174 protein-coding genes, 1 other RNA gene and 1 pseudogene (1 of these 176 cut by a window edge) are annotated in these 228399 nt (G+C 46.1%); 91 read left to right on the top strand and 85 right to left on the bottom strand.

The window, feature by feature from the left end:
- Window positions 1-307, bottom strand: a 307-nt coding sequence (locus H8K55_RS21545; protein ID WP_222612331.1) for a hypothetical protein, incomplete at its 3' end; no start/stop codon positions are given.
- 173 nt (window positions 308-480) lie between these two features.
- Between H8K55_RS21545 and H8K55_RS03005 the strand changes: the two genes are divergently transcribed.
- The 6 genes from H8K55_RS03005 to H8K55_RS02980 all read left to right on the top strand — a co-directional run bounded on the left by H8K55_RS03005 (window position 481) and on the right by H8K55_RS02980 (window position 8432).
- Entirely contained in the window at window positions 481-1758 is a 1278-nt protein-coding gene (locus tag H8K55_RS03005) for an efflux RND transporter periplasmic adaptor subunit (protein ID WP_186940536.1), read from the top strand.
- Window positions 1755-4841, top strand: a complete 3087-nt coding sequence (locus tag H8K55_RS03000) for an efflux RND transporter permease subunit (protein ID WP_186940535.1) — start codon at window positions 1755-1757, stop codon at window positions 4839-4841. Before H8K55_RS03005 ends, H8K55_RS03000 begins: the two co-directional genes overlap by 4 nt.
- A 498-nt stretch (window positions 4842-5339) precedes the next feature.
- A complete protein-coding gene (locus H8K55_RS02995) occupies window positions 5340-5759 on the top strand; it encodes a hypothetical protein (protein WP_186940534.1) in 420 nt (139 codons plus the stop codon).
- A gap of 383 nt (window positions 5760-6142) precedes the next feature.
- Window positions 6143-6835 carry a hypothetical protein gene (locus H8K55_RS02990; protein ID WP_186940533.1) on the top strand — a complete coding sequence of 231 codons (693 nt, stop codon included), beginning with the start codon at window positions 6143-6145 and terminating at the stop codon, window positions 6833-6835.
- A 142-nt stretch (window positions 6836-6977) separates the two neighbouring features.
- Complete coding sequence (locus H8K55_RS02985) at window positions 6978-7697, top strand: sulfotransferase family 2 domain-containing protein (RefSeq protein ID WP_186940532.1); 720 nt, start codon at window positions 6978-6980, stop codon at window positions 7695-7697.
- A gap of 48 nt (window positions 7698-7745) precedes the next feature.
- Window positions 7746-8432 carry a methyltransferase domain-containing protein gene (locus H8K55_RS02980; protein WP_186940531.1) on the top strand — a complete coding sequence of 229 codons (687 nt, stop codon included), beginning with the start codon at window positions 7746-7748 and terminating at the stop codon, window positions 8430-8432.
- A gap of 214 nt (window positions 8433-8646) precedes the next feature.
- Here the strand turns inward: H8K55_RS02980 and H8K55_RS02975 are convergent, their stop codons facing one another.
- Together H8K55_RS02975 and H8K55_RS02970 are read right to left on the bottom strand one after the other, a co-directional pair.
- Window positions 8647-10365: a cation:proton antiporter domain-containing protein gene (locus tag H8K55_RS02975; protein ID WP_186940530.1), complete on the bottom strand. Its 1719-nt coding sequence runs from the start codon at window positions 10363-10365 to the stop codon at window positions 8647-8649.
- A gap of 149 nt (window positions 10366-10514) precedes the next feature.
- The gene (locus H8K55_RS02970; RefSeq protein ID WP_186940529.1) at window positions 10515-11006 is read right to left on the bottom strand and encodes a DUF4124 domain-containing protein; all 492 of its coding nucleotides are present in this window, start codon (window positions 11004-11006) and stop codon (window positions 10515-10517) included.
- A gap of 898 nt (window positions 11007-11904) precedes the next feature.
- Here H8K55_RS02970 and H8K55_RS02965 point away from each other — a divergent pair.
- The 5 genes from H8K55_RS02965 to H8K55_RS02945 all read left to right on the top strand — a co-directional run bounded on the left by H8K55_RS02965 (window position 11905) and on the right by H8K55_RS02945 (window position 16486).
- On the top strand, window positions 11905-12963 hold the full coding sequence (locus H8K55_RS02965; RefSeq protein ID WP_222612330.1) for a CsgG/HfaB family protein: 1059 nt from the start codon (window positions 11905-11907) through the stop codon (window positions 12961-12963).
- A 123-nt stretch (window positions 12964-13086) separates the two neighbouring features.
- Complete coding sequence (locus H8K55_RS02960) at window positions 13087-13416, top strand: hypothetical protein (RefSeq protein ID WP_186940527.1); 330 nt, start codon at window positions 13087-13089, stop codon at window positions 13414-13416.
- A gap of 424 nt (window positions 13417-13840) precedes the next feature.
- On the top strand, window positions 13841-15079 hold the full coding sequence (gene argJ, locus H8K55_RS02955) for a bifunctional glutamate N-acetyltransferase/amino-acid acetyltransferase ArgJ (RefSeq protein ID WP_186940526.1): 1239 nt from the start codon (window positions 13841-13843) through the stop codon (window positions 15077-15079).
- A gap of 44 nt (window positions 15080-15123) precedes the next feature.
- Window positions 15124-15987: an ATP-binding protein gene (locus H8K55_RS02950; RefSeq protein ID WP_186940525.1), complete on the top strand. Its 864-nt coding sequence runs from the start codon at window positions 15124-15126 to the stop codon at window positions 15985-15987.
- A gap of 88 nt (window positions 15988-16075) precedes the next feature.
- Window positions 16076-16486 carry an NUDIX domain-containing protein gene (locus H8K55_RS02945; protein ID WP_186940524.1) on the top strand — a complete coding sequence of 137 codons (411 nt, stop codon included), beginning with the start codon at window positions 16076-16078 and terminating at the stop codon, window positions 16484-16486.
- Window positions 16487-16548: 62 nt separating this feature from the next.
- On the opposite strand, the gene H8K55_RS02940 is transcribed toward H8K55_RS02945, so the two are convergent.
- The 3 genes from H8K55_RS02940 to H8K55_RS02930 all read right to left on the bottom strand — a co-directional run bounded on the left by H8K55_RS02940 (window position 16549) and on the right by H8K55_RS02930 (window position 20104).
- The gene (locus tag H8K55_RS02940) at window positions 16549-18702 is read right to left on the bottom strand and encodes an AsmA family protein (RefSeq protein ID WP_186940523.1); all 2154 of its coding nucleotides are present in this window, start codon (window positions 18700-18702) and stop codon (window positions 16549-16551) included.
- 346 nt (window positions 18703-19048) lie between these two features.
- Window positions 19049-19900, bottom strand: coding sequence for an SPFH domain-containing protein (locus H8K55_RS02935; protein WP_186940522.1), 852 nt, complete (start codon window positions 19898-19900; stop codon window positions 19049-19051).
- Window positions 19901-19912: 12 nt separating this feature from the next.
- Entirely contained in the window at window positions 19913-20104 is a 192-nt protein-coding gene (locus H8K55_RS02930) for a hypothetical protein (protein WP_186940521.1), read from the bottom strand.
- 238 nt (window positions 20105-20342) lie between these two features.
- On the opposite strand from H8K55_RS02930, the gene H8K55_RS02925 reads away from it, so the two are divergent.
- The gene (locus H8K55_RS02925) at window positions 20343-21269 is read left to right on the top strand and encodes a DMT family transporter (RefSeq protein WP_186940520.1); all 927 of its coding nucleotides are present in this window, start codon (window positions 20343-20345) and stop codon (window positions 21267-21269) included.
- 20 nt (window positions 21270-21289) lie between these two features.
- On the opposite strand, the gene H8K55_RS02920 is transcribed toward H8K55_RS02925, so the two are convergent.
- Both H8K55_RS02920 and H8K55_RS02915 read right to left on the bottom strand, forming a co-directional pair.
- Complete coding sequence (locus tag H8K55_RS02920) at window positions 21290-24013, bottom strand: coiled-coil domain-containing protein (RefSeq protein WP_186940519.1); 2724 nt, start codon at window positions 24011-24013, stop codon at window positions 21290-21292.
- A 237-nt stretch (window positions 24014-24250) separates the two neighbouring features.
- Entirely contained in the window at window positions 24251-25129 is an 879-nt protein-coding gene (locus tag H8K55_RS02915) for a transporter (protein WP_186940518.1), read from the bottom strand.
- A 360-nt stretch (window positions 25130-25489) separates the two neighbouring features.
- On the opposite strand from H8K55_RS02915, the gene H8K55_RS02910 reads away from it, so the two are divergent.
- The 3 genes from H8K55_RS02910 to H8K55_RS02900 all read left to right on the top strand — a co-directional run bounded on the left by H8K55_RS02910 (window position 25490) and on the right by H8K55_RS02900 (window position 30684).
- Window positions 25490-27979 (top strand): M1 family metallopeptidase, encoded by a 2490-nt coding sequence (locus H8K55_RS02910; protein ID WP_186940517.1) that lies wholly within the window; start codon window positions 25490-25492, stop codon window positions 27977-27979.
- A 51-nt stretch (window positions 27980-28030) separates the two neighbouring features.
- Window positions 28031-28528: a DUF6702 family protein gene (locus H8K55_RS02905; protein WP_230408461.1), complete on the top strand. Its 498-nt coding sequence runs from the start codon at window positions 28031-28033 to the stop codon at window positions 28526-28528.
- A 119-nt stretch (window positions 28529-28647) separates the two neighbouring features.
- Complete coding sequence (locus tag H8K55_RS02900) at window positions 28648-30684, top strand: TonB-dependent receptor (RefSeq protein WP_186940653.1); 2037 nt, start codon at window positions 28648-28650, stop codon at window positions 30682-30684.
- Window positions 30685-30818: 134 nt separating this feature from the next.
- Here H8K55_RS02900 and H8K55_RS02895 read toward each other — a convergent pair whose 3' ends face one another.
- On the bottom strand, window positions 30819-32708 hold the full coding sequence (locus H8K55_RS02895; protein ID WP_186940516.1) for a M20/M25/M40 family metallo-hydrolase: 1890 nt from the start codon (window positions 32706-32708) through the stop codon (window positions 30819-30821).
- 618 nt (window positions 32709-33326) lie between these two features.
- On the opposite strand from H8K55_RS02895, the gene H8K55_RS02890 reads away from it, so the two are divergent.
- A complete protein-coding gene (locus H8K55_RS02890) occupies window positions 33327-34205 on the top strand; it encodes an ATP-grasp domain-containing protein (protein WP_186940515.1) in 879 nt (292 codons plus the stop codon).
- A gap of 34 nt (window positions 34206-34239) precedes the next feature.
- Here the strand turns inward: H8K55_RS02890 and H8K55_RS02885 are convergent, their stop codons facing one another.
- Together H8K55_RS02885 and H8K55_RS02880 are read right to left on the bottom strand one after the other, a co-directional pair.
- Window positions 34240-34758, bottom strand: a complete 519-nt coding sequence (locus H8K55_RS02885; protein ID WP_186940514.1) for a DUF1697 domain-containing protein — start codon at window positions 34756-34758, stop codon at window positions 34240-34242.
- 15 nt (window positions 34759-34773) lie between these two features.
- Entirely contained in the window at window positions 34774-36306 is a 1533-nt protein-coding gene (locus tag H8K55_RS02880; protein ID WP_186940513.1) for a DUF3667 domain-containing protein, read from the bottom strand.
- A 216-nt stretch (window positions 36307-36522) separates the two neighbouring features.
- Between H8K55_RS02880 and H8K55_RS02875 the strand changes: the two genes are divergently transcribed.
- Window positions 36523-38649 carry a tetratricopeptide repeat-containing diguanylate cyclase gene (locus tag H8K55_RS02875; RefSeq protein WP_186940512.1) on the top strand — a complete coding sequence of 709 codons (2127 nt, stop codon included), beginning with the start codon at window positions 36523-36525 and terminating at the stop codon, window positions 38647-38649.
- A gap of 222 nt (window positions 38650-38871) precedes the next feature.
- Here the strand turns inward: H8K55_RS02875 and H8K55_RS22260 are convergent, their stop codons facing one another.
- The 5 genes from H8K55_RS22260 to H8K55_RS02850 form a co-directional block, all read right to left on the bottom strand.
- Window positions 38872-39012, bottom strand: coding sequence for a L,D-transpeptidase (locus H8K55_RS22260; protein ID WP_408057949.1), 141 nt, complete (start codon window positions 39010-39012; stop codon window positions 38872-38874).
- A 19-nt stretch (window positions 39013-39031) separates the two neighbouring features.
- Window positions 39032-39871, bottom strand: a complete 840-nt coding sequence (locus H8K55_RS02865) for a L,D-transpeptidase (RefSeq protein WP_186940511.1) — start codon at window positions 39869-39871, stop codon at window positions 39032-39034.
- A 77-nt stretch (window positions 39872-39948) separates the two neighbouring features.
- Complete coding sequence (locus tag H8K55_RS02860) at window positions 39949-42777, bottom strand: ATP-binding protein (protein ID WP_186940510.1); 2829 nt, start codon at window positions 42775-42777, stop codon at window positions 39949-39951.
- 254 nt (window positions 42778-43031) lie between these two features.
- Window positions 43032-43748, bottom strand: coding sequence for a hypothetical protein (locus H8K55_RS02855; protein WP_186940509.1), 717 nt, complete (start codon window positions 43746-43748; stop codon window positions 43032-43034).
- Window positions 43749-43841: 93 nt separating this feature from the next.
- The gene (locus H8K55_RS02850; protein ID WP_230408460.1) at window positions 43842-45245 is read right to left on the bottom strand and encodes a hypothetical protein; all 1404 of its coding nucleotides are present in this window, start codon (window positions 45243-45245) and stop codon (window positions 43842-43844) included.
- Window positions 45246-45444: 199 nt separating this feature from the next.
- Between H8K55_RS02850 and msrA the strand changes: the two genes are divergently transcribed.
- The 11 genes and pseudogenes from msrA (at window position 45445) to H8K55_RS02795 (ending at window position 57074) form a co-directional block, all read left to right on the top strand.
- Window positions 45445-45984, top strand: a complete 540-nt coding sequence (gene msrA, locus H8K55_RS02845) for a peptide-methionine (S)-S-oxide reductase MsrA (protein ID WP_186940508.1) — start codon at window positions 45445-45447, stop codon at window positions 45982-45984.
- Window positions 45985-46519: 535 nt separating this feature from the next.
- Complete coding sequence (gene dgoD, locus H8K55_RS02840; protein WP_186940507.1) at window positions 46520-47668, top strand: galactonate dehydratase; 1149 nt, start codon at window positions 46520-46522, stop codon at window positions 47666-47668.
- Entirely contained in the window at window positions 47662-48669 is a 1008-nt protein-coding gene (locus H8K55_RS02835; protein WP_186940506.1) for a 2-dehydro-3-deoxygalactonokinase, read from the top strand. The genes dgoD and H8K55_RS02835 overlap by 7 nt, the downstream gene beginning before the upstream one ends.
- Window positions 48666-49379, top strand: coding sequence for a 2-dehydro-3-deoxy-6-phosphogalactonate aldolase (locus H8K55_RS02830; protein WP_186940505.1), 714 nt, complete (start codon window positions 48666-48668; stop codon window positions 49377-49379). The genes H8K55_RS02835 and H8K55_RS02830 overlap by 4 nt, the downstream gene beginning before the upstream one ends.
- Window positions 49379-50299: an SMP-30/gluconolactonase/LRE family protein gene (locus tag H8K55_RS02825; protein ID WP_186940504.1), complete on the top strand. Its 921-nt coding sequence runs from the start codon at window positions 49379-49381 to the stop codon at window positions 50297-50299. The genes H8K55_RS02830 and H8K55_RS02825 overlap by 1 nt, the downstream gene beginning before the upstream one ends.
- Before the next feature lie 56 nt (window positions 50300-50355).
- Window positions 50356-51387 (top strand): arabinose ABC transporter substrate-binding protein, encoded by a 1032-nt coding sequence (locus H8K55_RS02820; protein ID WP_186940503.1) that lies wholly within the window; start codon window positions 50356-50358, stop codon window positions 51385-51387.
- Between the two features lie 13 nt (window positions 51388-51400).
- A complete protein-coding gene (gene araG / locus H8K55_RS02815; protein WP_186940502.1) occupies window positions 51401-52906 on the top strand; it encodes an L-arabinose ABC transporter ATP-binding protein AraG in 1506 nt (501 codons plus the stop codon).
- 551 nt (window positions 52907-53457) lie between these two features.
- Window positions 53458-54378: pseudogene (gene araH / locus H8K55_RS02810) on the top strand (L-arabinose ABC transporter permease AraH); the annotation flags it as partial.
- Window positions 54371-55147 (top strand): SDR family oxidoreductase, encoded by a 777-nt coding sequence (locus H8K55_RS02805; RefSeq protein ID WP_186940500.1) that lies wholly within the window; start codon window positions 54371-54373, stop codon window positions 55145-55147. The pseudogene araH and the gene H8K55_RS02805, both read left to right, overlap by 8 nt.
- Window positions 55148-55206: 59 nt before the next feature.
- Window positions 55207-56151: a LysR substrate-binding domain-containing protein gene (locus H8K55_RS02800; protein WP_186940499.1), complete on the top strand. Its 945-nt coding sequence runs from the start codon at window positions 55207-55209 to the stop codon at window positions 56149-56151.
- Window positions 56152-56168: 17 nt separating this feature from the next.
- Window positions 56169-57074, top strand: coding sequence for an aldose 1-epimerase (locus tag H8K55_RS02795; RefSeq protein WP_186940498.1), 906 nt, complete (start codon window positions 56169-56171; stop codon window positions 57072-57074).
- Window positions 57075-58455: 1381 nt separating this feature from the next.
- Here the strand turns inward: H8K55_RS02795 and H8K55_RS02790 are convergent.
- Window positions 58456-60753 (bottom strand): M9 family metallopeptidase, encoded by a 2298-nt coding sequence (locus H8K55_RS02790; RefSeq protein ID WP_186940651.1) that lies wholly within the window; start codon window positions 60751-60753, stop codon window positions 58456-58458.
- Window positions 60754-61656: 903 nt separating this feature from the next.
- Between H8K55_RS02790 and H8K55_RS02785 the strand changes: the two genes are divergently transcribed.
- The 6 genes from H8K55_RS02785 to H8K55_RS02760 all read left to right on the top strand — a co-directional run bounded on the left by H8K55_RS02785 (window position 61657) and on the right by H8K55_RS02760 (window position 73363).
- Window positions 61657-64698 carry a TonB-dependent receptor gene (locus H8K55_RS02785; RefSeq protein WP_186940497.1) on the top strand — a complete coding sequence of 1014 codons (3042 nt, stop codon included), beginning with the start codon at window positions 61657-61659 and terminating at the stop codon, window positions 64696-64698.
- Between the two features lie 212 nt (window positions 64699-64910).
- Entirely contained in the window at window positions 64911-67304 is a 2394-nt protein-coding gene (ygjK, locus tag H8K55_RS02780; protein ID WP_186940496.1) for an alpha-glucosidase, read from the top strand.
- A gap of 258 nt (window positions 67305-67562) precedes the next feature.
- Window positions 67563-68765 (top strand): glycoside hydrolase family 27 protein, encoded by a 1203-nt coding sequence (locus H8K55_RS02775; protein WP_186940495.1) that lies wholly within the window; start codon window positions 67563-67565, stop codon window positions 68763-68765.
- Window positions 68766-68968: 203 nt separating this feature from the next.
- Complete coding sequence (locus H8K55_RS02770) at window positions 68969-71026, top strand: glucosidase family protein (protein ID WP_186940494.1); 2058 nt, start codon at window positions 68969-68971, stop codon at window positions 71024-71026.
- Window positions 71027-71345: 319 nt separating this feature from the next.
- Window positions 71346-72683, top strand: coding sequence for an amino acid permease (locus H8K55_RS02765; protein ID WP_186940493.1), 1338 nt, complete (start codon window positions 71346-71348; stop codon window positions 72681-72683).
- A gap of 107 nt (window positions 72684-72790) precedes the next feature.
- Window positions 72791-73363 (top strand): hypothetical protein, encoded by a 573-nt coding sequence (locus H8K55_RS02760; protein ID WP_186940492.1) that lies wholly within the window; start codon window positions 72791-72793, stop codon window positions 73361-73363.
- A gap of 7 nt (window positions 73364-73370) precedes the next feature.
- Here H8K55_RS02760 and H8K55_RS02755 read toward each other — a convergent pair whose 3' ends face one another.
- The 4 genes from H8K55_RS02755 to H8K55_RS02740 form a co-directional block, all read right to left on the bottom strand.
- Complete coding sequence (locus tag H8K55_RS02755) at window positions 73371-74303, bottom strand: helix-turn-helix domain-containing protein (protein WP_186940491.1); 933 nt, start codon at window positions 74301-74303, stop codon at window positions 73371-73373.
- A 373-nt stretch (window positions 74304-74676) separates the two neighbouring features.
- The gene (locus tag H8K55_RS02750) at window positions 74677-75228 is read right to left on the bottom strand and encodes a metal-dependent hydrolase (protein ID WP_186940490.1); all 552 of its coding nucleotides are present in this window, start codon (window positions 75226-75228) and stop codon (window positions 74677-74679) included.
- Window positions 75229-75319: 91 nt separating this feature from the next.
- Window positions 75320-75715, bottom strand: a complete 396-nt coding sequence (locus H8K55_RS02745) for a VOC family protein (RefSeq protein ID WP_186940489.1) — start codon at window positions 75713-75715, stop codon at window positions 75320-75322.
- Between the two features lie 408 nt (window positions 75716-76123).
- Window positions 76124-77065 (bottom strand): NADP-dependent oxidoreductase, encoded by a 942-nt coding sequence (locus H8K55_RS02740; RefSeq protein WP_186940488.1) that lies wholly within the window; start codon window positions 77063-77065, stop codon window positions 76124-76126.
- A 329-nt stretch (window positions 77066-77394) separates the two neighbouring features.
- On the opposite strand from H8K55_RS02740, the gene H8K55_RS02735 reads away from it, so the two are divergent.
- Both H8K55_RS02735 and H8K55_RS02730 read left to right on the top strand, forming a co-directional pair.
- Window positions 77395-78336 carry a LysR family transcriptional regulator gene (locus H8K55_RS02735; protein ID WP_222612329.1) on the top strand — a complete coding sequence of 314 codons (942 nt, stop codon included), beginning with the start codon at window positions 77395-77397 and terminating at the stop codon, window positions 78334-78336.
- Window positions 78337-78399: 63 nt separating this feature from the next.
- A complete protein-coding gene (locus H8K55_RS02730; protein ID WP_186940487.1) occupies window positions 78400-79149 on the top strand; it encodes a hypothetical protein in 750 nt (249 codons plus the stop codon).
- Between the two features lie 96 nt (window positions 79150-79245).
- On the opposite strand, the gene H8K55_RS02725 is transcribed toward H8K55_RS02730, so the two are convergent.
- Window positions 79246-80940 (bottom strand): M64 family metallopeptidase, encoded by a 1695-nt coding sequence (locus tag H8K55_RS02725; RefSeq protein WP_230408459.1) that lies wholly within the window; start codon window positions 80938-80940, stop codon window positions 79246-79248.
- A 315-nt stretch (window positions 80941-81255) separates the two neighbouring features.
- Between H8K55_RS02725 and ampC the strand changes: the two genes are divergently transcribed.
- Entirely contained in the window at window positions 81256-82473 is a 1218-nt protein-coding gene (gene ampC / locus H8K55_RS02720) for a class C beta-lactamase (RefSeq protein WP_186940648.1), read from the top strand.
- A gap of 591 nt (window positions 82474-83064) precedes the next feature.
- Here the strand turns inward: ampC and H8K55_RS02715 are convergent.
- A complete protein-coding gene (locus H8K55_RS02715; protein ID WP_186940486.1) occupies window positions 83065-85164 on the bottom strand; it encodes a sulfatase-like hydrolase/transferase in 2100 nt (699 codons plus the stop codon).
- A gap of 449 nt (window positions 85165-85613) precedes the next feature.
- Here H8K55_RS02715 and H8K55_RS02710 point away from each other — a divergent pair, with 449 nt between their 5' ends.
- A complete protein-coding gene (locus tag H8K55_RS02710) occupies window positions 85614-86087 on the top strand; it encodes an FKBP-type peptidyl-prolyl cis-trans isomerase (protein ID WP_186940485.1) in 474 nt (157 codons plus the stop codon).
- Between the two features lie 174 nt (window positions 86088-86261).
- On the opposite strand, the gene H8K55_RS02705 is transcribed toward H8K55_RS02710, so the two are convergent.
- On the bottom strand, window positions 86262-87383 hold the full coding sequence (locus H8K55_RS02705) for an acyltransferase family protein (RefSeq protein WP_186940484.1): 1122 nt from the start codon (window positions 87381-87383) through the stop codon (window positions 86262-86264).
- A 367-nt stretch (window positions 87384-87750) separates the two neighbouring features.
- Here H8K55_RS02705 and H8K55_RS02700 point away from each other — a divergent pair, with 367 nt between their 5' ends.
- Window positions 87751-88035: a hypothetical protein gene (locus tag H8K55_RS02700; protein ID WP_186940483.1), complete on the top strand. Its 285-nt coding sequence runs from the start codon at window positions 87751-87753 to the stop codon at window positions 88033-88035.
- A 315-nt stretch (window positions 88036-88350) separates the two neighbouring features.
- On the opposite strand, the gene H8K55_RS02695 is transcribed toward H8K55_RS02700, so the two are convergent.
- The 3 genes from H8K55_RS02695 to H8K55_RS02685 all read right to left on the bottom strand — a co-directional run bounded on the left by H8K55_RS02695 (window position 88351) and on the right by H8K55_RS02685 (window position 93943).
- Window positions 88351-89607 carry a hypothetical protein gene (locus tag H8K55_RS02695; RefSeq protein WP_186940482.1) on the bottom strand — a complete coding sequence of 419 codons (1257 nt, stop codon included), beginning with the start codon at window positions 89605-89607 and terminating at the stop codon, window positions 88351-88353.
- Window positions 89608-90010: 403 nt separating this feature from the next.
- On the bottom strand, window positions 90011-90979 hold the full coding sequence (locus H8K55_RS02690; RefSeq protein ID WP_186940481.1) for an alpha/beta fold hydrolase: 969 nt from the start codon (window positions 90977-90979) through the stop codon (window positions 90011-90013).
- A 327-nt stretch (window positions 90980-91306) separates the two neighbouring features.
- The gene (locus H8K55_RS02685) at window positions 91307-93943 is read right to left on the bottom strand and encodes an AAA family ATPase (protein WP_186940480.1); all 2637 of its coding nucleotides are present in this window, start codon (window positions 93941-93943) and stop codon (window positions 91307-91309) included.
- A gap of 276 nt (window positions 93944-94219) precedes the next feature.
- On the opposite strand from H8K55_RS02685, the gene H8K55_RS02680 reads away from it, so the two are divergent.
- The 3 genes from H8K55_RS02680 to H8K55_RS02670 all read left to right on the top strand — a co-directional run bounded on the left by H8K55_RS02680 (window position 94220) and on the right by H8K55_RS02670 (window position 96726).
- Complete coding sequence (locus H8K55_RS02680; protein ID WP_186940479.1) at window positions 94220-94549, top strand: hypothetical protein; 330 nt, start codon at window positions 94220-94222, stop codon at window positions 94547-94549.
- A 526-nt stretch (window positions 94550-95075) separates the two neighbouring features.
- The gene (locus H8K55_RS02675; RefSeq protein ID WP_186940478.1) at window positions 95076-96176 is read left to right on the top strand and encodes a hypothetical protein; all 1101 of its coding nucleotides are present in this window, start codon (window positions 95076-95078) and stop codon (window positions 96174-96176) included.
- Window positions 96177-96243: 67 nt separating this feature from the next.
- Window positions 96244-96726, top strand: coding sequence for a GNAT family acetyltransferase (locus H8K55_RS02670; protein WP_186940477.1), 483 nt, complete (start codon window positions 96244-96246; stop codon window positions 96724-96726).
- Between the two features lie 41 nt (window positions 96727-96767).
- On the opposite strand, the gene H8K55_RS02665 is transcribed toward H8K55_RS02670, so the two are convergent.
- A complete protein-coding gene (locus H8K55_RS02665) occupies window positions 96768-97658 on the bottom strand; it encodes a hypothetical protein (protein ID WP_186940476.1) in 891 nt (296 codons plus the stop codon).
- Window positions 97659-98100: 442 nt separating this feature from the next.
- On the opposite strand from H8K55_RS02665, the gene H8K55_RS02660 reads away from it, so the two are divergent.
- The gene (locus H8K55_RS02660; RefSeq protein ID WP_186940475.1) at window positions 98101-98877 is read left to right on the top strand and encodes a hypothetical protein; all 777 of its coding nucleotides are present in this window, start codon (window positions 98101-98103) and stop codon (window positions 98875-98877) included.
- Between the two features lie 61 nt (window positions 98878-98938).
- Entirely contained in the window at window positions 98939-99517 is a 579-nt protein-coding gene (locus H8K55_RS02655; protein ID WP_186940474.1) for a DUF2272 domain-containing protein, read from the top strand.
- Between the two features lie 183 nt (window positions 99518-99700).
- Here the strand turns inward: H8K55_RS02655 and H8K55_RS02650 are convergent, their stop codons facing one another.
- On the bottom strand, window positions 99701-100819 hold the full coding sequence (locus H8K55_RS02650) for a helix-turn-helix transcriptional regulator (protein WP_186940473.1): 1119 nt from the start codon (window positions 100817-100819) through the stop codon (window positions 99701-99703).
- 380 nt (window positions 100820-101199) lie between these two features.
- On the opposite strand from H8K55_RS02650, the gene H8K55_RS02645 reads away from it, so the two are divergent.
- Window positions 101200-101796 (top strand): GNAT family N-acetyltransferase, encoded by a 597-nt coding sequence (locus H8K55_RS02645; RefSeq protein WP_186940472.1) that lies wholly within the window; start codon window positions 101200-101202, stop codon window positions 101794-101796.
- A gap of 250 nt (window positions 101797-102046) precedes the next feature.
- Here H8K55_RS02645 and H8K55_RS02640 read toward each other — a convergent pair whose 3' ends face one another.
- The 4 genes from H8K55_RS02640 to H8K55_RS02625 form a co-directional block, all read right to left on the bottom strand.
- Window positions 102047-102346: an addiction module antidote protein gene (locus tag H8K55_RS02640; protein WP_186940471.1), complete on the bottom strand. Its 300-nt coding sequence runs from the start codon at window positions 102344-102346 to the stop codon at window positions 102047-102049.
- 304 nt (window positions 102347-102650) lie between these two features.
- Window positions 102651-103994: an MFS transporter gene (locus H8K55_RS02635; protein WP_186940470.1), complete on the bottom strand. Its 1344-nt coding sequence runs from the start codon at window positions 103992-103994 to the stop codon at window positions 102651-102653.
- Window positions 103995-104069: 75 nt separating this feature from the next.
- Entirely contained in the window at window positions 104070-105161 is a 1092-nt protein-coding gene (locus H8K55_RS02630; RefSeq protein WP_186940469.1) for a MerR family transcriptional regulator, read from the bottom strand.
- A gap of 234 nt (window positions 105162-105395) precedes the next feature.
- Window positions 105396-106106 carry a hypothetical protein gene (locus H8K55_RS02625; RefSeq protein ID WP_186940468.1) on the bottom strand — a complete coding sequence of 237 codons (711 nt, stop codon included), beginning with the start codon at window positions 106104-106106 and terminating at the stop codon, window positions 105396-105398.
- 157 nt (window positions 106107-106263) lie between these two features.
- Here H8K55_RS02625 and H8K55_RS02620 point away from each other — a divergent pair, with 157 nt between their 5' ends.
- Window positions 106264-107424 carry a sensor histidine kinase gene (locus H8K55_RS02620; protein ID WP_186940467.1) on the top strand — a complete coding sequence of 387 codons (1161 nt, stop codon included), beginning with the start codon at window positions 106264-106266 and terminating at the stop codon, window positions 107422-107424.
- A gap of 6 nt (window positions 107425-107430) precedes the next feature.
- Window positions 107431-108252, top strand: coding sequence for a LytR/AlgR family response regulator transcription factor (locus H8K55_RS02615; protein ID WP_230408458.1), 822 nt, complete (start codon window positions 107431-107433; stop codon window positions 108250-108252).
- A 141-nt stretch (window positions 108253-108393) separates the two neighbouring features.
- Here H8K55_RS02615 and H8K55_RS02610 read toward each other — a convergent pair whose 3' ends face one another.
- Together H8K55_RS02610 and H8K55_RS02605 are read right to left on the bottom strand one after the other, a co-directional pair.
- Entirely contained in the window at window positions 108394-108957 is a 564-nt protein-coding gene (locus H8K55_RS02610) for a cytochrome b (RefSeq protein ID WP_186940465.1), read from the bottom strand.
- 115 nt (window positions 108958-109072) lie between these two features.
- Entirely contained in the window at window positions 109073-109507 is a 435-nt protein-coding gene (locus tag H8K55_RS02605; protein WP_186940464.1) for a DoxX family protein, read from the bottom strand.
- A gap of 416 nt (window positions 109508-109923) precedes the next feature.
- On the opposite strand from H8K55_RS02605, the gene H8K55_RS02600 reads away from it, so the two are divergent.
- The 3 genes from H8K55_RS02600 to H8K55_RS02590 all read left to right on the top strand — a co-directional run bounded on the left by H8K55_RS02600 (window position 109924) and on the right by H8K55_RS02590 (window position 113811).
- Window positions 109924-110760, top strand: coding sequence for a helix-turn-helix domain-containing protein (locus H8K55_RS02600; protein WP_186940463.1), 837 nt, complete (start codon window positions 109924-109926; stop codon window positions 110758-110760).
- Window positions 110761-110834: 74 nt separating this feature from the next.
- Entirely contained in the window at window positions 110835-111941 is a 1107-nt protein-coding gene (locus H8K55_RS02595; protein ID WP_186940462.1) for a serine hydrolase domain-containing protein, read from the top strand.
- 313 nt (window positions 111942-112254) lie between these two features.
- Window positions 112255-113811 carry a serine hydrolase domain-containing protein gene (locus tag H8K55_RS02590; protein WP_222612328.1) on the top strand — a complete coding sequence of 519 codons (1557 nt, stop codon included), beginning with the start codon at window positions 112255-112257 and terminating at the stop codon, window positions 113809-113811.
- A 171-nt stretch (window positions 113812-113982) separates the two neighbouring features.
- Here the strand turns inward: H8K55_RS02590 and H8K55_RS02585 are convergent, their stop codons facing one another.
- Window positions 113983-115251, bottom strand: coding sequence for an RNA polymerase sigma factor (locus H8K55_RS02585; protein ID WP_186940461.1), 1269 nt, complete (start codon window positions 115249-115251; stop codon window positions 113983-113985).
- A 19-nt stretch (window positions 115252-115270) separates the two neighbouring features.
- Window positions 115271-115618 (bottom strand): YciI family protein, encoded by a 348-nt coding sequence (locus H8K55_RS02580; protein WP_186940460.1) that lies wholly within the window; start codon window positions 115616-115618, stop codon window positions 115271-115273.
- 385 nt (window positions 115619-116003) lie between these two features.
- Between H8K55_RS02580 and H8K55_RS02575 the strand changes: the two genes are divergently transcribed.
- Window positions 116004-116300, top strand: coding sequence for a hypothetical protein (locus tag H8K55_RS02575; RefSeq protein ID WP_186940459.1), 297 nt, complete (start codon window positions 116004-116006; stop codon window positions 116298-116300).
- Between the two features lie 177 nt (window positions 116301-116477).
- Here H8K55_RS02575 and H8K55_RS02570 read toward each other — a convergent pair whose 3' ends face one another.
- The 3 genes from H8K55_RS02570 to H8K55_RS02560 all read right to left on the bottom strand — a co-directional run bounded on the left by H8K55_RS02570 (window position 116478) and on the right by H8K55_RS02560 (window position 121076).
- Window positions 116478-118859 (bottom strand): M1 family metallopeptidase, encoded by a 2382-nt coding sequence (locus H8K55_RS02570; protein WP_186940458.1) that lies wholly within the window; start codon window positions 118857-118859, stop codon window positions 116478-116480.
- A gap of 133 nt (window positions 118860-118992) precedes the next feature.
- On the bottom strand, window positions 118993-119484 hold the full coding sequence (locus H8K55_RS02565) for a DNA-deoxyinosine glycosylase (RefSeq protein WP_186940646.1): 492 nt from the start codon (window positions 119482-119484) through the stop codon (window positions 118993-118995).
- 161 nt (window positions 119485-119645) lie between these two features.
- Window positions 119646-121076: an MFS transporter gene (locus H8K55_RS02560; RefSeq protein ID WP_186940457.1), complete on the bottom strand. Its 1431-nt coding sequence runs from the start codon at window positions 121074-121076 to the stop codon at window positions 119646-119648.
- Window positions 121077-121833: 757 nt separating this feature from the next.
- Here H8K55_RS02560 and H8K55_RS02555 point away from each other — a divergent pair.
- Together H8K55_RS02555 and H8K55_RS02550 are read left to right on the top strand one after the other, a co-directional pair.
- Entirely contained in the window at window positions 121834-123093 is a 1260-nt protein-coding gene (locus tag H8K55_RS02555; RefSeq protein WP_186940456.1) for a porin, read from the top strand.
- Window positions 123094-123105: 12 nt separating this feature from the next.
- Complete coding sequence (locus H8K55_RS02550; protein ID WP_186940455.1) at window positions 123106-123528, top strand: type 2 periplasmic-binding domain-containing protein; 423 nt, start codon at window positions 123106-123108, stop codon at window positions 123526-123528.
- 123 nt (window positions 123529-123651) lie between these two features.
- On the opposite strand, the gene H8K55_RS02540 is transcribed toward H8K55_RS02550, so the two are convergent.
- Window positions 123652-124683: a Leu/Phe/Val dehydrogenase gene (locus H8K55_RS02540; protein WP_186940454.1), complete on the bottom strand. Its 1032-nt coding sequence runs from the start codon at window positions 124681-124683 to the stop codon at window positions 123652-123654.
- 390 nt (window positions 124684-125073) lie between these two features.
- On the opposite strand from H8K55_RS02540, the gene H8K55_RS02535 reads away from it, so the two are divergent.
- The 3 genes from H8K55_RS02535 to H8K55_RS02525 all read left to right on the top strand — a co-directional run bounded on the left by H8K55_RS02535 (window position 125074) and on the right by H8K55_RS02525 (window position 131224).
- Window positions 125074-126312, top strand: a complete 1239-nt coding sequence (locus H8K55_RS02535; RefSeq protein WP_186940453.1) for an efflux RND transporter periplasmic adaptor subunit — start codon at window positions 125074-125076, stop codon at window positions 126310-126312.
- A gap of 1 nt (window position 126313) precedes the next feature.
- Window positions 126314-129526, top strand: coding sequence for an efflux RND transporter permease subunit (locus H8K55_RS02530; RefSeq protein WP_186940452.1), 3213 nt, complete (start codon window positions 126314-126316; stop codon window positions 129524-129526).
- A 171-nt stretch (window positions 129527-129697) separates the two neighbouring features.
- The gene (locus H8K55_RS02525; RefSeq protein ID WP_186940644.1) at window positions 129698-131224 is read left to right on the top strand and encodes a POT-type proton-dependent oligopeptide transporter; all 1527 of its coding nucleotides are present in this window, start codon (window positions 129698-129700) and stop codon (window positions 131222-131224) included.
- Between the two features lie 112 nt (window positions 131225-131336).
- Here the strand turns inward: H8K55_RS02525 and H8K55_RS02520 are convergent, their stop codons facing one another.
- The 3 genes from H8K55_RS02520 to H8K55_RS02510 all read right to left on the bottom strand — a co-directional run bounded on the left by H8K55_RS02520 (window position 131337) and on the right by H8K55_RS02510 (window position 135735).
- The gene (locus H8K55_RS02520) at window positions 131337-133043 is read right to left on the bottom strand and encodes an alkaline phosphatase family protein (protein ID WP_186940451.1); all 1707 of its coding nucleotides are present in this window, start codon (window positions 133041-133043) and stop codon (window positions 131337-131339) included.
- Window positions 133044-133284: 241 nt separating this feature from the next.
- Window positions 133285-134610 carry an acetamidase/formamidase family protein gene (locus H8K55_RS02515; RefSeq protein ID WP_186940450.1) on the bottom strand — a complete coding sequence of 442 codons (1326 nt, stop codon included), beginning with the start codon at window positions 134608-134610 and terminating at the stop codon, window positions 133285-133287.
- A 237-nt stretch (window positions 134611-134847) separates the two neighbouring features.
- Window positions 134848-135735, bottom strand: coding sequence for an MBL fold metallo-hydrolase (locus H8K55_RS02510; RefSeq protein ID WP_186940449.1), 888 nt, complete (start codon window positions 135733-135735; stop codon window positions 134848-134850).
- A gap of 140 nt (window positions 135736-135875) precedes the next feature.
- Here H8K55_RS02510 and H8K55_RS02505 point away from each other — a divergent pair, with 140 nt between their 5' ends.
- Window positions 135876-136787 carry a LysR family transcriptional regulator gene (locus tag H8K55_RS02505; protein ID WP_186940448.1) on the top strand — a complete coding sequence of 304 codons (912 nt, stop codon included), beginning with the start codon at window positions 135876-135878 and terminating at the stop codon, window positions 136785-136787.
- An 86-nt stretch (window positions 136788-136873) separates the two neighbouring features.
- Here H8K55_RS02505 and H8K55_RS02500 read toward each other — a convergent pair whose 3' ends face one another.
- From H8K55_RS02500 to H8K55_RS02370, 27 genes are all read right to left on the bottom strand, one after another.
- A complete protein-coding gene (locus H8K55_RS02500) occupies window positions 136874-137647 on the bottom strand; it encodes an enoyl-CoA hydratase (protein WP_186940447.1) in 774 nt (257 codons plus the stop codon).
- Between the two features lie 315 nt (window positions 137648-137962).
- Entirely contained in the window at window positions 137963-139159 is a 1197-nt protein-coding gene (locus tag H8K55_RS02495) for an acetyl-CoA C-acyltransferase (RefSeq protein ID WP_186940446.1), read from the bottom strand.
- Between the two features lie 14 nt (window positions 139160-139173).
- The gene (locus H8K55_RS02490; protein ID WP_186940445.1) at window positions 139174-141573 is read right to left on the bottom strand and encodes a 3-hydroxyacyl-CoA dehydrogenase NAD-binding domain-containing protein; all 2400 of its coding nucleotides are present in this window, start codon (window positions 141571-141573) and stop codon (window positions 139174-139176) included.
- 207 nt (window positions 141574-141780) lie between these two features.
- Window positions 141781-143571: an acyl-CoA dehydrogenase C-terminal domain-containing protein gene (locus H8K55_RS02485; RefSeq protein WP_186940444.1), complete on the bottom strand. Its 1791-nt coding sequence runs from the start codon at window positions 143569-143571 to the stop codon at window positions 141781-141783.
- A 75-nt stretch (window positions 143572-143646) separates the two neighbouring features.
- Window positions 143647-144249: a TetR/AcrR family transcriptional regulator gene (locus H8K55_RS02480; RefSeq protein ID WP_186940643.1), complete on the bottom strand. Its 603-nt coding sequence runs from the start codon at window positions 144247-144249 to the stop codon at window positions 143647-143649.
- 777 nt (window positions 144250-145026) lie between these two features.
- Window positions 145027-146727 (bottom strand): methyl-accepting chemotaxis protein, encoded by a 1701-nt coding sequence (locus H8K55_RS22005; RefSeq protein WP_186940443.1) that lies wholly within the window; start codon window positions 146725-146727, stop codon window positions 145027-145029.
- Window positions 146728-146930: 203 nt separating this feature from the next.
- On the bottom strand, window positions 146931-147323 hold the full coding sequence (locus tag H8K55_RS02470; protein ID WP_186940442.1) for an RNA-binding S4 domain-containing protein: 393 nt from the start codon (window positions 147321-147323) through the stop codon (window positions 146931-146933).
- Window positions 147324-147343: 20 nt separating this feature from the next.
- A complete protein-coding gene (gene clsB / locus H8K55_RS02465) occupies window positions 147344-148504 on the bottom strand; it encodes a cardiolipin synthase ClsB (protein ID WP_186940441.1) in 1161 nt (386 codons plus the stop codon).
- Window positions 148497-149324 carry an endonuclease/exonuclease/phosphatase family protein gene (locus H8K55_RS02460; RefSeq protein ID WP_186940440.1) on the bottom strand — a complete coding sequence of 276 codons (828 nt, stop codon included), beginning with the start codon at window positions 149322-149324 and terminating at the stop codon, window positions 148497-148499. The genes clsB and H8K55_RS02460 overlap by 8 nt, the downstream gene beginning before the upstream one ends.
- Before the next feature lie 94 nt (window positions 149325-149418).
- Window positions 149419-149871 (bottom strand): dihydroneopterin triphosphate diphosphatase, encoded by a 453-nt coding sequence (nudB, locus tag H8K55_RS02455; RefSeq protein WP_186940439.1) that lies wholly within the window; start codon window positions 149869-149871, stop codon window positions 149419-149421.
- Window positions 149872-150215: 344 nt separating this feature from the next.
- Window positions 150216-152018, bottom strand: a complete 1803-nt coding sequence (gene aspS / locus H8K55_RS02450) for an aspartate--tRNA ligase (RefSeq protein ID WP_186940438.1) — start codon at window positions 152016-152018, stop codon at window positions 150216-150218.
- 166 nt (window positions 152019-152184) lie between these two features.
- Window positions 152185-152808 carry a DUF502 domain-containing protein gene (locus H8K55_RS02445; RefSeq protein ID WP_186940437.1) on the bottom strand — a complete coding sequence of 208 codons (624 nt, stop codon included), beginning with the start codon at window positions 152806-152808 and terminating at the stop codon, window positions 152185-152187.
- Between the two features lie 35 nt (window positions 152809-152843).
- Window positions 152844-153242, bottom strand: coding sequence for an FmdB family zinc ribbon protein (locus H8K55_RS02440; protein ID WP_186940436.1), 399 nt, complete (start codon window positions 153240-153242; stop codon window positions 152844-152846).
- A gap of 114 nt (window positions 153243-153356) precedes the next feature.
- The gene (locus H8K55_RS02435) at window positions 153357-154778 is read right to left on the bottom strand and encodes a high affinity choline transporter 1 (RefSeq protein ID WP_186940435.1); all 1422 of its coding nucleotides are present in this window, start codon (window positions 154776-154778) and stop codon (window positions 153357-153359) included.
- 225 nt (window positions 154779-155003) lie between these two features.
- Window positions 155004-155402 (bottom strand): response regulator, encoded by a 399-nt coding sequence (locus H8K55_RS02430; protein ID WP_186940434.1) that lies wholly within the window; start codon window positions 155400-155402, stop codon window positions 155004-155006.
- Window positions 155403-155683: 281 nt separating this feature from the next.
- Window positions 155684-160510, bottom strand: coding sequence for a response regulator (locus H8K55_RS02425; RefSeq protein ID WP_186940433.1), 4827 nt, complete (start codon window positions 160508-160510; stop codon window positions 155684-155686).
- 154 nt (window positions 160511-160664) lie between these two features.
- Window positions 160665-161816, bottom strand: a complete 1152-nt coding sequence (locus tag H8K55_RS22125) for a methyl-accepting chemotaxis protein (RefSeq protein ID WP_186940432.1) — start codon at window positions 161814-161816, stop codon at window positions 160665-160667.
- Window positions 161817-162115: 299 nt separating this feature from the next.
- The gene (gene pcp, locus H8K55_RS02415; RefSeq protein WP_186940431.1) at window positions 162116-162784 is read right to left on the bottom strand and encodes a pyroglutamyl-peptidase I; all 669 of its coding nucleotides are present in this window, start codon (window positions 162782-162784) and stop codon (window positions 162116-162118) included.
- A 10-nt stretch (window positions 162785-162794) separates the two neighbouring features.
- Window positions 162795-163796 (bottom strand): DUF979 domain-containing protein, encoded by a 1002-nt coding sequence (locus tag H8K55_RS02410; protein WP_186940430.1) that lies wholly within the window; start codon window positions 163794-163796, stop codon window positions 162795-162797.
- Window positions 163793-164527 carry a DUF969 domain-containing protein gene (locus tag H8K55_RS02405; protein WP_186940429.1) on the bottom strand — a complete coding sequence of 245 codons (735 nt, stop codon included), beginning with the start codon at window positions 164525-164527 and terminating at the stop codon, window positions 163793-163795. The genes H8K55_RS02410 and H8K55_RS02405 overlap by 4 nt, the downstream gene beginning before the upstream one ends.
- Window positions 164528-164638: 111 nt before the next feature.
- Entirely contained in the window at window positions 164639-165418 is a 780-nt protein-coding gene (pxpA, locus tag H8K55_RS02400; RefSeq protein ID WP_186940428.1) for a 5-oxoprolinase subunit PxpA, read from the bottom strand.
- The gene (locus H8K55_RS02395) at window positions 165411-166373 is read right to left on the bottom strand and encodes a 5-oxoprolinase subunit C family protein (RefSeq protein ID WP_186940427.1); all 963 of its coding nucleotides are present in this window, start codon (window positions 166371-166373) and stop codon (window positions 165411-165413) included. Before H8K55_RS02395 ends, pxpA begins: the two co-directional genes overlap by 8 nt.
- Window positions 166366-167028, bottom strand: a complete 663-nt coding sequence (pxpB, locus tag H8K55_RS02390) for a 5-oxoprolinase subunit PxpB (RefSeq protein WP_186940426.1) — start codon at window positions 167026-167028, stop codon at window positions 166366-166368. The genes H8K55_RS02395 and pxpB overlap by 8 nt, the downstream gene beginning before the upstream one ends.
- A gap of 35 nt (window positions 167029-167063) precedes the next feature.
- On the bottom strand, window positions 167064-167786 hold the full coding sequence (locus H8K55_RS02385; protein ID WP_222612327.1) for a hypothetical protein: 723 nt from the start codon (window positions 167784-167786) through the stop codon (window positions 167064-167066).
- 195 nt (window positions 167787-167981) lie between these two features.
- Window positions 167982-169214, bottom strand: a complete 1233-nt coding sequence (locus H8K55_RS02380) for an MFS transporter (RefSeq protein WP_186940425.1) — start codon at window positions 169212-169214, stop codon at window positions 167982-167984.
- Window positions 169215-169309: 95 nt separating this feature from the next.
- Window positions 169310-170719 (bottom strand): MBL fold metallo-hydrolase RNA specificity domain-containing protein, encoded by a 1410-nt coding sequence (locus H8K55_RS02375; protein WP_186940424.1) that lies wholly within the window; start codon window positions 170717-170719, stop codon window positions 169310-169312.
- A 138-nt stretch (window positions 170720-170857) separates the two neighbouring features.
- Window positions 170858-172552, bottom strand: coding sequence for a thiamine pyrophosphate-binding protein (locus tag H8K55_RS02370; RefSeq protein ID WP_186940423.1), 1695 nt, complete (start codon window positions 172550-172552; stop codon window positions 170858-170860).
- A gap of 374 nt (window positions 172553-172926) precedes the next feature.
- Here H8K55_RS02370 and H8K55_RS02365 point away from each other — a divergent pair, with 374 nt between their 5' ends.
- From H8K55_RS02365 to H8K55_RS02355, 3 genes are all read left to right on the top strand, one after another.
- A complete protein-coding gene (locus tag H8K55_RS02365) occupies window positions 172927-173535 on the top strand; it encodes a chalcone isomerase family protein (RefSeq protein ID WP_186940422.1) in 609 nt (202 codons plus the stop codon).
- Window positions 173536-173653: 118 nt separating this feature from the next.
- Window positions 173654-174003: RNase P RNA component class A (gene rnpB, locus H8K55_RS02360), an RNA gene on the top strand.
- A gap of 268 nt (window positions 174004-174271) precedes the next feature.
- Window positions 174272-177445, top strand: a complete 3174-nt coding sequence (locus tag H8K55_RS02355) for a bifunctional diguanylate cyclase/phosphodiesterase (RefSeq protein ID WP_186940421.1) — start codon at window positions 174272-174274, stop codon at window positions 177443-177445.
- A gap of 518 nt (window positions 177446-177963) precedes the next feature.
- Here the strand turns inward: H8K55_RS02355 and H8K55_RS02350 are convergent.
- The gene (locus H8K55_RS02350; RefSeq protein ID WP_186940420.1) at window positions 177964-178569 is read right to left on the bottom strand and encodes a helix-turn-helix domain-containing protein; all 606 of its coding nucleotides are present in this window, start codon (window positions 178567-178569) and stop codon (window positions 177964-177966) included.
- A 93-nt stretch (window positions 178570-178662) separates the two neighbouring features.
- Between H8K55_RS02350 and H8K55_RS02345 the strand changes: the two genes are divergently transcribed.
- From H8K55_RS02345 to H8K55_RS02325, 5 genes are all read left to right on the top strand, one after another.
- Window positions 178663-178869: a helix-turn-helix domain-containing protein gene (locus H8K55_RS02345; protein WP_186940419.1), complete on the top strand. Its 207-nt coding sequence runs from the start codon at window positions 178663-178665 to the stop codon at window positions 178867-178869.
- Between the two features lie 7 nt (window positions 178870-178876).
- A complete protein-coding gene (locus H8K55_RS02340; protein ID WP_186940418.1) occupies window positions 178877-181351 on the top strand; it encodes a transposase domain-containing protein in 2475 nt (824 codons plus the stop codon).
- Between the two features lie 81 nt (window positions 181352-181432).
- Window positions 181433-182503 carry an AAA family ATPase gene (locus H8K55_RS02335; RefSeq protein ID WP_186940417.1) on the top strand — a complete coding sequence of 357 codons (1071 nt, stop codon included), beginning with the start codon at window positions 181433-181435 and terminating at the stop codon, window positions 182501-182503.
- 3 nt (window positions 182504-182506) lie between these two features.
- Window positions 182507-182947: a phage protein GemA/Gp16 family protein gene (locus H8K55_RS02330; RefSeq protein WP_186940416.1), complete on the top strand. Its 441-nt coding sequence runs from the start codon at window positions 182507-182509 to the stop codon at window positions 182945-182947.
- Window positions 182944-183318, top strand: coding sequence for a hypothetical protein (locus tag H8K55_RS02325; RefSeq protein WP_186940415.1), 375 nt, complete (start codon window positions 182944-182946; stop codon window positions 183316-183318). Before H8K55_RS02330 ends, H8K55_RS02325 begins: the two co-directional genes overlap by 4 nt.
- A gap of 181 nt (window positions 183319-183499) precedes the next feature.
- Here H8K55_RS02325 and H8K55_RS02320 read toward each other — a convergent pair whose 3' ends face one another.
- Window positions 183500-183943: a GNAT family N-acetyltransferase gene (locus tag H8K55_RS02320; RefSeq protein ID WP_186940414.1), complete on the bottom strand. Its 444-nt coding sequence runs from the start codon at window positions 183941-183943 to the stop codon at window positions 183500-183502.
- Window positions 183944-184335: 392 nt separating this feature from the next.
- Between H8K55_RS02320 and H8K55_RS02315 the strand changes: the two genes are divergently transcribed.
- From H8K55_RS02315 to lpxC, 19 genes are all read left to right on the top strand, one after another.
- On the top strand, window positions 184336-184746 hold the full coding sequence (locus H8K55_RS02315) for a Mor transcription activator family protein (protein WP_186940413.1): 411 nt from the start codon (window positions 184336-184338) through the stop codon (window positions 184744-184746).
- A 9-nt stretch (window positions 184747-184755) separates the two neighbouring features.
- A complete protein-coding gene (locus H8K55_RS02310; RefSeq protein ID WP_186940412.1) occupies window positions 184756-185385 on the top strand; it encodes a hypothetical protein in 630 nt (209 codons plus the stop codon).
- Window positions 185386-186154: 769 nt separating this feature from the next.
- Window positions 186155-186583, top strand: coding sequence for a division/cell wall cluster transcriptional repressor MraZ (gene mraZ, locus H8K55_RS02305; RefSeq protein WP_186940411.1), 429 nt, complete (start codon window positions 186155-186157; stop codon window positions 186581-186583).
- A 9-nt stretch (window positions 186584-186592) separates the two neighbouring features.
- A complete protein-coding gene (gene rsmH, locus H8K55_RS02300; RefSeq protein ID WP_186940410.1) occupies window positions 186593-187564 on the top strand; it encodes a 16S rRNA (cytosine(1402)-N(4))-methyltransferase RsmH in 972 nt (323 codons plus the stop codon).
- A complete protein-coding gene (ftsL, locus tag H8K55_RS02295) occupies window positions 187561-187845 on the top strand; it encodes a cell division protein FtsL (protein ID WP_222612326.1) in 285 nt (94 codons plus the stop codon). Before rsmH ends, ftsL begins: the two co-directional genes overlap by 4 nt.
- On the top strand, window positions 187842-189602 hold the full coding sequence (locus tag H8K55_RS02290) for a peptidoglycan D,D-transpeptidase FtsI family protein (protein ID WP_186940409.1): 1761 nt from the start codon (window positions 187842-187844) through the stop codon (window positions 189600-189602). The genes ftsL and H8K55_RS02290 overlap by 4 nt, the downstream gene beginning before the upstream one ends.
- A complete protein-coding gene (locus H8K55_RS02285; RefSeq protein ID WP_329604987.1) occupies window positions 189602-191143 on the top strand; it encodes a UDP-N-acetylmuramoyl-L-alanyl-D-glutamate--2,6-diaminopimelate ligase in 1542 nt (513 codons plus the stop codon). Before H8K55_RS02290 ends, H8K55_RS02285 begins: the two co-directional genes overlap by 1 nt.
- Window positions 191143-192528, top strand: coding sequence for a UDP-N-acetylmuramoyl-tripeptide--D-alanyl-D-alanine ligase (locus H8K55_RS02280; RefSeq protein WP_186940639.1), 1386 nt, complete (start codon window positions 191143-191145; stop codon window positions 192526-192528). The genes H8K55_RS02285 and H8K55_RS02280 overlap by 1 nt, the downstream gene beginning before the upstream one ends.
- Window positions 192529-192597: 69 nt before the next feature.
- The gene (mraY, locus tag H8K55_RS02275) at window positions 192598-193767 is read left to right on the top strand and encodes a phospho-N-acetylmuramoyl-pentapeptide-transferase (RefSeq protein ID WP_186940408.1); all 1170 of its coding nucleotides are present in this window, start codon (window positions 192598-192600) and stop codon (window positions 193765-193767) included.
- A 25-nt stretch (window positions 193768-193792) separates the two neighbouring features.
- Entirely contained in the window at window positions 193793-195325 is a 1533-nt protein-coding gene (gene murD / locus H8K55_RS02270) for a UDP-N-acetylmuramoyl-L-alanine--D-glutamate ligase (RefSeq protein ID WP_230408457.1), read from the top strand.
- 83 nt (window positions 195326-195408) lie between these two features.
- Window positions 195409-196542 carry a putative lipid II flippase FtsW gene (gene ftsW / locus H8K55_RS02265; protein WP_230408473.1) on the top strand — a complete coding sequence of 378 codons (1134 nt, stop codon included), beginning with the start codon at window positions 195409-195411 and terminating at the stop codon, window positions 196540-196542.
- Entirely contained in the window at window positions 196539-197624 is a 1086-nt protein-coding gene (gene murG / locus H8K55_RS02260) for an undecaprenyldiphospho-muramoylpentapeptide beta-N-acetylglucosaminyltransferase (RefSeq protein WP_186940406.1), read from the top strand. The genes ftsW and murG overlap by 4 nt, the downstream gene beginning before the upstream one ends.
- A gap of 31 nt (window positions 197625-197655) precedes the next feature.
- On the top strand, window positions 197656-199041 hold the full coding sequence (gene murC, locus H8K55_RS02255; protein ID WP_186940405.1) for a UDP-N-acetylmuramate--L-alanine ligase: 1386 nt from the start codon (window positions 197656-197658) through the stop codon (window positions 199039-199041).
- A 66-nt stretch (window positions 199042-199107) separates the two neighbouring features.
- On the top strand, window positions 199108-200052 hold the full coding sequence (locus H8K55_RS02250) for a D-alanine--D-alanine ligase (protein ID WP_186940404.1): 945 nt from the start codon (window positions 199108-199110) through the stop codon (window positions 200050-200052).
- A 30-nt stretch (window positions 200053-200082) separates the two neighbouring features.
- Window positions 200083-200856 (top strand): cell division protein FtsQ/DivIB, encoded by a 774-nt coding sequence (locus H8K55_RS02245; RefSeq protein WP_186940403.1) that lies wholly within the window; start codon window positions 200083-200085, stop codon window positions 200854-200856.
- Window positions 200857-201042: 186 nt separating this feature from the next.
- Window positions 201043-202275, top strand: a complete 1233-nt coding sequence (gene ftsA / locus H8K55_RS02240; RefSeq protein WP_186940402.1) for a cell division protein FtsA — start codon at window positions 201043-201045, stop codon at window positions 202273-202275.
- 292 nt (window positions 202276-202567) lie between these two features.
- Entirely contained in the window at window positions 202568-203764 is a 1197-nt protein-coding gene (gene ftsZ / locus H8K55_RS02235) for a cell division protein FtsZ (protein ID WP_186940637.1), read from the top strand.
- Window positions 203765-203957: 193 nt separating this feature from the next.
- Complete coding sequence (locus H8K55_RS02230; RefSeq protein ID WP_186940401.1) at window positions 203958-204464, top strand: peroxiredoxin; 507 nt, start codon at window positions 203958-203960, stop codon at window positions 204462-204464.
- Window positions 204465-204590: 126 nt separating this feature from the next.
- Entirely contained in the window at window positions 204591-205526 is a 936-nt protein-coding gene (gene lpxC / locus H8K55_RS02225; protein WP_186940400.1) for a UDP-3-O-acyl-N-acetylglucosamine deacetylase, read from the top strand.
- 82 nt (window positions 205527-205608) lie between these two features.
- On the opposite strand, the gene H8K55_RS02220 is transcribed toward lpxC, so the two are convergent.
- A complete protein-coding gene (locus H8K55_RS02220; RefSeq protein ID WP_186940399.1) occupies window positions 205609-206052 on the bottom strand; it encodes a DciA family protein in 444 nt (147 codons plus the stop codon).
- A 102-nt stretch (window positions 206053-206154) separates the two neighbouring features.
- Here H8K55_RS02220 and H8K55_RS02215 point away from each other — a divergent pair, with 102 nt between their 5' ends.
- Window positions 206155-207126 (top strand): M23 family metallopeptidase, encoded by a 972-nt coding sequence (locus H8K55_RS02215; RefSeq protein ID WP_186940398.1) that lies wholly within the window; start codon window positions 206155-206157, stop codon window positions 207124-207126.
- Window positions 207127-207445: 319 nt separating this feature from the next.
- Complete coding sequence (secA, locus tag H8K55_RS02210) at window positions 207446-210208, top strand: preprotein translocase subunit SecA (RefSeq protein ID WP_186940397.1); 2763 nt, start codon at window positions 207446-207448, stop codon at window positions 210206-210208.
- Window positions 210209-210466: 258 nt separating this feature from the next.
- On the opposite strand, the gene H8K55_RS02205 is transcribed toward secA, so the two are convergent.
- The 5 genes from H8K55_RS02205 to purB form a co-directional block, all read right to left on the bottom strand.
- Window positions 210467-210901 carry a MarR family winged helix-turn-helix transcriptional regulator gene (locus H8K55_RS02205; protein WP_230408456.1) on the bottom strand — a complete coding sequence of 145 codons (435 nt, stop codon included), beginning with the start codon at window positions 210899-210901 and terminating at the stop codon, window positions 210467-210469.
- A gap of 76 nt (window positions 210902-210977) precedes the next feature.
- Window positions 210978-211547 carry a YceI family protein gene (locus tag H8K55_RS02200; protein WP_186940396.1) on the bottom strand — a complete coding sequence of 190 codons (570 nt, stop codon included), beginning with the start codon at window positions 211545-211547 and terminating at the stop codon, window positions 210978-210980.
- A 21-nt stretch (window positions 211548-211568) separates the two neighbouring features.
- Entirely contained in the window at window positions 211569-212165 is a 597-nt protein-coding gene (locus tag H8K55_RS02195; protein WP_186940395.1) for a YceI family protein, read from the bottom strand.
- A 2-nt stretch (window positions 212166-212167) separates the two neighbouring features.
- The gene (locus H8K55_RS02190; protein ID WP_186940394.1) at window positions 212168-212707 is read right to left on the bottom strand and encodes a cytochrome b; all 540 of its coding nucleotides are present in this window, start codon (window positions 212705-212707) and stop codon (window positions 212168-212170) included.
- A gap of 225 nt (window positions 212708-212932) precedes the next feature.
- Window positions 212933-214360, bottom strand: a complete 1428-nt coding sequence (gene purB, locus H8K55_RS02185) for an adenylosuccinate lyase (protein ID WP_186940393.1) — start codon at window positions 214358-214360, stop codon at window positions 212933-212935.
- A gap of 480 nt (window positions 214361-214840) precedes the next feature.
- On the opposite strand from purB, the gene H8K55_RS02180 reads away from it, so the two are divergent.
- Entirely contained in the window at window positions 214841-215449 is a 609-nt protein-coding gene (locus tag H8K55_RS02180) for a glutathione S-transferase C-terminal domain-containing protein (RefSeq protein ID WP_186940392.1), read from the top strand.
- A gap of 506 nt (window positions 215450-215955) precedes the next feature.
- Here H8K55_RS02180 and H8K55_RS02175 read toward each other — a convergent pair.
- The 3 genes from H8K55_RS02175 to asd all read right to left on the bottom strand — a co-directional run bounded on the left by H8K55_RS02175 (window position 215956) and on the right by asd (window position 218644).
- The gene (locus tag H8K55_RS02175; RefSeq protein ID WP_329604985.1) at window positions 215956-216408 is read right to left on the bottom strand and encodes a pilin; all 453 of its coding nucleotides are present in this window, start codon (window positions 216406-216408) and stop codon (window positions 215956-215958) included.
- A 489-nt stretch (window positions 216409-216897) separates the two neighbouring features.
- Window positions 216898-217545, bottom strand: a complete 648-nt coding sequence (locus H8K55_RS02170) for an energy transducer TonB (RefSeq protein ID WP_186940391.1) — start codon at window positions 217543-217545, stop codon at window positions 216898-216900.
- 259 nt (window positions 217546-217804) lie between these two features.
- Complete coding sequence (gene asd, locus H8K55_RS02165) at window positions 217805-218644, bottom strand: archaetidylserine decarboxylase (protein ID WP_186940390.1); 840 nt, start codon at window positions 218642-218644, stop codon at window positions 217805-217807.
- 402 nt (window positions 218645-219046) lie between these two features.
- Here asd and H8K55_RS02160 point away from each other — a divergent pair, with 402 nt between their 5' ends.
- The 4 genes from H8K55_RS02160 (at window position 219047) to H8K55_RS02145 (ending at window position 222710) form a co-directional block, all read left to right on the top strand.
- Complete coding sequence (locus H8K55_RS02160) at window positions 219047-219595, top strand: peroxiredoxin (RefSeq protein WP_186940389.1); 549 nt, start codon at window positions 219047-219049, stop codon at window positions 219593-219595.
- Between the two features lie 265 nt (window positions 219596-219860).
- A complete protein-coding gene (locus H8K55_RS02155) occupies window positions 219861-220382 on the top strand; it encodes a carboxymuconolactone decarboxylase family protein (RefSeq protein WP_186940388.1) in 522 nt (173 codons plus the stop codon).
- Window positions 220383-220678: 296 nt separating this feature from the next.
- A complete protein-coding gene (locus H8K55_RS02150) occupies window positions 220679-221692 on the top strand; it encodes an SAM-dependent methyltransferase (protein ID WP_222612325.1) in 1014 nt (337 codons plus the stop codon).
- Between the two features lie 319 nt (window positions 221693-222011).
- A complete protein-coding gene (locus H8K55_RS02145; RefSeq protein WP_186940386.1) occupies window positions 222012-222710 on the top strand; it encodes an ankyrin repeat domain-containing protein in 699 nt (232 codons plus the stop codon).
- 202 nt (window positions 222711-222912) lie between these two features.
- On the opposite strand, the gene H8K55_RS02140 is transcribed toward H8K55_RS02145, so the two are convergent.
- The 3 genes from H8K55_RS02140 to H8K55_RS02130 form a co-directional block, all read right to left on the bottom strand.
- Window positions 222913-224451 (bottom strand): glycosyl hydrolase family 18 protein, encoded by a 1539-nt coding sequence (locus H8K55_RS02140; RefSeq protein ID WP_186940385.1) that lies wholly within the window; start codon window positions 224449-224451, stop codon window positions 222913-222915.
- Between the two features lie 91 nt (window positions 224452-224542).
- The gene (locus tag H8K55_RS02135; RefSeq protein WP_186940384.1) at window positions 224543-225979 is read right to left on the bottom strand and encodes a glycoside hydrolase family 19 protein; all 1437 of its coding nucleotides are present in this window, start codon (window positions 225977-225979) and stop codon (window positions 224543-224545) included.
- A gap of 161 nt (window positions 225980-226140) precedes the next feature.
- Window positions 226141-228399 carry the 3' portion of a chitinase C-terminal domain-containing protein gene (locus H8K55_RS02130; RefSeq protein WP_230408455.1) on the bottom strand. The gene runs 135 nt beyond the window's last position, so only the last 2259 of its 2394 coding nucleotides appear in the window; the start codon falls outside the window, past its right edge — the gene reads right to left on this strand; its stop codon occupies window positions 226141-226143.

Raw genomic sequence — 228399 nt, 5'->3', positions numbered from 1 at the left:
CTGGCTTTTTCTTTGTTAAGATGCAGATGATCAAAAACGCTTGATGCAACGCTGTATGGTAGGGTGCGCCGCGCGCACCAGACGATTGTCGGGGCGGTGCGCATGGCGCACTACAGGGCAGATCGTTAGTGTGAAGCGTGAAGACTTGATCAAGCCAGTTAAAGAAAAAGACGATACCGATGGAGCTGTTGTCTAAAGCAAAATATTTTGCAGCAGTTTCGTAACAAAAAGTATAAAAGAACCAAGCCAGCCTAAGTGCTGGCTTTTTCTTTGTTAAGATGCAGATGATCAAAAACGCTTGATGCAACGCTGTATGGTAGGGTGCGCCGCGCGCACCAGACGATTGTCGGGGCGGTGCGCATGGCGCACTACAGGGCAGATCGTTACATAGTCGATAAATTCGCTACTTTTTTACCTGGGTCGATAGAACTTTCTTCTGAGAATGTGTCTAATAAGCTTCCCTCTGAAAATCAAAACAACATGAAAAACGCAAAAATCCCGGTACTTGCTTTGTCTATCGCTGTCGCTGCGGGCGGCGCTTATTGGATGTGGAAAAAAAGTGGTTCGGAAGGCACAGAGTTGATGGCCGGACAAACCATCGGTGCCAAGGGCGACAAGAATCGTCCCGTTACAGTCAATACGATTCTCGCCCAAAAGCGTAATTATGAAGTGCAGTTAAAAGCGAATGGCGTGGTTTCTTCGCTGAATATCGTCGAAGTACGCCCGCAAGTGAGTAGCGTCATCGATAAAGTACATATCAAAGAAGGCCAGTTTGTGAAAGCTGGCACTTTGTTATTTACACTAGATAATCGTGCAGATAGTGTGAATCTGGCAAAAGCCCAAGCACAGCTCGATAAAGAAATCGCCAGCCTGGCAGAAAATAAGCGCCAGTTAGAACGTAGTAAAGAATTATTTGCCAAAAAATTTCAATCACAAAGCGTGGTTGATGCGGCACAAACGGCAGTGCAGGCGCAACAATCGGTCGTCGATGGCGCAAAAGCTGCCGTTGCCGCTGCTAAGGTTAATTTGGGTTATAGCAAAATTGTCGCACCAGTCAGCGGCCGTACTGGTTTGATCAATGTTTTCCCCGGCTCCTTAGTGCAGCCAAATACTTCAGGCGCAGCCTTGGTTACGATTACGCAGATGGATCCGATTGCGATCACTTTCCCGCTGCCACAGCGTAATTTGTCCGATGCTTTAGATAGCATGAAACGGGGTGACAGCATCGCGTTCGCCAGCTTGCCAGATAGCAAAGCTGTCTTCAAAGGCAAGCTACAATTTATCGATAATGTGATCGATGCCGTGTCTGGCACCGTCAAAGTGAAAGCCGTTTTTGATAATAAAGAGATGAAATTGTGGCCAGGTGCCTATGCCAACGTCGACTTAAGTGTTTTGACATTGAAAGACGTGATCGTGATTCCACGCGATGCCTTAGTCATGGGCGTAAATGCAGTGACGGTGTTTATCGCCGATAGTGAAGGCAAAGCCGAACAGAAGAAAGTGCAAGTGCTGTATAGCTTTGAAAATGATGCGATTGTTAGCGGCTTAGAAGCAGGCATGAAAGTCATCTTAGAAGGTAAGCAAAATCTGCGCCCTGGTGTGCCTGTCAAAGAACGCAGTGAAGGCGATACTAAGGGAGACAATAAGAGGGATAAATCTGGTGCTAAGAAAAATGCTGATGGATCTGCCTCCGCTTCCGCCAGCTCAGCAGCATCGACAGCGGTAACTCCAGCAGCTTCCGCAGCGAGTGCATCATGAACTTATCGGAGTTATTTATTCGTCGTCCAGTGATGACGATATTGCTGAATTTATCTGTCGTCGTTGCAGGTATTCTCGCGTATCGCATCATCCCGATTGCAGCGCTGCCTAGCTATAACACACCGGTGATTAGTGTTGGTGCTGGCTTGCCAGGTGCGAGTCCAGAAACCATGGCAACCTCGGTCGCACTTCCACTCGAAAAACAATTTTCCACGATACCTGGTTTAGCGACGATCAGTTCCAGTAGCACCTTGGGTTCGACCTCGCTGACACTGGAATTTGACGCTAGCCGCAATGTGGATGACGCGGCGGTCGATGTGCAAGCGGCCTTATTGCGTGCGCAACGCGCCTTGCCGATAGAAATGACTTCTTTGCCGTCGTATCGCAAAGTGAATCCTGCCGATTCTGCGGTATTGGTATTGGCCTTGACCTCACCCTCTTTAAGTTTGGCAGAACTGACTAATTATGCTGAACACTTGATCTCACCAAATTTGTCGACACTAGCGGGTGTGGCGCAGGTCAATATTTTTGGTATTCGTCGTTATGCTGTGCGTATTCGTGTCGATCCAGGTGCGTTGGCAAGTCGCAATATCGGCTTCGATGAAATCACCACCAGCATCCGAGCAGCAAATTCGATCGCGCCAGTTGGTACGCTCGACGGTGATAAACAAACGCTGACCATCGTCGCGAATAAGCAATTACAAAATGCGGCGGAATTTGCCAATATTATCGTCAGCAACAAAGGTGGGCAGGTCGTGCGTTTGCGTGATGTCGCCAGTGTAGAAGATAGTTATGAAAGCGTGAAATCCGTTGGTAACTTCAATGGCGAACCAGCGATTATGTTGGCGATTCAACGCCAGACTGATGCGAATACAGTGAAAGTGGTTGATGCGATTAAAGCGGCGATTCCGGGCTTTAAAGCGCAATTACCGGCTTCGGTGAATATCACCTTAGCCAATGACAGATCAGTCTCTGTACGTGATGCTTTGCATGATGTAAACCTGACCTTAATGTTGACGATTTTCCTCGTCATCGTAGTGATCTTTTTATTCTTACGACACATGGTCGCCACGATTATTCCCGCCTTGTCGTTGCCCGTATCTTTGATCGGTGCGGTCAGTTTGCTGTGGGGCTTTGGCTATACGCTAGACAATATTTCTTTGCTAGGAATTACGCTCGCCGTTGGTCTGGTTGTCGATGATGCGATTGTCATGTTAGAAAATATTATCCGTCACGTAGAAATGGGCGAAACACCATTTGAGGCTGCATTGAAGGGTTCACGCGAAGTGGGCTTCACTATTATTTCTATCTCCACGTCCTTAATCGCAGTATTTATTCCTATCTTCTTCATGCCGGGTGTGATTGGCCAGTTATTCCATGAATTCGCGGTGGTCGTCAGTTTGGCAATTGTGGTATCGGCTTTCGTCTCCTTAACTTTGGTGCCAATGCTCGCCAGCCGTTTCTTAAAGGCCGAGAGCGAACATGTGGCTCCATCCAAATGGATAGGTGCGCTAACTCACAGTTTTGAACGTGGCTTCACAGCGTCTTTGCATGCGTATACGCGTGGCTTAGATTTAGCACTCGCCCATCGTAAGTCAGTATTGTTTGTGGCTTTGCTGACTTTCATTGCGACCGCGTATATGTTTAATTCCATTCCTAAAGGATTTTTTCCTGAAGAAGATATCGGTCAATTAAACGTCTCGACTGAAGCCGCCGAAGATACCTCGTTTCCAGCGATGGTTATTTTGCAGGAAAAAGTCGCGAAGATACTGCGTGAAGATCCGAACGTCTTAACTGTTTCCTCCTTTCACGGTGGTGGCGGTTCACAAAATACCGGACGCGGCTTTATCAATCTTAAACCTCGTAATCAGCGTAAGCCTATGAAGGAAGTGGTTGAAAGCTTGCGCAATAAATTGAAAGCCGTGCCAGGGATTACGGTGTTCTTGCGACCTACCCAAAACTTGCAACTCGGTGGACGCCCAAGTAAGAGTCAGTACCAATACATTATGCAAAGTGTGGATGCAAGTGAACTCAGTAGTTGGGCGTTCAAAATGCAAGACAAATTGCGTGCGGATCCTGGCTTCAAAGATGTGACGACAGATTCTCAGCTCAAGGGTTTGCAAGCCTCGATAGAAATCGACCGAGATCGCGCCAATTCTTTAGGTGTTGGTATTGATGCGATTCGTGCTGCTTTGTATAGTGCATTTGGTGAGCGTCAAATTGCGACTTTGTTTACCAGTGTGGATAGTTATGCCGTGGTGTTAGAAGTTGGCCCAGCCGACAAAAAAGACGAAGCGGCAATTGGTGCGATTTATGTGCGTAGCAATACCGGTAGCTTGGTGCCAATGTCGAGTTTTGCGACAGTCAAACGTACAGTTGGCCCAACCGCGATTAATCACGTCGGGCAATTGCAGGCGGTCACTGTGTCCTTCAATCTGGCACCAGACATGCCTTTGGGTGATGCGACCAACAAGATAGAAAAATACAAGGATGAGATTAAATTACCTGCTTCCGTCATTACCTCGTATGGCGGCGATGCAGCGGTGTTTAAGGATTCCCAATCGGGTCAGTTGATTTTGATTATCTCGGCCTTGTTGGTGATCTATGTCCTGCTCGGCGTCTTGTATGAAAGCTTCATTCACCCGATTACAATCTTGGCAGGTTTGCCGTCAGCAGCAGTCGGCGCATTGTTGATGTTGGAATTATTCGGTAAAGACTTAACCCTGATTGCCACCATCGGTATTTTGCTCTTGATCGGTATCGTTAAAAAGAACGCGATCATGATGATCGACTTCGCACTCGACGCGCAACGCCATCGTGGCATGTCACCACCAGAAGCGATACGCGAAGCCTGTATCGAACGTTTCCGTCCTATCATGATGACGACCTTGGCTGCGCTGGTGGGTGCGTTACCGATTGCTTTAGGCCTAGGTGCTGGCGCGGAACTCCGTCAGCCTTTGGGCTTAGCGGTCGTCGGCGGTCTGATTTTTTCACAAGCGATTACGCTGTTTATTACACCAGTGATTTATCTGGCTTTGGATAAATATAGTGGTAAGGGGCCGATTGTGGGGAATGTGATTTAAGTTTCTTAAAGTATTCAAATAGACCGGTTTTTGTTCATAGTAGGTGGGCACAGACCGGTTTTTTTGCGTCTATGATTTTGCTGTTCAATAAAGATGTCTAATTTTTGAAAGATCAACATCGGCACAAATACGTTAACTCAACCTGTGATGGTTGACTCAAAAAATCGATTGCCGCCATCTATGTACGAGAGAAAAATTTTACCTCCCGCGCATATTTTTGCGACTATCAAGATGAATCAGGAAAAATATTGACAAATTTGGTGCAGCCATCGAAACTCAATTTAATTGCTTACGACGATATTTTTAAGGCGTTTAAGTAAGGTAATTTTGACCGATTCTTTTGATGGAAATGTCATGAACATGACTGACATTTGTACACGGCCTTATCTCTTTTATTGGTATGTGATTAACAGATGTGATGTCGGCATCGCGTTATTTTTTAGTGCTGATCTTGATATTTTCCAGCTATCCCGTAATAGCAATTGCCAAGAGGAATAAATGCTCGAATTTTTGAATAATGATAAGACACTCACACTCGTTCTTGGATTGATTGGTGGCGGAATCACTGGGTTGATAACTCATTTTTTCGCACCTTGGTTTAAATGGAAGCTGGACGAAAAAACTCAAACTAGGAAAATGGAGAATGAACTGAAGGAATACCGGAGAAGCCTCATATTGAAATGGCGAACAATGTTGCTATCAGCCGAAAATATCCAACGAAATGGGGACGGTGTTGCAAATACAATTATTCAATTGAATGCAGATTATTTGTCCCTTGAACCGTTACTAACTCCTGATGCAAGGAAAGCTGTCTATCAACGAAATCGTACTATTGTGGTGGGCTCAGAACTCCAAGGTTCCTCGCTGATATTGAAAGATGAAATCGCTCGACTTGAGAGACAGTGGGAATTGCACTAACGAAAGTTGAGGTTACGCCTGATGTTAGAACACTGTTTTTTCGTTTTATGAATGATTGAAGTGATATATCGTTTTGGGTTTGTGCGAACATAATGTAGAAAAAATGGCGCAAGATCAAATTAGGATACGGATTAAAACTGTCAAAAGTTATTCACGCAATACTCTCGTTTACTAATTAACTGATGATATTCATCTGCATTTAATCTCTGAACGTAAAATTTGTTATCCTGATTTTACTATAATGGATATGAAAACCAAGCAACGAATTTGCTTGGTTTTTAGGTTTTCATATCTCTTCATATTGCAACATATAAATTATGACTTGTACCATCGCACTTTCAATATCAGAACTCCATCTTGTCGTCGCAGATACGCGTCTAAACATGAAATCTACAACAGGGGAGACGACGGTCATAGATGGTACTTTTCCACAAACCATTGAATTGAAATCTGGCACGAAATTTGGAATTCCAACTAAGCAGAGGAAGATTCGCCGAATTGGTGATGCATGGCTTGCAGTCTCGGGCGACTTCTTGCTGGGACAATTGGCTTTCGACCAACTTAATCAAATAGCAGATACATCCTGCCAAGAAATGCCTAAAGTCTGGGAGACGCTTCGAGGAACACTTCGACAAGAGGTTGCGTATGAAACGGGTTTCCCGATTGAGGAAATCGACAAGACAGTTATTGCAATGGTCTGCCCTGCATTAGAGACTGGAGTTCGCATACTTCAAGTGAATCCGAATAAAGTAGCTGTTGCCTTTCCGGGACAGTTCGTAATAACGTGGCCTCCAGATATTAATCCTACATTGACAGATGCGCTCACCGCCAAATTTCAGAAGAACCTTGAAGATTCATTTCGATTATCAAGCCTTAGCGATATTTTTCGTGCGATTCTTGTAGTCATGGATGAGGCGAATAGACTGTCGCCAACTGTTGGATCAATCATTCAGTTCGGACTGGCTCTTAAAGAAAATAACAAGACCTTTTCATACTTTTATAGCGAAGGAGCTATTAAGGATTTTAGTGAAATGAATTCAGTCCAATTGGAGCAGGTTGTTCTGACACCAGCTTGAAGTTTTGACGACGGTCATATCCATTGGAATAGTTTGACTGATCGCCCATGATTTCGACAATAAGAGTCGAATTCAAATTTTGCCGTTCTATACTCCCCTCAAAACTTCATCGAACTCAGTAATTTTGCGTTATGATTTCCAGATGATCATCAGCCACCAACATAAATTAGTCATACTCAGTCCCTGGAAAACTGCCAGTCAGACCATACGTGTGCGATTGCAAGATATTGATCAGTCGCCTTATCCTAAGAGTTTTCACTTTAATCCTCATCTCAATCGCGTCGTTCATCAGCATCTTATTTTGAGTGACTTCATGTGTTTACCTGAAGCTAGTTTAGGTTATCGCATCGCCGTGTTTGTGCGTAATCCTTATGACAGAGTTTTTTCTGGATTTCAGCAAGTGATGCGGGATACGCAAATGCAGCCTAGGCAGAAGTTTCCGGCTGAATGGATACATCAATTAGTCACGCAACAAATTGCCGATAATTTTGAAGACATGTGCATGGCTGCTTACGATTTAAATCGTTGGTTTGCGAAATTGCCTGCACATAAAATTTTGGATAGCGGCAGAAATACTAATTTGTTTTTGCATCCATGTCATTATTGGACGCATCGCCTTGATCTACAAGCGGTTGATTTCATCGGCAAAGTTGAAAACTTTGAAGAAGATTTTCAGCGTCTGTGTGAGACTTTTGATTTAACACCAGTTTCGAATCAATCAGTCAATCAGACCCATATTCAAAACTTGCCCGCTAGCCAAAATGACTACCGCTATGCGGCTTTATTCCACAAAGATAACATCGCAAAAATCAATGCGATCTTTCAGCGTGATTTTGATTTGTTTGACTACGTCACTATGTAATACTTTGAACAGATCAATCGCTCTTCAATCTCTTAAACAATAAATTCTATGCATCCTAGCGCACGCCAAAATTGCCAACATTTTTTTGATACCTACCATAGTGCATTTCCAGCCGGAGGCAAAATTGTAGAGATAGGTTCGCAAGATGTGAACGGCGGGTTGCGCGATATTTTCCCCGATAGTTTTGAGTATGTTGGTGTCGACTTTGTCGCAGGTAAAGGCGTCGATGTTGTGCTTGATGATCCCTACCAATTACCGTTTGCGACGGAATCTCTTGATGTGGTGATTTCAAGTTCTTGTTTTGAACACTCTGAGATGTTTTGGTTAACTTTTCTGGAGATATTGCGAGTACTTAAACCAAATGGTTTGTTTTATTTAAACGTGCCATCGAATGGTGTGTTTCATCGTTATCCAGTTGACTGTTGGCGCTTCTATCCAGACAGTGGCAAGGCATTGATAACTTGGGCTAAGCGTAACAGTATTCCAGCCGCCTTACTCGAATCCTATACTAGTGAACAGGCCGGTGATCAATGGAATGACTTTGTCGCTGTATTTATCAAAGATGAAGCGGCTATTTCTACTTATCCAAACCGTATTCTTGATAAGCTTGTGCATTACAGTAATGGCTATCGCTCTGCATCCCCCGATATTTTAAAGCACACTGTATTACCCGAAGATTTACGAAAAATCGTCTTAATCAATAAGGTAATTAGCGGACAAGTGCGCACGAAATAGGCGCTTGCTTCATTCAAGTAGGGCGGGTGTAACCCGCGCCGCCAGACCTTAAATAGTTGCCAAAATTTGATTTGATTGCGTGACAATAATTCCAGATGAATGTTTACCGAACCTAAAACGCAAAGTCAGTAGCATGACTTGGATTCAAAAAAGCCCTGATTTTTTATCTCGAGAAATTAGGGCTTGGTTCTATAGAGTCGTTATTGATTACAACTCAATGCGCCTTAACAACATGCTCAGCATCCGCCGCAAAGCGCGCCAATACATGATTCGTCATGCCTTTCGCCAATTCTTCTTCGCCTAAGAAAACAAGATCAGAAGTTTCTTGCTTAAGTAATGCCATCTCATCTTCACTGTCTGCACGCAAGATGATTTCTATGTTGGGATTCAGTGCGCGCGCGGTTTTGATCATTTGACGTGCGTGCAGTGTGTCTGGTATGGCGATCACTAACATTGCGGCATTGCGTATATGGGCTTGTACTAAGACGACAGGATCCGCTGCATTGCCGGATACGGCGATGATGCCTTGCGCGCGGATTTTTTCGACTAGTTCGCGATTTTGTTCCGCCACCACGTAAGGAATTTGGCGTGCGTCGAGTGCCGCCCCTATACGTTTGCCTACGCGACCGTAGCCGACTAAGACGATTTGTCCTTGCAGGTATTTGTTGTCGGTCGTCAGTGGTAACTCGGCGTAAGGATCTTGTCTTTGCTCTAGTGTGCGGGCCAATTGCGAGTGCGCTAAGGCCCAGCGTCGTATCGGTTCAACCGCAGCAAAGAGGACAGGATTCAACGCAATCGAGATTAAAGCGCTGGCCAGAATTAGACTCATTCCTTCTGCTGGCATCAAGCCAAGTGCGACACCTAATCCCGCTAAAATGAAAGAGAATTCGCCTATCTGCGCCAGGCTTGCAGCGACTGTGAGTGCCGTGTTCAATGGATAGCGGAAAGCGATCACCAACACAACAGCAGCGATAGATTTGCCAAAGATAATAATCGCGACGACGCCCAGGACGCGTAAGGGTTGTTCCATCACAATCACAGGATCAAACAGCATGCCGACGGAAACAAAGAATAAGACAGAAAACGCATCGCGTAAGGGCAAGGATTCTTCAGCCGCACGATGACTAAATTCTGATTCGCGCATCACCGTACCCGCGAAAAAAGCACCTAAGGCAAATGACACATTAAACAAAGCGGAAGCGCCATAGGCGATGCTGATCGCACAGGCGATGACTGCCAGCGTGAACAATTCGCGTGAACCCGTGCGTGACACTTGCCACAGCAACCAGGGTAAAACGCGACGACCTACCAATAACATGAGCGCGATAAAAGCGACGACTTGCAATAAGGTTTTGCCCAATGCGATCCAGAGCGGAGTGTCCGCTGAGCCAGGAATTGGCGTGCCACCTAAGACGCCTGCCAATGCGGGCAATAAGACTAAAAATAAGACGGTCGCGAGATCTTCTACTACCAACCAGCCAACCGCAATCTTACCGTTCATAGAATCGAGTATGCCGCGCGCTTCTAATGCTTTGAGCAGAACCACGGTACTGGCACAAGAGAGTGATAAGCCGAAGACTAAGCCACTGCCTAAACTCCAGCCAAACCACCAAGCCATTGCCATGCCAAGTCCTGCCGCCAAACTCATTTGCAAGATAGCACCGGGCAGCGCGATGCGTTTGACAGCCAAAAGATCTTGTAGGGAAAAATGCAGACCGACGCCAAACATTAATAACATGACGCCGATTTCGGATAATTGCGAAGCGATATTGGCATCGGCAACAAAACCAGGTGTGGCGGGGCCGATCAAAATGCCTGCGACCAGATAGCCAACTAATGCTGGGAGTTTGATTTTTTCGGCTATGAAGCCGAAGATCAAAGCAACGCCAAAGCCAGCAGCTAAGGTCGTAATTAAAGAAATGTTGTGTGTCATCTGTGTTTTCCTTAAGTCGCCGCGTATTGCTGCAGGGACATTTTAACATTGTCTTGGAAAGCACCTCGGTTGACACCAAGCGCGAGCGGACAGAAATGAAGAGCCGCCTACGATTGCGGCGCTCAGAGCGTCTTCAAATTGTGTGACGTTTATTCAAAATGTTTGGTATTGGTGATCGTATTTCCTATCTTCTCCACCCAGTTGCATCTGTTCGTTTCCGGGCGTGATTTTGACGTGATGCATTCGTAAGTCAGACCTGGACAGGTTTGCGAAAATTCCTGCGCTAACCCCATCCAAGGTGTACCTGGCGGTACTTTGGCGATTTCATCAACGATGCCTTGGCAACGTGGTGCCACGCGCGACGGATCTACAGTCTTGGAGCCTTTGTTTTCATCGACTTTCGGCGGGCGCGCTACGGTGGTGGATTTTGCACTGCCGAGATCTTTTTTTGCATTTGTCTCGTCGAGCTTGACGGGCACAGTGGCGGGTGCCAACACTTTGATATCGGCTTTTTTACTGGTGACTGGTGCTTTAGAGCGGTCACCATAGTGGATCTTGCCGTTTTCGTCTTTCCATTTATAGACTTCTTGGGCATTGATCTGGCAGCAGATTAAAGTGAGGAATAGGGCTAGTGGGCGCATAAGCGTTTCTTTAAAAAATTTTGGTAGTTTTTATGTTTCTATGAAACGTGAGGATCGCGCCTAAACTTGCATCAGCATCAAAAATATGAAATTTGGCTGGTTACATACTAGCTTGCATTCTCGCCCAATTAGAAACTCGAATTTCGCAAATAGACTAACACTGGATTCTTGGGATGTGTGCTCTTAGTCGTTGAGCAAACTTGCCGCACCTTCCCAGTTCGTTGCTGCTTTGCCATAATAATTAGAAAGGTGCTCTCAAAATTTACCTGAGCTTCAATTTTCCTCTACGTCCTCAATGCGGGCATAGTTATATGGATATCTAATTAAGTAGGAATAATTATATTTCAACGGCTGTGAAAAATGTCGAAAATTGACATAAATGAAAATTGTGACATTCCGGCTTTATTTGCATCATGAGTGCTATCAATAGACCAGATATGATTTTCCTTGGATCGTGGAGACAAGATTTTCAATGAATCTTATTGGTAAAATGCCCGCTCCCGCCGTTAGTCGGGAAGAACTTGCCTAGCACAATAAAGGCGTATAACATCAAAAAATCTCAGGAAACGGGTTCGAGATAAACGCCCAGGTTTCCTCAATTTGTATCGTCAAAGCCTCAAATTTTTCGTGTTCATGTTGAAAATTATGTGCGTAACTATGCTGCATTAATTCAAGTAAGCGAACATAGACTGTTTCGTATCTACACAATTCTGACTCGTAGTTTTGTGGGAGCATTTCAAATGACCGTAAGCTGTTCCATGACGTATTGCATCGCACTGCAACTGGCGATAGTCCATTGATCTTATCTGGTCTGCGAATCTTCATATTGCAGTTGCTTATTTTGTCCATAAACGCTCACCAGTAAGTTATTTTTGATCTTGCGATTTCGAGGCGCTCAATGAAAATACTTGGTAACAGTCGAGCTGTAAATATTACATCCTGCCTGATTTTTATTTGTGCGACATCACTGTGTTCTGCCGTAGTCGCAACTACAACTAAAACCACAACTGCGATTGCTGCTGCGGTAGTGAGCCCAAGTGCAACGTCAAGCATGCAGACAAATGTAGCGGCAAGCCAGTCGCAAGATACTTATCTGGGACCTAAGAAAACGGTGTTTGTCGATGTCGTCGGTGCGGTCGAGGCGATGTACGGTAGCATGCGTGCAGTCGGCACCACGAACGAAGGACTCAACGCCATGCTGGTGGAAGCCTTGCTTCGTAGCGGTGGCTTTGTAGTGTTAGAGCGTGTTGCTTTGGATGACATTCAACTTGAGCAAGACTTGGGAAAGAATGGATCTACAACGGCAGCAACCGCAGCGCAATCTGGGCGCATGTTGGGTGCAAGTGCAGTAGTGCGGGCAACGGTCACTAAATTTGAAGCCAACGCAGGTGGTAGTGATCTGCGCCTCGGCATTCCTTTCGGAAAATTATTGGGCGGATCTGCTGGCGTCAGTGATCAAAAAGCCATCGTTGAATTTAGCCTGCGAATTATTGATACCAGCACAGGCCAAATCATCGCGACTTCTAAAGCAACAGGTAGCGCCAATTCAACTAGTACGAACGTGACCGCCACTAATAATCAGACTGGTGCGAATGTTGGTGCGAATACTTTTAAGAATACACCTCTGGGCGAAGCCGCGGAATTGGCGATTAATGCGGCGGTAAAACAAATTATTGTCGGTATGGCGAAAGTACCGTGGTCGAGCACGGTGTCTGATTTTGATGAGGGCAAAGTGTATGTCAGTGCAGGGCGTGCGCAGAATTTGCAAGTTGGCACCGTCTTGCATGTCTATCGTAAAGGCAAGGTGCTCACTGATCCAGATACGGGTGTCGTGCTGGAAGTCTTAATGACCAATGTGGGCACAATCAAGTTGCAAACAGTGAATGAAAAAGTCTCCAGTGCCACCGTACTGAGCGGCGATCCGCCAGCACGTGGTGACATTGTTAAATTTGAATAAAGAGGGTCCATCGATATACAAACTTTTGTGCGGTGGGTGGTGGCGTAGTGAAGTGTAGTGAAGTGAAGTCGGTTTCATGCGAGCAGTACGTTTTTCAACTTTGACTAAAAGGGGTGTTTCACCATGAAAAAGAATATTGCAGTAGTTTCTTGTCTCGTACTCTTACTAGGCCTTACTGGCCCTAGCACGGCACAGGTTGGCAAATCAAGTATGGCACCAGCGCAAGCACGCGCAGGCGCATCGGCAGTAGAAGTCAAGATTATGGATGACAAAGGGCAGGCGATGCGCGCCGACTCCTTACCGAAAGATGTGCAGATGAAAGTGGATCGTGCGCGCAAAGCGGCAGAAAGCATGTTGGTGCCAGTCGGCGGAGGTGGAGCAGCAGAGCGTGTGACAGTCACTGTAAGCTGCAGCTATCCACCGCTGAAGTGCACAATTACCATTGCCTGGTAAGCACGTCATCTCCATGGTGCTTTGGTTCTTTAAGCTGACAGTAAATAGTGGCTAGCAAATGCGTTTCAACAATTAATTGGTTTATTGATTGAGCATTTGGCGTAACCAACACTGTGACCAAATCCCATTGCCGTAAAAATCACCTGAATGCCTAGTATGAATTTGTGCGCGTTCAGGTGATTAGTATTTGATTACCAAATCTTATTGAATACGCATTCAAAATCTTAACTTCGTAGACCAACGATTGTTCCTGCATGTAAGTTTCCACTTTAGAAGAAGTTAAGCGCGTGTTGGTAGAGAACGAACTCCTTGTTTTTCAGTTTTTAGCGGGAATTATTGTTTCCCGAAGAAAATGGCCGTCAAAATATCCTACAATAGCGCCTTAATCTCCCTATCCCTCATTTACCTTACATGGATACGCACTATGGCCGTTAATTCTCCTCTTCCTGTTGCTAGCGATTTAAAACCAGTTAAAGGTATAGAACTGGGTTTCGCTCAGGCAGGTATTCGCAAAGCAAATCGTAAAGATTTGTTGGTGATGAAGCTGGCGCCAACCGCGACAGTCGCAGGCGTGTTCACGACCAATCGTTTTTGTGCGGCGCCGGTACAAGTTTGCAAAGCGCATTTAGAAAGCCCGCACATGGCGGTTGGCCCTATTCGCGCCTTGGTGGTGAACACGGGCAATGCAAATGCTGGCACAGGCGACGCAGGTTTAGCAGCAGCGAATGCGACTTGCACCGCCTTGGCAGATTATTTGGGCTGCGAACCTTCACAAATCTTGCCCTTTTCGACCGGTGTGATTTTGGAGCAATTGCCGGTTGATCGTTTGATCGCCGGTATGCCTGCCGCAATTGCTAGTTTGAGTGAAGATAATTGGTATGCAGCGGCAGAAGCAATCATGACCACGGATACGCAGCCAAAAGCCGCATCGAGTCTGGTGGTGATTAATGGCATCCCAGTGACGATGACGGGTATCAGCAAAGGCGCAGGTATGATTAAGCCAAATATGGCGACCATGCTTGGTTATCTGGCGCTGGACGCCAAAGTGTCGCAGCATGTACTCGACCATTTAGTAAAACAAGCGGCGGATCACTCTTTTAACTGTATTACGATTGATGGCGACACTTCGACCAACGATTCATTTATGTTGATTGCAACGGGTACTTCGGCGTTAGAAATTAATGAAATCGATACGCCAGAATTTGCTGCCCTAGCCGCTGCCGTGATTGCCTTATCGCAAAAGCTGGCGCACATGATTATTCGCGATGGTGAGGGAGCAACGAAGTTCATCAGCATTGCAGTGGAAGAAGGTCGTGATGTAGAGGAATGTCGCAAGATTGCTTATTCAATCGCGCATTCACCGCTGGTGAAAACGGCGTTCTTCGCTTCTGATCCGAATCTCGGCCGTATTCTGGCAGCGATTGGTTATGCCGGCGTGAATGATTTAGAAGTGAATAAACTCAACTTGTATTTGGACGATGTTTGGGTGGCGAAAAACGGTGGGCGTAATCCCGATTATCGCGAAGAAGATGGTCAGCGTGTGATGCAGCAAAGTGAAATCACGATACGTGTGAAATTAGCGCGTGGTAACGCACGCACGACAGTTTGGACTTGCGATTTATCGCACGAATATGTGTCGATTAATGCCGACTATCGTTCCTAATTCTATCTTCCAAGTCTTTTTTATCGCTATTCTTAGCTTTATCTATGTCTCAACTCGATCAGTTTTTAAGTCGCGCAGAATATCTACTCAATCGTTTAGAAGCCTATCTGCCGCCAGTTGTGCCCACACCAGATTGGCGATTGGCGACTGCCTTACGCTGGCGCAAGCGTGGTGGTCAGGGTTATTTGCAAATTGTGAAGCACACTGCAAAACTGGGCTTTGACGATTTGCAGCATATAACGCCGCAAAAAGAGATGATCGTGCAAAACACTAAGCAATTTGTGCAGGGGAAGCTAGCCAATAATGTTTTGCTGACCGGCGCTCGCGGCACCGGAAAATCATCTTTGATCAAAGCCTGTTTGCATGAATTTGCGGATCAGGGTTTGCGCTTGATTGAAGTGGATAAAGCCGATATGGCGGATTTACCCGATATCGTGGATTTGCTGGCTGAGCGCCCAGAAAAATTTATTTTGTTTTGCGACGATTTATCGTTTGAAGAAGGTGAAGCTGGTTACAAGGCGTTGAAAGTTGCGCTCGACGGCAGTATTTCTGCGCAATCCGAAAATGTCTTGATTTATGCGACTTCAAATCGCCGTCACTTGATGCCAGAGAAAATGTCAGATAACGCCAGTTATACGCACGATGAAGATGGTGATCTGCATCCGGGTGAAACGGTGGAAGAAAAAATTTCTTTGTCCGAGCGATTTGGTTTATGGGTCTCGTTTTACCCATTCAAACAAGACGATTACCTCGACATCGTTGCGCATTGGTTGCGTAGTTTTTCTTGCACGCCAACGCAAATCGAAGCTGCGCGTGCCGATGCCTTGCGTTGGGCCTTGCAGCGCGGCTCACGCTCCGGCCGCGTGGCTTGGCAATTTGCGCGTGATTATGCAGGTCGTCAAGAGTAGTGTTATCAGCGCTGTTATCCGTGATGTTAGGCGTGCAGACTTAATTCGCCAAATTCCCTTTTTTTACTTATTTTTTGAAATTGACAACATGAGCGCAAGCCCGGTAAATGTCGCGGTCGGCATACTAATGAAGGACAATGGCGATATCTTATTGGGGCAGCGGCCCGAAGGCAAGCCGTATGCCGGTTATTGGGAATTTCCGGGCGGGAAAGTCGAGCAAAATGAAGACATACTCGATGCACTGAAACGTGAATTCATGGAAGAGCTGGGCATACAGATTACCAATGCTGAGCCTTGGTGCGGAGTTGAGTACATTTATCCTCACGCTCACGTGCGCTTACATTTCTATATTTCTCGCGAATGGCAGGGCGAACCACAAAGTCTGGAAGGGCAAGCTTTTGCCTGGCAGGGCGCTGTTGCGGTCGAGCCCTTACTACCAGCGACTATTCCTTTGATTGAAGATCTGAATCAAGTGCGTTATTCGGCTTCACTGATTTAGCTTATTGACTTAGTGCGCTTCGATTTCCATAGAGGGAAATCGAAGCGAAGTCTCTTCCTTGATTAACGTGTGAACAAACCTTTGAGTTTGTCCTTCAACTGCTCATTCACTTTCTCTTTCAATTCTTTTTTCTTCTCTTCCAAGGCTGGCGCCGCTTTGGCTTTGAATGCAGATTTCAAGGCTTCACTACCGATTTGGGCGAACTGTAATTGATAGCCAAGCTGCTCGAATGGACCGCTAATTTTAACGGGGATCGTCAAGTCTTTGAGTTGCGATAAATCTGCACCATCTTGTCCAACTGCAGTATTCACGATGGTGGCGCGCGCGGTGTAATCGAGTGTGTTATTGCGCAAATTGACTTGTCCCTTGCCACCCACGCGTAAGAACGGTGATTTCATATCGAGGTCGTCACTATTGCCGATACCATCGACAAAATTAATGGAAGCTGACATCGCTGAAAAATCTGTTTTTTCATTCTTGTTCGCGGCTTGTTGCTGATCGCTGCGGTTCAAAATTTTTGCTTTAAACTCGCGCAAAGATTTCGCCAGATTGATACCTTTTACCGCACCGTCTGTTAATTGAGTGCGTATCGTGCCGTTGAGATTGTCTTTGAATTGTGAGACGCGCTTGCCGTGAGTATTGATTTGCAAACTCAGCGTGCCACGACCCTCGACGATGTCCTTTTTCATAAAATCAAGCAACAACGGATTGATCTGAATATTGCTCAGAGTTTGTTGCATCTGAAAGCGATTGCCATCAACATCAAAATGCATACCACCGGCGACGCTGCCTTGGTATAGTTGTGCGGCGATACCTGTTATATAAAATTCGCCTTGCGACGCTTTAATCGGTAACTGTACTTGGTTGATGTGCAAATTTTTTACCTGTAATGCCGCGATATTGACCGTGCCGTTCAGGTTTAAAGATTTTAAGCCAGCCAGATTCAGATCTTCTTCTTTATTCTCAGAAGCTGTTTCTGGCGCGGATGCTTTGATATAACGATCTAAATTTAGCTTGTCGATATCTACTTTGAAGCGGATTGCAGGGGTGGAAAAATTCTGCATCTGCACCGAGGTGTGCAATTGGGTTTCGTCAAATTTAGCGGCGAGCGTTGTATCGATACTCTTTTCTTTTAGATTGATCGCGGCATGTCCTGTGATGGGTATGGCAATGTCAGTTTGCGCCAGTTTCGGATCTTTTAATGCGAGCTGAATCGCCAATTGCGGTAACTGCAACAGTTGAGTTTCCATGTCCATCGTCAGATTCGATTTTAAATCGATGAGTTTTGACGCGCCACCTTGCTTTGCCTCGGCATGTAACTCGATTGCGCCTAGGCTTAATTTCTTATCGGACATTGCTAATTTATTGAGTATCAATTTCGCGTTGAGCGATTGCGCGCCGTCTGATTTTGCCGTGATGCTTAATTGTTCGCTGGCGCCTTGTTGTGGACTCAAATTCATTGCAGCTGTTTCTATCTGTAGATTGATAGTGTCTGCGCCCAGCTTGCCAGCAATTTGCGTTTTGAAATCTTGCAGGTCTAGATTTTTTTGTGCAAGGTCAAACCGTAATGAGGTATTTAATTCTATGTGCGCGTCGGCTTTGGGTTGCTGAAAACTGATGGTCGCACTAAATTTAACCGGCGTTTTATTCTTATCGCTGATTTTGCCTGTGTTCAGATTCAAGTCTTTAATGCTGCCCTGCAGTTGTGCTTTTTGATCGTCAATCTCAAATTGTGAACGTGCAATATCGATGCCTTCTATATCAAAACGCATCGCCTGTTTGGGGGCATTTTCAGGGCTGGCATCTGTAGCTGGTTCTTTGGCGAGTAAATCATCGATATTCGATTTTCCAGCAGCATCACGTTGATAACGTAGTTGTAAGCCGTGCAGCGAGACTTTATCGATCACGATTTGTTTTTGCAGTAAGGGCATGAGCGCGAGTGATACCTGTGCTTGCTCAAGTGCTGCGAATTGCGTCGGGGATTCGAATTCTGAGAGTTTGATTTTTTCTAAACTGACACCGAGTTTAGGAAAGAACTTAAGTTGAATATTGCCATCAATACTGAGAGTACGATGTTTCTTGTCTTTGACTAGTTCTACTAATTGCGATTTAAACTGATTCGGATCAAATACCAAACTAAGGTAGGCAATGCCGGCACCGATGATGAGCAGAATAGACGAGACGGCAATCGCAAATATTTTGAGAGGCTTATTCATGGCGTTTTCCTGAAAAGAAGTCTAAGTAGGACCTACGCAAAACAGACGCTAGCGTCGTTACGTTCGTCTCGTCCCCTGCCTTCGCAGGGGCAGGCCAAGCAATTGTACTGCCTTCGACTCAGTGCCCCCGATTTAAGCATTCGAGAGCAGGCTCTAGCTAGCGCAATTTTGCGTAAGTCCTACTAAATCATAGTGGTGCGATCATAGCATTGAAGGAAAAGCTTATTTGTTAAATATTGGGGATTGGGTGCTGCGCACCGAATGTCAATGTAGTGCGGTGAACTAGGCGAGGTTGTCTTTGCCTAGATCGCTGCGTTTAAAGAATTCTTGAGCTTATTTGTTCACCTTATTTGTTAACACTAATTAAGGGCGTTGCATTACCCATTAAGACGGTATTGCCAGCCTTTGAAGCAACCGCAATCGCTGCATCACGATGAATTTCTGCCAGACGTAATTCTTTGAGCGCCGGTGTTAAAGACTCGCTAATGATTTTATTCGCTTTTGCTTCGCCTTCTGCCTGTACGATCAGACGTTCAGCTTCGGCGCGTGCCAGATCGACTTCCTTTAATTTCTTTTGTATCGCCTGATCAGTTTCAGCACGTTGGCGGATGGCTGCTTCGATCGCTGGATCGGTTAGTAAATTACGTACATTCACCGCCGTGATCAAGAACGCGCCCTTATCGTTAGCATCCAGCTCCGCTTGTAGACTAGCTCTGACCATCTCTGCCAATTCGGTGCGCTTGGTGTGCATGGTGGTGGCGTCTAATTGGGCAATCGATTTATAGACCGATTCACGGGCTTCACGTGATACACGGCTGTAGGCGATGACCAAATCGCTGGTGCCGTCTTTCACGACTTGTTTGTGCTGCACCACATCGCCTTGATATTTGGTGTAAAGGCCGGGAATTGCGGCAGGCATGGTTTTGAAATAGATATCGATGTCGACGTCTTTCATCGTGAGATTGTCACGGCTTTTTGGCGTCATGTCTTGCAATTGAAAACTGACTTCTTTCGCTGTGAACTCATCCACGGTTTTAAAGACGGTGAAGTACACGCCGGGCGGCAAAGCATCTTTGCCTACCTTGCCCAGAGTGCGTTCGACACCGACATTGCCGGTATCAATTTGGGTACAGCCGGACAAGATCGCGACGCAGGAAAATAAAGCGAGTGGAGCAAGTTTGGAGAAAAAAGATTTCATAGAGCGTCCTGTTTAGAGTAAATGAAGTGCAGGTGTGTAATAGGCTGTGATCAATAAAATGACCAAAATCAGAATAAATGCGACGATACGTAGCCCATGTCTGGAGATGGCTTGCGTAGCGTTTTTTCGCAGCAAGGGCGTTGTCAATTGCCAGATCCCGTATAGTGCAAGACCGCCAATGAGCAACAATAGAAAATGTTTCATGTCTTGCCTTTCAACTTATTGACAAAAATTTTGCAGCTCTCAGTGTAGATTTTTTAAGGATTTATGACTAGAAAAACAATGAGGTAATTTTGCAATAATAAAACCGTTTCTGATTTTATTTGCCTTCCTTAATACCAATCATGCGAGATTTTTTGAGGATGTTTGCTACACTCTGCACTAACTTTGTTAGTGCCCAATATTAGTCTCAAATCCCAGTCTCAAATCTTTCAGGAATCCTGTGTCTACCTCCGCCTTTCTTCTCGTTATTCTCGCTGGTCTGATTCACGCTCTTTGGAACATCGCTGCAAAAAAAGCGGGCGGTGATGTGCGTTTTGCTGGTTTTAGTTCGCTCATCATGGCAGCCGTGTGGGCACCCGTCGGTTTGTATGTGGGATGGGACGTAGTGCCAGCCTGGGGTTGGTTAGAGTGGGCATTTATCGCGGCGAGTGGTCTGTTGCACGTTTTGTACTTCATTACTTTGCTGCGCGGTTATCGCAAAGCAGATTTGACCGTGGTGTATCCCTTGGCGCGTGGTTCCGGTCCTTTGATATCTTCTGCGGTTGCGATCTTATTTTTGGGCGAGCATTTAACCCTGATTGGTGGTGCAGGCGTGTTAGCTGTGGTCGGAGGTGTATTTTTGATTGCAGGTGGTCCGCGCTTATTGCGCTCTTTGCGCCAAGTGAAGGACGCAAGTTCGCAAGCATCTGCTGATGGTTCAGATCATCACGCAGGTGCATTGAGAATTCGTAAAGGGATTTTTTACGGCCTATGCACGGGCCTATTTATTGCCGCATATACGGTGCTTGATGGTTATACCGTCAAAGTCTTGATGCTGTCACCGATTTTGGTCGATTACTTCGGCAATTTTGTACGAATAGGTTTGTTACTTCCCGCCCTGTTGCGTGATACCGCAGCGACCCTCAGCTCGTGGCAAAAAGAATGGAAGTATGCGTTCGTCGTCGGTGCGATTAGTCCGATTTCGTATGTGCTCGTGTTGTATGCAATGCAGGCTGCACCACTCAGCCACGTCGCACCGGCACGTGAAGTGTCGATGCTATTTGCGGCTTTGATAGGCGGTCATTTGTTAGACGAAGGCGATCGCGTACAACGCTTGCTTGGGGCATTGTTTATTGCTGCTGGTGTGATTGCTTTAGGCAAATTTTAAATGTGTATCGCGTCAATTTATCAGCGTTTGAGTTGTTCGTAATGTTTATCTAATTTGGGCTGAAATAATTGATCTTGAATTGTAGAATTTGATGCTTTACTCTTATCAAATTCGCTAGTTGAATTCGTTTTATTGTTACCCCGTGTGTTGACTTGTGTAGCCGTCACTTTCTTCGACTTCAGCGCTTCTTGTGCAGCTTGCTGTTGCCACCACCAATAGCCTGCCACCGCAATAACCGCGGTGAGTATGAGAGCTATAGTGAAGGAACTGACGCGTGGCTTGGAACGATTGACAGTTTCTAAATATAGTTCGAAATCGTCTTTGTTGTCGATGCGGGAATTGACTTGAACTAAGGCTGAGCCTATGTCGGCAGCAACTTCGGCATGGTTGGAAATGTTGAATTCATCATGGGCATTTGCTGATGTTGTTGTGCTTGTAGTTGCTAATTGCTCTGGTAATTCGATTTCCAAAGACAGTTGTGGATCTTGAGCTAGTCGCTGCATTCGCAATAATTGCGCATCGCGTTCATCAACTTCTTGCGCGATTTGTTGACACTGTGCAGCTAAAGCTTGCGCCTGTTCTTCGGCTGCCTGCCGCGCCTGTTCTGCAGCAATTGCCTGATCTTGCGCTGCGAGCCTTGCTTGTTCTGTAGCGATATTTTGTGTTTCGTGTTCTGCCCGTTCGCGCGCTAAAGCTTCGGCTTCTTGCTCGCGCAAAATCCGCTGTTGAGCGATCACAGTCGCTGCCTTTTCTGCCTGCAATCTTGCTTTCGCTTTGGCGCTTAAATCTAATTCGTGTGCAATTTTTTCATGTGCTTGCGTCAGCAATAATCTTTCTTGTTCGACTTGTGCACTTAAATTTTCCGCGTCGACATGTAGTTGCGCAACTTGAGTTTCTAGTGTTTGTCGTTTCAACTGTACGCTTTGTAATTCTTGTTCTAATTCCAGCCTGTCATGGCGCAAGGTGATGCCTTGTTGCTCCGCTTGCGTTTTGCGTTGTTGTATGTCGGTATGTTGCGTTTCTAGTTTTTGTAATTCTTCTGCTTGTTGTTTCAGAATATTTTCTTGCGCCAGTCGGGTTTGTAATAGTTGGTCTGCATTTGCTTCCAGAGCGATTTGGTCTTGTGTGGATTTGAGTAATTCCGCTTCAGTCAAAATTCTTTGTTCAACCAAGCGTTGCGCATCAATTTCTGCTTGCTGCCGTTGTAGTGCTTTTTGTTGTGCTTGAAGGGAGATCGATACCCGTTCTCTGGCAATCGTTTCTGCTTCGAGTTCTGCTGCGGCTAATCGTTGGGCTGCTTCCAACAAAGATTGTTCGTGTGCCAGACGTTGTTGTTCTGCCTCTATGGCGAGTTGGTCGTTGCTTTGTCTTTGGCGTGCCGCGGTTTCTGCATCACGTTCTGCTTGCAGGCGTTTTTCTGCAGTTTGTGCCGCTTCTTGTGCTGCTGCTAATTGCAATGCGGAGACTTCTTGCGCGCTACGTTCGGCGCGGGTACGGGCTTCGACTTGTGCTAATAGATCAGCTTCAGCGGCTTGGCGACGTTGGCTGTGGAGTAAGGCTTCATGGTCGGCGATGGCGTGCTCTTCCGCTTTTTGTGTCGCTAATAGTTCTAGTTCTAGCTTGTTTTTTGCTGCTTGTTCAGCCTTGTCTTCGTCGATAGACAAGGCGACTGCTGATTCCATTAAAGCCGTCTCCGCCAAAATTTTTTCTTGGATCAGATTGGCAAGTTCTGCCTCGCTGGCCATTCTTTCCTGAGCTTTTTGTTCTGCGAGGCGACTCACTAATAAACGCTCAGTGCTCTTGAGTTTCGCTTCACGCTCAACAGATATTTTGAGTCTAGTGGTTTTAAGTAGTTCGTTTTCCGCTTCTACTTTGGCGTTATTCGTTTGTATCAGTTGCAGCTCTAGTTGTTCATTGCGATGCAGAGCGTCGATGGCGGCCTGTTCAGCTTGCAGACGTTCACGCGCTAGCCGTTCTGCTTCTTGATCTGCTTGTATGCGTTGTTGAATAGTCGCTTGTAAAGTGAGTTCTTCGGCGACACGTTGCGCACTCACTTGAGCTAATTCTTGTTCGGTACTTAAGCGCTGTTGTGCCTCGTCTAGCGTTGCTTGTTCTTTGACGGAATTGCTTTGCAAAGCGAGTAATAATTCAGATTCGGCTTGTAGTTTTTGCGCCGTGATGCTTTGTGTTTGCAGCTCGATTTGTACACGTTCTTGTGCAGTCAGCGTCGCTTGTTGATGGACTTTAAGCTGGTTGGTAGCTGCCGCATGTGCGGCGGCTTCGCTATCGTGGAGCTGCTGTGCCGTTAATCGCAATTGCTCTTCAATTTCTAAAGTATTTTGCGCGGCTTTTTCAGCTTCTTGTTCTTTGGCGACTCTCTGTTGATGCAATTCCAGCGCTTGCTGCTCGCTTTCCAGACGCTGCTCAGCTAATTTTTCAGCTTGTTTCTCTGCTTGCAGGCGGGTGCGAACTTTGATTAATAATTCTTGTTCGAAATTGACGCGGCTGTTGGCGTCGATCAACATGTCACGCTCAACTTTGGAGCGAGCGTACGCGGCCTGTTGTAAATCCCATTCTTTATCTATTTGATCAAGAATGCTTTCTTGCGGTTTCCCGACATCAGCATTCGTCGCAATTGGATTGTGGCGGCGAAGATCAGTGTGCGTATCCGATTCAAGCTTGTCGGTGTCATCAGTGTTAGCTAATGTGCGCCCCAAAATTGATTGCTTGAATTGTTTAAACATGACAAAAAACCTAATCGAAAATGAGCGACCATAGTCTTGGCCGATAGAAGTAAACGTAAATGAAGCTTCTCATTTTACCGAAAATCCCTGAGGTTTTATGGTGTGCTTGGCAATCTTGGCGAGGAATTGCTGAGGAATGCCAGATAAAACCACAGTTTAATCCTGCTCTGACAGGGGCCTTCCTTGAAATTCATAAAAATTAAGAATACGAGCTGTGGTGATTGTTGTTTGATAATTTCAGAAACGTAATGAAAAGCCCAAGCCCGCCTGCAAATTCGGCGCGTTTCCCGACCAAAGCTTCGCCATGGAGAAGTCTATTTGCACATCGCGAGTGACGATGCAACTGACGCCTGCACCATAGCTGACAACTGAGCCTCCATTGTGTTTGGCTGCGAGTTGTTCGCCACTCAATTCTACATAGGCATTCCAATGCTCATTTAGAGCGTGACCCAATGTCAATCCCAAAATGCCTTTGCTAAATCGTTTGCCGGTATCGTTCCTTTCCCATGAAATTCCCGGCATGATCGCAAAGCTAAAATCCTGCGGCAATTCCCATTCTGCGACCATGCGCACCGAAGGCGTAGCAGCTGCGCCGCGAAATGCTGCCGAGCCTGTGGTGAGATCCAAGCCAGCTAACCATGCAATCGCTGCTTGAGCCTTGGTCTCATCGCCATCTTGCATATGCCATTTGAGGCCGAGGTTGAGATCGGTGTAACCGTGTTGGCGGCTGACTGATTGATCGGCCTGACGCGTGCGAACCTGAGTCCAGCCATCACTTTCCAGCCTTAGTTCCCAGGTATCGGCGCTACCGTAGCGGAGTAGAAAGGGAAGGCTGGTACTTGTTTCGCGTACGCCTTGTTGATTGTTATTCGTTAAGCCTAAACCTGACTCAAATTGAAATCGACCTCGTCCCATCACTTTGCTCGACTCCACAAAACCCGGGCGATCGCTGCTGATAACGTCGTCAGAGTCTGTGGCCTTATTGGGATTGATCGTTGACCCGGACGTTTGAGCACGCGCTTCAAAATTCACAAAGCTGAACACAAAGCTGAGCGCGAGGCCGACAGCAAAGGTGAAAGTGCTTATTGACCATCTCGCTTGTATGAATTTGGGCATGATGTTTCCAAGTATGAATTTGATTGAGTAGCCATTGTTGAGGGTATTTTGCGCGATATTCCTAGGGTTTCTATATTGAGACGAAGACGCTTAAGGAAAATAATATTTTTGTGCGGTGGAGCAGGCTTCGATAATAGCGTATGCCAAGCTTTCCATTTGGAAATGAATATACGACATCTCCCCTAGCCATGCAAGATTACGCAGAGTTCATTGAAATCTTGTCCTGTTCGCGGAACTTTTGCTGGTTCGTGTGTTCTAAGTGTCGGGGATTTTTCTAGAAGTAAATCAAAAATCAATGCGAATTTAATTCGAATTCAACTTATTTATCCCATTTTCTTCCACTTCACGGAGTAAAACATAATGCGTTTGCCAGTGTCATTAGTGCTCTTATGTTTGAGCATGCCCGCCTTTGCAGGTGGCCAATCCGACGATAAGTTTCGTCAAATAGAAGATTTATTGCCAACGCCAACATCTGTCCGTACGGCTTCCGGTGCGCCAGGCCACGCCTACTGGCAGCAACGTGCTGACTATGTGATTCGCGCCAGCCTGGATGAATCCAAGCGCGCCATCACTGGTGCTGAGACGATTACTTACCATAATAATTCACCAGATACTTTGAATTATCTATGGGTGCAATTGGATCAAAACATTTTCCGTTCTGATTCTGATGCGAATAAAACGCGCACTTTGCCTTCCCGTGATGCATGGAAAAACCCGAATGCGGTGAGTTTCCAAGCAATGGCGATGATGAACGAACGTGACAATTTTGACGGCGGTTTTAAAATCGGTAGCGTCAAGGGTGCTGATGGTCAGGCATTGAAATACGTCATCAACCGCACGATGATGCGCATTGATTTGCCATCAACATTGAAGCCTGGTGCAAAGTTCGTGTTTAGTATCGATTGGAATTACAACATCGGTAACGGTAAATTACTCGCCGGTCGTGATGGCTACGAGCACTTCAAAGAAGATAAGAATGACATCTTCGAAATCGCACAATGGTTCCCACGCATGGCGGCTTACTATGATGTGTATGGCTGGCAGCATAAGCAGTTCTTGGGCTCGGGCGAATTTACGTTGGAATTCGGTGATTACGATGTGCAATTGACCGTGCCTAGTGATCACGTAGTTTCTGCTACTGGCGAATTGAGCAATGCTGACAAAATCTTGACAGCAACGCAGCTCGATCGTTTAAAGCAAGCACGTACTGCAAAAACGCCAGTCGTGATTGTGACGCAAAAAGAAGCGGAAGAAGCTGAAAAGTCACGCGCGACAAGCAGCAAAACTTGGCATTTCAAAGCGAAGAATGTACGTGATTTTGCTTGGGCATCTTCACGTAAATACATCTGGGATGCGCAAGGTTACAAAGCCGGTACTAGTACTGGTTTAGCGATGTCTTTCTATCCGAAAGAAGCGAATCCTTTGTGGGGACAATATTCAACTCAAGCGATTATTCATACGATTGAGCAATACAATAAATTCTCCCTCGATTATCCATATCCAATCGCACAATCTGTGAATGGCCCACAAGGCGGTATGGAATATCCTATGTTGTCTTTCAACGGCGGTCGTCCGACTAAAGATAAAAAGACAGGTGAATCCACCTATTCCAAACGGACTAAATACGGTTTGATTAGTGTGATTATTCATGAAGTCGGTCATAACTATTTCCCTATGATCGTCAATTCCGACGAACGTCAGTGGACGTGGATGGATGAGGGCTTGAACTCCTTCGTGCAAAGTTTGGCTGAACAAGCATGGGAAGAAAATTATCCTGGCACACGCGGCGAACCACGTGGCATCGTTGATTACATGAAGAGTCAAGGTCAAGTGCCTATCATGACTAACTCAGAATCGATTTTGCAATTTGGACCAAATGCCTACGCGAAACCGGCAGCCGGTTTGCATATTTTGCGTGAAACGATTTTGGGTCGTGAATTGTTTGACTTCGCGTTCAAGGAATATGCACAGCGTTGGAAATTTAAGCGTCCTACACCAGCGGATTTCTTCCGCACGATGGAAGATGCATCTGGTACGGATTTAGATTGGTTCTGGCGCGGTTGGTTCTACACGACTGATCCGGTCGATATCAGTATCGATGGTATCGTTGAATACACGATGTCTACAAAAGATCCAGAAGTTGAGAAAGCATGGCGTCGTGCGCAGAAAGATGCTGAACCGATTTCTACAGCCAATCAAACTGACAAAGGTAAATTGGAGCGCCGTTTAGATTCTCATCCTGAACTCAAAGACTTCTACAATCAACATGATGATTTCACGGTCACGAATAAAGACCGGAATAATTACAATGACATGATGAAGGGTTTGGACGACGATGAAAAAGCGATGCTGAAATCTGGCAAGCATTTCTATCTGGTTGACTTCTCCAACGTCGGCGGTTTGGTCATGCCTTTGATTTTGGAAATCCAACTTCAAAGCGGTAAGAAAGTCATTCAACGTATCCCAGCGGAAATCTGGCGCTACAACTCCAAGAAATTTACTAAGCTGATCGTGACTGATGAGCCTATGGTGAGCTTGACGCAAGATCCTTATTTGGAAACAGCCGATATCGACACCAATAATAATTCTTGGCCACGTAAGATCACGCAATCGCGTTTGGAATTGTTCAAAATGAACTTCCCACCAAGCGACATGATGGCGGATTACAATACGCCTTTGAGAACGGATGCTAAGCCTGACGCAAAAGACGCTACGACAGCGCCAGCTTCAACGCCAGCAGCGGTACCGTCAGCGGCGGCACCAGCAGCAAAGGAAACAAAAGTAGAAACTAAAGCTCCAGCTAAGGCTACTAGGCCTGCGGCTAAAGCTGCGGTTAAAGAAGTAAAATAAGGTAGTAACTTAGCGTAGTAGCTTAGTGCAGTAAATCAGATAGAGATGAGCATGTTGAATCGTTTTAAAGTTGTTAAAGTTTCTTTGTTAGGCGCATTGATCGCGGTTAGTGCCCTGGCACATGCTCATCGGTTTCATGCTGGTATCACAGATATCAGCATGAATCCTAATTCTGGGAATACAGAAATCGTGCATACGTTTATGGCACATGATGTTGAAGCGATTCTAGAAAATCTGTATCAGCGTCAATTTGATTTAAGTGATCCTGAAGATATCCAGGTATTTAAGAAATATTTTGAGAAACAGTTTTCACTCAGCGATCAGCAAGGCGTCTTGCCGCTGAAATGGGTAGGCTTAAAAGTCGATCCGACTAGCGTCATTATTTTTCAAGAATTGGAGCAACGCGCTCTGCCTGAACAAGTGATGATACGACAGGCTGTACTGACTGATTTCTTAAGCGATCAGGTGAATACACTGAATATTAATAAGAACGGTGTCGTTCAAACCCTGATGTTTAACCGTAGTAAACGGGAAACCGTTTTTCCCTGAGCATCGATTGCCAGTGTGAATAGATTGCATTGAGACAGTACATTGAGACAGTGTATGAGTAGATAGCGCCATTCGGCGCTTTTTTTTAGATTTTTTGTTTGAATAAATTCTTATCTTTTATGAAGCCACGCGTATTGTTCTTGCTGATTGCAGGAATTTTTCATCAACAGGTTTATGCTGGTGATTCCATTTTGCATAGAGTTGCGATTGATGGATCGAAGTCCAGCCAACTGGGACTATTAGACGCTGCCAACGCAGGTATGGTAGGGCGGAAGAAATTGGAAAACCTCACGACGTATAGACCTGGGGAATTATTAGAAGCGATACCAGGCTTGATTGTCAGTCAGCATAGTGGTGAAGGTAAAGCGAACCAATTCTATTTACGCGGTTTTAATTTGGATCACGGTACCGATCTGCGCACGACGGTGGACGAGATGCCGGTCAATCAACGCAGTCATTCACATGGACAGGGCTGGACTGATTTAAATTTCTTGATCCCAGAATTGACAGCACGAATGGATTATAAGAAAGGCCCTTATTCATCGACGACCGGTGATTTCTCTGCGGCGGGCAGTGCCGCTATGACATACGCAAATCGGCTCAGTCAAAGTATTACGAGTGTGACGCTAGGTCAGAATGCTTACCGGCGTGCATTGATCGCAGGTTCGCCGGATGCGCTGGATGGAAGTTTTTTGTATGCGATCGAGACTACGAGCAATGATGGTCCTTTCGTACATCCTGATAATTTCAAAAAATTGAATGCGGTCTTTCGCTACAGTGAAGGCTTTGCGAATAATGGTTTCAATATGAGCGCGATGCTCTATCGAGGTAAATGGAATTCGACTGATCAAATTCCATTGCGTGCGGTACAGCAAGCTCAGTTAGATCGATTTGATACGGTAGATAGCAGCGATGGCGGCGAGTCGCATCGCTATAGTTTGTCGGGCGTTTGGCGCAACACGACGAGTGAGGAGGCAAGCAAGCTTAGTGCGTATGTGATCCAGAGTGGATTGGATTTGTATTCGAATTTTACATATTTTATGGATGATCCTGTGAATGGCGATCAATTCAGCCAGCCTGATAAGCGTGTTACCAGTGGTATGAATGCAAGCCATACCTGGCACTCGCATATCAATGGCAAGAATACGGATATCACTATCGGAGCCCAACTACAGAACGACAATATTTTTAATGGATTACACAAGACGAAAGCGCGTCAGCAACTCTCCACGGTACGGCAAGATCATATCGTCGAAACTAGTCTAGCCATGTATCTCGACGTGAGTACACGTTGGACCGAAAGTTTGCGTAGCAATCTTGGTGTGCGCCACGATCAATATCGGTTTCAGGTGAATAGCGATCGATTGGAAAACTCTGGCAAGGCCAATGACCAGATGACGAGTCCGGTTGCCAGTTTGATTCTGGGGCCGTGGGCTAAGACGGAGTTTTATCTGAATGCAGGTCGTGGATTTCATAGTAATGATGCACGAGCGACCTTAACTACCGTCGATCCGCAAAGCTTGGAGGCGACTCAGAAATCACCTGGCTTGGTTGCTGCTCGTGGATTGGAATTGGGTATGCGTTCTGAATGGATACCAGGTTTGCAATCGAGTCTGGCGGTATATCGCTTAGATTTTGATTCTGAACTCAGCTTTGTTGGTGATGCAGGCACGACGGAAGCGGGGCGTCCAAGTCGGCGTCATGGAATCGAATTATCGAATTCGTATCAAGCCAGTGATTGGTTGTCGATAGACTTTGATGCCGCTTACGCTAAAGCCAGGTCACGTGGTGTTGAAGCATCAGGCAATTACGTGATTGGCGCGGTCGAAGGCGTCGCTCAGCTTGCTTTGAATTTTGAAAAACTTGGTGCATGGTCAGGCGCATTGCGCATGCGCTATTTTGGTCCACGCGCTTTGATTGAAAATAACTCTATCCGATCAAAAGGCAGTGCAACTTTGAATGGACGTATCAGCTATAAATTTAATCCTAGCTTGAAGCTAGAATTGGAGGGCTTCAATTTAAGTAACCGACGTGATTCGGCGATTGACTATTATTATGCCTCTCAGCTAAAGGGAGAGTCGACGCCGCGTGAGGACATGCATTTTCATCCCTTGGAATCGCGTTCATTTCGACTAATGTTGGTGAAGACTTTTTGATTTCTTCTTCGTATATTCATATCTCATTCTTCTCATAGAAAAAAGCCAGCAAGATGATCATCTTGCTGGCTTTTCTATTTAGCATACCGATCCGGATAGTGATCGGTCGCTATTGACACGTTACTGGCATAGTCTTACTGAACAGTTGCGACCAAACTCGCACCGCTCATCGCCGCATATGCCTTCACTAACAAGTAGTAAGTGCCTGCTGCTGGTGCGGAGAATGTAATAGTTTCGGTATTGGTAGAACCATCCGATTTCTTATCATAGACTGTGGTCGTTGGCGCAGCGCCTAGCTTGGCATAGATATCGCCATCACCGGTGCCACCTGTCATTTTAAATGTCAGAGTAGACTTTCCACTAGGTACGACGATGGTGTAAGTCTTGGTCGCGTTGATCGCCAAGTTGCCGATGCTGACAGACACACCGCTAGTCAATACATTGCCAGGTACCGAAGTTTGGTAACTCGCAACCAACGATGCGCCACTGACCGCGGAGGCTGCATTCGTCAACAAATAGTAGGTGCCTGCAGTTGGCGCAGCAATCGTGATAGTTTCAGTATTATTAGCACCATCGGATTTTTGCAAATAAGATGTGGTGGTTGGCAAACTACCTAATTGTGTATAGATATCTAAGTCACCAGTGCCGCCTGAAGTTTTAAAGGTCAGGTTGCTGGCACCGCTTGGTACCACGAAGCTGTAGTTAGCTTGAGCGTTGGCAGCACCGCTTACAGCGACAGACACGTCTTTTGTCAATGCGGTCGTTGCTGGTGGCAAAGCTGGGCCATCGCTACCCAATTCAACCGCGAATGAAGCGCCCAAGCGAGCAAATTTCAAAGCGTGATTGGCTTGGCTACCCATGTTGGCATAAGTGTCGCCCGGACCGTGAATTTTAGGATTATCTTCATTCATTGCCGTTTCAAATGGCATAGAAGTTGGATAGCCTTGTGCATTCCACGATGCATGGTCAGAGCAGGCGTAACCGCAGCTATCAGAGCCGATAGTCAAGCTTGGTTGATAGGTTGTAATCAGATTCGAGACGAAAGTGTTTTGCGCTGCATTAGTGTAGTCAGTGAACAGATAAATGTCTTTCGCTGAACCTTTGTAATTCGTCATATCAAGTTGCATTACGCCGACTACATTGACGCCATCAGTTTTAAATTTCTTGGCGATTTCTGCGGAGCCTTTCAAACCAACTTCTTCTGCTGCATACGCGATAAATTTAATCGTACGACGTGGTTGGTAGTTATTCGCAAACATTACGCGGATTGCTTCGGTCAGGCTGGCGATCCCGGATGCATCATCATCTGCACCTGGTGCACTTGTGTTTTCACTCGTACCTGCAGTATTGATGGAGTCCAGATGTCCACCAAGCACCACAACTTCAGAGGCATTGTCGCTACCGCGAATAGTCATGATCACGGATTTTTGTGGCCAGCCAGCGTGCGTGAATTGTTCGACGGTGACATTGGTTTTGCCAGATGCCATTTGTGTCCATTTGTCTTTGATCCAGTTCGAACCATTTACACCGCCTGTGGTGGTGTAATAGCGATTCACAAACGCAGATAAGTCAACGATGGTTTGACCGATATTCGATGCCTGCATCTGCGACAGCATAGGTGTTACGACCGATTGATTGTCGATGGTGTAAGAAGGCGCTACGCTAGCCAAACTCCGTGTTGTAGCGGCACTGGTAATCGCATTGCGACCAGCAGCTTCGCTTTCATGGGCGGCAAAGCCAGCACAGCGTTTGAGGTTGTTGTGAATCGCACCCGATAAGGTATGCATCACAGACTCATCGATTTGTACCAAATGTACCGTTTCGCTTCTGGCAAAACCTACACTGCCCGAGTCAATCAGACGACTTTCTTTCGGAACGTATTTTGGTGATATTTGTTTTAGTTGATTGAAAGCGAGATCACCGATGGTGATCCATACTTTCTTTTCGGCGGCATTGCTTGTGACACTGCCGGAGGCGCTCAAGGCTAATCCAATGAGCAAACTCGATAGAATTTTCTTTTGCATCTGTCTCTCCCAGACTTTGTGGTTAGGTTGGTTTATTTTGTTTTATTCAATTGAGGTACTTCTTGTTGCTTTAACGATTGCGCCCAACTTTCGATAGTTCATCAATAGCCCATTATGTTGGTTATAGTTTGCAATCCTGAAGAAGTAGAACAGAGAATTAGCTTAACGGAAAGTTAATAGTTGTTTTTTAACAGGCTAGAAAAATACTTACGAAGCCACAAACCGAAGAAAATTTTGCGAGTTGCTAATTCTGCCTTCAAATTTACCAATCTCGCTGATTCGCGTAGGAAAATACGTAATTAAATAATATTAAGTTTAAGCTGTTTAAACTATTGTAGTGGTAATTGAAATTTGTTTTGGATGACGATGAAAATCGACTGGTGTTAAGACGTATTTTATTAATATATTGATTTGCAAGTAGTTTATTGGAATGATATGCAAAGTGGTATCTACTATTGCCTAGTCGAGAATTCAGTTTTCACTTATGTTGATAGTGAGTAATATATGCGCTTCGCTGGTGAGTCTATGTGACCGAATTCTTTGTGATTCGATTTCAAATTATTCGCCCAAGGATCAATTCAGCGCAGCAAATATCTATCAGTATTTTTGGAAATATTCATGTCAAAAACCTTGCATTTAGCAGTTGTCACCAGCGCCGATTTACCTGAATTATTTGGTGGCGAAAAATTATTGTTACCAGCCTTATCTGCGTTGAAAGTTAGAACTTCACTCTGTGTTTGGGACGACCATAGTGTGGATTGGCAAAGCTTTGATGCGATTCTTATCCGTTGTCCTTGGGATTATCACGAAAAACTACCGGCATTTTTATTATGGTTAGATCAGCTTCGCACGTGCGGCGTGCAAGTCATTAATGATTTGGATACTTTGCAATGGAATCTGAACAAAAAATATTTATTCGAACTGAGCCAGCTGCAATTGCCAGTGATCCCCAGTTATTGCCTTAGTCCGAATGATCAACATACTTTGCCTGAATTAATGACTTTGCTGGCGAGTCCAGAATTGGTCGTGAAGCCGGTACAGTCGGCAGGCGCCTGGCGTACTCTGCGGGTCAATGCGGATAACTGCGAGCAGGTGAATCGCGAATTTTCTGCATGGCGCCTTGAACAAGAATTCCTGGTGCAGCCCTTCATGCCAGAGATCATGCGTGAGGGGGAATGGTCTCTAATTTTCTTTGATGGTGAATATAGTCATGCCTTGATCAAACGCGCGAAGGCAGGTGACTTCCGTGTGCAATCAGATCATGGCGGAAGTGTAGAAGCGATAGAGGCTCCGCCAGCGATGCGTGCCCAGGCATTGGAGATTTTGCAAGCGGTAAAGTCCATGCCTTGCTATGCTAGGGTGGATGGTGTCTTACGTGATGAGCAGTTTTTGTTGATGGAACTTGAATTGCTGGAACCAGAATTGTTCTTGGAGCTGGATCCTCAAGCGCCGCAACGATTCGCACGTGCGATAGTGCAACGCTTGTCGTCTACGTAGGAAATACACTAAGGATAGCCTAAAGACAGCCAGCTTAGGTTTGCATCTGCAGGCCGAGCTGACATAATTTCTGCACTGTATTCAAATTGCGCGCAGTACCAGATTTAGCAGCAGGAATCGTTAGTTTAGAATCTGCCATGCCATCGCCATAATAGACATAAAAAGCACGTTCTCCACAAGCGATCAGTTCCTCACGCCGACCTTTCGCCAGGTCTATCATCGCGGGTATGGGTGTCTCATCAAGGAATAGACAAATACTGCGATTGCCTTCCTTGCCTGCAAAGGGGTTATGTTCAATCAGACTTTGCAGTTCTTGTGGCGTACGGATAAATACACCGACCGGTTTGCCGGCATAGTCTTGTAAGGCTGCTTCCAATTTATCGCGACATTGCTGCGCAGTGTGTTTGCTACTAAACAGCACATTGCCGCTGGCGATATAGGTTTTTACCTGTTGAAATCCTATCGCCTCACAGATGCTAACCAGATCTTTCATGGGCAATTTTCCGGTGCCGCCGACATTCACAGCGCGCAGTAAGGCGATAAAAATGGTCATCGTTGTCTCTCTTGATCAGGTACTTAACATCGTCACTACGGTGGCATAAATCAATAAAGACAGAAAGGCAATCAGCAACAAAGCGACGGTGCGCCATAGCGTACTCAGCACGCCCAGATCATAGGCTTGGCGCAATTGCCTGAACATGTGTATAGGCGGCACCGTCAAAAATAAGAGTCCAGCTGTGCCCGTAAAATTAAACCGCGCCAAAATCGATATGAGCATTAACAACAGGCACATAAAAGACAGCGAATACAGCGAGAACACAGCGTGGTCAAACATCACATACTTGCGTTTGAAGGCGAATAGCAACCACAAGAAAGGCAGTGAAATAGGCATCAACAAAAAGGCCGAGCTGGCGGCATTTTTCTTCATCTTATACAGTGTCAGCGCACGATTTTTGTCCGCATGGGCTAAGGCTTTTCCGACATAAGGAATGTCCGATAAATTGTTCGTGTCGTCTTCACCTTCGGTTTTTTCTTGAGGTGAGTTTTCAGTGTCACTAGCCTGGCTAGTCTGGCTAGTCGAGGCTGCTGGTTTGTTTTTGGCCTGCTCTGTGGATGCAGTTGAGTCTGCGGAAGCAGAAAGTCCTATTTTTCCACTATTCTCCGCTGACTTTGATGTATCGCCTGATTTATTTGCTTTTGTTATTCGCTTCCTGTAGAACTTGAGTTCTCGTTTTGCGAAACGAATTTCCTCACGAAGATCCCATGGTTTGATTGCTGCAATATCAGTGCTGGTGGATGCACCAGAGCTTGCACTAGCAGATGCTTCAGACTTACTGGATGTACTTGATTCGATGGAAAAGCTGGCTACGTTGTCCGCGTCTTCTTTTGGATATCCCAACTGCGCTTGCAGAGTGCGCAATCGTACGAGATTTTTTTCTGCTTCGGCAAATTCTTGTTGAGCTGCTTTATTATCAAATTCTTTACCATCTAAAGCGTCCAGACTGTCTTGCCATTGGCGGATTTCGAGTTGCGTTTCACGTATGCTCAAACGCAATTCTCGTGCGTCACCGCTGTTGGCTGGCAAGGTTTTCAGTTTTGCTTGTTCTTCAGCGAGATTAGCCTGGCTATTGGCTAATTCCTTGACTACGGTTTCACGTGATTCTGGAATATTCAAGATCTCATTACTTGGATCTTTCATCGTCAATGAAAAAACGAAAAACATCACAAAGATCAAGAATAAAAATAAGGCGAGTGGCGATACGTAAGAGGTACGTTTGCCCTGAATGTAGTCTTTAGTTAATTGACCTGGGCGTCTGATTAAGGCTGGAATAGTACGCCAGGCTTTGGTATCAAAATGAAAGATGCCATGCAAAACTTCTTCAAACATGTGCAGCAATGAGCGATGGATATGCGAAGACTGTCCGCAAGCATAGCAATACGCACCTGCCAGGCTAGTACCACAATTGGCGCAAGTCGCTGCGGAATCCCCATTGGTGCTCGATTGCGGATTGTCGCCGCCACCGTTTGCTTGTTTGCTAAGTTCGTTACTTACTACAATCGCGGCCAAAGTTTCGCCTGCGTTCACCAATTCAATTCCCATGAGCTACCTCGTTAAAAGTTGTGCCGATTGTGCCCGATTAACTGCATAGTCTCAAGCGCTTATAGGGGAATTTCGTGAAAATTCGACATGTCACTTCATCCACAAACAACAGGCACATATCATTTCAAGTTGATCGGTCGAAATCATAGCTATTTGGTATTGCCTTGCGGAAATGCTGCGCATAAACTCGATGAAGAAATTTAAATTGATCACTACATGAAATTCATCAACACCAGACATCAAAGCAGAGTTCAGTTCGGCATCAAGCGCCAGTTACTTGATGCTGCCTCTGTTTGCAGTCTGCTGGTGATACTGTTGATTTTGTCAGCAAGCCGAGCACAGGCCGCAGTGCCAATGGCCAATACGGTGAAAGAACAATTTTCAATTTTCGAAGTGGCAATGGAGAATGTCGCCAACCAATATGGGCGTGACAATCGTCAGGTACTGACTCAATTGCAGAAGATAGAACCCCAAGCGACAGCACTAAAAGATTTCGCTATCTTAAGTGCTTACCGTTGTTACTTGACGACGCAATTGAAGGATATGGCAGCACTTCAAACCGCCTTAGCGAATTTGAAAAATAAAGCGCCTGAAAATAGTGCGAAACCTGCGGTTCAAGCGGCCATAGAATTGTGTCAAATGTATGCGGAAGAAGACCCGCAAAAGCGTGATCAACATCTGGCGCGTGCTTTCTATTTGATTAAGCCTACGCAGGCAGCAACTCTGCGTTACTGGATCAGCACGATGTACATAGAGTTAACCACAAAGCAAGGACGCGCACGGGATGCCATTGATGCTGCAAAAATTGCTTTAGGTATTGCACGTGCTAACAATGATCGTTTTCGACAAGCAGGCTCTTTGCGTAGCCTGGCAATGGTGGAGGTTGATTTTGGTGACAAACGAGATGCGCTCAATCATATCGAAGAAGCCGTAGCGCTCTATCACGAGATTAACCCAACCTGGTCTAACACGACTGGCCTCTTAAATCGCGCTTACATTTTGATGTCGCTTAAACGATATGAGGACGCACTTAAAGCTTACCGCGAAGTTGAGCTAGTCGCGATTAAACAAAAAGAAGATACGGTGCCGCCTATCGTGTGGAGTAATTACGCCGACATCGCGTATGCACAAGGGAATTTTCAGCGGGCACATAAAGAAATAAAACGGTTGTTAGAGTGGTCGGAACAACATAAGGACGTTTTCTTAAATAGCTACGCCAAGATGACAGCGGCTTTATTAGCGGTGGAAAGTAAGAATCTGGAGCATGCACAGGCCTTATTTACAGAAGCTTTAGAGATTTTTCAGAAGGAAGATCATCAGGTAGAAATACGGGACTTTTATGGTAACTTGGCGACCGCCTATTTTAAAAATGGCTATTACAAACAAGCCTATGCAGCACTAGAAAAAAAGCTCGAATTAAGTGCCAAGATTGAGCAGGACAGCCGCGGACATGCCGCCAATGAATTACGTGAATTACTCAAGACAGAAGAGCGCATAAAAGAAAACTTAAGCTTGCAGGCAGAAGTTGAAAAAAGTCGTTTAAATATTCAACGCTGGGTATTTTTGGCCTTGTTATTATTGCTGGCCTTGGCCTGGTCAGCGCGCCTGTTTTTGCAAGCCAGAAAGCGTAATTCCGACCTGCTAGTGGAGAACAAAGAGCTAGACTATCAACGCTTCCAAGACCCTTTAACGCAATTATTTAATCGTCGTTATGTGATGGAAAACAGCGCCGCCATTTGGGAGAAGATACAACATCAATCTGCCGCTATCTTGATTATTGATGCGGATCACTTTAAAAAAATTAATGATAATTATGGACACCCAGCCGGTGATGCAGCGCTGATAGAAATTGCGCGGCGAATTAAATTGACAATGCGAGATAGCGACATCGTCGTGCGCTGGGGCGGTGAAGAATTTTTAGTTTGTAGTTTCAGTTGTAATGCAGAACAGGCGCGCCTGATGGTAGGTCGAGTGTTGGAGGAATTGCGCAATTCACCGATAGAATTTTCCGGTAAAACGATCGCCTTAAGCGCCTCTATTGGCTATGTGCTTGCGCCACTACATAGCTCGGTGAAGGCGCAGATGAGTGGTCCAATGAGTGGCTCAATAAAAGGCCAAATGAAAGCATCAATTAATTTTGATGACAGCGTCCAGCTAGCAGATGCTGCACTTTATTTAGCAAAAACGACAGGGCGAAACCGCGCGGTCGGTGTAGAAAAAATCTCATTGAGCCAACGCACACATACAGAGCTGTGCGAGCAATTAGCGCAAGCGGCGAGTGCGGGTGAAGTTCAATTGAAGGAAACGCTGGGGCCGGTTATGGATGTCGATAAAAATATTTGATATAAGGTTTTCATCTGTTGAATATCTCTGCCTCGATTTGATCAACTTAACTGCATACAGTTGAGTTTGCTTTTGAGGATTCAGCGTGGGATAGGTGCAAGCCGCGCTGTCAATTCTTAAAGAATGATTTATCGTTTAAATATTTTCTCAGACACTACATTGCCATTCAGGAGACTTTCAAAGTTTGACGGTAAAATAATCGCAGAACTTCAATGTAAAAAATTAAAAAATAATGACCATCGTTCCGCTAGGAAGCTCATCGAAGTAACGTTGAATATCAGCGACATGCATCACAACACAGCCCCAAGATAAATGACGGGGGCCGTTATTTGGCCATTCATAGGCCCAGCCGTGAAAGCCGATACCACCACCTAGTTTGGTGTTATCTAGGCTTGCCGAACGGCTTAACCATTTTTTTTCGTATATTTTCAGCTTGTTCGCGACTGATCAGGTTTTGCGCAACTCCCCACTCTGCATCATACGCATTAGGGTAATTGATCTTTATCCAGTGTCCACCAAAGTAGGCACCAAACTTGCCAGGAAATTGACCTCGATATTTTTGCGTGATGAAATACATGCCCTTTGGTGTTTTATTATCTCCCTGAACTTGTTTTTTTCCTTGTGCTTGTCCAAGGCTGATGTCTAGACCGGCGAAAGTTTTACCCTCTTTGATGATGCGCATACGATAGCTATTCTGATCAACGAGAATTAAGTTTGACTCCAACTGTGGATTAAATAATTGCTGATGTCGCTCAATAAATGGCGCAATGTCAATGCCTTTAATTACGTCTGAACTTGGCAAACGTTCATGCAAAGTCACGCGATTTTCGTGGAGTGCTTGGCTTGCCGACCCCAGAAGTTGACCACGTTGTATGCTCTCTCCAATCGCGAGTTTAAGATTGTATAGTTGGTGATAGCGCGAATAAATCGTTTTTCGCGCATTATTTTCAAAATAATTGTGTTCGATTAATACATCGAATAGAGACGAATTCGGAACAGGAATTAAACTGTGCACACGACCATGAGCCAGTGCATGAACTCCTTTTGAATTTAACTTTTTATTAGGTGCATCGAAGCCATCTGCAACTACAAATGTTCTTTTTAGAAAGTTGTCAAAGTCCTCATGATGCTGATTACTGGCATTCGATATCTCGGCCGCTTGTAAGTATGAAGCACAAATAATGCTGCAAATCGCCCACAAGAATCTTGTGGGAATTTTCAAAGAGATACATTCCAATTTGTGGCGCCATCTGTTCATTGGTAAATTATTACATCTCAATTTATGCGATCATTTCTGTTTTAAGCTCGCACATCCTTAACTTTTTCCACCCGGCGTTGCAACACAAAAATCGGCTGCGCCCATTCCGTATCTTTTTTCTTCTTGCTGGTAATCAGCGTCAATTCAGAAGGATCGTAGACGTCGGTGTTATGTGTCAACGGGGTGGTCATCAGGTATTGCGCATCGGTGTTTTTCAAGAACTCACCGACCAATTGAATATTCCGGATATCTAAATGCGCGAAGGGTTCGTCGATAAACACAAAGCCGCCTGAGCCGTCTTCTGATTTCAATAAACCGATCAAGAGAATCAGCGACTTCATCACCTGCTGACCACCGGATGCTTCACCGTCATTCATGCCGATAGGGCCTTTGCCGTCGAATTTAAAGCGTACGTGCAAACCTGCTTGTGACAACATCACATCATCGTTTTCTAGTTTGACCGGATCGGTGTGGACTTCAATGCCTGCGAGCTCACCCAGTTGTTTGATGTTCTTGCTATAGGTCTTAATCGTGTAGCGTAATCTATCCATGTAAGCCGCACGTGCATTCACGGTCGCTTCCATAGCGCGATTATTTTGATAACGACGTTCGTCGGTTTCAGCCTGACGGTTTTGCAGCAAATTATTTAAACGCGTGTATTGATCGACGACCGTGGAATCAGTTTCCCAATCATCGCGCGCTAAGTTATTGCCGAGGCTGCGTAAACGTAATTCAATTTGATGGACGTTTTCATGTTCTGCCACCAGTTCTTTGCGATGTGAACTGCGTTTCCAATTGAGTGGTAGCGTATGCCAAGTTTCACGCATCGTACGTAAAGTTTCGAATTGCGTTTTACGTTCTTCGGCGTGGCGTTTTTCTGAAACACGTTGTTGAGACTCAGCATCGGCAATGGCGGCCTTAGCTTGCTCCCATTTCAGATGCGCGACCGTACGTTGTTCAGTTGCGGCTTTGAGCAAAGGTGCGATCTCGCCAAGGCGGGTGCCGACTTCGATACGTTGTTGCTTCAGTGGCTGGGTATTGCGAGAAGCTTCTTCAAATTCTGCATGACGGGCACTTAATTCTTTGGCCGCATCAACACCGGCGAGGCGCGCTTTGTAAGAAGAAATTTCGCCAGCCAGTTTGCTGATCTTGATTGTGAGTTGATCTTCTTGCGATTGCAAACGTGGCAGGGCTTTCTGTAATGCTTCCAGACGTTGGGTACGACCAGCATTACCAAAACGGTAGCGTGATACTTCCACAAATAAAGAGCGGCCACCGCGACGCTCGAAGTGATACGCGTCGGGCGTAATCCATTCTTGCGACTTGTGCAGCTTCATGCCGATATCAATGCTATCGACGGTTTCTATGCGTTCTAATTGTTCGATCAGCCAGGCCGGTGCTTTGGCGTTAAAGCTGACGACAGACAATAAACTATCGTCTTTGACTACCGGCGCATTGACGCGATCTGGCACGATGAAGTGGCTGTAGCGTTGCTTTTCACCGATGCGATAGGCGGCACTCGCGTCGCTGGCATTATCAAGCAAGATGACTGATGTGTAGCCGCGTAATACGCCTTCGACCGCGCCTTGCCATTTAGCGTCGGTGACTTCGACGATCTCAGGCAGCATGCTGTGCGGAATATTCGCTTCATTCAAAGCGCGGCGCATTTGACGCACGTTTTCTGGGTCGGGCAAACTAGCTTTGCCTTGCAGCGCCGAGATGGTTTCCATGTCGGCGGCAATACGCTGACTCAAAGCATCACGTTCTTGTTTTTGCTGTGCGAGTTCCTCTTCTTTTTTCTCTAATTCATCGGCGATATTCGCGATGTCGGCATCGGCTTCCGCAGCCAGTTTTTGCAAACGCGCTTTTTGTTCGAGCAAGCTTTCTTGCGGTTTGAGCTTGGCATTGACTTGCGCAAGTTTTTCACGCAAGTTGGATTCTTCGGCTTCTAATGCCGCCTCGGATTGCTGTGCTTCGCTGTGATTTTGTGCTTGCTGTGCCAGTGCTTGACGACGTTCGGATAGTGCTTCGTCCTGCGTTTTTAAATGGCGTTTGCTGGCGCGTAATGCCTGGCTGGTGGCGGATGCGCGTTCCAGATCTTCGTGGTATTGCAGGGTCGGTAAAATCTCTTCCTGCAAATCACGTTTTTCTTTGTTCAGACTTTCCCACTGATGGAAGTTGGCGACTTTTAAACGCAAACCTTCCAGATTGGTCTTTGCACCTTCGAGTTCCGTTTCAAAACGCTGCAATTCAGATTCTGTATCGCGTTGATGACGCTTGGCATCGTCGTAGGCATCCAAGACTTCTTTGTCGCCGAATACCTGAAACACCAAATCCAGTAATTGGCGCGGCGCATATTCACACAGCTTATCCGTTTCACCTTGTTCCAGCGCCAGCACTTTACCCATCGCTGACGACAAGCCCGCATGTGACAAACGCTTGCGATAAGTTTCTACGCCTAGCCAATCGTTGGCTTCCTGGATTTCTTCAATCTCTATTTTGCCACTGCGCATCAAGTATTGACGCTTCCAGTCACCACCGTTTTTTTCGATTTTGCAGAACAACGTGACTTCATCTTCATACAAGCCCGACATGCGGAAAGGACGATTTGAAATCTGCGGCCCGACTGCGCTGTTATCGACGACCGCACGTATCCACGCAGTTTGCTGACCAGAGTGACGGGCATAATGTTTGTACGAACGTCCCATAGAACATTCCAGACCAAACAAAGTGCGCAAGGCATCGAGCAGCGTGGTTTTACCCGAACCGTTTTGACCGGCAATCGTAATAATCTTGGCGTCTAGTGGGATGTTTTTAATCCGCTGCCAGTAATCCCAGTGAACCAGTTCTAGTGATTTGATGTGAAACATAATTATTTTTCTTTAGAAAATCTGTACAACGGAAAGCTCAATTTAGAACCCCTCAACGCCGAGGCGCTGAGACGCAGAGGAGCGCAGAGAAAGACTTTATACCTCGGTGCCGATAAGCTGTGCATAGTGTTTTTGATGGTCTATTAAGCCCTTCAACGTCGAAACGCGGAAGTGAAGAGAAAATAGAAAACAGAGAAAATCTCTTTTCTAAGGTTTTACTCCGCGCCTCTGCGTCTCGGCGTTGAGGGGTTTTGCTATTCATTTTTCGAGACATCTGATTCCGCCACTAAGCGTTCAGCTTCTTCAGGCGCCAAACGCTCAGCTTCTATCACCGCTGGCGTACGTGGCATAGGAATATGGAAAATATCCGACAATGCGCCGTTGATGATGCGGTCTTTTAATGCATCGGTATCCATCAGCAAATCCAACAAGGGGCCTTCCATGATCAGGTCCATTTTGCGTTCGATAAAACCTAAACGCGAGAGCTGACCTAGATTCATATCCATACGGGTTTTCTTACCTAGCTTTTCGCCGAAATCAGCGAGCAAAGTGCGGTAGGAAATGCCGATCGATGTGTCTTCAGCGCGTGGTAAAGGTTTTTCTTTACCGAACATATCGTTCTGATCTTCTTGCGCCATTTGATGTGCTTCCTGACGTTCACGTTTCGGCAAAATAATCAGCGACCACAACACGACTAACAAGGCGACGCCATCGCGTGCCAGACCAAAATTATTATTCTGCCAGGTGTCTTTGGTGCCGAACACTTTGGATTCGCTATCGCGTGTTAGTGCCAAAGTCACATGATCGGCATACACGTTATCAACAAACTTCATCCCGCAAGCTTTTAGGCGGGTGTCAATATCGCTACGGAAAATCTCATCCGATAAAGCACGTTTTACTAATTTGTCTTCACGACGTAAAGTCTGATGCGCCAACAAACGGGCGATAAGGATTTGTGCATCTTCAGTCATATCACATTCCTGGTATTCGTAGGGTGCGCCATGCGCACCAGTTTTCTTATAGTGGTGAAAGTGTCGGTGCGCACGGCGCACCCTACGCTTGTTTTATTCATGTTTAGTTTCGTGCGGTGTTTCTCGCGGCGGTTCTTGCGGCGCTTCTTGGTGTGACTTCTGCTGCGACTCCAAAGGTATGAGGCTAGCCACAGAAATCGCCGCCACATGCGGATCAGAGACTTTCTGCATTTTGTCTTTGGAGCTGAATGTCAAAGGCAAGCGCGCCAGGATAGCGGTCGCACCTTGCAATGAGGCTTCATTCGCATCACCGATCAACGGTAACAGCGAAGCGCGGTACGAGGCAATCGCGAAGCTGGCGGGTAATAAATAATCTTGTAGCGGTTTATGTTTTTTGGTTTCTGGATCGTAAGATTTACCGTCAATGTTGCCGAGCAAATCTAACCAATGATCGAGTTCTAACAAGGCTTCGCTATTATCATTCGCAATCGATGGTGCATTTTCACCGGTTGGCAAAACACCTAAGACCGCGGAATTACGATGGCTGAGTAACTCGCTTTCGGCCACATCGATCATTTCGGACGGCGTAATGAAATGCGGCGTCACTGGATGTGATAAAGCGCCATCGGCGAGCGAGGCTAAATCTTCACGCTGCAGCAACCACATCTTGATATCAGTCGTTGATAAACCCGATTGTCCTAGATGTACGCGCTGACGTTCGATCTGATTCAAAGCGCGTGAGAACATGCCTTGCATATTCAAGAGCGCACTCTGAGCGCGGCCAATCGCCTGTGCTGCACGATGCGTCGCCGAATCGGCGCGGCTATCATTCGTGATCGCGTGAATAATCTGTGAACCTTTTTCTACCCAATCGCAAGCCGTGTGCCATTTTTGCTGTGCTGTGCGGAGTTGAAATTCCGAGCCAGAGGCAATCGCATCCGAGAATTCTTCAGTCAGTTCTATCAAGCGACCGAGCAAATGGTGCAACTGTTCAACCGATACGCCACCGACGGCCTGTGCACCGGCAACTTGGGTCAACATATAGCTGACTTCAGAAGGATCGTCTTGTTGTTCAACTTGGATTAAGGATTCAATCGCGGCTAAGACATTGCGCGCCATTGGTGCGATGCGATATACCGATTGACTAGGATCCCACACTAAAAGCCCCGTGCTACGCAAACGTGTGAGCACCGTTTCGAGCGCTTCTGGCTCCAGATAACCCAATTTGGCATTAATATCGGCGCGGCTGAGGGAAGGTGAATCGACATCTGCCGTTAATTCGCGCAAGACAAGCAGGCGCATCAAGACGCTATTAATGCCACCGTGAAATAATGCGGTAAACGCCTGCAACATAGGTTGCGCGCGCCGCAAAGGGGCGAGGGCAACTACATCGTCGGGAGTTAAATTGGATTTGAAGTAAGACTTGAGACTTAAATCGTTCTGATCGGATAAATCGTCTTCTATTCTTACTATGGATTCGTCGTCAAAATTTTGCATGCCGCATTTTACCCGCTTGGGCAGTGGTTTAGTATTGTTAGAAATTTACTTTTAGGTGCTTATCTTGCAGTTCTTTTTTGTCTTTGAAAGTGAAAAAAGTATCGTAATATTTCCTTTAAGGCAAATAGTGTAAGAATGTGCGTTAAAAATAGACTAAAAGTAGACAAAACCCTGATTTTGACTAGTTTGGAGAGAAATGATGAATATGCAAATTGAACAAGTTGCCACTTTAGGTGGTGGATGTTTTTGGTGTACCGAGGCAGTTTTCCAACAGATTCGTGGCATCAGCAGTGTGGAATCTGGCTATTGCGGTGGTCAAATTCATAATCCGACTTATGAGCAAATTTGCACAGGAACGACTGGGCATGCCGAAGTCGTGCGTTTGCGCTTTGACCCGTCCTCGATTAGCTATGCCGACATTCTGGAAATTTTCTTCATTATCCATGACCCGACCACGCTCAATCGTCAGGGCGCTGATCAAGGTACGCAATATCGTTCGGTGATTTATTACCATGATCAAGAACAGAAAAAAATCGCGCAAGAAGTCATGCAAAAAATGCGCAGCGTTTGGGACGATCCCATCGTTACCGAGCTAAGTCTTGCACCGCAGTTCTACCTGGCAGAGGCATATCATCAAAACTATTTCCGCCAGCATCCGCAGCAAGGCTATTGCTCGTTTGTGGTGGCACCGAAAGTGGCTAAGGCGCGTAAGGCGTTTGCGGATAAGTTGATTACATGATTAGCGTTGATAACGCTCAGTAAGCTGCGGATCCACATGTCCCCTCTCTCGCAGGCGGGAGAGGGCTAGGGTGAGGGTGGTTCAGTATCTGCAAAGTCTTACAAAGGCATAAATCAAGAAAGAAATTGCGAAATTTCTGTCCCTATGATTTTTTCAGGTCTGCTTTGCATTATTAGACTCACAATTTTGGGAGTGAATCTGTAATTAATTTTGTGGTTTCACTACTAATATTGCCGTTGCTGAATTTCCCTCACCCTAACCCTCTCCCGCTCGCGGGAGAGGGAACCTTAAACATTACTTCAGCAATCCTATCTACCCCCGCTCCCTGAAAAAATTCTTTCAAACAAAGAATTGTATTTTAGAAATTCCGTCTCTTTTTTCCTTCTATTTTCTGATCCTTATCTCTGCGCACGCTATGTATTCCAAATTAATATATCTAGAGTAATATAATTCATATTTATGATCTAGCTCTAGGTTCTACACTGCGGTTTATTCTTTTCTCGATTCCGCTTTATCTACGCTTTATAGACGCCTTATGCAGATTACAAAACTGACGACTTATCGCATTCCACCGCGTTGGATGCTGTTGAAAATTGAAACCGATGTGGGCATTACCGGTTGGGGTGAGCCTGTAATTGAAGGTCGTGCCCGCACAGTTGAAACTGCAGTGCAGGAATTTGCGCCGAATTTGATTGGTAAAGATCCTTCGCGTATTAACGACCTTTGGCAAGAAATGTATCGCGGTGGCTTTTATCGTGGTGGTGCGATTTTGATGAGTGCGATTGCTGGTATTGATCAAGCGCTGTGGGATATTAAAGGCAAGGCCTTGGGCGTGCCAGTGTATGAATTACTTGGTGGCTTGGTGCGCGATAAGATGAAAACGTATAGCTGGGTTGGTGGTGATCGTCCGGCTGATGTAATCGCAAGCATACGTAAATTACGTGAGCTCGGTTTCGATACTTTTAAGATGAATGGCACCGAAGAGTTAGCGATGATTGATAGCTCGATTGCCATTGATGCCGCGGTGGGTCGTGTCGCGGAGATCCGCGCTGCTTTTGGAAATGAAATTGAATTTGGTTTGGATTTTCATGGGCGCGTTAGTGCGCCTATGGCCAAAGTCTTGTTGCGTGAATTAGAGCCTTATCGCCCCTTGTTTGTTGAGGAACCGGTGTTAGCCGAGAACGCTGAATATTATCCGCGCTTAGCGAATAGCACCTGTATTCCTTTGGCTGCTGGTGAACGTATGTATTCACGTTATGAATTTAAGCGTGTGTTTGAACAAGGCGGTTTGTCGATAGTACAGCCAGATTTATCGCATGCAGGCGGCATTACAGAATGCGTCAAAATCGCCGCGATGGCGGAAGCTTACGATATTGCCTTAGCACCGCATTGCCCTCTAGGACCTGTGGCCTTGGCCTCATGCTTGCAGGTTGATTTTGTATCGCATAACGCGGTACTGCAAGAACAGAGCATGGGCATCCATTACAACCAAGGCGCAGAGTTGCTCGATTATGTTGTGAATCGCGAAGATTTTGCCTTAGAAAATGGGTATATCAAACCCTTCACTAAGCCAGGTCTGGGTGTAGAAGTTGACGAACAGCGTGTGATTGAAGCGAGTAAAAATGCAGCAGACTGGCGTAATCCAGTCTGGCGTCACGCTGATGGGAGTATTGCAGAATGGTAGCCATTAATAAAGAAATAGTGACGCTTGATCCGCATCTGATTGGCGTCGATTGGGGTAGTACCTGTTTGCGGGTATTTCTTATAGGTAGTTATGGCGAAGTGCTGGCAACTCGTACCAGTGCACAAGGGAGTTCTAGTATGAACGGCTCAGCCTGGGCTTATGAGCAAAGCTTGGAGCAACTGGCGGGCGATTGGCTGCAAGAATATCCAGATATCAAAGTGCTGGCATGCGGCATGGTCGGTAGCAAACACGGTTGGTTGGAAGTGCCGTATGTGGCTTGCCCATCGGATGTGAATGCAATTGCGGCACGTGTGATGTCTGTAAAAGGAGTGGATCAGCGCCGCTTTGATATCGTGCCGGGCATGGCTTACCGTCCGGCGAATGGTGTACCCGATGTGATGCGCGGTGAAGAGACACAAATTGCCGGGGTCTTGAGCCTGCGCCCCGAAGCGAGTCAACGCTCTTGCATTATTTTGCCAGGCACCCATTCAAAATGGGTACAGATAGAACAAGGCAAAGTGACTGCATTTGCAACCCACATGACTGGCGAGTTGTTTGCGATTTTGCGCCAGCATTCAGTGTTGGGGCGTTTGATGCCTAGTCAGCAAAATGAACTTGATCCGATTGCCTTTTTGCGAGGGGTTGAAGATGCGCGGCAAGGCATGTACCTGGGGTTTGCACATCAATTGTTTGCAGTTCGCACTTTAGGTTTAATGGAAATGATGCCACCTTCATCACTGGCGGATTACTTATCCGGTTTGTTGATAGGGCATGAAATTCAGGCGGGTCTGGGTTGGCGCTTAGCCGCAGGTTTGGAGCAAGCGCCTTTGATTTTAGTTGGTGATCCTAGTTTGTGTGCTCACTATGCGCAGGCGCTGTCGCACTGCGGCGTACTCAATGCAAGCATCTTGTCGAATACGGCACCAGTAGGCTTATGGGCGATAGAGCGTGCCACTGCTGGTGTCCATGCGACCAAGCTTGCACATAAGGTGAATGTATGAGATCTACATCCTTGCATCTGCAAACCGCTGTCAAGCACTTGCCATTAATTGCAATTTTACGCGGCATACGTCCGGCAGAAGTCGAGAGTGTCGCGCTCAGCTTGTATCGTCAAGGATTTCGTTTGATTGAAGTCCCTTTGACTTCGCCCGAGGCTTTGCGGTCGATTGCGATTTTGCGTGATTGTCTGCCTGCTGATGCCTTGTTTGGCGCTGGTACCGTAACACAATTGCGCGATGTGTTTCATCTGCGCGATTTGCAGGCCAATCTAGTGGTAATGCCGCATGTCGATTTGGAGATAGTGCGCGCGGCTAAAGCCGCAGACATGATTTGTATTCCCGGCGTGAGTTCGGTGACAGAAGCGTTTGCCGCTTTGCAAGCAGGTGCCGATGCCTTGAAATTGTATCCGGCAGAATTGATCAGTGCTCCGGTGCTAAAAGCAATGCGTACTGTATTGTCGTCAACACCGTATCTGTTTCCAGTCGGCGGCATAGGTTTGGATAATATGGACGCCTATTTGCAGGCAGGTGCTAGTGGCTTTGGTTTAGGTGGTAGTTTGTACAGTGCAGGCATGTCGCTCGTCGAGGTCGAGAACAGGGCGGCAGGCTTGATACAGGCTTGGCATAGTGCTTGTCAGACTGTCGGAAAAAAAGTGCCAATATCTAATGCTGATATGCCAAAATCAGAACATTTTTTTGAGATTGAAATCTGATGAATTCGACGCAGTTTATGTCATGTCTGTTAGCGCAACAAGCAACTTTAGGAGAAAGCTTGTTGTGGGATAGTCAACGCCAATGCTGGTGGTGGACTGATATAGAAGCCAGCGCCATTTATCGCTGGCGCGAAAGCTATGTTGCGCCGACGATGTACAGCACGCCTGATCGCGTTGGTTCCTTCGTGTTGTGTCAATCAGGAAAAATTTTGTTGGGCATGACGAAGAGTCTGGCACTGTTCGATATTAATACACGCCAGATAGAACCACTAGTGCAAATAGAAATCGATTTGCCGAGTACCCGGGTTAATGATGGACGTACAGACCGTGTCGGTAACTATGTATTTGGTAGCATAGATCAGTCCCCAAAGCGGGAGGGAATAGGACATTTCTATCAATATTCGATGCAGCATGGTTTGCGTCAGGTAGACCTGCCAGCAGTGGCCATCGCGAATAGTATTTGTTTTAGTTTGGATGGCAAGACCATGTATTTTTGCGATACCGTCAGCCAGCGTATTTTGCAATGTGATTACGATGCGGCGAGTGCGAATGTTAGTAATATTCGCCTGTTTGTTGAGACCGAAAAACATGCCTATCCCGATGGTTCTGTGATCGACGAACAAGGCTGTTTGTGGAATGCACAATGGGGCGCGAGTCGGGTAGTGCAATATGCAGCGGATGGACGTGTACTGCAAATCGTCAAGCTACCAGCCAAGAATCCTACCTGTCCGGCCTTTGGCTCTGCAGAATTGAATCAATTAGTGCTGACTAGTTCGCGTAAAGATATGACGGCGACCGAATTGCTACAAATGCCTGAAGCGGGAGGTTTGTTTGGCCTACGCTTGTCGGATGTGCGGGGTGTGACAGATACTTTGTTTAATGATGTTGCGCATAACCCGCTGAATGATTTAGATGATTGAGTCACGATAAATAGAAAAATAAATAAGAAAATAAATAGAAAAATACGGAGATGAAAATGAAAGCCAAGTTAAAAAATCAGCCAAGTTATACCTTAAATCAAAAACGCCGTAGCACTTTGCAATTAGCCGGCTTAAGCCTGGCTTCTTTATTTTGTGGTGCATCTGCATTTGCAGCAGATCCGATAAAAATCGGCTTTCTGGTCAAACAAGCAGAAGAGCCCTGGTTTCAAGATGAATGGAAATATGCTGAACAAGCAGCGCGTGAAAAAGGTTTTACGCTGGTGAAAATTGGCGTGCCGAATGGTGAGAAATTGATGGCGGCGATTGATAATCTGGGTGCACAAAAAGCGCAAGGATTTATCGTCTGTGCGCCGGATGTCAAACTTGGTAGTGCGATTGAGCGCGCAGCGAAACGTCATCAGCTCAAAGTATTTTCAGTCGATGATCAATTGCAAGACGGCAAAGGCCAAGTGATTGCCAGCATTCCGTACATGGGGATTTCTGCTTACGAAATCGGCAAACAAGTTGGCGCTAGCCTGCTGGCAGAAATCAAAGCACGCGGTTGGAAGATGCAAGAAGTTGGCGCAATGCGAATAGCGTACGACCAATTACCAACTGCACGCGAGCGTACTATGGGCGCTGTGGATGCTTTGAAAGCGGGTGGATTCCCGGTCACGAATCTGATCGATGCGAATCTGGTCAAAAGCGATACCGAAAGTGCCTACAACGCCGCGAACATTGTACTCACCAAGCAAAGTGGTTTTAAACACTGGATTATTTTCGGCATGAATGACGAGGCGGTACTCGGTGCAGTGCGTGCCGCAGAAGCGCGGAAATTCACGCAAGAATCTATGCTGGCAATTGGCATCGGTGGTAGTAAGAGTGCTTTAAATGAATTCGCCAAACCAAAGCAGACGGGTTTTTTCGGCAGCGTATTAATCAGCCCCAAACGTCATGGCTATGAAACCAGCATGATGATGTATGAATGGATCAGCAGCAACCGTCAGCCACCGGCATTAACTTTGACTAGTGGCACTTTGATGACGCGTAGTAATCAACATGATGTGCGCAAACAGTTTGGCTTATAAGGTGTGATGTTCGATGTCTGCGTATTTAGAATTTGAGCAAGTCTCCAAATTTTTTCCCGGAGTGACGGCGCTGAATCAAGTCAGCTTTAGCGCACAGGCTGGCCGTGTGCATGGCTTGCTGGGTGAAAACGGTGCGGGTAAATCGACCTTATTGAAGATCCTTGGCGGCCAATATAAGCCGGATCATGGATGTTTGCGGATCGCTGGTCAGGCGCAGGCATTTCACAGTGCGGGTGATGCGATTGCCGCCGGCGTGGCGGTGATACACCAAGAATTGCAATACGTGCCGGAATTGACCGTCACAGAAAATATTTTACTAGGCCGTTTGCCGCGCCGTTTTGGTTTCGTCGACAAAACTGCCGCACGCAAATTGGTTAGCGAACGTCTGCAAGCACTGGGCGTAGAACTCGATCCCGATCAATTGTTAGTGAATCTGTCGATTGCGCAGAGACAGATGGTGGAAATTTGCAAAGCCTTGATGCAAGATGCGCAGATCATTGCATTTGATGAACCGACCAGTAGTTTGTCGCATCGTGAGACCGAGATTTTATTTCGCATCATTCGTGACTTACGTGAGCAAGGGCGTACGATTATTTATATCTCGCACAGGCTGGAAGAGTTGTATGCCTTATGCGACGCTTGCACGATTTTTCGGGACGGAAAAAAAGTCGCTACGCACGCACAGATGGCAGCAGTGGCGCAAGATACTCTAATCAGCGATATGGTCGGACGCGAGCTCAGTGATATTTATGATTATCAAACACGTCAGGTTGGCGCTACGCGTCTGCAGGTGACGAACCTAGTTGCCAAATCTGCTGCAAGATCAGATCAAAATCCGCAAAGTTTTTTTGTGCGTTCTGGCGAAATCTTGGGTTTCTTCGGCTTGGTGGGCGCAGGCCGTACTGAATTGATGCGCCTGCTGTATGGCATAGATAGTGCCGCTGCTGGTGCCAGTATCTATCTCGATGGTAAAGAGCTGGCGCCGATGATAGTGAGCAAGGCAATTACTTCTGGGATCGTCTTATGTCCTGAAGATAGAAAAGAACAAGGTATCTTGGCGCAGGCATCGGTCGCAGAAAATATCAATATCGCCAATCGCCGCGGCAACTTAATTGCAGGGCTGTTTTTGCGTCATGCAGAAGAAGCACAATTGGCTGATCAGTTCATACAAAAACTCAATATAAAAACACCTTCACGCGAACAAACGATAGCGAATTTATCCGGTGGCAATCAGCAAAAAGTGATTCTGGCACGCTGGCTGGCGCAAGAGAATTTAAAAGTGGTGATATTGGACGAACCCACTCGCGGCATCGATGTAGGCGCAAAAAATGAAATCTATCGCATCATTTATGAGGTGGCAAAAACGGGCTGTTGTGTGATTGTGATTTCCAGCGAGCTACCCGAAATCCTAGGCATCTCAGACCGCATCATGGTCATGCGCGATGGTCAGATTAGTGGTGAATTAAGACGCGAAGAAGCGAATGAAGCTGCGGTATTGAAATTGGCATTGCCTGATTGATGAATGGTGAATAGAAATAGATGCTTAACTATTCGATTGGAAAGAAAAAGGCACGAAAACTGGATTGATCTGGGTCTTACTGGGTAAGTTGAGATGTGTATAAAATTTCCTCTCCCTTAGGAATCAACTTTAGCTTTAATGGTCGGAATTTGTGCTTTTAGCCCCTTCCCCTTCAAGGGGAAGGTTGGGATGGGGATGGGTTTTAGTCGTGCAATAGAAATTGCAGATTGCATCCCTATAACCCATCCCCACCCTAACCCTCCCCTTGAAAGGGAGGGGGACTTTTAGTGGTGGACCGACTTGTGTAGATACTGACGCATTGAAGATGAAAGGGTGGGAATCAATTTGCAGTACTGTTAAGAAATTAATCCCGGATAACAGTGAGGCCAAGTTCAGTAAAACGATTAATAGAAATTGTCAGCAAAAAATATAAAGTAAAAGAAAAAATTTCGGAGTAAGAAAAAATGTCACCCCAGAACCAAGCAAGCACAGTGCAAACAAGCACAAAAATCAGCAAACTAATTAGCAAACCAAATCCCTTCATCAGCCTACTCGCGAAGCAAGGCATGCCACTCGCCTATCTGATCTTGTTCGCTGTCTTATCCCTCACAGTAGAAAATTTTTTCTCCAGCACCAACCTGATAGGCTTGATGTTGTCGGTCTCGCAAATCGGCATGGTCGCGTGCACCATGATGATGTGCCTGGCATCACGTGATTTTGATTTGTCGGTGGGTTCCACCATTGCTTTCGCTGGCGTCCTTGGTGCACTGGTTTTGGAGCGCAGCGATAGCGTCGCGTTGGCGATCAGTGCTGCCGTATTGGCAGGCGCTTTGATCGGTGCTGGGAATGGCGTCTTGATTGCCTATTTGCGCGTGAATGCCCTGATCGCGACTTTGGCGACCATGCTGATGGTGCGTGGTCTGGCTTTTATTGTGTCGAACGGTCAGGCAGTCGGGATCTCGAATGAAAGTTTCATGAGCTTTGGTGATGCACGAGTTGCGGGCTTACCTATGCCTGTCATCGTCTTGGCGATTTGTTTTCTCATTTTTGGCGTCTTGTTAAATCACACCGTGTTCGGGCGGAATACTTTGGCGATAGGCGGTAATCCCGAAGCGGCTGAATTGGCGGGCGTCAAAGTGCGGGCATTACGTGTCTGGATTTTTTTGATACAAGGTGTGGTGACTGCCATCGCGGGTTTGATTTTAGCTTCGCGGATTACCAGTGGTCAGCCCAACGCAGCGCAAGGATTTGAACTTGATGTGATCTCTGCTTGCGTCTTGGGTGGCGTCTCGCTGCAAGGCGGCAAGGCAAAAATTTCTGGGGTGCTGATCGGCGTCTTAATTATGGGCACGGTCGAAAATGTGATGAACTTAAAAGATGTGGATACCTTTTACCAATATTTAATGCGCGGCCTGATTTTGTTGGCAGCGGTAATGTTTGATCAATTCAGAACACGAGGTCGTCATGGCTAATTTGAGATTAGAAGGCAAGGTCGCCATCGTCACAGGATCGACACTGGGAATCGGTGCGGCAACTGCCAGAGCTTTTGTGCGTGAAGGTGCCAAGGTGGTTTTAAATAGTCATTTGAACGATGCTGCCGCACAAGCTATCAGCGCGGAATTGGGCTGCGAGAATAGCCTGTTTGTGCAAGCCGATGTCGCCGATAGTAAGTCGATGGAAAGCCTGGCAGAACAAGCTGTTGCGCGCTTTGGCAAGATCGACATTTTGATCAATAACGCTGGTATGAATGTGTTTGCTGATCCTTTAGAAATGACGACAGAACAATGGCAACGCTGTTTCGCGGTGGATCTGGATGGCGTTTGGAATGCCAGTCGCGCGGTGCTACCGCAAATGCTGGCGCAAGCAGCAGGGTCTATTGTGAATATCGCTTCTGTGCATGGACATAAAATTATTCCCGGTTGTTTTCCTTATCCGGTGGCGAAGCACGCATTGATAGGCTTGACGCGTTCTTTGGGGATTGAATACGCGAGACGCGGCATCCGGGTGAATTCGATTTCACCGGGATTGATATTGACCGAAGCGATACAAAGCTGGCTAGCCTCCTGCCCCGATCCTGAAGCTGAGCGCCAGCGTCAGGCAGATTTGTTGCCATGCGGACGTATAGGTTTACCGGAAGAGGTGGCGCAGACTGCGCTCTTTCTGGCGAGTGACGAAGCGCGCTTCATTAATGCCACCGACATTTTGATTGATGGTGGGCGCAGTCAGCTGTATCACGAATAAACTTAAGCATACCGTCAGCACAGCATAGCAACATACAAAATAACCGACCAGGTGAAATCATGAGAGACCCGATTGCTGACCGTTTTGTCCGCACCCATTTAAAAACCCGACATCTGGTATTGCTGGTCGAATTGGGCAGGCATGGATCCATATTGCGCGCTGCCGAAGCGGCACACATGACGCAACCTGCGGCTTCCAAATTATTAGCCGAACTTGAATACGCATTAGGCGTGCAATTGTTTGAACGTCTGGCGCGCGGCATTTCGCCGACCTGGTATGGTGAAATTATGGTGCGCCGTGCAGGTACGGCATTGGCAGAAATGAATACCGCGCATCAAGAAGTAATGGAATTATTTTCAGGTTTGCGCGGACAGGTTGCGATTGGTACCGTGATTACGCCATCGACGAGTCTGGTGCCACGTGCCGTCAAGCGTTTTAAAGAAACGCATCCCAAAGTCAATGTTTCCATCGCGGTCGATACCAGTACGCTGCTATTGCAACAACTGCGTTCAGGTGAACTCGATATGATGATAGGACGTTTGATTTCTGGAAACGATAGCTACGCCGAGTTGAAATTTGAAGCGCTACAAGATGAACCGCATCGATTGATTGTGCGTCCCGATCATCCATTTGCAAAGCGCGATGATTTGCAGTTAGCAGATTTAGCAGAAGCGGCCTGGATCTTGCCGCCGTCAGGCAGTATTTTACGTGAGCGCTTAACGGCTTTGTTCCTCGCGCAAGGAGTCGATTTACCTTCTGATGCGATAGAGACCTCAGCGATTCCTGTGATTACCAGCTTATTGTTGGCCAGCGATTTAATGATCGCTTTACCACCCGAATCGGTTCAGCATTACTTGAATTCCGGTCTCTTGGTCGAACTCGATTTTGATCTGGGTTTACGCATGGATGCCTACGGCATTATCACGCGCAAACAACATCGTCTGTCGCCCGGTGCGCAGGCCATGCTCGACGTTTTGCGTCAGGTCGCTGATCAGCGCGTTTAGGATTTTGTCGATAGTCTATGACGGTGTTCACGATCAGCCGCGGTGATTTGCATCTGGCAGTGGCACCGTCTATTGGCGGTTCTATCGCCGAATTTTTTCAAATGCGCGATGGTCAACGGCGAGATATTTTACGCCCCGCACATGCCGCCGCTTTCACTAAAAACGATGCAAGGGAAATGGCGAGTTTTCCCTTACTACCGTTCTGTAATCGCATCCGTGATTCTACGTTTTCTTTTGAAGATCAATTGATTCGTCTGGTCGCCAACCTACCCCCATCCGCGCATGCAATTCATGGCATAGGCTGGCAAGTTCCGTGGCAAGTCATCGCCCATACAGCAGACACCATCGTGCTCGCACTTGATTATGGACAGCCAGCGCAGCGCCAGCAATTTGGCTGGCCGTGGGCTTTCTATGCCGAGCAAGAATTCCATCTCAATGCGCAGGGTTTGCAAGTCAAATTGCGTTTGCAAAATCGCTCAACAAGTGCGATGCCATTTGGTATCGGCCACCATCCTTATTTCCCCAAAACAAAAGAGAGCTCGCTACAAACAGAACTAAGCGCAATGTGGCTCACCGACGCTGAGGTGTTGCCCCTGCGATTACAAGCGACACCATTATTCAAGCAACTGGCGCGTGGTGTCCGTGTTGATCAACACGTCATGGACAATAATTTCACAGGCTGGAATCGCGATGTAAGAATTCAGCTTGATGCACGGCACCCGTCGATACGCTTGCAAGCCGATGCAGGCATGGGATTTCTGGGCATCTATGTACCATCAGCAGAAAATTATTTTTGTGTAGAACCAGTCAGTATGTGTACTGATGCTTTCAACCTGATTAAGACGCACACCAGTGAGCAATGTGGCGCACAAACTTTATTGGCTGGTGCTAGTTTTGAAACGCGGTGGTCCTTGTTGGTGTAGGGCGAATATAAAGTCCACGGGCGAACGTTTAATATTGTGTGGCTTTAATTGTTTGTTTTTTGTTTCGGTGAGGAAAGGGGGCTCGGTAATAATGCCGTTCAGTTAAGCGGATAAACTCATAGTTTGTCGTTCCCGCAACCGACTATAGCATCATAGGTATCTACACAAGTCGAATAAACAGCGAAATAATTACTGTCGCTCCTGCGTAGGCAGGAGTCCAGTGTCTTTTGTTGATCAACGAAAGCCGCTAGATTCCTGCCTACGCAGGAATGACATGCTGTGCTGTTATTTTGCTTTTTTCCTTCTTTCATCATGTCAAAAACTTGTGTAGATACCTATGCTCTAGCATTCGAGGGCAGGCTCTGCGCGCTAATGACAGTTCATTTTGCAGGGCTTAACTGAACGCAATTGGGGGCTGCCATCTTTTTGGGTGGCTTGATCAATAAGCAGAGAATTTTTGTTTCTTCGAATTGCATTTTTTGTCGATTTGGTTAAGTCCGGGTTTTATACAGCATAAGCAATTGCAACCAAATTCCATGCGGGTTCTAGGAAATTTAAAACAAATTGTCTTTTCTCATTAGCCAAGCTAATATGCTTTTTTGTTAAATTCAATTAGCGTTAGGCTATGGCAATGAGTGCATCGATCCCTGCGGAAATCCGCCGCCTTGCAGAATTACGAGGAATAGGTCATTTCAAGCGTGCACACATAGGGAAGGCACAAGCGGCCATGTCAAAGTTGGGAATCCCGTCTAGCAGTGAGCTATTCATATTCTGTTCAGAATATTGCCTGGGAAATCTAGTCAGTGAGACGTCGGACGAGATACTTGTCGATGTAAGCGAACCCTCTGAAGAGATTGCATCTGGCACGAGATTTGCCCATGAAGTCTGGGAACTCCCCGGCGAATACATATGCCTCTGTTCATGTCAAGGCGAAGGCGGCTATCTCTATTCCAAGGTAACGCAAGAGATCTACGACTTTTCGCTAGAAAATAGAGAAGAGTTTTTGCATCGGCCGCATGCCCGTTGGAGAAGTTTCTATGATTTTATAAGTTGGTATCTGTCAACAGGAGGCGATGCCTCCGCCCTTCCAACAGGGTGATTGGCTCAACTGTTGCATCTGTCATCAGCCTAACTGGTTGTTTAACAGGACGCTTCCCGGCTTCGCTGGTAGCTGATTGTTAAAGCGAGCGTTAGATGTTAGGGGAACGTATGAGTACCGTCCAAATTTAAGAGGATTGAGAAATTTAATGCGATGATTGTCCACTCTGGGATTTGCAAAGAATAAAAAATGGACATCGCATAATTTGCACGATGTCCATTTTTTGTTGGCTTAGAACTTAACACCAACTTGCTGCTAACTTATTTCTAATTTACTTCAAACTCACTCCCAACTAGCCCCAACACTAACATTGCTAAATGGCGTTTTCGCTTTCAACATAATGTAGTACCAAGAATTCGCTGTCGGTGTAGCGAAGGTGATGCTTTCGCTATTGCCTGCCTTGGCGGATGCGCCATCGTAGACTGTGGTGCTTGGGTAGGCATCTTTTTTGACGTAGATATCGACATCGCCGCTACCGCCGCCAGTGAAGATTTTCAGATTTTTAGCACCTGCAGGAACCATCACGTAGACGTAGCTTTGTGTATCGGAAGTCACGTTTTTTAGTGAACAGTTATTCCCTAAATAGTAAGGATAAGGTGTGCTGCAATTTGGTAAGGCGGTTACAGGATCGATAGGTAATGGTGGCGTACCTGCGGTTGTTGCTGCTTGTACCCACGTCGCAAATTCACTGTCATAACGCGTACCGATATTGTTCATGTAAGTTTGATAGCCATCGTAGTCGCCCACACGGAATTTGGCTAAGACAGCGTCGACGTCGGCACGATGTCTTTCGTTCATAAAGCGCACCGCCATATAGCCCCATGGATAAGCACGGTTAGCATAATCGCTCATGTAGTAAGTATTACCCAAGATAGTGCTGAGTGGGTATGCAGCTGTTTTTGCGAGATCGATGGCGCGTTGGTTATTGTTTTTGTAGGACAGATATTCGGCAACACCTTCTATCCACCATACGGTTGGTTTGGTCGTCGCAGCACCAAAATCACCATACATATTGAAACGACCATCGAGGAAATGGATGTATTCATGTTCCAGATTCCATACTGAGAAGCTTGGACGCAACCAGGATGCTTCGTGCGCAATGAAACGTGCTTGATTATTCACATCGGCTGGATTGCCTTCCAAATACATACCGCCATTATTGGTGCTAATGCCAAAAATAATGCCTGCGTATTTGTTGTAGTTGGTGTAATCATCAAATACCACTAATTCCAAAGACTTGTTATTGTCATTCGCTACCGGTGTACGGTTGGTTGGCAACATGGTGTGGAAGTAGGTTTCTTCCGCGGCCAGTAAATCGCAGGAATTTTGCAGTTCTGCTGCGCTCATATCTTGCGCACGAATTTTGATCGTTGGGCTGCATGTGTAGTTATTTTTCAGAACTGCATTAGCTAGCGTAGTTTCAAAATTGCAGGTGCCATATTCGCTGCAATTGGCATTGTCATAGTATTTCACCGCCGAAGCAGCACCTAACCATAAATCACTATCAGCACCGGTCATGGTGCTATTCGCCAATTGGTATTGCACCATAGGTTTAACGGCCGGTTTCAAGTTACTGTATTGCATAAAGCGGAAGGCTTCGTTTTCCGTATCTTTCAATTGATATGCATAGTAAGTGTTGAGCAAGGCTGCTTTGTTATTCACGATAAAGTTGTTCATCGCGGTTGCGTAACTAATATCTTGCAACGTGGTCGCAGCATCAGCTCTGTAATGCGCGTAGTACATCACAATCAAAGCACCAGTAAATCCATCGGTGGCGGTGTAATTGAATAGGCCATTAACCGCATTTGGATTGTTGGCTGTATTTGTAAAGCGTGTAAATACATTCTTAATACTTGGCAGATAGTAGGCTTCGTCGCGGATGTTGGTGATTAACTTCATTACCTCAATCGCTGTGGACGATGCGACTGGATTATATTGGTACAAAGTGCTGCCATTCACCAGGGCTGAGATCGCTGGGCGTAGGCTGGTTTTTGTGCTGGCGGGAGCTTGCGCGGCACTCATGGTGTCGCTAAGGAAGTAGCCAGCGCGTAAATACAAAGTCAGATTGACCAAAGCCATATTGTTTGCGCTGTAGCTGCTTGCTTCTTGCGCAAAACGATTCGCAACGGCGGTGTAATTTGCATTGCTATAGATGTTGGCAGCCTGCGCACTGTTCAATTGAAACAGTGGGTAGGTACATTCAAAATCAGGTAGGTTGACCAGATAATTCGCGAGCGCTGCGCCACTGTAGCTTCCTAATTTTGCCATGTCAGTACAGTCCGCCGCTTGCGCCGCTGTCAGATCTCGTAGACCCGCACTGTTTTTGATGGTGGAGAGTTTTGCGTTATTTAATCGCGCATCTTTTTTGCTCGGCGAGAGATTAAATTTCACTTGCTCGGCACTCGGCGGTAAGGTCAAACGCTGTTGTGGCATCGGCGCTTGCTTGAGCTTTTTGCTCTCGTGACCGTGTTCAGTTAAGGGGGTAACGGCTTGAGCGACATTTTTGTCGGCTGCGTTACTGGTATTACTCATACTGCTTAAGCAAGCTCCAACGATGCTCGCCATGAGCAAGGTTTTCATCTGATAACTCATTGTGATCTCCAAGATAGATATTTTTATGGTCTTTAATCAATACAGCCTGTGTTGGCGTCGTCAAACTAAAGACCGCTTTTTCCAACAACTGTCAAATCACCGTCCAAGTACCAAGTCTAGCGAGCCAGTTTTCTGCGTTAGCCAGGTAACAAGTGATCGGTTTATTCATCTTATTAATATATCTGTGAAATATCTAATGATGAAATCGAATAGCTTGTTGAGAAGGAATTTATTCCATATGTCTAATGCTTAAATTTCTCACATTCACAATAAATGAAATTAAAATTCTATACATTTCAAATAATTAGATTTAAATTTCTATCGATGTGGTTATTCTGCCCCTATTACCTCGTCATATGGCCAAATTACCTATCTCAAAAAATGCACAATATTTCATCAAGGAAAGCATTTTAGAGCTATGTTAAATAAGTAATTTTGTGTTTTTGAACATTTACTCTTTGGCTTTAAATTCATTTTTAGCAGACTGTTTGATTTTCACCACGTTCATTGGATAGTGCTGAAAACCTGCTATCAGAGTGCCAAAGATTAGCTATTCCAAAATGCAATAGCTTCCACCGTTTTATTCATAAATATATTTATCTCCACTCGTTTAAAGTTTTTTCGTGGAGTGTCATGGCGCCTAGGCCCATATAAATTCATTTCGAAAAATCTGCTTTTTTATAAGTGGTATTAGTACTTCTGCAGATTTAGAGGGGTGAATTTCAGTGCGCTTGATCGATACATCACGCCCCAAAACAAATAATTTTGAAAATTAATAAAGAGTTCAATCAGGCTGGTCACTGACCAGTCCTACAAAGTCGCACAAAGTCTCAGCATAAGACTGCACTGAATGAATTCAAATCACCCTCAACTTTTTGGTAAGGTAAGTTTATGACGCAGAGTAAATTTTTCACACAAGGCCTGCAGCGAAAGGCGATCAGTGTCGCCATCGGTTTGTGCTTCGCGGGATTCGCGCATGCACAAAATGCCGACGGTACTATTTTTGGTCATGCCAAAGCAAAGGCACAGATTCAAATCGTTAATTTGGAAAACGGTACGAGCCGCACCATTGAGGCTGGCAACGATGGTAATTTCACCGTCCCGCGTTTGCCAACCGGTTTCTATAAAGTGATTTCTGGTGGCGTGACCCGTGAAGTGCAGGTTGTGATTGGTACTGGTACGGAAGTGCGATTAGATGATGTGCAAACTGTGACTGTGACTAGCTCTCGTGTGCGTAGTCCGATCGACGTTTCCAGTGCAGAATCGAACGTGGTCTACACCAACAAACAAGTGATCGCACTGCCAGTGGGACAAGACGCGACCTCTATTGCTTTGTTAGCGCCAGGCACGGTGAAAGGTGTTGGTGGATTCGGTGGTTTGGCATCATTCGGTGGTTCTTCTGTGGCTGAAAACGGTTATTACATCAATGGCTTTGATGTGACGAATATTCGTAAGATGATGACCTTCTTTAGTTTGCCATTTGAGGCGCTCAACGAGCAGCAAGTGAAGACGGGTGGTTATGGTGTGGAATTTGGTCGTTCTATGGGCGGCATTATCAACTCAACGACCAAACGCGGTACCAATGAATGGAAGTTTGGCGTTACCGGATCCTATTCATCGTCAAGCTTAAATACTAAAGATGACAAGGTTGTTATCAGCCGTGAACCAGAGGATATTAAGAACGGCAATAAATACGTTTATTATACAAATCCCGCAAATCGCGGTAGTGGTTTAAACGCATCCGTCACCGCGGGTGGCCCGATCATTAAAGACAAACTGTTCATGTTTGGAATGTTGCAGGCGAATCGTGTTAACTCTGATGGCTACGGCAATACAGGGAGTAGCCATTTTCAAAATAATTCTCCTCAAGGATTGTTGAAACTGGATTGGCAAATTACTGATGATCACCGCCTCGAATTTACAGGTATTGAAGCAGGCGGAAAAAGTAATAATATTGGATATAACGCCACTTTGGACGCGAATGGCAATCAAGTCGATCCGGTCCATTACAGCCAAACTCATATAGGTAAAGCGACGCCGACTTCGCTTGAATATAAGAATCATTTTGAGGTCTTAAAATACACGGGTTACTTGACTGATAATTTGACTTTGTCCGCGCAAATTGGACGCACTCAAAATAGTTCACGTTTTATTGACCCTCAAGCCTTCGGCACCGAATGCCCTGCAATTTTCTATAATAATGCTTGGCAGGGCGGTTGTTTTGATCCGAATCATCCGACGGTGCGCGATCTGAAAGCGCCTGATGATGGCGACAGTCGTAAAGGAAAACGTTTAGATCTTGAATACAATATTGGCGGCCATACACTGCGTGCTGGTTATGACAGTCAAAAATTTGTTTCAACCAATGCGGGTTATACCTATAGTGGCGGAATTTATTATCGTTATTATGACCAAACAAATCGTGATGGCTCTGTCAACGGTGTGCCGAATGCCGTGCCATATGGTTCAGAATATGTTCGCGTACGCCACTACCAAACTACCACGGGTGCTTATGAAGTCATCAATAATGCTTGGTACGTCGAAGACAACTGGAAGATCGCTAAAAATGTGATTTTGATTGGCGGTTTGCGTTCTGAAGCTTTCAACAATAAAAATGCCGATGGTATTAGTTTCTTGAAAAAAGATAACTTGATTGCGCCACGTGTGGGCGCAGTGTGGGATGTGAATGGCGATGCGAGCATGAAGGTGTATGGAAATGCTGGGCGCTACTATATTCCAATGCCATCCAATATCAGTGTTCGCGCAAGTAACTCTGAATACACGATAGGTCAATTTTATAGTTTTTCTGGAAAAGATCCGAAGACACTCGCGCCATTGACTTTGGGGCCGCAAATTGGCTCATCGATTATTACTGGTAGTTTGCAGGCGCCAAATCCAGCCACACTGGCAGATACTGAATTGAAACCTATGTCACAAGATGAATTGATTTTAGGTTTCCAAAAAGCGCTGACTAAAGATTGGACTATCGGTGTGAAGGGCGTGTATCGTAAGGTTCAAAATGGTATGGATGACTATTGCTCTTCTGGTGGCATCGCGCAATGGGCGAAGGATAATGGCTATACCAAGTTCAATCCTGGCACGATTCCAACTTGCATGATGGTCAACCCAGGTAATGACTTGAATTTGGCACTCGATCTGAATAATGATGGAAAAATGCAGACAGTCAGAATTCCAAATAACTATTTAGGTTTGGCGAAATATACGCGTAACCATAAAGCCTTGGAAATCGGACTCGAACATCCATTTGATGGTAAGTGGGGTGTACAAGGTTCCTATACTTGGTCACGCACAGAAGGTACGGCCGAAGGCTTTGTACAATCTGACTTGCAGCAAGATGATGCAGCTGGGTCGCAAGACTTCGACTTTGGTTCCTTTACGCATGGTGCCTATGGCCGGACCGCAAATGATCGTACTCACCATATTAAACTCAATGGTAACTATGCGATTAACGATAATTTCCGTGTAGGTGGTGTTTTGGATGTGGCTTCTGGTCGCCCAACTAGTTGTTTAGGCTATGTTCCTCCGACAGTGAAAGATTTTTATGGTCCTGATGGCTCGACGAAAGGTGGATCTGGTGGTTATACATCCGGTTCTAGTTACTACTGCTTGAATGAGCAAGGTGTGACGACCTTGGGCCACCGTGGCAATGGCAAGTTATTGCCATGGACGACATCTTTCAATCTTGATTTTTCTTATATCAAAAAGTTAGCTAATAACAGCACCTTGACTTTGCAATGGAAGATCTACAACGTGTTTAATACTCGCACGGTGACCGAGATCGCACAAAATCGTGACTATAGTCGTCAAGACACTCTCCAACCTAGTGGCAATCGTCTGAATTTGAATTATCAAATACCAACCGGATTCGCGCCGCCACGGACTATGAGTTTGCACGCTCGTTATGAATTCTAATTTTTAGTCATCAGTGTTGTCATTAGTTTTTTTATAGGTTTTCCGTATTACTCCTCAAGTAGCTTTGGGGCTGGCGTTCTCGTCAGCCCCTTCTTTTTGACGCCTTGATTTTTGTGATGCGATCATTTTTCGCTTTGCAGGTGGAGTGTTTGGCGCAGCAAAATGCTAAGATATTTTTTTCTAAGAAAGTGTATAAGAATATGTGCAAATTTATGAGACGGCATAAGTTACTTGTATTAATCCTCTTAGTTTTCTTTGGTACTGCGCAAGCCTCAGATAAAGTGTTGAATCGCACTGGCTTGCCAACCGCAATGCAAGATTTTGATCACTATCAAAATCAGCAATTCAATCCTTTATTCGATGCAGGTAGTTGGCACGGTTATTTATTGCCAGACCGCGCAGAGTTTGCGGGAACTTTCCCCGGGCCTTTGTTGGTTTTTGAAGAATACAGTTTGTATCTGGCCGATGCGCTGGAACGCTTTCAGATCAGAGACAGTCTCACAGGTGAGCAGTTTGATCTCGCGCGAGCGCAGCTGAGTCAAAGTAGTGGCCCAGGTCAGTTAAGACAAACAATAGAATGGAAGAATTTACGGGTGCATCTGGATCTGTATTTTCTGAATCAATATGACGCCATCGTGCGCTATCGTCTGGAAAATACATCACCCAAGCGCATGCAATTGGAATGGCATTGGCAGGGGCAATTGATGACGTCTTGGGATAAACGGCAGACCGTGGCGCAACGCTTTCCCGATTGGCAAACAACACTGAGTGCAACACCCGACGGCATCAAAGTCGCATTTAGTCGACAACGCGATATTTTAAATCTGATGACTAGCGGCGCTGCCAGCTATCAGATCATACGCAGCTTGCCAGCACAAACTTCTGTGCAGGATAAATCTTATCAAAGCGAGATGCGCATGGCGCCATTGGCGGCGGGCGCTGGCACGGTTTTTTATAGTATCTATCGTTATCAATTGACGAACGATGTGCCGCCGCATGTCGACGTTGCCCACTTGTTTGCCCGTGCGGAGGAATTGATCAGTAAGAATCAATTGCGGTGGTCGCAGTGGCTTGCAAAGTTGCCTGCAACGGCCTTAAGCACTAAAGCATTCGAGACTTTGATTGCGAACTGGCGCGCGCCGGCCGGAAAAATAAAGCACGATATTGTGGTGCCATCGACGACGGCACGCTGGTTTAACGGCGCATGGGCTTGGGATTCATGGAAACATGCGTATGCCTTGGCTGCGGTTGATGCGCAGCTAGGCAAAAACGTGATGCGCGCTATGTTTGATTATCAGATCAGCGCTCAAGATCCGTTGCGCCCACAAGATGCGGGGATGTTGATCGATACGGTTTTTTGTAATCAGGATGCTGCGCGTGGCGGCGATGGTGATCATTGGAATGAGCGCAATTCCAAACCACCCTTGGCCGCTTGGGCAGTGTGGGAATTGTTTCAGCAAACAAAAGATTTGAATTGGCTGCGCGAAATGCGCCCGCGCTTAGAGGCATATCACACATGGTGGTATCGCAATCGCGATCATAACCAAAACGGTTTAGTCGAATATGGAGCGACAGTACACCCTATCCATACTACTAAGGACGGGCAACTACGATTTAAGGTCAAATTACCTGCTGATCCGGGATTGCCAGCATGTCGTCAACAGACTGACGGCATGTATGATTGCGCAGGAATTTCTGCCTATGAAAGCATCTTAGCTAAGCGCGCGTATCAACAATTGGAATTGCCTGTACAAGAAGCTGCTGCCTATGAATCTGGGATGGATAATGCCGCCCGCTTTGGCTTTATTGATGACCCTGCCTTGCAACGCTATGCCGATCAATATTATCAAGGTAATTTAGCACGAGCCAGAATTGACTGGCAGGTCAGGGTGTTTGAAAACCGCGACGCCCAAGGTGCATTGCAAGGGTATTCCATCAATCAAGAGTCGGTCGATTTGAATGCCTTCTTGTATCAGGAAAAAATGCTGCTAGCGCGTATTGCCGACGCTTTGCAGGATCGCTCTGCCGCGCATCAATGGCGAGTGCAAGCGCAAAAATTGAAACTGAGGATACAAGCGTGTTTTTATGATGCAAAAACCGGATTTTTTTATGACAGGCAGATCGACGCCAAGCCTGAGAATCAAATAGGTAACGCTTGTCAGGGAACATTGTTAAGCCAACGCGGGCGTGGTCCTGAGGGATGGTCGCCACTTTGGACAGGCGCCGCCAGCAAGGCGCAGACTAAAGCGGTGATGCAAACGATGATGAATCCGCGCGAATTTCTGACGCAAGTTCCCTTACCGACGGCGGCACTGAGTAATCCCGCCTATGACCCTGAAAGTTATTGGCGTGGTCGGGTCTGGTTAGATCAACTTTACTTCGGCATAGTTGGCTTACATAACTATGGCTATCACCAACAAGCTCAGCGCATACAACAACAATTCATGCGTGGCGCGATGGGTTTGCAAGGCGATGCTTCGATTCGCGAAAACTATCATCCATTGACTGGGCGCACGCAAGGGGCAAGTAATTTCAGCTGGAGCGCTGCGCACTTGCTGATGCTAGAGCGCTTGTCGCAGAAGCCGCGGTCTTATCCTCCTAAATAAGTAGTTCATATATGCTTGCGCCCCCTCTTTTCACCCAGCATTACGGGGTGGTTGGGGGGAGGAAGGGCGCTTGCTTCTTTTTATGATCGGCTGATTGAAAATTTACACAAGTCGCTCTTGTCCTTGTTATTCCAGTTTCATATAGCAGTGAGGAATTAATTCATAAATACGATCTAGCTGTCTCCTTTAAGCTTGCGTTACGAGCCATGTAGAACCTGTACACATTGTGATAATCACTGACTAACCAGAGACAACAAGATGAAGCGTTTAATTTATTGCTTACTACTCAGCATTGTGAGTAGTGTTATGCCGCTGCAGCAAGCGCAAGCAGAAGCTGCGCCACCGCGCCCGCCACGGCAAGGTAATGGGCTGGCGTTGACGCCGCCTATGGGTTGGAATACCTGGAACAAGTTTGGCTGCAATGTCAGCGAGACATTGATTAAACAAGCCGCCGATTCTATGGTCAGTAATGGTATGCGCGATGCAGGTTACGAGTACATCGTGATCGACGATTGCTGGCAAGTCGGGCGCGATAAAGACGGTAATATTTTGCCTGATCCGGTGCGCTTCCCATCCGGTATGAAAGCCTTGGGCGACTATATTCATTCTAAAGGTTTGAAATTCGGCATTTACTCAGACGGCGGTAGCTTAACTTGTGGTAAACGTCCGGGTAGTCTTGGACATGAGTATCAAGACGCCAGAAAATATGCGGAGTGGGGCGTAGATTATCTGAAGTACGATTGGTGTTCGACTTACGATCAAAACGCCAAAGCGACCTATGAAAATATCAGCGATGCTCTGCGCGCAACGGGCAGGCCTATCGTCTTGAGCATTTGCGAATGGGGCTTACACAAGCCTTGGGAATGGGGCAAAAATGTTGGCAATCTGTGGCGCACCACCGATGATATTTATGATCACTGGCAAGGCATACGCACCTTCGAGCATGGTGTGATGGATATTCTCGATCTGCAAGTTGGCTTAGAAATCTACGCTGGACCAGGACATTGGAATGATCCTGATATGCTAGAAGTCGGCAATGGCAAGATGAGTTTTGAAGAATATAAATCGCACTTTAGTTTATGGGCGATACTGGCAGCGCCATTGATGGCTGGTAATGATTTGGCGAATATGTCAGAAGAAACCAAGTTCATTTTGACTAACAAAGAGGTGATCGCGATTGATCAAGATGCGCTCGGTATCCAAGGCAAGCGCGTTTTCAAGAATGGTGATCTGGAAGTGTGGGCGCGTCCACTCAAAGGTGGCGGCAGAGCGGTGGTTTTACTCAATCGTAGTTTGAAAACGCAAGCCATTACCGTCGATTGGGAAATGCTGAATTTGCCAGAACAATTGAGTATGAAAGTACGTGATCTATGGCAAAAGAAAAACTTAGCCAAGGCTAAGGGTAGTTTTACTGCAGATGTCGTATCGCATGGTGTAGTGATGCTGCGCTTGGATCTATAATTGTTTAGAACTTGCGCAAAACAGACGCTGGCGTTGTTGTGTTCGCCTCGTCGTGCAATTGCACTGTCTTCGGCTCCACGCCTAGCCAGCGCAATTTTGCGTAAGTCCTAATGTTTTAATCTGTGTTGTAGTTGAAGGGATCCTTACCGTGGCGTAGGGATCCATATTTCCATTTATTTCGTCGTACACGAGGCATACCACTCATGCGTCTATCTTCTCAAACATCATTGGCTGTTAGTTTGCTTGTTGCAAGTTGTTTTGTATGGTCAACATCAGCTAGCGCGCAAGCGAATATTCCGACATTTCAAGCACGTTGGTCATTGCAAAATGGCAGTCTCGCCTGGCAAGTCAAAGACGCTCACACTGATCAATTAGAAATGAGCGGACGTCAGGTTTCTGCAGTGATCGATTATGGTAGTGATGCGCAGGCCAATCTGGTATTGAAGCGTACTGTGGTATGGCCGATGTTACGCACCATTCCCGATGATACGCATGCCAGCCTGATGCGCCAATTTGCATTGCCCGATTCACCGCACCTCAGTATTAATGGCAGTGATATTCAGCCAGAGAAATTGAAACGTGTGCATTTCGATGGTCAGTTACGTTTGGTGTCTGAGTTAGCCAATGGCGTACAGTTGACTCGCTTGTTGTCACCTGCACCAGATGAACCAGCTTTGATCGAACGTCTGATTTTAGAAAATCGTAGTGGCAAGCCGCTGCAATTTAATTTCGCGGCCTTACAAAAAATCGAAACGACAACCGCTAGTGCTGGTACGCACGGATCCTATGTGATTCAAGCTAATTCCCCAGCACGTCAAGGTAAATTAAAAGACGGCGGCATCACCGTATTGGATGTGGTCTACAGCGCACGGCTGGCGAATGAAATGGTGTATGTCGACGTGGCAGAGCAGCTAAAAAAACGTCAATCAAAATTGCATGAATGGCGTAGTAAATTGGTGTTAGAAACGCCAGAACCAACTTTAAATGCGATGTTTGATTTTGCTAAAATCCGGGCCGCTGAAAGTATATTCGCGACCCGTGGCGGACTGTTGCATGGCCCTGGCGGTACGCGTTACTACGCAGCGATTTGGGCTAACGATCAGGCAGAATATGCGAATCCTTTCTTCCCGTATTTGGGCGATGCCAGCGGCGTGGAATCTGCCATCAATAGCTTCCGTTTGTTTGCCCAGTTCATGAACCCCGACTATCGCCCGATTCCCTCGTCAATCATTGCCGAAGGTCGTGGTTATTGGGACGGTGCTGGCGACCGTGGGGATTGCGCCATGATTTCTTATGGTGCTAGTCAATTCGCCTTAGCGCAGGGCGATGCGATCATCGCTAAACAATTGAGTCCGTTGATCGATTGGTGCTTAGAATTCACCCGCAGAAAGCGCGATGCGGCCGGTATTATCCATTCCGATAGTGACGAATTAGAAGGACGTTTTCCGGCTGGTAAAGCCAATCTCAGTACCAATGTTTTAGCCTACGGCGGCCTAATTGGCGCGATGCATTTAACCGACAGCACTGAGCGTCAGCAAACATTGAGGAACGAGGCTGAGCGGCAAAGACGCGCAATTGATCAATACTTTTCAGCGAAGGTGGGTGGCTTTGATACCTATCGCTATTACGAAGGCAACGATAAATTGCGTGCCTGGATTGCTTTGCCCTTGGTGTTTGGTATGCCAGAACGGCAAGCTGGCACCGTCGATGCGCTGCTCTCACCGCAACTTTGGTCAGCGAATGGTCTTTTGAGTGAGGCAGGTTCCAAAACCTATTGGGATCGCTCTACCTTATACGCATTCCGTGGTTTGATGAAGATGGGCGAGCTGGAAAAAATTCTGCCTTACTTCCGTTATTACTCGAACCTCCGTTTGCTCGGTGAACACATTCCTTACGCGATAGAAGCCTGGCCAGAAGGTAATCAAAGACATCTATCCGCCGAAAGCGCCTTGTATGCCCGCACCATCACCGAAGGTTTATTTGGAATTGAGCCAACAGGTTTGCGTAGTTTTACGATGACGCCACGCTTACCAAAAGCTTGGCCATCGATGGCATTAAAAAATATTCGTGCATTTGGCGTTGGCACCAATGTAAATGCCGATGCCGATGACAACACTCAGCAAGGATTGGACATCATTACGACTAGGAATAAGGGTGGCAAAGCCGGTGGGCAAAGAGTGCAGGTGCGTTTGTATGGCAAGACCCTGTTTGATCAACGCTGGGACGGTAAACAGGCGATCAAAATACAACTGCCTGAATAAGCATTTTGCATACAAAAAAGCGCAGAGTAAGACTGGATAGGCAGTTATATGAATTCGCATTGACTGTCTTTTTTGCTTGGTGATTTTGGACGAACTTCAGCGAACAGAGCCGAAGACATCCTTCAATAAAAACAAAAGCTGATGCGAATAGCCAACAAATCAGCTTGTTATGCGACAGTATCGATAGCAAGCTACGCACAGATACAGTATTTACTAGCGATGCAGCGGTGAACCACGTAGCATGATCCGCACTGCCATTGATACTTTCATCCCTTCATACTTTCAAACATTGATGGCGTTCAGTATGAGATCCATCACGATGACGACAATAAATGCTAAGCCGATAGGATTCTGGACCAGCACCGCGCTGATTATCGGGAATGTGATCGGCATGGGTATCTTCATGTTACCCGCCTCACTCGCGCCGTATGGTTTTAATGCCTTCATCGGTTGGGGAATTACCTTAGTTGGCTGTATTTTTATCGCACAGGTATTCGCTCGTTTTGCCCGCGCCTTGCCACAAGCAGATGGCCCCTATGCTTACACTCGCGCGGCCTTCGGCAATGTGTTTGCGTTCTTTATTTTGTGGTGTTACTGGGTTTCGGTGTGCATTACGAATTCGACTCTGGCCATCGGTATCGTCGGATATTTAAGTAGCCTGTTTCCAGTATTAGCAAATACTGCCTGGCTGGCACCTCTCACGGCGATAGCGTTGATCTGGTTTTTTGTGTTGGTCAATTTGCGTGGCTTGCAGACTTCTGGGCGCGTGCAATTGATTTCAACTTTGCTGAAGTTGTTGCCCATGTTGGCCGTGCTGATGTTAGGCTTGTATATGTTACTTGCCGATGCTTCGGTGTATGTCGCTCAGTTACCGACCACGCCGCTATCGTTGGAAGCTAGCGCTGCTGCTGGCACCATCGCTTTGTTTGCGATGTTAGGTGTGGAGAGCGCAACCATACCCGCAGGTAAAGTGGACCATCCCGAAACTACGATACCACGCGCCACGATGGTGGGCACGATAGTGACGGCGGTGATTTATATCGGTGTCTCGGCGATTCCCTTATTGCTACTGCCGCAAGCTGAATTGGTTAATTCCAATGCGCCTTTCGTCGATTTATTTCATCACTATCTGACGCCAGATTCCGGGCGCTGGATAGCTTTGTTTGTCATCATTAGCGGCTTGGGTGCATTGAATGGTTGGACCATGATTGCGGGCGAAATGACAGTCTCGATGGCAAATCATGAAGTATTTCCTGCTAGCTTAAAAAAGCATAATGGTCGCGGCGCTCCGGCAGCGGCTTTGATCCTGACTGGCATTATCGCCAGCCTGATGATTGCGATGAACTACAGCCGCAGTCTGGCGCAGGGCTTTACCTTTTTGAGCGTGATGGTCACGGCATCAAATATGCCACTCTATCTATTCGCGGCAATTGGTTTGATCAAACTATGGCACCAAGAAAAACTCGCCGGCGAAAGCAAGCGCTCGTGGGGCTTGCCGATCGGTGCATCTTTGGCGACAGCGTATTGCATCTGGGCGTGGTTTGGCGTTGGTACCGAATCTATGCTGTGGGTAACGGTCTTAGGTGTCGTTGGCTTGCCGCTATATTTTGGATTGCAGTATTGGCGGCGCGCATCTCATCGAAAAGATTCCATATAAAGTTAAGGATAACGATTCAAAGTAAGGGTTCCACAAAAGTGAAGCTCGTTTCAAAAGAAAAATAATCGTGAGACTTTTGCTCTCACATCCAACCCAAGGACGCATCGATGAACCCGAAAAAAATTGCCGCTTTAATGGATACCCTGATACTCACTTGTAGTCGCCAGTTTCGTTTCAATCCACGGCGGGTCGCATCCGATATGCGTTACAAAGGCACACAGGGCGAAGGTAAAAATCTGGTGCACGTGTTTAAAGACATACACACCCAATCACAAATTGATCTTGATTCTCGCTCGATGGCGATACTGCGCGAACAGCATGGCGATACGCCACATTGGGATGATGCCGAGAAAAAACGCTACTGCCAGACCGATGCCGAAATTGATGCCGAAATCGCTGCCAAGCAAGCCAGGCTTGAAGCGACCAAAGCCAGTGCCTTGTATCAGGATCACCGCGAACATTTACTTTCGCATTACAAAGGCAGTCCACATTATCAGGAAGGTCGTCCAACTGCACGCGAAGTGGCGCGTGATCTGATTGCGCAATTGAGCGCTGCGCAAGACGCACGCTTGACTGAATTTTCGGCACAAATGCAAACTAATGACCCTGAACAATTATCACATCTCTTGCTAGCACCGTGCCACATAGAGCGTGCAGCGTGGGCAGATAAAAATACTTAGTGATGACTCAATTTGCGCATCGCCTTTGCATACGATATTGCGCTGGCGGCATGCCAAATTGCGCAGCAAAGCTACGGGTGAAATGGCTGGCATTATTAAACCCGCATTCGTAAGCGATATCGACGATGCGGGCATCTTCTTGCAATAAAGCCAGACAGGCATGTTCTAAACGCAGCTTCATCATGTATTGATGCGGCGGCAATCCCATCGCACGGCGAAACTCGCGTGAGAAATGCGCTTCACTCATATTGCAGATGGCAGCAAGCTGCGCATTGCTGATCATGGCATCCAGATGCTCAGCCATAAAGGCCAAAATTTTACGCAGTCTGGCACCCGATAATCCTGACAAGCCAGATACGCCGCATGATTCGTCTTGTAACTGCGGTTTGCTATAGTGCTCTAATAAATAGCTGACCAAAATCGTCATCGCGCTGTCGCATACTTGCGTCGCTAAAGGACCTGCAATAATGCGGGCGTCTAACATCTGGTGTACAAGTTCTAATACTTGCTTATCGTGCGTGAACGAAGTTGCCGTTAAAGAGTTGTGCTTGTGATCGCCGCGCAGAGCAGCGAACTGATCGACAAAAGTAATGGGAATAAAAATATTCACAATATCGCAAGCGCTCATCCTGCGCCAACTTCCCGACTCACCCGGCGGACAAATCCGAAAGCGATTCGCTGCGATCATGCCACCCCAGATCGGGCTACCCGCATCCCAAATCCTGGCTTCCAAAGGTGCCAGCATGACGGCAATTCGATAGCAATCAGGATGAGGAAAATTCGAATGAATCCGTTCGTCTGGCCGATTGCAAGACCAGCGACCTAGCGATGCTTTAGATAAAGGCAGGGGGCCGATGCACGTGTGCAGAGGATCACTGACGCCACTTTGGTGAAACCAGTTTTGTAGTTCTTCCGTCGTATTGATCAATGCAGATGCCATGCTCAAGTCCTCAAACAGCGATTATCCAAAAAAACAGATGCGTTTAGATAGATCCAAACGCACTCAAAAGTGCACGAATATAGGTGTTGATTTGTGACTGGATTTAAGACGAATTTAATATGAATTAAGACGAATCTAATAACTAATCATAAGTTCATACCGCGAAAATTTAATTTTGAATTATTAATATATTAGCGAATAATGCGCGATAAGAAATCGTAAAGATCTCTTAAAAACAGGCTTTCTTAGTTGAATGATATGAAGGATGCAGTACGGCAAGATTGCAGATCTGCTTTTTTCTAAGAAATGATGACTAGTTGCTTGGTGAAGTTTGTCATCATTGGCAGATGAAATGGTATTGATGTCAGCCTAATTAAGCATCGACACTGGCTGCCTTACTGGAGAAATGACGATGGAGAAAACGCATCACAAAATAACTGCCTATCGCCGGAAGCCAGACCCAAACCACTTCAGAAACTAAGACATTGAAACCACGTTCGCTAAATACCCGACGCAGACTGAGTGGTGATACCTCGATGACTTGCCATGGCGCGAATATTCTTTCAGCAGAAAAAGGCCACCAAAACGCAACGCCATAACCACCATTTGTGAACATATCCAGCATGCCGTGGGAAGCCGTCGCTACAGCGACAAATGCAAAAGCAATCAATGGTGATGATTTTAAGCGACGACTAAATAGCATGGCGATCAAGCCAATTAATAGAGCAAAACAAATTGAATGACTAACACCACGGTGGCCAAAAGTGTCGGCGTAGGCGATATTTAATCGAAATGCGATCACGTCTAAGTCGGGCAGCATGGAAGCAGCAATACCACAAGCGAGCAAGCGCCGCGAAATGACACTTTGGCTCAAACCGAGGCCGATAGCTAAAGGGACGACTGCGTGAGTTAGGATAGTGGGCATGGCTTCAGAGTAATGAAGAGATTCGTTGAAAACTGGTGGACTATTTTTGGGATGGAAGTTCTAAGGGAGTTTGCCTAAAAACTTTGAGTAGTTAGCTACGCCCAATCAAATCCCATTTGTTTCCATACAAATCCACAAATACCACCACGGTTCCGTAGGCCTCTTCGCGTGGTTTTTCTGTGAAGCTGACCTTGTGCGATTCTAGGTGTTTATAGGTTTCCCAAAAATCCTCGGTTTCTAAAAACAAAAAGACACGCCCGCCAGTTTGATCGCCGACATGGGACATTTGTTCTGGCGTTGAGGCTTTTGCCAGTAGTAGTTTGGCGCCCGCAGAGCCAGCCGGAGCGACTACCAGCCAGCGTTTGTCTGGCGTGATTTGACGATCCTCTATGAGTTCGAAGCGCAGTACTTGAGTGAAATAGTTGAGGGCTTCGTCGTAGTCGCGTACTAAGTAGGCGACGTTGGCGATGGTCATTTTGTTGGTCATAGATTTCGCTTAGGAAAATGCCCCGCTCGCTCAAAGGGCGAAGGAGACGCGGTGCTTAGTGTCGCTTAGTGTCACTCAATGTCGCTCAGTTTAGCGCAAAACAGTGAGGCGTTTTCGTTGGGCTGGGTCTAATGAGAAATTAAAGCGGCTTACTGCTTGCTCACGTAACCACTATTTTTTACAAATGACGCTGCTATAGCGATAGCGGGAAAGTAGTGTTATACAGCTCCTTCCCCTTCAAGGGGAAGGCTGGGATGGGGATGGGTTCTGGTCGATCAATTTTGCGACACTAAATAGATATTTCGCGAAACTGAATCCCCCTCATCCCAACCTTCTCCCGCTTGCGGGGGAAGGAGCTTTATTCGTACTTAGACATGTAGAGCTTAAAGGAACGGCATTCGCTACCACTTATGCACTCACCTGTATCACAATCTTGCCACGTGTTCTACCAGTCGCGCTTTTAGCATGTGCAGCGGCGATATCCTTAAGGGGATAAACGCTGTCGATGATGATCTTGATTTTGCCTGCGTCGATCAATGTCGCCAACGATTGCAACTGTGCTGCGCTCGGTTGTACGAAGCAAAATAGGGGAGTTGCGCCGACTTGGGCTGCGGCTTCTTCTGAAGGTTGAGAAATGATGGAGACTAAACGACCACCGCGTTTCAGTGTTTGCCACGATTTGTCTTGGACTTCGCCACCCATCGTATCAAATACCACATCAATATCGCGCAGCGTGGAGAAATCGCTTTGCGTGTAGTCGATGACTTCATCTGCACCCAGTGCTTTGACTAGATCGCTATTTTTTGCAGAAGTGGTCGTGATCACATAGGCACCACGCAGCTTCGCTAACTGAATCGCAAACGTACCAACACCGCCAGCACCCGCATGAATCAACACACGTTCACCGGCTTGTATATTCGCGGCTTCGTATAAAGACTGCCACGCGGTTAAGGCAACCAAGGGAACTGCGGCGGCTTCTTGCCAATTGATGCTGGCGGGCTTGGCGGCAATTTCGTTGGCACGCACAGCAATGTATTCAGCATAAGCGCCATCACGACCTATATCAGGGCGGGCATAGACTGCAGCACCAGGTTTCCAGTCACTGACATTGGCACCGACGGCGACGACTTCACCGGCAAAATCCCAACCCAAGGTCAATGGGAACGTATGTGGAATAAAGTCTTTTAAATAGCCTTCACGCACTTTCCAATCCACTGGGTTGATACTGCTAGCATGGATTTTGACGAGCACTTCGTCAGGCTGAATGGTGGGTACAGGTGCGTCTTCATAAGACAAGGCTTCGGTGCCACCAAATTGATGAATACGAACGGCTTTGTGTGTGGTTTGCATGATGTTTTCCTTTTGTTGATCAATAATCTGTGATTGCGCTTTTGATAGCGCATTTAATTGCGTTTTTGCTTAATAAGGTGAATGGCGATTCACGATGAAAGCAGTCTACGCCTCACTTCATATTTGATAAACAGACTACAATTCACATTATTTGTTACACTACGTAATAATATGAGTTTGAAACACTGAAAAGAGACCTCTGCAAAACTGTCGCGAGCGGTCGAAGTTTGAATTGAGGAGCGGACCTGTGCTAGAGCACAGCGAGCACCGGAGATTCAAAATTCGGCCGCGCAGTAAGTTGTGCAAAGGTCTCGAAAATTAGGGGCAATATGGCTCGTATCACGCGTGATTTTGATCCGGTACAACTAGGCTCTATCGAGCTATTTTGTAAATCGGCGGAATTGGGAAGTTTTACTTTGGCGGCGCAGACTTTGGGACTGACACCAGCGGCGGTCAGTCGTTCGGTTGCCCGTTTAGAAGCACGTTTGCAGGTCAAGCTATTTGCCCGTACAACCCGTCACATGCGTCTGACGAATGAAGGCCAACTCTATTACGAACAATGTACACAAGCCTTGACGCAGATACGTGAGACCGAACGCACCTTAAGTGGCAAGCACAGCGATCCCAGTGGCATCTTGCGTATCAGTGCACCGACTACGTATAGCCACTATCGCTTGTTGCCCATCATGCCGCGCTTTTTTGAGCGCTATCCGCGTATCAAGATCGAATTTAATATTTCAAATCGCAATATCGATTTCATCGAAGATGGCTATGACATCGCCATACGTTTGGGCGTACCCGATGATTCGCGTCTGGTGGCGCGCAAATTGGAAGATGCCAAGCGCGGCATTTTTGTCGCACCAAGTTACCTCGCGCAGTACGGTACACCGCAGACGCCAGACGATCTGCAAGAACATCGTTGTTTGCAATTTTTGTTGCCTAGCACCGGTCGCCCTTTTCCCTGGATCATGACGATCGCTGGTGTCGAACAGGAATTTGCCTTTACCTCCAACATTAGTGTGACCGATGATGTGTTGGGGTGCGTGAGTTTGGCGAAAAGCGGTGGCGGGATTTGCCAGAGTTTTCAATACATCGTGGAAGAAGATTTGCGCCAGGGACGCCTAGTCGAGATTATGCAAGACTATACGCACGGGCAAACTCGCGCCTATTCTATGTTGTATCCGCAAAATCGATTGATGTCTGCTACGGTGCGAGCGTTTGTTGATTTTGTATTGCAGGAAATTGCACCTGCAAAAACCATAGTCGCCTAGCCTTGAAAAATGCGATGATGTTCCCACTCTATCCTAAACAACACCTTCATAAAGGAACTACCGATGGCAATCTGGAAAGCAGATATTAGCAATGAACTTGGTCAAATCGAAAACGCGATGGTTCGTGTGTCGGAAAATACGCTCAAGCCCATGCTCAATGAATCGATAGGACTAGCGAGCCAACATTTAGATCACGTGGTGGATAGAGCCAGTAGCAGTTTGAATGAGGTGGTCGAAAATGCAGGCAAGCAGCTCAATGAAAGTATAGATCGCTTGTCGTCTGAAGTGCATAGTCATCGTTCCATCACCAAAGACGACATCAAAGAATTAATTGAATTCGCCACCAATCAGATGGGGAGCATGTTAGACCAACGTATCTCCGCATTAAAAGAAGAAACCTCGGGTCTGATTAACGATAAAACTCAGATGCTGCGGCAAGAATTAGAAGATGCCGCCATCCGTAGTCGCAAGACCATGTACACCAATGCCGCCATTTCTATCGGTGCAGCTTTGTGTATGGCGGTCGTTGGTTTCTTCTACAAACAAGTATCATTAGATCAAATCGATTTGCTCTCGGTTTTTCGTATTGCCTTGTTGTCGTTGTCTGTTGGTTCTGGCATCGCCAGCATATTGAAGATCATCCAGCAATGGCGCAGCATGAGTGCATCTAAGAAAAATACGACGACGGTGGTGATTAGTTATTTGGGAGTGCTGCGTCCGAACGGCGCGATGGGATTATTTGTGTTGAGTGTCGTACTACTGATGGGATGGGGTGGATTGCTGCATTTGCCGAAGTTTTTACACCTCGGCTAACAGTCTTTGCTATCGACAAAACTCCAGTTAGTCGCCGTGTCACAGACTGCGCATCTGCACAACTGCGCGACCAGGCTGGAGTTTTCGAACAGTTCCTTATTTCGGTGGGAACGTGTACTTCACCGTGTAAGTGCCACTACCGCTATACGCTTTTACACTCGCGTAGTAGTAACCAGCAGTGCCGTTGTAGCTGATCGTTTCAGTTGAGGTGTTGCCATCGGCCTTTGCTACCTGATCCCACTTGCTGGTCGTGCCATTCCATTTATATAAAAAGAGATCAAAGTCGGTGCCAGCCGGGCCAGTCAATTTCACGACATAAGTGCCATTTCCCGCTTGCACATAATTGGGTGAAACATTCGGCACTGACACTGTCGCACCTAAAGCAATAGAGCCAGTTTGTGTGACTTCTGTGCTTGTCCCGCTTCCGTTATATTTCGCAAAAACGGCATTCGCTAAGCGCGTGTTGACCGCATGCCACGGGTTGCCCAGAGTACGCATACGTGAATTTTCTGTCGGGCGATAAATGCCGCTGGTGCAGTAATTGCCACCTTGGAATGTACCTACTGTGCCATTCGCATACATACCCACTTGCGTAGGCACTGGCGTACTGGCACTAATCAGATCACCCCATTTGGTATTGCTGCGAGTTCCCAGACGTGACACATTGCCTGGTGTTGGTTCAACGCTGGTGTCACACGTTCCGTAATCATACTCATCTGCCAAACCAAATGCAGAATGGCCGATTTCATGCAACGCAACTTCCTTAGAAGAGGGATCCATCGATACTGCAGCCACCTCGCCACCCGAACCACCATAACGCGTCGAATTAGAAATCACGACGATTTGTTCGCGCCCGTCAGCAGGCAACACTTGGCTGACAATATTTTTTACCTTAGTCACATTCACACACAATAAGCGGGCGATGTTATAGCAGCCAAATTCGCCATCCATCGCCGTATCACGATAAATACCCTTATCGATTTCATCGGCACCAGATTGATTGCTCGCAATGTCCACTCGATGAATATTGATCTTACTTAAGTTCGCGGCCAATAAAGGATCGGCCTTGAATGCTTCAATAATGGACTGCGCATCTGACTGCCACTTGGACATTTCTGCGGCTGTGTAACCGTCACCAATAAACACAAAATCAAGTTTCGATGCGGTAGAGCCATTATTTAAAATCGTCGTCAGTGTTGGCGCTGCGGCTAATGCAGTAGGTGCAGCTGCAGTCGCTTTCTGCAGCTTGGTGCTGCTAATTAAACTTTGTATCTGAGTGCGATCAAGTCGTATCACAGGTGACGCAAAACCTTGTTGCGCAGCTTGTGCTGCTGTCAGTTGTGGCAGCACTTGGATGCTGGCGATATCGACGCCAAAAGGCATGGATACGTCCATAGTTGTGCGGGCTTGCGTGACAGTTTCTGCATGTTTGATCGCACCAGTTTTAGGATCAAAGGTTTCTAGCAAGCGATGCAAGCGATTCGGTACCACAACTTCATGCACGATTTCTCCTTGCAAATTACGGGCTACCACGCGCAATTGACTGCCATTGGCATGTGCGGGTAGCGATTTTGTCAATGCAAAATTGCCGAATTCAGCTTGCAAAGGCGTAATCGCTAACTCAGTCTTAGCGATCCGCCCCGGTTTAAGTTCAATTTGTAAATTAACATTTTGCGCGTAGGCCAGATTGGCGCTAGCTGCCAGGCCAGTAACACTGAGCAAACTTACTATCCCCATTAAGTTTGAACGTATTAAGTTTGACCGTGCTAAGTTTGATTGTTTTGGTTTCATACTGCCTCCAGGTTTTTTTATAGGTGTTGTAACGACTAAGCTCCATCACACTGCACTAAACGACAAGCTGATACCGGCATTGATGGTCAATTCAGTGTCCGAGGATTGGGACATTGATGCGTGACAAATCCTGCGCAAATTGCATAAAACTGCTGTCACCGCGTGAAGTTGTGGCGTAGAAGTCGCGAAATTGCTTGTGCTTCGGCTTTACATTTGTTTGACCAATGCTGTGGTGCAAGGTTTACAATTCTTTCTGTTCAAATCGATCACAAAACAAAAAAGGAATATCCCGTGATTCATGTGCCCGCTATTCGTATGACCGTTATTGCTCGCCGTCAACTTACTCTGTTGATTGCTGCCAGTGTTTTATCTTTATCCAGTCAAGCTGCCATACATTCTGCTAATGAAGCTCCCAAAGCTGCAGCCGAAGTTGAAGATAAGGCCCGCCATATCGTCGATAAAGAAATCAAAGCCTTGATGCATCAACACGCTATCCCCGGCATGGCAATCGCTTTGATGGTTAATGGGCAAGCAATGTACTTCAACTATGGCGTCGCATCGAAAGAAAAAAACATACCAGTCAGTGATAAAACACTCTTTGAACTCGGCTCTGTCAGCAAAACTTTCACCGCAACGCTGGGCAGCTACGCGCAAGAGTTAGGTAAATTGTCCTTAGAAGATCATCCAAGTAAATTCATACCGCAACTGCAAGGCACGGCGATCGACAAAGCAAACCTGAAAAATTTGGCCACTTACACTGCAGGCGGCTTGCCTTTGCAAATGCCTGACGACGTTGTCAATGACTCTGTAAATGCAGGCATGCTCAATTATTTTCAACAATGGAAACCAAGTGCTGCGCCCGGCACAGCGCGTGAATATTCGAATCCCAGTATCGGCCTATTTGGGCATCTCACTGCGCTAGCATTAAAGAGCAATTTCGCGGACGCGATGGAAACGCAGTTATTTCCAAAACTAGGTTTGCATCACAGCTATATCCGCTTCCCAGAATCGGCAATGCCGGATTATGCCTGGGGTTATAGGCTAGACAAAGACGAACTGAAACCAGTGCGTGTCAATCCTGGTGTGTTCGCCGATGAAGCCTACGGTGTGAAATCGAATAGCGTCGATATGCTACATTTTGTGCAATTGAATATCGATAGCAAGTCACTTGACGCGTCAACTTCACGTGTGATTGCTGGTACGCATATTCCGTATTTCAGAATCGGCGAAATGGGGCAGGGCTTGGGCTGGGAACAATACCCTTATCCGATTTCTTTAAAGCGGCTATTGGCCGGCAATTCTGAACAAATGATTTGGGAGCAGAACCAGGCACAAGAAATCATGCGCTCCAAGCTACACTATGCAGCGCGATTATTTAATAAGACGGGATCGACCAATGGCTTCGGTGCCTATGTTGTCTTTGTTCCGGAATTAAGAATAGGCATCGTGATGTTAGCAAATAAAAATTATCCTATTCCCGCTCGTATCAAGGCGGCACATGCGATTCTGACGCAACTTAGCAAATTGAAGTAAAGACACCGATGGTGAAGTAAATATTTCGATTGGCGAGTTGGGTTGATCCCATAGTTGACTCTATAAGGGGCAATCAAAGTTCAAAATTAGCCGTAAGCTAAATGGAAATTTTGTTCTCTCCTTCTTCAAGGCACAGGTATCTACATAAGTTGAATAATCAGAGAAAATAATTACTGTCGATCCTGCCCTCGACTCAAACATTCGAAGGCAAGCTCTACGCAGGAACGACATACTCTGCTGTTATTTCGTTTTTTTCTTCTTTCATAGTTTCACAAGTCGGTGTTCGGTTTAAGCCCCTTCTCCCGCAAGCGGGAGAAGGCTGGGATGAGGGTGGTTCAGCTTAGCGAAATGCTTGTGCAATCAGGTTTCTGTGAATTTAAACGCACTAGTAGACTTAGTTCACACCCGCTCGACCTCCCTCATCCCCAACTCTTCTCCCGCTCGCGGGAGAAGGGAGTTTAGTCAACAAAATTTAAATCGCTTGCATTTGTGTAGATACCTATGCCGTCAAGGGGGAGGGCAAGGGTGTGAATGAATTTGGTTCAAATATGAACCAAGCAGACTCCACCACCTATCCCGACCTGACCCGCGCTAAATCAAACTAGCACTAGGATACTCACTAGGATACGGCGACAACAAACGCGCTTCTTGTTTCGCTAATTCTGCCCGCATGTACTTTGCAATAATGGTGACCAAATCAGCACTTAAACCCTTAGGTAAGGTCGGTGCAGGTGTCGGAAACACGCCGTCATACACCAATAAATTCACTGCCTCAATCGGATCATGCTGCAGGTTGTAGAGCTCCCATTGATCTGGCACGGGTTGTTTACTCCACGGATCGCAATAACGCACCAACTTCCATTCTGCCGAACGTAGAGCGCGTACATGCGCTGGTTGCACGACCGGTCCCGCAGTGAGTTCGGGTACGTATGCATGAGTTTCATTACCAGTAGGTGCTGTGCGTAATAGATTCACTGTTGCGGCATACACCGCATATTGTTGCCATGATGCCGTATTGTGTGGATCATCATCTTTTGGTAATGGTTCTGTAATCATGTCATCGGTCGCAAATAACACACCTATGCGTTCGCTACCATCAGGGTTGCGCACCGGACCTTGACCCGTCGTAATCACTGGCAATAAATTTGCACCAGGCAAAGGCGCGGCTTTGTGCGTCTTGGATAAGCTACGGCGCGCACGTTCTACCTGCTCTGATTGTGCGCCTGTCAATGCCAATAAGGTCGGCAATAAATCGATATGACTAGTTTGCGCATTAATTGCGATCGGTGTATCAGTGGATGCATTGTAAGTCGGTGAGCTAATCAAAAAAGGAACATGCACGACTTCTTGATAAGCGCCATGCCATTTTTCAATTTGCATACCATGCGCAGCGCCAAATTCACCGTGATCAGAGGCAAACACGACGATAGTATTTTCACGTAGACCAGCTTCTTCCAGTGTCGTCAGCACATTCAAGATATGTCTGTCGACCATAGAAATCATATACGCGTAATACTGCAAAAATCCTACCGAAGCAGGATCCGCTTCTTTTTGCAACTGAAATGGAATGGTTGATGCCAGTGTCGCTTTTACCGCATTCGCTAATACATCTTGTGGCGTGCCACCGATGCCTTGCGCTATGGCCAATCCCGTCTTAGCTGCTAAACCCAGCGCCACTTTATACGAAGCATCAAATTGTGCACGCGGTTTATTATTCAGCAGATTTTCATTCTGCGTTGCTGAAGCGCTAGCGCAGTTTTGCGGTAAACCAGTTGGGTTCAATGGCACGTGAAAAGTCCCATCCTTTGGCACGGCACTAACCGTTCCCTGGCTAGGAATTGGCACTGAACCACCGGGGCCTATCAATTCTTGCACAGTCACCGATGCTCCCGGATCAGCTGGCATCAAGGCTCGCGGCAAAGTCGGGTAGGTTGCAATATCATGCGGATTAGTGAACGAACATACCGCAAAAAATGGCGCTGGTGTAGGCACAAAACTTTGATTCGGATGTCTGTCACCAGCAGCGCTGCTGGCGCGAGAGTAAGGCACACCCAGACCACGACGACGCAAGAAAGAACAAGCCAGATCGGCAAATTGATAATCGCGATAGACGCCCATATTATTCGTTAAAGCACCATGTGGCTCTGGCCAAGACATTTCCCAATCGCCAAAACCATAAGCCTCTAAAGAATGGTCGGCAGGATCACTCACATGCCATTTTCCAAAATAATGAGTGGAATACCCCAGCTCACGGAAATAATCGCCCGCAGTCGGCGCGCCATTCGCCGGCAACCACGGGAAGTTAGACGCATCCCCATTCTTAAACAAGCCATCGGTTTGTGTCACCCCAGTGCGCGGACCATACTGCCCCGTCATAATGCTGGCACGACTAGGGATGCAGGCAGATTCCGCAATCGTGTGATCAGTGAACACCGTGGCGTATTCACGCAGCTTACAAAAGCCCGGATAGTGCTGCTTAAACTGATTGCCTTCTAGGCTATTAACAAACGACAGAATGTTCTTGATATCTTGGTTAAAGCCTCCCTGATCAGCATTTGTATTTGGGTAATACAACTGATCCACCATGATCATCAAAATATTCGGTCGCGCATCACGCTGCGCCGCGATCTCTTGAAGTTGATCCAAAATTGCTTGATTGCCATCAGTACCACTTTGCAGTTTGTCTTGCATGAATGCCTCCGTGTGCAGGTTAGCTGGGTTTGCGGATAGGCCGGATATTTGATCAAATTGAAAAGATAATGATAGAACTCTGGCTTTTCCGAATGTTTAGAAAAGTTAGCAAGTAGCATGCCAAAGCGGAGCCAAATCATGCTTCAAGAGTGGCGCTAAGAGTGGGATCAAAAGGAGGTGAAAAGCCCTATGATTTAAGATTCCCTCTCCCGCGAGCGGGAGAGGGCTAGGGTGAGGGTAGTTCAGAAACCTGATAGAAAATAAAAATGAAGTCCAAAGGCAGAGGACAAAAATTTTTGAAAAATGTATATCAAACAACAAAGGATTATATGAAAAGTAAAATCAAGACGGGCTTACACGTAATTCACATGCCAAGTTAGTTTGATGTCCCAAAATTCCGCCATAGGTTAAGATACTGCCTTTTCACATCTTCAACTGAGACCAGTATCATGATCATCGATAAAGACAGCGCAGTCACCATTCGCCTCACCGTGACCGACGGCACAGGCCGAGTATTAGAAAGCGGCAAGACCCCAGTCGCTTACCTACACGGATACGACAACCTCTTACCAAAAATCGAAGAAGCCCTGCAAGGTCAAGAAATCGGCTTCAAATCGAATATGAACTTGACTCCAGAAGACGCATTCGGTGTACGTGATGAAAGCCTGCTCAGAACGATTTCCAAAAAAGATTTCCCACCAGGCGTTAAAGTCGGCGGTGTGATGCAAGGCTATAACGATGCTGGCGAAGAGACCGTGTATACCGTTCTCAAAATCAAAGGTGATCAAGTCATGTTAGACGGCAATCACCCACTCGCAGGCAGTTCGCTCAAAGTTAGCGTGCAAGTGTTAGACATACGTGCGGCCACTGCGGAAGAAGTCGCCCATGGTCACGTGCATGGCGAACATGGGCATCATCATTGATTCGATTTTTCATCGAATTTTCATTGATTTCTGATTGATTTTAGTCGGCGTTGGGACTAAGTTCACATAATAAGTTCACATAAGAAAAAGAGCCTTGCAAAATATTTTGCAAGGCTCTTTTTCTTTTCGTTACGATCAATGTAGTCTTGATTATCTGCGCTTGACATAAGGCGATCAAAGAATTTTTCTAGCACCAGGCAATTTAACCAACAAGGCAGCCACACCAAAACTCAAGATCAGACTAGCGCCACCAACTAAGAAAAATAAGCTCAGCGAATAATCTTTCCAAGCCTGCATTAACACACCCAAGCCAACCACAATCGGCGCATGAATAATAAACGCGGCATAGCACAGCGGCGCTAGTTTTTTCCACAACGCACTAGGGTTTGCAGATACACGAAAGCGCCATAACAACATCAACATAATCCCACACGCCACAAACGGTTCCCACATCGCATACGCAAAAGCGGGCATAGTCCAACCACCATTCACGTGAAACGTACCGCCCTTCAAAGCACCGCTCAAAATGGCGTAGACAAACAAACTAGGTATCGTCAACAAACTAATCCAGCCCCAAGGCAAGGCCAGCTTCTTATCAATGTTCTCCAACAAACGCGCTTGCGCCGCCGCACATCCAAAAAAGAACAACAAGATGTAAGACGCAAAATAACCAATCTGCAATAAGCCGCGCTCTTGCCCTGTCGGTACCCACAGACGCAAAGCAAATGCACCCAAACCCCACACCACTAAAAAGAGCACGATCCAAGCATGACTGAGAACCGCAGGCGATAAATTCCAGCGCAATTTAGGCAAGAGCAAACGCAAAGTCATGTAGGCCACAGAAAAAATCAACAAGGCATACGCAAACCACAACGGGCCAATATTAAAATCCACGCGCGACATCAGATACCACCAAAACGACCACACCGTTTCACCCGCAGGCGTCTCCGCCAGCGCATTAGTCAAAGGCCCCAACACAAAACCAAACACAAGCACAGGCACACCCAGACGCAACAAGCGATCAGTCAAAAATTGCCGAGCACCCTTACTCTCAAAAGAGCGCGTACTAAAATAGCCCGCCAACAAAAAAAACATCCCCATAAAAAATGTCTGATTTACGGAGCAAAACAAAGTCAGCAATAAACCCGAAGCCATACCGCCAGCCTTATACCGCAAATACCAGCCACCCTCAGCTCCATACATAATCGCCGTATGATGAAGAATCACCAAAGCCGTTAGCAGCACGCGAATGCGATCCAGAAAATCAGTTCGTGAAGTTGGTATCGTGTTTGTCATCGTCATCCTTTTTTTGCGCTAAATGAGATCAATTCGATTATTGATTTGTTATGCTAAAGACAGTGATCAGATATTGAAATCAGAATGTGGTGAAATGGGTGTGAATTGGGGTGAAGTGGACATGTCCCCTCTCCCGCAAGCGGGAGAGGGCTAGGGTGAGGGGAGTTCAGCATCAGCAAACTCGTCGTAAGACATAAATCGGCCTGACCACAAACAGCGTATATACGCCAGCCCATAATCCCAGCATTGCGTCTCCAAGTCCAATTTCCACAAGCAATTAACAAACCAACATTTGAAGCCTGCAACAAAGCTGCTAAGCTGAGCTAAACCTCTTGGTGGTCCCCCTAAGGCAGAAAGGATGTGCGCGATGGCGATTTGTATCGGATCGTCATGTGCTTATGGTGGCGTCGAAGCAATGCGGGCTTACCAGCAGCAAGTATTGCGCGCAGATCAAGACAAAACCCTCTTGGAACAACGCCGAGAAGTCCAACAAGAGTTAGACAAAAAATCAATCAAAGACGCCGCCTTATCTGGCATCCCCCCGATCAGCGATCTCCCAGCCTTCCAGCAAGTCAATCAAGTCTCGCCAGTAGACGTCTCCTTGGGTCTAGCGAATGCCGCAATTGGCACGACGATCAATACGTTTGCATGATAAAAAAAATAGGTCGGGTACAACCAGTGCAGCCAGAAAATCGAGCAACCCACGCCGCCAACACCTTAAGTAACCCAGCTCAAGCTATGAACAGCAAGACTCCCACCTTAGGTGCAACGCTCTTAGCTCCTTCCCCTTCAAGGGGAAGGTTGGGATGGGGATGGGTTTCGGTTGAACTCGTAGAGTTATTTTCACACTGCAATGATCAAGCCTTCACAAAAAGTAGGGCGGGTGCAACCCGCGCCGCCAACACGTCAAGCAACCCAGCTCCACGTATGAGCAGCGCGCCTTGCATCCATCCAAAGCGACAGAATTTCAATCCTCAAACGTAAACCGAAACTCCCCTTTGGGTAACATCAATTTGGGAACAGGCTTACCCGCTTCAACGATCACAGCATCAACCGGCACGGCATCGATCATTTCGTTAAAGCGATAAGCATAAATCACACGACGACCACGCTCCGGTAATAAATGTTGTGGCACGTCGGTTGGCAACAAACCCGCCAATATCGACAGCCATTCATATCTGTGCGTGAGTGGATCTATCTTGTAACTGGGATGAATGACCTGTATATCGACCCGCGCCTGATACCGTCCAAAAACTTCATAAGCGGATTGTCCAGATTGAAGAACGAAGGCGTTTTGCAGATCATGCTTTTGTATTGCAGGCAGATACAACGGATGGTTGTAGTTGGCAGCAGTGTGTTCATAGAGAGTCGTTTGATCGATACTCAATGGATCTATGTTCGTCAATTTTTGCAGATACTCCGTCATGAAAATAGTTTGACTAGCGTCGTTATGACGTTTCATCCCGTGACCATGACCTACATAAATGAATACTTTCGCCTTAGGATTGTGCGCAAGTGTGGCAGCAATGATGTTACTAGCTTGCCTTGTTTCTCGCAGTATTTCGTTCTGTTCCGCGGTGAGTGCTTTATCGAACTTCAATTCGTCGTAGTGAACAAACTTCCATCCATCATTCGCCGCGTCACGCAAAAAATTCGCATACATTGGCTCTTGCGTATAGTAGCCAGTACTTTGTTTCAAGTACTCAGTATCAAAAGCCTCTTCACAGGTTTCACATGCCAGAAATTCATAACCGATTTTGCGCAACTCACGCGCTAGCTTCATGGCAAAAGCACGATGCAAGGGCATTTGATGCGCTTCATTTAAAATCACAATCTGACGCGATTGCGCCTCCGCTACAATAGCTGCAATCGCATCCATGGCCTGTGCATTGTGCAGTCTATCCAAATCACCAGCCTGAACTGAGCCTATCCGATTAGATAAGACCGTCCAACGATCAAAACTCTCCATCGCACCAAAAGCATCGCCGACAAAAGTACGTATCGTACCGAGTCGTTGTAATGGACCGCTTAGGTAATTGAGTGGGTTTTTGGCGGGATCATTTTGAAGCTGCAATTCAGCTTCAGCGAGTTTGGTTTCGGCAAGTTTCAGTTGTTCAAATTTAGGGCGCTTCCAAAGCGGAATGTCGTCATTGGGATTGGCAATAGCTAAGCTAGCTAAAAATAGCGAGACGGCGAGTAGGCTAGTTCGAATGAATACTGTCATGCGATGGTGTCAACGATCAAAGAATGATGAGGAAAATCTAGAAACAACTCTAGACACAACGAATGAACAATAAAGGCGTTCGCGCTGCATATCAAGTTAATTCATTCAAACTGACTTCATCCTTACATTTTAAAGAATGATATTCGCACTACTTAGCCAATGTAGCGCTCTTAGCTCCTTCCCCTTCAAGGGGACGGCTGGGATGGGGATGGGTTTTGGTTGAAATCTTAGAGTTTCACACAGTAATGATCAAGTACAAAAAAGTAGGGCGGGTACAACCCGCGCCGTCAACACGTCGAGCAACTCAGCTCAACTTATGAACAGCGCGGGTTGCCCCCGCCCTATAAATTTTGATACCTACACGATCAACTATCGCCAGTAATCTTTACTTCTCAGCGAATTCTTATAACACACCAATAATCACATTCTGAAACCTCTCAGCCTCGTCCTGATGAATCTGATGCCCAGAGTTTTCAAACATAAACAATGCTTTCTTCGGCGCTTTCAATGCTTTGAAATAATCGACCGTAATCGCCGTCGAAGTTTGAATATCGTTCTTCCCCACGAAAAAATAAATCGGACAATCAACTGACTTCAAAGTCTTAGGCAAATCAATCCGCGTCACTTCGTTCCAAACCGGCGACCAAGTTTTTGACCATTGCAGAAAACCCGTTTTAAAACCCTCACTAGTCGCAAACGCTTTACCCTCTTTAAAAAACAGCCACTTCCTTAAATAGAACATATCTTCATCAACGACAGAAGGCATACTCACAGTCGCCAATTCTTTAGTCGCGACCTCGTTGTCTTTGAAATGATTCTTCAAAATAACCAACAACTCTTTTTCACTCGCGAGCTGGCTCACCACAGGATTAGAAGCAAAGTAGCCATGCAATAACTCAGGATGATTCTTCACAATATAAAAGCCCAAAACATTACCCCAAGAGCTACCCAACAAATAGATCTTTTCTTGCTTCAACTCTTTTCTAATAAATTGGATGACCTCAAGCGTGTCCTTCTCCATCAACGCAACGGAAGGCTGAACAGGCGAAGGATTCAATTTCAAAGTCTTACCCGCATCACGCTGATCCCACTGCACAATCGTAAACCTGCTTTTCAAAAGTGAAGTAAAAGCAGGCGCACCATTGATCATAGAACTACCAGGTCCGCCAGATAAAAAGAGCAAAACCGGCTTACTCGCATCATCCGTTTTGATCTCCACAACCTGCTTGATGCCACCAATGTCGGGTGTTAAGGTTTTGTCGATTTTTACTGGGGCAGTTTGGGATGGAGGTTCTTTTGAATCTTGGGCTTTGGATTCGCTGAATGGGATGGCGATCGTGAAAAAAACGGCTAATAGGAATTTATTGATCATGGGTTTTTTGGGGGAGTGAATGTTTACAAGGTTAGCCTGCCTTGGTGAGAGTAAGTATTTTTGTTTTAGTTCCTTTTGGCTTTTTAGTTTAATCGTTAGCCTTTGCCGTTAACTCTCTGTCCCTATCATTTACCAGTTTATTTTTTGTTGAACCCTAATCCACATAATTCTTGTCAATGTAATAGCGTGAAGTAAATGGGTGCTTTGCTCCTAGATCGTGGAGTTGTTTGAAAAATTAATATCAAGCTGTCTTTTTGGCTCGCGTTCATTTACCCACCTCTGTCGACTTGATGTGAACCGTTATGCATGATGTGGTGTTGCGTAATTTTATGTGCGTTTTTCAAATTCTGTAATCCAATCAATCATACCTTTCACATCCTTAGTTAATTCCTCTGGAGATGGTATTGTGATTGGAATTTCAATGGGTTGTGAGTGCTCAAAGCACGAATATCTAGTCATCATTTGATCAATTAGATCACAATCACTTTTCTGTATTTTAGCCAATGAACCTAACTTCCCCATTGTTTGAAGTGATCGTCGAAAACGTGAAACAACATCGTTAAGCAAAATTGTCTCGACACATCGTTCAGTCAAAATTCGAAAATCTGTGCATGCTGCTTTTGCTTGAATCTCGTAATTTTCAACTTCGTTATTATCATAAGCCTTACGAAGTTTCGGTAAAATATGGTCGTGAATATGTTGAATAGCGGATTTCAGTTTTTTTTCACGTAGCTTAATTTCACCAACTATTCCAACATTTTTCCCCATGCGATGTAAGCCAGTTAAACTCATTTGAATAGGTGGATTATCTTGTGCCTCTGCAGATTTTGCGATACGTTGTACTGCATCGTCTAGCAGTACCAGTAAAGATAGTCGATGAGTAAATACAATTACTTGACGTGTTTTGGATAATTCAGCTAGCCGTTCAACTACTTTTTCTTCAAAGTCTTGATCGAGTGATGAGATTGGATCGTCGAAAACAAACGGAGTAGGTTGACCTGAGCCTGTAATGTCAGCGAGAAATGCGGCCAATGACACAATTCTAGTCTCACCTTCACTTAATATAAGATTAGTAGAGACAGGCTTATTGGTGCCGATTAATTTTAATTCAAACTTTATTTTTCCTTTTCCTTCCGGCACAGATGTGGGTGAGACAGGAATTCTTTCCCCGCCTAGATATTTAAGTTCATCATAGAATCGCTTTTGATACCCAAGCGATAATTCCTCTTTCGTTAATTCATTTTTCTTAGAGGTAAGTGCATTGGTTTTGCATAATGCTTCAGCGCTTTCAAATCTTTTGATCTCTTGTTTGCGAACTATTTCCTGTTCAACCGCTACTCTATTTTGAATCAGCCATTCTCTTGCCTTTAGCTCGTTCAGTTGCTTTTCATATACTGTCCGTTTATCAGCCTGTTGTAGTTCGATGAATGTTGCTTCTTCCTTAATAAGTTGTTGTTCATGTATGCCTACTTTTTGGTCAAATTCACTCCAATCGATAGCGGTAAGTTGTCCCATCTCGGATATACCCGCAATCAATTCATACTGTGCATTAATAGCCTGAAAAATGGCTCCGGCGATTGATGGATCAACATTTAAGATTTCTATCTTGGAATTCCAATCTTCCTTTTTGATTAAGGAGGGAAAAGCATCGATTGCCGCCTTGAGTAAATTTTCAGCTTTTTTTGCTGATGCTTCGAGGTTTCCTTTTACATAAGACTCAAATCCAGTTAACCTCAGTTTTGCGTCCTCATTAAGTTCCTGTTGGCATAGAACACACCGACTATCGTTACCGATCATCGGAAAGTGATGCTCGGGATATGCGAGATCATTGGAATATTTTCTAGCTTCTTCCCACATTAATTTCCACGAATCTTGCCCAACTCCCGTCAATGATGCGTTTGCAAATATTTTATCGGCATCTTCAGTTGCAACTTTTCGTTTGTCTTTGGCATCCTTACGAAGCGAAATTAGTTGCTCAAATTTTTCATTTGCTAATCCATTTTTTAATGTTTCAAATTCAGTCTTGAGTTGCGTTACTCTCTGTTTGGTCTGAGCTAGTTGCTTGAGTTTTCCAGCTACGTCTGATTGCTTCATTAATAATTCCAGACGTACACGCTCCGCACTTTCTTCTGTTGTCATCGCGCAAGCCTTGTCAATTGCAGTTGACAGTGTTTTGTGATTCAGTGAATTGATAAATTCCTTAACAGAAGTTGCCACAAATTCTGTTGGCATCTGTGGCATTGCACTTATCAGTATATTTTTCTTATTACCTAGTAATTCTGCGACACGATCACAAATCGCAATGAGCGTAGAAATAAATCGCATCCTTCGAGGTTCATAGCATGCTTCATTTTTAGCATTAATATAAGAAGCCGCTGTATGGCTATCAAATATGTGTACATGTCGAAGCTCATTTAGCGGAGCCATTGATAAAGACCAAGATAAATTCTTCTGTACACCTGCTGATGTTATGGATATTTCGACTGATGGATTGATAGTAGTCGTCGAAAAAACATTTGGCAGAAGATCTTGTTTCATCGAGGATCCACATGCATGTTTCAACAATCGCGCATAGCCAGATTTTCCTGAACCGTTATTACCATATACAACGTGTAAATTTGATGTCCCAAATACGAGTTTCGAATCACTAGAGATAGCATTTACGCCAACAACTTTGTCAAGCTTATCAATGTGCATCAACGTTGACACTGTTGGTTGGTTAAATGAACCAGTTGGGATGCTTGCAAAGACGGCATCATGCGTTTTTATAGCTTCTTTAAAACATAGATCAGTTAATGCAATTAATGCAGCATCGTCCGGTTTAGTTTGCTTATGAAGTAAGTCGGCGGCTGCTGTTTGGAGCCATTTAGGTCTTTCTGATAGCCAAGTCTCAAATGACGATAGATTATTCAGCGGTAATGTCGAAGAATTTTCAGGGCAAGAGTCAATGTCTATTTTTATCATTTTTAACAATCATAATTAATGGTAGCTATTGTCACTTCTGCAAAAGAAGTAACTCATATTACTTTTCAATTTCTTCTTGGATTTTTTAAGGCCTATCTATACATTACAGTCAATGATGGTTGCTATTGAATTTCAACCTAGAAAAGAGAGCAATTTGAGTGCCATGTGGAAACCCTGGATATTTCCGTCAAATTTTCTCAATTTCACAAGATCAATAAGAACTACCATGTAAAGTTACACGTAAAATTTAATCTCAATTAGATTCAAATAAACTAAATGCCCCAAACCCGCCCAGCTAAACCCTCAGACATTCTCGGCATCCTAGCTCTGCAAAGCCGTAATCTGTTAAGCAACCTAAGCGAAGCAGAACAAAAGAACGGCTTCGTCATCACCGCATTTACTGTCGCGCAGATAGAAGAATTATTGGGCTATGGTGGCGTGTTCGTCGCGGTCGATACATCTGCTAATGCTCAATCAGAAATCGTGATCGGCTATGCCTTGACAGGGACTTGGGCTTTCTTTGCACAGTGGCCGATTTTTCCGTTTATGTTGGGGCGTTTGCCTGCCTTAGATTTTTCAGGACGCGAGATTTCTTTTTTGAGTTGATGATTCTGATTGTGATTGCCGAATTTTCGGCGGTGTTGGTTGATCAGCGAACGCCACTGGATTCCTGCTAAGAGCACGCAGGAATGACGCTTAATTTTGTTTGTTGTTTGCTTTTTCTTTTCAGTTTTTTGGGTGTATTTGTTTTTGGGTTTTATTTGTTAATTTGAATTCGCCATTGTTTAGTTTACTAACTTAAACCCATCCCCATTCCGATCTTCCACTGTGCTACTTGCAAGTAGCTTAGAAATTCTTGGCGCAAAGCGTGCTTAGAGAAATCCCAAGAATTTTCCCTTGAAGGGCAGGGGTGAAATGCGAGACTTTTTCGGGGTAGTCCTTTTCGATATTTTTGTTGATTTGTCGCTGCCGCTTTCCTTGATCACCTTGCACAAAAAAACAATCTCCTTGGTGAAATGAAATAACGTAAGATATTGCTTTTTATGAAGCAATTGTTTTTGCATCTCAGCAATTACATCTCTAAATTTACGCCTCTAAATTTACCTCCCCAAACTCAAACTGAACACAATCCATGAGCGAACTTAATTCCGATAATGCTGGACAAGATCCTGCGCTGCCATTTTCTGATTCAGACATTTCCATACGTGTTAATGCCATTGAACAATCCGTTATCAAAGAAGTTGAATCCAGACCCATGCATGAGTCTTTGCTGAGAGGTATTGGCTATTTGGTTTGGTGTGGTTTGATTGCTGGGGCGGGTGCTGTTTATGGTGTGACGGCTTACTCATTTTTTGTGAATTTTTTGTCCGCTGGTAGTGGGGTGATGTTGACGTCATTCTTAGTTGGCATACCTTTGGCGATGGGCATGATCGTGGCGTATCTTTCTGAGAAAAAGAAGATGCGTGGCGTGGCGGTGGCGGGCGGTATTTCTATGCTGGCTTTGAGCTTGTTCGCATTTGCGGTGGGTGCTTTGTTTCGGGAAGGGACGATTTGTTTGGTAATGGCGATGGGTTTGTTTATTCCCTTGATGTTACTTGGCGCTTTGATTTCTGTGATCATTTCTTGGATGAGTCCTGATCAGTCCGGTAGGCTGTCTGCGGTGGTGCTGCTGATGCCATTTGCGTTTGGGGGTATTGAACAAAATATCGAAGCGCCTACGATCAAGCAGCAGACGCAGCGTTCTGTGTATATTGAAGCCAGTCCTGAAAAAATCTGGAAGTTGATTAATTTTCCTTTGGATATTCGCCCCGATGAATTGAAGAATGGATTCGCTTACAAAATCGGTGTGCCGTATCCGCTTGAAGCGCGTACCTTAGAAGAGCGAGTAGGTGGCAAGCGCCAGTTGTTGTGGCAACGTGGTGTACGCTTTGAGGAAGAGATCACCGAGTGGCAAGAAAATCGCCGCATTGCATGGAAATATTTGTTCACGCCTGAATCTTTTCCAAGTGGTTCATTAGATGATCATGTGGTGATTGGCGGTCAGTACTTCGATATTGAAGACACCTCGTACACGCTGAGCCCTGAAGGTAAAGGCACGCGGCTGACAGTGCAGGTGGGTACCAGAGTGAGTACGCATTTCAATTGGTATGCGGATTTTTGTGCGCGTTATTTAGTGGGAGATACTGCAGAAACGATATTGAATTTTTATAAGCAACGTGCGCAAGCGACTTGAGTCGTAAATAGTGATGTGTAGCAAAGAGCACAGAGTATCTTTTAGAAAAATTTTCCCAATTTAGAAAATGACCAAAACCCGTCCAGCCATCCCTTCCGACATTCCCGGCATATTAGCTCTGCAGGAGCGCAACCTATTAAGCAACCTGAGCGAAGCAGAGCAAAAAAACGGCTTCGTCACTACCGCATTTACTGTCGCGCAGATCGAAGAATTACTGCGCTATGGCGGTGTGTTCGTCGCGGTTGAAACTTCCGCACATGATCAATCAGAAACCGTGACCGGCTACGCCTTGGCGGGGACTTGGGCTTTCTTTGCGCAGTGGCCGATTTTTCCGTTTATGTTGGGGCGTTTGCCTGCTTTACATTTTGAGGAGCAGGCGATTACTGAGGCGAATTCTTTTCAGTATGGCCCTGTGTGCGTCGATGCTGCGTATCGCGGGCTGGGGGTGTTTCCGCGCTTGTTTGAAGCTATGCGTTTGGGAATGTGTGAGCGTTATTCTATTGGTGCGACTGCATTTGCTATGGCCTTCAATTGTCTAGTTTCGTATTGAATTGCGTAAATCTGACATTTAGAAAATTACCTCACGTTTACCTATTTATCTTTGATACCTACGACATAAGCGATAGAGTCTGTCGGATCGTTTTGGCAACTGACAAGTGATAAACCAGATTTCGATAATATCGACTTTAAATTGTCTGCCGTTCTATATATTAGGTCCCAATCCATTACACATTCCATAAAGCCTGCATCTTGATGAAATGGAAGGAAATTAGCTAAAAGAATCAATCCGTTTTTATTCAGTAGCTTTGCGAATTTCTTCGTTAACTTTACTGCGATATCTTCGTTTAAATAGTCATAGAGACCAGCTGAGTAGATAAAGTTGAAGTCGTTGATTTCCTCTGGTATTTTCCCCGCGATTATTTTTGCTACGTTACATTGAACAGGTGTGACCCCGAGGCGTCCGTATTGGGACTCAACGATTTTGAGGCTTTCGATATCTTGGTCTAGTGCGAAAAACTTTCCTATACTCCGAGACTGAACAGCATTCGATATTTCCGCTTCTCTTAAGTGGCCACAGGCGACTGACAAAATATTAGCAGGCTTATCGAGGCAGATTGAATCAATGGTATTTGCAATTAGTCGCCTTCTATGACGAACAGCTTTAGATGCAGAAGAGTTGGTCGTGATTCTGAAGATCTCTTCACCTGTTAAATCTAAGTTGTTGATAAATTCAGGCTCATAAATGCCGTATATAAAATCCATCATAACTGCATCTCCAGCATAGCCTCGAGGTTTAGTTTTAGCGCGGAAAATATAAGGGCACTTGCAGAGTATTTCCATCAACTCACCGTTCGATTTTATATCTGAGTAAACTTTTTTATAGTCAGAATGAGAGTTTCTCGCTTGCAGCAATTGTGCTCGTAAATTTTCGATTCCTAACCATGCCTTATGGGTTTGCAATTGCCGGATTACTTCTTCCATTTAGTTTTCTCCGTGTTGTTTTTTAATTTGAAAATGAGACTTGACTGAGTCGGCGCAATCTTTGATTTGCAATAGTGACGAGAAAGCGCTTAGTAGCTATTCCTATAAAGTACCGAAGCTTTTTGTTAGTGGATTCAGTCAATGAAATTGATTGCGCTCTCTCCGCTGATTTGACGTGAGAAGAACGCACTTAAACTCGTGAAGCAGCAGGCCTCAAAAGTTGGGATTACTTTTATGAAATTGATTGGTAGCTTAGGGTGTTTGATATATGAAAGCATCCTCCATTTGGAGGATGCTTTGCATTTTGTAGAGGAATAGACTTCTTTTCTTAAAAAGAACATTACTCTTAAATAGAAGGTTAAATTTCTTGCATTTGTAACTAGATACTTTTTTTAGAAGCCATTTTTAATTTTTTTGCGTCAATATTTTAGAGGGAATGAAAATGAACAATTATTTTGCTCTCGGTGGGCTACTAAGGCCTTTCATCTTAATTATTGTGTTGATGAGTCTGTCTGCTTGTGCCAGTCTTGGGCAAAACGATAAGTCGACTGACAAATTTTCTCCAGCCGGTATTTTCGATAAATCTGTCGAAAATATTGATATGATTTCTTTGCTGTCTGACGAAGATTTAAGTAGTAAATCCGGAGATAAGGCTGACTTTTCTAAAACCTTTGATCAGGCGTTGCGATCTGCGAAAGGAAAGAATGAGGAAGACAGAAATCATATTCAGAATAGATTGATTTTGGCGTCGAATAGTTTGTGTGAGGAATACAAAACTGTTTTGAAACGAAAACAGTCCAATATGAATTTTTGGATGGGGTCAGCGGCAACTCTATTCGGTGCTGGCGGTGCGATTGCAAATGGTGCGCAGGCAGCAAAAAACTTTGCGGCACTGGCTGGGCTGACTACTGGTGTTAGAGCTGAATACAACCAAGCATATTATGCTGATCTGATGGCACATGTAATAACCAAGGCAATCTCAAAGAGACGTAAACTCATTTTCGACGAAATACAAGAAGCTAAAACAGCTTCTATCAAAGAATATAATTTAGAAATGGCTTTAGCAGATGTAGCTACTTGCCATGGGGCTTGTAGCTTGATTGCTGGCCTAGAGACGGCGGACGATTTGGTTTCGAAGTATAACGTTAGTTTAGGGTTAGACACTCTAGGCGCAAGCCTTACTAAGCCTGCAAAGGATAGTAAGGCAGAAAAGAAATAGTTGTCAAAGATTAGGTGTGCATCGTAATTTATGGAAAAATTATTTTTATTAGGATTATGAAATGGAAACTCCATCGCTATTCGCATCTCAACTCGCTAATATCGCCAAAGATCAGCATTTTCGCTTTCACCAAATAGATGAAAACGATTTTCCACTCTCAGATCAAATTAAACATTATTGGTTAGATTTGGGTTTTGATTTTCCAGGCGTTGAAGAGGCTTGGTCGGCCGTGTTTGTTTCTTGGTGTGTGAAACAAGCAGGTGCAAGCATAAACGAGTTCAAGTTTGCTTCAGGACACGCAAAATTTGTTTATAAAGCAATCGAGAATCAGACAGGAAATACAGGCGTTTTTAGAGCAAGGAAGATCAATGAATATGCGCCAAAAATTGGCGACATTATTCAAAATAACCGTGGCGGAAATTCCTTCGACTATGCCTACGCAAGCGCACATCGCGATTACCCTTCACACTCGGCAATTGTCGTCGAGACTGGGGTCGATTCAAATGGTAGATACGCGCTAACGATAGGAGGGAATGAGTCGGATAGTATTCGTTCAAAAATAGTGAGAGTTGATAATAAAGGACTCATTATCCAACGAATTAAATCACCTTTTATTTGCGTAATACAGAATCTGAAATGAATTGTTATTGATAATACTGGTTTCTGAGTGCGAGAAAATAAAAAATCCTCGCATATGAACTGGTGCTAATTCTAAGTTTGTTTGTTGTGCGAGATACATACGATTTTGCGTTGCTTTGTCGGTGTATTTTCCCACACCCGAATCTATAATTTGAATTTTTGATTCAAAAACTAATGACCGCAATCAAGTCTGAATCGATAAAATCGGATACAAAATCTGCGTCAATTCGGTTTGCTTTGATGTACCAGTTTTACTAAAAATAGCTTTCAACTGGGATCGTATGGTTGAAATCGCGACTCCTGAGTCGATAGCAATTTGTTTCGGTGTTGAACCCTTTAGTAACGCACAGGCAACCCTCGCTTCCGCAACGCTTAGGCCATACATTTGAGTTAGTAAAAATTCTTTGGTATGCATGGGGATGCTTAAGTCTTGTACGACAATTAGTGCAAAATTTTTTGAAAGAGCGTGTTGGGGATGAAAGAGTGAGGGAAGTGGTGTCAGAATTAAATGCAGATTCAATTGGTTATTAAGACCGAGCTTTAATCCACTTGATACGCGCGGACCTTTGACGCCGCATGCAGCGTGTATCGCGTTCATGACTTTGTTGGAACTACTGCTGGCGACCTCAATTTTGTTGCCAGTGATTTTGATTTCATTTCTTCTGCGTAGGATGGATTCGGCGGCTTGATTAATGAAATGAACGTACTTGTTGTCACACACGATGATCATTCCCAAATTACTGGCGTGTAAGCTTGAAGCCAGAAGCTGCTTATCGAGTTTTAATGAGTCGAAATGAGACTGTAATTGCAGACTGCGTTGAAGATGGGGTAGGAGTGATTTGATGTTTCTTAAGTCATTACTTTTTTCTGACTTGTCGATGTTTTTGTATTGAACTGTTAAGAAGCAATCGAGATTTTGGTCACTTAAGAGAGGTATTACCGAGAGTGCTCCAAAGCCATTTGGCTTCATAAAGTCTTGGTAAAACTCTGAGCTAGCCATGCCCTTTTTTCCGATTTGCTCATAATCTACATACCATTCTCCGTGTATAAACTTATGAAGAAAGGCAAGACTTGGTTCTAATGCGTGATAATAATTTTGAAATGCAAAAACTGTATCTTCTGACAATCCGCTACTCTGAATAACACTTGTTGCCTTATGGTGGGTATGTAAACTTGTGAGGGCGACATGCTCACTTCCGTATAGATTTGCAAGTTTGCGTAAGGCATTTACTTGTTTGCTGGGGTCAATTAATCCCTCGTAGAAGTCGCTGATAATATCGTCGATTCGGTTTTCTAAATCCATAAGCGAAAATAGTATGTTGATAAATCGAGAAGTTAATGTATCTATTTTTAAAGTCTATTGCAACTGTAATTTATTTAGGTGACGTCCAACCAAAGATTTATTTCGATTTGCGTTTCGAGCGGTTAAACTATTTAGAATCGTAAAAGTTGATTCGATATCGCCCATCGATTCACGCAGTCACGGTAAAGTATGGCACACGGTATGATGATTTGATGAGCGAAAGCTGAATATGTCCTTAATGTCCGCAGTTTTGCATGTGTTAGTGGCTTTTTTCAACGTGGCTATTGATTAATGCTCTAAGCCCTGTTTCTTGAAGAAGTGTCTTTTAAAAATTTTCTCGTATTTGTAAGAGAAATGAAATTTTCTGCCATTGAACTTTTATGTCCCAAATCCGCCCAGCCAAACCCTCAGATATTCCTAGCATCCTAGCCCTTCAAAGTCGCAATCTATTAAGCAACCTGAGCGAAGAAGAACAAAAGAATGGTTTCGTCACCACTGCATTTACTGTCGCGCAGATTGAAGAATTATTGCGCTATGGCGGCGTGTTCGTCGCGGTTGATACTTCTGCTAATGATCAATCAGAAACAGTGATCGGTTATGCATTGGCGGGGACTTGGGCTTTCTTTGCGCAGTGGCCGATTTTTCCGTTCATGTTGGCGCGTTTGCCTGCTTTACATTTTGAAGGGCGGGAGATTACGGAAGCGAATTCTTTTCAGTATGGCCCTGTGTGCGTCGATGCTGCGTATCGCGGACTGGGGGTGTTTCCACGTTTGTTTGAGACTATGCGTTTGGGGATGTGTGAGCGTTATCCGATAGGTGTGACCTTCATTAATCGTCTCAATCCTCATTCCTATCATGCGCATACTAAGAAGCTGGGGATGACGGTGATTGATGAGTTTGAATTTAATGGGCGACCTTATTACGGTTTGGCGTTTGATATGGTGCGGTCTGTGTTGGGCGGTGCGGCGGGTTATTAGTTCCCTCTCCCGCAAGCGGGAGAGGGCTAGGGTGAGGGTGGTTCAGTATTTGTGAAGTGTTTGAAAAGCATAAATCGATATGAGGTTTGCGGAATTTATGTCTTTAATGACTTTGTCTGAGCCTGAACGTCCCTCATCCCCGGCCCTTCTCCCGCTTGCGGGAGAAGGGAGTTAACCTCAAGCAGTGTGCTAAGTGTGCAAGCATAATGCTTAATTGGGTTTGCTTGAAATCGATTCAAGTCCTGATTTCTCAAACATCTGCTAATTCAGGATGTAATTTGTAACCCAGGGCGTGCATAACTTTGAGCACCGTTGCGAAGCTGGGGTTGCCTTCACCTGAGAGTGCTTTGTAGAGACTTTCTCGTCCTAGTCCTGTGTCCCGCGCCAGATCTGTCATGCCGCGTGCTTTTGCGATGTTGCCTAAGGCTTTGGCGATGAAGGCTGCGTCGTCGCCTGCTTCATCGAAGCATGCATCCAGATACAGCAACATATCTTCTTCAGTTTTGAGATGTTCAGCAGAATCCCAATTGCGTAGTGCGGATGTGCTCATTTTAGATCCTTAGTTCTTGCGCTAGATTCAACGCAGTTTTGATATCGTTTGCTTGCCTATTTTGTGACTATGGCGCAAATGACAGAAAATTTCATCTTTTTTCTTTGCTGCATTTGTTGATCAACGAAAGTCACTGGATTCCTGCTAAGAGCATGCAGGAATGACGATTAATTGAGGTCGCTGTTTGTTTTTCTTTCTGAGGCTTTCTTTGCATTTTAAGGAAGATAATTACATGTGTCGTAAGCCGACAAGATAACCGTGCTGACGCCATAAAGCGTCAGGCACAGAACCAAATTGAACTAAATCAAATCGCCCGACCAGCATCACGCATCTGCCGTATCGGTGACATCAGTAAAGCGATGGCAACGATCACGATCAGCAATGCGCCGCTGCCTGTGAAGAGTTGGGTGAGGCTGAGACTGTGCATTAGCCATCCAGTCAGTGCCGCCGAGACTGGGCTGATGCCCATAAAAATGAACATGAAAATACTCATCGCACGTCCTAGCATGGCGGGTGGTACTTGGCGTTGTATCCATGTGAAGACTGCTACGTGCAGATAGCCGCCGAGTGCGCCTATGGCTAATAAAATTGCAGCGCCTTGCCATGCGACGTGGATCAATCCCATAGGCATAAATAGCAGCGCGACTAAAGTATCTATGAGTAAGATCGTGCTACCCAAACTGCCTAGTCTTAGCTTGGGAAAGACAGATGACATCGCCATGCCTAGCAGTGTTCCTGCACCATGTGCTCCGGCTAACAGGCCAAGTACACCAGCGCTATTCCCTAGTTGTTGTGCCAATAAAGGCATGGCGATTTGCATTGGTCCCATGATGAGAAATGCGATGGCGGACCAATACAAAAAGCAGGTGCGCATCATGGTGTCGTTCCAGCAGTGACGCAGTCCGCTCATGGTTGCGCTGAGTAAGGATTGCTTGGATGCTGATGTTTGTTGATCCGTCTTGATATCGAGCATGTTCACATGCGATAAGGTCCATGCAGAAAATCCATAGCTAAAACAATCGACAAAAAATGCCATCGCCAAACCTTTTTTGTCGGCGATATCCATCATGTTCGCAGCATGCAAAGTCGTCGCTAATCCAGCTTGGCCAGCTTGAGATGCAGTCGCATGATCGCCTAATAGCGCGATTAAACCACCTGCCATCAAAGGCCCTAGAAAGAAAGTGATCTGGCGTAAGCCAAGCATCATGCCATTAGCCGCCTGCAAGTGTTCTGCGGCGACTACGCGCGGTAACATCGAGGTTCCCGCAGGAATACTAAACGCGGTCGATAATCCCAACAGCAAGGCGATTAGATAGATCATCCACAAGCTCAGGCAGGAAGTCATTAGCAGCACGACCAGAATCGCCAATAACGCGGTATTGATGTACTTGGTAATCATCATCACCGACTTAGGATCATAGCGATCGACAACCGCACCACCAATCAACATAAAGAGGGCGCGCGGGATGCCGAGTAATGCCAGCACGATGCCCAAGGTGAATGTGTCATGACTCATTTGCAGCACCAGCCAGGGCAGGGCAATCAGCGTGAATTGATCGCCTAGCATAGAGGTGATGGCACCTGTTAGCATCCACAAAAAATTACGGTCACGCATAAAGCCGCGTGCTGGCTCTGAGTTGTTGTTCATAAAAACTCCAGATAAAGGGATAGCCTTGTCCGCCGGACTTGGCTGGAAAATATGCTGTGGGTTTTGCTTAGATGCTTATTGCGGCAGCGATTTTTTGGGAATCGTTTTAGCCGCTTTTGGCGAAGTTGACGCGGTCGAATTCTGCGATTCGATATAACGTATACCTTTGACTGCGTAGTCGAGCACTTCTTGCGATAGGCCACCGCCTATGGTTAATCGAGGTTCTTTTTCATGGATTTGCCGGATCTTTTGTGCCGTTTCAACGCGGTTGCCCCATGCATCTAGAAACATACTGCGCCAATCTTGGATGCGTTTTAAAGCAATCGGATCGGTGACTTCAACTCCGGCATCAATGAATTTTTTGATGTCAATAAAGAGCTCCGTCCAGTTATCCATATTGCGCATAAATGAAGGGCGGAAATATTGGCATTCCTCTTCGCTCAAATAGCGTCGATAAATTTGGTAACGGATCTCTATCGCTGCCACATTGATGTAATCCATCATGGCGTTGTCGACGCCGCTCATCGCCTGTATGGACGGCTCGTCTCTATGCATGTCTGCAAAATTTTTTAAGAGACGTGGATTGGGTACCGATTGATGCACAGTCTCTAGCCATTTTTGTACTTGGACTAAAACCTGTGGTGCACTCGGCGCGATTTTGGCATCCATGAATTCGCGGATTTGCGCCACGATGGGTTGCATCGCCATATCCATTTTGCCGCTACTGACGTCTTTATGTTGACGCCACAGGGCGATGTCTTCGGGACTGAAATATTTAGACCGCAGGCTCATCATTTCTAAGGTGGATAGCCAATAATCCATATTCGGCTGGTCATGCTGTTGCAGTTGTTCGTCTAATTCCAGTAAACGTTCGCGCAGCTCTTGGCTTTGTTTGATTTGCTCTTCCAAACTCAGAATTTGTTGGCTAATCACACCACGCAGATCCGCAGTATCACCCTGGATCAATTCAGCAATTTCTTGCAAGGATAAATTCAAACGGCGCAATGCCTGAATGCGATGCAAGCGCGCGATGTCATGGCGGTTGTATAAGCGATACCCAGCCTCTGACCGCACTGAGGGCGTGAGTAAACCCAGCTTGTCATAGTGGTGCAAGGTGCGCACGGTAATGCCAGTGCGTTGGGCTAATTCGCCAATTTTTAACAACATAGGGTGCCTCTTTGATCGGACATCAATTGAATAAGCTCGAGCAAGCTAGAGCAAGCTAGAGCAAGCTAGAGCATGAGGCACACTATAAAGCCTGACGTAGTGTCAGGGTCAAGGGGGAAATGAAGTTATTTTTGATTGAGGATGAATCTGTCGTTTTGCTTAGTGTCCTGTTTGACTCTCAAGCAGATCTACCCCAATTCAATTCGGCAGCGCACGACAAATTACTCAGATCACTTAGCTAACTAACCACTTGGCGATGTCGATCCACACTGGCGTTGCACCAATCATACGCGTCACCGGGTAGGATACGATGATGAGCAGCGATGCCCAAGCCGTGGCTGGATGGAGTCGGCGTGTGCTTGCCAAGTCATATAAGACAAAAGCCAGTATGCAAACGTCTTTGATGATGAAGATTAAGGCGAGGCCGCCACGCTCAATCACATCGAGTGGTAGGCGAGCGATGGCTGGCGCAATAATCGAGAGATTGGCAAGTAGCATGAAGCGGCTATGAAAATCGCGTTGACGTCGGTAGATCAGGCCGAGCACCACTAGCGTAACAAACACGAACAATCCGCCCAAGGAGGTGGCTAGGAATGGCAGCCCGCCCGGTGAAGCCTGCGCCCGCCTTGCACTATCGATCGCTGTCGCGATACCAATCACCATGACCAATACGCCCAAGCCCATTCCCCACATACCGACGCGTCGGTGCACGGCATGCTTGCGCGTGGCGATCAAGCGCACTTGAAGCATGAACAGTAGTAGCCACATTGTCATCACCAATCCATGCAGATGCAGTAGGGCCGAGAGTGCGTCGCCACCGAATAGGGATTTGAGGTAATAGCTTTGTGCAAATCCTGCCAAAGCGAGCAGCAGTGTCAGGCCAGCGATGATGCTGTGCAGATGTCGTTTGTTTGCATCGTCGGCCTTGAGTGAAGTTGCTTTCATGTTTGGAGCTCCATTTTATTAGATTCGATTACAGCGCCCGGATTATCCCTGCGCAGATCTAGCTCAACCATATCTAAGGGATGAATCTCCGAAGCTCTGTGATCAAGCTTTGCTGCGATTTGAACTGGCTGCATCGGCGGCTGCTATACTCATCTTCATGGAAAACCAAAATCACTTATCGGCCACCTTGCCTCGCCTGCACTTAGGTTCATGGCAAAAACTGCTGCGCGTTCTTGCGCTGAATGTGGTCGCATGGCTGATTTTTACTACCATCGCTTCATTGACCTCATTTAATGATGATTTGCGATCCGGGCTATATCCTGATTATTGGGAAGTGTTTAAAGATTGGGGCAAAAGCGCCATCGCACTAGCGCTACTTAGTTTGCTGATCTACGCGGGCTTTTCACGTTGGACACAAGCCATAGCTAGTGCGAGAAATATTGTTTTAAGCTACGCTGTTTTGTTGCTGTTTCTCTTGCCCATGCAATTGATCTTCGTGGTCAAACTCTTTCTCACAGAAACGAATCAGAGCGTCACCTGGGATGCGATCCAAACTCAGATATTAGTGATAGACCGGTATTCCTGCTTATTGCGTTTGTCGACAGTCACAGCCGTATTTTTTGCGGTGGTGATAGTCAAAATATGGCAACGCAGCCAAGCGCGCGACAAGGCTTGGGAGCAAGAGCGCGCAGACACATTGGCCTTGCGCTTCGAGCTGGAAGAACAACGCCTGTTAGCCTTACGCGCGCAACTTGAGCCGCATTTTATGTTTAATGCACTCAATGCGATTAGTGCTTTGGTTCTGACCGATAATAAAGACAATGCCCTCAATGGCATCCACGGATTGAGTGAGTTATTGCGCTATGCCCTGACCGCCAGCGAAAAAAATAGTGTCAAGTTGGCAGAAGAACTCGCCTTCTTACAAGACTATCTTGCCCTGCAAAAGTTACGCTATGGCGCGCGATTACAGATAAAAATTGAAGGCATTGATGAAGCGGTTAAGGAAATTGATTGTCCGCCATTGTTGCTGCAACCACTGGTTGAGAATGCTCTGCGTCATGATTTGGATTGCCACCAAAATGAGAGCGATATACTTCTCAGTTTTATCCTGCAAGAGCGCGACTTATTAATCAGTATCAGTAATCCTATACATCATGCAGAAGGTGAAGGAAGCAGCAATCCGGGCGCTGGTCTGGGTTTGCGCAATACGCGGGCGCGCTTGCATTTGGCGTATGGCACGCAGGCTTCATTACACACTAGCGTGGTCAATGGGCGCTTTTTGGTTGATCTGCGTTTACCCTTAGAATTTAATCGTTAAACCAAGATGAGTAGTATGTACACACCAATTGACGTAACCACCAATCGTGCCACCAATCGTGCCATCATTGTCGACGACGAAGAGCCAGGGCGCGTGATGCTGCGTTATGCCCTGTCCGCGCAAATGAACTGGACCATCCTCGGTGAGTTTAGCAATGTTGCGAGTGCTCGCGAGTTCTTGAATGCGCATGAAGTTGATGTCATTTTTCTGGATATACAAATGCCCAAGGAAAATGGAATCGGTTTAGCGCGTAGCCTTAGCAATCTAGATAAGCCGCCATTAATCATCTTTGTCACAGCCTTTAATGCACATGCCATAGAGGCGTTCGAGGTACACGCACTGGATTACTTGTTAAAGCCTTTTAATACCTTACGCTTTATTCAAGCGCTTGCGCGCGCCGATGAAATTCTCACAGAAAGGCGTGGCTATGCCGAAGTGCTGCGTAGCTATGCCCATCGTGAAGAGCAGGCGGCTAAGTCAGTCGCAGGCAACAATCAATACTTGCAACAAATCATTGCGCGCTCGGTGGGTGAAATGGAATGCATACCCATCAGTGAAGTCTTATGGATGTCGAGCGCGAGTAATTATGTAGAACTGCACTTAGAAAAGCGTGTGGTGTTACACAGGATGACCCTGAGCGCGATAGAAAAACTCATCAATCCACAAGATTTTATTCGCGTACACCGCACCACGCTTGTGCGGATCGACCAAATGCAACAAATTAAAGTGGTTGGAGATGGCACGTATAGCCTGACACTTGTCTGTGGCGCACAAGTCGCCGTTAGCGAACGCCATATTCCACAGGTACGTGGTTTTTTTAAGGCCTAATTTTACGCTTCAATTTTGAGACCTAATTTTGAGACTTAATTTTGAGACTTAACTGAGATATGAATTCGCTACACACCTCAGTGATTCGTATCAGTGATTCGTATCTGTGATTAGCATTAGTCAATTGAAGGACTAAAATCGCTATTGCTCTGAAACGTCTTGTCCAAGCATTCTACGAAGCGTCGCATCACGATCCATGATGTGATGTTTCAGTGCTCCGGCAATGTGCAGGACGATTGCTGCGATCAGGATGTAGGCAATTATTTCATGTCCGGATTCACCTACACCAGCCCAAAATACACTATAGGGCAGAGCCTGATCCGGCTGGGTAGGCGAGTGATGTTCTGCCACCAATTCCCACCCAAATAGTGCAATTCCATGACCGCCGACACCCGACATCAACATACCGCTAATGGGCATCAGCACAGTGCCTGTGATGAGAGTCCAGTGCACGATCTTGGATAAGACTTGTTCATATCGCGCGTACTGTCGAATAGGCTTAGGCCACGCTTGACGTACACGCCAAACGACACGAATTAAGATCAGCGCAAAAATTAATGTACCTATCGATTTGTGGATGGGGTACAAAAACCAAATTTCTTTCTTCGACATCACTAAGCCTACGATGCTTAGGCCGATAATGAAGAGTGCGACTATCCAGTGCAATGCGACACTGGTTTTACTTAGTTGATGCTGTTGATCCATAAAGCCTCTGCTACTTGTAAATAAGCTAGAAATCGCCTTGTGTCACGTAAAAAAAAGAGGCGGCGATAAATATTGAATGTCCGAAGGGATTGATCTTCGGGCATAAATTCAGATTTTAGATTGCCTCTAGAGTCTTCGCTTTTTGCTTTTCTCGATCAACCGCCGCCATCAGCAAACACATGACGCACAATGCGACGCTATACTCGCAGCCACCTTGACCCCATTCGCCGACAAACCAACCTAGGGTTGCGTGAATGATGATGATACCCCCAGCACTAATACCGAAAAAACCTAGTGCTACCCAGCGGGCAAATTTGTTGAAAATGAGCAAAGTGCCACCAATCATTTCGATAGCTGTGGCGATATACGGCAGACCATGTGCAAAAGGGACGCTACGCTGTGCGAGAAAATCGCCAAATTCGTGGAAATAATTCGGTGCAAAGAAACGCATTACAGCATGTGCCATGAATAGTCCAGCGAGTGTGAGGCGGAAGATCACTAAGCTTTGTTCAACACTCAGATAGGGAAACTCTGTAAAGATTTTTTTCATTAAGGGCTCCAAAAGTAGAGTTGCGATTATGAGATCAAAGCTTCATCGCGGGCTTGCATTGGGATGAATCTCCGCCGCTTTGTGATGAATTAGTTACGAAATAGTGACGAATGAGTGAAGACTGAATGAAGACGGAATAGCAAGTGCGTTGCCAATGTATTCTCTGTGCACGCGGAGAAGGACATTGCACGAATTTTCATGAAGCTGCATTGAGATCGAGTAATTCAATAAAGAGACTGCTTAGTAGTTCCCGTATTTATGCAGTTTGTGCACCCGATTTGTCATTTGATCTGATGTCAATTGAAGGACTCCTTTCTTGTATCTAGAATCAAACTTTTCGTTTAGCTAAGAAAACCGATGCAGTTCAATAGCCGCAGAGGCAGATTTGAACCAGGTTTGAATAAAAGGAATGGCGCATGATCGATAAATTTCCTGCAGGGCAGTATTACGGCACAAATGCATTTGACCGTCGGTTTCCGCGTATTGGTCTGAGCCATTTGCGTGCGACGGTGCCTGAGCACGAAGTGAAAGAACATAGTCATGCTGGCGCGCATATGGTGTTGGCGACGCGTGGTCGTTATGTTACTTCGGCATCGGGCGTGCAGCGCGAAGGGCCTGTGTTAGTGTTCAACCCACCAGACGTGGTGCATAGAGATCGTTTTGCGGGGGAGGGTGGTTGGTTCTTTGCGATTAGTTTTGATGCGGACGATTCACGCGATTTGTACGAACAGATCAAGCTGCCTGACTTTGCCTTACGTAATCACGATCCGCTGGTGATCAAACAAGCGTTTGGTTTGCTTAATGCAGCCGCTTCGCGGGATGCAAATAAACTAGATTTAGAAGTACTGACACTCAATATGCTAAGTAGTCTGAATGCACAAGCTCCCTTGTCATCGAATCTACCACCATGGCTGCAACGTGCGCAGGAGATGATTGCGGATTTGTCGGATGAGGATCTGGGGATTGCTGATATCGCCGATGCGATCGGCGTCCATCGCGTTTATTTGGCACGTCAATACTTGCGGCATCTGGGTTGTACGCCAGGCGATGATCTGCGTCGTCGTCGGGTTGAACGTGCTACACAATTGATGATGACTAGCGATCAAGCTCTGTCGGATATCGCACTGAGTTGCGGTTTTTGTGATCAAAGCCATTTGAATCGGGCATTCTTGCATCAATGGGGTTTAACACCTAGCGGTTTCACCAAACTGAGTAGTTCTCAACGAGGTTTCAAATATCCAAGACTCAATTGAAAGCGCTGTTTAAGATTTGCCTTACGCAATTGAATTGCTAAACGACTTAACAACATAGCGAATGGAGTTTTGATATGAACTATAAATATGCCCTGGGATTTCTTTTAAGTGTAGTACTGCTTGAAAGCCAAGCAATTGCGCAGCCACAAAATGACAAGAACGACTGGGTAAAAGAAGCCCCAGCGTCGCAAAAAATGGATGCGGCGAAACTGGCGGCGATGGATGAAGCGATTAAGAAGGGGAGCTTTCAGCAGATCACCAGCGTCTTAATAGCCCGTCGTGGTCAGCTTGTTTATGAGTCTTACTATGACGCCGAAGGTGCTGAGGGAATCCGCAATACGCGCTCGGCGACCAAAACGGTTACAGGTATGTTGGCGGGTGCGGCAATTGATCGCGGTTATATGACACTCTCTACGCCCATCCTGAGCCAACTTAAGCCTAAGAAACCACTCGAAAACCCAGATCCACGTAAGGCCAAGATCACGGTCGAAGATCTGTTGACCATGAGCTCGATGATGGAGTGCGACGATCAAAATCAGTTCTCTCGTGGAAATGAAGAGCGCATGTATTTGATCGAGGATTGGGTGAAATTTTATCTTGATCTGCCGATCAAAGGTTTTCCTGCCTGGATTCCCAAACCATCCGCATCACCGTATGGTCGTTCGTTTAGTTATTGCACGGCTGGTTCAACAACTTTAGGCGCAGTGGTGCAAAGCGCAAGCAAGATGCCTTTGCCAGACTTTGCACAAAAAGCCTTATTTGCTCCTCTGGGTATCACAAAAGCTGAATGGCAATTTTCACCTTTGGGTCTGGCACAAGGTGGAGGTGGTTTGGGTTTGCGTAGCCGCGATCTTTTGAAGCTCGGCCAACTGCTTGCGAATGGCGGCGCATGGCATGGGCAACAAATTTTGCCTGCAGCATGGGTCAAGGCATCAGTCTCGCCACATGCTGAAGTCGATGAACAACGCAAGTATGGTTATCTACTGTGGTTGTATCCGTATAGCGCAAAAGGTGTGACGCATCAGTCTTATCAAATGGCGGGCACGGGTGGGAATAAGGTGGTGGTTTTTCCTGAACTAGATATCGTTGCCTTGGTCACGACAACCAACTATGGCGTGCGTAGTCCACATCAGATTACGGATAAGTTAATCGCCGAGCATATTCTTGGTGCTGTTGAATAGCGTACAGAGTAAGGTCATGCCGGGCTTGATTTCACTACTGCACTAAACATTTTTTCTGACAGAATTGGCTTGAAATTTCCTTCTCCCTAAGCCCTCTTTCGCTTGCGGGAGAGGGAATGTTTATTTATATCGTCTACTTATTTGGCGTTCTATTTTTTGAGACCTACATATGATCAAGGAACGATGCAAATAAGCAAAAGAATAACAGCAATTTGCTGAATTCTTTTGAGCAACTAATGCTACTATGAGCACGGTTTTAAGCCAGCTTTATCACTTGTAGATCTCATTAGTTACATCACCAAGGAAGAAAAAATTGCGAACGAAAGCCTGTTATTTCAAGTTAAATATTCTGTTCTCCTTACTCATAGCGTCCACTCAAGCGCATGCATTTGGAGAGGAAATTTCAGCGCAATCCTCAACACAAATATTGCCGGCAGTCGCTGCAATTTCGTCAGCATCATCGATGGCACTGAGCGATCAAGCATTGCAAGATAGAATCAAGCGCGTGGAAAATGGACTGACTACTTTAGTGGTGGTGAAGGGTGTCTCCGATCGAAAGATGACGTTGGCAGATCGTATGAAATTTTACCAAGTGCCTGCAGTGAGTATCGCGCTGGTGAACAATGGGAAAATCGAGTGGGCGCGTGCTTATGGCACAACTACGGCGGACGGAAAACAAGCCATCACGCCAACGACCTTGTTTCAGGCGGCTTCGATCAGCAAGGCGGTCAGTGCGATAGGGGCTTTGCATTTAGTTGAGCAAGGCAAGCTTAAATTAGATGGTGACGTCAATCAGCAACTCATCTCTTGGAAAGTGCCTGAGAACGAATTCACTAAAGATAAAAAAGTCAGCTTGCGGCATTTACTGAATCACAGCGCAGGTATTAATGTGCATGGCTTTCGAGGCTATGAAACTTCGCAAAAAATTCCCAACCTGTTAGCGGTCTTAGATGGCAAAGCGCCAGCGAATTCTGACCCGGTTCGGGTGGAAAGTATTCCCGGCACTGGATGGCGCTATTCCGGTGGCGGCTATAGCATTATTCAACTGTTGATGACAGAGGCGAGCAAGCAAAGCTTTCCACAGTTAATGCAAAAAACGGTCTTTGCACCTTTAAAAATGACGCATAGCATTTTTACAGATACCCTATCTTTAGCTATGAGTAAAAATGCCGTTGGCGCGCATCGTGGTGACGGCAAGGCGATACAAGGGCAATGGCATCACTACCCTGAATTAGCCGCCGCCGGCTTGTGGACTACACCATCCGATTTGGCAAACATCATTATTGAAGTGCAACGGGCAGAAGCAGGAAAATCGGGCAAAGTGCTGTCAAACCAGATGACTACCGCGATGTTGACGCGTATCTTAGGTGAAACGGGTCTCGGCTTTTATGTAGAAAAACTCGCTGATAGAACCAGCTTTAGTCATAGTGGTGGTAGCGAAGGTTTTCGTGCTCAACTATATGGTTACACCAAGACCGGGCAGGGCGCCGTGATCATGACCAATAGTGATAACGGCGCAGCGTTGAACGAAGAAATTCTTGCCAGTATCGCCGCCGAATATGACTGGCCTGAATTTAAGGTCACCGAAAAAGTGATGATCGCTCCAGACCTCGCGATGAACCAGCAGTTCGCAGGTAAATATACTTTACTTGATCGCCCTGCGCACGTCATTGCAGAAGGTGACCGCTTGTATTTTCAGAGTGATTTAATCAGCGCCAAACGGGTAGAAATTTATCGTGAATCCGGGTCACGCTTCTTTGTCACTGCACCTGATATGACGATTAATTTTGAACGTGATGCACAAGGAAACGCGGCAGGATTTTCATTACTGAAGGGGAGTAGTACTTACCCGGCTACAAGAGTGAAATGAGATAGCGGCACGCATAGGCGAGACTAATTAAATTAAACTTAAATTATAGGTATTCTCGCACTAACTTCTTTTTTGACGAAATGAGAGGGACTGCCCACTGTCTCTCTTTTCCTTTGTGTTCCTTAGCTGCCTTTGTTTCAGCTTTGTTATAGCTTTGACTCATGCTTTGACTCATGCTTTGATTTGCTTCAAACGCCCCAGCAAAAAACCTCGTGTCGCTTGATCGGTACATAAGCCTATAGCTTGCGTGTAGGCATGTGTCGCCGCTTTGGTATTTCCGCATAATTGGTGCAAATGCGCGCTGGCTGCCCAGTAGGGTTGGTAGTTGTTCAGGCGGTCTTTTAATTCTTTGGTACTCACTATTTGTTCGAGTTGCGCTAATGCGATTTGTGGTGCTGCGACTTCTGCTAATGCTACAGCATGGTTTATAGCAACCACAGGCGAAGCGGTGAGTTGGTAGAGTTGGACATAGAGTTTGTTGATAGCGTGCCAATCAGCTTTGCCTAGATGTCGACGCACGGCATGAGCAGATTGGATGGCGGCTTCGATTTGAAAGCGTCCGCGTTTTTGCATGCTGCTGGCGTGATGTAAGTATTGCTCTGCCTGATTGATTTTTTTGCGATCCCATTGCTGACAATCTTGTTCTTGTAGCGGTACGTAATTGCCTTGCTTATCGTGGCGTGCAGTACGGCGGGATTCTGTATAGAGCATCAGCGCTAACAGGCCGAAGACTTCGGGTTCTTGTGGCACTAATTGGCTTAAGAGTTGTGTGAGCCAGAGCGCTTCGTCTGCCAGACTGCCGTGCTGTATATCGCCATCACCGGTTTGTGACCAGGCGGTGGTGTAAATGCTGTAGATCGCATCTAGTACTGCATCTAGGCCATCACTGATCGCGCTTTGATCGGGGATTGTCAAACGGATTCCTGCCACGCGGATTTTGTGTTTAGCTCTGACTAAGCGTTGCGCCATATTGCTGGGCGCGACTAAAAATGCCGAGGCAATGCTGGCAGCATCAAAGCCTAACAAGGTTTGTAGCATGAGCGGCGCGCGTATGCTGCGATCAATCGCCGGATGGGTGCAGGCAAACATTAATGCCAGTCTTTGATCAGGTATCGCAAGTGGGTCAAATTCAGTGGCGGCTTCATCGATCAAATAGCTAAATTCTTCTTGGTGACGTTTTTGAATTTGCAGGCTGCGAGCTTGATCAATTAATTGACGGCGTGCGACTGTGAATAGCCAGGCTTCTGGATTTGTGGGTAGGCCTTGCGTTGGCCAAGTTTTTAGAGCCGCCTCAAACGCACTGGCAAGGGCGTCTTCTGCACTTGCCAGATCGCCGGAACGTACTGAGAGCATCGCTAGCAAACGACCATAGCTGCGCCGCACCAACGAAGTTATCAACTGCGGGCCAGCGTTTTCGGATGGTTCGGATGGCGTTTGCATAGACGAATTTGCAGCAACATTACATAGGCCAGATGGGGCGTACTTCGATGGAGCCTATGTGTGCGCTAGGACAGCGCGCCGCCCAACTGATTGCCGTATCAAGATCGGGCACTTCAATAATATAAAACCCGCCTAACTGTTCTTTGGTATCGGCATAGGGACCATCAAGTAAGCTAGTTTTACCCTCGCGGATACTGACTGTGGTAGCTGTGGTGGATTCTCGCAGGCGTTGCCCTGCGACCAAGACTCCGGCTTCTGTCATGGCATCGGTGTATGGGCCGTAAGCGGCGATGATTTCGCCTAATTCGTTTTGATCCATTGCGGCTTCGACGGCTTCGCTGGTGGCGATAAGTAACATGTATTGCATGTTGTTCTCCTGAGGTAGATATTTGAAGGGGACAAAATTTCAAAAAAATCGAAGCCTGCTGCACATTATTGCTGCTTCATGATTATGACGTTTGGGTGCAGCTCTAATCGACATCATTTGAATTTATTTTTTGTGCAGACTTGTCGTTTTTGCCAGATTACTCTGCATGCAAGAATCTGTGCAAGTAATGTAAATAATTGTTTCTTCATTTAAGCAAGTCTTTATCTTAAGATATTTAAGCAAGATAATAAGTTCAGGTCATTGACGGCCCCGTCGGTTTTGTTGATGACCTGAAGGAGACAAGTATTCTTTTTCCTTATCGGCATCGTGAAATATCGATACGAAAGTTAAAGGAATTTTTAATTACTTATAAGAAGGAATATCTATGAAATCTAAGAATTGGAGCCTGCGTGCTACCTTGTTGGGTGCACTATTAAGTGTCGCAGCGCTTAGTGCGGTTGCTGCGAATACTAATGGTACAGGTGTACCAAAAGATCCAGGTCCTGTGCCGTTTGGCAATTGGGTTGGTGTGTATAAATTTATCCAACCTCATTATGGTCCCGACGGCCGTTATTACACTTTTACCTATGTCACAGTGACGGGAACCACGCAGGCATACTGCCAGCAGCAAATCCCCACAAATGGCAATGTGATTGTCGTGCAATCGTGTCAGCCTGCTTAATTGAGAAAATTAATTATGTGCTTTGGTTACGTGCTTTGGTTACGCGTACTAGTTGCGTGCAGCAGTTGAGTCACTAATTACAAACATTAACTGTAGGCAAGTTGAAAAAAAGCGCGTTAAGAAAGTAAATTCTTGACGCGCTTTTTCTTGCTTGCTGTGTGTTTCTGTTTTTTAGACTTATTTTTCAGACTTATTTTTAGTCTCAGTTTTGTCTTCGTCCTTCTTTTCGTCTTTATTTAAAGGCGTATTGAAGTCGATCATCATATTGCCGCTAGGTGTCATTTGCTTAAATAACTCCAAACGTGATTTGGTGATCTTACGTGGCCAGGAATTATTGTTCATGTCGATGTCGGCAGTTTCCTGATACGGATCTTGCGTCAGACTGACCATAGGCTCATCCGTAACAATCAGCTTCGTCAGTTTCTTAGAGTTATAACGCCAGACTTCGGCTGGAATGCGCTGTATGACTTTCTTACCGCTTTGCAGTTGGATTTCTAAAATCAAAGGCATCACCAGACCACCGACGTTAGAAAAATCGACGAGGTAATAATACTTGCCTGATTTCAGCATGGCTTTTTCATCTTCATCCAAAGACTTCATCAGATCGTTGTAGTTATTACGATCCTTATTGGTGACGGTGAAATCATCGTGCTCGTTGTAGAAATCTTTCAAGCCAGCTTGATTGTCGATGCGACGTGGCAAAGTCCCTTTATCGCGTTGCACTGCTGTTGAAATCGGTTCTTCGTTTTTCTGTGCACGTCTCCAAGCTTTTTCTACTTCTGGATCTTTGCTCGAAATTTGGTATTGCGTGATGCCATCGATGCTGATATCAACGGCATCGGTCGTGTAGAACCAACCGCGCCAGAACCAATCTAGATCCGTGCCAGAAGCATCTTCCATGGTACGGAAAAAGTCCGCTGGTGTCGGACGTTTAAACTTCCAACGACGGGCATATTCTTTGAATGCAAAATCAAATAATTCACGTCCCAAAATCGTTTCACGCAGGATGTGCAAGCCAGCCGTTGGTTTGGCATAGGCATTATTCCCGAACTGCAAAACAGATTCAGAATTCGTCATGATAGGTGTTTGATTTTTGCTACGCATGTAATCGATGATGCCGCGTGGTTCACTTGGGAACATATCAAGATAGTTTTCTTCCCAAGCGCGCTCTGCCAAAGTTTGCATGAAGGAGTTCAAACCTTCATCCATCCACGACCATTGACGCTCATCCGAGTTGACGATCATAGGGAAATAGTTATGACCGACTTCATGAATAATGACACTGATCATCGCGTATTTGGTTTGCTTGGAATAGGTCAGCGCACCGGTCTTTTTGTCTTTGGTTGGACGGCCACCATTGAAGGCAATCATAGGATATTCCATCCCGCCTTGTGGACCGTTGACTGATTGCGCAACTGGGTAAGGATATTCCAGGCTGTATTTATTGTATTGCTCTATCGTGTGTATCACCGCTTGTGTGGAATATTGTCCCCACAGTGGATTGGCTTCTTTTGGATAGAAGGACATCGCTAAGCCTGTACTGCTACCAGCTTTGTAGCCTTGCGCATCCCAGATAAATTTACGCGAGGATGCCCAAGCAAAGTCACGTACATTCTTGGCTTTAAAGTGCCAGGTTTTGGTCGACGTGGCGCGGGATTTTTCTGCTTTCTCGGCTTCTTCTTGCGTCACGATCACCACTGGTTTGTTAGCGGTGCGGGCTTGTTTGAGTCGTTCGCGTTGCGTGGCAGTTAATACGGCATCTGCATTGTTCAGCTCACCCGTAGCAGAGATTACGTGATCGCTAGGCAAGGTGATTTGCACATCGTAGTCACCAAACTCTAAAGTGAATTCACCAGAGCCTAAAAATTGTTTGTGCTGCCAACCATACACGTCGTAGTAAGCGGCCATGCGTGGATACCATTGGGCGATTTCAAAGATATCGTTTTTGTCTTCTTTGAAATGCTCGTAACCAGTACGTGCCCACAAGACCATGCCGTCATTGATGTTGTAATTCCAGTCCATGCTAAATACAAACTTTTCGCCCGGCTTCAAGCTTTGCGGCAAATCGATGCGCATCATGGTGCGGTTGATGACATATTTTAGCGACTGACCATCGGCGCCTTTGACTGAACCGATTTTAAAACCACCGTCGAACTTGGCATGTTCATTCAAACTGTTTAAACCAGCAAAACTCATCGCATTTGGATTTTTCCAGGCATCGCGAGATGGGTAAGTCGCTGTCAAATTCGCATCGGAATCTGGTTTGAAAATATTTTGATCTAATTGCACCCACAGATAACTCAGCGTGTCGGGAGAATTATTGTGGTAAGTGATGGTTTCTGCGCCTTTGATGGCACGCTTCTCTTCGTCCAAGGTGGCGCGGATCACGTAGTCGGCACGTTGCTGCCAGTAAGCGTGTCCAGGCGCACCAGAAGCGGCACGGGTGGCAGTCGGGGTGGGTAATAGATCTTCTAACTGTCGAAACTTATCGTCCGACTGTGCATTTGCCAACGTCGATATACTGACGCTCGCAAATAGCAATAGTGTTGATAAACGCATTCTTTGCTCTCCTTGAAAATTGGATTGTGGAAATGGTTAATTATTCGTCAAGCTCTCCATTCCTGCCCGTTAGAGAGAGTCTTGGTGCTTTAGTTCGATGTTTGTAAAAAAATAATTTGCGGTAAATTTAAATTTAGAGAGAGTCTCGTAAATGCAACCAGGCATCGCGCTTCAATGGGTAGGCCAAGGTGTACGCCGGACTACTTGATGGCAAGGCTAATAGGTGGTAGCGGTCAGCTTGTCCATCTAAGAGCTTGTGTCCGATTTTTGCGGCAGTGGCGCCGTTGAAGGCGATTGCTTGTAATTGTGGAAGCGTGTTGATGAGCGCAAGTAAATCGTTGTTTGTACGGTCGCGTATTTGGCTATCTAAGCTGCCTTTGCGCTGCGCTTGGGCAATGACATCCCATAATCCTACATGATGCGTTAGCAAGCTTTGCAGGCGGCTAGGGTAGTCAAGTGCCAGGAGATCGAATTGCAATACATCCGACAGCAAATGCCAGAATCGATTTTGCGGATGAGCATAATACTGTTGCAGTGCCAGTGAAGCGTCGCCTGGCAAACTTCCTAAAATTAAGAGGCGCGTGTTGTTGTCGACGATTGGTGCGAAACTGTGCTTGCTTGGCATAAATGATGGCCCCATGAAAAATGCGCGATGGAACTTGTGTTCCATCGCGCATTGTATAGTGCCAGGCAAAAGCTACCAATGAACGCAAGTTTGTTGTGTTTTGGTGGTGGCTTATGAGCTACTTATGTGCCGCGGATGTGCTACTCCAGTGCTGCTCAAGTTCAATGCACCGCAGCTGCCTTTTTACCCAAATGAATTCCTTGCTTGGCCAATATGTTCGGTACCATCCAGGCGTAAATTGCCAAGTAAGCAAAGCATACAACGCCGACCAGATAACTCATTTGTATGCCAATTTTTTCTGAGACCATGCCCTGTATCCAACTGACGATGCCGCCACCCATAATCATCATGATCAGGTAGTTACTGCCTTGCCCCGTATGCTTACCTAAACCACTGATCGCCAATGTAAAGATGCATGGCCAGAGCGTACTGCAAAATAAACCTATGCTGGTAAATGCATAGATGCTCAACATGCCGCTACTCGACATGCCCAACACCAGACCGCCGATTCCGAGTAGAGAGAAGATCAACAACATCTTTGCTGGATTTCCTTGGCTGGCGATGTCGGCGACTATCAATATTAAAACGACGAGGCCGTACACATAGAAATGACTAAGATCATGTTGCGCAATCGCATTCACGATCAAGAACACACTGAATGCCGCATAGGGCATTAAAAACTTTGCGATCTTGGCACTGCCTGCGGCGAGGTTAAAAGCTTCTACACCACCAGTCCAACGGCCTATCATCAGACTAGCCCAATACAAAGAAATGAAGGGCGCGATGTCTTTGGTTTTGTAGCCCTGTGTGATTTCCATATAACCGGGCAGATTGCTGGCTGTCGATACTTCGACACCCACGTAGACAAAAATCGCGATCATACCCATGACCAATTGTGGGAACTGCAGAGCAGAAGTTTGCGTCGATTCTTGATCAAGATTGATTACTTCCCCATTCGGGTGATTCGGAATTGATGACAGCTTTAAAAACACAGCTGCAATTAAGAATGCCGCACCTAATACCAAGTAGGGGATTTTGACGCTTTCGATACTCATCTCGCTGCTCGCGGATGGTGTGCCGAAAATCGCGTAAGCCACAATCACTGGCCCTATCGTCGTACCAAAATTATTTACTCCGCCAGCCAGAGTCAAACGTTGTGACGCGGTTTCAGCCGTGCCTAGAGAAATCGCGAGTGGATTCGCGGTAGTCTGTAGCAAAGAAAAACCTAGGCCGACAATAAACAAACCCGAGAGCATTAAGGGGAATGAAGCCAGATTCGCCGCAGGATAAAACAATAGCGTGCCGAAAGCAGAAATTCCCAAGCCTGTGACCAGACTGTTTTTGTAACCTATGCGCTTAGTGACGTCTTCGTTGATCAATTTAGAGGTGAATAAATACAGTAATGATCCGACTGTATAAGCAACATAAAACGAGAGTGAGACGAATTGGCTTTGCGTCTGCGTAAGCTGAAAGGCGTGCTTGAAAACGGGGATCAAAATGTCATTACTGGCAGCGACAAAGCCCCAGAAAAAGAACACCGTGACTAAGGGAATAAATTGGGCCCAATGGGTATGTGCTGGTGATTTGTTCATGTGTCTCTTTGCGCTATTTTGCGGCATTGTCTGTGGTGGAATTAGGAAGGCTCTGACCTCAACATGCAAGTTCTGCATGCCATCGCAGTCGATTACATCGCGTAATTAAATGCGCATTGATGGTATACCTGAAGCATGCACTGTGTACATGCAATTACATGTAATGCTTTGATTTTTATGAAGCTTTCTTGAAGACTTGTTGGGGGAATGTGCGCCGGTCAAGTATTTTTCACTCAAAAATAGTATTGAAATGAAAATGAATTTGTTTTCTCGTTTGTGACACAAAATTGTCAAACATGGTTAAACATTGATAGATGTCATACGGCAATACTTCGTAACTGTTAGCATCAATCAAGGCAAAGTCGTCCAGGACAAGAACAGGCTAGTGCAGGCATTAATTGATCTGGCAATAACGAAATGTTGTAAAAAAATGGCAGAAAAGTTTTTAAAGAGAAATATCTTTGACGAATTTCTGAATGTTGCTAGTATGACTTGAACACCGTTGTAAAAATGTGATCGCTGATAGCAAAGTGTTTCGTTTCACAAATGTACAATTTGGGTTTCCTCTATCCTGTTTTCGCACTCTTTCTCGTTTTTTTTCTCGTTTGTTTTGTTGTTTCTCTAGGTTTCTTGGCCTTATCAATTCTGTTTCAATTTTGTTGATGCTGTTTTTTGTCTCCCCCCATTAAGTTTGATTAGTTCGATTATTTCGATTCAAGACTTATTCCATCTGGTTACAAAAATAAAGGAAAGCAATATGAAAGCGCATTACATTTATCCCCTGATCTTAGCGAGCATCGCACTGGCGCCAGTCGCGCAAGCCGATGACTTGAGTGATTGGTTGAAAATAGACGGCTTCGGAACGGTTGGCGCGTATAAGGGCAATAACGCGAATGCAGGTGTCCGTGTTGATACCAAACAAAGCACCTATTCACAAAACGAGTGGCGATTTGACGGCGACACCCAAGCGTCCATTCAAGCGACCTTGAACCCACATGGAAAATTGAAAGCCGTACTACAACTCATCTCCAAGAAAGACATTAATAGTAGTCATAAGCCGACAGTGGAATGGGCGTATGTTTCGTATCCCATCACCTCAGAAATCGATTTCAAATTGGGGCGTACTGTCGCACCAATTTATTTACTGTCTGATTACCGCAATCTGGCTTATGCACAGACGACAGTGCGCCCGCAATCAGAAGTGTATCAAGTCAATCCTATCTCTTACCAAGATGGTGCAACCGCGCGCTGGGAGAGAAAAATCGGATCGGGTATGTTGCAGCTAGAAGGATTTTTTGGGAAAGCGAATGTCAGTGTCGCACTAGGTGAAGTGGATCTGGATCGTGTCAAAGGCTTGTCCCTGAAGTGGTCGGATGGGTCTTGGGCTGTGCGCGGTGGTTTTTCTAAATATAACGCTTCTTTGACAGCCCCCACAGTTGCTGCAACCATTAAGTCTTTGACGGCTCTGCCAAGTGTGGTTTGCGCGAATTGTAGTACGGTGATACCCAGCATCGCATCTTTAAGCCCGATCACTGCCGACATTTCGACTTTGGGTGTTACTTATGACGATGGCACGTGGATCGCACAGACTGAATGGACAAAACGCAAGTCTTCCTCTGTTGTTATCAGCTCGGTTTCTGCTTGGGATGTGCTGGGAGGCTATCGTTATGGCGACTTCACACCCTATGTCGGCGCTGGTCGCTATAACACCGATCAGGCTAATCCCGGATTGTTGCCAGGTCCAGGTGCTCCGGCCGCGTTCAAGGCGCAGCTTAATTATCTGAATGCATCTTATCTCGGCGTAGGTAAAGGTGATAGGGATGTTTTCACGGTAGGTGTGCGTTGGGATTTCGCCAAGAATTTAGCATTAAAGGCGCAACTAGAAAGAATCAAGATGGATTCGCCTGAGATTGGCGCATCCAGTTACGTGCAATACCCGACCTCAATGCTAGGTAAACCAAATGGTTTTGATGGTCGCGTATCGATGTTCACGCTCAATCTTGATTTCGTATTTTAAGCGAGGCCTGACATGAAATTATTCACTAAGACATTAATCAGTCTCGCGATCCTGGCGAGTGCCCAAATGGCGCAAGCAGAGCATGTAATTGTGGTTTCTGCAAAAAGCGGTGTTGGTAGTTTAAGTAAAGATCAAATCGCCGATATTTATCTAGGCAATAGCAAAGAGTTTCCAGGTGGTGGACAAGCACTACCTTTGCTATTGAGTTCTGGCGCGGTGCGTACCGAATTTTTCGAAAAAATATTGGGGAAAAATGAAGCGCAGGCAAAAGCAATCTGGTCACGTCTAGTCTTCAGCGGCAAAGGTAGTGCGCCACGCGAAGTCGGGGACTCTGCCGAGATTTTGAAACTAATTGCGAACAACCCAAACTGCATAGGAATCATAGAAAAGAGCGCTGTGAACTCAAGTGTGAAGGTGGTGTATACAAGCCCTTAGTTTGACCTCAGTTGTTCTTAGTTGCTTACAGATGCTTTACTTAGCGCATAGAAAAAATCCCGAAATGTCGATGACGTTTCGGGATTTTTTATTGCAATTTACTGCTAAATTATTGGTGCTAGATTATTTCTTGAAACGCTCTTCCGCCAAGCGATCAGCAATCACACTAGTTGGTACGCCTTCCGCATCAGCACGGGCAAACACTTCAGACAGCGTATCGCCAATACGACGTACATGTGCATCCATGCCGTCTTCTGGGGTGTTCATGTATTCGTAGCAAACCTTGATAATGCCACCAGCATTGATGACGAAATCTGGTGCGTACAAAATACCTTTTTGACGGCAAACTTCACCGATTTCTGGTGTGGCTAATTGATTGTTGGCGCCGCCCGCCACGATTTTCACTTTCAAACGATTCATCGTGTCTGGATTCAAAGTCGCACCGAGTGCACATGGTGCGTAGATGTCTGCGTCCACATCATAGATCGCGTTGACGTCGACCACAGTAGCGCCGAATTCTTCTTGTGCGCGTTTTAAAGAATTTTGATCGATATCAGCGACTACCAATTTGGCGCCAGCTTCATGCAGGCGGCGAGCATAGTCGTAACCAACGTGACCGAGGCCTTGCAATGCCACTGTCAAACCGTCAAAGCTATCGCGTTTGAAATGATGTTTTACTGCAGCTTGCGCACCAACGAAACAGCCTAATGCCGTGAATGGGGATGGATCGCCACGATCACCGAGGCCAGCTACGTATTTAGTTTTGCTGGCGACGTTCGCCATATCTGCTGGGCTAGTGCCAACGTCTTCTGCGGTGACATAGCGGCCACCGAGGCGTTCTAAGGCTTCACCCAGGGCTTCAAACAAAGCCGGTGTTTTATCGGTTTTTGGATTGCCGATGATTACGCTTTTGCCGCCGCCGATAGGCAGACCAGCAACAGCGTTTTTGTAAGTCATGCCGCGTGACAGGCGTAAAACGTCGCGCACTGCTTCTGCTTCTGTGGCGTAATTCCACATACGGCAACCGCCCATGGCAGGACCTAAATTAGTGTTGTGAACCGCGATGATGGCGCGTAAGCCAGATTTGGGTTCAGAGGCGAAAACTACTTGTTCGTGATTGTCGAAATTGACTTCGTTGAATACAAAGGCGGTCATGCTTATGGCTCCGCGCGGAATTGGTCAATGTGGCAGATGTGCCAGCTTGTTCCAGTACCGCAAAAATGATTGAATGGATGAGAGAGAGAAACGTTGGTAAATCGGGCTTTTACCAGGCGGGTAGCCGGTAAAAAATCGGTGATTGTGTCACGCGCGCTGAAGTATAAGGGCAAGGCTGCAGGATTTCAACTTGAATTGCCAATATGAAAATTGATTATGGGAAGGTATTGCTAACTTTTTGTAAATAAGCTGACGGCAAATAAAAATGTCGCGCCATAAATCAACAACTTCACTGTGAAAAGATTATTTTGTCAGCTTCTAGTGACAAAGTATTGAACTTTACGTATGGTAATGGGTTCAAAGATCGATTCTATTCTCGGAGGTTTTACTATGTTGCGACCAAGTCTACTCATTCTTGCTTTATGCCTGATCTTAACGGCATGTAGTCAGGGTGGTAAGGATGGCAAGTCATCTGATAAAAATGCTAGTGCTGGCGCTAATGCGGAACGCACTTTGCAAGTGACGAATGAAGATTATGTCGTGATTCAAAATAGTGCTCTGGCATCGGGTCCGGTCATTACTGGCTCTATTCAGCCAGAGCGTAAAGCCGATCTCCGGGCTGAGGTATCGGCGATCGTGATGCAGGTGTTGAAAGAAAACGGTGAAGCAGTTAAGCGCGGTGACCTGTTGGTGCGTCTGGATGACACGTCTTTCCGTGACCAGTTGGCTTCGGCTGATCAAGGCGCACGTGCCGCACAACAAACGCTGGATCAGGCTGAACGTCAGTTAGAGCGTCTAAAAACTCTTCGCGCTTCCGGCATGACATCGATGCAAGCTTTAGAAGACGCTGAAATTCGCCGGAATAATTCACAAAGCGAATTAGTCGCTGCCAAAGCACGTAGCGTTGCTGCGCGTCAGCAATTGCAACGCACTGAAATTCGCGCACCGTTTGATGGCATCGTCAGCGAACGTAAAGTATCGAATGGTGATACAGCGCAAATCGGTAAAGAAATTATGAAGGTCATCGATCCATCGAGCTTGCGTTTTCAAGGCTTGATTTCCACCGATATGGTAACGGCAGTGAAAGCTGGTCAAGCGGTAAGTTTCCGTATCAATGGCTACGACCAACAATTCGTCGGTAAGGTACGTCGCGTTGATCCTGCAGCAAATGCGACCACACGTCAGGTTGAAGTTTTGGTCGACTTTATCGGTAAAGAGCAGCCACGCGTTTCCGGTTTATATGCAGAAGGTCGGATCGAAGCGGCTACTACGCAAGTATTAACCATTATTAATTCGGCGATTGCGCGTGATGGCGACAAAACTTATGTATGGGCGATTCAAGATGGTCTCTTGAAAAAACAAGTAGTCGCTTTGGGTGAGCGTGACGTACGTCGTGGTGATTATGCGATTCTGTCAGGCTTAAAAAATGGTGACAAGGTCGTGCGTCAACCACTGTCAACTTTTAAAGATGGTTTGAAAGTAGAGATGGCTGCTTCTGCTGGTGTAAATAAAGCGACAGCAAGTGCTGCACCAGCACCTGCAACTGTCGCCACTGCAACTGCTGCAGTGGCGAATGCTTCCGCAGCCTCAGCCTCCAACGCTGCCACCGCAACCGTAGCGGGGAAATAATATGTTCCTATCTGACTTTAGTATCAAACGGCCGATCGCTACGATCGTCATTATTATTGCATTGATGTGTTTGGGTTTATTGGCTCTGAAAAAATTACGCGTCAATGAAATCCCGAATGTGCAAGAACCAGTGCTCGGCGTCTACGTGCCTTACCCGGGCGCTTCACCTGAAAGCGTGGAACGTGAGATCGTTAATCGTATCGAGAAGTCACTGCAAAGTATTTCTGGTGTGACGCAATTACGTTCTTCTGCCAGTGAAGGCAGCGCTTATTTCACACTGATCTTTAACTTCGATCGCAATATGATTGAAGCGTCGGATGATGTGCGCAATGCGATTGCTTCGGTGCGCTATAAGTTGCCGACCGAAATGCGCGAACCGATTATTGAAAGACGCGACCCTAACGATCAACCGATTATGCAGATGGCTTTGTCCTCCAAGACTAAGACACATGCAGAGATTTCTCGCTTAGCCGAAGATGACTTGTCTGATCGTTTCCGTGGTGTTGATGGCGTTGCGGTTGTCACGGTGAACGGTTCACTCAAGCGTGAACTCAGTGTTTTATTACGCGCACAAAAATTGCGTGAATTTAATGTCTCGGTATCTGAAGTAGTAGCGGCTTTACGTACGCAAAACTCGACTGCACCGGTCGGTAAAGTGCGTGGCACGATGGAAGAGAAAAGTATACGTCTGGTTGGTCGTTTAGAATCGCCAGCAGAGTTTGAACAGATCGTGGTTAAGCGTCGCGGCAATGAAGTTGTGCGTCTGGCGCAAGTGGCAACGATACAAGATGGTTTTGCTGAAATCGGTGGATTCAGCGTGCGTAATGGCAATCCCAACGTCGGTATCATGGTGATGAAATCACGCGATGCGAGTACTGTCTCGGTAGCGAATCGTATCCGTAGTATGGTGGATGAAGTGAATAAGTCCTTACCAGAAGGAACGAAATTAGAGATCACGCAAGATGGTGGTAAGAACGCGCAAAAAAATCTGAATAACGTGATTGAATCTCTCTTGTTCGGTGCGGTGTTAACGATTTTTGTGGTGTACGTCTTCTTGAATTCTTGGCGCTCAACGTTGATTACTGCTTTGAGTTTGCCAACATCGGTGATTGCGGCATTTATCGCGGTGTGGTTGTGCGGCTTTACGCTGAACTTCATGACTTTGCTTGGCTTGTCACTGGCGATTGGTGTCTTGATCGATGACGCGATTGTGGTGCGGGAAAATATTGTGCGCCACATGGAAAATGGATCAGATCGTCGTACGGCGGCCTTGAACGGTACTGCTGAAATCGGTTTGGCGGTAGCGGCGACCACTTTCTCGATTATGGCGGTATTTATTCCAGTCGCGTTTATGCCTGGCGTGTCGGGCGAATGGTTCCGTCCATTTGCTTTGACTGTGACGGCATCCGTGATGGTGAGTCTGTTTATCTCCTTCACCCTTGATCCTATGTTGTCGGCATTCTGGGGTGATCCAATTGGACATCATCTGCAACCAAAGACAGGTATCAGTCTGATTTTGGAGCGCTTCAATCACTGGTTCGATCGCAAAGCCGAAGGTTATGGCAATGTGATTGCCTGGGCCTTACACCATAGACGTTGGATGGCAGTCATTGCATTACTGAGTTTTGTGATGGCGATTGTTCTGCACGCAACTTTAGGTGGCACGAGTTTCTTGCCTGCTTCCGACAGCGGCAATTTGATGATCAATATCCGCACGCCATCGAGTTCTAGCTTGGAGTATTCGCGTTTGAAAGTCGAAAAAGCGGCTGAGTTGGCGCGCACCCTGCCAGAAACAGTAGCGACCAATAGTAGTGTGAGCATCACTGGTGGTCGTGTGTATGTGGATATTGGCAAGAGTACAGAGCGTAAGCGCTCTGCCGCTCAAGTTGCCGTCAGTTTGCGTGAAAAAGTGGCGACACTGGTCGGTGCAGAATACGTGGTGCAAGACGATTTGAATAACGGTGGTGGTAAGCCAGTGCAAATCAAATTCTCTGGTGAAGATTCACGTAAATTGATGGAAATTACGACCGACTTTATGGCGAAATTGCGCAAGGTTCCTGGTGCGGTCGATGTCGGTTTGTCTGAGCAAGATCCTAAAGATGAATTGCAGATCGAATTGAATCGCGGTTTGGCAAATTCCTTGGGTATTTCGGCAAACGATGCAGCGCAGGCTTTACGCGTCGCGTTTGCTGGTGTCGAAGTTGGTGATTGGGTTGATCCAACGGGTGAGACGCGCGACGTGTCTGTGCGCTTGCATCCAGAAGACCGCGTCAGTGCCGACAATATCGAAACTTTACCGATTGCCGTAACAGGTACCGATAAGATGGTTCCACTGGAACAAATCGCAACGATTACCATGGGTAAAGGTCCGGCAAGGATCGAGCATTCCGACGGTAAACGTATGATTTCTGTATCAGCCAATGTGCAAGGGCGTTCGCCTGGTGAAGTTACGACTGAGGCATTGAAGATTGCGAAGGCGATTAATTTCCCGGCAGGCTTCGGGATTCAATTAGATGGTTCAGCGAAAAATCAAAATGAATTATTTACAGAAATGACGATCGCCTTGTTCATGGGTATCGGCCTGATGTACTTAATTTTGGTCATGCAGTTCGGCTCATTCACCGCACCGCTTCCAGTGATGTTGTCCTTGCCTTTGAGCTTGATCGGTGTGGTATTGGCTTTGTTATTGACCAAGGGCACGTTGAACTTGATGAGTTTTATCGGCATTATCATGTTGATGGGCTTAGTTGCGAAGAATGCGATTCTCTTACTCGATTGCGCGCGCAAGCGTGAAGCAGAAGGCGTTGGTCGTGAAGAGGCTTTGATGTACGCTGGTCGTATGCGTTTGCGTCCTATTTTGATGACGACCTTTGCGCTGATCGCCGGTATGTTGCCGGTGGCAATTGGGATGGGTGAGGGTGGTGAATTCTATCGTCCATTGGCGATTGCGATTATTGGTGGCACGATTACTTCTACGTTGTTGACTTTGTTGGTTGTGCCGACTTTCTATGACAGCATAGAAATCGCTCGTGACCGCATGTTTGCAAAATTTGGTCGTCGTGTCGTGCGCTGGAATGCTTTTGTCGCCTTTATATTGACCTTCATTGAAGCGATCTTGACCTTGATTTTTGTGCGCTTAATTTATCGCGGTCTGAAATTTGTGTTGTTTTGGATCATGGGTAAACCACAGCCAAAGGCACAAAAAAGTTCATGAGCTAAAGTCAAAAAGAAGTAAGTAGTGAACCAGCAGTAAATTAGTAGACTATCGACAACGGCCTCGCAAGAGGCCGTTGTCTTGTGTCTTTGAACAAATAGAAAAGCTAGTGAGGATAATGTGAATCTCAGCAACCCTACGACTACCGATTTGGGAACATCCGCTCCCAAAATGCCTAAGCAAATTCCCTTCATCATTGCGAATGAAGGCTGTGAGCGTTTTAGTTTCTATGGCATGCGCAATATTTTGACGGTGTTTTTGATGACCAGTTTGTTGTTAGCTATACCCGAAGAGTTGCGCAAAGGTGAAGCCAAGAATGTGTTTCATACCTTCGTGATTGGCGTGTACTTTTTCCCTTTACTCGGTGGTTGGTTGGCTGACCGGGTGTTCGGTAAATACAATACGATCTTGTGGCTGAGCTTAGTCTATTGTGCAGGCCATGCTTGCCTTGCGATGTTTGAACATAGCATGACAGGCTTTTATACCGGCTTGTTTTTGATTGCATTGGGTTCCGGTGGGATTAAACCCTTGGTTGCTTCCTTTATCGGCGATCAATTCGATCAGACGAATCGCTCTTTAGCGCAAAAAGTATTCGATGCGTTTTACTGGATTATCAACTTCGGTTCTTTCTTTGCGTCTTTGTTGATGCCGATATTTTTGAAACATTTTGGTGCCAGCGTGGCGTTCGGTATCCCTGGTATTTTGATGTTTATCGCGACTTTCGTATTTTGGTTAGGACGTAAAAAATATGTGCGAGTAGAACCCGTTAGCAACGATCCCCATGCGTTCTTGGTGGTAATCCGTAGTGCGATTTTGTCGCGAGGTGCAACCCGCACTGAGAGCCGTCCGGGTTTGTGGCTGACTTTATCGGGTTTTGCCTTAGCGATTACCGGTTTGTTTTTCATTCCACAAATAGGTGTTGTCGCTGCCTTGTGTTCCGCTTTAGTGCTAGTCATGGGTTTTGGCGGCGCTGGCGCTTGGATACAATTAGAACGCGTGCGCGGCATTCATCCCGATGCAGCGATTGATGGCGTGCGTAATGTCTTGCGTTTGTTAGTGCTGTTCGCATTGATCACACCATTCTGGTCATTGTTTGATCAAAAAGCCTCGACTTGGGTTTTGCAGGCGGATCACATGACTAAGCCAGAATGGTTTCAATCTTCCATGATGCAAGCCTTAAATCCGGCATTGGTGATGATCCTGATCCCGTTTAATAACTTCGTTCTCTACCCCTTGCTGGCGCGCGGCGGCGTTAAAGTGACGGCTTTACGTCGCATGGGTACGGGTATCGCGGCGACGGGTCTTGCGTGGATAGTCGTTGGCGGTTTGCAGTTAGAAATTGATGGCGGTGATCCGATTACCATCGTCTGGCAAATCATCCCTTATGCTTTGATGACTTTTGGCGAAGTTCTGGTTTCGGCGACAGGATTGGAATTTGCGTATAGTCAGGCGCCGATTTCTATGAAGGGCGTGATTACTAGTTTTTGGTATTTGTCTGTGACGGTTGGTAACCTATGGGTCTTGTTGGCAAACTCTAGTGTGAAAGGCGAGGCAGTGACTGCATACATACAATCGCTGGGGTTGAGTGTCACGGCATTCCAGATGTTCTTCTTCGCTGGATTCTGTTTATGCGCCGCAGGCCTATTTGCCATGTATGCGCGTAATTATCGAATGTTGGATAACTATCGCCAGGCATAAATTATTTCTGTAGATTGCAGGAATTAAAAAAGCCGCAAAACCTCAGCAGGTTTCGCGGCTTTTTTGTAAGTGATTAAGCAGCTTACTTAAGTTTATCTAAGCCTACCTAAGCTTATCTAAGCGTCTCAGTCAACACCCGACCTTCAGCACCCGAGGGCATTCTGATTTTTAACAGATGCGACAATGTCGATGCGATATCTACCACTTCTGCGTATTGGCTGTAAGCACCGGCTTTAATCCAAGGCTTGCCCATGAAGATCAAAGGCACGTTGGTATCGTAAGTGTAAGGCGAACCATGTGAAGTGCCGGAGTTCGCACTTCCAAAATACCAAAATGGCTTTGCTACCACCACCAGATCTCCCGACAATTGCTTATTCCAGCCACGTTGCATTAAGCGACTGATGCGGTCATTTGGTAGCATGCCAGTTTCAAATTGAGTGCGCGTGTAGGCATTCGCAACGCCCTTGTAGTTAAGTAAAAAACGTGCCGCCGCATTTTCTAAATCAGTGCGTGAAATTCCCTTTGATTCTGCAGCCGCATAATTCAAGAAAAAATTCGGGGCAGACCACTTACGGACTAATTTTTCTACGCCAAATTTTTCTTGCAAGTGCTGATTCAATGCCTGCAACATTTTGCTTCCTTCAAGGCGATTGGCGTCACGCTTGATGCTTTGTGAAAACTCTGGAACATTTGAAAAACCGTGGTCAGCGGTCAGCACGACCAGCGTATTATCGAGTCCCACTTTTTTATCGACATCGTTCAAGAATGCCGCTAATAAGCGATCCAAGCGTTGCAAATGGTCGTGCGACATTTTACTTTCTGGTCCCCAGTTATGATTGACATAATCGTGGCTGGATAAACTCACACCTAAGACATCGGTCACACCCGCTGAATTATTTCCCAGCTTTTCGCCGTCGATCGCGGCGCGTGCAAATTCTAAGGTTAATTCATCGACATACGGGCCAGTGAATAATTTTTCATAATACTCTGCGTCGGGTTTGCCGGACTTGCTATCGTAGACATACGGAAAACGTTTGCTGTTGGAGCTTTCTGATGGTGCGACGATATCGTCAGAAGCATCGCCCACATAGGCTTGCTCTGGCAGCAAAGTATTCCATTGCTTGCCGTAGAAACGGTCTTGCGGTTTCTTCGCGACAAATTGTTGTTGCCACTCGGGATAGTTTTGCATGTAGTAAGTGCTGCTGGCGAAGTTGCCAGATTTTTTCATCAGCATATAAGCCGTGCCGGTTTTACCTGCTAACAAAATCGCACCGCGGTCTTTGCCCGATACCGTAATCACTTTTGATTGATTGCCAGTCGCGTAACGCAATTCATCGCCAACCGTACTCACTCTTAAATTTGCTGGGGACGTGCCATCGCTTGCCTTGGTATCTTCATTCAGATAAGTGTGTTGGCTATCTTCGGTACAGTAAATTGACGTGAGGGTTTGCGGATCTAACCAGTTATTACCGATGATGCCGTGTTGGTAAGGATAGGCACCACTCAACACTGCGGCATGACCCACCGCGGTCACGGTAATCCCGTGCGCCTGATGTGCATTACCGAACCATGCACCTTGTTCTAACAAACGCTTAAAACCACCTTCGCCGAATTGATGACGGTAGCGTTGCACTTGTTCATTTGGGAGACCATCAACGACTAACACCAACACCAGCTTTGGGGCCTTAGCGATTTTGGGGCCTTGTTCATTGGCGGCAAATGCGCATGAGAACGAACTGGCAAATGCGATTGCGGCGAGGCTAGCAAGTAGTGTGCGGCGCGAATTTGAAGGGATATTCTGAGAGATGGATTTCAGCATTATGAGCGGTAGCTAATTTAGAAAATCGTTGAAAAATAGACGGAAAATCAAAACAGCCCATAGGATACCGTAAGTGAGAATTTAGTTCGAATTCTTATGTGATGAAGAAATGTGGTCAGATATTTAAAACTGAAATTTTCTTATGCCTTCTTGTTATGGAAATATGAAACTTGCTATCGGTTACAGAGATAGCAAGCTCAATTTTTATTACGAATGTGCATAGCCAAGTCTACGATCAGATTTATGGTACTTTGGCGGGAAGATTTTTAAGTAATTGTCTATCAAGTTTTGCTGCGAGGCCGACGCTGCGTCCAGCTAGGTTGACTACCCGATATTCGACCGATGTTCCCAAGATTTGCGCACTTTCAGATAGATTCAAACCATAGTCTTCTGCCAGCCATTGAGTCATACCACTAGTCGCTAGTTTGAGTGCCTCATCTAAGGAGCCTGCTTGCCCCAGCGTCATGATGTGGGTTGGCGAAACTACGCGTGGCATGGCAATTTGTTTGTGCTTAATCACTTCGACGCTAAACTCCACAGCCATCGAGGTTTCTAAAGCATATTGCGAGGTTTCACCATCGCCTTGCAAAGCGTGGGCATCGCCAAGATACAGCAAAGCACCCGGTTGATTGACCGCTAGATAGACGGTATTACCTTCGACCACTTCATTAAAATCCATATTGCCGCCGAAGTTGCCAGTGTCGCCTGTAGAAATAGCGGGCATGCCATTACCTGGCGCGAGGGCTAATCCACCTAGCATAGGCTTAACAGGAACTTTGAAATTCTTTAGCTTTTCACTGGCATTTTCTGGACTGGCTAAACCATTTTTCAAATCGAGTTTCCAGCGCACCGCTTGCCCCAATTCTGTGCTGCGGGATGCTAGGCGTGTGGTCTGGGCTTTGTGGACGATCATATCCAAACTATCGGCATAGTCGCGATTAAGACGCAGACGTTTAATATGAATTGCCAGCACATCACCAACATCCGCATCTGCAATATAGAAAGGGCCGGTTTGAGGATTACCGTACAAAGCCACGGTCATACCGTGTTCATCGACGCCACCAGAATCGACAGTCTTCGTTTGAACCGTATCGCCTGACCAAATAGTCAAGACTGGTGAGCGATCAGGTGAGAAGGTGTTTGAATACGAGCTTGGATCATATTGGTAAGTGCGCGGATTGCCATTAGGTCGAGCAGGAATTTTGTTGGCGCTAAAGGTATGTTGAACCCGTACTTGTGGGTGATTACTATCGGGGAAATCAGCCTCGCCACTCAAACCTTCTGGGGTGATTTTTGCGCGGTAGGTGTAAGTCGTTTTATCTGCTGCCGTTGCGGTAAAAATATAGCCGTCAGCTGTACGAACGCCAACCAAGGGATCTCGATCTATGCTGCCGCTGATCTTACCGTCTTGCTCGTCGAGTTCCAGGCTTTGATAAGTCGTATTGCCCCAGCGTTCAAGTTTCATGACGTAGGAGCTATGCGTGGTCGTCCTCACCTGGGCGTACAAATTCAAGCAGCTTAATGCGCTGGTTACGAGTAGTGCGGATATAAAGGTGGGTAAGCGCATAAATCATTTTCCTGTTTCTGATGTGGATCTTTTGATTGGAAGATGCAGCTCATGCGCTGCGCATCTTTGATGCACGAAGCATAGTCAGAATTGATGGAGAAAATGTGGAGGTAGCCGGGATGACGAGGAATTTGCAGCTGAGAATGATCGTTTTGGCTCTAAACAACAATAGTCCGGCAAACTCCACCGGACTATTATGCCAATTTACGGTGAGACTAAGTTTTTAGCCTTGCGTGATTACCACTTCATCTCGCCTGTGTTGACTTTGGCACCGATATCCAATGACAAACCACCTTCGGTCAATTGTGGGTAAGACTGTTTCATTGCCTTGATCAGCGTCGTGCTGTCTTTGTTTGCGCTGAGATTTTTTTCAAACGTCAGCAAGTAATTTTTCGTAAAACTGATGGCACTGACATCGACTTGTGTACCTGCACTCATGTGGCCGGGTACCACCAGCTCTGGTTTTAAGGCGGCCATTTCATCGAGTTGTGCTATCCATGCCGCACGCTCTGCGCTGCTTTGTGTGTCTGCTGTCCATACATGCATATTGCCGAAGACGGCGATATTGCCAACGATGGTTTTGATTGAGGGTATCCATGCGTAAGGGCGGTGCGCCAAGGCACCGGTGGTGCCATGTATCTCAATCGTTTGCCCTTCTAGTTTGATGGTATTGCCACTTAATGCTTGTGGCGTGATCGGTGCGCGTGGTGCATTTAAGCCCATTTTAGGACCCCAGAACGCCACTTTTCCTGCCATCTTCGCGCTGAGTTTTTCGAGTACCGCAGGTGTCGTCACAACTTGCGCTTGCGGGAAGAATTCTTTCAAGGTTTCTACGCCAAAGTAGTAATCAGGATCGGCCTGGCTAACATAGATGATGCTCAGTTGTTTACCGCTATCGAGCACGTTGGCGGCGATGCGCAAGGCATCTGCGCGAGTAAAGCCAGCATCTATCACCATCGCTTCTTTCTCGCCATAGATAAGCGTGGAGTTGACATTAAAGCTTCCGTTTCCAGCGTTATAGATTTTCACGGTCAATGGGGCAGCTTGAGCGGCTTGTGCTGTGCCAAATGTGATGGCGAGTGTCGTTGCGATTGTGCTGGTAATTGCGTTTTTAATTAAGTTCATGATGAGCTCCGTGGTCTGATAAAAAATACGCAAAGTTGCGTTGGATTGAACTATAGTTGCTAATATCGCGCAGATAAACCGCTTAAAATGCGCATAACTGTTTCTTAAATAGAGCAAATAATAATTAAATAAGCAAAAAAATGGATAGATTAACTGCAATGCAAGTTTTTGTTGAAGTCGCCACCAGTGGCAGCTTTAGTGCAACAGCCGACAAATTAGACATGTCACGCGCCATGGTGACACGCTATGTGGGAGAGATGGAACGTTGGCTGGCGGCGCGGCTGTTACAGCGCACCACGCGTAGTGTGACCCTGACCGATGCGGGTGAAAATTGTTTGCGCCGTTGCCAGCAAATGTTAGCGCTGATGGAGAATGTGGAAGAAGAAACCAGTGAGCATGATGGTGAATTGCGCGGGCAACTTCGTCTCACTTGTAGTGTGTCGCTTTGTTATGCGCAACTGGCGGCAGCAATCGTAGATTTTTTGCGCTTGCATCCACAACTGAAGATCGATTTGAACGCCAGTGAAAGTGCTCTGAATCTGGTCGAAGCTAGAATTGATCTGGCGATACGGATTAGCGCGGCGCCCGATCCGATTTTGATTGGCCGTATTCTGGCACCGTGTAGTTCAGTCTTAGTGGCATCTCCCGCTTATTTGGCAAGTCATGGAATTCCGCAAATGCCTGCTGATTTAACGACGCACCGTTGTGTCAGCTATGCGAATTTTGGTAAGAGCATTTGGAAGCTGAGTCGAGGTGAAGAGAGTGCACAAGTCAGCATAGGCGGCTATTTCAGTGCAAATGAAGCGACCACCTTATTACAAGGTTGTCTTGCAGGTGGCGGTATCGCTTTGCAACCGACTTTCTTGGCTAACCCGTATTTACGCGATGGCCGTTTGCAACAAGTCTTGCCCGAGTGGCGTTTGCCAGAAATGTCGATTTACGCGCTATATCCTTCGCGCAAACACTTATCACCTGCAGTAAGAGCCTTGCTTGATTTTTTGGTGGAGTGGTTTGCGCTTGTACCTTGGCAGGATACTGAATCTAAAACTTAGGATGTAAAAAAAAGAAGTTTAAAAACAGACTTCTTTTTTTTTTATCTTACTGATGTCCTTAGCGACAAAAATCTATTTTTAGCAAATTAATTGAATTGCTTAAAGTCCGGCTTGCGCTTTTGGAAGAATGCCATCATCGCTTCACGCGCTTCGGGTTGCGATAGCATCGCGCCGAAATGAGCGTTTTCTTCGTTCATTTTTTCGCGTATCGCTTGTGGCTGATTTGCCTTCATCAAGCTCTTAGTCAGGCGTATAGATTTCGCTGGCAATGCGGCGATTTTTGCTGCTTGTTTTTCTGCATACGGCAATAATTCTTCAAGCGGTAATACTTTATTGATGAAGCCCATTTCAAAAGCTTCTTGTGCGAGGAAGGCTTCCCCCAACAGGAGTTTTTCTGCAGCACGTTGATAGCCAACGATTTGCTGGAACAGCATGCTAGAAGCAAATTCTGGGCAAAGACCGAGTTGCGCAAAAGGCAGCGAGAATTTCGCATTGTCGGCGGCATAAACCATATCGCAATGCATTAATAGTGTCGTGCCAATACCGACCGCACCACCAGCAACCGCAGCGATAACCGGCTTTTGTGCATCGTTTAAAGCATGCATAAATTGATACACTGGCGGCATCTCGCTTGATGCCAAGCTGCCAGCATGTTTCATAAAATCTTCGAGATCATTACCTGCCGTGAAAATTTCTGGTTTGCCAGTAATCAAAATCACACTGACATTTTTATCCTCATTCGACGCATTAATCGCATTCGCCATCGCTTCATACATGCCAAAGGTAATAGCGTTTTTCTTTTCTGGACGGTTGAAGTTGATGGTTAAAATGCCGTCGTTGATGGTGGTGAGGATTTCCATTTTTTCCCTAATTGTTTATTGGTGTTGAGATGTCTTAAAAGCGAAAAAATATTAGCAGTCTCGTAGGGCGGGTGCAATCCGCGCCGCCAGCCCATCGAGCGCCTGAGCAGCGCGGGTTACACCCGCCCTACAAATTTGCTCAAAACTAAAATTCTGTGTTGAGAGTTTTTTGAGAACGAAAAATTGCTCACAGAAATTCAATTATAGGGATGCCGCAGTAGGCGCGAAGCACAGCAATATGTCAATATTGCGAGCATCGCATTTACAACTTCAACACCCTGCGGCGCCCTAGAATTGGATTTATGCGGGCAATGACTACATGCGTTCAAAAATACCTGCTGCTCCCATACCCGTCCCGACGCACATCGTCACCATGCCGTACTTTAACTTATTGCGTTGCATGGCATGAATCGTGGTGGCAGAACGAATCGCACCTGTCGCGCCAAGTGGGTGACCTAATGCAATCGCACCACCCATAGGATTGACTTTAGCTGGATCGAGACCGAGGTCTTGCACCACTGCCAAAGACTGCGCAGCAAACGCTTCATTCAATTCAAACCAGTCGATTTGGTCTTGTGTGATGCCCGCAGCTTTACATGCCGCTGGAATTGCTTCTTTAGGGCCTATACCCATGATTTCTGGTGGCACACCACGGACTGCGAAAGAGGCGAAACGTGCGAGTGGTGTCAGGTTGAATTGCTTCAAGATTTTTTCGCTGACCAAGATCAAAGCACCAGCACCGTCCGAAGTTTGTGAACTATTACCGGCAGTCACAGAACCTTTAGCAGCGAATACGGCTTTCAGTTTTGCTAAACCTTCGAGTGATGTATCTGGGCGCGCACCTTCATCACGATTCACTGTGCGGGTTTTGAGTTCAATTTCACCTGTGACCAAATTTGGTACACGGTCAATGATTTCAAACGGTGTGGTTTCAGCGTCGAAGTAGCCAGCTGCTTGTGCTGCTAAAGCGCGTTGGTGTGATTGCAGTGCGAAAGCATCTTGTGCTTCGCGGCTGACTTTCCATTGCGTTGCCACTTTTTCTGCGGTTAAACCCATGCCGTAAGCGATACCGGCGTTTTCGTCTTTCAGGATCGCCATGTTCATCGATGGATTGCTACCCATCATCGGTACCATGGACATGGATTCCACACCAGCGGCGATCATCACGTCAGCTTGGCCCACACGGATGCGATCTGCCGCCATAGCGACTGCTGTGATACCAGAGGCGCAGTAACGATTGATCGTTACCCCGCCTATGGTATTTGGCAAGCCTGCCAACAGAATGCTCATACGCGCCAGATTCAAGCCTTGTGCACCTTCTGGGAAAGAACAGCCAACGATGGCGTCTTCGATCAGCTTAGGATCAAGATTCGGCACTTGTGCCAAAGCGGATTTCAATACACCGACCAGCAAGTCATCTGGGCGTGTGTTGCGGAACATACCGCGACCCGATTTACCGATAGGGGAACGAGTTGCCGCGACGATGTAAGCGTCTTGTAATTGAGTAGTCATTGTCGTGTCCTCGATTAGTTTCTAACTGGTTTGCCGGTTTGCATCATGCCCATGATGCGCTCTTGGGTTTTTGGATGATTCAACAATTCCATAAACGCCTTGCGCTCCATGTCGAGCAACCATTGTTCGCTGACCATGCTGCCATTGTCGATGTCGCCACCGCAAACGACTTCAGCAATCATCTTGCCGAGTTTGAAATCATGCGCAGAGATGAAACCGCCGTCACGCATATTGATTAATTGCGCACCGATAGTCGCGATACCATGACGACCTGTGACTGGCACCAACTTGCGCATTGCTGGACGATAGCCGGCATCAAACATCGCACGGGCTTCGACTTTGGCTACATGTAATAATTCATAGGCATTGAAAATGATCACGTCGTTTTGATCGAGGTAACCCATCTTCTGTGCTTCTAAGGCTGACTTAGACACATTCGCTGTCGCTGCATTCGTGAAGTAGTTTTTCAAGAATTGCAGCAAGTCAGTACCTTTTGCATCTTTAGCTGCGCGTACTGCGGCTTCTTTCAAACCGCCACCGCCTGGAACTAGGCCGACACCGACTTCGACCAGACCAATATACGATTCCAATGCTGCCACACGTTTTGCTGCGTGCATCATCAGCTCGCAACCACCGCCGAGCGCCAGACCTGCGACAGCAGCCACCACTGGAACATTCGCGTATTTCAAAGCCTGATGCGCGTTTTGTAATTGGGAGATCGCTGGTTCAATCGCTTTTACGCCACCAGACATAAATAATGGCAACATCGCTTGCAAATCTGCACCCGCAGAGAAAGCACCGCCTTCAGCCGCGTCTGCATGCCAGATCACCAAGCCTTTGAAGTTTTTCTCAGCTTCGGCAATCGCTTTTTCCATACCAGCGACCACGCCTGGACCAATTACGTGCATCTTGGTTTTGAAGGACAGGATCAAAACGTCATCGTTTTGATGCCAGATACGTACCGATTCATCTTCGAAGAAAGTCACGCCAGCCGTTGCGCCGGTTTCTGCACCAGCGCCCATGACTGGAGCGCGGAATGCTTGACGCTCATACACCGCCAAACTTGAACGCGGTGCGAAAGTATTGCGACCGATAGACCATGAACCTTCTGGCGTATGCACACCCGCTTTGTCGGCGACTGGGCCTTCAAATACCCAAGCTGGCAATGGTGTTGCGCACAGTGCTTTACCTGCTTCGATATCTTCTTTGACCCAAGTTGCGACTTGCTGCCAGCCAGATGCTTGCCATGTTTCGAATGGACCGACATTCCAGCCAAAGCCCCAACGCATCGCGAAATCGATATCGCGCGCATTGTCGGCAATCGTCGCGCCATGAATCGCGATGTAATGGAAAGCGTCACGGAAGATAGACCACAAGAATTGCGCTTGTTTGTTAGTCGATTCGCGCAAAGATTTCATTTTCTTGACAGGATCTTTTTCTTTCAAGATGCGGCCAACCAAGTCGTCTGCCTTTGCGCCGCCGGCAACATAAGTGCCGCTAGCGAAATCCAAACGTTGAATATCTTTACCGATTTTTTTGTAGAAACCTGCGCCAGACTTTTGACCGAGCGTGCCCGCAGCGACTAGTTTCGCCAAGACTTCTGGTGTTTTGTAGACCGCGAAGAAAGGATCATCTTGCAAGTTGTCTTGCATAGTTTTGATCACGTGCGCCATGGTGTCGAGGCCAACTACGTCAGCAGTACGGAAAGTACCAGAGGAAGCACGACCGAGTTTTTTGCCAGTCAAATCATCAACGACATCGACGCTCAAGCCAAATTGTTCTGCTTGATAGATGGTTGCCAACATACCGAAGATACCAACGCGATTCGCGATGAAGTTTGGCGTATCTTTCGCGTGGACTACGCCTTTACCCAAAGTCGTGGTCAGGAAGCCTTCGAGTTGATCGAGGATGTCTGAACGCGTTGCTGCGGTAGGAATTAATTCCACCAAATGCATATAGCGTGGTGGATTGAAGAAATGGACGCCACAGAAGCGCGCTTTCAATTCGTCATCAAAACCTTCGGACAAGGCAGTGATTGATAAACCTGAAGTGTTAGAAGCGAAGATCGCATTTGGCGCGATGTGCGGCGCAACTTTTTTGTACAGATCGTGTTTCCAATCCATACGTTCTGCAATCGCTTCGATGATCAAATCGCAGCCAGCTAAGACATCGAGATTGTCTTCGTAGTTGGCGACTTCGATCAGTGCCGCATCGTCTTTGTCACCGAGTGGTGCTGGGTTGAGTTTTTTAAGATTCTCGATCGCTTTGAGAACGATGCCGTTTTTCGGACCTTCTTTAGCTGGCAAGTCGAATAAAACGACAGGAACTTTGGCATTGACACAGTGCGCAGCAATTTGCGCTCCCATCACACCAGCGCCGAGCACGGCGACTTTTTTGACGATGAAATTAGGCATTGACGTACCTTTTAATAAAATTCAGTTGGTTAGGTAGGGCGAGGTTTTAACTCCTTCCCCTTCAAGGGGAAGGTTGGGATGGGGATGGGTTTCGGTTGAAAAACAGCACAGATATCTTCACCAAAACCCATCCCCACCCTAGCCCTCCCCTTGAAGGGGAGGGGATTTCCTCCCAGCTCGCAGGTTATTGGGCATGTATTACATTTCTTAAAACAAATCAGCTTCCAACGACAATAAATTCGCAGAACCAGAACGTGCCTGACGGATGCACATAGCTGTCTCTGGATACAAACGCGCAAAGTAGAAACGGATAGTCGCTAATTTCGCTTTGTAGAAAGTGTCGCCAGAATCTTGTTTTGCCAACGCGATCTTCGCCATTTGTGCGAAGAAGTAGCTGTACACCAAATGGCCAGCAACGCGCAGGTATGGTACAGCTGCTGCACCGACTTCATCAGGATTTTGGAAGGCCTTCATACCAATTTCCATCGTCAGTTTAGTGACTTTGTCGCCGAGTTCTGCCAATGGTGTGATGAATTCTGACATCGCTTCATCGGTACCGTTTTCTTCAACGAAAGCTTGTACTTTCGCGCCGAATTTACGCAGTTTTGCGCCGTTGTCTTGCAAAATTTTGCGACCTAACAAATCCAAAGATTGCACAGTGTTCGTGCCTTCATAGATCATGTTGATGCGGGCATCGCGTACATATTGTTCCATGCCCCATTCGGCGATATAACCGTGGCCGCCGAATACTTGTAAGCATTCTGATGTGGCTGTCCACGCATTGTCGGTGATGAAGGCTTTGATGATCGGTGTCAACAAAGCGACTTCGTCTGCACATTCTTTACGGACTTCTTCGTCTGGGTGATTCAGTTCTTTGTCGAGTTGCAACGCAACATAGGAACAGAAAGCACGACCACCTTCAGCCCAGGCTTTTGCCGTCAACAACATACGACGTACATCCGCATGCACGATGATAGGATCGGCTGGTTTGTCTGGTGCTTTTGGACCCGACAAGCTACGCATTTGGATACGATCTTTCGCGTAGATCAGCGCATTTTGGTAAGCAACTTCAGTCAAGCCCAAACCTTGCATACCAACGCCCAAACGAGCGGCATTCATGAACACGAACATCGCGTTCAAACCTTTGTGTGGCTGACCAATCAAAGTACCAATTGCGCCATCTAAATTCATCTGGCAAGTGGAGTTGCCATGGATACCCATTTTTTCTTCAATCGCGCCGCAGAAGATTGGATTGCGTGCACCGATGCTGCCATCTGCATTCGGCATGAACTTCGGTACCAGGAACAAAGAAATACCTTTAGAACCTTCAGGTGCATCTGGCAAACGCGCCAACACCAAGTGAATAATGTTTTCTGCGCAGTCATGTTCGCCCGCAGAGATAAAGATTTTTGCGCCAGTGATTTTGTAAGTGCCGTCGCCTTGTGGTTCGGCTTTAGAACGCAACATGCCGAGATCAGTACCGCAGTGTGGCTCGGTTAAGCACATGGTGCCTGTCCATTCGCCGGAAGTCAGTTTCGGTAAGTACAGTGCTTTTTGTTCTGGAGTACCGTGCTCATGCAAACATTCGTAGGCACCGTGCGACAAACCTGGGTACATGGTCCACGCCTGATTACCGGAGTTCATCATTTCGTACATGGAGTTGTTCATCACCAGTGGCAAACCTTGGCCGCCGTATTCCGGGTCGCAAGAGAGTGCAGGCCAGCCTGCTTCTACGTACTGTTTGTAGGCTTCTTTGAAACCTTTTGGCGTGGTCACCGTATGCGTGGTTTTGTCATGGTGGCAGCCTTCGCGATCACCGGAGTGATTGATAGGGAAAATCACTTCTGAGCAAAATTTACCGCCTTCTTCCATCACTTGATTGATGATATCGGCATCAATTTCGGCGTACTTAGGCAATTCTTTGAGTGCCGCTTCTACTCCCAACAATTCATGTAAAACGAATTGCATATCACGTAATGGAGCGATGTATTGACCCATGATTTTCTCCTCTGGACTAAATAAATTTTAACTAGGTTTTAAAAACTGAAAATATGTCACTAAATCTGTCTTGCTTTATGCCGCCGTCTTGAGAGGCGCATAAGATTGAATCATTCGTTCAAAACCGGTCTCGGCGCGACTCACGCTGCCAGACTTCTTTAAGAATCTTGCGTCGTGGTGTAAGGCCAAAATTAAGCCATACATTTCATACACGATTTGCTCAGGATCGACATCGGCTTGCAGATGTTTAAATTCCTGCGCTTGGACGGTGGCACGTAACAAGGCACCTTGCCATGCGTTGACCATACCGACTAGTTCGTCGCGTATTGATCCCTGACGATCATCGTATTCAGTGGCACCGCTGATATAAATACAACCCGAAGCAATTTCCCGTGTGACTCTTTGTACCCACAGCGCAAACATAGAACGCAAACGGGGCAGGCCACGCGCTTCTTTCATACTAGGATAAAAAACTTCTTGTTCAAATAAATGGTGGTACAGCTTCAGTACAGCGATCTGGAGATCTTCACGTGAACCAAAATGGGCGAAGACACCAGATTTGCTCATATTCATTTGTTCGGCCAGCAAACCTATCGTCAGGCCTTCTAGCCCATGACGACTGGCGGACTCTAGAGCCGTTTCTAATATCGCTGCGCGGGTAAGTTCACCCTTACGCATAAACTTCGACGTGATATTCATGAATACAAATGTTTTTCCGGTTGTTACTGCTGGCCACTGGTTGAAACTGCTTGCACGGGTTTCTATATGTTCTCATTGATTCTCACTAGCGCCTATTAGCTCTCACTAGTGCTTATCATTTTTCATTGATAGCAGTCTTTTGGTCGTGAAACTAATGACAATAACACTGCATCTAAGAAAATAATCGAACGACCGTACTATTCAACATGCGACTTTAAAAGTCAATCGGAAAAAAGTCATTAGAATGGAATACCTACAAGACTGTGCGAGATCGCAACGGCTTGCAAAGAAATTAGGGTCTGTTGACCTATATTTTAGGCAAGCGAATGCGCGCAAATGGGCACAGGGCTAGGCTATTGCTATGGGAAAGTTCCCTTGTAAGGGAACTTCGTTACGTCAGCGTGCAGCATGCTGCACGAAACCCTGACTACACCGCAAGCTGCGCGGTAGCGGGTTTGAACACCATGCACTATAAGCAGATTGCAACAACGCCATGTGCCCATTTGAGCCATTCCCGGAGGGTTTCACTCAAAACGCACGATGGACAGCGTTGCATCTCTTGCTGGGGCGGCCAGCCGCAGCGGCGAGATGCGCCTTGCCATCCTGCGTTTTGAGTGAAACGCTTGCCTAAAATATAGGTCAACAGACCCTAGTAGACATATAAAAACGCCATCATCCTGTTGTCGCAGAAATGATGGCCAAGTATTGCGTTAATTATATTGTTCTAACAGCGTGAGAACTGAATGTTAGCGCGCTCTAAAATTCTTCCCATGAATCAGCGCTCTCAGTTTTTTTCACTGGTTCTGCTTTTAATCGAGCAGGTTGTGTCTGGGCTTTCCGTGTCGTTACTTTCGTTGTGTTCTTAGGTACTGCCCTTGGTGTTGGTTTGGGCGCGCTATAGCTGCTGGTCTGGTCGATTTTGAAGACGCTCACCACTTGTACCAAATTAGCCGCTTGTTCTTGCAAAGTCGCAGAAGCTGCTGCCGCTTCTTCCACCAAGGCGGTATTTTGTTGGGTAACGCTATCCATCTGCATGATGGCTTGATTAATTTGGTCGATGCCACTGCTTTGCTCTTGTCCAGCGGCAGTGATTTCACTGATGATATCGCTGACACGTTTGACACTTTCTACGACCTCTTGCATGGTCGTACCTGCACTATCAACCAAGCGCGTTCCTTGCCCTACTTTTTCTACGGAGTCATTGATCAGTTCTTTGATTTCTTTTGCGGCACTGGCGGAGCGTTGTGCCAGGCTACGGACTTCCGATGCGACCACGGCAAAGCCGCGGCCCTGTTCGCCAGCACGTGCTGCTTCAACTGCTGCATTTAGGGCAAGGATATTGGTTTGGAAAGCAATCCCATCAATCACGCTAATAATGTCGACAATCTTTTTCGACGACTCGTTAATCGAGGTCATCGTGGAAACGACCTCGGAGACGACGCTACCGCCTTTTTCGGCAATCGAGGTGGCTGTTTGTGACAGAACATTGGCTTGTCGTGCGTTTTCGCTGTTGTGTTTGACGGTCGCTGTAATTTCTTCCATCGACGATGCGGTCTCTTCTAAGGAGCTGGCTTGTTCCTCAGTGCGGCTGGATAAATCCAGATTACCGCTTGCAATTTCAGTCGCCGCGCCGTTAATTTGCTCTGTACCAGCACGCACTTCTGAGACGACAGTCAAAAGGCTAGTATTCATTTCTCCCAATGCACGGATCAATTGCCCTGTCTCGCAAGTGCTCTCTGGTTCTACATTGCGAGTCAGGTCGCCCGCGGCAATCGATTGCGCCAAGTCGACTGCGCTTTTGAGCGGAGTAGAAACAATTTTCGCTAACCAAATGGCCATGAAAAAGCCAATTGCTATGCTAATTAGTATGGCGATGATGATCATCTTGCGTGCGGTCAAAAATAGCTCGTGACTATTGTTCGCTGCTTTTTGACCTGCGACGATTTGGGCGTCAACAATCTTGTCCAGCATGCCGCGCATTTTCTTATTGCTACTCGACGATTCTGTACGTAGCAGAGCAACTGCCTCTTGGGTTTTTGATTCTTTGGCCAAGTTGGCGATTTTGTTTGAAATCAACGCGTAATCATTGAATGCCGTTAGCAACTCATCTAATGCTTTCTTATCGTCTGGCGTATCAGCATTTTTTAGAAATGCAGTGTGATTCTTACGAAAGGCTTCAATCGCTTCATTCGTACGGTCATGGTACTTCTTCACTTCTTCGGCGTTTTCCGCTGTAGCGAGTTGCGCTTCTTGTGAGCGCATGCGTGAAACGCTTTCTTTCATGCCCATGCCACTGATGGAGCTAGGCATCAAATCATTCCCGATTTCATCCGTCGCTCGATTTAAGCTGGTGAGTTGAACTATGGAGAAAATGCCGAGAAAGCAGGTGAGTAATAAAACAGCAATGAAGCCAAGAATGAGTTTCGTGGCAATTCTAAGGTCGTAAAATGCTTGCATTTGAATCCCCTTGAAGTATCACTTCTGAGCGTCAGCCTACGCTGTACGCTGGTTAGAAGAAAAAGTCTTGCAGAAGATAAATATACGCCGAATTTATATTGAATAAGTAAAAACTTTTGTAAATCTAAATATTGAGTTGCGTAAATGTTTAAAATTTTTGTTTGGCGCGAATTTGGATCAATTTTGTGAAGCCTTGCGCTGATTTATTCGATCAAAATATGATTGAGTTGTCTGCGTTGGCGTTTAGTAGGGCGTTGTTGTAACTGCGCCGCGGGCTCGGTTTGAAATCGCCGTAACTCGGCTTTATGTTGCCGTTTTGCGATACTTTCAGCCGTTTCACCATACATTGTTTGCGCGATACTCGCAGAGCCGCGCACGTCGATGATTTTTACAATTTCAACCTGCCAGATTTGATCTGCATGGTGGATTTCTAACAAATCGCCGACTTTGACGGCATGCGCTGGTTTTACTCTGAGCTCATTTTGCAGTACGCGTCCTAGTTCAACGGCATTGCTGGCTAAACTGCGCGTTTTAAAAAAACGTGCGGCCCACAGCCATTTGTCGATTCGGGTAGTCAGAAGGGGTGTCGTTGGCATAACAAATGAGGGAAAATGGTTTAACGATATTGACCAAGTGTGGCGATGCGCATCAACGTCCGATAGAACAGATACGCCAATCTGTGTTTGATGCGACTGAACCAAGATAGCTGAATCACACAATGCGGATCAATTTGCACGGCGTCAAGTAGACCTAGTTGTAAATGTTGTTTGAGATTGCCGGCAAAGTCCTTGTCGAGGATGACAATATTCGCTTCATGATTCACAAATAAACTCAGACCATCAAAATTGCTCGAGCCTACCGTCGCCCAATCTTGGTCGATCACGGCAACTTTCGCGTGCAACTTGGTTTTGCGGTATTCAAAAATTTTGACGCCGCTAGCTAGGAGCTTAGGGTAATACGATTGTGCAACCGCGTCTTGCCAATCGAATTCACCTACGCCTAGCAATAAACTGACGTCCACGCCACGTTGTGCCGCCTTGATCAAACCATTCCGAATCTTGCGTCCAGGTGCAAAATACGGATTCGCCAGAATAGCGGTTTGACGTGCCGAACCGAGTGCCTTCAAGTAGGCTTTTTGTATAGTGCTGCGATTGCGCAAATTATCACGAATTACCAACGCTGCCTGGCTTAAATGATAGTCAATAGTAGTGGTTGGCTTGCGTAAATTGACGGCTAGTTTTAGCCTTTGCAGCAGTTGTAGTTTGCCCATTTTTAGCCACTGGGCATTCATTTCTTGATAGACGTTGTGTACTAATTTGCCGTGGACTTGTACTGCAAAATCCCAGCGCGGAAATGGGAGTGTCGTATTTCGTCCATCATCAGATAGGCAGTCGTCAATGATGTTGATTCCACCGATAAACGCGATGTCTTGGTCGATGACTGCTAGCTTCCTATGTGTGCGTGCTAAGCCGCGTTTAAACCAGGGATTAAATAATCGGCATTCCACGCCCGCTTGTTGAAATCTTGTTTGCAATTCTTGTGTGTGTTTCCCACCACCGATCCAATCAATAATCACTTGTACGCAGACACCGCGTTGCGCTGCTGCACACAGCGCATCGGTAATTTTCTGTGCGCTCTGATCTGTGGCATAAATATAGGTTTCTAAAAATACTTCATGTTGCGCATGATGTATGGCGTCGATCAGGGCTGCAAAAAACTGTTCGCCAGTGTGCAGTAATTGCACTTGATTGCCGTCGCAAAACACCAATTTAGCCATGATGTAATTGCAGGTGATTGAGCTTGAGGTCGACGCAAATAGGCACGTGATCGGATAATTGCGACCATGGTTTGCCGCTCAATACCTGTGCTTGTTCAACATGAAAACCACGTAGATACACGCGATCAAGGCTTAGCCACGGCAGTCCGGCAGGGAAAGTGCGCGCATGCGGTGATTTGGTTTGAAACAGGCTCTTCACTGAGCTTAGGGCGCTTCGCTTGATGACGGTTTCTGCATGATGGTGATGGGCGACATCAAAGGCTTCAATCACACCTAATTCTTTATACAAAGTATGGCTCAGGCGTTGGCTCCAGTCATTGAAGTCGCCAGCGATAATGACAGGTTGATTTTTTTCAACCTGGGCCTGTACTTGAGTAATTAAGGCTTGAATCTGACGTCGGCGGCTGGCAGCGAACAAACCAAGATGAATGACAAAACAATGTGCCAGTACTTCGCCTAACTGCACACGTACGTGCAGAATCCCACGCTGTTCATACGCATGATCAGAAACGTCGTGATTTGTTGAATGTAAAATTGGTAATCGACTGAGTAGGGCATTGCCATGATGCCCATGTTCGTACACGGCATTCATGCCATAGCTCGATGCATGCGAATCACCTGCAAGAAATTCATGTTGGGCTTGTTCAGGCCAGTCGTTGTGTTTCTTCGCATGGTGATCATGCTGCCCTTGAACTTCTTGCAAAAATATCAGATCAGCATCCAGTAATTTAATCGCTTCTTTGAGATCATGGATGCGCGCTTTGCGGCCAAATGCACTGACACCTTTGTGAATATTGTAGGTGGCAATCCGAAGTTTCATCTGTTGGCCTCTTGGTCAGGATCTGGGGCAGGGTATAGGTCTAGGTCTGAATATGACTATGAGGATGAATTTTTTTGTAGGAGTTGGGTTTGATCTAGATTTTACAGCGTTGTGGCAGTTGTAAAATCGCTTCTGCATTGGAAGCTGAAAAACATAAATCAGCCGCTTCTTGCAGTGGCAACCACTGATAACCCAGATGTTCTCTTGGGGCTAGTGTAACCGATGTAGAGCGCGGTACACAAAGACCAAAAACGTATTCTTTGTTTTGCGTCACACCGGGCGCATAACGATGGCGCCAGGTAGGGTAAATTTCATACACATTCGCCAATTGCCAATTGCTGAGTAGATGACTGCGTGTATCGATACCTGTTTCTTCCATCACCTCGCGCTGGGCAGTCACTTCCAGTGCTTCGTCCAGCGTATCTTTAGAGCCAGTAACGGACTGCCAGAATCCTGGTTTGTCAGCACGCTCCAGTAACAAAACATCGAGTTCGGGGGTGTAGATGACGACTAAGACGGATTCTGGGATTTTGTAAGTGCTACTCATAATTTGTCGAAATTTGTCGAAAATTGTCGATTGTTCAGAGGGAGGTACGTTTGCTAGATGTATGGTCAGTATGCCATAAATCCACTCCTCAAAAGAGACCTCTGCACAACCTACTGCGCGGCCGAACTTTGGATCTGCGGATATGTCAATGCGTCGCTGTGCTTTAGCACAGGTGCGCTTCTCGATTCAAACTTCGACCGATCGTGACGGTTGTGCAGAGGTCTCAAAAAAATAGTTCGCGGCTGAGCCTGTGTCTGCAAAACGTGGCACGCAAATAAAAAATGGCAGACCAAGGTCTGCCATTTTGTTTGCCGTTCTGCCTGATTTTTGATCAGGTGTCTGACTTAAACGACCTTAGGCTCCGCTGCACGCAAACGAATATGCAATTCTTTCAATTGCTTTTCATCGACTTCTGACGGTGCTTGTGTCAATAAGCATTGTGCACGTTGTGTTTTCGGGAAGGCGATGACGTCACGGATGGATTCTGCACCTGTCATCATCGTTACGATACGATCCAGACCGAATGCCAAACCACCATGTGGAGGCGCGCCGTATTGCAAGGCGTCGAGCAAGAAGCCGAATTTCAACTGTGCTTCGTCGTCGTTGATCTTCAATGCGCGGAATACTTTACTTTGGACATCAGCACGGTGAATACGTACAGAACCACCACCGAGTTCCCAACCATTCAAGACCATATCGTAAGCTTTTGCGATACATTTGCCTGGATCTGTTTCCATCAAATCTTCATGACCATCTTTTGGTGCAGTGAATGGATGGTGCGTTGCGGTCCAGCGATCGTTTTCTTCATCATGTTCAAACATAGGGAAGTCGATCACCCACAATGGACGCCATGCATCCTCGAACAAGCCATTGTTTTTACCGAATTCGCTATGACCAATTTTCACGCGCAAGGCGCCAATCGCATCATTCACGACTTTAGCTTTGTCCGCGCCGAAGAAAATCAAATCGCCGTCATTTGCGCCAGTCAATTCTATGATTTTTGCTAATGCCGCATCATGCAAGTTCTTCACAATAGGCGCTTGCAAACCATCACGACCAGCGGCTTTGTCGTTGACCTTGATGTAAGCCAAACCTTTAGCGCCGTAGATGCGGACGAATTGATCGTAAGCGTCGATTTCAGAACGTGGCATGCTGCCGCCGCCCGGCACTAACATACCGACTACGCGACCATTGTGCATGTTTGCTGCGTTGGAGAAGACTTTAAAGTCCACGTCTTTCATGATGTCGGTCAAATCAGTGAATTGCAATTTAACGCGCATGTCGGGTTTGTCAGATCCATACAATCCCATGGCTTCAGCGAAGTCCATGACTGGGAATGGATTTGGCAAATCGATATCCAGCGTTTTCTTGAATACGCCACGGATCATGCCTTCAAACATATCGCGAATTTCTTGTTCGTTCATGAATGAAGTTTCGCAGTCGATCTGCGTGAATTCTGGCTGACGGTCTGCACGCAAATCTTCATCGCGGAAGCATTTGGTGATTTGGTAGTAACGGTCAAAGTTGGCGACCATCAATAATTGTTTGAACAATTGTGGAGACTGTGGCAAAGCAAAGAAGTTGCCGGCATTGACACGGGACGGCACTAAATAATCGCGTGCGCCTTCTGGCGTGGATTTGGTCAACATCGGTGTTTCGATATCGATAAAGCCGTTTTCATCGAGGAACTTACGTACTTCCATCGCGACTTTATAACGCAGACGCAGATTGTTTTGCATTTGCGGGCGACGCAAATCCAAAACGCGGTGCGTCAAGCGCGTTGTCTCTGATAAGTTGTCATCATCGAGTTGGAACGGTGGCGTGACGGAAGCGTTCAAGATTTCTAATTCATGGCACAAGACTTCGATTTTGCCTGACTTCAAATTATTGTTGATGGTGCCATCAGGGCGATTACGTACGATACCAGTGATGCGCAAACAGAATTCATTACGTACCGTTTCTGCATTTTTAAAGACTTCAGCGCGATCAGGATCGCACACCACTTGCACCAGACCTTCACGGTCGCGCAAATCGATAAAAATAACCCCACCGTGATCACGACGGCGATGCACCCAGCCGCACAGGCTGACGGTTTGGCCGAGTAATGCTTCAGTAGTAAGGCCGCAGTAGTTGGTACGCATGGACATAATTTCTTACCTGTTTTCTTTAAAAAGTTAATTGCGTTGACGTTTATTCTTTGAAACCGATTCGTTAAAACTTATTCGTTAAAACTGATTTGTAAATTCTGATTCTTTGATCACGTAATTGATTCAGAACACATTTCAGGGCACAAGTTAGGCAAGGTACAAGTGGCTAATTACAAGAATTATTTTGTGCTGCTTGTTCTGCCACTTCTGGTGCTACGACACCCATAGAAACTACATATTTGAGCGCCGTATCAACGCTCATATCGAGTTCAATTGCATCCTTTTTGGGGATAATCAGAAAATACCCAGATGTTGGGTTAGGGGTAGTTGGTACATAAACGCTGATGAAGTCACCATCCAGATGTTTGGCAACAGCGCCACCGGGTTTGCCAGTTAAGAAGGCGATAGTCCACGAGCCTTCACGTGGATACTGAATCAATAGTGCTTTGCTAAATGCGTTGCCGGTGGACGAAAATAAGGTGTCCGAAACCTGTTTGACGCTAGAGTAAATGGAGCTAACAATTGGAATGTGGGTGAGCAATTTTTCCCACAATCCGACTACATATTTGCCAATAAAATTCTTGGTCAACAAGCCTGTAACAAAAATAATCAGGACGGTGAGTACCGCGCCGAGTCCCGGGATTTTAAAGCCGATCAATGCTTCAGGACGCCATTGTGTCGGTAACAATAATAAAGACTGATCCATGGTACTGATGACCGCATGTAGCACCCATGCGGTGATCGCTAAGGGAACAAGTATCAATAAACCAGTAATAAAATATTTACGCATAGATCTTCAATGTTGTTGCTTCGACGTTGCTTGGTTTAGGCTGCTTTGTTTTCGCTAGTGCTGCTGGCATTGGCATTCGTGCTGGAATTCGTGCTGGAACTACTGTCGCTGCTTGTGCCTGTACCAGAACTAACACCAGCACCAGCGCTTGAGTCTTTCGCTTCGGTAGCGGTGGCAGATCCTGATTTCCCCTCATTGTTTGCCGTTACACCCGTCGCTGCACCTGTATTTGCACCTGCGCCACCCGCATTACCACCGCGGAAATCAGTCACATACCATCCCGATCCTTTTAATTGAAAGCCCGCAGCAGTGACCTGTTTTTTAAAGCTAGGTTGTTGGCATTCAGGGCAAACCGTGAGCGGGTCTTCCGACATTTTTTGCAGCACATCTTTGGCAAAGCCACATCCCTCGCAGCGATAAGCATAGATAGGCATTTTTTATCCTCAGGAAAACTTGTAAAACCCTGAATTATAACGGTTTATCCTTGATTTTTACAAAAATCACTGAGCCAGATACCTGCAGATCAGCGATTTTGCCAGTGTATTTTCTTAAATTGCTTGTTGGCGTTTGAATTGTGGCAACAAAGATCCTAAGAACATGCCCGCCAGACTCATCAGGATGCCGACCAATTGTGGCGGCCAAAAGTCTTCAGGGGCGTTTATTTCTAACATGATCCAAGAGCTTAATCCTAAAATAATTGACAATAAAGCACCTTGTTGCGTTGCTGGTTTCCAGTACAAGCCAAATGCCAAAGGCACGAAGGCAGCAACTAGCGTCACTTTGTAGGCATTTTCGACCATTTTGTAGATACTTGCTTCGGTATTCATGGCAAATAAGGTGACGATTGCCGTGAAAATCAACACCACTACCCGCATCATGAACAAGAATTGTTTGTCAGACTGTTTGGGGAAAAATGGCTTTAAGATGTTTTCAGAAAAAGTAACAGAAGGGGCGAGCAAAGTTGCGCTAGCGCAGCTCTTAATGGCAGACAGTAGGGCACCAAAGAACATGACTTGTGCAAACAAAGGCATCTTGGTCATGATCAAGGTTGGTAAGATCATTTGTGGATCGGTACCGATGAGTTTGGTCACCATGTCAGGATCAATCAGCGTCGCGGAATATGCCAAAAACATAGGGATGAAGGCGAATAAGAAATATAAGCTACCGCCAAGCACTGCAGAATTGGCGGCGGCGTTTTCAGATTTGGCTGAGGCGACCCGCTGAAAGACGTCTTGCTGTGGAATCGAACCCAACATCATAGTGATCCAGGCAGCGAAGAACCACAAAACTTCGCGCGTCGTGGGCGCAGGCCAGAATTCCATTTTCCCGGCATTCACGGCGTGGCTGATGACAGTGCCAGCACCGCCAACCATATTCGACACTTCCCAGCCCATATACATCATGCCGACCATAATGATGATCATTTGCAAGAAATCGGTGATCGCCACCGACCACATACCGCCCATCAAGGTGTAGATCAAAACACTACCTGCACCGATGATCATGCCTGTATTCATATCAATTGCACCGCCAGAGACAACACTAAATACTAATCCTAGCGCCTTGATTTGAGCAGCGACCCAACCCAGGTAAGACACCACAATACAGAGTGAGACTAAGACTTCGACCGTGCGACCATATTTGGCTTTGTAATAATCGCCTATGGTCAGCAAGTTCATTTTGTACAGTGGGCGGGCAAAAAATAAGCCGACAAAGATCAGACAGAGAGAGGATCCAAAAGGGTCAGCAACGACACCTTTCAATCCTTCCTTGACGAATGTTGAGGAAATTCCTAAGACCGTTTCTGAACCAAACCAGGTAGCGAATACCGTAGCAGTGACGATATACATAGGCAAGGATCGGCCAGCGACCGCGAAATCTTTTGAGTTATTGACGAAGCGCGCGGCGTACAGTCCAAGTCCAACAGAGATCACCCAATACAGTACGACTAGCCAAAATAGAGTATTCATGGAGGTAGAGAAAATAGGTCGATAAAATAAGAAATAGAATAAAAAATGCCCACAAAGAATTTGCGGGCATTATAAGGCAAATATGCAGCAACAAAGTCCTAGTACTTCGATATCTGTGGCGGTGTTGGATATCAGCCCTAAGCGCTTTTAGCCGACATAAGTAAAAGCCCCTGTCGGCCTTTATTTTGTGCGCTGTTGTCGACTTCGTGTATTTAAGAATGTCATCTAGCCTAATACCTGTTGAATTTTCTCTTTCAAGTCTTCTTTACTGACTGGTTTGGCGATATTGCCAAGGAAATTTTGACGAGATAACTGTGCAACTAAGGATGCGGAGTGCAAGACGCGCGAACCTTGGCCGGACATTAAAATTACTCCGCCGGTGAATTTTCTTTCCCCCATGGCATTCATGAATTCAAATCCATCAATATCTGGCATTTGGATATCGCATAATAGTACATCCGGTTTCACTAATGCCCGATCAAACGCCGCTAAACCCTTCTTCCCACCGTCGGCAGTCGTTATATTGCTTATGCCTAACTCACGCAATAAATCTGAAACAAACTCCACCTGAAATTCATCGTCGTCCACTATTAGTACGTTCAGATCCGCATAATTTTTACGCATAGTTCATATCCTTTCAGTTTGTCTTCAATCGAACATAAACGATGCAAATATCGTGCCTAATTGCAAAATTTCAGATTGAAGAGGTCATCAACTTCTTAGTGCTACCAAGAGAAATCTATTGTGCCAGATTTCCCATATTTCTTTGAAGATACTTTGGTGATAATTTGTGCAAGAGGGCAACAAAGATTTGATGACTTAAAATCTTTGCTACACATCTTTTATTAGTCTATCTTTCGCTTTCAGTTTAGCGCGGTAGTTTGTCGGGCGAATCGCGTGATCGCTTAGTGCGAAGTATTCGTTTTCAGTGTCTTTCTCTCCCACTTTGTCTTCCATTCGATGAAATTTTCTGCTGGCATCGGTTGGGCGATAAAGTATCCTTGAGCCTCATCACAGCCAGAATCTGCGATCAGATCCCAGTCCTGCTGTGTTTCTACGCCCTCGGCAACCAGATTTAGATCAAATATTTTTCCTAATTGTATGCTTGAATTCAAAATGGCTTCAGATGCTTCATCATGAAATGCGCCATTGACAAAGGCGCGGTCAATTTTGAGTTCGGTAAATGGTAGTTGTTTAAGGTTTTCCATGGTTGAAAAGCCGGTTCCGAAATCATCGATGGATAAACCAAATCCTTTTAAGCGTAAGCGCGTCAAGATTTCCAAGCTGACAGTGAGATTTTCCATTAATCGGGTCTCGGTTAATTCGAGTATGAATTGGGAAGGGCGGATTCCCACCGCCTGCAATATGGCCTCGAATTGCTCTGGTAGATCGAGTTGATTTAAGTTATCTATAGAAACATTGACTGCCAATTTGAGCTGATGTCCTTGGCTATACCATTTGCGTAGCTGAGCCGCACTGATTTCGAGAATTAATTTGCTGACTTCATCTATCATGCCGTGCTTTTCCATCGTCGAAATAAATGCGTCTGGCCCTAATAGGCCGCGACCGGGGTGGCGCCAACGAGCTAGGCATTCTGCCCCGATGACCTTACCCGTTCTAATGGAAACTTTGGGTTGATAGAATATTTCTAAAGCGCCTTCGACTAAGCCGGTCTGTAGATCATGTAAGCTGAGTGATGGCACTTTGCGTTTGGCCATTCTGTTGGACGGGGAGATTGCTTGCTTGCCAAGGGCTACGTAGAGATCGCCCTCTGATACGGGTTTTTGTAGCGATGCCAGCAAATTTAGTCCATATGCTTTGACGAGATTTTCTGCTGCTTTCATGACGCTCTTATCGACAGAGGTCAATAGGATAATGCCGCCTTTGTAGGAGTTTTCTGAAGTTATACGCAAAAAGCTGATGCCATCCATCCCTGGTAAAGTCAAATCACAAATCAATACATCTGGCTCATAGGTTCGCAAGACTGCAAGGCCTTGATGCCCTTCAGAGCATGCGGAAATCTGCGACACACCTAATTTGCGCAAAGTATTGCAGACGAGTTCCAAATCCGCAGGATCATCTTCTAACACCAAGACGTGCAGATTGGACTTGATTCTTAATTGCTTAATTTGTTCAACGACCGTATCTGCCGCATGTGTCGCTAGAGAGAAATCAACCACTGCCGGCGGATGTAAATATGCTTCGACTTCATCTTCCACTTGTTGAAAAATCGTATGCAAACGCTCTATGATAGGGTCAGCTTGCTCAAGGCTTCCACCGTCTTTTAATTTCTCTAGTTCTTGGCAAAGTTCGCCAAATTGCATCGCGCCTACGGTGCGTGCGCTGGATTTTAGGCGATGGCCTATGGCACTAAGTCCGGGTAAGTCTTTGTCGGTTTGCAATTGCCGAATTTCAAGCAAGCCTGCTTTGACTGAGTCCACAAATTTTTTGGCGAATTTACCAATTTTTTCGGGTGAGTTTCCAACTAAATTAGCCAGTACGCTTAAATCTATCGCGACGTGGTTGGTGGCAGTTGGCACCTCGTCCTGATTTGTCGACGCCGGCTCTTCGGGTGCCACTGAGACTTCTGGATTGGCTTGACCTAGCCAGCGAAAAACCGTCGCGTAAAGCAAATCTGGTGTAAATGGTTTTGCGATGAAATCATTCATGCCGACGGAGAGGCATTGGATGCGGTCCTGATTCATCGCGTTTGCGGTGATCGCGATGACTGGAATATGAAGATATTCTGGATTTGCGCGAATATGACGAGTCGCTTCCAATCCATCCATGACTGGCATTTGAATATCCATTAACACGCAGTTGATTTTTTCTTTTGCTTGCGCAAGTACATCGAGCGCTTGCTGACCGTCTTCTGCAGTCATGACTTCACAGCCAGCAACTTTCAATAGTTCACTTCCTACCTGTTGATTGAAATCGTTATCGTCGACCAACAAAATGCAAATATCTTGGTTTTGCGCCAGTCGCTTTAAGTCGTCGAGTCCATGTTGATATTCTTTGATTTGTTCAATTGGTAATGGCGGCCCCTTTATCTGTTCCAGCAGTGCAGTGAACCAGAATGTGCTGCCTTGACCTAAGCGACTCTGCACACCCACTTCTCCGCCCATTAATATCGCCAATTCTTTACTGATAGCCAAACCTAAACCGGTGCCGCCATATTTGCGCGTGGTGGAGCCATCTGCCTGCTCGAACGAACGAAACATTTTGCTCTGTTGATCCTCACTCATGCCTATGCCAGAATCGGAGACTTCAAATTTGATCAGCCAACCAGATGGTGTTTCTTTGAGTACGCGAACGCGAATTCGAATTTCACCATGCTCAGTAAACTTGATCGCATTGTTGGTGTAGTTGATGAGTATTTGACTCAGGCGGAGCGGGTCGCCATGCATCTGCCGCGGTACATCTTCGCCAATCTCTATGTGTAATTTTAGTTGTCTGCCCGCAGCCTTGGTATTGACCATAATGGTCAATTTTTTCATTAACTCGTTTAAGCTAAAGTCGATGGCTTCCAAGTGCATTTTTCCTGCTTCGATTTTGGAGAAGTCTAGGATGTCATCAACGATATGCAGTAAGTGCTGGCCAGATAAGTGAATTTTTTCCAGATAGTCTCTTTGTTTGGGATCGGTCACTCCTCCTAAAGCCAAATACGTCATTCCCAAAACGCCATTCATCGGTGTGCGAATTTCATGACTCATGTTGGCAATGAAATTGCTCTTCGCTTGGTTTGCTGCTTCCGCGAGTTGGCGTGCTATTGCCAATTCTTTAGTTCGGCTATCAACTAACTCTTCTAGGTGGTGACGATGTTTTTCTAATTCTTCTCCGAGTTTTTTCTTTTCGTTGATATCTTCTTGTGTCGAAACAAAATGGGAGATACTGCCATCAGCCTGGCGTAACGGTGAAATCGTTGCGTATTCGATAGAAATTGAACCATCTTTGCGGCGATTTATCAGTTCACCTTTCCAGGTGTCACCAGCCCTGATTGTTTTCCACAATTGCGAAAATGTTTCGGCAGGCGTTTGCCCTGAATTGAGGATGTTAGGATAGTGTCCGATGGCATCTAATTTGCTGAAACCAGATTTCTTGACGAAGGTGTCGTTGACATACTCTATCTTGCCAATGACATCGGTAATGATGATGGCCTCGGTGCTTTGTTCAACAGCTTGTGAGAGCTGATTGAGCTGAGCCTCTGCGAGTAAGCGTTGAGTAATATCTTGAATTTGCGTTACAAAATTAACAGGTGCTCCTAAGGCATCACGAACCAATGATGCATTAACTTGTAGCCATACCAGCGTACCGTCTTTGTGAAAAAAACGTTTATGAACTTCATAACGTTCAATTTCACCATGCAAGAGCTGCAAGATGAGCTGTTTGTCTTGGCTGACATCATCAGGATGAGCGAACTTGTTCGCCTCTTGATTGAGCAACTCTATATCCTGATATCCAAACATGTCACACAGAACGCGATTGACTCGCAGGAATTTTCCTTCTATGTCGATTAAAGCCATGCCAATTGGAGAGCTGCCAAACGCTTGCTCCATTAAGGCATGATTCATGCGCCTTTCATCTTCTGCCTGTTTGCGCTCAGTGATGTCTTGTACGGTGCCAGTTTGGCGAATGATTTTGCCACGTGCATCAATTTGTTTACGACCGGTCTTTGCCCAAATAGTACGTAGACTCCCATCTGGCAAAAATATTCTATATTCGAACGGATCGTATTCCTCTTTATCTTCGAACGCTTCTTTGCAAGTCGCAATGACAATCGCCTGATCATCGGGATAGACAGTATGTTTAATCATCTCAAACAAATCGCCATCAAACTCTGCCGGATCGCGTTGCCAGATTCGCTTCATTTCGTCAGACCAACTGATTTTATTGGTGCTAGCTTCCCAGATCCAGTGCCCTACATGCGTTGAACGTTCCGCTTCTAGCAAATCATGTTCGCTCTGGCGCAAAGCCTCTAAAGTATTTTTTCTCTCTGTGATATCACGCGATATCCCAATAAAGTGCGTAAGCTGACCGAGTTCATCAAATGCCGGAGTGATGGTGAGTTCATTCCAGAAAATCGTCTTGTCTTTGCGATAGTTGAGAATTTCACCGAAGTAAGGCGTACCGTGGTCTAGTGCTATTCTGATTGCAGCAACGGTCGCTGGGTTGGTTAGTGGTCCTTGTAGTAGGCGACAAGTTTTTCCGAATATCTCTTGTATGCTGTAGCCAGTCTGCTGTGTAAAAGCGTCGTTAACTGAGACGATTTTATTATCTGGGGTAGCCACAATGACACCCTGAGAAATCGCTTTGAGCGCAAGATCACTTATTTGCAACTTGGTTTCGGCTTGATGCTTGTAGAGCGCCATTTCTATTACTGTGCGTAATTCCTGATCGGAAAATGGCTTAGTAATGTAGGTGAATGAGTTGGAATGATTGGACTGTTCCAGTGAATCTACATTGTTCTTTCCGGTCAAAAAAATCACCGGTAATGAAAATTGTGCGCGTATAGCTTCCGCCGTGGCGACTCCATCCAAATCGCCAGACAGTTGGGTATCCATCAAGATAAGGTCTGGCTTAAGCTCACCAGTCAATTGGATAGCTTTTTCTCCTGAATTGGTTTGCCCTACCGCCTGATAACCAAACAATTCCAGCTTCAATTGCACAAAAATCGCTACTAACTCATCGCTTTCTACAATCAGGATTCTTGGTTTATTCAATGGAGACCACATTGAAAACTCCGTAGTAGCATGATGGATGGACAATTTTTCGGCGGTAATATCATTGAGTTCAAATCTCAACTTTTCCTGCTATATGATTTACCGTATCGAAAACCTGAGAATGATCAAATGTTGACAATGAGTGCGGGTTGACCAGATAGACGCATTAGAAAAAGGTGATATCCGATTCTTGTGCCGCACTATCTTGCCGCGAGCCATTGTGACGACGGAGTTCATCTTCCATCGTATAGGTATTCTTCAGTTCTTCCAGCCAATCCTCGGTGCGTGGGAGCGCAACCTGTGGCAGGTCTTGTGCTAGTTGTTCGAACTTGGTCATATCATTGCGTACTACTTCCAAAATCTGGCTAATCCTATCTTGAAATTGTAGTGAAACCAACAGGCTTTCTATGTCACTCCGTATCACATTCCCATGATGGCGCATCTCTTCAGCGGAGTCGCCCAAGGTTTCTACATGTGACAGAACATCGCGTACCACTTCACCAGAAAGTTCAAGAATTTTCTTGTCTTGAATTGCGGAACGATCCGCAGTCGCTAAGGCGACTTTGGTGACGTTGGCAATATGGCTAACTCTCTCAGTCATGCGCTTACCAGTCTCGGCGGAAAGGTGTGAGAGCTTTCGTACTTCATCTGCTACAACTGCGAAACCGCGTCCCTGTATCCCGACCCGTGCCGCCTCGATCGCTGCATTGATTGCTAACAGATTGGTCTGCGCAGCGATTTGCCCAACTTCCTGTGCCATACTATTCATGTCACCTGTTGACTTAGCTAAATCGCGGATGCAGGCTAGTAATTCATCTTTGCTCTCTATCATATGCGTCAAGGAATTGACCAGCGGAGCAAGCTCTTTCTTGCATAACTGCAGTAAGGTGATCGTCACATCGCTTTTCGGCGCATTGTGGATGTCTATGTTGCTCGCTCCCTCAAACCCCGCTTTGTCTAAAGCAGTTACCATGGATGAAAAGCTATTGAGTAAATCTTGCACCGATGTTTCGGATTGATTTTTGACTGTATCTACGTGTGCTTCCCACAACGGCAATACATTCGTGAGCAAGTCGCGCAAAGCATTGACGGTATTCGCATCATCGCTAAATCGTTCGGTGCTGGCCTCATTGGCATTTTCAATCGCAATGCTACGTAGCAGGCTAAGCACCAATAAGCTAACCGCAATTGCCGCTAGCGCAAAGATAGAAAAGTTGATCAAGCTAGCTTGTCGCCAAGCCAGTGTCAGTGCAGCGGCAATACTAATAAATCCAGCGAGATAAACAAAGCTTGGTTGACGAAAAAAATCTCTTTGCATAATTACTCATCCTAAGTGATGTTTCCGTTGCGTTGGTTGCATTCGTTGCATTCGTCGCATTAATTAAGTCGCTCGAATGTCTTATTCGAGCGACTTAAGCATTTGAAAAAAATGATGCATTTGATGTTATTCCAGCGATAGGCTTGGCGAGCTTCCAGACTCTGATCTTAGCTAGCCATGAAAGCATAATAAATCTTTATTACTCTACAAATGATTCTAAACAATATTTAATCGCTCTTGCATTAAAAAAGCTTCATCAGGGAAATATTTTTCCAAAGTAACAACAAACTTTTGCGTATTTAACAAATCGTGCCTGCGCTCAATCGAATATCTTGATTTTGTATCAAGCAAGTTTCTAATAAAAGCTTGATGGCTTTCTCCAAGGTTTCGACAGACATGCTGGCCGCGCCAGGGTGATGACAGGCTTGGTCCGGCAAATACGGTATGTGAACAAACCCAGCACGTTTTATGCCAGGTTGCGTGTTGGCATAATGCATCAATCCGTAAAAAACATGGTTGCAAACATATGTACCCGCGGTTTGCGAGACGCTGGCGGGGATGCCTTGTGCCCGCAATGCTTGCACGATGGCTTTGATCGGTAAGCTACTGAAATAAGCGGCAGGGCCATCTTCGACTATCGCCAGATCGATAGGCTGTGCGCCAACATTGTCGGGAATGCGCGCATCGTCGACATTGATTGCTATCCGTTCTATGCTCATGTCGGGACGTCCGCCAGCTTGGCCTATGCAAATCACCAGCTCTGGCTGGTGCAAGTCTATTAGTTGCTGTAATTGCGTAATGGACGTGCCAAATTCGCATGCAAGCTCTGCGACCTTGATCTTATGCGACGTATGTGAGGTGTGTGCGGCTTGAATCGTTTGATCCGCGAAACGGCGTACAACTTCCCATGAGGGATTGATAGTTTCGCGATTAAACGGCGCAAAGCCTGTGAGTAAAATAGTGGACATAGCAGATGTTCTAGATAAGAAAATACATCAAAGTGATATTGCAAACCAAGACCGCAAGCGCAGTGGGGATTTGATACTTAATCACTAAATATTTGTCTTTTAATTCCAATAGTGCAGCAGGAATAATATTGAAGTTGGCGGCCATCGGCGTCATCAAGGTACCACAGTAACCCGACAACATACCGATCGCGACCAAGGGCGCCGGATTTGCATGATGTTGCAGGATCAAAAACGGTAGCGCAATACCTGCTGCCATCACCGGAAAGGCGGCAAAGGCATTCCCCATGATCATCGTGAACAAGGCCATTCCCACACAATAAATCACGATCAGGGCCAGCTTGCTATCGGGATTGACAAATAAGCTGACTAGCGTTTGTATTGATTGCCCGGTCTTCGCGGCGACGAAAACGCCACCGAGCATCGCTAACATCAAAGGTAAGATCAAAGCCCAACCCATGGCATCAACCAATCGACGTGATTCTTGAATTGCGTTTAGCGGCGTGCCACCTGTGATTTTGCAGGCATAGGCGACGCTGAAGAGACATGCGATGGTTAAGCAAGCGAGTGTCAGGTTTTTTTGATCGAGCAAAAAGTAATCGCCAATTTGTATATTTTTACCTGTTAAAGTCAGTAATACAGTTACCAGCGGAATCGCAATCGCTGGCAAAAATAGACGGTTACCAAATTTTTCTGCGAATGCGATTTTGTTTGTATTCGCTTTGCTTTGATGTTGTCCACTGCCGAGTAAATTGCTACCGGCGATCAATGCCAGTAACAACACGATGCCGCCTTGAATTTTGTGTGTGAGTGGCTTGCCCAGATTAGCGATCATGATGTCGCCAAATAAAAAACCGACTCCGAATAAAAACCAGAACAGGCCAGTCGTCCAACGTTTAGGATTACTCACATCGCGCACGCTCAAGTAAGCAATCGCCATAATGATGATGCCGATCAGATAAAACACGATTTGTAGATTGAGCAAGCTGGCGCCTGCATTCAGTGCGCTGTTCATGCTTGCCCTCCTTGTTTAATCTGTTGAGATTGCTGCCGTTGCTGCCACTGCGCTACCTCACTCGCAATCTGTGCGTCTAGCCAAGAGAGTCGAATTAAGTGAATAAGCAAGGCACACAAGGCAGTGGGAATTGCCCATAGACCTATCATCAAAGGTTCAATATGGGTAATGCCGTTTTCTTTCAAGAAGCCAGTCATCAAAAGTACGGCGCCAAATGCGATAAAAATATCTTCGCCAAAAAACAGCGCGACGTTGTCACAGGCGGCGGCGTGGGCAGCAATTTTTTCCCGCAAGTGTTCAGGTAATTCACCATGTTTTGCCAAGGCCGCACCTTCTGCCATCGGGAAAAGTAGAGGACGTACAGTTTGCGCTTGGCCACCCAAACTGATCAGGCCGAGCGAGCAGGTGAATTGGCGCAAGACAAAGTACAACATCAAAATACGACCGGTGGTAGCGCTACGTATGCTACTTACCCAACTCTGCGCGCGCTCTTTCAGACCATATTTTTCTAGTAAAGCGATGACAGGCAAGATCAACATAATGCTGGCAAGCTGGCGACTATTCATAAATTTCTCGCCAAAAGTTTCCAGCAGCACTGCTGGATCCATACCAACCGCTAAGCCCGTGGCTAAGCCTGCCGAAATGACGACTAGCAAAGGATTAAAGCGTAGCGCAAAGCCAGCAACGATGATGGGTATGCCGACTAAGGGCAACCATAAACTGCTATCCATGTACTTGATCTCCTCGAATTTCCTTGATTTTTGTTTGTGATTATTTTTGTGTTTTGTTTGCGTCGATTATTGATTTTTTATTGATGTTTTTTCTTGCTTGATATTGAAAAATTATGAATGCTCGGGTGCCGCTATAGTCACGCCAAGCTGTACTAGCTGCGCGCGTATCGATTCCAATAGGTGCAAAGCATGGACGCCATCGCCGTGTACGCACAAGGTTTCAGCGCGAACAGAAATTAGTTCGCCACTGACCGATTGTAATTGCTGATGTTGCACCAACTTGAGAGTTTGCTGTACCGCTTCTGCATCATCCTCTATGCAAGCATCAGGAAAAGTACGAGCACGCAGGCTGCCATCGTTGTTGTATCGCCTATCAGCAAAGGCTTCTTGAATGACGTGTATACCAGCGGCTGCTGCTTGTGTGACTAAGGCGCTGCCAGCAAGTGCGACCAGACGTAGTTGTGGCTGACAATCTTGAATCACGCGAATGAGAATGGCACCGAGTTCAGAATCTTTAGCCGCTTGATTATACAAAGCACCATGCGGCTTCAGATGTTGCACAACACAGCCTTCTTGTTCAGCTATTTGGATCAAAGAATTCACTTGTTCGCATAACTGTTCAAACAAAATTTCAGGTGAGGGATGTTGTACGCTCCTGCCGAAATTTTCTTTATCGACAAAGCTAGGATGCGCACCAATAGCAACATCATTTGCGCGTGCTAAACGGACGGCGGTACGCATACTGTCGGTGTCACCGACATGCCCGCCACAAGCAATATTCGCCGAGCTGACGATCTTGAGTATCGCTGCATCATGTTGCCCGCCTTCCCCCAAATCTGCATTTAGATCGATACGCGGCAACGTTTGTAAGGTGGTTGAAGATTTATGCATATTCCATGCTGTCCATACGGCGCAATTCGCGTTGCCATTTTTCTTGTGCGGCAATTGCAGTGTTGAGATCGACTTCAATAAAACAGAAATGTTGTCCTATCGGCGTTTGTGCAATTTTCCATAAATCGGCTTCTATCACCGTTGCGATACGCGGGTAGCCGCCCGTAGTCTGGCAATCCGCTAACAATACTATGGGCTGACCACTTGCTGGCACTTGCACGACGCCAGGTAACACCGCATGTGACAGTAATTCGGATGAAGATTCACGTTCCAATTTATCGCCTTCTAAGCGAAATGCCATGCGATTACTTTGTGAACTGACGCGCCAGGCTTGTTGCCAGAATTTTTTACGCGCGCAACTATTAAATTGCGCGAATTCTGGCCCGCGGATAGCGCGAATTTCAGGTGTCCAGCATCTTTGTAGCACACCGACCGAGCGTTTAAAAAGACGCGGCTGTCCAAGAGTCAACACATCGCCTTTGCGCAATGCACGCCCCTGATGTCCGCCAAATCCAGCTTGTAAATCGGTGGCACGCGAGCCTAGTATAGATTCAACTTCTATCCCGCCATCCACCGCCAAATAGGCACGCGCTTCTTTTTGCGCTCCTTGCAGACATAAAGTTTGTCCTGCCTGAGCGAAGTGGCGCCAGGCTTTAGCAACCAGTTTGCCGTCTAGCTCTGCCGCAAAATTCGCCCCGCATAGCGCGAACCAGGTAGCGCGTTGAAACACGATTTGCAATGGGCCAATCACGATTTCCAATCCGGCGTAGTGTTCTGGATTGCCAACCAATTTATTTGCCAGAATTAAGGATGTTGCATCGAGCGCACCTGCCTGACTGATTCCCAGATGGCGCAGCCCACGTCGCCCTAAATCTTGTACGGTGGTTTGTATTCCCGCTTTTTGAATGAGGATGCCGGCTCGCAGGTCGGAGGTGATGTCGATTAGATTATGCATCAATGCGCTCCACGATAAAGCGCACCAGATCACCGGGTTGCAACAAAGTCGGTGGTGTGTGCAGAGGATGAAAGAGCGGGAGTGTCGTACGTCCTATAAGTTGCCACCCACCGGGGCTGGCTGCGGGATAAATTCCCGTCTGGCTGCCGCCGATACCGACTGAACCAGCTGGCACTTGCAGGCGCGGATCACTGCGGCGTGGCGTTGCCAAGGAAGGTGGTAAGCCACCTAAATAAGCAAAACCAGGTTGAAATCCCAAGAAATACACCAGATAACTAGCCGAACTATGGAGAGCAACGACTTCGGTAGGACTGAGTTGAGCGTGTTGTGCAACCACATCCAGATCGGGTCCAAATTCGCCACCATAGACGACGGGAATTTGAATTTCGCGGGCTTGAAATAGCAAAGGATCTGTGTTGTCCGCCAATGCTTGTAAGGTTTCCAGCATCGCTTGCGGATGTTGCTGCTGCGGGTCGAATATCGCGGTCAGATTGTTCATGCCGGGGACGATATCAATGCAGCATGCTAGTTCTTTCAAACCTTGCGCAATACCCCAAATCAGGCGCTGGCAATCGACATCAATCTGATCTGAGCAGGACTGCATGACGGCAGCCCGCTCGCCCAGTAAATAGAAGGAGAAATTTGCCCGCATCATCGGCTAGCGCCTGGTAGCAAGGGATCTGCTATAAACTACCAGCGAAAACCAAGTTTGACACTAGCAGTTTGATTATCACCAGTGCGATCAACTTCTGCGGCCAGATTCATCAAACCAAAATTGGCATTCACACCAGCAAATACTTTACTGGCTGTTGGCGATACTTTGTGCAAGCTACCGACATTTGGTGTCACGCTGCCCCAAACGCGGCCAATTCCCGCATAGGGAGTAAACATTACAAAACCTTTGGATACCAATAACTCCACACTGCTACTGTCAAAACCGAGTTGACTGACACCAGACAATTTAGAATAGGCGCCACGAATTGCAATTGCTGGCAAGGCAACATTACCTTCTAATAATGAATAGCGTGCTTCAATGCCCATTAGCTTGATATTGGAATCTGGTACTGCACTCAATGAAGCGCCGACATCGATATTGAATGGCAAGCCTTTATGCAAATGTAGTTTAGGGATAATTAAAGTGGAGATGTCGGCACCAGCTTTCTGCCATACACCGCTATTGGCTAATGGCGTGAACGAGAGTTCAGCGCCGAGGTCAAAACCGGTAATACCAAGTGCTGCGGCTGGCGTCACACCTTTGTAGCTAGCAGCTGAAGTGAAATCACTAGCAAGACGACCAAATTCAGATTGGTTCAGGTTTTTTAATTGTGTGAAATCTGTTCCAGCAGTTGCGATGGTGGATGCGCCGCCTAACAAAGCGAGGGTCGCCAATTGCAAGATTTTTTTTGTAAACATAAAAACTCCAGAAGTTTAGTAAGCAATGCATAGTGAGTAATGCATCGTAAATAATGAGATATGGGCGGGCAAAAAACTTGAGCAGCCATACGGATACCAGATGAACGACTACTCTCGATCTTTACTGTCAATAAATAGACTTTGCGGCGATTTTACCGCGACAAATCTAAGTTCAGTGAAATTTACTGCGGAGTTTTAGCGAAAATGACGATTTGGTATGCTCTGCGAAAACAAATAGAGCCCGATCAGCGCTAGGCCTGCAAATGTCGCACCCACATAGAAGGTAAATGCGGCGCCTAGGTTTTCCCACAACAAACCAGCAATCAGGCTGGCGCACAGTAAGGCAATGCCGCTGACCAGATTGAAGAATCCAAAAGCCGTACCACGTAAATCTGCTGGCGCGCATCCTGCGATCATGGCAGACATTAAACCCTGTGTCATGCCCATGTGTATGCCCCATAAGGCAACGCCCGCCAGCAAGCCCATCCAGTGATGGCTGACTGCAAAAGTTAAATCCGCCAGTATCAATACGATTAGACCACCCGCCAGCAAATTGGTCGGATTCAGGCGATCTGACAGCTTGCCGAAAGGATAGGCACTCGCAGCGTAGATTAGATTCATCAACACCATGACTAGGGGGACATAGGCTAGTGGTACACCTAATTGCTGGGCTCTCAGTAGTAAAAACGCTTCGCTAAAACGGGCGAGTGTGAAAACACCACCGAGGCAAACCACCCACCAATAGCCTGATCCTAAGCGTATCAAGTTCGCTTTACTAATAGGATTGGCTGGTCGCTTTTCGACATGCACCTGCGGTTCCTGTACACCAAACAATAAGAGGCACATGGCAGCAATTCCAGGGATAACAGCCAGCCAGAATATGCGTCGGAAATCATTCATCCACAACAGCATGAGACTTGTCGCAATCAAGGGACCGAGAAATGCACCAACCGTGTCCAAGGATTGCCGTAAGCCAAAAGCCGCGCCGTGCATGTGCGCTTGTGTAATGTCGGTGATTAAGGCATCGCGCGGTGCGCCGCGTATGCCTTTGCCAACGCGATCCATTAAGCGCGCTGTGATGAGCAAGCCCATACCTTGTGTGATTGCGAATAAGGGTTTGGTGAAGGCACTCATGCCATAACCTATCACCGCCAGTGTTTTGCGTTTGCCTAGGCGATCACTTAATGCACCTGAAAATACTTTGACGATTAGGGTTGTTGACTCTGCAATACCGTCAATCAGGCCGACAGCGAACACACTTAATCCTAAGCTACTGACCATGAATAACGGTAACAAGCTATGGATCATTTCAGACGAAATATCCATCAACATGCTGACCATGCCTAATACCCAAATACTTTTCGGTAAGTGATCCTTGGTATTTGCAGTCGCGGCAGCTTCTGGTGTGGCAGTTGGGGGAAGTGGCATAAGCTTTGAGTTGTTGTTGGTGCTTACCTGAAAAAAGAATAGATGTGAGAAGTAAGGTAAGAGCTAAGTCGTGAGGTTAAGTATTAATTGCTGCATCAAATTTCCTTCAATCCTGGCAGCGTAAAACTTTGATTTCTTGACGGAATTAAGACTTCGGTATTCTTGAGCTTGGAGGCAAAGAGTCGCATGACTTCCTCTTCGCCATGGACTAATATCGTATGTTCAGGTTGAATTTGTTTTTGCCATGCCAGTAATTCGGCGCGATCGGCATGCGCAGAAAAACCATTGATCGTATAAATGTGGGCGTTGACATCGACCTCTTCACCAAACAAGCGCACCGTTCTGGCTCCGTCAATAATCTGGCGCGCTAACGTGCCCATGGCAGCAAAACCGACAAAGATCACGCTGGCATTCTTGCGCCATAGATGATGCTTCAGATGATGCCTGACGCGGCCTCCGGTACACATACCCGATCCCGCCATAATGACCGCACCGCTGGTAATGCGGTTAATCGCCATACTGTCGGTTTGATCACGGGTGATGTGTAAATTATTGAGATGAAATGGATCACGTTTTTGCTTAAAAAGGCGACTGGCTTCATCGTCATAACATTCGGGATGATGGCGGAAAATTTCCGTCGCGGAAATTGCCATCGGCGAATCTAAGAATACATGCATGGCTGCGGGCAATAGTCCCTTTTCTACGCCTTCCCGCAGATACCATAGAATTTCTTGCGAACGTTCTAAAGCAAACGTGGGAATGATGACATTGCCGCCGTGTTGAAATGTGTCATTGATTGCCTGATACAACTCTTTGACTGAGGCGTCGAGAGAACGATGCAAGCGATCGCCGTAGGTCGTTTCCATCACCACGACATCAGCCGGTGGTGGCGGAACAGGATCGCGCAAGATTTTGCGGCCACGACTGCCTAAGTCTCCCGAAAAAACGATGCCACAGCTCTTACGTCCTTCTTTCAATTCCAGAAAAATACTGGCAGAGCCAAGAATGTGCCCCGCATCGTAGAATGTGGCGGTGATACCTGCCGCGACGTTAATCGGTTTTTCGTAATGGGCTACGCGTCCAAAAAAATCAAAGCAGCGAGTTGCATCGTAGAGCGTATATAGAGGTTCTTCCACTGGACGTTGATTGCGTGCGTGGCGTTGTTGCCTATGGGCTTGTGCACGTGCATCGGCTTCTTGTAAATGCGCAGAATCGAGTAAGACCAGACGTGTTAAATCTTTGCTGGCGCTAGTGGTGATGATTTCGCCTTTAAATCCGCGTTTCACCAGCAAAGGCAAACGTCCGCAATGATCGAGATGGGCATGCGTTAGCAAAACAAAATCGATACTCGCCGCATCAAAGCCAAAGTCTTCTTGATTCTCTTCAGACAAATCGCGCCCACCTTGAAACAAGCCGCAATCAATTAGAATTTTCTTTCCGGCGCATTCGATCAAATGACAAGAGCCGGTCACATCTTTGTCGGCGCCATGGAAAGAGATTTTCATGATATTTCCTTCGGAATTGAGATTGCATTTGTGTTGAGTATGCGCTGAGTTTGCATCAAATATGCACCGAATATGCGCCCTGTTGCGAATCTCAGTTCTGATCTACCGCAAACTCTGGCATGCAAATTCACGAGCATCTCATTTGCCAGCCTTTTTTGCGCTTGCGCGAATGTTTGCCAGACTGGCTCCTGGCGTAATCAGATTGCCGTCGTAACGTAGTTCTATCAAAGCCGGTAATTTCTGTTGGCGTGTATGCGTCAAGGCGCGTTGCAAGGCGGCCGAAAAATCTTCGGTGTGCTCAACGATTTCGCCATGCGCACCGTAAGCACGTGCAAGTGCGGCAAAGTCGGGGTTCTGTAGCTGTGTGCCCGAGACCCGTTCAGGAAATTCACGTTCCTGATGCATGCGTATGGTGCCGAACATCGAATTATTAAACACCAGAATGATCACCGCGGCACCGTATTGCACGGCGGTCGCCAACTCTTGCCCATTCATCAAAAATTCACCATCGCCAGCGAAGGTGACGACAGTGCGGCTAGGGTCGAGAATTTTGGCGGCGATACCAGCGGGGACGCTATATCCCATCGCGCCTGCGGTGGGAGCTAATTGCGTGCGCAAACCACCATACAGAAAATAACGATGCGCCCAAGTGGCGTAGTTGCCTGCTCCGTTAGTAATGATGGTGTCGGCAGGGCAGGCTGCTTGCAGATCCTGTACTACCTGCCATAAATTAAGCGGTGCATTTTCTTGTTTGAAAATCGCTGGCTCTTGTTGCCATGCCGCGAGTTCGGCTTTTGCTTGCTGTAGTTGCGTTGACCAATCCGGTGTGCTCACTTTTGGTAAGCACCTTAATGCTGCGGCAATCTCACGCATACCGCTATTGATCATCATATCGGCTTGATACACGCGCCCCAGCTCTAGTGCGTCGCTGTGAATATGGATTAAAGATTGGCGCGGGCAGGGCGCTTCGAATAAGGTATAGCCGCTGGTCGTCATTTCTCCCAGTCGTGGGCCAATCGCAATCACCAGATCGGCATTTTTGATTCTATCTGCCAATTTCGGATTAATCCCGATGCCTACATCACCTACATAGTTCGGATGTGTGTTCGCGAGTAAATCTTGAAAGCGGAACGCACAGCCTACCGGGAGTTGTTGGCGTTCGGCGAATGCTGCCAATTGTTGACACGCGGTCTCGTCCCAACCTGTACCACCAAGTAAGATAAATGGGCGTTTTGCCTGTGTTAAACGGAAGTGTAATTCTTCGATTTGTGCAGCAGATGGAGAGGCTTGTACGGGACGATAGGCGCGAGTATCGGCGACGCTGGCCTGTGCTGACAAACAATCTTCTGGCAATGCCAATACCACCGGGCCCGGGCGTCCGCTGGTAGCGATTTGGAAAGCGCGCGCTATGTATTCTGGTATTCGGTCCGCTCTGTCGATTTGCGCTACCCACTTAGCCATTTGCCCAAACATGCGACGGTAGTCAATTTCTTGAAAAGCCTCACGCTCGACAAAATCATTGCCAACTTGTCCCACGAATAAAATCATCGGCGTCGAATCTTGAAATGCGGTATGAACGCCAATCGATGCATTGGTGGCACCTGGCCCCCGTGTGGCAAAACAAATGCCGGGTTTGCCAGTCATTTTGCCATAGGCATCAGCCATAAATGCCGCGCCGCCTTCTTGGCGATTAACGATGAAACGTATAGAACTATCATGCAGCGCGTCGAGTACGGGCAAATAGCTTTCACCAGGAACACCAAAAATAATATCGACGCCGTGGATTTGCAAAGCATCAACGACTAATTGACCACCAGAACGGGATGTAGGCATAGAAAATAAGTGCAAGAGAGTAAGAGCTATAAGCTAACAGAAGTTTGGGGCCTGCGACAAATTGAATTGATAAGGTAGTCTGATTTAGCGCAGTTCATTTGCTTATTTGTCGCGATGCAAATAACAATCGACGGTTGGTATTTAAGCTAGGTTGATTGGTAATGCACTCATTAGTTTTTATACCATTCTGATTTGTATCGATATGAAATACACCACAGTAAGACGTCGCAGTATTGGAATGAGTCCTCGAAATTTGTCTTTTCCTGGAGCAATGACTTGCAAGCGCTTTGGTTTTTCACTATCTTCTAAGAGTAAAAAAAGACCATCATTCGAAAAGTCATTTTGAGTGACATTTAAGAAACTTAGGAGACACCATGAATTTCGCATCCATCACTAAACGTCGTTTAGCCTCACTCGCTATCGCCACTGCCGCCTTCTGCACTGTGCCAGTATTTGCTGACACGGTGACAGTATCGGGGGTTAAGCTCGACGATACAGTGCAAGTTGGTACGCAAACTTTGAAGCTCAACGGGGCGGGGGTGCGTTACAAGGTGATTTTTAAAGTGTATGTGGCGGCATTGTATTTGCCAGAGGAGAAGTCAACGACCCCCGAGGTCTTGGCTTTGCCTGGAGCAAAGCGTGTCACTCTAGTCATGCTGCGTGAGTTGAGTAACGATGACTTGGGGCACCGCTTTATGGATGGTTTGCGAAATAATTTGGATATTGAAGAACGTTCCAAATTAATCAAACCGATGATCACGTTCGGCAAAATGTTTTCTTTGGTCCCTGTGCTAAAGAAAGGCGATATTTTGACTTTTGACTGGATTCCGGGTACAGGCATTGTTTGTCAGTTTAACGGTCAAAAGGTCGGCGAAACGATTAATGACTCAGTTTTCTACAGTGCAGTGTTACGTATTTGGTTGGGCAAAGATCCTGCTGATGAATCACTGAAACAAAAAATGCTGAATGCAAAATCATCTTAATTTTGCTTATTGATTTATTCACGAAAAGCACCGCAATGTCGGTGCTTTTTTATTGCTCATCGTCGAACTGAATCGATAGTACTTAAGGATTTCCGCGCTAGCTGCTACAATCACGCCCGAAGCAGGCCAGACAATCGCTGGTTGCCGTGTTCACACGGCGACGGGAGGAAGGTCCGGACTCCATAGAGCAGGGTGACGGCTAACGGCCGTACGTTGAAAGCCAAGGCGCAAGCTGAGGTATAAGGCGAGGAATAGGGCCACAGAGACGAGCGTATTTAGTTACGGTGAAACGCGGTAACCTCCACCCGGAGCAATTTCAAATAGGCACGCGTTGAGGCGGCTCGCGGAGCGTGCGGGTAGAAAGCTTGAGCGGCGGAGTAATCCGTCGCCTAGAGGAATGATTGTCATAGTGTGATGCAGCAATGCAAAGCGCCGTAACAGAATCCGGCCTACCGGCCTGCTTCATTTTTATCCCCGAACGTTGTGTTCTTTGTTTTATTCATCCTCCGCGTTTTCCCCTCTTTTCACTCCTCGCTTTTTGATCTTTATTCTTTGGGGGATTGCACCACACCATCCCAACATCATACGAGTACTTGGTTCATAACGAGCAAATCCGAGTTGGAGCCTAGTGTTAGCAGTGTTACACTTCGAGACTATCATAATGTGGCATTTTCAATAGTGCACTTTCATTCTTTAAAGTCATAGAAGATGAATGTCAGCGAGTCAGGAGCGATGCATGGCGAGCAGCAAAAGAAAATTTGAAACGTGGGAAGTGCCAGTTTGGCTATTAGTCAGCTGTGTGTTCGTGATTATTTCGGTGATCGTTGCGCAGACGTGGTGGTCGATTACGCAAGATAAGGCTTTAACTCTCGCTGCTGCCAATAAAAATAGCCTGCTCAATCTGCGTATTTTAGAAGAACATGCCAACCGCGTCTTGCAAGATGCGTCGCGCGCAACGATTGCTGCCGCAGAAGAGTTACAAACCAAGCCTGAATCTGTATTGCGGGATGAAGCCAGCGTCCGCTTGATACTCAGTAATCAACGCAGAGACTCACAATTTATCTCGGCAATTTCTTTGGTCGACAAGCACGGCATGTTGTGGGCATCGTCCCTGCGGTTTCCGATTGATCCTATCGATTTGTCGGCGCATGACCATATCGCCTACCTGAACAAATCGGCAAACGCCTATCAAAAAGAGCTGCAAATTGGTTCGCCTTACTTACCCAAAAAAGCGACGCAGGCGATCTTACCAATCGCGCGCAATGTATTTCTGCCAAATGGACAGGCAATAGGTCAGGTGCAGGCTGAAATTAGTCTTAGTTATTTCCAAGAATTTTATGAGCGCGTGGCGAAAGATGCTGGTGCGAAAATATCTTTGTACGACAAAGAAGGGAAATTGATCGTACAAGCAATCTCGCATCAAGTTGCTTACAAGGCTGAAGTAGATAGTGCTGTGGTAGCCAGCGTCAAGAACAGTTTTGCGGAAAATGGCCGATTTGAAAATAGTGTGACTGGGGCTGATCAGGCGACTAGCTACACCTATTTGAAGATGAATGATTTTCCTTTAGTGGTGGTATTTGGGCGCGATCTAAATACGATCTTAGCTGAGTGGCAAAAGCGTTTGGAGCAACGCTTAATCTTCGCGGCTTTATCGATTTTATTTACTTTGCTGCTGGCAATTTTGCTGTACAAAAAAGTCCATCATCTGAAATTATCCCGAGAAAAATTAGCGGATAGTGAACGTCGCTATCGTTTGCTTTTTCAAGATGCACAGGATGGCATTTTGTTGATCGACAAAACTTATCACTTTGTTGACGGCAATCAGAATGCATTGGAAATGTTAGCAGTCGACAGCAAGCAAGACTTGATTGGACTGGACATAGAAGAATTTTCTGCGGACTGGCGCTATACCCAGCCGACAGTTGCCGCTAAAAAAGCTGAAGCCATTCGAAAATTTGTCGATCTGGCGTTCAAAGGCAAAGTCCAAAAATTTGAATGGATGGCACATAGGCGCGGCAAAGATTGGTACAGTGAAGTGAATTTGAGCCGCGTCAAAATTGCGAATGAACCTATCATCTTTTGTGTGATGCGCGACATCTCACAACGCAAACACGCAGAGCGTTTATTGCAGGGGCAAAATCAATTATTGCAATTGATAGGCAGTAGCGACAGTTTAGAATCGATTTTGATCGATACTTGCCATTTTGTCGAAAAAAATAATCCGCACTGGCATTGTGGTGTGCAATTATTGTCCTTGGATCAGCGTGTGTTTATGCAAACCATAGGCCATCACTTTCCAGAAATTTTACGTCGGCAATTGAATGAAGCACCCGTGTGCCAAGGGAATGGTGTCTGGAGTGAAGCTGTGCTCGAAATGATTCCTGTCTGGACGCAAGATATCGCCAAATCGCCAGCTATGGAATTCATCGCACAACGTAAGTTATTAGCGAATTACGCGGCGGTAGGTTCGTGGCCGATTATGGGGAAAACTGGTTTGATCTTGGGTACATTTACGCTATTTACGGAATCGACTGCGGCATTAAATAATGAAGATTTAAGCTTGATCAGTATCGCGACCGACGTATCGAGTATCGCGATTGAAGGTAAGCGCGCTGAGGAAAAAGCGATACGATTTGCACACTATGATGATGTTACTAAGCTGCCTAGTCGATTCCTATTTAATCAATATTTATCAAAAGCCTTGATCTATGCCAAGGCTGGGAACGCCAGTCTGGCAGTGTTGTTGTTAGAGTTAGATCGTAGTAAAGCGATTAACGATAGTTTTGATCTTGATGCTGCCGATTATCTCTTGAGTGAATTCGTGACGCGATTAAAACAATTGATCAGCGAATTTGACACTCTGGCAAGGGTAGGTAATGACGAATTTATGTTGATGTTAGAAGGTAATAAAACGACCTGTGAATTAGCTCGATTCGCGGAGCAATTATTGCAAATCAGTCAGCAGGCTTTTGAGGTACAAGGGCAAGAAGTGTTTGTGAAGCTCAGCATAGGTGTCGCGATATCGCCAGACGATGGAAATGAAGCAGCGAGCCTGATGAAAAATGCAGAAGTTGCGATGTACCGTGCTAAGTATCATGGTGAAAATTTGTATCAATTCTATGACGTTGATACCAACACGCAGGTTCAGCGTAATTTGACTGTCATCTCGGAATTAAAACAGGCGATTCATCATTATCAACTGACCATGCATTACCAACCCAGACTTAATTTTGAGGATGATAAAGTGACCGGCGTAGAGGCCTTATTACGCTGGAATCATCCGCAAAAAGCGGTCTTGTTACCAGAAGTTTTCCTGGCAATGGCTGAAGAAGCTGGATTGATGGCGGAAATTGATATGCTGGCTTTTGAGTTGGTGTGTCGTGACATCGTGAGCTTTCAAAACGCTGGCAAGACCATGGGTAAAATTTCATTGAATTTGTCCGCAGCGCAATTTGACGATGCCAAGTTAGTCGACAAGCTACAAGCGCTTATGGATGACTGCAAGCTGACTAAGGCGGCTATCTCGTTTGATATCCCCGTAAATGTCTTGATGCGCAATCCTTCACATTCACGCCAACAATTATTGATGCTGAAAGCGGCAGGATTTGGCCTGTCCATCGATCATTTTGGAGAGGATGCGATTTCCCTATCCAGCTTACAAAATTTCCCTGTTGATAGCGTAATTATTGATCGCGCCATCATTCAAGCGCTTGCTAAAGATGATGGGCCGGCAAGCATAGTCAACGCCATAGTTGCTATCGCCAAGAGTTTGGGGTGGAAAGTGCGAGCGGTAGGTGTAGAGACGCCTGCGCAGTTGCAAGTCTTGAAGGCGCATGCCTGCGATGAATACCAAGGGCATGTTGCTTCCAAAGCACTTTCGCGCCAGACTTTGCTGACTCGGCTCAAATAGGTAATTGACTCAAGTAAATGATTTGCAAGTGATTTGTAAGTGATTTTGTTTTTGATAATGTTTGAAAGCGGACGCAGGTTCAGCAGATTCTAGTAATTTGTTTTGCGCATGCAAGGGCTAATTTGAGTCCTACCGCTTTGACCTACCTAGCGTTTTAAGCAAATAAGTGCGGCTAACTGCAAGCAAGTGCTGCACCTTAGCGAATCTGAGGGGGAGTCATTGTTTTGAGACACTAGGAGAAATTTAACTTTGAGAACAAAACCTAAGCAGAGCGCGGGTTTTCACGGTTTCGCTCTCTTTTTTGGGTCTGAGACAAAATGCGAAAATATAGTAAAAAATGCGAGAGAAATGATACTTTTATGATTGAAGAATGCGCCATTAATGGAAATTTCTAATCAATTACTGAAACTAGAACTCAAAAGGGCGTTACCAGTTAATTCTGATAGCGCCCTTTTTTAAGATGTATTGGATTTGCAGAATATTTGGCACTGCTTGTTGATACTGTTGAATAACTGAACTCACGATGCAGCGAGTTTAACAGTGTCCTCTATCATGGCTTCGTCCAAGTGACCATTTGTCTTATAAGCTCGGTAAAGAATTAATGTCGCACTGGCTTTTTTTTCTGGAGTAACCTTTAACGAAATTTTTGAAATAACCTTTTCAATTTCAGTAATGACTTTAGTCAACATCAGCATATCAGGAGCGGCATATCGATCTACCATTAGTCGAAATAGTGTGCTTTCACGTAATAATCCATTAAAAAAAATTGATGGATCATATCCAATTTCCGGTCTATCAAGATCAATTTTAACGCATGCTTCGGTGGTTATTTTAGTTAGGCAGTCGGCAGTTATTCCAAGAATGCTTTCCAAAAGTAGAACCGTTCCCATATCGTCATCAGTTCCACGTGGCTTGTAAGCAGCGTTACCATTCAGCACATAGTTAATATCGATACCAAGCGGTGCGATAGCTGCCAAATATTCAGCATCGGGAATTCGCTTTCCCGTTTCGTAATTTCTTTGCGAGCGCACAGTGATGCCAGTCTCATCCGCAATCTGTGCTTGAGAAAACCCAATTAATTCTCTCTGTTCACGAATCCTAAACCCAATTGTTCCGCTTTCCATAAATACCCTATTGACACAGGAACATTTGTTCCTTTATGATTCGATTGTTCCGCTTTTGAGCACAAGTAGAACATCATCTTAACAGGAGATTGTATGGAGCAAAAGCAGCTAAAAACACGTGAAGAGATATTGCGTGACTTCGAGAGCAAAGGTATCAGCATACGTGGTTGGGCAATCACTCATGGCATTCCTCCCGCAATTGTGCATGGATTGCTTAAGGGGGAACGCTCAGGCCGTATCGGGAAAAGCCACAAAGCAGCCGTATTACTTGGCTTAAAGTATGGCGAAATCGTCGATTGAGGACTCTATGAATGGTAATCAAATTGAGTTCGTAACCGCTGAGGAAGTTGCTGAATTGACGGGCTTAACGTTGCGTCAAGTTAACGAACGCTGTTTAAATCCCAATCATAAGCAGCGCTTATGTGGTGCGGAGCAAGTCACGATAAATAGCGTTAAAACGTGGAAAGTGCCAGTTAACAGCATTTCAAATGAAGCGCATTACAAACTGTGTCAACAGCAGAAAGATGCGTTCGAAGGTCGGCAATCAAATCCTGAAAAATTGGAAAAAGCTGCCGACCTTTGCGAAAAAAGGTCGGCAGTTTTAGCAAGTGATAATTATTTGACTGCCGACCCTATGGAAACCGCTGTCAATACTAACGATGCCTTTGTTTTGACAGAAATTTCCTGCCTACCAAAGGTTGGCAAAAGGTCGGCAGTTTCTGAAACATATTTAACGGTTATTCAAGTTTCTGAATTGGAAGATAAGTCACTAAGGACAATTCGAGATCGTTGCAATAACAATTTTTATAAAAACGCCAAAAAGGAAAAAATTAACGGTGGCGAAGGTTGGCTAATCCCAATAACCGACCTGTCTAAAAACGCACAAAAAGCCTATGCAAAGCAATTTGTAGTGCAAACATTAGCGGATTCAAGCGTTAAAGATTTGGTGGTAGTTAAGCCTGTGCTACAGGATGACGAATATAGTCAATTATGGGAAAAATTTGATCGTAAAGGCAGCAACTTCAAGAAAATGGCACATGAAGCCTTAGAGGTATTACTGGCTTATGTAACATTAATTGAAGCTGGTGCTAGTGCCAAACATGCTGAGTCTGCAATCAAGGCAAGCCATAACGTGTCTAGAGCAACGATTTACAGGTCTTTAAATTTAACCAGAAACCACCCTAGAGCGCATTGGTTGCCGTTGTTATGTCCTCATTATCACGGCGGACGTGGAAGGGATGAATGCACCCCTGAAGCATACGCCTTCATGTTGGCGTTAAAGTCGCAGTCACCTCATACAAAACTATCTGTCATCTTGCGCGAAGCTGCCAAGGTAGGTATAGCTAAAGGGTGGAAGCTACCGAGTAGAGATATTTTATCTAGGCGGTTTAAGGAAGTGCCATCTTTTCTATTCAAAGAGGATGCTGAATTGAAACGTAGTTTTCCGGCGGTTGAAAGGGATTATGCCAATCTGGATTTACATCAGTGCTGGGAATCAGATGGTTGTAGAGCTGATGTTTGGTGTCATTGGGAAGATGGCACGGTATCGCGTCCTTTTGTGATTGCGATTCGAGACGTGAGAACCCGCCGGATACTGGCTTTACGCATATGTAAAAATCCGAATGCAGAAGCGGTGCTAGGTGTCTTCGGCATGGCAATGACGAATACACAAGCCATACCACGGTATTTCAAGCTGGATAACGGGCGCGAATATGCCAATAAAATGTTTACTGGTCAACAAAAAACGCGCTATCGATTTAAGAGTTTGCTTGAAGAGGCCAAAGGAATTTTAACTGTTTTAGGGGTAAAGGTACTTTGGTCTGAACCGGGTCACGGGCAAGACAAACCAATTGAATCTTGGTGGAACGTTATTCATGAAAATTGCGATAAAAGCCCGATGTTTGTTGGGGCTTACTGTGGCAAGGATGTGCTAAGCAAGCCGGAGCAATTCCATCAAGAAAAGGCCGTTCCGGTGCGTGCTTACGGGGCGAAATTGATTGAGACCGTTATTGAATTTGAACGCCGTCCCCATCGTGGTAGTGGCATGAATATGCGTACCCCGCTCAACGTATTTGAAGAGTTAGCTTCAACGACCATAACGAATAAGCCAACACCTGCACAAATACGGCGGTGCAAGATGGGAGTTTTGTCGCTGTCTTTGGATAAGAAAGATGCCTCAATCAGTTTCAAGATGGATGGTTTTCCAAAGATGCGCTATTGGCATGAGACGCTTGTGGACTTACCAATATCTGAGCGCACATGGAAATATAACGTCTATTTTGAGTGGGATGATCCTAATTCGCCTGTATCAGTGTATCGCGGTGATGTATTCATTTGTGATGCTAGTCCAATGCAGAAGTTAGATTTCATTGAAGCGCCTGAGAGCGGCAAAGTCATAGAGCATGTGGCGGCAAAAAAGAAATACGTCAAACATCGCAAAGAAGTCATCAAAGCGGTTAGACAAGGCGGCAAGCTAGCATTGCCGGACATGAATAGCCCAATGCATTTAGCGCCTTTGGTTTTGCCTAATCAAGAATCAATCATTGTGGAGGCGAAAAGGCTACGTGAAGTAGCCGCGCCAGTAAGTCCAATAAAGCCAATTGAAGGAAGGTATGGGGAGTTTATTAATACTGAAACGCAGGAAATTTATAAAGGTCGAGCCGCACAGGAAGAAGAAATGCAGGCGCAGTTTAGGGCTGAAGGAGGAACGATAGATACCGAACAGTATCTAGAAGAGTTACGAAAAAAACGAGAGGAAGAATTAAGGAATTCTGCTTACTAACAAAGTGCTTTTGAAGGTAAGCAGAACAAAACACTAATGGGACTGGCTGGAACCAGTCACCAATTTCAACTAGGAGAAGCGATGTTAGATGATTCAAACGGTGTTGTAAATGGGAAGTTTAACGGTATTCCTATTGAGGACAGTCTCGAATATGGCAGGCTGAGAAAAGATGAATATAAGAAATACAATTTAGACGCTGAACAGAAATGGAAAAAACTCACAGTTCGGCTTGCTGAGGAAATATCACACGGCTATACGATGGCGCGTTTAGCCAATGAGATAGGTTACAAAGCGATTGCAATTCATACATGGGCACAAGTTTTCAAAGAGCGAGAAGTTGGAGACGCGTGGTCTGATGTATTCCAATTGGAAAATGCAATTGAATCGCGTTTCAATGAGCTGGATAAAGAGCGCATTATCGTTAAAAGCAAATTTCCCGCAAGAGTGGAAACCAGCGTAACAAAGACCATCATGAAAGCGATTAAAACAGCACGTGAAGAGCAAGAGATCGTGGATATATGCGCCCCTTCTGGCAGCGGTAAAAGCCAAGCTGTGGCTGAATATGTGGCGCAGGTGCGTAAAGCCGAAGGGTTTAATAGTCCTGTTTGGGTGGTGGAACTAACGGCTTTTGCGTTATCAACCAAATCCATATTGGAAATGATCGCAACCGCTTGTGTCAGCCAGAATTTTGAAGTGAGTAATGATCTAAGAGCAGATCGTACAATACGTGAAGCGACAGAAGGACGTGGAGGCGTCTTAATTATTGAAGAGGCACAGCACTTAGGCGACCTGAAAAATATTAACGGTATTCATGTCTTTAACGGGTTGAGGCGTTATACGGATGCAGGTTGTTTTGGCATTGCATTGATTGGAAATGGAGAGCTGTATGACACACTAAAAAAGGGGAAGCGCTCTGCACAGTTGATTAGCCGGATGGAGGCATTTCGTGAGGTCATTCCTGGGGTGGTGGATGATGATGTTGACCGAATCATGGAGGCGTGGGGAGTCGTCGGAAAAGCTGAGAGAACGGCATGCTTGAAGATTGCGAAAAGCCCGGGCGCTTTACGTAGCTTGGTCGGCGTGTTTAAGCGTTCATTGCGTGAGTATGGTGTCATCAATCTGGCTACCATCAATGCAGCACCGAAAGGATAAACCATGACAACCAAATCACAATATTACGCAATGATTCACATAGGCGCGGCAAAGCTTGGCTATAAAGACGATGCTGATTACCGCTCATGGTTAGAAAGTGTATGCGGTAAACGTAGCGCTAAGGATTGCACGCTAAACGAACTGGCATCTATCGTAGTCACATTGCGCTTGTGTAAAGCCCTCGAAAACCCAAGGATAAAAGCGGTGCGAGGTGCAGCGTTAAAAGATGATCGTCCCACAGGTGCGCAATGGGGAACTGCGAATAAGTTATGCGTTAAATTAGGTATGGTTGACGGCTGCCAGAATCCTAGGTTTGTCGCTTTTACCGTTAAGACATGCAAGGTTAGTCATCCACGGTTTTTAACACGTGATGCCATGCAAAAGCTGATTGCTGCGTTAAATAAGTGGTTGATAAACAATGACAATAAGGAGATGAAAAAATGAGTAATACAACGAATGTGGCTTCAACATGCGAGTCATTGTTTAACGATGTAAACGACCTTGGTTCCGGAGTTGCCGCTATCGGTCAACTGTTACGCTTTGGGCAGCATGAGGCTTATCCTGACGTGCTTGATGGTATTGGTGTTGTCTTGCATCATTTAGGTAAAACGATGAGCGGGCTTAATGGGCAATTTATGGATGGTGGTGTTTATCGAAATATTCGTGAGTTGGAGAAAAAAGACGAAGATGCACGAATTTTGCAACAGCATCAAGCGGATAGAGAGAAAGCGATTGCTGATATTCGGGCGATTCTATCGACGGCGACTGTGTCCGCCACAGCGCCAGCAGTTGATATGCAAGTTGCTGAGAGTTGATACCTAAGCATCTTCGCAAAAAGCCGCTTGAATAGCGGCTTTTGTTTTTATTGCCCTTGCATTGAAACTTCTAAAACGGATTAAAACGCCTCACAAGCTACTTAAGAAAGAGTATAGGGTTTGTCTCGTAAAAAACGTGACAACTGTTTTTAACGCGCATTTAACGCTGTTTATACGCTCATTAAAAAGAGGTACGGTGCTTCGACGATTGCGAATCACGAAAACAATACCGCTTATATATTTCCTTCCCATCTCTCTTTATCTCGGAAAATCCAATTGATTCCCAGAACGGAGCAGAGGTTTCTGGAGCGCAATGCACATAGACTTCCGACGCACCGAGGGACTCTATTACTTGCAATAAGTGGTGAGCCAACTTTTTGCCATATCCTTGCCCTCGATAGTTTGGATGTACTTCCATGACGGAAATATAAGAACGCGTAAACATACCAAACGCGATAGGGCGGTCATCTACTGCCAGACAATGTACTTTACCTTCAGCAAAACAAGGTTCAATAACATGCCAATTTACGAAAAAGCCTTCGTATGTGCTTGCGTACTCCTCCTGAAGCCATGAACGAATATCCTCTTTGTGGTCGGTTGATGGTGATTCAATAATTGTGATCATGCTTGACCGATTCTCTAATGTTTTAACGCAACAGTAGCAACTATTAAAGCTGACCGGGGATCTTTAAAGAAGCCGTTTGGGGTGAGCAGCGCTTGGACTCGAACCAAGATCATGACGATCTAAAAAGACCCTCAACCGTTCCCTTGGAAACTACCGCTCATAGTTGGAGCTTCTGATTTTTGATAAAAAGAATGGGGGGAGCGGTGCCGGATTCGAACCGGATCATACGGGGCTCATTGCTAAGATGCGTAACCATTCCCATTGGAAACAACCGCTCACGAAGCGAAGATACCATAAAAAATATCTTGTGTCTTTGTAACTGCTGACACCCGTCATTCTTTTGTGGTGACGTGTGTCAGCGCAAGATATCTGCTCAAGTAGAAGGGGGCAGCATGAGCGACAAAGTTAGTCATTACCGAGAGTACATGCCAAAGCAAGCAAAGGATATATGCGATGTTATTGGCATATTGCCGACTATCGCATTGGTTAAGCAATATGGTGGTCAAAGTATCTACGTTGCAAGTCGATCAGATGCACCAAGTTGCATCAAATTAGCAGAATGTATTGGGGAAGAGGCTGTAAACCTTCTTAGTCGCTATGTGGCTGGTGGCTATTTGTCGATCCCAATTTGCACAAAAGTCCTACGTGCTAAACGAAATGACGAATTAAGGACTGAATTTGATCGGCTGACTATGCTTGAAAAGATGTCTTCTCGTGAAGCAGTTAAAACACTTATAAGATTTTTTGAGCAACCAATACACGAACGTCAAATTTGGCGCATTCTTAAATCAACTAATGGATAGGTAGGACTTATGGACACTGTAGAAAATTTCGACGCAACAACTGCTGCTTTTGAACAAGTAAAAAAGGCAGTACAGCAACTAAAAACTGAATATCAATGTGTATCTGAGCAGATCGTCCAGAAGAAAGAGGAACTGCGATTAGCGCCACTTGCCTACATTCCCTTAGATGATTTAAAGGCTGGCATACTGGAATTTGTTGCTAAAAGTGGTGTGCGTTACGGCCAAGAAAAAATTAAAGAAACAATTTCATCATTCGCAACAAATAGAATGAATGGAATTGCTTTTGATAGTAAGCAAGTCGGAAAGCCGATGCGCTATTGTGACATTGAACAAAGTATTTCAAATGGATGGAATCAACTATTAACACCAAACAAAACGCAATTTAACGACCAAGTATTCTATTGTTTTTTTGCGCAACTTGTTCAACAAGGTCTGAGTAAACTCATGGATGATATGCCGCCAGAAGCGTTTGGATATGGGCAGATTCATCCCGATAAAATTGGCTCATGTAGGGCGCAACGGCAAATTGAAATTCAGGGGCTAGAGAAGGAAATTTCTGAACTTACTCTGAAACGAGATGAGCTTTCTTTAAAGTTGACTGCCCTTGGTTATTCAGTTTCGGCAGAATCAGGGGTTTAAATTGATTAGAGCATCTTTAACGCAAATTTTAACGCATTCGAGGTCTGAAATTCGAATTATCCCCGCTGGGGTGCCTAGAACAACTGATGGACGACCAGCCGATCTTTCGTTGGGTAATGAATCAACAATAGCGCGTGAGAACGATTAATTTTCTTTTATTGCCAGAGATAGGGGAATCATAGGTAATAGAGGTCTTCGTGAGTATGGTTCCCCATAGCGCAGCTAGCCTCGCTAGAATGAGTAGGGGTACTCATTCTAGCGAGGCTAGCAACTCTGTAAGATTAGAGTAGTTCAATGCTGGAGCGCCGTTGAGAGCCAGCGCATTGACTTGAATTAAGCCGCCCACGAAGCGGCTTTTTTACTTGAGTAAAGAGTATCGAATCAATTGCAGAAATCTCATTTCAAATGCGCGAGAGTCTCAAATCATTTGCGCGCCATCAATCAATTCTCATCTGTCGCTTTTTTAAGCACACATTCTCCGCTGAATTCTCAGCACCAAACACATGTTTATATGTAAGAAGCTACTTTCAGTATCTTCTGTAAGTCTCTAATTTATTGAGATATTCCCTTTTACTTCATTTTAAGTATGTGCGCTAAGTCATTGACTTTATTCAATAATTTCGCATTTGCATGCGTAAATTCGCTTGACCGACCTCAAGTGATCCTCTAAAGTGGGGAAAAGTGTGAAAAAGTGTTTTTTTGTGGTGCAAATCAAGCTTCACTTTTCACAGCAAATTCTTCCAATAATTTTAAACTTTAGGTTAATCTCGTGTTCCAAGGCGCCTCTGCACTCAATCTCGATGCGAAAGGCAGGATGTCAATTCCTGCTAAGCACCGTGACGCCTTAAATGTGCAGTGCGAAGGCCGCGTTACCCTCACTCGCCATCCACATGGCTGTCTGCTGTTATTTCCACGCCCTACTTGGGAAGCGCATCGCGAGCAAATCGCTGCCTGGCCAATGGCTGCACGTGCTTGGCAACGTATTTTGCTGGGCAATGCTTGTGACGTGGAGATGGATGGCAACGGCCGTATCCTGGTGGCACCGGAACTGCGCAATGCAGTCGGTTTGCAGCGTGATGTGATGGTACTTGGTATGGGTTCACATTTCGAAATTTGGGATGCTGCCAAATTGGCGGAAAACGAAGCCGAGGCTATGGCCGGCGGCATGCCTGAAGCATTAAGTAATTTCTCCTTCTGATAGAGCGTCATGACTGTTAATACTCCGGGAGAGCTGATTCACCACACGGTGTTGCTGGACGAGGCTATAGAAGCACTCGATATTCAGGGCACGCGTTCAAATGGCGTGTACGTCGATGGCACCTTCGGGCGCGGTGGACATAGCCGAAAAATTCTTGCGCAGCTCGGACCACAGGGGCGATTGATTGCATTCGACAAAGATCCCTACGCAATTGCCAACGCAGAACAAATTCAAGATCCACGTTTTTCTATAGTGCATGAAAGTTTTGCCGACATGCACGCAGAATTGGCGCAGCTAGGCATCACGCATGTGGATGGCGTTTTGATGGACCTCGGTATTTCATCACCGCAAGTGGATGATGCTGAGCGTGGCTTTAGTTTTAGAAATGATGGCCCTTTGGATATGCGCATGGATACCACGCGGGGTATTTCGGCCGCAGAGTGGTTAGCGCATGAAGATGAACAAAAAATTAGAGAGGTTATAGAAAATTATGGGGAAGAACGGTTTGCTTTTCAGATTGCAAAGGCGATTGTTGCTCGCAGGGCGAGCGAGTCCATTTCAAGTACTCGGCAGCTTGCCGAACTCGTCGCTCACGCCGTCAAAACTCGCGAGAAGGGCAAAGACCCGGCAACTCGCACCTTTCAAGCTATACGGATTTTCATCAATAAAGAGCTTGAAGACCTCGAGATCGGCTTAGCCGCCGCTTACGAAAGTTTGGCACCGAATGCGCGTATGGCGGTGATTAGTTTTCATTCGCTGGAAGATCGCATCGTGAAGCAATTCTTTGCTTCCAAAGTCAAAGTTGCGCAACCAGATCGTCGCTTGCCTATACGGGATGTGGATTTGCCTAAGCCGCAAATGCAATTGATTTCGCGTATGAAACCAACCGAGCAAGAAGTCTTGCGTAATCCGCGTGCGCGTTCCGCCATTATGCGCGTCGCTGAACGTCTGGCTGAGCGTGGCGCCGGAGGTGCCCAATGAGCACGATCGGCGCACGTTTGAATGTTTTTATTGGTTTGCTTTTGGTGTTGTCGGCTCTGTCCTTAATCAATGCGCAGTACCAAGCGCGTCGTTTGTTTATCGAAATGGAACGCGCGCAGACGCTTAGTCAGCAATATGAAATTGAATGGACGCAGCTCAAATTAGATCAATCGACGTTTGGTAAACATTCTCGGATAGAAGCGGTTGCCAACAAAGAACTAGGAATGGTGCACGTCACACCCGATCGTACCCAATATCTGAGTGCAGAGGTGGTCAAATGAGTCGACCATCAAATGGCCGTAATGCGGCAGGCAAAGGTGTTTCATTTTCATCCAATCCCATACTAGAAGTGAAATTGCCTGTATGGCGTTCACGTTTGGTTTTGTTTTTTCTGTTTGCTGCTTTCGTTGCTTTGATGGTGCGTGCTTTGTGGTTGCAAGGCATTACCAATGAATTTTTACAGAAACAAGGTGCGAGTCGCTATGCGCGTACTTTGGAGCTGTCAGCAACGCGCGGCAAAATTACTGATCGTCATGGTCAGGTGTTGGCGTCTTCTGTGCCAGTGAAAGCTATTTGGGCAAGCTCAGAAAGTGTCTTAGAAGCACCCTCAGAAAAAATTACGCAATTGGCCGCCTTGTTGGATATGAGCGAAGCTGATCTGCGCAAGAAACTGGTCTCGGATCGTCAGTTCGTTTATCTCAAACGTCAGGCAGAGCAACCCCTAGTTGATAAAGTTTTGGCGCTTGGTATTACCGGTATCAAGACAGAAAAAGAATACAAGCGCTTTTATCCTGAGGGCGAGGTAATGGCGCACGTAGTAGGCTTCACGAATGTCGAAGATAAAGGGCAAGAAGGAATAGAGCTCGCCTCGGAAAAAAATCTGGCCGGTAAGATGGGTAGTCGACGGGTGATTAAAGATCGTCTGGGACGCGTGGTGGAAGATATTGAATCTGTTCGGCCGCCACATGATGGTAAGGATATGAAGTTGTCGATAGACAGCAAAATTCAATACATCGCTTACACCCATGTCAAAGATGCGGTCGAAAAATTTAAAGCGAAGGCGGGCGCTGCCGTGGTGTTGGATGTGCAGACCGGTGAAGTTTTAGCCCTCGTGAATTTGCCGACCTACAACCCGAATGATCGTTCCGTTTTGACCGGAGCGCAGTTACGCAATCGTGTGATTACCGATACCTTTGAGCCTGGCTCCACCATGAAGCCATTCACGATTGCTTTGGCCTTAGAAACTGGACGAGTTAAACCTGACACCTTGATCGAAACCGCACCCGGCGTGATGATGATAGGCTCTATGCCTATCCATGATGCGCACAGACAAGGTACATTGACAGTGGCAGGTGTGATACAAAAATCCTCGAATATTGGTACTGCAAAAATTGCGCTGCAAATGCCACCAAAAGAAATGTGGGAAATGTTTGCTACTTTGGGTTTTGGGCAGCAACCAAACATTGGTTTCCCTGGTGCTGTCGCAGGGCGTATGCGTAACTTCAAAACATGGAAACCGATTGAGCAAGCGACTATGAGTTATGGACATGGTTTGTCTGTGTCCCTGCTGCAAATCGCGCGCGCCTATATGATCTTTGCGCGCAAAGGCGACATCATTCCTATGACCTTTCAGCAGTCAACTGAAATGCCAGTCGGCACACGCATTATTTCTGAAGCTACGGCGATGAAAATGCGTGAAATGTTGGAAAGCGTCACGCTGCCCGGCGGCACGGCAACACAGGCACGGGTTCCCGGTTACCGGGTTGCAGGCAAAACGGGTACTGCGCACAAGATTGAAGGTGGTCGCTACGTGAATAAATACGTCGGCGATTTTGTCGGATTTGCGCCGGTATCGAATCCGCGCATTATCGTGGCCGTGATGATTGATGAGCCAAGTAGTGGTGGATATTACGGCGGTACAGTGGCCGGCCCTGTTTTTGCTGCGATCACTGCGAATGTATTGCGCTCTATGAATGTGGTGCCAGATTCTTCAGTTGTGAATATTATCCCTGAACCTAGCGTACAGGAGAGTCTGTGATGAATATGTCTAATACGACTAGCGTGGTGCAAAATATTATCGATTGGATGCATCAACATCTGAAGTCTACTGCGCAACTGACTTCCGATTCGCGCGAGATACAAGTTGGCGATGTCTTCTTTGCTTTTCCTATTATTGCTGGTAAGGGCGATGGACGTGCTTTTATTCAAAGTGCGATAGAGCGTGGTGCTGCTGCGATTGTGTATGAAGAATCCAGTGAGCTTGCTAATGCCGAAATCACCGTGCCGCATTTAGCAGTCAAGGACTTGATCACTTTGGTCGGTGCGATTTCTGGCGCTTGGTATGGCAATCCAACGCAAGATATGTTCAATGTGGCAGTCACCGGTACCAACGGAAAAACTTCGTGTTCGCAATGGATAGCGAAAGCTCTATCGATGCAAGCGACGCCCTGTGCAGTGATAGGTACTTTAGGTGTTGGCACTTATCGCGATGGCGTGATTGCGAATTTGCAGGAGACTGGATTCACCACGCCAGACGCGATTCAATTGCAACGACGTTTGGCAAGCCTGAAAGCAAATGGTGCTGCCGCGTTGGCGATAGAGGCGTCCTCAATTGGATTGCATCAAGGCCGTTTAAATGCCCTGCATTTTGACGTTGCTTTATTCACGAATTTAACGCGTGATCATCTCGACTATCATCAGACTATGGAAGCCTATGCTGCGGCAAAAGAGGCTTTGTTTAATTGGCCGGATTTGCAAACAGCAGTGATTAATGCTGACGATGTATTTGGTCTGGAATTGTTACAGCGTTTGCCGAACACGCAACTAGCATTGCGCTTGTTGGCTTACAGCATAGACGCCGAAATCGATTCGCAAATCCCTTGTTTGCGTGCGAGTCAGTTGAAGACAACGCATACAGGTACGCAGTTCTATTTGGAATCACCGTATGGAAATGGCACGGTCAAGACACAAACCATAGGTCGCTTTAACGTCAGCAATATTCTTGGTGTGCTTGGGGTCTTATTGGTGCGCGGTATTAGCTGGGAACGTGCAGTTGTGACTATAGAAAAACTCACTTCGGTACAAGGTCGTATGCAGCAACTTGGTTCTGCCGGACAAGCAATGGTGGTAGTCGATTACGCGCACACACCAGACGCTTTAGAAAAAACTCTGCAAACCTTGCAGCAAGTTGCGCAGGAACGTCAGGGTAATTTGTGGTGCGTGTTTGGATGTGGCGGCGATCGTGATCCGGGTAAGCGCCCGCAGATGGGCAAGATTGCGCAAATGGCGCAGAACGTCGTCGTCACCAGCGATAATCCACGCACCGAAGATCCTAGCAAAATTATTCAAGATATTTTACAAGGCATGAGCGGTACGCCGCATGCCATTGCTGATCGCGCTAGCGCGATTTTGTATGCGGTCAAACATGCGCAAGTGAATGACGTGATCCTGATTGCAGGTAAAGGACATGAAACCTATCAAGAGATCAATGGCAAAAAATGGCCGTTCTCCGATGAAGAACATGCGATGTTAGCTTTGGCTACAGTTGCAACCAATAGTACGATGCGGAGAACAACGTGATGCAGACGCACGCCAATAAACGCAATGCAATCCAGGCATCTCTTGCCGATCTGCAGAAAGTAGTCGCTAATTCGCTGGTGTATGGCGAAGCGCATTTTTCGGGTTTGAGCACCGACAGTCGCCAAATTGAAGATGGAAATATCTTTTTGGCCTTACGTGGCGAAACTTTTGATGCGCATGATTTTTTGAATCAGGTCGTCGCCGCTGGCGCGGTCGCCGTCATTGCAGAAAGAGTTCCAGCAGGTTTTACGACACCAGCACTGATTGTGCCTGATACCAAATTAGCGCTCGCTGCTATCGCGACATATTGGCGTCAACAATTTGAACTGCCAGTGATCGCCGTGACCGGTAGCAATGGTAAGACCACGGTCAAGGAGATGATTGCCTCCATTTTGCGTGCGCAATTTGGTGCAGAGAATGTGATTTCTACGCAAGGCAATTTGAATAATGAAATCGGTGTTCCACTGACGGCCTTTCGCTTGCATGCTGGACATCAGGCGGCAGTATTGGAACTGGGCATGAATCATCCTGGTGAGATCGCGGTATTGAGCGCGATTGCACAAGCCAGCGTAGGTTTGGTGAATAACGCACAGCGCGAACATCAAGAATTTATGCAAACAGTCGAAGCGGTCGCGCTAGAAAACGGCGCAGTGATAAGTAGTCTGTCAGCGAATGGAGTCGCCGTATTTCCTGCGAATGATGCTTATACAAAGTTATGGCAAGAGCTCGCTGGCACACGCAAATGCATCACCTTTGGTCTCGCTGACACGGCAGATGTGCACGCTAGTTTTAACGTACAAGAATTCGGTAGCGAGATCATGATGTCGATACAAGGCGATAACTTGAAATTGCAATTAGCTGCTGCTGGTCAACACAATGTATTAAATGCTTTAGCGGCTGCTGCTTGTTGTTCTGCGATAGGTGTGGAGCACGCAAAAATTGTCGAAGGCTTACAAGCATTTGCTCCAGTGTCGGGACGTTTGCAACCGAAGCAAGCAGCGGCTGGCGCACGTTTGATTGACGATACTTATAACGCGAATCCTGATTCAGTAAAAGCAGCGATTGATGTGTTGGCGCAAGCGAGTGATAACACGGTCTTGGTATTGGGCGATATGGGAGAAGTCGGTGCAGACGGCGCGAGTTTTCATCAAGAGATAGGACTGTATGCCAAAGCGCAAGGCATTAAACATTTATACACTTTGGGTTCATTGGCGCAAGCATCCACGACAGCATTTGGCGCTGGTGCTGAGCACTTTAACGAGCTGCCTTCTTTGCTGGCAAATCTGGAAAATTACAGTAACACCGGTAATACGATTTTGATCAAGGGTTCACGCTTCATGAAGATGGAACGCGTGGTGGCGCATTTGTGTAGTGTAGTTGCGTAGCACACCTTAGTAGAACGCAATCTTGAGAAGTTTGTAGAAATAAAAAAATAAAAATTAGGGAAAAATATTATGTTGCTTTGGTTGGCAGAACTTTTTAAACAAGACATCGGCTTCTTCCGCGTATTCGGATTTATTACTTTCCGTGCGGTGTTCGCGACGATGACAGCGATCTCCATCGGTTTGCTGGCGGGTCCTGCTGTGATCCGTATGTTGCAGCGATTAAAAGTTGGTCAAGCTGTGCGTACCGATGGTCCGCAAACACATTTGATTAAATCTGGTACACCGACCATGGGCGGTGCTTTGGTGTTGATATCTATTGGAATTTCAACTTTGTTGTGGTCGGATCTCAGTAATCGTTTCGTGTGGGTGGTGTTAATTGTTACCTTGGGTTTTGGCGCAGTCGGTTGGGTCGATGATTATCGTAAAGTTGTGTATCGCGACCCAAATGGTATGGCATCACGTGAAAAGTTTTTTTGGCAGTCCTTGATCGGCATCATAGCCGCTGTATACCTGGCGTTTTCTGTTTCCGCACCAACGAATACTAAAGTGATGGAACTCTTTGTCGCTTGGGTACAGTCAGGCTTTAGTATGGATTTGCCACCGAAGGCGGATTTGATTATTCCATTCTTTAAGACTTTCAATTATCCACTGGGTGTATGGGGTTTTATTGCCCTGACTTTTTGTGTGATTGTTGGCACGAGTAATGCGGTGAATCTGACCGATGGTTTGGATGGCTTGGCGATCATGCCGACGATTATGGTCGGTTCAGCATTGGGCATTTTTGCGTATCTGACAGGTCATGCTGGTTATTCAAAATATCTGTTGATTCCCTACATCCCAGGTGCTGGTGAGCTCTTGATTTTCTGCGGTGCGATGGCGGGTGCGGGTTTGGCTTTTCTGTGGTTCAACGCCCATCCGGCACAAGTCTTTATGGGCGATGTCGGCGCCTTGGCTTTAGGTGGTGCATTGGGCACGGTGGCTGTGATTGTGCGTCAAGAAGTAGTGCTTTTCATCATGGGTGGAATTTTTGTAGTTGAAACTTTCTCTGTGATGTTGCAAGTGACTTACTTCAAATTCACCAAGAAAAAATATGGTGTGGGCAAACGCTTGTTCCTGATGGCACCTTTGCACCATCACTTCGAACAAAAAGGTTGGAAAGAAACACAAGTCGTTGTGCGTTTTTGGATTATTACGATGTTGTTAGTGTTGTTGGGCTTGTCTTCATTGAAGTTGCGATGATCAACTGATCAACTGATTCGCTGGAATGAATGACTTAACTGGGTTGACTATGAATGTGTCGGATTTAATAAATAAGCAGGTCTTGATCGTCGGGCTCGGTGAGTCCGGCCTGGCGATGGCACGCTGGCTTCAGCGTTGCGGCGCGCGCCTGCGTGTTGCCGATACTCGCGCCAATCCAGATCGCTTGCCTGCTTTAAAAGAATTGGCTGCAGAAGCTGAATTTTTAGGTGGTGAATTATTAGCGACGCATGTTGATGGCGTGGAATTGGTAGTCGTTAGTCCGGGTCTTGCACCAGATGGCGAATTGCACGTGATCTTGCAACAAGCGCAGTTATTGAATATTCCAATTTGGGGTGAAGTTGAATTGTTTGCGCAGGCCTTGGCTGATCTCAAAATCAATAAGGACTACGCGCCGAAGATTATCGCGATTACCGGCACTAATGGTAAGACAACTGTGACCAGCATGACAGGTCAACTTTGCGCACGCGCTGGGATGCGGGTACAAGTCGCTGGCAACATCAGTCCTTCGATGTTGGATGTGTTGTGTAACAGCATAGATAAAGATAATTTGCCGCAAGTGTGGGTGTTGGAATTATCCAGTTTTCAATTGCATACCAACCTGAGCCTGAATCCCGATGTCGCGACTGTGTTGAACTTGACGCAGGATCATCTCGACTGGCACGGCGATATGAAAAATTATGCTGCCGACAAAGCTAAAATTTTTGGTGCAACGACAACGCAAGTTTTGAATCTGGATGACGAACAAGTCATGGCGATGCAACGCCCAGATGGGGGCTTTTTGAGTTTCACTAGCAATGCCCCACAACACGACGGAGAATTCGGTCTATTGCATGAACAAGGAATGACTTGGTTGGCGATGGCCGTTGCGGAAGAGGAGGAGCAATCCTCAGCACGCAAACGTAAGAAAGCTGTGGTCGAAGTGCCCGTGATCATCACGCGACTGATGCCCGCCGATGCCTTGCAAATTCGCGGTCAACATAATGCTTGCAATGCATTGGCAGCTTTGGCTTTGTGTCGCGGCATTGATTTGCCTCTCGCTCCATTACTCCATGGCTTGCGTGAATACAAAGGTGAGCCGCATCGCGTTGAGTTGGTGACGACAATCGCAGGCGTTGATTATGTGGATGATAGCAAAGGCACGAATGTCGGTGCGACCGTCGCAGCGCTCAAAGGTTTAGGTGAAGCGAGTGGTGGTGCACAAAAACGTATTATTTTGATCGCCGGTGGTGATGGTAAAGGACAAGACTTTAGTCCATTAGCTAATCCAGTCTCACAGTATGTCAAAGCCGTTTTATTGATAGGCAAAGACGCTACAGAAATTCAAGCCGCGATACAAATTAGTGCAGTCGAAATGCATCACTGTACGAGTTTAGAAAATGCCGTGACACAAGCGAGTGAGTTAGCACAAGAAGGCGATACGGTTCTATTGTCACCAGCTTGCGCCAGTCTTGATATGTTTAAGAATTATGCGCATCGAGCGCAAGTGTTTGTGGATGCCGTGCGCGAAGTCGCATTGAACTGTGGTGAGATTTGCTGATGAAACAGCTACTCCTGAATTTGAACCCTTGGCGTTCGTCTGGCAATAGCCAGACCAGAACGCATTTTGTACAGCGTTCGAAGATGATGGAGTATGACCAGGCTTTGGTATGGGTGACCTTGATCTTGATGGTGTTCGGCATGGTGATGGTGTATTCCGCCTCGATTTCTTTACCAGATTCACCGAAATATGCGAACTACAAAAACAATCACTTTTTAGTGCGACAGGCAATATTTGTGACGGTATCAGTGCTTGCGAGTTTGGTGATTTTTAGACTGAAAGTAGAAGAGTGGCAAAAGCTGGCGCCATATTTGTTCATCGCTACATTAGTGTTGTTGGTGATGGTGTTAATTCCCGGTGTTGGTAAAGGTGTGAATGGTGCGAAGCGTTGGATTTCTTTAAAAGCCTTCAACGTGCAGCCATCTGAATTGATGAAACTTTTCATGGTGTTGTATGCGGCGGATTACACAGTGCGCAAGCAGGAGTATATGCACAAGCTGACCAAAGGTTTTTTGCCGATGATGATCACTGTTGCTGTACTAGGCTTACTGTTATTGCTGGAACCAGATTTGGGTGCTTTCGGTGTAATTGTTTGTATCGCCATGGGGATTTTGTTTTTAGGTGGCATTAATGGCATTTGGTTCGGTGGTATTGCAGCCACTTTAGTTGGAATTTTTACTTCGGTTATTTTGTTGTCGCCATGGCGTCGTGAACGGATTTTTGCGTATTTGAATCCCTTTGAAGAAGACAATGCTTTGGGTAAAGCTTATCAACTAACGCATTCCTTAATTGCCTTCGGGCGTGGTGAATTATTTGGTGTTGGCTTGGGTGCTAGTGTAGAGAAATTGCATTACCTGCCAGAAGCACATACTGATTTTTTGTTAGCTGTGATCGGTGAAGAATTAGGATTTGTTGGTGTGCTGGTCGTGATCTTTATGTTTTATTGGATCGTTAAACGTGCATTTGAAATTGGTCGTCAAGCTATCGTATTGGATGCGACTTTTGCAGGTCTCGCAGCAAAAGGTATAGGAATCTGGATAGGCATACAGACCTTCATCAATATGGGTGTGAATTTGGGACTGCTGCCAACCAAAGGATTAACGCTGCCTTTGATGAGTTATGGCGGTACCGGTGTATTAATTAATTGTATAGGACTAACTCTGTTGCTCCGTATCGATTATGAAAATCGATTGATGATGCGCGGAGGGCGAGTATGACAAAGTCAACAAAGAACAAGCATTTATTGATCATGGCTGCCGGCACTGGTGGACATATTTTCCCTGGTCTCGCGATCGCGGCAGAAATGCAGGCGCGTGGTTGGAGTGTGTCGTGGTTAGGCACTAAGACCGGAATGGAAGGTGCCATCGTCGCCAAGCATAGCATTCCTATGGATCAATTAGATTTTACAGGTTTGCGTGGTAAAGGTTTGAAGCACAGCGTTAGCGGCGCGTTTAAGTTGTTGACGAGTTTTTTTGCCTGCATCGATATCGTGAGAAGGCGTCGACCTGATGTCGTATTGGGGATGGGCGGTTACGTTACAGTGCCCGGTGGTGTCAGCAGCGCACTGATGGGGAAACCTGTGGTGTTGATGAATGCCGATGCACCTTTGTTATTGTCGAATAAAACGCTGAAGCCATTCGCCAAAAAATTGATGTTTGGTTTGCCGTCGAATGCACCTATGCAGGAGAAGAAATTTGTCTTTACCGGCAATCCTATTCGTCGTGAGATTTGTGAACTGGAATCACCACAAATACGTTATGCACAGCATCAGGGCGCTTTGAAAATTTTGGTTGTGGGCGGCAGTTTAGGTGCGCGGGTTTTAAATGAAGTAGTGCCAGATGCTTTGGCTTTAATCCCTGCGGAACAAAGGCCGGTCGTCACGCAACAATCTGGAAAACAGCATGTAAATGATTTGCGTCAGCGGTATGCAAGCAATGGTGTGCAGGCAGAAGTGCTTGATTTTATCGATGACATGCCACGTCGTTATGCAGAAGCAGATTTGGTGATCTGCCGCGCGGGTGCGATCACCGTTTCTGAATTGACCGCAGCAGGCGTTGCCAGCGTATTAGTGCCTTTGGTTGCTTCGAGTACTTCGCATCAAAAGGCCAACGCAGAGTGGTTGAGTCAAGCTGGCGGCGCAGTACATTTGCCGCAAACAGAATTGAATGCTGCACGCCTTGCTGAATTAATTCAAAGCATGAATCGTGAACGTTGTTTGCAGTTAGCTTCTGCGGCTTATCAGCTAGGTCGTCGTGACGCAAGTGCGACGATTGCGACGATTTTAGAAGAGCTGACATAAAGAATTTAATAGTGAAAAAACAGAGAAAATTATGAAGCATAAAGTGAAGCACTTACATTTTGTCGGCATCGGTGGCTCAGGTATGAGTGGCATCGCCGAAGTGCTATTGAATTTGGGTTATGTGATTTCTGGCTCTGACCTTAGCAGCAACGTGGCTTCACAACGTCTGGCAAGTCTGGGTGCCAAAGTGACTGTGGGGCACGCGGCTGAAAATATCGAAGGTGCGGATGCCGTCGTCACTTCAACTGCAGTCAAAGCAGATAATCCAGAAGTGATCGCTGCACGGGAAAAACATATTCCTATCGTGCCGCGTGCTTTGATGTTGACTGAGTTAATGCGTTTGAAAAGTGGAATTGCAATTGCTGGTACACATGGCAAGACCACGACAACTAGTTTGGTTGCCAGTATTTTGGCGGAAGGTGGATTGGATCCGACTTTTGTCATCGGTGGCTTATTGAATAGCGCTGGTGCAAATGCAAAGTTAGGAAGTGGCCAATACATTGTGGCAGAAGCTGATGAATCAGATGCTTCATTCTTGAATCTGCTACCAGTGATAGAAGTGATTACGAATATCGATGCCGATCATATGGAAACCTATGATCATGATTTCGCCAAATTGAAGCAAGCCTTTGTTGATTTTACTCTGCGCCTGCCGTTTTATGGCGTTGCGATGTTGTGTATGGATGATCCGAATATTCGCGAGATCATGCCAAGAATTACCAAGACGATAGTCACGTATGGCTTCCATGAAGAAGCGGAAGTACGTGCGATTAACGCGAGTGCTGCCAACGGCAAGATGCATTTCACGGTCGTGCAAAAAAGCTATGCCGATATGCAGGTGAGTTTAAATCAACCGGGTATGCATAATGTGCAAAATGCCTGTGCCGCTATTGCCATCGCACGCGAAGTTGGTGTCGAAGACAGTGCTACCCAAAAAGCCTTAAGTGAATTCAATGGCGTCGGTCGTCGCTTTACACGTTATGGCGAGATTGCTTTAGAAAACGGTGGCAGTTTTGCGCTAGTCGATGACTATGGTCATCATCCGGTAGAGATGGCAGCGACTTTAGCTGCAGCGCGCGGTGCTTATCCCGGACGTCGTTTAGTGCTGGCTTTCCAGCCACATCGTTATACCCGTACCCGCGACCTGTTTGAAGATTTTGTCAAAGTCATTTCGACTGCCGATGCAGTGGTGTTGGCGGAAGTGTATGCGGCTGGCGAAGCGCCTATCGTCGCTGCGGACGGCAGAGCCATGACGCGTGCCTTACGCGTATTGGGTAAAGTCGAACCAATTTTTGTTGAAGACATGGTTGAGATGCCAGATGCGTTACGCCAGATGTTACACGATGGCGATGTATTGATAGTGATGGGTGCTGGTTCTATTAGCACAGTGCCTGGTAAGTTAGCTGCTCAAAAATAGACTCGAAAATAAGTTGGCGCTGCAAGCTGCAAGCGCTTCCTGCAAATAGTGAATGGAAAGAAAAAGATGAAAGAATTAGGCAAAGTCGGCGTGTTATTCGGCGGTCGCTCCGCAGAACGTGAAGTCTCTATCATGTCTGGCACTGGCGTGTTGAACGCATTGAAAAGCCGTGGTGTGGATGCTCACGCATTTGATCCGGCAGAACGTAGTCTGGCCGAGCTCGCTGCTGAAAAATTTGATCGCGTCTTCATTGCTTTGCACGGTCGTTATGGTGAAGACGGCAGTTTGCAAGGCGCTTTAGAGCAGCTCGGCATTCCTTACACTGGTAGCGGCGTGATGGCATCTTCTTTAGCGATGGATAAAATTTTTACTAAGAAAATTTGGCTCTATCACGGTTTGACGACACCTAAGTATGCAGTCATGACAGCGGATACGAATTTAAGTCAGGTAACAAGTGACTTGGGATTGCCGCTGATTGTGAAGCCGCCACATGAAGGCTCCACCATCGGGATTACTAAAGTCAGTGCTGCAGAAGCCTTGCCCGCAGCGTATGCGTTAGCGGCAAAATTTGATGAAGAAGTATTGGCAGAAGAATTCATTCAAGGTCGCGAATTGACGGTAGCGGTCTTGGGTCGTGGTGCCGGAGCACGCGCCTTGCCTTTGATTGAAATCGTCGCTCCTGATGGTAACTACGATTATCAGAATAAATACTTCACGGACGATACCAAATATTTGTGCCCGGCACCAATCGATGAAGCCTTGACACAAGAAATCAAGACGATGTGCGAAGCCGCATATCGCGCCGTCAATTGTGAAGGTTGGGCGCGCATCGACGTGTTGTTACGCGCATCTGATAACAAACCATTCTTAATTGAAGTGAATACTTCTCCAGGTATGACTGGGCATTCTTTGGTGCCGATGGCCGCAAAGGCAGCGGGGATGAGTTATGAAGATGTGTGCGTAGAAATTTTGAAGACGGCGCGTTTAAAAACTGCGCCCGATTCAGAATAATTTGAATCGTAGAAAGCAGAAATGGATTTTATGTGGCAAGACGCAAAGTTGCTCAATGCAATCGCCAATGTTTTATTTAGCATGGTGTTACTTGCCCTGGTGGTGTCAGGTGTCTGGTGGGTGATTCAACGCCCCGTTTTCGCTTTGCATGTAGTTCGTGTTGAAGGTGAACAAAAACGTGAATTGCGTCATGTGAACACTTTAACGATACGTGAGCAGGCGTTGCCGAAAATAGCAGGAAATTTTTTTACGACGAATTTGGATCAAGTTAGACAAGCATTTGAATCTGTACCTTGGGTTAGAAAAGCGAGTGTGCAAAGAGTTTGGCCTGACAAATTAGTGGTCGCATTGGAAGAGCACGAAGTGTTGGGAACTTGGGGCGAAGATGGCCGCTTGATTTCAACCGCAGGCGATGTGTTCACTGCCAATTTGGCTGAAGCGGAAGAAGATGCGCAGTTGATTGGTTTTAATGGACCTGACGGAAGCGAGAAAGAAGTCGTCGCGCAATATCGACAGTTTAAAGAATGGTTTAGCGGCCTCGCTTTGGAGCCTGAAGCAATTGATTATTCGAGTCGTTATGCATGGAGTGTGAAGTTGAATAATGGATTGCGTGTTGAACTCGGCAAAGCGCAAGAACCTAATGGTTTGAAAAAACGGGTAGAACAATTGATTAAAGTTTACCCACAGTTGGTCACGCGTTTACAGGGGAGTATCGTCAGCGTCGATATGCGCTACCCAAATGGACTCGCATTGAAAACTAGTAGCCAGAATGTCGGATCGATTGCAAAGCTTGGCGTGAAGTGAAGATAAAGTGAAGTAGAAAATGTGGTGAAGTCAGCAGCAAAGACAGCAGCAAAGAATTAAGTAAAAATTGCAGTGCTCAGTAAGTCGCAAAATAAGTCGCAAAAACTTTTGACAAGCATTGATCGAGATAAAAAGAGCGATGCCAAATACGAGTAATCAGTACCCTAAATAAGTAAGTGGAAGACTATGACAAAAGACGCAAAAAACCTGATCGTTGGCCTCGATATCGGCACTTCGAAAATTGTCGCGGTGGTGGCAGAAGTGATGCCCGATGGTCGTCACGAAGTGATCGGCTTGGGACAACATGAATCGAAAGGTTTGAAAAAAGGTGTGGTCGTGAATATCGAAGCGACAGTCGAGTCTATTCAGCGCGCTTTGGAAGAAGCCGAATTGATGGCTGATTGCAAAATTCGTACGGTCTACACCGGCATTGCCGGTAGCCATATTCGTAGCTTTAATTCCAGCGGCATGGTCGCTATTAAAGATAAAGAAGTAACAGCGACCGATGTCTCGCGCGTGATCGAAACGGCGAAGGCGGTGAATATTCCTACCGACCAGCAATTACTGCACACTTTGCCGCAAGAATTCATCGTTGATAGCCAAGATGATGTGCGCGAACCTATCGGCATGAGCGGTATTCGTCTGGAAGTCAAAGTGCACATCGTGACTGGTGCGGTTTCTGCGGTTCAAAACATCGTGAAGTGTGTACGTCGTTGTGGTTTGGAAGTTTCTGATTTGATTTTGCAACCGATGGCTTCTGCCGATGCTGTGTTGACCAATGATGAAAAAGAATTAGGCGTCGTGTTGATCGATATTGGTGGTGGGACCACGGATGTCGCTGTGTTTAGCGAAGGTTCGATACGCCATACCGCAGTGATCCCGATTGCGGGCGATCAGATCACTAACGACATCGCGATGGCATTACGCACACCGACTTCAGAAGCAGAAGAAATCAAAATCCGATTTGGTGTTGCGAAGCAAGTGTTAGCTGATCCTGCAGATACTTTGGAAGTGCCAGGTCTAGGTGATCGCGGCCCTCGTTCATTGTCGCGCCAGGCATTAGCGGCAGTGATAGAACCACGCGTTGAAGAATTGTTCGCACTCGTGCACCAAGTTGTACGTGAATCAGGATATGAAGACGTGCTCTCATCCGGCATCGTGTTAACCGGTGGTTCTGCAACCATGCAAGGTATGGTCGAAATGGCAGAGGATATTTTCTTGAAGCCAGCGCGGTTAGGTATGCCTGCATACTCAGGACAATTAGCAGACGTGGTGCGCAGTCCACGTTATGCGACGGTGTTAGGTTTGTTGTTGGAAGCGAAGAAGCAGTACTTGCGCGGTCATATTGTGACTCGTCAGGCAGGCTCGGCGAGTGCAGTTTGGCAGCGTATGAAAGAGTGGTTTCAAGGGAATTTTTAATTCTATCTCTTGTTTTGAAATAGGGCTTACACAAAATTGCGCTAGCTAGACGCGGAGTCGAAGACAGTACAATTGTACGGCGAGACGAACGCAACGACGCCAGTGTCTGTTTTGTGTGAACCCTATAAAAAATAGTGTTTGTTTTATAGACGAAATGAGGCGATTTGCAGCAGATTTTTCACTATAATTTGCTGCAATCATTTTATAATGGTGTGAATTACAGTTTTTATTCGCTAGGCGTCACATAGGGTGAGGATTAGCGACTGAAAACTGCCTACTTGGGGGATTCATGATGGAGTTCGATATGGTCGATAACGCTACGCAAGGCACAGTGATCAAAGTCGTTGGTGTCGGTGGCGCAGGTGGTAACGCAGTTCAGCACATGATTAACAAAGGTGTTTCCGGCGTCGAGTTTATCGCTGCAAATACCGATGCTCAAGCGCTGACACAATCTGGTGCACACAATGTGATTCAAATCGGTGAAACCGGCCTCGGTGCTGGTATGAAACCTGAAGTGGGTCGTCAATTAGCCGAAGATTCCCGTTCACGTATTGAAGATGCATTGCGCGGTGCGCACATGGTCTTCATCGCTGCAGGTATGGGCGGTGGTACAGGTACAGGTGCTGCACCAGTGGTTGCACAAATCGCGAAAGAACAAGGTGCTTTGACTGTCGCGGTAGTGTCTAAACCATTTTCTTACGAAGGTAAGAAATGCATGGATATCGCAGATGAAGGTTTGGAAGCTTTATCCAAACATGTCGATTCTTTGATCATCATCTTGAATGAAAAACTCGAAGAAATCTACGAAGACGACAGCATGATCGAATGGTTAGGTCACGCCGATAACGTCTTGAATAACGCAGTTGCCGGTATCGCAGAAATCATCAATGTACCAGGTCATATCAACGTCGATTTCAATGACGTGAAAACGATCATGGGTGAACAAGGTAAGGCGATGATGGGAACGGCGACAGCTTCTGGCGTTGATCGCGCACGTATCGCAGCAGAACAAGCAGTTGCTTCTCCATTGTTAGACGGTATCGATTTATCTGGCGCACGTGGTGTGTTGGTGAATGTCACCGCCAGCCGTGGTTTGAAGGGTAAAGAAATTAAAGAAGTAATGGCGGCAGTGCGCGCATTCGCAGCACCGGATGCGTCAATTGCTCAGGGTATTGCTTACGACGATACAATGGGTGATGAAATCCGTGTCACGGTTGTGGCAACTGGTTTGGGTCGTGGCAAGAAAAATATCCAGTTGGTACAAACACCAATGCTGCGTACAGGTACCAATGATGAGCCGATGATGATGGCTAGTCCTGCAGCAACTACGACGGTAAGTAAGGCAACAACCTCTGTCAGCGCTGGTTTTGATAGTTTGACTAAGCCAGCGGTATGGCGTCATTCTGCCACTGAACAAGTGCGCGCTTTAGAAAAGAATGGCATGGAAACCTACGATATCCCTGCTTTCTTGCGCAAACAAGCTGACTGAAATTAGTAAGCAAAATTAGTCGCATCTTGATCAAACAAAACGCCAGTCAAACGACTGGCGTTTTGCTTTCTGCAGGATTTTTTTGTTTGAGGCATACTTGCACACTTCGCTGATTGCAGGGTTTATACAAATTAAACGAAGCGATTAGGCGAGTGACATTTCATTGTAAGTATCTATTTTTAGGGAGTTCATTATGAGCATCAAGATTGGTGACAAATTACCAGCAGGTAGCCTGGCAGAATTTATCGAAGTTGAATCCGAAGGCTGCTCTTTAGGCCCAAATACTTTTGACGTAGCTGAACTGACTAAAGGTAAAACCATCGCGATTTTTGGTTTGCCTGGCGCTTATACACCAACTTGCTCCGCGAAACATGTTCCTGGTTATGTCGAACATGCGGCCGCTTTAAAAGCAAAAGGCGTTGATGAAATCTGGTGCATTTCTGTGAACGATGCGTTCGTGATGGGTGCTTGGGGCCGCGATCAAAAAGCGACCGGTACTGTGCGTATGATGGCCGATGGCAATGCTGCATTCAGTAAAGCATTGGGTCTCGATGCCGATTTCAGTAAGTTCGGTATGGGCGTTCGTTCACAGCGTTATTCCATGGTCGTCGTTGACGGCGTGGTAAAGAATTTGAATGTAGAAGAGGGCGGCAACTTCGCTGTTTCTAATGCAGAAACGATGTTGGCACAATTAGCTTAATTTGCTACAGAAGTAGTCGTATGCATTGAGAAATGCGCATCAACTTGATGTGCATTTTTTATGTGCATTTTTTATGATGAGTTCTAAACTTCTGCGCAAAATAGCTTTGCGATTTATAATCTCGCTATGTTAAAGCAAAGAACCATACAAAAAGAAGTCAAGACTATTGGTGTCGGTGTGCATTCCGGTACCAAGGTGATCTTGACTCTGCGTCCAGCTCCGGTTGATACGGGGATCATATTTACCCGCGTTGATTTACAACCACATGTGGTATTCCCAGCCACCGCCTTGAACATTGGCGATACTAAAATGGCTTCAACTTTGACTAAGGATGGTGCCAAGGTTTCTACCGTTGAGCATTTATTGTCAGCTTGTGCGGGATTGGGTATCGATAATTTGTACATTGATGTCAGTGCGGAAGAGATCCCTATCATGGATGGCTCCGCATCTTCCTTTGTGTATTTATTACAGCAAGCCGGTATGCAAGAACAGGCTGCGGCGAAGAAATTTATCCGAGTGCTGAAATCAGTCGAGATCCGTGAAGGCACTGGCAAGGCTGAAAAATGGGCACGCCTTGATCCCTATGATGGTTTCAAGTTGCACTTCTTTATCGAATTTAATCATCCTGCAGTAGACGGCACGAATCAAACTGCGGAAGTCGATTTTGAACAGGTGTCGTATGTGAAGGACGTTGCCCGAGCCCGCACATTCGGTTTTATGCAAGATGTAGAAATGTTGCGAGGTATCGGTTTGGCGCGCGGTGGTTCATTGGAAAATGCGATCGTCATGGATGAATATCGCATCTTAAATGCCGATGGTTTGCGTTTTGATGATGAGTTCGTGCGACATAAGATTTTGGATGCAATTGGTGATTTATATTTGATCGGGCATCCATTTCTCGCCAGTTACACCGCGCATAAATCTGGTCACGGTTTAAATAATCAGCTGTTGCGTGTCTTATTGGCACAACCAGATGCTTACGAGATCGTCACCTTTGACGATGTGAAATTCGCACCAAAGTCCTACGCGTTTCAAGAAGAACGCGAATGGGCTTTGAATTAAGCATCGCATAAAATGTGACTATCTTTGCTTAATTTCTTCAATTTTCGACTTAAATTTAGTTAATTTGAAATTCCTATTAGGGCTAAGCCTGGTTGCGGCTTAATAGGCGGCTAAGTGCTGCCTTCAGCCCTTCATTTTGAGGCGTCGCCTCTAAATGTGTTTCCAAATCCTTAAATGCGTTGAGCGCAGAACCCGTCAATATTGCCTGTTTGATAGGTTCTGGTTTCTCGACTGCGCGCTTGACTTGTACTTTGATCTTGATTGCGTTAATCTGCCAACCTCGTTGTTGCAAGTGTGCCTGCAATTTTGGCAATTGTTGTTTCAATTTTGCGGCTATCGAGGCATTTGGCGTCGACATCACTAACTGGTCGTCATTGAGGTTCAAAACCTCGCAGCCATCGAAGATCGCAGGCAGAGCTGTTCTGCATTCTTTTTGTAGCGAAATATTTCGCTTAACTGTTGGTAAAAGTGGAGATAGTTTGTCGTTGTGCCGTAAAAATGACGCTATCTCAGTGGTCTGAGCCATCTTTTTGCCACGTTTGACATTTAATCGGTAAGTTGGGTGAGGTGATTGCATATTCAGCACATTACCATATTTCATTCTTGTTGATCACGGAGGAAACAGTTAATGCAAATTATCATTATGCATTCACGTTTGACCCAGGCAAAGTCGCTGACTTTGTCATCTAAACACTTGATTAGCTTCGTTTCGCTGTTTGCTATCTTGGCTTTATTGGTTTCATTCTTGCTCATCAATGTACTGGCACGATTTGCTGGCGGTGACTCAGGCGTTATGAAAAGTATTCTACCTGCGTCTATGCTGAGTTCGAATATAGCAGGTGCTGGCGGCAACGAAAAATATCTAAAAGAAAATCTAGCAGCTATGGCTGTTAAAGTCGGAGAAATGCAGGCGCAATTGATTCGTCTCGATGCATTAGGTGAGCGGGTGCAAGGATTGGCTGGGGTGAAACCGGAAGAGTTTAATTTTAAAGAGGCTCCTGGACGTGGTGGTGCGGAGGTACTCGCTGATGTTGCCAAGTCAGATTTAAATATCCAGGATTTTCAAGCTTCGCTTGATGCACTTTCCAAAGATCTTAGTTATCGCTCTGATTACTTGAATGTCGTTGAATCCAAGTTAATGAGCTTTAAGTTGCAGGCTAAATTGTTGCCTACGATTGTTCCTGTGAATGTGGGTTATAACGCTTCAACCTTCGGACGTCGTCTCGACCCTTTTTCGGGACGCACTGCATTTCATGAAGGCTTGGATTTTTCAGCGCCAAATGGTACGCCTATCGTCGCTGCTGCAGGAGGTGTGGTAGTTGCAGCTGAATATCATCCTGAATTTGGGAATATGCTGGAAATCGACCATGGCGGCGATATGATGACCCGCTATGCTCACGCTTCTAAATTGTTCGCCAAAGTAGGTGACATCGTCAAACGTGGTCAGCATGTGGCAAATATAGGCTCAACCGGACGCTCAACTGGGGCGCATTTGCACTTTGAAGTGCGAATCAAAGGCGTGGCACAAAATCCTCACAAATTCTTGAATGCAGGCAGTGAAGGTGCAGATGTCTCTAAATTGGCAAGTTTGGTTCGCTAATACAAATTTAAGTGGCGAGCCAGCCTTTGCTTGTTTGCGATTCGTGCAAATCACTCAAAAAAGCTCATCAAAAAACAATTGAAAAGAATTAATTAAAATTTAATTAGACTGATAAATATATTATTTTTTGACAAATCGTTTGATTTTGCTTGAATTTGTCGGATTTGCCACCACCTCCCATTCAAACTTCCCTCCTTTGACAGCAGAAATTCTGGAAAGCTAGGTGAGCCATGTTAAAATTAAAAGTTAAGCATATTTGCTGCATTTTTTGTTTTATTGCAGCGTTTTAGAACCTACACCCACCATACTCACTACTAGCATGTCATTTCTGACCAAAATATTCGGTAGCCGCAATCAAAGGCTCTTGAAACAATACCAAAAAATTGTGCGTGAAATCAACGCCTTAGAGCCAAAGTATGAAACTTTGTCGGACGATCAACTTAAGGCGAAAACGCCAGAATTTAAAGAACGTCTGGCGAAGGGGGAAACCTTGGATGCCCTGTTGCCAGAAGCCTTTGCCGTTTGCCGGGAAGCGAGTAAGCGCGTGTTGAAAATGCGTCATTTCGATGTGCAGATGATAGGTGGTATGGCTTTGCATTTCGGTAAAATCGCCGAGATGGGTACGGGTGAAGGTAAAACCTTAATGGCGACTTTGCCTATCTATTTAAATGCTTTGTCTGCCAAAGGCGTGCATGTGGTCACGGTGAATGATTACCTGGCACAACGTGATGCGGACCAAATGGGACAGTTGTATGGCTGGTTAGGTTTGACGACAGGTGTTAACTTGTCGCAGTTAGAACACGATGCGAAACAAGTTGCTTACGCTTCAGATGTAACTTACGGCACGAATAATGAGTTTGGTTTCGATTATCTGCGCGATAACATGGTGTATGAAGCCAAAGATCGCGTACAGCGTACTTTGAATTTCGCTGTAGTGGATGAAGTCGATTCGATTTTGATCGATGAAGCACGTACCCCGTTGATTATCTCTGGTCAGGCAGAAAATCATACCGAGCTGTACTACAAAATTAATGAAGTACCTAAGCTGTTGACTTTGCAAATCGGTGAAGAAACACCGGATGGCAAAGGCGTAGTTGAAGTACCAGGTGATTACACGAAAGATGAAAAATCACATCAGGTTTTGTTGACTGAAGCAGGTCACGACAAAGCCGAGCGTATTCTGACGCAAATGGGATTATTGCCAGAGGGCGCGTCCTTGTACGATGCAGCGAATATCTCTTTGGTACATCATTTGTATGCTGCCTTGCGCGCGCATGCTTTGTATTTCAAAGATCAGCATTACGTCGTGTTAGATGATGAAATCGTGATCGTCGATGAATTTACTGGCCGTATGATGACTGGTCGTCGTTGGTCTGATGGTTTGCATCAAGCGGTGGAAGCAAAAGAAGGTGTTCGTATTCAAAACGAAAACCAAACTTTGGCATCGATTACCTTCCAAAATTACTTCCGTATGTACACGCGCTTGTCTGGTATGACGGGTACCGCGGATACAGAAGCTTACGAGTTCCAAGAGATTTACAATCTCGAAACCGTCGTGATTCCACCGAATCGTCCATCAGCACGTAAAGATAGACAAGATCAGGTTTACAAATCCGCTGAGGAAAAATACGGCGCGATGTTAAAGGACATTCAGGATTGCTATGAACGTGGTCAGCCTGTCTTGGTGGGTACAACCTCGATTGAAAATTCTGAGTTATTGTCTGGCATCTTAGACAAAGCAAAGTTGCCGCATAATGTTTTGAATGCAAAACAACATGCACGTGAAGCAGAAATTATTGCGCAGGCAGGACGTCCAAAAGCGATCACGATTGCGACCAATATGGCCGGTCGTGGTACCGATATAGTCTTGGGTGGCAATGTTGCGAAACAAGTGCAGTTGATCGAAGCATCAGAAACTTTGTCGGATGCTGAAAAACAAAAGCAATCGCAAAAATTACGTGATGAGTGGCAGTCTTTGCATGATCAGGTAGTTGCTGCCGGTGGTCTGCATATCGTTGGTACTGAACGTCATGAATCGCGTCGCGTTGATAATCAATTGCGTGGTCGTTCTGGTCGTCAGGGTGATCCAGGTTCATCCCGTTTCTATCTGTCTTTGGATGACGCATTGCTGCGAATTTTTGCAGGCGATCGCGTACGTGCGATTATGGATAGATTGAAAATGCCAGAAGGCGAGCCAATTGAAGCTGGCATTGTCAGCCGTTCGATTGAATCTGCACAACGTAAAGTGGAAGCGCGTAACTTCGATATTCGTAAGCAATTGCTTGAATACGATGACGTTGCGAATGATCAGCGTAAAGTGATTTACCAACAGCGTAATGAATTGCTCGAAGCGCATGACATGTCAGAAATGATTGCATCTTTGCGTGACGGTATGTTCCATGATTTGGTGCGTCAATATGTGCCGCAAGAAACGGTTGAAGAACAGTGGGATTTACCAGGTTTGCAAGCTGTATTGGCTGGCGAATGGTCGTTGGATCTGGACTTGGTAGGCTTGCTCGAAACTGAGAAAAATTTAACTGACGAAGATATTCTTGAACGTGTTGTTGCTGCAGCGAAAGCAGAGTATGACGCGAAGTTGGATGTCGTTGGTAAAGATGCCTTCGCAGGCTTTGAGCGCAGTGTGATGTTGCAAAGTATCGATAATCACTGGCGCGAACATCTGGCAGCTTTAGATCATTTGCGCCAAGGTATACATTTGCGTGGTTACGCACAGAAAAATCCTAAGCAAGAATACAAACGTGAAGCTTTCGAGTTGTTTGGTCAAATGTTGGATCAAATCAAAAACGAAGTGGTGCGTATTGTTGTTACTGTACGGATTCAATCACGTGAAGAGATTGAAGCGGCGGAGCAGCAAATGGCGCAAACACAAGTCGAAAACGTGCATTACCAGCACGCAGAATTTGATGCAAATGCTTCTCCGGAAGAAATGTTGGCACCAAGCCCTGTCGTGGCTAATGAGCAAACTCCCACTGTCGAGCAAGGTTGGAAAATTGGACGTAATGATGCGTGCCCTTGTGGTAGCGGCAAGAAGTACAAACAATGCCATGGCAAGTTGGCCTAAGTGTCAAGGACTTAAGATCTTAAGCACTTAAGATCAAATAAGATTACTTGTGCTTCAGGTGAAAAAGGGCAATAAAAAAGACGGATGATTCGTCTTTTTTATTGCCCTTTTTTCCTGTTTGGTCAGACTTTTAAATCACGTCAAAGCTTTGCCTAAACTTACCCTAAGCTAGTACCCGAGCTAGTAAGTAAGTTAGTAAGTAAGTAAGTAAGTTAGTAAGTAAGCTAGTAAGAAGTAAGCTAGAAAAAAGTAAGCGGTCTAGGATGCGTCGTTGCTCAAGGTGTTTTTGAGCTTAAGTAGTTGAGCTTCCAGTGCTTCAAAATCTTCTTGCTTGTAGTCGCGAAAGGTGTTGCGACCTTGGCTGACAATTTCTGGAAAGGCTTCATTAAAGCGTGCTTCACCTACTGCAGTTAATTTGATAAATAATTGACGTCTATCTTCACCGCGTTCTCGTTGAATCAAGCCCTTGCTTTCCAGACGATCTAAGACGCCGGTTAAGGTGCCTTTGGTGATCAAGGTCTTTTCTCCGAGTTCTTTGCAGGTCATCCCAGGGGTATTGCCTAAGGTCGCGATGATATCGAATTGAGACTCAGTAAATCCCTTTGCCCGCACACGCTTCGCGGAGGCTTTTTCGAAAAGCTGCATGCATTCTGATAACAGACGTATGCTGCGTAAGTAACGTTTTTCTAGCATGGAGATTAGTGTTGATTGCGATTGGAATGCTCTACTTGAGGTCGATTCCAATCTGCAATCGTTACTCTTGAAAAGATTAATTTGTTTTGGCTGCTTCGACTTGAATTGCTAATTTTACGTCAGGAGAAAAACCCCAGTTCAGCGCGAAATTCATACCGAAATCACTACGCTTAAATTCTGCGCTGGCATCCGCACCACAAGTTTCGCGCTTAGTCATCGCGTCTTCAATGCACTTGAATTTGTTGATAGTTAAATTAACTGGTTTGGTCACGCCCAATAAAGTTAATTCGCCTTCGACTGCAACCAATTTATCGCCATCAAATTTCATGGATTTGCCAACATAAGTAATCGTCGGAAATTGCGGTACATTGAACATATCTTTATTTTTAGCATGATCGTTCATAGCAGGCAAACCAAAGTCGAGAGAGTTTGCATCGATAGTAATGTTCATGGTGCCAGTTTTCGCGGCGCGATCCAGCGTGATCGTGCCTTCGGTTTTGGTGAACTTGCCACGCCAGACGGAAATCCCTTTGTGATCTGCTTCAAAACTTGGATAGGTATGTCTGGAATCGACTTTGTAAGTTTGAGCAAAGCTTGGTGCTGCAACAGCGAATAAAGCGATAGCAAAAAAATGATTTAATTTCATGGTGAAGCTCCTAAATAAGAATTACGGGTTGGTGACTACTTTAAATTGAATGACGACTTCATCGGCGACCATGCTGGTATCTTTCCATTCACCTTCACCGATATTAAATTGCAGGCGCTTGATAGGTAAATTGCCTTCAAAACTGAGTGCTTTACCTTCTGTTTTGATTTGTAAAGGGAAGCGCACTGCGATAGTTTTTCCCTTGATACTTAAATTTCCACTGACATCTAATTTGCCAGCACCGAGTGATTTCATTGATGTCGAAACGAAGCTAGCTTTAGCGAATTGCGCAGCGTTGAACCATTCTTTTTTCAGCACTTCTTGATTGTATTCAGGCGCAGGCAAGTCGATGCTACTGACATCGATATCGACTTTGGCTGTAGATAGCTCAGGTTTGGCGGCGTTGTAATCAATCGTGGCTTGGAACTTTTTAAACTTGGCTTGTACAGGAACTTCCATCTGTTTAAAGACCGCGTGCACGCTGCTTTTGCCATTGTCGACATTGAGATTGGCCGCCAATATACTGCCAGATGCACAAACCGCTGCAGCAATCAGAAGGTGCTTGCTGATGTCTTTGCCGAGTTTGGTGCTAGCATTTAAATTTGCGATAGAAAACATGTTTACTCCTTGTTGAAAGGCGCAGGCAACATGCGTTGCAATATGCCATCTTTGTTAATCAAGTGATGTTTGAGTGCTGCTGCAAAATGTAATCCGACTAGTATCAACATCCCTGTCGTCAGCATTTCATGCAATTCTTTCAGGCCTTCTTTCCACTCTGGATGAGGGTCGATGAATGCGGGTAATTCGATCAAGCCTAGATACACCACCGGGAATCCCGCTGCATAGGTGTACAGATAGCCTGAGAGGGGAACGGTTATCATCAGTACGTACAGCATGCCGTGCATCGCATTCGCCAGCTGTTTTTCCCAGGTTTGCATTGTGTCTGGATATGCAGGTGCACCTTTTATTAAACGAATTAACAGGCGCAATGCAACTAATCCGAAAATACTGACTCCTAACCACTTATGCCATGAATACAGTTTCAGTTTGGTGGGGCTGATTTTTAAGTCGGTCATATACCATCCCATGGCAAATGTAGCGACGATCAAGAGTGCGATGAGCCAATGCAAGACGATACTAGTAGTGGAATAGCGTTGCATAAAAGTTCCTAAAATGGAAATTAGTTCGAAGTAGGACTAATATAGCAAAAAAAATCGAAGTCTGCTTGAACCGGCTTGAATTGATAGCCGACTCCTGCAATTGAGGCTGAGAATCTAACCAGAATGCTAATTTTAGAAAACAAAATGGGCACCAGAAACTAAGTCTCTGGCGCCCATTTTTTCAAGATGCATCGGCAGATTTACCGATGCATCTTGAACGTACGATTAAATTGCTTTCGCTAATTTAGCCGCAATGCCAGTGTAATTGCCCGGGGTCATGGTCAATAATTGATCTTTGGCTTCTTGTGGAATACTCAGACCCAAAATGAATTCACGTAAAGCGTCTTTAGAAATGCCTTTGCCACGTGTTAATTCTTTCAATTGCTCGTATGGATTTTCCACACCGTAGCGACGCATGACTGTTTGCACAGGCTCTGCCAATACTTCCCAAGTGTTATCCAAATCTTCTGCTAAGCGTGCTTGGTTGGTTTCCAATTTATTCAAGCCACGCACGCAGCTGTCATAGGCCAATAAAGTGTAGCCGAATGCGACGCCGATATTGCGCAAGACGGTAGAATCCGTCAAGTCACGCTGCCAACGCGAGATAGGCAATTTTTCAGATAAGTGCTTGAGTAAAGCATTTGCCAAGCCCAGATTGCCTTCGGAGTTTTCGAAGTCGATAGGGTTAACTTTGTGTGGCATGGTGGAAGAACCGATTTCACCTGCTTTGGTTTTTTGTTTGAAATAGCCAACTGAAATATAACCCCAGATGTCACGATTTAAGTCGAGCAAAATCGTATTCGCACGGGCAAATGCATCGAACATTTCAGCCATGTAGTCGTGCGGTTCAATTTGAATTGTGTATGGGTTGTATGTCAGTCCTAGATGCTGTTCAATCACGTTTTTGGAAAAAGTTTCCCAATCATGCTGTGGGTAGGCAGATAAATGCGCGTTGTAGTTGCCTACCGCACCGTTCATCTTACCGAGAATCTCAACCTGAGCGATACGTTGTGCAGCGCGCTGTAAGCGAGCGACCACGTTGGCCATTTCTTTACCCAAAGTCGTTGGGCTGGCAGTTTGACCGTGAGTACGTGACAACATAGGAACTTCGGCATTGTCATGCGCAATTTCTGTCAGACGCGCGATTAATTTATTCAAGGCTGGCAACATCACACCATCGCGCGCTGTTTTTAACATCATGCCGTGAGAGGTATTATTGATGTCTTCTGACGTGCAGGCAAAGTGGATGAATTCTGCGGCCGCTTTTAATTCCGCAGTGATTTCCGGAGCGATGTTTAAGGCACGTTGCGGTAAATGATTGTAGCTCTCTGGCAGCGCTAAGCCGACGGATTCTTTCAACCAATATTCAACCGCTTTGACGTCATGATTGGTGACCGCCTCAATCGCTTTGATACGGGCTGCATCATCTTCTGAAAAATCTGCTGCGATGCGATTGAGCAAGGCATTCGCCGCATCTGAAAAAGGTTTGATCTCAGCGAATCCAGCTAGTGACAAAGCTTGCAACCAGGAGATTTCAACTTTTACGCGATGGTGCATGAAACCAGCTTCAGAGAGAGTGGAGCGTAGCGCATCCACTTTAGACGCGTAACGTCCATCTAATGGAGAAAGAGCGGAGAGTGTAGAGAGTGGCATAGGATAAAGAAGAAGTTGAAGAGGCGGTTAAATACGATCGTGCAGACGAGGTGCGGCGTTATGTAGCATTAATTACTGAGGAGCTTGTTTGCTTAGGTGCTCAGATGCTTGGTGCTCAGATGCTTAGAGTTTTGGCGTCTTTGTCAGGCAAAAAACAACGAAAAAGAGTATTAAAAATTGTGAAGCCATGAGGTGAAAAACCGACAGACAGAATTTTCTACTTTTTCTACCGTTTTGCAATAACAAATAAAGCCCGAGAAAAATAGCTTAACTTGCCTTAATTTCTACAAAACACCTAAAACGAAAGCGGGTATTTTAACATGGCTAGCGAGCATTTTTGCTGCGCTAAAAGATGATGGTGAATTGCTAAGCCGGGATGCCCGTACTTTGCTAGTGGCAATGCTATAATTTCGCTTAATTGAAACTCGCTATGTAATTGTTAATGAACAACTTTTGTTAATAAATTACGCAAAAACACTTATGAAACTCATTGGCTCCCTTACCAGTCCTTACGTTAGAAAAGTCCGCGTTGTGATGGCGGAGAAAAAGCTGGATTACGCCTTAATCCTTGATAATGTGTGGGCACCTGAGACCACGATCCAGCAATCGAATCCTTTGGGCAAGATACCTTGCCTTTTGATGGAGGATGGCGGTGCGATGTTTGATTCACGTGTGATCGTTGAATATCTGGACACTCTAACACCGGTCGGCAAATTGATTCCGCCGCATGGTCGCGAACGTGCTGAAGTGAAAAGTTGGGAGGCATTAGCAGATGGTATTTTAGACGCCGCTGTATTGGTGCGTTTGGAGCGTACTATGCGTGATCAGGCGATTCAGAGCGAAGCTTGGGTGAATCGTCAGATGGATAAAGTGAATGCAGGTTTAAAGGCGATGTCACAAGGTTTGGGTGAGTCTGCTTTTTGCGTTAGCAATCATTTGACGCTAGCAGATATTAGTGTGGCGTGTTGCCTGGGTTGGTTGGCATTCCGTTTTCCGGCCATCGCGTGGCGCGAAGAATACCCGAATCTGGCAAAGTTGGCTGATAAGTTGGCGGAGCGGCCATCGTTTAAAGAGACTTTACCCGAATAAATCGACGCACTTTGTTGTCCTGGCTTGTATACTTCTGTAAGTATTTAGATAAGCCACTTAAATTACTAATGTTTCGATAATAATTTAGCTGAATGCATCAAGCGAATATTGTTTGCAGATGCTGGGAATTGGGTTTGATACCCGTGATCTAAGTCTAATGGTGCATTAGGCTAGACTGTAGTTTGAGCGCTCTTACCTGTGAGCCATTGTATTGATGGTGTTCACGGTACCCTACCTTTGATATCTTATGTGACATCTTACTATAGATGCCATTGATAAAAAATCATTCAATTTGTGATCATTTAAGTTTGGCAAATGAGATTATTTATCTGTGCGTAGATAGTTTGCATAATCTCCCTAGATTTTCATTCACAAGATCAGTGTGACGAAAAAACAGTAGTAGCTTAATGTAAGAGTGTTGTAATGAAAATCCCCTCGCTTTGTGAAAAAGACGAGGGGATTAATTAGTCTGCTAAGACAAGTATTGCTTAGTTGCTAAAAGTTGATTAGCAGATTTTTGGTGTTCCTGTATAGCAAGTGCCTGTAACGGTATCCCATGTTACCTGGCCACCCGCTGTCAATGTTGGGATCAAAATATATGTCTGACCACCTAAACCATTGTTTGAAGTTGCTGTTGCAGTAATTGTACCTGTTGCTGTAATAGCTACTGATGCAACGTGGTTATTGGCAGCAGGGATTGCAGGAATGTCACCAGCACCTGCTGCGATACCTGCGATAGCACCTGCAGTGAGGCATGAGCCAGTTTGTGCGCATACTTCTACGCCTGATTTTAAGCCGCCAGTAGCCGCAATTACTTCAGCGAAACGAGTTTTTACTGTGTATTGTTTGTAAGCTGGCAATGCTACAGCAGCCAGAATACCGATAATCGCAACTACAATCATCAATTCGATCAAGGTGAAACCTTGTTGAGTGCGTGTCATCATTTTAGTGGATTTCATTTCAAACTCCTTAGATTTAATTAAAACGGCCAACATTAAAGAACTACGATTTCCATAACGCAAGAGCTGTGCCACACTTTATTTTTGAGCTTATCGCCCATAAATGACGAATTGGAGCCGATCAAGACTGTAATTATTGACGATCTTTGTCAATCGCATTCCGATAAACGTCATTTTGACAAAATTTGTCAGTCGAAAGCGATGCCTTAATTGAAATTATTTAGCGGATCAAACTTCGACTATTTACTTGGCACAAATTCGAACCATCATGGGAAACGATTCGGGATCACTTAGTATTCAGACGATTTGTGTGAATAGCTTGTAATTGTGCTCTCGGACTTCAAATTGGTTATTCAAGAAATTCATGTTGCGCAAAAGTCTGCTCATGAAGAATGATGAGATTTGTTGAGTATTTGACGTGCAGCTGCGAATGTATTTTTCACAGCTCTAGAAAATTATTAGAGGATGATTAGTAGATAATTATTTAACTTAGCCGCGCAGTGAAAAATTGATACTCGCAGTTGCCAAGACCATCGTCGCTTTGCCATCTTCAACATAAGGTTTGAACAAAGCACGCAATAAAGCCACTTTGGCGGATTCATCTAAGCGGGCAAAGCCGGAAGACTTCAAGATTTCTACTTTTTCAGCACGACCTTTGTCGTTTACCAAGACTTGCATGACCACGCGACCTTCTTCGCCCATGCGACGTGCCATTGGTGGATAGTCCGCTTGTGGTGCTTGAATATACTCAACTGCATTAATCACTTTAGGGCCAGCGGGTTCAACTTTTGCAATGGTAGGTGCGGCGGCAACTGGCGCAGTTATCACTGGCTGTGTAAGCTCTGCTGTTGTCGGCGCTGCTGTGATTGCATCCTGTGTAGTGTGTTGAATTGCAAGTTGCTGTACTACCGGTGCTGCTGTGTTGAGCGGATTAGTCGTTTTAACTTCCTTGCTAACGGGTGTCACTGGCTTAGGTAATATGCTCGGAACCATCATCACGATGGTTTCTTTTGGTGCGTGCTGAAAATGTTTGACTGGGTTGAGGATAATTAAGCCGAATATGACTACATGCAATAACGCAATCACTGACCCAGTCGCAAATCGGCGTGGAAGTTGTGGGGCTTGTAGCGTATTCATAGAGTCAGCCTAATCGAAATTGGAGTTTAATCTAAATAAGAATAATTCGTATTTAGATTATCTATCAATTTTCAAGCGCATGCAAGAAAATTGTGCAGCGCAAGATCATAAAACTTGCGCTAGCTCAATCAAGTAGGGGGAATGGAAATTCAGGTTCAGCGAAAAATGTGCTGAAGTTCGATAGAAGTTGCGGAATAGTAGAGATTTGCAGGGCTGTCACTTCACTTCAATTCAATTGCAAAGTGACAGCGATACCGAATTAAGCACCCATCTCTTCACCAAATTGCACAAAGCCAGCGGATTTCCAATTCGGATTGAATTGCATGCTGTCTTTGTTAAATAGCATGACGACCGTAGAGCCAAGTAAAAAACGCCCCATTTCTTCGCCTTTTTTCAAGACGATATTTTGTTCAGCATAATTCCATTCGCGTACTTGCTTGCTGCGTGGTGGATTGATAATGCCGTGCCAGGTAGTCTGCATACTGCCAACGACCGTAGCGCCGACCAGAACCAAGACGAATTCGCCATACGGTGAGTCAAATACACAAACTACACGTTCATTGCGGGCGAACAGGCCAGGAACGCCGCGAGCTGTCGTTGGATTGACTGAAAATAATTCGCCAGGAACATAAATCATGCGTTTTAAACGACCATCGCAAGGCATATGAATGCGGTGATAGTCACGTGGACTTAGATAAATATTGGCGAATTGCCCATCGTGATATTTTGCAGCAAGGCTGGCATCGCCACCGACTAAGGCGGTGGCAGAAAAATAATGACCTTTGGCTTGAAAAATCTGGCCTTCGTTAATATTTCCGAATTCACTGATCGCACCATCGACTGGGCAAGCGTACTTTGAAGTTGTAATCGGACGCGCATCGGCTCTTAATGCGCGGGTGAAAAATTCATTGAAGTTAGCGTAACTTGCAGTATCGGGATTCGCCGCTTCCTGCATATTGACATGGTATTTTTTGACGAACCAATTAATTAAACGGGTAGTGCGTCGGCCACCACGATCATTGGCGACTAAGCCGGCAAAGGCAGTTAGTAAATACTTGGGTAAGAAATATTGAGGCAGTACGGCTAATCGATCAGACACGGCGAACTCATTGAATAAATTAAGATGCGAGATTATAACGGCTGAGTATAGAAATATTGTATTTTGACTTGCACTTACCACATTTAAGGTACATGGACGGATCAGGAGTGCCTAGTTTTCATTATGAGATTTAAATAGGCGCGTTTTTATTGTTCTGTCATATTGATTTAGTCGAATCCAGTTATGATGGATGGGATGTCATTGAAAGAAATTGTCGTTGCCCTTTAGGCGTTCGCTAATGAGTTGTTAGTTACAATCTATTGGATAAGTAAAATTCATAGTGATAAACTTCTTCTTGATGTTTTGAAACCGAATTCGTTGTTGATATTAAATTTAACGAAACCACAGAAATAGTCAGCCTTAACTCAGCTTTAACTCAGCTTAATTTATCAGGAGAAATCAATGAAAACTGTAGGACAAAAACTCGACGCATTCAGCGTACCAGCAGCTAAGCCAGGTTTTAATCATCACGAAGAAAACGGTGTTTCCGCTTTCGAAACGATTACTGAAGCTTCTTTCCCAGGTAAATGGAAAGTGATCTATTTCTATCCAAAAGATTTCACTTTTGTCTGCCCAACTGAAATCGTTGAATTCGCTAAATTGACGAATGATTTCGCAGATCGCGATACTGTTTTGTTGGGTGGCTCTACCGATAACGAATTCTGCAAATTGGCATGGCGTCGTGAGCACAAAGATCTGGACAAGTTGAATCACTATGCATTCGGCGACGCAACAGGTTCTTTGGTGGATATGTTGGGTGTACGTGATGTGAATGCTGGTGTGGCTTTGCGCGCAACGTTCATCGTTGATCCAGACAATGTCATTCAACACGTTTCTGTGAACAACTTGAACGTAGGCCGTAATCCAACTGAAATCCTGCGTATTTTGGATGGTTTGCAAACGGATGAGCTCTGCCCATGTAATCGTACAGTCGGCGGTTCGACACTATAAATTCAATTGTAGGGGACATGGCGTTGTTGCTTGTCCTCGCAATACTTGTGTATTGCTCCGGGAAGCGCCTAGCCCTGTCCTCCTAAAATTGAATTTCTAATTGTCGAATTGTTCTAGCATTATTTCGTTATTGTGATGATGTATTCGAATATTCTGAACTTCAAATCATGATTACGGCTAACCAGTCATTGGTTAATAATGGTGCTCGCAGTACAATCAACCCGCTTCGGCGGGTTTTAAAAACGCTTTTTAATAGGTGAAAACTATGGAATTTCTTACTTCGATTAAAAATAGCATTCCTGATTATGCTAAAGATATACGCTTGAATGTGGATAGTACGATTGCACGTTCGAGTTTGGAAGCTAATGATGCTGTAGCGGTTGCCTTGGCGGCGGCGTTTGCGGCGAAGAGTAAGGTCTTGATTGATCTGATCAAAAATTCTGGCCATATCGCGCCGGAAGAAGTGCAGGCTGTTATGACGGCTGCTTCCTTAATGGGGATGAATAATGTTTGGTACCCGTTTGTTGAAATGGCTGACGATGAAGATCTGAAAACGCAAGGTGCACAATTGCGTATGAATGCTTATGCGACGAATGGTGGTGTCGATAAGCGCCGCTTTGAAATGTATGCCTTGGCCGCTTCTATCGTCGGTAAATGTCATTTCTGCGTGAAGTCACACTTTGATTTGTTACGCAAAGAAGGTATGTCTACTACGCAGTTGCGTGATGTCGGTCGGATTGCTGCGGTGATTAATGCTGCGTCGCAAGTGATCGCTGCTGAAGCGTAATAAATCAGATGTTGTTATGTTTTCGGTGTTATTCACATGAAATCAGATTTTGTTACTACGGTGCTGCATATCTTGGTGGAGATGGGTAGCGCAAAATAGAAAGTCACAGACTGCTCTAAATGCTACAAAAGCCGCAATATTTGCGGCTTTTTTGTTTTGCTGATTAGAAAATATCTTAAATTACTTCCTCACGAAAATGTATAGTAGAGATCACCCAATATTACACGTGATGAAATTCTTCGCGACCTTTTGAAATTGATTAACTGATGCTGATGAGAGAAAAGTTACTGCCGCTCGTGAACGCGCTTCTTAGTCCCGAGAGACCGGCATCGAGTTTGTTTCAAGAGGTCAATGCACTGCTAGATTTGTTAGAGAGTTTGGGGCAACTTCCTCTACTTCCAGATCAGGATATCAGCAAGGGAGAAACACAAACTGTGCATGGTTTAGCCTTGTCGCCTCACGCGGCTGCACTGTGTGCGAAAGATTTTGTCCGCACTGTGCAATTTATGCGTGGCGCCTATCAAGCGGTTTGCGCACAGTATTTGAAAAATAGCGCGCGGCCGGTGACTTTGCTCTACGTCGGGTGTGGCCCATACGCATTCTTAGTGCTGCCTCTCATGCTGAGCCTCAAGCCACAGCAAGTACAAATCAGGCTTATCGATATCCATGTAAAGTCTATAGATTCCGTAATGCGCATAGCGGAGCATTTGGGATTGCAGCCGTACATCGCAGAAATTACGACTATCGACGCTGCACACTATCAGATTGAAAGTGCGCAAAAACCGGACATCATTTTATTGGAGGTAATGCAAGCCAACTTAGAAAAAGAGCCGCAGCTTGCATTGTCCAGGCACATGATGCAGCAGGCACCTGATGCTTTATTGATTCCTGAACAAATTCGAGTCTCGCTTTGTTTGTTAGATATGGACGAAGAATTGTCTACGCAGAGTTCAAATGATCAGGTAAATTCTTTAGAGCACCGTAGATTTGATCTCGGCAGCATTTTATGTGTTGACCGACAATCGATCCATACTTGGGAGACGATAGAGGGAAGGCATTTGCCTGCGGCACGCTTGCAGATACCAAGCGAAGTTCCACGCGGATATAGTCCCATGTTATTAACCACGATTACTGTCTATCAGAATATTCTGCTCAATACCTATGATTCCGGGTTGACGTGCCCACGTCGCTTCAACGCTGATTTTAGCGCTGGTGATTATTTGAATTTCACTTATCAACTTGGTGCCAATCCGAAACTGACGGTCGAAGTTGAGCCAATGTTCACTTCCACAAATAATTACCACGATTGATGGAATACAAAAGGAAAATTAATGCATCAGCCAGATCATGATGCGTTTAGTAGGATTGGTAGATGTGACAGATGTAATAGATGTAATAGAGCTAAAGAATCGCCGCAAATATTGGCCTCATTCGATGACATAATATTGAGTAGCTCGTAAATAGTGCCTCATCCCTAGTTTCGGGGCAACCGCCTGGAGAAATTAGCGTGATTTGCCAACAGCATCTGAAGGCAGTCAAGTTTGATGAAGGCGATTTTGCTCATTAAATAAATTACTTAGTGTGCAGTAGATTAGTCGTTGTTTTACGAAAATTAAGAAGGCAATCGACATGAAAGACAAAACTATGGAAAGTTTGCATGCTCGGTTTTCTGCTGGGCGCACAGATTTAATCTTTGATTTACTCAAACTGTCTACCGTCGACATAAACGATCCGATAGGCGGCGCAAGTATTTTGCAGTGGTGCGCTTATTACGGCGATGTCAGTGCAATGCGCATTGCTTTAGATGCGGGCGCACGACTAGATGAATTGGGTGAGGATCTTGGTTTAAGGGGCGCAGCATTTCACGGGCATTGGCGCTTGTGTGAATTTTTACTTGAGCGTGGAGCGGATGTAAATCACCGTGACCCGATAAACCATGAATCTGCTTTACATGCGGCGTTATGTCATGATGATCGAACGAAGTATGACTTGGTGTTGCGGGTATTGTTAGCTGCTGGGGCGGATGTCAATATCGCTACCATTGCGAACGCATCGACTAGCTCATTTATGCGGGATAGCCGAACTCGTGCTGAGACTGCATTGCATAGGGCTGCGGCATGTGGGACTGCAGAAACGGTACAACTATTGCTCGATGCAGGTGCTGATCGTCAACGGCGTGATGCATTTGGTGATTCAGCTTTGGCATGGGGTAGTTGGTATCGCCGGCCTGTTGAAGTTTTGCGATTGCTATGTTTTGATGAATATAGAATACATCCTGATTATCAGCCTCTTAGAAATAATTTATTGGGGCATCCTTTAAGTCTTTAAGGATTTAATCTATTCAATCTAGGCAATCTCGGACTTAATGCAGATGATTGAAAATAATCAAAATTATTTCGTAAAATTCCCAAACTAAATCAGTGCCGCCTAAATTCCTTGGGGAGAACGTGGACAGCACTGATTGTCGTTTGTGAAAAATGAAAATTTATCCTATAGGCGAGCTTGTTTCATGCGCTCTCTGACTTTGGATTTATTGTCTGACAGCTGTCATCGCTTTAAGCAAATTGCCTTGCGCGTCGTCGCCATCCAAAGACCAGCTAAATAATCCACCAAGTCCTTGAGTTTTAACGTAACTAGATTTGGTGCTAATCACGCTTGGGTCGTCATAGCTCCAGAACTCATTGCCGTCATAGGTCCACAATTGTTTAGTGACAGCGTGGGTATATCGAGTCGCACGTTTTTGTACTAAGACTTTGTAGTCTTCTATTCCAGCCTCATAAGTTCCAGCAGCGGGGCTGCTTGCGCTTTGATACAAACCGTCACCTTTAGGTCCAGCTGCAACGCCTTTCCATCCACGTCCATAGAAAGGAATACCGACGACGATTTTTGCTTTTGGTATACCGCCAGCGATTAAAGCAGTGACAGCGTCATCAACGTTATATTTGATCAAATCACCTGTGACTGGTGCGGCCGGATCACGATATAAGTTGGATTGGAAGTTCGTCGGACCTGTCGCTTCCCAGCCGCCATGGAAATCGTAAGTCATGACATTGACCCAGTCTAAATGCTTACTATATAAACCTGGTTCGGTGTTGCGAATTTTGTCAGCACCTGCACCGATAGCGACGGTCAAATAGTACTTGCGTTTGTTACTCGTTGCGAGAGCATCTAATTGTGCGCGGAATTCAGCGAGCAATAAAGTGAAGTTCTGTTTGTCTGCAGCGTTATAGGTATTGGTCGGTAAACCACCTGCAACAGGATATTCCCAATCAATGTCGAAACCATCAAAAACGCCTTTGGCAACACCAGCGCCACCGGCACCTTCGGCACTTGGTAGGTTGCCGTTGACGTACAAGTTAATGCAAGACGTTACCAGTGCTTTACGAGATGCATCGGTCATCGAAAATTTACTGAAATTTTTCGACCAGGTCCAACCACCGAGAGAGATCAGTACTTTCAAATTAGGGTTGCGCAATTTGAGTTTTTTGAGTTGATTGAAATTGCCTTTGAGTTTGGCATCCCAACTATCACCTACACCATCAACTGATTCGTTCGCCGCGAAGCCGCGTTGGTAATCGGCCCAGCCATCACCACCATCGCCATTGCCGTTTTCTGCTTTGGTGATGATATTGCATTTACCATCGGCGTAAATGTTGCCAAATGCGTAGTTGAGGAAGGTCAGTTTTTTGTCATTACCGGTATCGACCAAATTACGTAATTTGTAATTGCGACCATAGATGCCCCATTGTGCAAAATAAGAGCCCAGATGTTTACCTACGGTTGGCGTAGGTTCAGGAATGCCGCTGCCATCACCGCCAGGTGGAATAACTACGCTGCATTCTGAGGCAGGGCGTTCTTCCCATGGCCCCCATTGACTACTACCAGGTGCTTCGTTTTGTGTGTACCATTTGGCACGCCAGGTTTTACCCACGTGTGTTGAATATAAACCTTGCGTATAGACGGTGCCAGCACTCCATGGATTGCATTCTGCCGCACTGGCAAAATTTGCTAACATCAGACTCGCCGTCGCGACGAGTAGTCGCAAACTCCATCGTAATTGTTGTTTCATTGTGTCTCCCATTTTTTTGATGCATCACACCGGCCGTGCTGATGTGATGCCGGCTTTGCGCTTTCGATGTGCACGGCACATCGTTAGATTTTTACTTTAAAACGACTTTGAAATAATATTCAACGCACTTGACGTAATCTCCCGCTTTTAAAGCATTAAACGGGGTTTGATAATTGACCAGTTTGCAGGCATAACTTTTCCCATCCGCGCGGGTTGGGTCATAGCTCCAGTCTTGTTCCCAATTGAGTAGTTGCGCGCCACCACCATTCGCCGGGAACGGTTTTTGTGTTGCGCAACTGAGTGCTTCCGTGGTGGGGACTGGCACTGTAAAATAATTGGCCATGCTTTTGTAATAGCTGATGCGATTAGTTGCTTGTGGTTTATCTGTGCCTGAATTGCATTCGATACCGCCATTGATGATGTTAATGGTGGCACCAAAACCTGCTGTGATATTGGCAGCAGCGTCGGCTGCATTCGGTTTCCAAGTACCATCAATCACGTGCAACATAGATGGTTTTGGTGGCTGTGGATAGACATAGAAAAATACTGCAGATGCCAAGTTGAGCCAGGTGTCGGCAACTAGTTCAGGTTTATCTAATAGCGTACGCACGGTGCCAAACATCGCATCAGAGAAAGGACCATAGTTGTAGTTGTAGGACAGTTGTTTTGCACCACGGCCGTAATATTTTTTAAAACTACCATTCGGATTTTTGCCACAAGGCCAGGTTTGCCCTTGCCAGGTAGCTGGATCACATTCGGCGTTATAACCGCAACTCGTATCGTCATCACGACATCCGGCTTCTTTTAAAAAATACAGACCTTGACGCCATTGTGGTGTGGCTGAATTAGGGTCATGTGCACCGGTTTCTTGGGCAAAGTGGGCAAACATGGTGGCTAAACCTTTGCGACAAATCGCATCGGCATTCCGGCCATCGCTATAGTCTGCGCATACCGCTGGAAACTTAGCAATCGCTTGTAGAAAACGGACATAGGTATAACTTTGGTCGCGCATTACAAACAGGGTTTGCCAGTCATTAGATGAAAGCAAGCGTTCCACGCGTTTGACATTCACCGGGTTGGCGGCTCTTCCAGGTGTAACGGCTTCCACCGATGCGGTATCTAGCGTACGCACTGAAGCTTTGATTTGTTGAAAAAGTGGGCTGGAAGTTTTACTGATTTCTGCTGCTTCAGCCTCTTGTTTGGTGGGAATGCCTTTTGGTGTTCCGGTGCCTGGATCCGTATTGCCATCGAAAGTACATTCACCAGTCGGACGAGTTTCCCAGACATCATTTTTACCCGGTTCATTATTTTGCGTCCACCATTTAGCACGCCAGTTGGTGTTGTTAGCGATGACGTAATCACCTTTGAGATAGACTTTACTGGCCTGCCAATTACCGCAAGCTGGTAATGCTGCAGCGTTGCTGGGAAGTGGCGTTGCAGCGTAGGTATCAACCTGGTTTAATAAAGCACCACCAAACAGTAAAAAACTGAGGAGTGCTTTTGAGATATTTTGATTTTGTAATGCCATGATATTTTCTCCAAAATCGTGTGCAGAAAATGCGTTTAAGATCCAATGACAGTGCTATAAAAGCGCTATAAAAGTGCTACAGAAGCACATACGAGACACCTGACTTTCAGCGAGATACGAGTCAGGTGTCACGGGTTGGATTGCGTGTTTGGGAAGGCTGTTTATTTTATGTAAGCGAGATGCGGCTGTTCGCTACGAATGGCATACGGCTTACCGTTAATATAAACCGCGAAATTCGTTGGCCCGGAAATCGGTAAGTAATAAACGACAGCGATAGAAGTACTGCCGCCAGGAGGCAAGGTGCTCCAACTTGGTAACTTAACAGACACACGATGCAAGTCGCCTGTTAATCCACCAATATTATTTCCGGTGTGACCAGAACTGATTACCTTCATGCCAAAGCCAGATTGATCTGCCATGGTGTTTGGTGACGAGGTTGGAATATCGAATTGAAACTCAGTACCACCAGGTAAAGTAAATGTCGAATTATTCGTGATTTTTAAAGTGGGATTGATAGGGTAGTTTGCATCACCTAATTTGTAGCCGCTGAGTTCGAAGCGAACGTCTATCGCACCACGAGTTGCTGCTTGTGTACTGAGCTTATTCGCGTATGCCGGCGCATTGAGAAAGGCTGTATTAAACAAGCGGGTTAAAGTGCTACCCATGAAATATTCACCTTGCCCATTATTGCGGGAGGCATTCCAGTCGTAGTCGCCAGCCAGCTCCCAAAACATGACACCACCTATGCCATGATCAATAATCCACTGGGCTTTTTTCTGTACCGAGGTTTCGTCTTCCGTCGATAAGAATACGGCTTTTTGTGCATTCCATAACCAAGGGGCGACCAGAGTCGCATTGTAATAACGGGTGTAAGTGCCAGTCAGTTTGTCATCAGGATCTGTTGCTGGTGTCAGGCCATAGCTGGCGATATAAGTGCCGGACTGATTGCGTTCCAAATTCTTAGCATGCCACATAGGATTTCCACCACCACCTAATTCTTTGCCTTGCTCATCCAGGTCGTGCCAGATATTGTCAATACCAACTGCGCCACCACCGCAATTGGGAACACCAGTCGGGCAATTGCTGCCGATGGATTTACCCCAGAGACCATTAGTGCCACCAGTGACGCCTTTCCAACCACGGGTGTAATAAGGAACGCCCATATTGATACGACCTGATTGCATCGCTCCACGGAAATAGTGGAAAGCCCAGTCCGTATTCAAATGACCAATACCGCCGTACTGAGGAGAGGTGTAGACACTCCAACGCACTAATTCTGCATCTTTACCATCATCAAACAAGGCGGCATTCGGACCAACAAATTCATTCCATGCGCCATGCAAGTCATAGCTCATGATGTTGGCAAAATCCAGATATTGCAGGGCAGAGAAATTTTCCATACCACGCAATAAATAGCCAGATGCTGGCGCGGCAACGGTCACTTGATAATAGCGATTATCGATGACTGCGGCCGTATCCAATTTCTCTCTGAGCGTTTTGAGTAAAGTCCCATAACTGCGCATCAAACCAGCGCGGCGTGCATTCGCAATAGTCCAATCGCTAGGATTACCTGCATCTTTCATCGATGTTGGATATTCGTAATCAATATCAACACCATCGAAATTGTATTTGCGTAAGAAGGCTACTACTGAATCGGCAAACGTATTGATGCCTGCGGTATTGATAGAACCATCTGCGTTGGTTGTCATACTGTAGAAACCGCCGCTATTGACCCGCTTGCCAGTCGCATCGAAATAACCACCGGTTTCGGCCCAGCCGCCGACTGAGATCAGAGTTTTGACATTGGGGTATTGTTTCTTGAATTTATTGAGTAAATTGAAGTGGCCTTTGTAACTCAATGCAGGATCCATTTCAGCACCAGCAACACCTGGCCATTGCATACCAGTCGCAGAATTATTCGGATCTGTTTCACTACCAACAGAGATCTTGTTGGCACCATCAACATGCGCGAATGCGAAGTTGATGTGGCTGAGTTTATCCCATGGAATATTGTGCGCAAGGTAGGATGGACTGCCATCTTTGCCAGTACGCCAACTGGTGAAATAACCTATGATGCGACGTTTTAAATTGCCTATTTTTTCACGGCCATTGGTGTCGTAAGCGAGACAGTAAGGTGTATTGGTATTGGCGGTGGCGAGCATGCCGTCGGGGCGGCAGAGTGCATGTCCTGTTGGCGCAGGTACGGTCGTGAGAACGGGGTCTGACGTACCTAGATCGCCCGTGCCACCTCCACAGTCACCGATTAATTTCCAAGGGCTATCCGCACTGGTACTGGGTGTATTCCCTTGCGTCCACCATTTGGCACTCCATTCTTTATTGTCATAAGACGCTTTCATGCCGCCTGTGTAGACAGTGCTTGCATTCCATGCGGGCGAGGTGCATGCAGCAAGCGTCGTTAT

Source organism: Affinundibacterium flavidum (assembly GCF_014284175.1).
GTDB lineage: Bacteria > Pseudomonadota > Gammaproteobacteria > Burkholderiales > Burkholderiaceae_D > Undibacterium > Undibacterium flavidum.
Note: the sequence above shows the minus strand (reverse complement) of the source record. Positions and strands in the feature narration are given on the sequence as shown.

Bases quoted from the DNA above. Each gene is read 5' to 3' on its own strand.
- H8K55_RS02990 (WP_186940533.1), top strand. From the start codon at position 6,143: ATGAAATCTACAACAGGGGAGACGACGGTCATAGATGGTACTTTTCCA.
- murD (WP_230408457.1), top strand. From the start codon at position 193,793: ATGAATGACTTAACTGGGTTGACTATGAATGTGTCGGATTTAATAAAT.
- H8K55_RS02290 (WP_186940409.1), top strand. From the start codon at position 187,842: ATGAGTCGACCATCAAATGGCCGTAATGCGGCAGGCAAAGGTGTTTCA.
- mraY (WP_186940408.1), top strand. From the start codon at position 192,598: ATGTTGCTTTGGTTGGCAGAACTTTTTAAACAAGACATCGGCTTCTTC.
- H8K55_RS02315 (WP_186940413.1), top strand. From the start codon at position 184,336: ATGAGCGACAAAGTTAGTCATTACCGAGAGTACATGCCAAAGCAAGCA.
- H8K55_RS02345 (WP_186940419.1), top strand. From the start codon at position 178,663: ATGGAGCAAAAGCAGCTAAAAACACGTGAAGAGATATTGCGTGACTTC.
- H8K55_RS02800 (WP_186940499.1), top strand. From the start codon at position 55,207: ATGAGAGACCCGATTGCTGACCGTTTTGTCCGCACCCATTTAAAAACC.
- H8K55_RS02155 (WP_186940388.1), top strand. From the start codon at position 219,861: ATGGAATTTCTTACTTCGATTAAAAATAGCATTCCTGATTATGCTAAA.
- H8K55_RS02560 (WP_186940457.1), bottom strand. From the start codon at position 121,076: ATGAACAAATCACCAGCACATACCCATTGGGCCCAATTTATTCCCTTA.
- araG (WP_186940502.1), top strand. From the start codon at position 51,401: ATGTCTGCGTATTTAGAATTTGAGCAAGTCTCCAAATTTTTTCCCGGA.
- H8K55_RS02280 (WP_186940639.1), top strand. From the start codon at position 191,143: ATGCAGACGCACGCCAATAAACGCAATGCAATCCAGGCATCTCTTGCC.
- H8K55_RS02915 (WP_186940518.1), bottom strand. From the start codon at position 25,129: ATGCCCAAATTCATACAAGCGAGATGGTCAATAAGCACTTTCACCTTT.
- H8K55_RS02770 (WP_186940494.1), top strand. From the start codon at position 68,969: ATGCGTCTATCTTCTCAAACATCATTGGCTGTTAGTTTGCTTGTTGCA.
- H8K55_RS02660 (WP_186940475.1), top strand. From the start codon at position 98,101: ATGAACAATTATTTTGCTCTCGGTGGGCTACTAAGGCCTTTCATCTTA.
- H8K55_RS02505 (WP_186940448.1), top strand. From the start codon at position 135,876: ATGGATAGATTAACTGCAATGCAAGTTTTTGTTGAAGTCGCCACCAGT.
- pxpA (WP_186940428.1), bottom strand. From the start codon at position 165,418: ATGCATAAATCTTCAACCACCTTACAAACGTTGCCGCGTATCGATCTA.
- lpxC (WP_186940400.1), top strand. From the start codon at position 204,591: ATGTTAAAGCAAAGAACCATACAAAAAGAAGTCAAGACTATTGGTGTC.
- H8K55_RS02175 (WP_329604985.1), bottom strand. From the start codon at position 216,408: ATGAAATCCACTAAAATGATGACACGCACTCAACAAGGTTTCACCTTG.
- H8K55_RS02170 (WP_186940391.1), bottom strand. From the start codon at position 217,545: ATGAATACGCTACAAGCCCCACAACTTCCACGCCGATTTGCGACTGGG.
- H8K55_RS02205 (WP_230408456.1), bottom strand. From the start codon at position 210,901: ATGCTAGAAAAACGTTACTTACGCAGCATACGTCTGTTATCAGAATGC.
- H8K55_RS02375 (WP_186940424.1), bottom strand. From the start codon at position 170,719: ATGAAAATCTCTTTCCATGGCGCCGACAAAGATGTGACCGGCTCTTGT.
- murC (WP_186940405.1), top strand. From the start codon at position 197,656: ATGAAGCATAAAGTGAAGCACTTACATTTTGTCGGCATCGGTGGCTCA.
- H8K55_RS02750 (WP_186940490.1), bottom strand. From the start codon at position 75,228: ATGCCCACTATCCTAACTCACGCAGTCGTCCCTTTAGCTATCGGCCTC.
- H8K55_RS02440 (WP_186940436.1), bottom strand. From the start codon at position 153,242: ATGCCTATCTATGCTTATCGCTGCGAGGGATGTGGCTTTGCCAAAGAT.
- H8K55_RS02595 (WP_186940462.1), top strand. From the start codon at position 110,835: ATGAACTATAAATATGCCCTGGGATTTCTTTTAAGTGTAGTACTGCTT.
- H8K55_RS02550 (WP_186940455.1), top strand. From the start codon at position 123,106: ATGAAATTATTCACTAAGACATTAATCAGTCTCGCGATCCTGGCGAGT.
- H8K55_RS02980 (WP_186940531.1), top strand. From the start codon at position 7,746: ATGCATCCTAGCGCACGCCAAAATTGCCAACATTTTTTTGATACCTAC.
- H8K55_RS02735 (WP_222612329.1), top strand. From the start codon at position 77,395: ATGGCTCGTATCACGCGTGATTTTGATCCGGTACAACTAGGCTCTATC.
- H8K55_RS02220 (WP_186940399.1), bottom strand. From the start codon at position 206,052: ATGGCTCAGACCACTGAGATAGCGTCATTTTTACGGCACAACGACAAA.
- H8K55_RS02715 (WP_186940486.1), bottom strand. From the start codon at position 85,164: ATGCAAGACAAACTGCAAAGTGGTACTGATGGCAATCAAGCAATTTTG.
- H8K55_RS02850 (WP_230408460.1), bottom strand. From the start codon at position 45,245: ATGCAAAATTTTGACGACGAATCCATAGTAAGAATAGAAGACGATTTA.
- H8K55_RS02965 (WP_222612330.1), top strand. From the start codon at position 11,905: ATGAAAATACTTGGTAACAGTCGAGCTGTAAATATTACATCCTGCCTG.
- H8K55_RS02635 (WP_186940470.1), bottom strand. From the start codon at position 103,994: ATGAACAACAACTCAGAGCCAGCACGCGGCTTTATGCGTGACCGTAAT.
- H8K55_RS02485 (WP_186940444.1), bottom strand. From the start codon at position 143,571: ATGGGTCAATACATCGCTCCATTACGTGATATGCAATTCGTTTTACAT.
- H8K55_RS02610 (WP_186940465.1), bottom strand. From the start codon at position 108,957: ATGGATCAACAGCATCAACTAAGTAAAACCAGTGTCGCATTGCACTGG.
- H8K55_RS02825 (WP_186940504.1), top strand. From the start codon at position 49,379: ATGAATTCGACGCAGTTTATGTCATGTCTGTTAGCGCAACAAGCAACT.
- H8K55_RS02525 (WP_186940644.1), top strand. From the start codon at position 129,698: ATGCCTAAGCAAATTCCCTTCATCATTGCGAATGAAGGCTGTGAGCGT.
- H8K55_RS02340 (WP_186940418.1), top strand. From the start codon at position 178,877: ATGAATGGTAATCAAATTGAGTTCGTAACCGCTGAGGAAGTTGCTGAA.
- dgoD (WP_186940507.1), top strand. From the start codon at position 46,520: ATGCAGATTACAAAACTGACGACTTATCGCATTCCACCGCGTTGGATG.
- H8K55_RS02685 (WP_186940480.1), bottom strand. From the start codon at position 93,943: ATGATAAAAATAGACATTGACTCTTGCCCTGAAAATTCTTCGACATTA.
- H8K55_RS02200 (WP_186940396.1), bottom strand. From the start codon at position 211,547: ATGAAATTAAATCATTTTTTTGCTATCGCTTTATTCGCTGTTGCAGCA.
- H8K55_RS02330 (WP_186940416.1), top strand. From the start codon at position 182,507: ATGACAACCAAATCACAATATTACGCAATGATTCACATAGGCGCGGCA.
- H8K55_RS02355 (WP_186940421.1), top strand. From the start codon at position 174,272: ATGGCGAGCAGCAAAAGAAAATTTGAAACGTGGGAAGTGCCAGTTTGG.
- H8K55_RS02680 (WP_186940479.1), top strand. From the start codon at position 94,220: ATGCCCCAAACCCGCCCAGCTAAACCCTCAGACATTCTCGGCATCCTA.
- H8K55_RS02875 (WP_186940512.1), top strand. From the start codon at position 36,523: ATGAAATTCATCAACACCAGACATCAAAGCAGAGTTCAGTTCGGCATC.
- H8K55_RS02575 (WP_186940459.1), top strand. From the start codon at position 116,004: ATGAAATCTAAGAATTGGAGCCTGCGTGCTACCTTGTTGGGTGCACTA.
- H8K55_RS02215 (WP_186940398.1), top strand. From the start codon at position 206,155: ATGCAAATTATCATTATGCATTCACGTTTGACCCAGGCAAAGTCGCTG.
- H8K55_RS02430 (WP_186940434.1), bottom strand. From the start codon at position 155,402: ATGCGTAAAAATTATGCGGATCTGAACGTACTAATAGTGGACGACGAT.
- H8K55_RS02935 (WP_186940522.1), bottom strand. From the start codon at position 19,900: ATGAAATCTTTTTTCTCCAAACTTGCTCCACTCGCTTTATTTTCCTGC.
- H8K55_RS02520 (WP_186940451.1), bottom strand. From the start codon at position 133,043: ATGCTGAAATCCATCTCTCAGAATATCCCTTCAAATTCGCGCCGCACA.
- H8K55_RS02135 (WP_186940384.1), bottom strand. From the start codon at position 225,979: ATGGCATTACAAAATCAAAATATCTCAAAAGCACTCCTCAGTTTTTTA.
- H8K55_RS22125 (WP_186940432.1), bottom strand. From the start codon at position 161,816: ATGCAAAGAGATTTTTTTCGTCAACCAAGCTTTGTTTATCTCGCTGGA.
- H8K55_RS02950 (WP_186940525.1), top strand. From the start codon at position 15,124: ATGTCTCAACTCGATCAGTTTTTAAGTCGCGCAGAATATCTACTCAAT.
- H8K55_RS02710 (WP_186940485.1), top strand. From the start codon at position 85,614: ATGATCATCGATAAAGACAGCGCAGTCACCATTCGCCTCACCGTGACC.
- H8K55_RS02495 (WP_186940446.1), bottom strand. From the start codon at position 139,159: ATGACTACTCAATTACAAGACGCTTACATCGTCGCGGCAACTCGTTCC.
- H8K55_RS03000 (WP_186940535.1), top strand. From the start codon at position 1,755: ATGAACTTATCGGAGTTATTTATTCGTCGTCCAGTGATGACGATATTG.
- H8K55_RS02725 (WP_230408459.1), bottom strand. From the start codon at position 80,940: ATGAAACCAAAACAATCAAACTTAGCACGGTCAAACTTAATACGTTCA.
- H8K55_RS02470 (WP_186940442.1), bottom strand. From the start codon at position 147,323: ATGCCAACGACACCCCTTCTGACTACCCGAATCGACAAATGGCTGTGG.
- H8K55_RS02425 (WP_186940433.1), bottom strand. From the start codon at position 160,510: ATGTGGTCTCCATTGAATAAACCAAGAATCCTGATTGTAGAAAGCGAT.
- clsB (WP_186940441.1), bottom strand. From the start codon at position 148,504: ATGGCTAAATTGGTGTTTTGCGACGGCAATCAAGTGCAATTACTGCAC.
- H8K55_RS02230 (WP_186940401.1), top strand. From the start codon at position 203,958: ATGAGCATCAAGATTGGTGACAAATTACCAGCAGGTAGCCTGGCAGAA.
- murG (WP_186940406.1), top strand. From the start codon at position 196,539: ATGACAAAGTCAACAAAGAACAAGCATTTATTGATCATGGCTGCCGGC.
- H8K55_RS02645 (WP_186940472.1), top strand. From the start codon at position 101,200: ATGTCCCAAATCCGCCCAGCCAAACCCTCAGATATTCCTAGCATCCTA.
- ftsA (WP_186940402.1), top strand. From the start codon at position 201,043: ATGACAAAAGACGCAAAAAACCTGATCGTTGGCCTCGATATCGGCACT.
- H8K55_RS02600 (WP_186940463.1), top strand. From the start codon at position 109,924: ATGATCGATAAATTTCCTGCAGGGCAGTATTACGGCACAAATGCATTT.
- H8K55_RS02890 (WP_186940515.1), top strand. From the start codon at position 33,327: ATGTCAAAAACCTTGCATTTAGCAGTTGTCACCAGCGCCGATTTACCT.
- H8K55_RS02765 (WP_186940493.1), top strand. From the start codon at position 71,346: ATGACGACAATAAATGCTAAGCCGATAGGATTCTGGACCAGCACCGCG.
- H8K55_RS02625 (WP_186940468.1), bottom strand. From the start codon at position 106,106: ATGAAAGCAACTTCACTCAAGGCCGACGATGCAAACAAACGACATCTG.
- H8K55_RS02325 (WP_186940415.1), top strand. From the start codon at position 182,944: ATGAGTAATACAACGAATGTGGCTTCAACATGCGAGTCATTGTTTAAC.
- ftsZ (WP_186940637.1), top strand. From the start codon at position 202,568: ATGGAGTTCGATATGGTCGATAACGCTACGCAAGGCACAGTGATCAAA.
- H8K55_RS02460 (WP_186940440.1), bottom strand. From the start codon at position 149,324: ATGAAACTTCGGATTGCCACCTACAATATTCACAAAGGTGTCAGTGCA.
- H8K55_RS02760 (WP_186940492.1), top strand. From the start codon at position 72,791: ATGAACCCGAAAAAAATTGCCGCTTTAATGGATACCCTGATACTCACT.
- H8K55_RS02145 (WP_186940386.1), top strand. From the start codon at position 222,012: ATGAAAGACAAAACTATGGAAAGTTTGCATGCTCGGTTTTCTGCTGGG.
- H8K55_RS02370 (WP_186940423.1), bottom strand. From the start codon at position 172,552: ATGCCTACATCCCGTTCTGGTGGTCAATTAGTCGTTGATGCTTTGCAA.
- H8K55_RS02535 (WP_186940453.1), top strand. From the start codon at position 125,074: ATGTTGCGACCAAGTCTACTCATTCTTGCTTTATGCCTGATCTTAACG.
- H8K55_RS02975 (WP_186940530.1), bottom strand. From the start codon at position 10,365: ATGACACACAACATTTCTTTAATTACGACCTTAGCTGCTGGCTTTGGC.
- H8K55_RS02930 (WP_186940521.1), bottom strand. From the start codon at position 20,104: ATGAAACATTTTCTATTGTTGCTCATTGGCGGTCTTGCACTATACGGG.
- H8K55_RS02920 (WP_186940519.1), bottom strand. From the start codon at position 24,013: ATGTTTAAACAATTCAAGCAATCAATTTTGGGGCGCACATTAGCTAAC.
- H8K55_RS02320 (WP_186940414.1), bottom strand. From the start codon at position 183,943: ATGATCACAATTATTGAATCACCATCAACCGACCACAAAGAGGATATT.
- H8K55_RS02910 (WP_186940517.1), top strand. From the start codon at position 25,490: ATGCGTTTGCCAGTGTCATTAGTGCTCTTATGTTTGAGCATGCCCGCC.
- H8K55_RS02775 (WP_186940495.1), top strand. From the start codon at position 67,563: ATGAAGCGTTTAATTTATTGCTTACTACTCAGCATTGTGAGTAGTGTT.
- H8K55_RS02380 (WP_186940425.1), bottom strand. From the start codon at position 169,214: ATGCCACTTCCCCCAACTGCCACACCAGAAGCTGCCGCGACTGCAAAT.
- H8K55_RS02665 (WP_186940476.1), bottom strand. From the start codon at position 97,658: ATGGAAGAAGTAATCCGGCAATTGCAAACCCATAAGGCATGGTTAGGA.
- H8K55_RS02245 (WP_186940403.1), top strand. From the start codon at position 200,083: ATGTGGCAAGACGCAAAGTTGCTCAATGCAATCGCCAATGTTTTATTT.
- H8K55_RS02310 (WP_186940412.1), top strand. From the start codon at position 184,756: ATGGACACTGTAGAAAATTTCGACGCAACAACTGCTGCTTTTGAACAA.
- ygjK (WP_186940496.1), top strand. From the start codon at position 64,911: ATGAGACGGCATAAGTTACTTGTATTAATCCTCTTAGTTTTCTTTGGT.
- H8K55_RS02160 (WP_186940389.1), top strand. From the start codon at position 219,047: ATGAAAACTGTAGGACAAAAACTCGACGCATTCAGCGTACCAGCAGCT.
- H8K55_RS02540 (WP_186940454.1), bottom strand. From the start codon at position 124,683: ATGACCGCCTTTGTATTCAACGAAGTCAATTTCGACAATCACGAACAA.
- H8K55_RS02700 (WP_186940483.1), top strand. From the start codon at position 87,751: ATGGCGATTTGTATCGGATCGTCATGTGCTTATGGTGGCGTCGAAGCA.
- argJ (WP_186940526.1), top strand. From the start codon at position 13,841: ATGGCCGTTAATTCTCCTCTTCCTGTTGCTAGCGATTTAAAACCAGTT.
- ftsW (WP_230408473.1), top strand. From the start codon at position 195,409: ATGATGGAGTATGACCAGGCTTTGGTATGGGTGACCTTGATCTTGATG.
- H8K55_RS02365 (WP_186940422.1), top strand. From the start codon at position 172,927: ATGAATTTCGCATCCATCACTAAACGTCGTTTAGCCTCACTCGCTATC.
- H8K55_RS02630 (WP_186940469.1), bottom strand. From the start codon at position 105,161: ATGTTGTTAAAAATTGGCGAATTAGCCCAACGCACTGGCATTACCGTG.
- H8K55_RS02480 (WP_186940643.1), bottom strand. From the start codon at position 144,249: ATGCGTAAGGGTGAACTTACCCGCGCAGCGATATTAGAAACGGCTCTA.
- H8K55_RS02960 (WP_186940527.1), top strand. From the start codon at position 13,087: ATGAAAAAGAATATTGCAGTAGTTTCTTGTCTCGTACTCTTACTAGGC.
- H8K55_RS02490 (WP_186940445.1), bottom strand. From the start codon at position 141,573: ATGCCTAATTTCATCGTCAAAAAAGTCGCCGTGCTCGGCGCTGGTGTG.
- H8K55_RS02905 (WP_230408461.1), top strand. From the start codon at position 28,031: ATGTTGAATCGTTTTAAAGTTGTTAAAGTTTCTTTGTTAGGCGCATTG.
- H8K55_RS02140 (WP_186940385.1), bottom strand. From the start codon at position 224,451: ATGAAACAACAATTACGATGGAGTTTGCGACTACTCGTCGCGACGGCG.
- H8K55_RS02970 (WP_186940529.1), bottom strand. From the start codon at position 11,006: ATGCGCCCACTAGCCCTATTCCTCACTTTAATCTGCTGCCAGATCAAT.
- H8K55_RS02190 (WP_186940394.1), bottom strand. From the start codon at position 212,707: ATGCAACGCTATTCCACTACTAGTATCGTCTTGCATTGGCTCATCGCA.
- H8K55_RS02435 (WP_186940435.1), bottom strand. From the start codon at position 154,778: ATGAATACTCTATTTTGGCTAGTCGTACTGTATTGGGTGATCTCTGTT.
- H8K55_RS02900 (WP_186940653.1), top strand. From the start codon at position 28,648: ATGAAGCCACGCGTATTGTTCTTGCTGATTGCAGGAATTTTTCATCAA.
- H8K55_RS02940 (WP_186940523.1), bottom strand. From the start codon at position 18,702: ATGAATAAGCCTCTCAAAATATTTGCGATTGCCGTCTCGTCTATTCTG.
- H8K55_RS02335 (WP_186940417.1), top strand. From the start codon at position 181,433: ATGTTAGATGATTCAAACGGTGTTGTAAATGGGAAGTTTAACGGTATT.
- H8K55_RS02690 (WP_186940481.1), bottom strand. From the start codon at position 90,979: ATGATCAATAAATTCCTATTAGCCGTTTTTTTCACGATCGCCATCCCA.
- msrA (WP_186940508.1), top strand. From the start codon at position 45,445: ATGAATATGCAAATTGAACAAGTTGCCACTTTAGGTGGTGGATGTTTT.
- H8K55_RS02885 (WP_186940514.1), bottom strand. From the start codon at position 34,758: ATGACCATTTTTATCGCCTTACTGCGCGCTGTGAATGTCGGCGGCACC.
- H8K55_RS02515 (WP_186940450.1), bottom strand. From the start codon at position 134,610: ATGCGCTTACCCACCTTTATATCCGCACTACTCGTAACCAGCGCATTA.
- H8K55_RS02860 (WP_186940510.1), bottom strand. From the start codon at position 42,777: ATGTTTCACATCAAATCACTAGAACTGGTTCACTGGGATTACTGGCAG.
- H8K55_RS02795 (WP_186940498.1), top strand. From the start codon at position 56,169: ATGACGGTGTTCACGATCAGCCGCGGTGATTTGCATCTGGCAGTGGCA.
- purB (WP_186940393.1), bottom strand. From the start codon at position 214,360: ATGCCACTCTCTACACTCTCCGCTCTTTCTCCATTAGATGGACGTTAC.
- H8K55_RS02835 (WP_186940506.1), top strand. From the start codon at position 47,662: ATGGTAGCCATTAATAAAGAAATAGTGACGCTTGATCCGCATCTGATT.
- H8K55_RS02820 (WP_186940503.1), top strand. From the start codon at position 50,356: ATGAAAGCCAAGTTAAAAAATCAGCCAAGTTATACCTTAAATCAAAAA.
- H8K55_RS02250 (WP_186940404.1), top strand. From the start codon at position 199,108: ATGAAAGAATTAGGCAAAGTCGGCGTGTTATTCGGCGGTCGCTCCGCA.
- H8K55_RS02385 (WP_222612327.1), bottom strand. From the start codon at position 167,786: ATGTTTACAAAAAAAATCTTGCAATTGGCGACCCTCGCTTTGTTAGGC.
- H8K55_RS02405 (WP_186940429.1), bottom strand. From the start codon at position 164,527: ATGGATAGCAGTTTATGGTTGCCCTTAGTCGGCATACCCATCATCGTT.
- H8K55_RS02695 (WP_186940482.1), bottom strand. From the start codon at position 89,607: ATGACAGTATTCATTCGAACTAGCCTACTCGCCGTCTCGCTATTTTTA.
- aspS (WP_186940438.1), bottom strand. From the start codon at position 152,018: ATGTCCATGCGTACCAACTACTGCGGCCTTACTACTGAAGCATTACTC.
- H8K55_RS02730 (WP_186940487.1), top strand. From the start codon at position 78,400: ATGGCAATCTGGAAAGCAGATATTAGCAATGAACTTGGTCAAATCGAA.
- H8K55_RS02395 (WP_186940427.1), bottom strand. From the start codon at position 166,373: ATGCATAATCTAATCGACATCACCTCCGACCTGCGAGCCGGCATCCTC.
- H8K55_RS02620 (WP_186940467.1), top strand. From the start codon at position 106,264: ATGGAAAACCAAAATCACTTATCGGCCACCTTGCCTCGCCTGCACTTA.
- H8K55_RS02675 (WP_186940478.1), top strand. From the start codon at position 95,076: ATGAGCGAACTTAATTCCGATAATGCTGGACAAGATCCTGCGCTGCCA.
- H8K55_RS02530 (WP_186940452.1), top strand. From the start codon at position 126,314: ATGTTCCTATCTGACTTTAGTATCAAACGGCCGATCGCTACGATCGTC.
- H8K55_RS02180 (WP_186940392.1), top strand. From the start codon at position 214,841: ATGAAACTCATTGGCTCCCTTACCAGTCCTTACGTTAGAAAAGTCCGC.
- H8K55_RS02740 (WP_186940488.1), bottom strand. From the start codon at position 77,065: ATGCAAACCACACACAAAGCCGTTCGTATTCATCAATTTGGTGGCACC.
- H8K55_RS02350 (WP_186940420.1), bottom strand. From the start codon at position 178,569: ATGGAAAGCGGAACAATTGGGTTTAGGATTCGTGAACAGAGAGAATTA.
- H8K55_RS03005 (WP_186940536.1), top strand. From the start codon at position 481: ATGAAAAACGCAAAAATCCCGGTACTTGCTTTGTCTATCGCTGTCGCT.
- pxpB (WP_186940426.1), bottom strand. From the start codon at position 167,028: ATGATGCGGGCAAATTTCTCCTTCTATTTACTGGGCGAGCGGGCTGCC.
- H8K55_RS02855 (WP_186940509.1), bottom strand. From the start codon at position 43,748: ATGACTGAAGATGCACAAATCCTTATCGCCCGTTTGTTGGCGCATCAG.
- H8K55_RS02995 (WP_186940534.1), top strand. From the start codon at position 5,340: ATGCTCGAATTTTTGAATAATGATAAGACACTCACACTCGTTCTTGGA.
- H8K55_RS02570 (WP_186940458.1), bottom strand. From the start codon at position 118,859: ATGCGTTTATCAACACTATTGCTATTTGCGAGCGTCAGTATATCGACG.
- H8K55_RS02880 (WP_186940513.1), bottom strand. From the start codon at position 36,306: ATGGGAATTGAATTGGTGAACGCAGGCGAAACTTTGGCCGCGATTGTA.
- H8K55_RS02615 (WP_230408458.1), top strand. From the start codon at position 107,431: ATGAGTAGTATGTACACACCAATTGACGTAACCACCAATCGTGCCACC.
- H8K55_RS02565 (WP_186940646.1), bottom strand. From the start codon at position 119,484: ATGCCAAGCAAGCACAGTTTCGCACCAATCGTCGACAACAACACGCGC.
- H8K55_RS02745 (WP_186940489.1), bottom strand. From the start codon at position 75,715: ATGACCAACAAAATGACCATCGCCAACGTCGCCTACTTAGTACGCGAC.
- H8K55_RS02655 (WP_186940474.1), top strand. From the start codon at position 98,939: ATGGAAACTCCATCGCTATTCGCATCTCAACTCGCTAATATCGCCAAA.
- H8K55_RS02510 (WP_186940449.1), bottom strand. From the start codon at position 135,735: ATGAACTTAATTAAAAACGCAATTACCAGCACAATCGCAACGACACTC.
- nudB (WP_186940439.1), bottom strand. From the start codon at position 149,871: ATGAGTAGCACTTACAAAATCCCAGAATCCGTCTTAGTCGTCATCTAC.
- H8K55_RS02410 (WP_186940430.1), bottom strand. From the start codon at position 163,796: ATGAACAGCGCACTGAATGCAGGCGCCAGCTTGCTCAATCTACAAATC.
- H8K55_RS02785 (WP_186940497.1), top strand. From the start codon at position 61,657: ATGACGCAGAGTAAATTTTTCACACAAGGCCTGCAGCGAAAGGCGATC.
- H8K55_RS02445 (WP_186940437.1), bottom strand. From the start codon at position 152,808: ATGCGTAAATATTTTATTACTGGTTTATTGATACTTGTTCCCTTAGCG.
- H8K55_RS02985 (WP_186940532.1), top strand. From the start codon at position 6,978: ATGATCATCAGCCACCAACATAAATTAGTCATACTCAGTCCCTGGAAA.
- H8K55_RS02790 (WP_186940651.1), bottom strand. From the start codon at position 60,753: ATGAAAACCTTGCTCATGGCGAGCATCGTTGGAGCTTGCTTAAGCAGT.
- H8K55_RS02670 (WP_186940477.1), top strand. From the start codon at position 96,244: ATGACCAAAACCCGTCCAGCCATCCCTTCCGACATTCCCGGCATATTA.
- H8K55_RS02945 (WP_186940524.1), top strand. From the start codon at position 16,076: ATGAGCGCAAGCCCGGTAAATGTCGCGGTCGGCATACTAATGAAGGAC.
- H8K55_RS02580 (WP_186940460.1), bottom strand. From the start codon at position 115,618: ATGCAATACATGTTACTTATCGCCACCAGCGAAGCCGTCGAAGCCGCA.
- H8K55_RS02830 (WP_186940505.1), top strand. From the start codon at position 48,666: ATGAGATCTACATCCTTGCATCTGCAAACCGCTGTCAAGCACTTGCCA.
- ampC (WP_186940648.1), top strand. From the start codon at position 81,256: ATGACCGTTATTGCTCGCCGTCAACTTACTCTGTTGATTGCTGCCAGT.
- pcp (WP_186940431.1), bottom strand. From the start codon at position 162,784: ATGTCCACTATTTTACTCACAGGCTTTGCGCCGTTTAATCGCGAAACT.
- H8K55_RS02805 (WP_186940500.1), top strand. From the start codon at position 54,371: ATGGCTAATTTGAGATTAGAAGGCAAGGTCGCCATCGTCACAGGATCG.
- H8K55_RS02285 (WP_329604987.1), top strand. From the start codon at position 189,602: ATGAATATGTCTAATACGACTAGCGTGGTGCAAAATATTATCGATTGG.
- ftsL (WP_222612326.1), top strand. From the start codon at position 187,561: ATGAGCACGATCGGCGCACGTTTGAATGTTTTTATTGGTTTGCTTTTG.
- H8K55_RS02755 (WP_186940491.1), bottom strand. From the start codon at position 74,303: ATGGCATCTGCATTGATCAATACGACGGAAGAACTACAAAACTGGTTT.
- H8K55_RS02195 (WP_186940395.1), bottom strand. From the start codon at position 212,165: ATGTTTTCTATCGCAAATTTAAATGCTAGCACCAAACTCGGCAAAGAC.
- H8K55_RS02500 (WP_186940447.1), bottom strand. From the start codon at position 137,647: ATGGAAATCCTCACCACCATCAACGACGGCATTTTAACCATCAACTTC.
- H8K55_RS02605 (WP_186940464.1), bottom strand. From the start codon at position 109,507: ATGAAAAAAATCTTTACAGAGTTTCCCTATCTGAGTGTTGAACAAAGC.
- H8K55_RS02640 (WP_186940471.1), bottom strand. From the start codon at position 102,346: ATGAGCACATCCGCACTACGCAATTGGGATTCTGCTGAACATCTCAAA.
- H8K55_RS02650 (WP_186940473.1), bottom strand. From the start codon at position 100,819: ATGGATTTAGAAAACCGAATCGACGATATTATCAGCGACTTCTACGAG.
- H8K55_RS02895 (WP_186940516.1), bottom strand. From the start codon at position 32,708: ATGCAAAAGAAAATTCTATCGAGTTTGCTCATTGGATTAGCCTTGAGC.
- secA (WP_186940397.1), top strand. From the start codon at position 207,446: ATGTCATTTCTGACCAAAATATTCGGTAGCCGCAATCAAAGGCTCTTG.
- H8K55_RS02705 (WP_186940484.1), bottom strand. From the start codon at position 87,383: ATGACAAACACGATACCAACTTCACGAACTGATTTTCTGGATCGCATT.
- H8K55_RS02585 (WP_186940461.1), bottom strand. From the start codon at position 115,251: ATGCAAACGCCATCCGAACCATCCGAAAACGCTGGCCCGCAGTTGATA.
- H8K55_RS02555 (WP_186940456.1), top strand. From the start codon at position 121,834: ATGAAAGCGCATTACATTTATCCCCTGATCTTAGCGAGCATCGCACTG.
- rsmH (WP_186940410.1), top strand. From the start codon at position 186,593: ATGACTGTTAATACTCCGGGAGAGCTGATTCACCACACGGTGTTGCTG.
- H8K55_RS22005 (WP_186940443.1), bottom strand. From the start codon at position 146,727: ATGCAAGCATTTTACGACCTTAGAATTGCCACGAAACTCATTCTTGGC.